General features: G+C 58.6%; 191 protein-coding genes, 2 tRNA genes and 4 pseudogenes (2 of these 197 only partly in view). 62 read left to right on the top strand and 135 right to left on the bottom strand.

Features of this window, described 5'->3' with window-relative positions; translation table 11 throughout:
- From HMPREF1206_RS08270 to HMPREF1206_RS11400, 4 genes are all read left to right on the top strand, one after another.
- A protein-coding gene (locus HMPREF1206_RS08270; protein WP_016422869.1) for a DEAD/DEAH box helicase crosses the window boundary here: on the top strand, positions 1-4,003 show its 3' portion. It extends 1,028 nt beyond the left edge of the window; the window shows 4,003 of its 5,031 coding nt (coding positions 1,029-5,031); the start codon falls outside the window, past its left edge; the stop codon is at positions 4,001-4,003.
- A 24-nt stretch (positions 4,004-4,027) separates the two neighbouring features.
- A complete protein-coding gene (locus HMPREF1206_RS08265) occupies positions 4,028-4,834 on the top strand; it encodes a hypothetical protein (RefSeq protein WP_016422868.1) in 807 nt (268 codons plus the stop codon).
- Entirely contained in the window at positions 4,831-7,302 is a 2,472-nt protein-coding gene (locus HMPREF1206_RS08260; protein ID WP_016422867.1) for a DEAD/DEAH box helicase, read from the top strand. The genes HMPREF1206_RS08265 and HMPREF1206_RS08260 overlap by 4 nt, the downstream gene beginning before the upstream one ends.
- A 582-nt stretch (positions 7,303-7,884) precedes the next feature.
- Entirely contained in the window at positions 7,885-8,010 is a 126-nt protein-coding gene (locus HMPREF1206_RS11400) for a hypothetical protein (protein ID WP_255348482.1), read from the top strand.
- Here the strand turns inward: HMPREF1206_RS11400 and HMPREF1206_RS11335 are convergent.
- The 5 genes and pseudogenes from HMPREF1206_RS11335 to phnE all read right to left on the bottom strand — a co-directional run bounded on the left by HMPREF1206_RS11335 (position 8,007) and on the right by phnE (position 10,400).
- The gene (locus HMPREF1206_RS11335; RefSeq protein WP_231367229.1) at positions 8,007-8,324 is read right to left on the bottom strand and encodes a hypothetical protein; all 318 of its coding nucleotides are present in this window, start codon (positions 8,322-8,324) and stop codon (positions 8,007-8,009) included. The genes HMPREF1206_RS11400 and HMPREF1206_RS11335 overlap by 4 nt on opposite strands.
- A gap of 28 nt (positions 8,325-8,352) precedes the next feature.
- Positions 8,353-8,646 (bottom strand): annotated as a pseudogene (locus tag HMPREF1206_RS11330) (alcohol dehydrogenase catalytic domain-containing protein); the annotation flags it as partial.
- A gap of 146 nt (positions 8,647-8,792) precedes the next feature.
- A pseudogene (locus tag HMPREF1206_RS11325) lies at positions 8,793-9,203 on the bottom strand (HAD hydrolase-like protein); the annotation flags it as partial.
- A gap of 39 nt (positions 9,204-9,242) precedes the next feature.
- Positions 9,243-9,461 carry a hypothetical protein gene (locus HMPREF1206_RS11320; protein ID WP_016422863.1) on the bottom strand — a complete coding sequence of 73 codons (219 nt, stop codon included), beginning with the start codon at positions 9,459-9,461 and terminating at the stop codon, positions 9,243-9,245.
- A gap of 45 nt (positions 9,462-9,506) precedes the next feature.
- The gene (phnE, locus tag HMPREF1206_RS08240) at positions 9,507-10,400 is read right to left on the bottom strand and encodes a phosphonate ABC transporter, permease protein PhnE (RefSeq protein WP_016422862.1); all 894 of its coding nucleotides are present in this window, start codon (positions 10,398-10,400) and stop codon (positions 9,507-9,509) included.
- Between the two features lie 753 nt (positions 10,401-11,153).
- Here phnE and HMPREF1206_RS08235 point away from each other — a divergent pair.
- Positions 11,154-12,275 (top strand): triacylglycerol lipase, encoded by a 1,122-nt coding sequence (locus tag HMPREF1206_RS08235; protein ID WP_016422860.1) that lies wholly within the window; start codon positions 11,154-11,156, stop codon positions 12,273-12,275.
- A gap of 73 nt (positions 12,276-12,348) precedes the next feature.
- On the opposite strand, the gene HMPREF1206_RS08230 is transcribed toward HMPREF1206_RS08235, so the two are convergent.
- Both HMPREF1206_RS08230 and HMPREF1206_RS08225 read right to left on the bottom strand, forming a co-directional pair.
- Positions 12,349-13,125 carry an LURP-one-related/scramblase family protein gene (locus tag HMPREF1206_RS08230; protein ID WP_016422859.1) on the bottom strand — a complete coding sequence of 259 codons (777 nt, stop codon included), beginning with the start codon at positions 13,123-13,125 and terminating at the stop codon, positions 12,349-12,351.
- Between the two features lie 43 nt (positions 13,126-13,168).
- On the bottom strand, positions 13,169-13,687 hold the full coding sequence (locus HMPREF1206_RS08225; RefSeq protein ID WP_042389346.1) for a type 1 glutamine amidotransferase domain-containing protein: 519 nt from the start codon (positions 13,685-13,687) through the stop codon (positions 13,169-13,171).
- A gap of 143 nt (positions 13,688-13,830) precedes the next feature.
- On the opposite strand from HMPREF1206_RS08225, the gene HMPREF1206_RS08220 reads away from it, so the two are divergent.
- The 6 genes from HMPREF1206_RS08220 to scpB all read left to right on the top strand — a co-directional run bounded on the left by HMPREF1206_RS08220 (position 13,831) and on the right by scpB (position 19,671).
- On the top strand, positions 13,831-15,462 hold the full coding sequence (locus HMPREF1206_RS08220) for a CTP synthase (protein WP_016422857.1): 1,632 nt from the start codon (positions 13,831-13,833) through the stop codon (positions 15,460-15,462).
- Between the two features lie 48 nt (positions 15,463-15,510).
- A complete protein-coding gene (locus HMPREF1206_RS08215) occupies positions 15,511-16,164 on the top strand; it encodes an NUDIX hydrolase (protein WP_016422856.1) in 654 nt (217 codons plus the stop codon).
- A complete protein-coding gene (locus tag HMPREF1206_RS08210; protein ID WP_016422855.1) occupies positions 16,161-17,099 on the top strand; it encodes a site-specific tyrosine recombinase XerD in 939 nt (312 codons plus the stop codon). Before HMPREF1206_RS08215 ends, HMPREF1206_RS08210 begins: the two co-directional genes overlap by 4 nt.
- A 113-nt stretch (positions 17,100-17,212) precedes the next feature.
- On the top strand, positions 17,213-18,088 hold the full coding sequence (locus HMPREF1206_RS08205; RefSeq protein WP_016422854.1) for a ParA family protein: 876 nt from the start codon (positions 17,213-17,215) through the stop codon (positions 18,086-18,088).
- Between the two features lie 3 nt (positions 18,089-18,091).
- Positions 18,092-18,934: a ScpA family protein gene (locus HMPREF1206_RS08200; protein ID WP_016422853.1), complete on the top strand. Its 843-nt coding sequence runs from the start codon at positions 18,092-18,094 to the stop codon at positions 18,932-18,934.
- A gap of 122 nt (positions 18,935-19,056) precedes the next feature.
- A complete protein-coding gene (gene scpB / locus HMPREF1206_RS08195; RefSeq protein ID WP_016422852.1) occupies positions 19,057-19,671 on the top strand; it encodes an SMC-Scp complex subunit ScpB in 615 nt (204 codons plus the stop codon).
- 19 nt (positions 19,672-19,690) lie between these two features.
- Here the strand turns inward: scpB and HMPREF1206_RS11220 are convergent.
- Positions 19,691-19,905 (bottom strand): annotated as a pseudogene (locus HMPREF1206_RS11220) (hypothetical protein).
- 84 nt (positions 19,906-19,989) lie between these two features.
- Positions 19,990-20,691: an AbgT family transporter gene (locus HMPREF1206_RS08185; protein WP_081636719.1), complete on the bottom strand. Its 702-nt coding sequence runs from the start codon at positions 20,689-20,691 to the stop codon at positions 19,990-19,992.
- 314 nt (positions 20,692-21,005) lie between these two features.
- Between HMPREF1206_RS08185 and HMPREF1206_RS08180 the strand changes: the two genes are divergently transcribed.
- Positions 21,006-22,847 carry a DUF262 domain-containing protein gene (locus tag HMPREF1206_RS08180; RefSeq protein WP_016422849.1) on the top strand — a complete coding sequence of 614 codons (1,842 nt, stop codon included), beginning with the start codon at positions 21,006-21,008 and terminating at the stop codon, positions 22,845-22,847.
- 906 nt (positions 22,848-23,753) lie between these two features.
- Here HMPREF1206_RS08180 and HMPREF1206_RS11000 read toward each other — a convergent pair.
- The 4 genes from HMPREF1206_RS11000 to HMPREF1206_RS11145 form a co-directional block, all read right to left on the bottom strand.
- On the bottom strand, positions 23,754-24,026 hold the full coding sequence (locus tag HMPREF1206_RS11000; RefSeq protein WP_081636718.1) for an integrase core domain-containing protein: 273 nt from the start codon (positions 24,024-24,026) through the stop codon (positions 23,754-23,756).
- Positions 24,027-24,057: 31 nt separating this feature from the next.
- Entirely contained in the window at positions 24,058-24,303 is a 246-nt protein-coding gene (locus tag HMPREF1206_RS11475) for a DDE-type integrase/transposase/recombinase (RefSeq protein ID WP_369707165.1), read from the bottom strand.
- Entirely contained in the window at positions 24,297-24,467 is a 171-nt protein-coding gene (locus HMPREF1206_RS11470; RefSeq protein ID WP_369707164.1) for an IS3 family transposase, read from the bottom strand. Before HMPREF1206_RS11470 ends, HMPREF1206_RS11475 begins: the two co-directional genes overlap by 7 nt.
- Before the next feature lie 211 nt (positions 24,468-24,678).
- Positions 24,679-24,867: a hypothetical protein gene (locus tag HMPREF1206_RS11145; protein WP_155877872.1), complete on the bottom strand. Its 189-nt coding sequence runs from the start codon at positions 24,865-24,867 to the stop codon at positions 24,679-24,681.
- Positions 24,868-24,970: 103 nt separating this feature from the next.
- Between HMPREF1206_RS11145 and HMPREF1206_RS08165 the strand changes: the two genes are divergently transcribed.
- From HMPREF1206_RS08165 to HMPREF1206_RS08135, 7 genes are all read left to right on the top strand, one after another.
- A complete protein-coding gene (locus tag HMPREF1206_RS08165; RefSeq protein ID WP_042389336.1) occupies positions 24,971-27,550 on the top strand; it encodes an excinuclease ABC subunit UvrA in 2,580 nt (859 codons plus the stop codon).
- Positions 27,551-27,787: 237 nt separating this feature from the next.
- The gene (locus tag HMPREF1206_RS08160) at positions 27,788-29,146 is read left to right on the top strand and encodes an adenosylmethionine--8-amino-7-oxononanoate transaminase (protein ID WP_016422844.1); all 1,359 of its coding nucleotides are present in this window, start codon (positions 27,788-27,790) and stop codon (positions 29,144-29,146) included.
- 26 nt (positions 29,147-29,172) lie between these two features.
- Positions 29,173-29,862, top strand: coding sequence for a dethiobiotin synthase (gene bioD, locus HMPREF1206_RS08155; protein ID WP_016422843.1), 690 nt, complete (start codon positions 29,173-29,175; stop codon positions 29,860-29,862).
- Between the two features lie 342 nt (positions 29,863-30,204).
- Positions 30,205-31,056, top strand: a complete 852-nt coding sequence (locus HMPREF1206_RS08150; RefSeq protein WP_042389329.1) for a pseudouridine synthase — start codon at positions 30,205-30,207, stop codon at positions 31,054-31,056.
- Positions 31,057-31,107: 51 nt separating this feature from the next.
- Complete coding sequence (gene der / locus HMPREF1206_RS08145) at positions 31,108-33,417, top strand: bifunctional cytidylate kinase/GTPase Der (protein WP_016422841.1); 2,310 nt, start codon at positions 31,108-31,110, stop codon at positions 33,415-33,417.
- Between the two features lie 156 nt (positions 33,418-33,573).
- Positions 33,574-34,572: a PASTA domain-containing protein gene (locus tag HMPREF1206_RS08140; protein WP_016422840.1), complete on the top strand. Its 999-nt coding sequence runs from the start codon at positions 33,574-33,576 to the stop codon at positions 34,570-34,572.
- 86 nt (positions 34,573-34,658) lie between these two features.
- A tRNA-Pro gene (locus HMPREF1206_RS08135) sits at positions 34,659-34,732 on the top strand.
- 97 nt (positions 34,733-34,829) lie between these two features.
- Here the strand turns inward: HMPREF1206_RS08135 and rraA are convergent.
- Positions 34,830-35,303, bottom strand: coding sequence for a ribonuclease E activity regulator RraA (gene rraA, locus HMPREF1206_RS08130; protein ID WP_016422839.1), 474 nt, complete (start codon positions 35,301-35,303; stop codon positions 34,830-34,832).
- Positions 35,304-35,492: 189 nt separating this feature from the next.
- Here rraA and secA2 point away from each other — a divergent pair, with 189 nt between their 5' ends.
- The 5 genes from secA2 to HMPREF1206_RS08105 all read left to right on the top strand — a co-directional run bounded on the left by secA2 (position 35,493) and on the right by HMPREF1206_RS08105 (position 40,802).
- Positions 35,493-37,772, top strand: coding sequence for an accessory Sec system translocase SecA2 (secA2, locus tag HMPREF1206_RS08125; protein ID WP_016422838.1), 2,280 nt, complete (start codon positions 35,493-35,495; stop codon positions 37,770-37,772).
- A 238-nt stretch (positions 37,773-38,010) separates the two neighbouring features.
- Positions 38,011-38,436 (top strand): oxoglutarate dehydrogenase inhibitor Odhl, encoded by a 426-nt coding sequence (odhI, locus tag HMPREF1206_RS08120; RefSeq protein WP_016422837.1) that lies wholly within the window; start codon positions 38,011-38,013, stop codon positions 38,434-38,436.
- A 70-nt stretch (positions 38,437-38,506) separates the two neighbouring features.
- Entirely contained in the window at positions 38,507-39,265 is a 759-nt protein-coding gene (locus tag HMPREF1206_RS08115; protein WP_016422836.1) for a MerR family transcriptional regulator, read from the top strand.
- A gap of 45 nt (positions 39,266-39,310) precedes the next feature.
- Positions 39,311-39,910 (top strand): bifunctional nuclease family protein, encoded by a 600-nt coding sequence (locus HMPREF1206_RS08110; RefSeq protein WP_016422835.1) that lies wholly within the window; start codon positions 39,311-39,313, stop codon positions 39,908-39,910.
- Between the two features lie 388 nt (positions 39,911-40,298).
- Entirely contained in the window at positions 40,299-40,802 is a 504-nt protein-coding gene (locus tag HMPREF1206_RS08105) for a MerR family transcriptional regulator (protein ID WP_172620271.1), read from the top strand.
- Between the two features lie 164 nt (positions 40,803-40,966).
- Here the strand turns inward: HMPREF1206_RS08105 and HMPREF1206_RS08100 are convergent, their stop codons facing one another.
- The 7 genes from HMPREF1206_RS08100 to gndA form a co-directional block, all read right to left on the bottom strand.
- On the bottom strand, positions 40,967-42,565 hold the full coding sequence (locus tag HMPREF1206_RS08100; protein WP_016422834.1) for a hypothetical protein: 1,599 nt from the start codon (positions 42,563-42,565) through the stop codon (positions 40,967-40,969).
- Between the two features lie 97 nt (positions 42,566-42,662).
- Positions 42,663-43,580, bottom strand: a complete 918-nt coding sequence (locus tag HMPREF1206_RS08095; protein ID WP_016422833.1) for a hypothetical protein — start codon at positions 43,578-43,580, stop codon at positions 42,663-42,665.
- Positions 43,577-44,791, bottom strand: a complete 1,215-nt coding sequence (locus HMPREF1206_RS08090) for a hemolysin family protein (protein WP_016422832.1) — start codon at positions 44,789-44,791, stop codon at positions 43,577-43,579. The genes HMPREF1206_RS08095 and HMPREF1206_RS08090 overlap by 4 nt, the downstream gene beginning before the upstream one ends.
- The gene (locus HMPREF1206_RS08085) at positions 44,788-46,173 is read right to left on the bottom strand and encodes a hemolysin family protein (protein ID WP_016422831.1); all 1,386 of its coding nucleotides are present in this window, start codon (positions 46,171-46,173) and stop codon (positions 44,788-44,790) included. The genes HMPREF1206_RS08090 and HMPREF1206_RS08085 overlap by 4 nt, the downstream gene beginning before the upstream one ends.
- 3 nt (positions 46,174-46,176) lie before the next feature.
- Complete coding sequence (locus tag HMPREF1206_RS08080) at positions 46,177-47,511, bottom strand: DEAD/DEAH box helicase (protein ID WP_222865657.1); 1,335 nt, start codon at positions 47,509-47,511, stop codon at positions 46,177-46,179.
- A gap of 80 nt (positions 47,512-47,591) precedes the next feature.
- Positions 47,592-49,205: a bifunctional hydroxymethylpyrimidine kinase/phosphomethylpyrimidine kinase gene (locus tag HMPREF1206_RS08075; RefSeq protein WP_016422829.1), complete on the bottom strand. Its 1,614-nt coding sequence runs from the start codon at positions 49,203-49,205 to the stop codon at positions 47,592-47,594.
- Between the two features lie 47 nt (positions 49,206-49,252).
- Positions 49,253-50,704 (bottom strand): NADP-dependent phosphogluconate dehydrogenase, encoded by a 1,452-nt coding sequence (gene gndA, locus HMPREF1206_RS08070; protein WP_016422828.1) that lies wholly within the window; start codon positions 50,702-50,704, stop codon positions 49,253-49,255.
- Positions 50,705-50,809: 105 nt separating this feature from the next.
- Here gndA and HMPREF1206_RS08065 point away from each other — a divergent pair, with 105 nt between their 5' ends.
- Positions 50,810-51,373 (top strand): PaaI family thioesterase, encoded by a 564-nt coding sequence (locus HMPREF1206_RS08065; protein WP_231367197.1) that lies wholly within the window; start codon positions 50,810-50,812, stop codon positions 51,371-51,373.
- Between the two features lie 92 nt (positions 51,374-51,465).
- Here HMPREF1206_RS08065 and HMPREF1206_RS08060 read toward each other — a convergent pair whose 3' ends face one another.
- Entirely contained in the window at positions 51,466-52,887 is a 1,422-nt protein-coding gene (locus HMPREF1206_RS08060; RefSeq protein WP_016422826.1) for an NAD(P)/FAD-dependent oxidoreductase, read from the bottom strand.
- Between the two features lie 187 nt (positions 52,888-53,074).
- On the opposite strand from HMPREF1206_RS08060, the gene HMPREF1206_RS08055 reads away from it, so the two are divergent.
- A complete protein-coding gene (locus tag HMPREF1206_RS08055) occupies positions 53,075-54,529 on the top strand; it encodes a class I SAM-dependent methyltransferase (protein WP_016422825.1) in 1,455 nt (484 codons plus the stop codon).
- Between the two features lie 117 nt (positions 54,530-54,646).
- Entirely contained in the window at positions 54,647-56,356 is a 1,710-nt protein-coding gene (locus HMPREF1206_RS08050; protein ID WP_016422824.1) for an FAD-binding dehydrogenase, read from the top strand.
- Between the two features lie 38 nt (positions 56,357-56,394).
- Here the strand turns inward: HMPREF1206_RS08050 and HMPREF1206_RS08045 are convergent, their stop codons facing one another.
- Complete coding sequence (locus HMPREF1206_RS08045; RefSeq protein WP_016422823.1) at positions 56,395-56,679, bottom strand: Lrp/AsnC family transcriptional regulator; 285 nt, start codon at positions 56,677-56,679, stop codon at positions 56,395-56,397.
- A 174-nt stretch (positions 56,680-56,853) separates the two neighbouring features.
- Between HMPREF1206_RS08045 and tpx the strand changes: the two genes are divergently transcribed.
- The gene (gene tpx / locus HMPREF1206_RS08040) at positions 56,854-57,351 is read left to right on the top strand and encodes a thiol peroxidase (protein ID WP_016422822.1); all 498 of its coding nucleotides are present in this window, start codon (positions 56,854-56,856) and stop codon (positions 57,349-57,351) included.
- 64 nt (positions 57,352-57,415) lie between these two features.
- Here tpx and HMPREF1206_RS08035 read toward each other — a convergent pair whose 3' ends face one another.
- From HMPREF1206_RS08035 to HMPREF1206_RS08015, 5 genes are all read right to left on the bottom strand, one after another.
- The gene (locus tag HMPREF1206_RS08035; protein ID WP_016422821.1) at positions 57,416-58,453 is read right to left on the bottom strand and encodes a hemolysin family protein; all 1,038 of its coding nucleotides are present in this window, start codon (positions 58,451-58,453) and stop codon (positions 57,416-57,418) included.
- A 3-nt stretch (positions 58,454-58,456) separates the two neighbouring features.
- The gene (locus HMPREF1206_RS08030) at positions 58,457-59,893 is read right to left on the bottom strand and encodes a hemolysin family protein (protein ID WP_016422820.1); all 1,437 of its coding nucleotides are present in this window, start codon (positions 59,891-59,893) and stop codon (positions 58,457-58,459) included.
- Between the two features lie 421 nt (positions 59,894-60,314).
- Complete coding sequence (locus HMPREF1206_RS08025) at positions 60,315-60,533, bottom strand: hypothetical protein (RefSeq protein ID WP_016422819.1); 219 nt, start codon at positions 60,531-60,533, stop codon at positions 60,315-60,317.
- Positions 60,534-60,723: 190 nt separating this feature from the next.
- Complete coding sequence (locus HMPREF1206_RS08020; RefSeq protein WP_042388721.1) at positions 60,724-61,434, bottom strand: YceI family protein; 711 nt, start codon at positions 61,432-61,434, stop codon at positions 60,724-60,726.
- Positions 61,435-61,451: 17 nt separating this feature from the next.
- Positions 61,452-61,844 (bottom strand): hypothetical protein, encoded by a 393-nt coding sequence (locus tag HMPREF1206_RS08015; RefSeq protein ID WP_224783748.1) that lies wholly within the window; start codon positions 61,842-61,844, stop codon positions 61,452-61,454.
- Positions 61,845-61,925: 81 nt separating this feature from the next.
- Here HMPREF1206_RS08015 and HMPREF1206_RS08010 point away from each other — a divergent pair, with 81 nt between their 5' ends.
- Positions 61,926-62,315 (top strand): RNA polymerase-binding protein RbpA, encoded by a 390-nt coding sequence (locus HMPREF1206_RS08010; RefSeq protein ID WP_005511311.1) that lies wholly within the window; start codon positions 61,926-61,928, stop codon positions 62,313-62,315.
- A 177-nt stretch (positions 62,316-62,492) separates the two neighbouring features.
- On the opposite strand, the gene HMPREF1206_RS10990 is transcribed toward HMPREF1206_RS08010, so the two are convergent.
- The 6 genes from HMPREF1206_RS10990 to HMPREF1206_RS07980 form a co-directional block, all read right to left on the bottom strand.
- The gene (locus HMPREF1206_RS10990) at positions 62,493-63,686 is read right to left on the bottom strand and encodes an IS30 family transposase (RefSeq protein WP_231367154.1); all 1,194 of its coding nucleotides are present in this window, start codon (positions 63,684-63,686) and stop codon (positions 62,493-62,495) included.
- 368 nt (positions 63,687-64,054) lie between these two features.
- A complete protein-coding gene (locus HMPREF1206_RS08000; RefSeq protein WP_016422816.1) occupies positions 64,055-64,867 on the bottom strand; it encodes a polyprenol monophosphomannose synthase in 813 nt (270 codons plus the stop codon).
- A gap of 12 nt (positions 64,868-64,879) precedes the next feature.
- A complete protein-coding gene (gene lnt, locus HMPREF1206_RS07995; RefSeq protein WP_016422815.1) occupies positions 64,880-66,568 on the bottom strand; it encodes an apolipoprotein N-acyltransferase in 1,689 nt (562 codons plus the stop codon).
- Positions 66,569-66,606: 38 nt separating this feature from the next.
- Positions 66,607-67,227, bottom strand: coding sequence for an FxsA family protein (locus HMPREF1206_RS07990; RefSeq protein WP_016422814.1), 621 nt, complete (start codon positions 67,225-67,227; stop codon positions 66,607-66,609).
- Between the two features lie 98 nt (positions 67,228-67,325).
- Positions 67,326-70,976 carry a cobaltochelatase subunit CobN gene (gene cobN / locus HMPREF1206_RS07985; protein ID WP_042388717.1) on the bottom strand — a complete coding sequence of 1,217 codons (3,651 nt, stop codon included), beginning with the start codon at positions 70,974-70,976 and terminating at the stop codon, positions 67,326-67,328.
- A 173-nt stretch (positions 70,977-71,149) separates the two neighbouring features.
- Positions 71,150-72,712, bottom strand: a complete 1,563-nt coding sequence (locus HMPREF1206_RS07980; RefSeq protein ID WP_016422812.1) for a lipase family protein — start codon at positions 72,710-72,712, stop codon at positions 71,150-71,152.
- Positions 72,713-72,963: 251 nt separating this feature from the next.
- On the opposite strand from HMPREF1206_RS07980, the gene cobG reads away from it, so the two are divergent.
- The 3 genes from cobG to cobJ are packed head-to-tail and all read left to right on the top strand — an operon-like array spanning position 72,964 to position 76,415.
- Positions 72,964-74,139 carry a precorrin-3B synthase gene (gene cobG / locus HMPREF1206_RS07975; protein WP_042388712.1) on the top strand — a complete coding sequence of 392 codons (1,176 nt, stop codon included), beginning with the start codon at positions 72,964-72,966 and terminating at the stop codon, positions 74,137-74,139.
- 11 nt (positions 74,140-74,150) lie between these two features.
- Positions 74,151-74,801: a precorrin-8X methylmutase gene (locus HMPREF1206_RS07970; RefSeq protein ID WP_016422810.1), complete on the top strand. Its 651-nt coding sequence runs from the start codon at positions 74,151-74,153 to the stop codon at positions 74,799-74,801.
- Between the two features lie 3 nt (positions 74,802-74,804).
- A complete protein-coding gene (cobJ, locus tag HMPREF1206_RS07965) occupies positions 74,805-76,415 on the top strand; it encodes a precorrin-3B C(17)-methyltransferase (RefSeq protein ID WP_016422809.1) in 1,611 nt (536 codons plus the stop codon).
- 3 nt (positions 76,416-76,418) lie between these two features.
- On the opposite strand, the gene HMPREF1206_RS07960 is transcribed toward cobJ, so the two are convergent.
- From HMPREF1206_RS07960 to HMPREF1206_RS07890, 15 genes are all read right to left on the bottom strand, one after another.
- Positions 76,419-77,159, bottom strand: a complete 741-nt coding sequence (locus HMPREF1206_RS07960) for a cobalt-precorrin-6A reductase (protein ID WP_016422808.1) — start codon at positions 77,157-77,159, stop codon at positions 76,419-76,421.
- Positions 77,147-77,920 (bottom strand): precorrin-4 C(11)-methyltransferase, encoded by a 774-nt coding sequence (gene cobM, locus HMPREF1206_RS07955; RefSeq protein WP_016422807.1) that lies wholly within the window; start codon positions 77,918-77,920, stop codon positions 77,147-77,149. The genes HMPREF1206_RS07960 and cobM overlap by 13 nt, the downstream gene beginning before the upstream one ends.
- A 46-nt stretch (positions 77,921-77,966) precedes the next feature.
- Positions 77,967-79,193 carry a bifunctional cobalt-precorrin-7 (C(5))-methyltransferase/cobalt-precorrin-6B (C(15))-methyltransferase gene (locus HMPREF1206_RS07950; RefSeq protein WP_016422806.1) on the bottom strand — a complete coding sequence of 409 codons (1,227 nt, stop codon included), beginning with the start codon at positions 79,191-79,193 and terminating at the stop codon, positions 77,967-77,969.
- Positions 79,190-79,954, bottom strand: coding sequence for an SDR family NAD(P)-dependent oxidoreductase (locus tag HMPREF1206_RS07945; RefSeq protein ID WP_016422805.1), 765 nt, complete (start codon positions 79,952-79,954; stop codon positions 79,190-79,192). Before HMPREF1206_RS07945 ends, HMPREF1206_RS07950 begins: the two co-directional genes overlap by 4 nt.
- 32 nt (positions 79,955-79,986) lie before the next feature.
- Positions 79,987-81,102, bottom strand: coding sequence for a Xaa-Pro peptidase family protein (locus tag HMPREF1206_RS07940; RefSeq protein WP_016422804.1), 1,116 nt, complete (start codon positions 81,100-81,102; stop codon positions 79,987-79,989).
- 89 nt (positions 81,103-81,191) lie between these two features.
- On the bottom strand, positions 81,192-83,978 hold the full coding sequence (locus tag HMPREF1206_RS07935) for an RNA helicase (protein ID WP_016422803.1): 2,787 nt from the start codon (positions 83,976-83,978) through the stop codon (positions 81,192-81,194).
- 24 nt (positions 83,979-84,002) lie between these two features.
- On the bottom strand, positions 84,003-85,229 hold the full coding sequence (tatC, locus tag HMPREF1206_RS07930; RefSeq protein ID WP_052317815.1) for a twin-arginine translocase subunit TatC: 1,227 nt from the start codon (positions 85,227-85,229) through the stop codon (positions 84,003-84,005).
- An 18-nt stretch (positions 85,230-85,247) separates the two neighbouring features.
- Complete coding sequence (gene tatA, locus HMPREF1206_RS07925) at positions 85,248-85,598, bottom strand: Sec-independent protein translocase subunit TatA (RefSeq protein WP_016422801.1); 351 nt, start codon at positions 85,596-85,598, stop codon at positions 85,248-85,250.
- Positions 85,599-85,672: 74 nt separating this feature from the next.
- Positions 85,673-86,704: a YafY family protein gene (locus HMPREF1206_RS07920; protein WP_016422800.1), complete on the bottom strand. Its 1,032-nt coding sequence runs from the start codon at positions 86,702-86,704 to the stop codon at positions 85,673-85,675.
- Positions 86,704-87,732, bottom strand: coding sequence for a YafY family protein (locus HMPREF1206_RS07915; RefSeq protein WP_016422799.1), 1,029 nt, complete (start codon positions 87,730-87,732; stop codon positions 86,704-86,706). Before HMPREF1206_RS07915 ends, HMPREF1206_RS07920 begins: the two co-directional genes overlap by 1 nt.
- Positions 87,733-87,775: 43 nt before the next feature.
- On the bottom strand, positions 87,776-89,236 hold the full coding sequence (gene pafA, locus HMPREF1206_RS07910) for a Pup--protein ligase (RefSeq protein WP_042389319.1): 1,461 nt from the start codon (positions 89,234-89,236) through the stop codon (positions 87,776-87,778).
- 69 nt (positions 89,237-89,305) lie between these two features.
- Positions 89,306-89,500 (bottom strand): ubiquitin-like protein Pup, encoded by a 195-nt coding sequence (locus HMPREF1206_RS07905; RefSeq protein ID WP_005510795.1) that lies wholly within the window; start codon positions 89,498-89,500, stop codon positions 89,306-89,308.
- Between the two features lie 61 nt (positions 89,501-89,561).
- On the bottom strand, positions 89,562-91,139 hold the full coding sequence (dop, locus tag HMPREF1206_RS07900) for a depupylase/deamidase Dop (protein ID WP_016422797.1): 1,578 nt from the start codon (positions 91,137-91,139) through the stop codon (positions 89,562-89,564).
- The gene (arc, locus tag HMPREF1206_RS07895; protein ID WP_126108030.1) at positions 91,132-92,709 is read right to left on the bottom strand and encodes a proteasome ATPase; all 1,578 of its coding nucleotides are present in this window, start codon (positions 92,707-92,709) and stop codon (positions 91,132-91,134) included. Before arc ends, dop begins: the two co-directional genes overlap by 8 nt.
- Before the next feature lie 109 nt (positions 92,710-92,818).
- Complete coding sequence (locus tag HMPREF1206_RS07890) at positions 92,819-93,661, bottom strand: tRNA (adenine-N1)-methyltransferase (protein WP_005510776.1); 843 nt, start codon at positions 93,659-93,661, stop codon at positions 92,819-92,821.
- A gap of 115 nt (positions 93,662-93,776) precedes the next feature.
- On the opposite strand from HMPREF1206_RS07890, the gene HMPREF1206_RS07885 reads away from it, so the two are divergent.
- Positions 93,777-94,664 (top strand): RecB family exonuclease, encoded by an 888-nt coding sequence (locus HMPREF1206_RS07885; RefSeq protein WP_016422795.1) that lies wholly within the window; start codon positions 93,777-93,779, stop codon positions 94,662-94,664.
- 179 nt (positions 94,665-94,843) lie between these two features.
- Here the strand turns inward: HMPREF1206_RS07885 and HMPREF1206_RS07880 are convergent, their stop codons facing one another.
- The 5 genes from HMPREF1206_RS07880 to HMPREF1206_RS07860 form a co-directional block, all read right to left on the bottom strand.
- Entirely contained in the window at positions 94,844-96,157 is a 1,314-nt protein-coding gene (locus tag HMPREF1206_RS07880) for an anaerobic C4-dicarboxylate transporter (protein ID WP_016422794.1), read from the bottom strand.
- Positions 96,158-96,196: 39 nt separating this feature from the next.
- Entirely contained in the window at positions 96,197-97,645 is a 1,449-nt protein-coding gene (gene aspA / locus HMPREF1206_RS07875) for an aspartate ammonia-lyase (RefSeq protein ID WP_016422793.1), read from the bottom strand.
- Between the two features lie 258 nt (positions 97,646-97,903).
- The gene (gene hisG / locus HMPREF1206_RS07870; protein ID WP_016422792.1) at positions 97,904-98,749 is read right to left on the bottom strand and encodes an ATP phosphoribosyltransferase; all 846 of its coding nucleotides are present in this window, start codon (positions 98,747-98,749) and stop codon (positions 97,904-97,906) included.
- Between the two features lie 14 nt (positions 98,750-98,763).
- Positions 98,764-99,027 (bottom strand): phosphoribosyl-ATP diphosphatase, encoded by a 264-nt coding sequence (locus HMPREF1206_RS07865; protein ID WP_005510825.1) that lies wholly within the window; start codon positions 99,025-99,027, stop codon positions 98,764-98,766.
- 22 nt (positions 99,028-99,049) lie between these two features.
- Entirely contained in the window at positions 99,050-99,733 is a 684-nt protein-coding gene (locus HMPREF1206_RS07860; protein ID WP_080985620.1) for an HAD family phosphatase, read from the bottom strand.
- A 155-nt stretch (positions 99,734-99,888) separates the two neighbouring features.
- On the opposite strand from HMPREF1206_RS07860, the gene HMPREF1206_RS07855 reads away from it, so the two are divergent.
- On the top strand, positions 99,889-100,794 hold the full coding sequence (locus HMPREF1206_RS07855) for a thioesterase family protein (RefSeq protein WP_016422790.1): 906 nt from the start codon (positions 99,889-99,891) through the stop codon (positions 100,792-100,794).
- A gap of 7 nt (positions 100,795-100,801) precedes the next feature.
- Here HMPREF1206_RS07855 and metH read toward each other — a convergent pair whose 3' ends face one another.
- From metH to HMPREF1206_RS07835, 4 genes are read right to left on the bottom strand one after another with little or no spacing between them, the layout of a single operon-like run.
- Complete coding sequence (gene metH / locus HMPREF1206_RS07850) at positions 100,802-104,461, bottom strand: methionine synthase (RefSeq protein ID WP_016422789.1); 3,660 nt, start codon at positions 104,459-104,461, stop codon at positions 100,802-100,804.
- 49 nt (positions 104,462-104,510) lie between these two features.
- On the bottom strand, positions 104,511-104,918 hold the full coding sequence (locus tag HMPREF1206_RS07845) for a hypothetical protein (RefSeq protein WP_016422788.1): 408 nt from the start codon (positions 104,916-104,918) through the stop codon (positions 104,511-104,513).
- 2 nt (positions 104,919-104,920) lie between these two features.
- Positions 104,921-106,276 carry a cysteine--1-D-myo-inosityl 2-amino-2-deoxy-alpha-D-glucopyranoside ligase gene (mshC, locus tag HMPREF1206_RS07840; protein WP_016422787.1) on the bottom strand — a complete coding sequence of 452 codons (1,356 nt, stop codon included), beginning with the start codon at positions 106,274-106,276 and terminating at the stop codon, positions 104,921-104,923.
- 18 nt (positions 106,277-106,294) lie between these two features.
- Positions 106,295-107,176, bottom strand: a complete 882-nt coding sequence (locus tag HMPREF1206_RS07835; RefSeq protein ID WP_040361409.1) for an undecaprenyl-diphosphate phosphatase — start codon at positions 107,174-107,176, stop codon at positions 106,295-106,297.
- Between the two features lie 132 nt (positions 107,177-107,308).
- Here HMPREF1206_RS07835 and HMPREF1206_RS07830 point away from each other — a divergent pair, with 132 nt between their 5' ends.
- From HMPREF1206_RS07830 to HMPREF1206_RS07820, 3 genes are all read left to right on the top strand, one after another.
- Positions 107,309-108,244: an aldo/keto reductase gene (locus tag HMPREF1206_RS07830; protein WP_016422785.1), complete on the top strand. Its 936-nt coding sequence runs from the start codon at positions 107,309-107,311 to the stop codon at positions 108,242-108,244.
- A 108-nt stretch (positions 108,245-108,352) separates the two neighbouring features.
- On the top strand, positions 108,353-109,516 hold the full coding sequence (locus HMPREF1206_RS07825) for a hypothetical protein (protein ID WP_179078157.1): 1,164 nt from the start codon (positions 108,353-108,355) through the stop codon (positions 109,514-109,516).
- Complete coding sequence (locus HMPREF1206_RS07820) at positions 109,517-110,617, top strand: quinone-dependent dihydroorotate dehydrogenase (RefSeq protein ID WP_016422783.1); 1,101 nt, start codon at positions 109,517-109,519, stop codon at positions 110,615-110,617.
- Positions 110,618-110,755: 138 nt separating this feature from the next.
- On the opposite strand, the gene HMPREF1206_RS07815 is transcribed toward HMPREF1206_RS07820, so the two are convergent.
- Positions 110,756-111,364, bottom strand: coding sequence for a YbhB/YbcL family Raf kinase inhibitor-like protein (locus HMPREF1206_RS07815; protein WP_016422782.1), 609 nt, complete (start codon positions 111,362-111,364; stop codon positions 110,756-110,758).
- Positions 111,365-111,590: 226 nt separating this feature from the next.
- On the opposite strand from HMPREF1206_RS07815, the gene HMPREF1206_RS07810 reads away from it, so the two are divergent.
- A tRNA-Leu gene (locus tag HMPREF1206_RS07810) sits at positions 111,591-111,676 on the top strand.
- A gap of 77 nt (positions 111,677-111,753) precedes the next feature.
- Here the strand turns inward: HMPREF1206_RS07810 and cls are convergent.
- Complete coding sequence (gene cls, locus HMPREF1206_RS07805) at positions 111,754-113,247, bottom strand: cardiolipin synthase (protein ID WP_042388706.1); 1,494 nt, start codon at positions 113,245-113,247, stop codon at positions 111,754-111,756.
- Positions 113,248-113,434: 187 nt separating this feature from the next.
- Here cls and HMPREF1206_RS07800 point away from each other — a divergent pair, with 187 nt between their 5' ends.
- Positions 113,435-113,767, top strand: a complete 333-nt coding sequence (locus tag HMPREF1206_RS07800; RefSeq protein WP_016422780.1) for a metalloregulator ArsR/SmtB family transcription factor — start codon at positions 113,435-113,437, stop codon at positions 113,765-113,767.
- 60 nt (positions 113,768-113,827) lie between these two features.
- On the opposite strand, the gene meaB is transcribed toward HMPREF1206_RS07800, so the two are convergent.
- The 3 genes from meaB to HMPREF1206_RS07785 all read right to left on the bottom strand — a co-directional run bounded on the left by meaB (position 113,828) and on the right by HMPREF1206_RS07785 (position 119,127).
- Positions 113,828-114,940 (bottom strand): methylmalonyl Co-A mutase-associated GTPase MeaB, encoded by a 1,113-nt coding sequence (gene meaB / locus HMPREF1206_RS07795; RefSeq protein ID WP_016422779.1) that lies wholly within the window; start codon positions 114,938-114,940, stop codon positions 113,828-113,830.
- Positions 114,941-115,006: 66 nt separating this feature from the next.
- A complete protein-coding gene (scpA, locus tag HMPREF1206_RS07790; protein WP_016422778.1) occupies positions 115,007-117,226 on the bottom strand; it encodes a methylmalonyl-CoA mutase in 2,220 nt (739 codons plus the stop codon).
- 8 nt (positions 117,227-117,234) lie between these two features.
- Positions 117,235-119,127: a methylmalonyl-CoA mutase family protein gene (locus HMPREF1206_RS07785; RefSeq protein WP_016422777.1), complete on the bottom strand. Its 1,893-nt coding sequence runs from the start codon at positions 119,125-119,127 to the stop codon at positions 117,235-117,237.
- A 386-nt stretch (positions 119,128-119,513) separates the two neighbouring features.
- Between HMPREF1206_RS07785 and HMPREF1206_RS07780 the strand changes: the two genes are divergently transcribed.
- Positions 119,514-120,185: a TVP38/TMEM64 family protein gene (locus HMPREF1206_RS07780; protein ID WP_052317814.1), complete on the top strand. Its 672-nt coding sequence runs from the start codon at positions 119,514-119,516 to the stop codon at positions 120,183-120,185.
- A gap of 128 nt (positions 120,186-120,313) precedes the next feature.
- Entirely contained in the window at positions 120,314-120,886 is a 573-nt protein-coding gene (locus HMPREF1206_RS07775) for a hypothetical protein (RefSeq protein ID WP_042388700.1), read from the top strand.
- 4 nt (positions 120,887-120,890) lie between these two features.
- Here HMPREF1206_RS07775 and HMPREF1206_RS07770 read toward each other — a convergent pair whose 3' ends face one another.
- From HMPREF1206_RS07770 to HMPREF1206_RS07760, 3 genes are all read right to left on the bottom strand, one after another.
- Complete coding sequence (locus tag HMPREF1206_RS07770) at positions 120,891-122,291, bottom strand: SPFH domain-containing protein (RefSeq protein WP_016422774.1); 1,401 nt, start codon at positions 122,289-122,291, stop codon at positions 120,891-120,893.
- 91 nt (positions 122,292-122,382) lie between these two features.
- A complete protein-coding gene (locus tag HMPREF1206_RS07765) occupies positions 122,383-122,820 on the bottom strand; it encodes an NfeD family protein (RefSeq protein WP_042388696.1) in 438 nt (145 codons plus the stop codon).
- A 60-nt stretch (positions 122,821-122,880) separates the two neighbouring features.
- Positions 122,881-123,735, bottom strand: a complete 855-nt coding sequence (locus tag HMPREF1206_RS07760) for a DUF3097 domain-containing protein (RefSeq protein WP_016422772.1) — start codon at positions 123,733-123,735, stop codon at positions 122,881-122,883.
- A 65-nt stretch (positions 123,736-123,800) separates the two neighbouring features.
- Between HMPREF1206_RS07760 and HMPREF1206_RS07755 the strand changes: the two genes are divergently transcribed.
- Entirely contained in the window at positions 123,801-124,658 is an 858-nt protein-coding gene (locus HMPREF1206_RS07755; protein ID WP_016422771.1) for a hypothetical protein, read from the top strand.
- Positions 124,659-124,698: 40 nt separating this feature from the next.
- Here HMPREF1206_RS07755 and HMPREF1206_RS07750 read toward each other — a convergent pair whose 3' ends face one another.
- The 6 genes from HMPREF1206_RS07750 to HMPREF1206_RS07725 all read right to left on the bottom strand — a co-directional run bounded on the left by HMPREF1206_RS07750 (position 124,699) and on the right by HMPREF1206_RS07725 (position 131,653).
- Positions 124,699-125,757, bottom strand: a complete 1,059-nt coding sequence (locus tag HMPREF1206_RS07750) for a ferrochelatase (protein ID WP_016422770.1) — start codon at positions 125,755-125,757, stop codon at positions 124,699-124,701.
- A gap of 121 nt (positions 125,758-125,878) precedes the next feature.
- Entirely contained in the window at positions 125,879-126,871 is a 993-nt protein-coding gene (locus HMPREF1206_RS07745; RefSeq protein ID WP_016422769.1) for a VWA domain-containing protein, read from the bottom strand.
- Positions 126,872-126,986: 115 nt separating this feature from the next.
- Positions 126,987-127,835, bottom strand: a complete 849-nt coding sequence (locus HMPREF1206_RS07740) for a DUF58 domain-containing protein (RefSeq protein ID WP_016422768.1) — start codon at positions 127,833-127,835, stop codon at positions 126,987-126,989.
- Positions 127,835-128,839 carry a MoxR family ATPase gene (locus tag HMPREF1206_RS07735; protein WP_016422767.1) on the bottom strand — a complete coding sequence of 335 codons (1,005 nt, stop codon included), beginning with the start codon at positions 128,837-128,839 and terminating at the stop codon, positions 127,835-127,837. The genes HMPREF1206_RS07740 and HMPREF1206_RS07735 overlap by 1 nt, the downstream gene beginning before the upstream one ends.
- Positions 128,840-128,893: 54 nt before the next feature.
- A complete protein-coding gene (locus HMPREF1206_RS11420) occupies positions 128,894-130,513 on the bottom strand; it encodes a DIP1281 family NlpC/P60 protein (protein WP_016422766.1) in 1,620 nt (539 codons plus the stop codon).
- Positions 130,514-131,143: 630 nt separating this feature from the next.
- Positions 131,144-131,653, bottom strand: a complete 510-nt coding sequence (locus tag HMPREF1206_RS07725; RefSeq protein WP_016422765.1) for a DUF6676 family protein — start codon at positions 131,651-131,653, stop codon at positions 131,144-131,146.
- Between the two features lie 367 nt (positions 131,654-132,020).
- Here HMPREF1206_RS07725 and acnA point away from each other — a divergent pair, with 367 nt between their 5' ends.
- The 6 genes from acnA (at position 132,021) to HMPREF1206_RS07695 (ending at position 140,355) form a co-directional block, all read left to right on the top strand.
- On the top strand, positions 132,021-134,807 hold the full coding sequence (gene acnA, locus HMPREF1206_RS07720) for an aconitate hydratase AcnA (protein ID WP_016422764.1): 2,787 nt from the start codon (positions 132,021-132,023) through the stop codon (positions 134,805-134,807).
- A 222-nt stretch (positions 134,808-135,029) separates the two neighbouring features.
- Positions 135,030-135,596, top strand: a complete 567-nt coding sequence (locus HMPREF1206_RS07715) for a TetR/AcrR family transcriptional regulator (RefSeq protein WP_016422763.1) — start codon at positions 135,030-135,032, stop codon at positions 135,594-135,596.
- A 142-nt stretch (positions 135,597-135,738) separates the two neighbouring features.
- Positions 135,739-136,488 carry a hypothetical protein gene (locus tag HMPREF1206_RS07710; RefSeq protein WP_016422762.1) on the top strand — a complete coding sequence of 250 codons (750 nt, stop codon included), beginning with the start codon at positions 135,739-135,741 and terminating at the stop codon, positions 136,486-136,488.
- Between the two features lie 47 nt (positions 136,489-136,535).
- Positions 136,536-137,282 (top strand): glutamine amidotransferase, encoded by a 747-nt coding sequence (locus HMPREF1206_RS07705; protein WP_081636717.1) that lies wholly within the window; start codon positions 136,536-136,538, stop codon positions 137,280-137,282.
- 45 nt (positions 137,283-137,327) lie between these two features.
- On the top strand, positions 137,328-139,604 hold the full coding sequence (locus tag HMPREF1206_RS07700) for a sensor histidine kinase (RefSeq protein WP_016422760.1): 2,277 nt from the start codon (positions 137,328-137,330) through the stop codon (positions 139,602-139,604).
- Positions 139,597-140,355, top strand: a complete 759-nt coding sequence (locus HMPREF1206_RS07695) for a response regulator transcription factor (protein ID WP_016422759.1) — start codon at positions 139,597-139,599, stop codon at positions 140,353-140,355. The genes HMPREF1206_RS07700 and HMPREF1206_RS07695 overlap by 8 nt, the downstream gene beginning before the upstream one ends.
- Here the strand turns inward: HMPREF1206_RS07695 and HMPREF1206_RS07690 are convergent.
- On the bottom strand, positions 140,352-141,983 hold the full coding sequence (locus HMPREF1206_RS07690; RefSeq protein ID WP_016422758.1) for an ABC-F family ATP-binding cassette domain-containing protein: 1,632 nt from the start codon (positions 141,981-141,983) through the stop codon (positions 140,352-140,354). The two genes, HMPREF1206_RS07695 and HMPREF1206_RS07690, sit on opposite strands and share 4 nt — an antisense overlap.
- Positions 141,984-142,003: 20 nt before the next feature.
- Between HMPREF1206_RS07690 and HMPREF1206_RS07685 the strand changes: the two genes are divergently transcribed.
- Both HMPREF1206_RS07685 and HMPREF1206_RS07680 read left to right on the top strand, forming a co-directional pair.
- The gene (locus HMPREF1206_RS07685) at positions 142,004-143,212 is read left to right on the top strand and encodes a lycopene cyclase family protein (protein ID WP_016422757.1); all 1,209 of its coding nucleotides are present in this window, start codon (positions 142,004-142,006) and stop codon (positions 143,210-143,212) included.
- A gap of 98 nt (positions 143,213-143,310) precedes the next feature.
- On the top strand, positions 143,311-144,774 hold the full coding sequence (locus HMPREF1206_RS07680) for an amino acid permease (protein ID WP_042388689.1): 1,464 nt from the start codon (positions 143,311-143,313) through the stop codon (positions 144,772-144,774).
- Between the two features lie 405 nt (positions 144,775-145,179).
- Here the strand turns inward: HMPREF1206_RS07680 and HMPREF1206_RS07675 are convergent, their stop codons facing one another.
- The 7 genes from HMPREF1206_RS07675 to HMPREF1206_RS07645 form a co-directional block, all read right to left on the bottom strand.
- On the bottom strand, positions 145,180-145,644 hold the full coding sequence (locus tag HMPREF1206_RS07675) for a metal-sulfur cluster assembly factor (RefSeq protein WP_016422755.1): 465 nt from the start codon (positions 145,642-145,644) through the stop codon (positions 145,180-145,182).
- The gene (sufU, locus tag HMPREF1206_RS07670; protein WP_016422754.1) at positions 145,637-146,152 is read right to left on the bottom strand and encodes a Fe-S cluster assembly sulfur transfer protein SufU; all 516 of its coding nucleotides are present in this window, start codon (positions 146,150-146,152) and stop codon (positions 145,637-145,639) included. Before sufU ends, HMPREF1206_RS07675 begins: the two co-directional genes overlap by 8 nt.
- A 20-nt stretch (positions 146,153-146,172) precedes the next feature.
- Positions 146,173-147,426 (bottom strand): cysteine desulfurase, encoded by a 1,254-nt coding sequence (locus tag HMPREF1206_RS07665; protein ID WP_016422753.1) that lies wholly within the window; start codon positions 147,424-147,426, stop codon positions 146,173-146,175.
- The gene (sufC, locus tag HMPREF1206_RS07660) at positions 147,419-148,180 is read right to left on the bottom strand and encodes a Fe-S cluster assembly ATPase SufC (RefSeq protein ID WP_016422752.1); all 762 of its coding nucleotides are present in this window, start codon (positions 148,178-148,180) and stop codon (positions 147,419-147,421) included. The genes HMPREF1206_RS07665 and sufC overlap by 8 nt, the downstream gene beginning before the upstream one ends.
- 92 nt (positions 148,181-148,272) lie before the next feature.
- A complete protein-coding gene (gene sufD, locus HMPREF1206_RS07655; protein WP_016422751.1) occupies positions 148,273-149,463 on the bottom strand; it encodes a Fe-S cluster assembly protein SufD in 1,191 nt (396 codons plus the stop codon).
- Between the two features lie 5 nt (positions 149,464-149,468).
- The gene (sufB, locus tag HMPREF1206_RS07650; RefSeq protein ID WP_016422750.1) at positions 149,469-150,935 is read right to left on the bottom strand and encodes a Fe-S cluster assembly protein SufB; all 1,467 of its coding nucleotides are present in this window, start codon (positions 150,933-150,935) and stop codon (positions 149,469-149,471) included.
- Entirely contained in the window at positions 150,932-151,630 is a 699-nt protein-coding gene (locus HMPREF1206_RS07645) for a metalloregulator ArsR/SmtB family transcription factor (protein WP_016422749.1), read from the bottom strand. The genes sufB and HMPREF1206_RS07645 overlap by 4 nt, the downstream gene beginning before the upstream one ends.
- 185 nt (positions 151,631-151,815) lie before the next feature.
- On the opposite strand from HMPREF1206_RS07645, the gene mptB reads away from it, so the two are divergent.
- The 4 genes from mptB (at position 151,816) to HMPREF1206_RS07625 (ending at position 156,459) form a co-directional block, all read left to right on the top strand.
- Complete coding sequence (gene mptB / locus HMPREF1206_RS07640; RefSeq protein WP_016422748.1) at positions 151,816-153,555, top strand: polyprenol phosphomannose-dependent alpha 1,6 mannosyltransferase MptB; 1,740 nt, start codon at positions 151,816-151,818, stop codon at positions 153,553-153,555.
- Positions 153,556-153,580: 25 nt separating this feature from the next.
- Positions 153,581-154,549, top strand: coding sequence for an ABC transporter ATP-binding protein (locus HMPREF1206_RS07635; protein ID WP_016422747.1), 969 nt, complete (start codon positions 153,581-153,583; stop codon positions 154,547-154,549).
- Complete coding sequence (locus HMPREF1206_RS07630) at positions 154,549-155,352, top strand: ABC transporter permease (protein ID WP_016422746.1); 804 nt, start codon at positions 154,549-154,551, stop codon at positions 155,350-155,352. The genes HMPREF1206_RS07635 and HMPREF1206_RS07630 overlap by 1 nt, the downstream gene beginning before the upstream one ends.
- A 93-nt stretch (positions 155,353-155,445) precedes the next feature.
- On the top strand, positions 155,446-156,459 hold the full coding sequence (locus HMPREF1206_RS07625) for a heme A synthase (protein WP_016422745.1): 1,014 nt from the start codon (positions 155,446-155,448) through the stop codon (positions 156,457-156,459).
- A 373-nt stretch (positions 156,460-156,832) separates the two neighbouring features.
- Here the strand turns inward: HMPREF1206_RS07625 and HMPREF1206_RS07620 are convergent, their stop codons facing one another.
- Complete coding sequence (locus tag HMPREF1206_RS07620; protein WP_016422744.1) at positions 156,833-157,774, bottom strand: heme o synthase; 942 nt, start codon at positions 157,772-157,774, stop codon at positions 156,833-156,835.
- A gap of 264 nt (positions 157,775-158,038) precedes the next feature.
- Between HMPREF1206_RS07620 and tkt the strand changes: the two genes are divergently transcribed.
- From tkt to HMPREF1206_RS10985, 3 genes are all read left to right on the top strand, one after another.
- Positions 158,039-160,138, top strand: a complete 2,100-nt coding sequence (tkt, locus tag HMPREF1206_RS07615) for a transketolase (RefSeq protein WP_016422743.1) — start codon at positions 158,039-158,041, stop codon at positions 160,136-160,138.
- Between the two features lie 170 nt (positions 160,139-160,308).
- Positions 160,309-161,424, top strand: a complete 1,116-nt coding sequence (tal, locus tag HMPREF1206_RS07610; RefSeq protein ID WP_042388686.1) for a transaldolase — start codon at positions 160,309-160,311, stop codon at positions 161,422-161,424.
- Positions 161,425-161,763: 339 nt separating this feature from the next.
- Positions 161,764-162,957, top strand: a complete 1,194-nt coding sequence (locus HMPREF1206_RS10985) for an IS30 family transposase (protein ID WP_231367196.1) — start codon at positions 161,764-161,766, stop codon at positions 162,955-162,957.
- Between the two features lie 171 nt (positions 162,958-163,128).
- Here the strand turns inward: HMPREF1206_RS10985 and HMPREF1206_RS07600 are convergent, their stop codons facing one another.
- The 3 genes from HMPREF1206_RS07600 to HMPREF1206_RS07590 are packed head-to-tail and all read right to left on the bottom strand — an operon-like array spanning position 163,129 to position 164,926.
- Positions 163,129-163,848: a hypothetical protein gene (locus tag HMPREF1206_RS07600; protein WP_016422740.1), complete on the bottom strand. Its 720-nt coding sequence runs from the start codon at positions 163,846-163,848 to the stop codon at positions 163,129-163,131.
- Entirely contained in the window at positions 163,845-164,567 is a 723-nt protein-coding gene (locus HMPREF1206_RS07595) for a hypothetical protein (RefSeq protein WP_016422739.1), read from the bottom strand. Before HMPREF1206_RS07595 ends, HMPREF1206_RS07600 begins: the two co-directional genes overlap by 4 nt.
- A complete protein-coding gene (locus HMPREF1206_RS07590; RefSeq protein ID WP_016422738.1) occupies positions 164,564-164,926 on the bottom strand; it encodes a GntR family transcriptional regulator in 363 nt (120 codons plus the stop codon). Before HMPREF1206_RS07590 ends, HMPREF1206_RS07595 begins: the two co-directional genes overlap by 4 nt.
- Before the next feature lie 134 nt (positions 164,927-165,060).
- Here HMPREF1206_RS07590 and zwf point away from each other — a divergent pair, with 134 nt between their 5' ends.
- Genes zwf through pgl form a run of 3 tightly spaced genes read left to right on the top strand, consistent with a single transcriptional unit; the run spans position 165,061 to position 168,496 of the window.
- Positions 165,061-166,665, top strand: coding sequence for a glucose-6-phosphate dehydrogenase (gene zwf, locus HMPREF1206_RS07585; RefSeq protein WP_016422737.1), 1,605 nt, complete (start codon positions 165,061-165,063; stop codon positions 166,663-166,665).
- Positions 166,666-166,715: 50 nt separating this feature from the next.
- Positions 166,716-167,732: a glucose-6-phosphate dehydrogenase assembly protein OpcA gene (locus tag HMPREF1206_RS07580; protein ID WP_016422736.1), complete on the top strand. Its 1,017-nt coding sequence runs from the start codon at positions 166,716-166,718 to the stop codon at positions 167,730-167,732.
- A complete protein-coding gene (pgl, locus tag HMPREF1206_RS07575; RefSeq protein ID WP_016422735.1) occupies positions 167,729-168,496 on the top strand; it encodes a 6-phosphogluconolactonase in 768 nt (255 codons plus the stop codon). Before HMPREF1206_RS07580 ends, pgl begins: the two co-directional genes overlap by 4 nt.
- Positions 168,497-168,613: 117 nt before the next feature.
- Here the strand turns inward: pgl and secG are convergent, their stop codons facing one another.
- The 45 genes and pseudogenes from secG to aspS form a co-directional block, all read right to left on the bottom strand.
- Positions 168,614-168,850, bottom strand: a complete 237-nt coding sequence (gene secG / locus HMPREF1206_RS07570) for a preprotein translocase subunit SecG (RefSeq protein ID WP_005510775.1) — start codon at positions 168,848-168,850, stop codon at positions 168,614-168,616.
- A gap of 101 nt (positions 168,851-168,951) precedes the next feature.
- Entirely contained in the window at positions 168,952-171,780 is a 2,829-nt protein-coding gene (gene ppc / locus HMPREF1206_RS07565) for a phosphoenolpyruvate carboxylase (RefSeq protein ID WP_016422734.1), read from the bottom strand.
- Positions 171,781-171,982: 202 nt separating this feature from the next.
- Positions 171,983-172,771: a triose-phosphate isomerase gene (gene tpiA, locus HMPREF1206_RS07560; RefSeq protein WP_016422733.1), complete on the bottom strand. Its 789-nt coding sequence runs from the start codon at positions 172,769-172,771 to the stop codon at positions 171,983-171,985.
- A 69-nt stretch (positions 172,772-172,840) separates the two neighbouring features.
- The gene (gene pgk, locus HMPREF1206_RS07555) at positions 172,841-174,052 is read right to left on the bottom strand and encodes a phosphoglycerate kinase (RefSeq protein WP_016422732.1); all 1,212 of its coding nucleotides are present in this window, start codon (positions 174,050-174,052) and stop codon (positions 172,841-172,843) included.
- A gap of 110 nt (positions 174,053-174,162) precedes the next feature.
- Complete coding sequence (gap, locus tag HMPREF1206_RS07550; RefSeq protein ID WP_016422731.1) at positions 174,163-175,167, bottom strand: type I glyceraldehyde-3-phosphate dehydrogenase; 1,005 nt, start codon at positions 175,165-175,167, stop codon at positions 174,163-174,165.
- 183 nt (positions 175,168-175,350) lie between these two features.
- Positions 175,351-176,349, bottom strand: coding sequence for a DNA-binding protein WhiA (whiA, locus tag HMPREF1206_RS07545; RefSeq protein WP_042389307.1), 999 nt, complete (start codon positions 176,347-176,349; stop codon positions 175,351-175,353).
- A 191-nt stretch (positions 176,350-176,540) separates the two neighbouring features.
- Entirely contained in the window at positions 176,541-177,488 is a 948-nt protein-coding gene (gene yvcK, locus HMPREF1206_RS07540; RefSeq protein ID WP_016422729.1) for a uridine diphosphate-N-acetylglucosamine-binding protein YvcK, read from the bottom strand.
- A 23-nt stretch (positions 177,489-177,511) separates the two neighbouring features.
- On the bottom strand, positions 177,512-178,402 hold the full coding sequence (gene rapZ, locus HMPREF1206_RS07535) for an RNase adapter RapZ (RefSeq protein ID WP_005510809.1): 891 nt from the start codon (positions 178,400-178,402) through the stop codon (positions 177,512-177,514).
- 112 nt (positions 178,403-178,514) lie between these two features.
- Entirely contained in the window at positions 178,515-180,563 is a 2,049-nt protein-coding gene (uvrC, locus tag HMPREF1206_RS07530; protein ID WP_016422728.1) for an excinuclease ABC subunit UvrC, read from the bottom strand.
- A gap of 29 nt (positions 180,564-180,592) precedes the next feature.
- Positions 180,593-181,087 (bottom strand): PH domain-containing protein, encoded by a 495-nt coding sequence (locus HMPREF1206_RS07525; protein WP_016422727.1) that lies wholly within the window; start codon positions 181,085-181,087, stop codon positions 180,593-180,595.
- A 2-nt stretch (positions 181,088-181,089) separates the two neighbouring features.
- The gene (gene ribH / locus HMPREF1206_RS07520; RefSeq protein WP_016422726.1) at positions 181,090-181,572 is read right to left on the bottom strand and encodes a 6,7-dimethyl-8-ribityllumazine synthase; all 483 of its coding nucleotides are present in this window, start codon (positions 181,570-181,572) and stop codon (positions 181,090-181,092) included.
- The gene (locus HMPREF1206_RS07515) at positions 181,573-182,835 is read right to left on the bottom strand and encodes a bifunctional 3,4-dihydroxy-2-butanone-4-phosphate synthase/GTP cyclohydrolase II (RefSeq protein ID WP_016422725.1); all 1,263 of its coding nucleotides are present in this window, start codon (positions 182,833-182,835) and stop codon (positions 181,573-181,575) included. It abuts the gene before it with no gap.
- A gap of 11 nt (positions 182,836-182,846) precedes the next feature.
- A complete protein-coding gene (locus HMPREF1206_RS07510) occupies positions 182,847-183,434 on the bottom strand; it encodes a riboflavin synthase (RefSeq protein ID WP_016422724.1) in 588 nt (195 codons plus the stop codon).
- Positions 183,435-183,503: 69 nt separating this feature from the next.
- Positions 183,504-184,556 carry a bifunctional diaminohydroxyphosphoribosylaminopyrimidine deaminase/5-amino-6-(5-phosphoribosylamino)uracil reductase RibD gene (ribD, locus tag HMPREF1206_RS07505; protein WP_016422723.1) on the bottom strand — a complete coding sequence of 351 codons (1,053 nt, stop codon included), beginning with the start codon at positions 184,554-184,556 and terminating at the stop codon, positions 183,504-183,506.
- Positions 184,557-184,572: 16 nt separating this feature from the next.
- Complete coding sequence (gene rpe, locus HMPREF1206_RS07500) at positions 184,573-185,241, bottom strand: ribulose-phosphate 3-epimerase (RefSeq protein WP_016422722.1); 669 nt, start codon at positions 185,239-185,241, stop codon at positions 184,573-184,575.
- Between the two features lie 11 nt (positions 185,242-185,252).
- Positions 185,253-186,710: an RsmB/NOP family class I SAM-dependent RNA methyltransferase gene (locus tag HMPREF1206_RS07495; RefSeq protein ID WP_016422721.1), complete on the bottom strand. Its 1,458-nt coding sequence runs from the start codon at positions 186,708-186,710 to the stop codon at positions 185,253-185,255.
- Entirely contained in the window at positions 186,711-187,685 is a 975-nt protein-coding gene (fmt, locus tag HMPREF1206_RS07490; RefSeq protein ID WP_016422720.1) for a methionyl-tRNA formyltransferase, read from the bottom strand.
- Between the two features lie 94 nt (positions 187,686-187,779).
- Positions 187,780-188,283, bottom strand: coding sequence for a peptide deformylase (gene def, locus HMPREF1206_RS07485; RefSeq protein WP_016422719.1), 504 nt, complete (start codon positions 188,281-188,283; stop codon positions 187,780-187,782).
- Between the two features lie 60 nt (positions 188,284-188,343).
- Complete coding sequence (locus HMPREF1206_RS07480; protein ID WP_016422718.1) at positions 188,344-190,380, bottom strand: primosomal protein N'; 2,037 nt, start codon at positions 190,378-190,380, stop codon at positions 188,344-188,346.
- A 49-nt stretch (positions 190,381-190,429) separates the two neighbouring features.
- Positions 190,430-191,647, bottom strand: coding sequence for a methionine adenosyltransferase (metK, locus tag HMPREF1206_RS07475; protein ID WP_016422717.1), 1,218 nt, complete (start codon positions 191,645-191,647; stop codon positions 190,430-190,432).
- Positions 191,648-191,765: 118 nt separating this feature from the next.
- Positions 191,766-193,046, bottom strand: a complete 1,281-nt coding sequence (gene coaBC / locus HMPREF1206_RS07470; RefSeq protein ID WP_016422716.1) for a bifunctional phosphopantothenoylcysteine decarboxylase/phosphopantothenate--cysteine ligase CoaBC — start codon at positions 193,044-193,046, stop codon at positions 191,766-191,768.
- A 27-nt stretch (positions 193,047-193,073) separates the two neighbouring features.
- On the bottom strand, positions 193,074-193,352 hold the full coding sequence (gene rpoZ, locus HMPREF1206_RS07465; protein ID WP_005510796.1) for a DNA-directed RNA polymerase subunit omega: 279 nt from the start codon (positions 193,350-193,352) through the stop codon (positions 193,074-193,076).
- A 117-nt stretch (positions 193,353-193,469) separates the two neighbouring features.
- Entirely contained in the window at positions 193,470-194,042 is a 573-nt protein-coding gene (gene gmk / locus HMPREF1206_RS07460; RefSeq protein WP_016422715.1) for a guanylate kinase, read from the bottom strand.
- A gap of 5 nt (positions 194,043-194,047) precedes the next feature.
- Positions 194,048-194,374, bottom strand: a complete 327-nt coding sequence (gene mihF / locus HMPREF1206_RS07455) for an integration host factor, actinobacterial type (protein WP_016422714.1) — start codon at positions 194,372-194,374, stop codon at positions 194,048-194,050.
- 419 nt (positions 194,375-194,793) lie between these two features.
- A complete protein-coding gene (pyrF, locus tag HMPREF1206_RS07450; protein WP_016422713.1) occupies positions 194,794-195,663 on the bottom strand; it encodes an orotidine-5'-phosphate decarboxylase in 870 nt (289 codons plus the stop codon).
- Between the two features lies 1 nt (position 195,664).
- Complete coding sequence (gene carB, locus HMPREF1206_RS07445) at positions 195,665-199,024, bottom strand: carbamoyl-phosphate synthase large subunit (RefSeq protein WP_016422712.1); 3,360 nt, start codon at positions 199,022-199,024, stop codon at positions 195,665-195,667.
- Positions 199,025-199,048: 24 nt separating this feature from the next.
- Entirely contained in the window at positions 199,049-200,281 is a 1,233-nt protein-coding gene (carA, locus tag HMPREF1206_RS07440) for a glutamine-hydrolyzing carbamoyl-phosphate synthase small subunit (RefSeq protein WP_255465687.1), read from the bottom strand.
- 38 nt (positions 200,282-200,319) lie between these two features.
- Positions 200,320-201,681 carry a dihydroorotase gene (locus tag HMPREF1206_RS07435; protein WP_016422710.1) on the bottom strand — a complete coding sequence of 454 codons (1,362 nt, stop codon included), beginning with the start codon at positions 201,679-201,681 and terminating at the stop codon, positions 200,320-200,322.
- On the bottom strand, positions 201,682-202,635 hold the full coding sequence (locus tag HMPREF1206_RS07430) for an aspartate carbamoyltransferase catalytic subunit (protein ID WP_016422709.1): 954 nt from the start codon (positions 202,633-202,635) through the stop codon (positions 201,682-201,684).
- The gene (gene pyrR / locus HMPREF1206_RS07425; protein ID WP_016422708.1) at positions 202,632-203,201 is read right to left on the bottom strand and encodes a bifunctional pyr operon transcriptional regulator/uracil phosphoribosyltransferase PyrR; all 570 of its coding nucleotides are present in this window, start codon (positions 203,199-203,201) and stop codon (positions 202,632-202,634) included. Before pyrR ends, HMPREF1206_RS07430 begins: the two co-directional genes overlap by 4 nt.
- Positions 203,202-203,635: 434 nt before the next feature.
- Positions 203,636-204,157: pseudogene (nusB, locus tag HMPREF1206_RS07420) on the bottom strand (transcription antitermination factor NusB); the annotation flags it as partial.
- Between the two features lie 48 nt (positions 204,158-204,205).
- The gene (gene efp, locus HMPREF1206_RS07415) at positions 204,206-204,769 is read right to left on the bottom strand and encodes an elongation factor P (protein ID WP_016422706.1); all 564 of its coding nucleotides are present in this window, start codon (positions 204,767-204,769) and stop codon (positions 204,206-204,208) included.
- Positions 204,770-204,856: 87 nt separating this feature from the next.
- Positions 204,857-206,029, bottom strand: coding sequence for a Xaa-Pro peptidase family protein (locus HMPREF1206_RS07410; protein WP_016422705.1), 1,173 nt, complete (start codon positions 206,027-206,029; stop codon positions 204,857-204,859).
- The gene (aroQ, locus tag HMPREF1206_RS07405; RefSeq protein WP_016422704.1) at positions 206,026-206,502 is read right to left on the bottom strand and encodes a type II 3-dehydroquinate dehydratase; all 477 of its coding nucleotides are present in this window, start codon (positions 206,500-206,502) and stop codon (positions 206,026-206,028) included. Before aroQ ends, HMPREF1206_RS07410 begins: the two co-directional genes overlap by 4 nt.
- The gene (gene aroB, locus HMPREF1206_RS07400) at positions 206,499-207,608 is read right to left on the bottom strand and encodes a 3-dehydroquinate synthase (RefSeq protein WP_016422703.1); all 1,110 of its coding nucleotides are present in this window, start codon (positions 207,606-207,608) and stop codon (positions 206,499-206,501) included. The genes aroQ and aroB overlap by 4 nt, the downstream gene beginning before the upstream one ends.
- An 87-nt stretch (positions 207,609-207,695) precedes the next feature.
- Positions 207,696-208,217, bottom strand: a complete 522-nt coding sequence (locus HMPREF1206_RS07395; RefSeq protein ID WP_016422702.1) for a shikimate kinase — start codon at positions 208,215-208,217, stop codon at positions 207,696-207,698.
- Between the two features lie 40 nt (positions 208,218-208,257).
- Entirely contained in the window at positions 208,258-209,445 is a 1,188-nt protein-coding gene (gene aroC / locus HMPREF1206_RS07390; protein ID WP_187269731.1) for a chorismate synthase, read from the bottom strand.
- Positions 209,446-209,539: 94 nt separating this feature from the next.
- Positions 209,540-210,055 (bottom strand): prepilin peptidase, encoded by a 516-nt coding sequence (locus tag HMPREF1206_RS10815; protein ID WP_224783722.1) that lies wholly within the window; start codon positions 210,053-210,055, stop codon positions 209,540-209,542.
- Between the two features lie 122 nt (positions 210,056-210,177).
- On the bottom strand, positions 210,178-210,993 hold the full coding sequence (locus HMPREF1206_RS07380; RefSeq protein ID WP_016422699.1) for a shikimate dehydrogenase: 816 nt from the start codon (positions 210,991-210,993) through the stop codon (positions 210,178-210,180).
- Positions 210,994-211,007: 14 nt separating this feature from the next.
- A complete protein-coding gene (mltG, locus tag HMPREF1206_RS07375) occupies positions 211,008-212,234 on the bottom strand; it encodes an endolytic transglycosylase MltG (protein WP_016422698.1) in 1,227 nt (408 codons plus the stop codon).
- 261 nt (positions 212,235-212,495) lie between these two features.
- The gene (ruvX, locus tag HMPREF1206_RS07370; RefSeq protein ID WP_016422697.1) at positions 212,496-212,999 is read right to left on the bottom strand and encodes a Holliday junction resolvase RuvX; all 504 of its coding nucleotides are present in this window, start codon (positions 212,997-212,999) and stop codon (positions 212,496-212,498) included.
- A gap of 37 nt (positions 213,000-213,036) precedes the next feature.
- A complete protein-coding gene (gene alaS, locus HMPREF1206_RS07365) occupies positions 213,037-215,697 on the bottom strand; it encodes an alanine--tRNA ligase (RefSeq protein ID WP_016422696.1) in 2,661 nt (886 codons plus the stop codon).
- A 128-nt stretch (positions 215,698-215,825) separates the two neighbouring features.
- The gene (locus tag HMPREF1206_RS07360; protein ID WP_224433708.1) at positions 215,826-217,151 is read right to left on the bottom strand and encodes a replication-associated recombination protein A; all 1,326 of its coding nucleotides are present in this window, start codon (positions 217,149-217,151) and stop codon (positions 215,826-215,828) included.
- Positions 217,152-217,299: 148 nt separating this feature from the next.
- Positions 217,300-218,481 carry a phosphotransferase family protein gene (locus HMPREF1206_RS07355; RefSeq protein ID WP_016422694.1) on the bottom strand — a complete coding sequence of 394 codons (1,182 nt, stop codon included), beginning with the start codon at positions 218,479-218,481 and terminating at the stop codon, positions 217,300-217,302.
- A 147-nt stretch (positions 218,482-218,628) separates the two neighbouring features.
- Positions 218,629-220,458 (bottom strand): aspartate--tRNA ligase, encoded by a 1,830-nt coding sequence (aspS, locus tag HMPREF1206_RS07350; protein WP_016422693.1) that lies wholly within the window; start codon positions 220,456-220,458, stop codon positions 218,629-218,631.
- A 271-nt stretch (positions 220,459-220,729) separates the two neighbouring features.
- Here aspS and HMPREF1206_RS07345 point away from each other — a divergent pair, with 271 nt between their 5' ends.
- A complete protein-coding gene (locus HMPREF1206_RS07345) occupies positions 220,730-221,617 on the top strand; it encodes a neutral zinc metallopeptidase (RefSeq protein WP_016422692.1) in 888 nt (295 codons plus the stop codon).
- A 27-nt stretch (positions 221,618-221,644) separates the two neighbouring features.
- Here HMPREF1206_RS07345 and hisS read toward each other — a convergent pair whose 3' ends face one another.
- Together hisS and HMPREF1206_RS07335 are read right to left on the bottom strand one after the other, a co-directional pair.
- Positions 221,645-222,928: a histidine--tRNA ligase gene (gene hisS / locus HMPREF1206_RS07340; RefSeq protein ID WP_016422691.1), complete on the bottom strand. Its 1,284-nt coding sequence runs from the start codon at positions 222,926-222,928 to the stop codon at positions 221,645-221,647.
- A gap of 43 nt (positions 222,929-222,971) precedes the next feature.
- Positions 222,972-223,643 carry an MBL fold metallo-hydrolase gene (locus tag HMPREF1206_RS07335; RefSeq protein WP_016422690.1) on the bottom strand — a complete coding sequence of 224 codons (672 nt, stop codon included), beginning with the start codon at positions 223,641-223,643 and terminating at the stop codon, positions 222,972-222,974.
- Between the two features lie 292 nt (positions 223,644-223,935).
- On the opposite strand from HMPREF1206_RS07335, the gene HMPREF1206_RS07330 reads away from it, so the two are divergent.
- Positions 223,936-224,775, top strand: a complete 840-nt coding sequence (locus HMPREF1206_RS07330) for a peptidylprolyl isomerase (protein ID WP_016422689.1) — start codon at positions 223,936-223,938, stop codon at positions 224,773-224,775.
- 120 nt (positions 224,776-224,895) lie between these two features.
- Here the strand turns inward: HMPREF1206_RS07330 and HMPREF1206_RS07325 are convergent, their stop codons facing one another.
- The 4 genes from HMPREF1206_RS07325 to secD form a co-directional block, all read right to left on the bottom strand.
- Positions 224,896-227,157, bottom strand: a complete 2,262-nt coding sequence (locus HMPREF1206_RS07325) for a bifunctional (p)ppGpp synthetase/guanosine-3',5'-bis(diphosphate) 3'-pyrophosphohydrolase (protein WP_016422688.1) — start codon at positions 227,155-227,157, stop codon at positions 224,896-224,898.
- A gap of 7 nt (positions 227,158-227,164) precedes the next feature.
- Positions 227,165-227,701: an adenine phosphoribosyltransferase gene (locus HMPREF1206_RS07320; protein WP_016422687.1), complete on the bottom strand. Its 537-nt coding sequence runs from the start codon at positions 227,699-227,701 to the stop codon at positions 227,165-227,167.
- Between the two features lie 110 nt (positions 227,702-227,811).
- On the bottom strand, positions 227,812-229,029 hold the full coding sequence (secF, locus tag HMPREF1206_RS07315; RefSeq protein ID WP_016422686.1) for a protein translocase subunit SecF: 1,218 nt from the start codon (positions 229,027-229,029) through the stop codon (positions 227,812-227,814).
- 6 nt (positions 229,030-229,035) lie between these two features.
- Positions 229,036-230,686 carry the 3' portion of a protein translocase subunit SecD gene (gene secD, locus HMPREF1206_RS07310; protein WP_016422685.1) on the bottom strand. The gene runs 275 nt beyond the window's last position, so the window shows 1,651 of its 1,926 coding nt (coding positions 276-1,926); its start codon lies beyond the right edge, outside the window; it ends in the stop codon at positions 229,036-229,038.

Raw genomic sequence — 230,686 nt, 5'->3', positions numbered from 1 at the left:
AGATGCAAGTAATTTCGTCCGCATCCACGAAGCCGACTACATCAAGGCCACGAAGCGCCTTTACATGACGGCCACGCCGCGTCTGTATGACGATTCCGTCAAGGGCAAGGCACAGGACCACTCAGCCGAACTCGCTTCCATGGATGATGAGGCTATTTACGGCCCAGAGTTCTATCGCCTCGGGTTCGGCGAAGCCGTAGAAAAGGGCCTGCTCACGGACTACAAGGTTCTCGTCATGACGGTTGACGAGTCCGTAGCTGCTGATGCCATCAACCGCAGCCAGAACAGCCAGATCAATCTCACTTTGGCCTCGGCAATGATTGGTGCATGGAACGGTCTGGCAAAACGCTCCGGTTCTCTGCAGGGTAAAAAGGGTGGCTTCGAAGAAGACGCGGAACCGATGCCGCGTGCTGTGGCATTCGCTCGTGACATCAAGACATCGCAGGCAATCGCTGATTCTTATCCGCAACTGGTCAACACCCACCGAGAACTGCTCGAAGAAAAGGCAGTTCTCAATGATGTCTCTTTGCATAACGTGGATGTTTCCATTTCTGCGCAGCATGTCGACGGCGGCATGAACGCCCTAGAGCGAGGTACGAAGCTTTCTTGGTTGGAGTCACCAGCGGTTGACCAGCACACCCGCGTGCTCACAAATGCCCGGTGTCTGTCCGAAGGCGTCGATGTCCCGGCGTTGGACGCTGTGATCTTCTTCAACCCGCGTAATTCCATGGTCGACGTGGTGCAGTCTGTCGGTCGCGTCATGCGCAAGTCTGAAGGAAAGGATTACGGCTACATTATTCTTCCGGTTGCAGTTGCTCCGGACGTTTCGCCGGCGCAGGCACTCAATGACAACGTACGTTTCAAGGTTGTCTGGCAGATCCTGAATGCGTTACGGGCGCATGATGACCGCTTCAATGCCAAGGTCAATTCCATCGCGTTGAACGAAACGAATCCTGCTGAAGAGTTGCCAATCGAAGTCGACCACATCGGCAAAAAGGATTCCCAGAAAACGGGCTCCGACACCGATTCCGAGAGCGCTTCTGCCACCGATGCCATTAGCGAGGCCGAAGCCGACTCGGTGAAGAATCCGCAGCCGCTGGCCGATAATGATGAGCTAACTCAACAGCTCGTACTGTTTTCTCTGGAAGAGTGGCAGGAGGCCATTTACACCAAGCTCGTCGACAAAGTCGGCACCCGCACATATTGGGAGGATTGGGCGGACGACGTCGCTACCATCGCGGAAAACCAAATTACGCGCATCAAAGCGCTTGTCGACGGTGCCGATGCCACCCTCCGCACAGAATTCGATAGCTTTGTCGAGGGACTCCGCAATAACCTCAACGACGGCATCAGCGAAGAAGACGCCATTTCGATGCTTTCGCAGCATCTCATTACAGCTCCGGTTTTCAACGCGCTTTTCGAGAACCACGACTTCATCACCCATAACCCCGTGGCCCAAGTTATGGAGAAGATGGTCAAGGCCCTTTCCGAAGCCAATCTCGATACCGAGACCGAATCCCTTGAGAAGTTTTACGAGTCCGTCCGTGTTCGAGCCTCTGAGGTGAGCTCCGCTTCGGGTAAGCAGCAGGTGATTAAGGAGCTTTACGAGCGCTTCTTCCAAAAGGCCTTTAAGAAGCAGGCTGAATCATTGGGCATCGTCTATACCCCAGTCGAAATCGTCGACTTCATCCTGCGTGCTGCGGATGACGTGTCCAAGAAGCACTTCGGCAAGGGGCTTAGCGACGAGGGCGTCTGTATCCTAGATCCCTTCGCTGGCACTTCCACCTTCACGGTTCGCCTCCTACAGTCCGGTCTCATTAAGCCAGAGGACCTTGCCCGCAAGTACGCCAACGAGCTTTTCGCTACCGAAATTATGCTGCTGGCTTACTACGTCTCTGCTGTCAACATTGAGACTACCTACAACGCCCTGCGTGAAGAAGCGGCACTGCGCAATGGTGAACCAGCACCGGAGTATGTTCCCTTCGCCAACATTGCGCTGGCTGATACCTTCCAGATACATGAGGAAGGAGACATCCCGGACCTGCATATTTTCCAGGAGAACAACGCCACCATCGAGCGCCAGAAGAATGCACCCATCAATGTGGTGATTGGTAACCCGCCTTATTCGGCAGGCCAGAAGTCCGCTAACGACTTGAATGCAAACCTAAAGTATCCGAGCCTGGACAAGCGCATCGCTGAGACTTACGCTGCGAAATCCACTGCGACGAATAAGAATTCGCTGTATGACTCCTACCTGCGTGCCTTCCGCTGGGCGACGGACCGCATTGGTGACCAAGGCGTGGTGGCCTTTGTTTCAAATGGCGGCTGGATTGACGGCAACACCGGCGACGGTGTGCGTCTGTCTATGGCTGAAGACTTCACTGACCTGTATGTGTTCAACCTTCGTGGAAACATGCGTAACTCCAATTGGCGGGATGAAGGTGGACAAATCTTTGGTGGAGGCTCTCAGACAACAATTGCAATAGCCATCGGTGTGAAAGATCCCACCAAGACCGATTTCAAACTCCAATACGTGCAGACCCCTGATGGCGCTAGCCGAGAGGAAAAGCTGTCACTCATTGATTCCTCTTCGCTAGAGTCGCTCGAGTGGCAGGAGATTATCCCGAACAAGGCGGGTGACTGGCTTACCCAGCGCTCTCAGGAGTTTGAGACTTGGCCCATCATCGGAGACAAGAAGGGGAACGGCACCAAATTCTTCGCAGTTTACTCGCGTGGTCTTTCTACCTCTCGCGATGCTTGGGCATACGCACAAACTCAGGATCAACTCGTCTCGCAGTTGACTACACTGACCGACTGCTATGCAGAGGCGACAGTGGCGTTTCAGGAATGGATTGCAACCCAAGGAATTACGAAGCCGAAGGAAGGGGACGTAACGAAATTCCTGCAGCAGCATCCGCAATTTGCTGATACTAAAAGGATTGCCTGGAACCGCACATTGAAGAACTATTCAGCGAAGGGGACTGATATTGCCGTTGAACCAGGCCACGTTTACAGGTCGCTTTACCGTCCGTTTACTTCCCAGAATGTCTACTTCGAGCAAAAGCTAAACGACATGACCTATCAGCTGCCGTCGATGTTTCCGACCCCAGCGCATCAAAACATCGGGATCATTGGAACAGCTGCAGCGGATCGTGCGAAATTTGCGACTATCGTCTCTGATCAGATTATCGACCTCAATTTTTGGGGCGTTCCGGGCCAACTCTTTCCCCGCTTCACCTGGGCACCCGTCGAGGTGAAGGATAGTGGATTGTTTGGGGAGGGGAACGTCATCAAGCAAGGCGAAGTCAGCGTCTATGGTCAGGTCGGTGAAGTGGAGGATGGCTACGTGCGCGTGGACAATATCACCGAGGAGATTAAGCAAATCTACCGTGATGCGCTTGGTGTTGACATCACGGGTGATGACATCTTCCACTTTGTCTATGGCAAGCTGCACGACCCCGATTACCGTAACCAGTACGCGGCGGACCTAAAGAAGATGTTGCCGCACATTGAGACACCGAGCTCGCGGGCGGAGTTCGATAAGTTCGCCGCTGCAGGGGCTCAACTCATGGATCTACATGTAAATTACGAGTCCATGGAGCCGTGGCCGCTGGACATTCAGGTCAAAGGCGATGAAAACGACCGTGAGACCTGGCGCGTGTTGAAGATGAAATGGGCCAAGCGTAAAGACCCGGAGACCGGCAAAAACGTCAACGACGTCACCAAGCTGATCTATAACAAGAAGGTCACCATCGCCGGTATTCCGCGTGCGGCGGATGAGTACATGCTGGGTTCGCGCTCCGCCGTGGCGTGGTTGATTGACCGATACCAGGTGAAGAAGGACAGGGCTTCTGGGATTGTCAATGACCCGAACGACTGGGCCGAGGAGGTGGGCAATCCACGCTACATAGTGGAGCTCATCGGGCGCGTGGTGCGCGTTGCAATGGATACGTTACGAGTAGTGGACGAAATAAAAGTGGACAAAGATATGTCACGTAAATAAAGGACTAATGAAAGAGGTAAAGAATTGCACGAAGAAGCAATCGAAATTGAAAGTAACGGAAATTATTTTAGAATTGTATTAAATAAACTAACGGAAGATTTAGAGAAAGAAATAGAAACTAAACTAGCCGACTACTGTTATGGTTCAACGTTTGTGGAAGATGACCCGGAATCGACAACTTTAGAAAATGTTCTTCATGAATTTTTTCGAACTTATGACGCGAAACCGCATAACGTAAAAGTTGGGCTAGCTGGAGAGCTGGTGTTTTATATACTCTATCCAAACTTGTCTCTTAACCTGGCTATTACTAGCATCTACTTTAATAAAGAAGAATCAAATGTAAAAAAGGGATTTGATTTGACGTTTTTTAGTTCAGACGAAAAGGAATTGTGGTATGGTGAAATAAAAAGTGGTGAATTAAATGGAATTGATTGCATAAATCAAAAGATTGAGGAAAGGATTAAAGAGGCCGCACAAGGATTGTATGCAATGTTTAAGACGAATGTTGCAGCAAAAAGATGGGATGCGGCGAAACTTGATGCATACGTGACCTTAAAAGGAGCGGAGAGAACGAGCGTTCTACAGCTCTTGGGGAACGATAAGAATGAAGCGCTAAAGGAAACGGAAATAAAGCAGAAAAACGCAATCGTAGTCGGCGTGGTTATGCATGATCATCTACGAGATAAAATTAGCATGAATCCTATTGCCGAAATACAACTAACTAATGAGCAGCAAACGTTTTTTGCCAAACGTAAAATAATCGCAATCCAGCAAGATGAAGTTGAATCGATTATTGAACTTCTGAGAGCAAAGGCCAAAAAACAAAAATGATTAAGCGGATTAGTCTTGGGCAGATTAAAAATAAGAGAAATCTAAGGGGTTCAATTTTTGAAAAGCTCTACAAGAATTTGATACTGGGTGAACAAATTTCTGAGGAAGAGTTCGAAAAACTTCTAGAAATAGGTTTGGTGTTCATGAACGCAGGTGATGACGCGGTTCAAGAACTTGGATATAGAATTATACTTTTGTATTCGATATCCTATAAAGATTACCGGCCTCTTTATGAAGTAGCGCGTGCCAAAGAGTACATGCCAATAGTCGAAATATTGGATTCGCAGGAATTTCTCGGTGAGAGATTTGATGACAAGAACATAGTCGAAATCATAGACGATGCGTATCGCTCCATGTTTCGGCGTGACGGGATTGTGCTATCCGCAGGTCAGGTCAAACTGAGGCGGCGTGTAGGTAAGTCGGAAAGTATCATAGTTGTAGCACCGACGTCCTATGGGAAATCGGAGATGCTAATTCTGCGCGCAGCGAAGGCGGCGCAATATGGGAATGTTTGCATTGTAGTTCCGACAAAAGCATTGATTGCCCAAACATTTAACAAAGTTTTGAAGCATGCGCAAGAGATGGGTATTAATTGTAAAGTCATAGCCCATCCAGACGCTTATACTATTAATAGGAGATTTATTGCAGTCTTAACACAAGAGCGCTTGTTGAGGCTCCTGGTAGATAATCCGCGCCTAAGTTTCCAGGAAATACTTATAGACGAAGCTCATGGAGTCTTTAGTAATCAATATCGAAGTATTTTACTTTCGAGCACTATTCTTATAGCAAAATCAAGAAATCGGCAGGCGAAAGTTTCTTATTTTACTCCGTTTCTTGAAAATCCGGAACAGTTAAGGCACATAAATAATGTTGATATAGGGCTAACCTCAGCGCTTACTCGCGAGTCTCTAAAGACTGAGCGGTATTACTATGGCGAACCCGGTGGTTCCTTAAAAATCTATGACCAGTATTTAAATATGCACTTAGACACTGAGCGTCCAATAGAAGGTTCTATCGAAGATATCGTTTTAAAGCACTCTAAACTACGCACATTGGTGTATTTAAACCGTCCTCGTGATGTGGAGACCTTTGCTCGAAGGCTTACATCAAAACGTAGCTATGCAGGGGAGGATAGTCGGCTCGAAAAGATTGCGAAAGCATTAGCGGATTTTATACATCCAGAGTTTAGTCTTGTCCGATGTGTTAGGCATGGTGTGTTTTACCATCATGGAAAGCTTCCAGACGGTGTGCGGCAATATATTGAGAGCGTATTTCAACATTCAGATGAACCAAACCCGTTGGTGATAGTTAGTACGTCTACCTTGTTGGAAGGTGTAAATTTATCGCCTGACGTTCTTATTGTTTTGGACCCTCGCCGTGGTAGGCAAAACCTATCAAGATCAGATTTCAAAAATTTGGCCGGTAGAGTATCTCGTTTTAATACAATTTTTGATGGAAATACGCCTCGCCCCGACTTGCTTTCACCGGAGATTTTTGTAATTAAGTCTGAATATAGTCTTGCTCGATTATCGCTACGGAACTTTGTTCAAGACCGTACAAATATCGCCCTTTCCTCAGCAGAACGAGTTTCGAATCCGCTTTTGGAAGACTATGCGGATTCTAGGGATGATGCAGTGGAAGTCGTCGAAAATATTGAGAGTGGCGCGTCCGGAAGTCATAGTCATGGCGTGCGTTTGGCCACTACCGAAATTGGTCTGATGTGTTTTAAGCGTGGTGTTAGCGAATTTGATATTTTTTCGTATGAACATCAGATGCAGTCGGTAGTGGACCAACTTCGCGATGATGGTGTAAAAATCGGCGATGCTTCCACATGTTTCAAAATTTTAAATAGCGTTTTCTTTTCTATTTGTACCTTTGATAAGCGCGAACATTTCCTTTCTAATCTGTCAGATAACCCACGCGCATTGCAATATCATGCGATGCATCTGGAATGGAAGGTCAGTGGCCTTCCATTGAAAACATTAGTATCAGAAACTGTTGCTTATTGGCGTAAGCAAGAAGGGTTGGTTTATGTTTCTTCGCGCTGGGGTGATACTACAAGGTCTGGCGATTCTGTCGCAAGTTATATTATTCCTGCGGAAAAGACTACAAGTGATCTTGTAGGACTTGCGGTTGTTCGACTGAAGGAAGAACGGGAATTCATCTCTTACAAAGTGTGTAAATTTGTGGAGATTTTGTATGATGTTGGTCTAGTGGAATCGGATTTTATGCTTCAAGTTCGCTTTGGAACTGCGGATCCCGAATCAATTGTTTTGATGCGTAATGGTGTTTCGCCGGATCTTGTTAATATATTGCTTGACCGGCGATTTCGGCGTTTTATTTCGATTGATGTAGCGGAGAATGAGTTTTCCATTGATATGGAAATATTAAATGAGGCTGATATTCGCGATGTTAATGACATTTTGTTGACTGAATTAAAGTCTCTAGTGAGCGTTCATTTGGAGTAGGGGCTAATGTGACATTTGGGAATGCTCTCGTAGTCTTGCAAATTCTTCCTCTTTTGATTTTTGGGGGGGCGGTTGCTGATTGTTATTTGAATTTCATTTCTGAGTAAGCCCCATTGGATGGATATCTCTATATTGATTTCCGGCTTGTTGGTCCTGGGCTGGTTTTTTAATGACGCTGTTTAACCGCTTTGCGTTGTTCTCCACCTGGCTGATGTTTTGGTGTCATTCTTCAGTGCCCTTGTTTCGTTGATATTCAGATTATTTTCTAATGTCTATGTTGCTCCAATAATGCATTTGCCATTCTATTTATCTTTATTTTATTTTATTTATCCATGTTTTGCTGGATAATTATGTATATACTTAATTGCTTGTTATTGTTGCTCTTATCGGCCTGCTCGTCGCCGACGCACCCTCTACCTCCGCAGGCACGTCCTCCAGCGCAATTGGCGCCGACACAACGGTGGTCCAATCAATCCGGGAATCAGCTAGGAACTCTACTGCCTGCTCCAGGTGCCGTGGCTCGTAGTTATGAACACCCGTGATTATGCGCCATCCACGAACGAACCACTCCGGATCAATGGCGTGAGTAGGGGATGTGGCAACACTCCCGACCAGCACAGCCCGGCCACCGATATCGAGGCTATCGATGCAGGTGGTGACACCGAACTCGCTGCCGGAGAACTCCAGGGTGATATCGAAAGACCCTAATTCCGATTCGGCACCAGCAGCTGACGAGTCTGGCGCAACCGCCCCAACTCTCGTGGCGATTCAAGGCGCGTCAGATTGCGGTCAACGGCCACAACCTCAGTTGAGCCACCACGAACAGCTGCCTCAACAGCGATGAGACCGAGCATGCCGATGCCCATCACCAGAACCCGCTTACCGGCAAGAGTCCCGGCCTGCTCTATACAAGCCATCACAGTGGCACCGGCACAGGCGGCGATGGGATGCGGCGACATCGGGAAGCGAGTCGGGGACTGGTAGCACTGGTTGATGGTTGCGCAGCACAATGTGGGAAGCATAGGTTCCAGAAAGCGGCCAGTCGCTATCAAAGGCCTCGTGACCAGTCTTTTTCAGGTTTCGACATTTGGCAGTCATGCCGCGTTCACACCGGTCGCATTCCATGCATGGCGCGGTGACAGAGAACACCATACGCTGGCCAAACAGCAAATCTGGGTTGCGGGTGGCGCGAATGACACCGACTCCCTCGTGGCCGAGAACGCTGGGGCACGGTGCGCTGCGGCGGCCGAGCACGGTGTGACGGTCGGAGCCACAGATGGTGGCGGTGGTGATTTTTACCAGGGTTTCGCCTTCTTGCAAAGCAGGAATAGGCACTTCCTGCATGCGAAAGTCGCTACCGCCGTGCCAGACAAGCGCCTGGGCCTTTTCCGTTGGCGTAGTAGGAGCGGAAGGTGTTGAGGGAGTCGGAGTCGTCATCAGCGTTGTGTAACCTACTTGGTACCTACTTGGTCGGATCTACAGTCCGGGGCTTACTTTCCAACAATGTCCAGCAGGTTCGCGGAGGAATCCAGAACATGGTCGGCACCGAGGGACTCGAACTGTTCGCGAGTCAGGTGGCCGGTGAGCACACCGACGCTGGTGACGCCAGCTGCCTGGGCGGAACGGACGTCGGCCTCGGTGTCATCCGAGTTGATGACAGCCGACTTGTCGGTGATGCCGAGCTTCTCCATAACAGCCAGGATCTGGTCGGGCTGAGGGCGGCCGTGCTCGACTTCGTCACCTGCGACGACGGTGTCGATGATTCCGTTGTCCCAGCCCATGGAGGAGATAATGATGTCGACGATTTCGCGCGCAAAGCCCGTCGTCAAGCCCTCCTTGATGTCCTTGTCGTGCAGTGCCTTCAGCATTTCTTCGACGCCCGGCAGCGGGGTCGGCGGGTTTTCCTTGTAGGTGCGAGCAAGCTCGGCGCGGAAGAACTTCTACGCGTGGTTGTGGACTTCTGGGGTCGGCTCGATACCGCCTTCACGGAGCAGATTGCGGATTGCCCAGAACTTCTCGGTACCCATGTAGTGCTGGAAAGTCTCGTCGGAGTAGCGGGCACCTTCGCGTTCGGTGGCTTCGCGGAGGACACGGTAGACTTTGTCACGGTCGTTGATAGTGGTGCCAGCCATGTCGAAGATAGCGAGCTGGTAAGTCATGGAGATTTTCCTTTTCAGTAGAAGGGGACGGGGAGTGGGAGGGGATTAGCGGACGGCGGCACGGAGCCACATGGACAGCGCCTCGACGACGAGGACGACAGCGACCATGAGGATGGGGATGTAGGTGACGACGTCGAATTGGTTGACTCGAGAGGCATTGAGCAGCTGGAAGCCAATGCCACCTGCGCCGACGACACCCAGCAGTGTGGCCGAGCGGATGTTTGTGTCCAACAGGTAGAGGCAGTGGGCAATGAAAGACGGGATTGCCTGGCGCACGGTGGCGGCGAAGAAAATCTGCGACTCGGTTGCGCCAGTGGTGCGCAGGGCTTCCTGCACGTCAGTGTCGGTTTCTTCCAGTGAGTCGGCGACCAGCTTGGACAGCAGGCCAACGGCGCCGAGAGCCAGCGCGAGCGTACCGGCGACCGGGCCCAGGCCAGAGATGACCACGAAAATGATGGCCAGAATCAGCTCCGGGATGCCGCGGATAATCACGATGAGTACGCGGAAGAAGCCGTGTACCCACTTGTTGGCGACCACGTTGGAGGCGGCCATGATGCCAATCGGGATGGCGAGGATGGCGCCGAGGAAGGTGGCGGCGAAGGCAATCTGCAGGGTATCGAGAAGCAGCTGGAAGATCTCGTCGGCAATACCGCCGGAGGACGGCGGCAGGAACAGCGCTATGGTCTCTGGCAGGTTGGCCAGGCCGGTGAAGAAATTCGAGGCGGAGATTTCTGTCTCGGCAAATGCAGCGATGGTGATGACCACGAGTGCGATGGTGGTCAGCACGCGGGAGACACGAGCAGCGATCCACGGCGGGTTGATCGACGGCTTGTCGTCGGTGGCGCCCTGCTTGGCTGCCTTGCGCTTGTCCTTGACCTTCGTGCCCCACATGCGGTCGACCCAGGTGTCGGCCAGCAGGGAAGAGTCGGACTTGCGCATAATATCTCGTGGAAGGTGGCGGGGCTGCCTAATTCAACATCGCGCGACACTCTTCCTCGGAATAGCCAGAGTTCAGGCAATCAGCCCAGTCGATTTGGCCTTGAACCCACGGGGATGGCTCGTTGTTCTGAGGCTCCGGGGCAGTGTTCGTGGAAGGGCCGTCATAGAAATTGTTGGCGCAATACTGTGTCCAGCCGGAGGTACCGTCGGTAAACCAGGTGGTGCCTTGTTCGTAGAGGCCCTGCGAGGATTTCGCACAATGCGAAATTGTTTTGTTTATAGCTGTCGGCTTACCAGTGGGGGCATCAGTGTAACCAGTGGCCCCGAGGCTTTCCGTTGTCCGGGTCGGGGGTGTCGACGGGTTGGGAGTCTTGGTAGTGGATTGTGTCGTCGATTCTGTGCTGCTTTCTGGGCTGGTGGTATCGAGCGCCCGCATCGCTCGCTGCCCGAAGTAATGATGGAACAGGTGTTTAATCTCACCGGCGATTTAGGTATCGGCAGTGATCCTGTGGCATTGCAACGAAAGTGTGGCCTGTTTTGGCCTATGAGCGATATCACTTTAAAAGCCTGCGGAGTTGGAGGTGAATAGTATTATAGTTATATTTAGTTCACATTTTATTAACCCTATTTAGGGGCTTTGATTGGGCGCCTTTCAGAGTACGATTGCGATTCATAGCCTGTTTTTGCTCTTGCCCATGTCGTAGTTCTTATTGGAAGCGTTTTACTATTCACTGCTCTATGCAAGGAGTAATCATGGGCACTCATCGAGGAATCTCGAAGCTGGCACGGTCGGCCACAGCACTGGTAGCCGCAGCTGGTGTCGTTCTGGCGGCCGCTCCTATCGCGGCTGCCGCACCGGCTTCGGGTGCAGAACCTGGTAATAATCAGGTTCTATCCTGGACCGAAATGGGCGAGTGGGGGCCAAAGGCGAATGATTTCCCCACCGTCATGGTCAATCAGGGGATGACGGAAAACATCAGTCCCGAGGGCACGAATGTGCAGTGTGTTCCTGCTCCTGGAGAGAACCCGGTGGTCATGATCCACGGGATGAACTCGAACTCGTATCAGACCTATGCCCGCATGGCACCGGAGCTAAAGGCAATGGGGAAGTGTCTGTACGCATTTAACGTCGGCAAGCTGGGCACTGACGAGTTTTCGGTGCTGGCCTCTATTCCAACCATGCGCAACATGACCCCGCTGGATACGGCTTTGGCTGAGCTGACTGCGAAGATTGACACTCTCAAGGCAGAAACTGGTGCAACTGCCGTCGATATTGTTGGACACTCTGCTGGTGGCACCTTGGCTGCCGCTTACGCCAAGCAGGAGCAGGGCCGGGGTATAGGCACGGTAGTATCCCTGGCGGGCGTCCTGCACGGCACGAGTTTGCTCGGTATCTCCTATGGTTTGGAGCAGCTCGACCAGTTCGATAATGCTGGCAATAAGGCTGCGGGGTACATTGTCAGCCCGAGCCTGGTGGATCTGCTGCAGCATAGCGAGTTCATGGCCAAGATGAATGAGGGCGGCTTGGAGCAGCCGGGTGTCAACTATGTTGCAATCTCTACCCAGGTTGATGAAGCCGTCACCCCAATGGCTGCAAGTCAGTGGCAGGCGCCGACTTCTAACAACATCCTCCTGCAGGATGGCTGCTCTGCGGACCTGTCGGGGCATATGGGATTGACCTTCTCGCCACGGGCAATTGCGCAGGTCGCCAATGCGCTGGGGCGCAACGTAGAAGTTCCGTGTGTGCCGGTAACTGGCTTTGTGGAAGGCGGCATCAATGACAATGCCGGTGTTCGTCCAGAACACGTCAATGCCGTTTCTGATGGCATCACGGAAATCGACGGACGTATTGCTCAGGCTGCGGAATCGCGGTAGCGATAGTCGCGACCGCGACAGTAACCGGCGGTAGAACCGGACAAGAGGTAGGGCGCGTTGTCGGCAGCAGTCACTAGCTGTCGGAACGCGCCTTTTTCGCCATCAAATCCAGTGCAATGGCGGCACCAATAATGGCAGCGCGCAATTGTGGTGGTAAATCATACTTGAGCTGCAGTAGATAGCGCTCATTGCCGGTTAGCATATTTGCGAAACCCGACCACTTGCGGGATATCTGTGCAACTTCGATGTCATTGATCTTGAAGGTTGCGTCGTAATGCCAAACGTCGCCGTTGACCTCGCAATGAGCAAAACCGGGGATGGAAATTTCCAGCCGCCGCTTAAAGAACGCAAATTTCTGCTGAATAGTTGCCAATAGGCGCGATGAGTCTGCTCCGACCTGCTGCTTGCCCTCAGGGCTTGTTGCCTGCGGGTCGGGGTAATAGACCTCGTAGCTGTCAAGGGCGAAATCGGTCGGATCGGTAATAACGAATACCGGAGTGCCGTCTGGTTCGGACACTGTCAGACGACGAGAGCCCATAAACATGCGGCTCAACGTGCCGCCAGTAGTTTCAATCTTGCCGATGCAATTGCCCTCGCTATCCAGGATGTCGAAATCATCCGCCATGAAATTTCGAATCTGCTGGATAACGATGCTGTTGTGCGAGAGCAATCCCCGGTAACGCCCTTGCTGTGGCGGAAGCTGTTCAGGTGTGGGAGGTTGCTCGGGCGTGGAGGGCTGCTGCGCGGGAGGCTGCTCAGCCGCGGAAGGCTGCTGCTCGGAAGCCTCTTCCGCATCATTTTGTGGAATCTGATCCCACAGTGACTTTGGATTATCCCAATATGAAGTCATGGCAACAGCCTTCCTTTGATGAGTCTTGGGGCAGTCGAGTGGGTTAGAAGTTCTCTACGATCGCCTTGTTGAAAGCCTCGAGGTCAGCTGGGGTGCGGGAGGAAATCAGGTTGCCGTCAACGACAACTTCCTCATCGACCCAGTTGGCACCAGCGTTAATAAGGTCGGTCTTGACGCTGATGTAGGAGGTAATAGTGCGGCCCTTCAGTGCATCCGCGTCGGTGAGAATCCAACCGCCGTGGCAAATCACGCCGATTGGCTTGTCGGCTGCGGCGAATGCCTTTACCAGGGCTACGGCATCCTTATCGATGCGAATCTGGTCTGCATTTACGGTGCCGCCCGGCAGGATCAGGGCATCGTAATCATCAGCAGAAACGCTGCTGGTCAGCTTATCGACGTCCACCTTCGTACCATTCTTGCCCTCAATGGAGCCGTCTTCGGTAGAGATAACGTGCACGGTCGCACCGGCATCCTTCACGGCCTCAGCCGGGCTCGTCAGCTCGGAGTCCTCAAATCCGTTGGTGGCCAAAACTGCAATGGTCTTATTCGTTAAATCAGTCATAGCCCCGAGGGTAACGACGTGATCGCGTTTATGCATCCAGGCGACCATGATTTTCGAGAGTCTTACCTAGTTGCGTAAGTAATCTCCGCCATTGTGAAAAGTCGCTTGCGTTCGCCCCCGCGCAAGCGATATTCTGAAGTCCCGTGGTTACGAAATACATCATCGTTACAGGAGGCGTAGCCTCCTCCCTCGGAAAAGGCTTAACCGCGGCGTCGCTCGGCCGCCTGCTTACCTCGCGTGGTCTCAAAGTGACTATGCAGAAGCTCGATCCCTACCTCAACGTGGATCCGGGCACCATGAACCCCTTTCAGCACGGCGAGGTCTTCGTCACCGAAGACGGCGCCGAAACCGACCTGGACCTCGGTCACTACGAGCGCTTCCTCGACCGCAATCTCTCCGCCGGCGGCAACGTCACCACCGGCAAGGTCTATTCCTCGGTCATCGCTAAGGAGCGCCGCGGCGAATTCCTCGGCCAGACCGTCCAGGTCATCCCGCACATCACCGACGAGATCAAATCCCGCATCGTCGCCATGGGGAACGCGGACGCGAACGGCGAAAAGCCCGACGTGGTCATCACCGAAATCGGCGGCACCGTCGGCGATATCGAATCGCAGCCCTTCCTGGAAGCCGCGCGTCAAGTGCGTCACGACGTCGGCCGCGAAAACGTCTTCTACCTGCACGTGTCGCTGGTTCCGTACCTCGGCCCTTCCAAGGAACTGAAGACCAAGCCCACCCAGCACTCGGTGGCTGAGCTTCGCTCGATTGGTCTGGTTCCCGATGCCGTCGTTTTGCGATGCGACCGCGACATCCCCGACTCCCTCAAAAACAAGATTGCGCTGATGTGCGACATCGACCGCGAGGGCGTGGTGTCCTGCCCGGATGCGCCGAGTATCTACGACATCCCGAAGGTCCTCTACGACGAGCACCTGGACACCTTCATCATTCGCCGCCTGAACCTGCCGTTCCGCGACATGGATTGGGTCGTGTGGGGCGACCTGCTCGAGCGTGTCCACAACCCGAAGGGCGAGGTCACGGTGGCGCTCGTCGGTAAGTACATCGATCTGCCGGATGCCTACCTATCCGTCGCGGAAGCCGTGCGTGCCGCCGGTTTCGCCCACCGCGTGAAGGCGAACATCCGCTGGGTTGCCTCCGATGACTGCGAAACCCCCGAGGGGCTGAAGCAAAACATGGCCAGCGTGGACGCGATCGTCATCCCCGGCGGCTTCGGCGGTCGTGGCATCGAAGGCAAGATCGCGACCATCCGCTACGCCAAGGAAACCGGCACGCCACTGCTGGGAATCTGCCTGGGTATGCAGTGCGTTGTCATCGAGGCGGCGCGCACCGCAGGCGTTGAAGGTGCGTCCTCGACCGAGTTCGACGAGAACGCGGCCGAGCCGGTCATCGCCACGATGGAGGAACAGCTCCAGGCCGTCTCTGGAGAGGCTGACCTGGGCGGATCCATGCGCCTGGGCTCCTACCCGGCGAAGCTTGCCGAAGACTCCGTTGTCGCCGGCCTCTACGGCACCACCGATGTCACCGAGCGCCACCGCCACCGCTACGAGGTCAACAACGCCTACCGCGCGCAGCTCGAAGAGGCAGGCCTGGTCATCTCGGGTACCTCGCCGGACGGCAAACTCGTCGAATTCGTCGAATACCCCACGGACGTGCACCCATACCTCGTGGCCACCCAGGCGCACCCGGAGCTGAAGTCACGCCCCACCAACGCCCATCCGCTTTTCGACGGCCTCATCGCCGCAGCCCTCAAGCGCAACTAGCTTCGGCTCCGTGGGGACGAATCCGGCCTACCTATTAGAGTAAATCTCATGGCGCACCAATTTGACGTTGTTGATTCCGAGATTGTTCTCGAGGCACCTATCATCGCGGTCCGCCGCGATCAGGTGCGGATGCCGGGTGGGAAAGTGTCCGCCCGCGAGATCGTAGAGCACTTCGGCGCTGTCGCAGTCGTTGCCGCAGATGAGGATAACCGCCTCTACCTGCTGAATCAGTGGCGGCAGGCGGCAGGCAAGCGCCTGGTGGAGTTGCCGGCCGGGCTTCTCGATGTCGCGGACGAGGACCCCCTGGAGGCCGCCAAACGCGAGCTGGTCGAGGAAGCCGGACTGGAGGCCGAGTCCTGGTCCCTGCTTACCGATATGTTCAGCTCGCCCGGCTTCGCGGAGGAAGCGGTTCGGATCTATCTGGCCAGGGGGCTCCGTGCCGTCGATAAGCCGGAAGCCCACGATGAGGAAGCGGACATGACTGCGTCGTGGATTGGCGTGGAGGACACGGTGGCGATGGCGCTGCGCGGAGAGATCCTCAATGGCATCGCGCTGTCCGGCATTCTGCTGGCGGCGGAGGTGCTGCTGAGGGGTGCCACGCCACGCTCGGTCGCGGAGCCGTTCGATATTCGACCGACGACTCTGGCTCAGCGTCGAACAGAGCAGCTCGGCGCCGGCGCGGACCTGAAACGTATCCGATGAGTTCGATCGATTCGCTTGTCGACGCCTTCGTGACTTACCTCGCGGTGGAAAAGGGCCTGTCGGCGAATACGCTCGCCAGTTATAAGCGCGACTTGGAGAAGTACCGCACCTACCTGCGGGAGATCGGGCGCACGGAATTGGCGCAGGTCACCGAGCAGGATGTGACAGAATTCCTGGCGTATCTGGCGCGGGGAGATAAGTCGGCGGGCAGACCAGCGATGGCCCCGACCTCGGTGACGCGGTCGCTGTCGGCTGTGCGGAGCTTCCACAAGTTCGCGGTGGGTGAGGGCGCGTTGGAGGTGGATGTTGCCAAGCGGGTGGCGCCGCCGAAGCAGCCCTCGCGGTATCCGAAGGCGCTCAGCATTGATGAGGTCACCCGGCTGATCGAGTCCATCCCCGATGACGACACCGCTGACGTGACGGATTTGCGCAACCGTGCGCTGGTGGAGTTTCTGTACTCGACCGGTGCGCGAGTATCCGAGGTCACCGGCCTGGATATCGATGACGTGGATCGCGAAACCAACCTCGTACTGCTGCGCGGCAAGGGCGGCAAGGAGCGCATCGTGCCCGTGGGGTCCCCGGCCATGGCGGCACTGGATGCGTGGCTCACACGCGGGCGGCCGAGCTGGGTGCGGGCGAACTCCGGACCAGCGTTGTTTATCAACTCGCTGGGACGCAGGCTGTCGCGGCAGTCGGCCGGAAATACGCTGGCGGAGCTGGGTGAGCGCGCCGGGCTGAAGGTGAAAATTTCCCCGCACACCCTGCGACACAGTTTCGGCACACACCTCATTGAAGGTGGTGCCGATGTGCGCGTGGTCCAAGAGCTGCTCGGGCACGCCTCCGTGACGACGACCCAGATTTACACCATGATTACCGCAGAGAATATGCGCCGAGTCTGGGCGGGGGCTCACCCACGGGCTGAATACTCGCGGTAATATGCGGCGGTAGTATGTAGCGCTACTACGCGGCGGTAATATATGGCGGTATTACGCAGTATTACGTGGCGCAGTAGAATTGATGAGAAATCTTCAAGGAAGAGGGATTGACTGTGGCTGAAGAAGGGTTGTTTGAGGCCGATCGAGTTGAACTCGGTCTCACCGGTCGCCCGGCACGTGAGCTGCCGGAACCCGCACCCCTGACCAGTCACGGCCCCGCGGTCATCCTGGCAATGTGTAACCAGAAGGGCGGCGTGGGGAAGACCACCTCGACCATCAACCTGGGCGCGGCACTGGCGGAGTTTGGCCGTAAAGTCCTGCTCGTTGACTTGGATCCGCAAGGCGCACTATCCGCCGGTCTGGGGGTCCCTCATGAGGAACTTGACCTGACCGTCTACAACCTCATCGTCGACGACACCACCGATGTCCGCGACGCCATCCACCACACCAAGGTTTCCGGCCTGGATCTCGTCCCGGCCAACATCGACCTGTCGGCGGCGGAAATCCAGCTTGTCAACGAAGTCGGCCGCGAACAGGCCTTGGGGCGCGCACTGCGCCCAGTGATGAATGACTACGACTTCATCATCATTGACTGCCAGCCGTCGCTAGGCCTGCTGACCGTCAATGCGCTGACCATCTCCGAGGGCGTCATCATCCCAATGGTGGCGGAGTACTTCTCCCTGCGCGGTCTGGCACTGCTCACCGACACGGTGGCCAAGGTCCGCGACCGCCTGAACTTCAACCTGGAAGTCTCCGGCATTTTGGTCACCATGTTCGACCGCCGCACGCGCCACGCCAAGGAAGTCATGGAACGCCTCATCGAGGTCTTCGGTGACAAGGTCTTCGACACGGTCATCACCCGTACCGTCCGCTTCCCGGAAACCTCCGTCGCCGGCGAGCCCATCACCACCTGGGCACCGAACACCCCAGCTGCGGCGCAGTACCGCAACCTGGCCCGCGAGGTCATCGAGCGCAAAGGCCGCAAATAATAGGTGACTTCCCCGGATAGTTACACTCCCGAACCGTCGTCAAGCGAGGGCGTGCAGGAAGAGATCACCGGCTTCCGCGTTGCGCTCGCGAACTTCAACGGGCCATTTGACCTGCTGCTGCAGCTAATCAGCAGCAAAAAGATGGACGTCACCGAGGTCGCGCTGGCGGCGGTCACCGACGAGTTCATCTCGTACACGCGCAGCCTCGACGCAGTCAGCGACCTCGACGAAATCACCGAATTCCTCGTCGTGGCAGCGACGCTGCTCGACCTCAAGACCGCACGACTTCTGCCGCGTGGCGACGTCGACAGCGAAGAAGACCTCGAACTGCTAGAAGCACGCGACCTGCTGTTCGCCCGACTGCTGCAGTACCAGGCGTATGGCAAGGTAGCCGACCAATTCGAGGAGTGGCAGAAGACCGCGCCGCGGCGCTATCCGCGAGCTGTGGGGCCGGACAAGCAGTTCGAGGAGCTGCTGCCGCCCGTGCGTCTGGGCATGACGCTCGGGGAGTTTGCCGAGTTTGCGGCCGTAGTGATGCGACCGAAGCCGCCGGAGGAAGTCGGGGTCGGGCACATCCACGGTGTGCCCGTGTCCGTGCCGGAGCAGGCGGGCAAAATTCTGGACTCGCTGCGGCTGGCAGGCGAGGGGACCTGGCTGACGTTTACGCAGCTGACGTCGGAGTGCCGCGTGTCCATGGAGATCGTCGGGCGGTTCCTGGCGCTACTGGAGCTCTACCGAGCCAAGGCGATCGGTGTGGAGCAGGAGGAGGCGCTGGAGGAAATCCACGTGGCCTGGACAGGGCTCGACGTGGACCCGGCCGTCGTGGCGGCGGCGAACTGGGAGTAGGTGGCTGGGGCTGCGTTGGGCGTGGGCTTGGTCGGGCGTGGGCTTGGTCGGGCTGGCGCTAACAGCTGATTAGCGCCCGGCCAATTAGCGCCCGGCGCGGGAGGTTGCGTAATCTGACGCGCATGAGCGAAACCAGTTCCGCACCATCCGAGCAGGCCGCAGAGTCCGCGGCTGCTTCTTCGGCGCAGTTGCCGCCCATTGACCCGTTGCGAGCAGGCGTGGAGTCGATTCTTCTGGTAGTCGATACGCCGGTGGCGGCGGAGGATATGGCGCGGGCGCTGGATGTTTCCGCAAGCGATGTCCGTGACGTGCTTCGCGAGATCGAGTACGAATACCGTGCACGTCGCAGCGGCATTGAGCTACGCGAAACGGATGAGGGCTGGCGCTTTTACACGGCTCCCGCGCACGCCAGCGCGGTGGAGCGATTTTTGCTGGATGGCTCGCAGTCGAAGCTCTCACGTGCAGCTATGGAGACGTTGGCAGTGGTGGCGTACCGACAGCCTGCCACGCGTGCGCAGGTCTCCGGTGTGCGCGGTGTCAATGTTGATGGTGTGATGCGCACGCTGGTCGCGCGCGGTCTGATTGCGGAGTCTGGAGAGGACCCGGCAACCGGTGCGCATTTGTACGTTACGACGACGCTGTTCCTGGAGCTTTTGGGGATTGATTCGCTGGACCAACTGCCGGACCTGGCCCCGCTGTTGCCTGAGGTCGACTTGATCGATGAGCCGTTGAGCTAGGTGGGGCGTCGGGTGGCGGCTAGGTGACTTTCCACGCCGTCAGTAGATTCACTTCAATCGACGAAACACCCAGTTTGGGTGCCACGATCTTGCATGCTTCCTGCATGGAAATGTTCTCCGCTAGAATTCGATCTTCTACCAAGCGGACGACTCGGTCCTTCGCCTTCTGATCAAACTTCTTCGGCATGTTCGAAGATTTTCCCATCTACTCAAACGGAACAAAACCTGGGGCACTTCATGTCCACTTTCCGGGGGGCGGGCCCGTTAGTGCGGTTGCGGGCGTCGCCGTTTTCGCTGGTGTGGTGACTGGCGCGTGAGCTAAAGCTCACGTGCCATGCTGCGGAAGCCCTGAGTCATTGCCTCCAGCGGGTCTCCAATACGGCTGTACGTGCCCACGATTCGGCCGTAGGTGATGCCTACGAGAGCAAAGTAGGTACCGATGACACCTGCCATGCCGGTCATGATTGGAGAGCTAAGAATCCCATCGCCCTTCCCGCGGAATGGTGATGCGGGAAAAGCTAGGGCGGCGATAAGTGCTGCAAAAAAGAGGATGGAAACCAATCCGACAAACTTGAGGGCGCGACCCGCTTCTGGGTGCACCTCCAGGTAAGAGCTGTCTTCGTCCTTGTTATCGACATGGTGCTCGTCAACTTCCAGGTCGGGGCGCTCGGCAAGGAATTTCTCAACGACGACGGTGATAACCAGGGAAATCAGAACTGGGGATGCCATGCCGAAAAAGTAGTTGGCTGTAGGAGTGATAAATGCTGCCGGATCAATGGTCTGGGCGGCCGTGGTGGAGATAGTTGACAGCAGAATGTCAGTTGTATTCAGCGAGGGTGAACCATCATATCCGGTTGAGATGGATACGAATGCAATGATGGCACCGAGGATCGGGCTGGGTCCAATGGCCCGAAATGCAATCCCACCGAGTGGGATTAGTGTGACGTATGCTGCATCTCCAGCTACGTGACCAATCAAGCCGGCGTAACTCAGTGCGAACGTCGCATAGCAGGCCGGTATGCGGGTGACAGTGAGCTATCTGCGTCGACTTCTTTTGTTAGCCGGCTTTCGACGCTTCTCATTGTCGACTATGCGGACGATGCGCCTGGAGCCTAATCCACAACGGATGGCGAGTTTGGTTTGGTCGTCATCAGAGGATTTGTGTTCTTGCTAGTAGTCCAATGTTTAGCTACTCGCCAACGCAACCACCACTGAACGCTGTGCTTATGGATGAACCTGTGCAAGTCTATTAGGACAGAACAGCTGACGAGAAGAAGCGTTTCATTTATAATGATTCCTTGTTTCTATTATGTCAACCGACGAAGGTATGAAAATTGACCAGTTCTCAGGATGTCGACCTAATTCCCATTGATAGTGAGTGTCGAACGATTCAGGAGTGTTTCAAAGAGTGTCTCTATGACATTCCTGACTTTCAACGTCCCTATAGCTGGGAAGACGACCAATTAAACGATTTTTGGAATGATGTGGTGCAGGCGACGGGAGACTTCTTTTTTGGCTCGACCGTTACTTGGGTGAGTCAGAAGCGTGGGCTTTTCAATGACACATATTCCGTCATTGACGGCCAACAGCGTTTAACGACCTGTGCGATTGCTTTGTCGGTAGTTCGCGACGCTTTTGAGAAAATCAGCGAAGACCTACCGGCGGATGATGAGACCGCTCAAAAGGCTTCTGCTCAGGCGAAGACAACTCAAAAGTATCTCATTGCTCAGGATGATGATGACAACGAGTATCGGGTCATTAACCGTGTCGAGAAGATGTTTTTTGAACAAATTCAAAAACCGAATTCTATTCCATCAAATATACAGTGGGATTCGAGTTCGCGACGTATTGGCCGAGCTAGGGAGTTCTTTGAAGGAAAAACGAATCACAAGATTTCGGCCTGTACACCGGAAAATGCCATTGAGAGATTGAAAGTAATTCGCGCAAATATTCTCAAAGCAAAAGTTATCCAAGTTGAGATGGCGTCTGAGGCCGACAGCTTTCTAGTATTCGAGACTCTTAATACACGTGGCGAAGATTTGCGACTTGCTGATCTGACAAAGAATTTATTAGTGCGTGGTGCCGCGAGTGATCAAGCTGATCGCAAGACTATCGCAGATCGATGGTTGAGGCTTTCCGAAAAAGTTATGGGGGAGCAGGACAATCGAAAACAGCTTGATCGTTTTCTGTGGCAGTCCTGGAATTCACGCCGAGAAGCAGTCAAGGAGCCCGAATTATTTAAAGCGATCACTGCGTTGTTGGGATCCAGCGCTAAGGCTCACCTGAGCTATCTGGAAGAGCTTGAATATGATGCCGAAATTTATAGGCGGCTACAGGATGAGCATATTCAAGTTGAAAAATTGTCCAAGAATACTGGAGGGAGGAAAGGGGCATTTGAGATACCCGAATTTGTGGATTCGGTCCGAGCTCTAGCGATCTTCAATATTTCTGTAGCAAACTCTGCGATTTTTGCGGCAGTTCGAAAATACGAGACTTCAAATGTAATGCAAAAAGCTCAACTTCTTGACGTTATGAACGCTATAGAAGTTTTTCATTTCAGGTTTAGTGCGCTCAATAACTCCGGATCAACGGGGGGAACTCGACGTCGATACAATCGGTTTGCGGTTCAACTAGAAAATGCAAACTCGAAAGCTGCAGTGTCTGAGACAATCGCTGAATTCAAAGATAAGCTGAAGGCTAGTTTGCCTTTAGTGACGACGTCAATCGAACAGTTTGAAGAGCTTTTCTATGCCCCTAAAGTGAAATTAAGCAATGCGCAAAAGCCCAAGTCACGTAAAATGTTTATTTGCTATGTACTCCAGAAATTTGCGCAATTTGCTAAGCACACGCCGGCGGGGACTTCTCCTGATACATGGTCCATTGAGCACATAAAGCCACAGTCGAAGGCGAAAAACGACTTCATGCCGGGGAAGGCCTATAAAGATCCTGTCTTTTCGATAGGAAATTTGATCCTTTTGACGGAAGGCTTGAACTCGGAGTTGTCGTCTCGATCGTTTGATATTAAGAAGAGCGCACTGAAAAAGGGAGCTCCAATGTTCGATTCCGAACTGGACAGCTGGTCAGATAGCCCCGGTGCTGTTCCCACTGACGCTGAAATTCAGAGGCGTGCGAAAGCATTGGCACGGTCGGCGATTAATGACGTCTGGATCATTTAAAAAGGCACGATGTGATGGGGCGTTGGTGCTCGTTGTACTGACCCAAAGGGCGAATCAATCCGCGTCTTAATGCGCGTACAGGATGCCATCCTTCATTGCGGATCGGAATTGCCAAACATAGGTCTTGAGCATGTAGCTGGTGCTGCGTATTTAGATCACTCGCTCGCGAGCGGCCGTAAGCTCGGCGAGGAAGCTCAAGTAGTGTTTCCGTCGATGGTATCTGCGAAGCGACTTTTGCGAGGCTGTGGATTTCTAAAACTTGGGTTAAGGTTGCGATAATATTTGATTGTGAAACCAATGTTGGTTTCTTGAATCGAGGTTTCGCAATATGCTTCGATGGTCCCTGGAATCGTTGGCAGGAGAATTTGGACAGGGTCATTTGCCCCCCCCCCCAAAAAAACCGGAGACAACGCTGCGTGTCGGGGTCCTGTAGGTCGGTTGGTGGGGCCGTATCGTTGTTGGTGCGAGCTCTTAAACAGGAATTGTTTAAGTCCAGATGATCGTTTGTCCTCTTAAAATGAATATTTTGTGTGGGCACGATGGATGCGGGCCTGTGACCCGGGGTCCACATAATTGCTGATCGCCTGCCTCGGCGTGTTGGAACCCAATAGCTCTGTTACCAGCGTCTTTTGGCCTTATTCCCTGTCTAGAACTCGCTAGGCAGGGCCTATTTCGCAGGTCACACATACCTATGAAGAAAAGTGTAAAGTCGGGCCCGACCCCCAGAAAGTAGACACCTTGGGGTGAACATAATGTAGGTGTAAGCCTATCACCCTTTATGCGGTTTGCGACTCAAACTCATCGGGAGCTTGATATCTGCACCAAGTGTGTCGGCGGCAAGTGTTGTAGCCCACGCACCAGCGGAAGACATCCCTACGGCAGATTGAAGTGCCCTGGGTTTTGTTCCTAGGCATGTGCCTTGATTTCCATCATTTCTCGACTGGGGTGGTGTTCCCAAAATTCGGCTTCTACTTTAGCCGGCGTGCGGTAGCCCAGGCTCTGGTGGAGCCGTGATTCGTTCCACCAGTTAACCCACTCGAACGTGGCGATTTCCACGTCGACCCACGAGCGCCTATGGATTAGTTCGTTGTTGTAGGAGCCGTTGACGTTCTTAGCCAAAGCGTTGTCATAGGAGTCGCCCACCGTCCCAGTGGACGCTGCGATACCGTGCTCGGCCAAGCGCTCGTTGTAGACCGCGGCTCACATATTGTCAGCCGTGGTCTAATTGGTGAATCAAGCCCGTTGTTTCTTTGTTACAAACGATTGCCTGGTTGAGCACCTGCAGCGGCAAGGTTTCGGTGCGCATCGAATCCGACAGCGCCCATCCGGCAATCCTCCGGGAGCACACATCAGTGACAAAAGCTGTGTACCCAAAGCCTTTCCTGGTGCGCACGTAGGTAATGTCCGCCACCCACAGCCGATGAGGGCCGGGGGCCTTAAACTCACGATTTACCAAGTCAGGGCGAAGATCCGGGCCTTTGGGCTTACGCGTTGTGATTGGTGCCCTACCTTTGCCCTTTGCCCTTTGCCGGACAGACCAGCGCTGCGCATGAGCCGGGCTGTTTGCTCGCGGCCAATGTCAATGCCCTGGCGTTGCAGCACGCGACACATCTTCCGCACGCCGTAGACACCGTAATCTTCGGAATGAACCTCGCGGAAATGCTCTACAAGGGCAGCGTCGCGAAGACTGCGGGAGCTTAAGCCCCGGATTTTAGACTAGCGCTACCCACGCGAAGTAAGGAAGCCGCCTTCACGGTGGATGTTTAACGTCTGGCAGATGAACTCGACTGAGAAACGATTGACGATACTCATTAATGAACCGAATCATTTCTTAACGTTTCTCAGTCGAGTTCGGATGCGAAAAAGCCGAAGCGGCCTTCAACAACTCGTTGGTGTCCCGCAGCTCTTGGTTTTCTCGTCGCAGCTTGGTGGCCTCTGCCGCAAGGTCCTCGGGCAACCGTTTCAGTAACGCATCCTTCGCGTCGAGCGGGCTTGCGTCCATTGCTTCGCTGTGTGCCACGACACGTTCAGTTTGGGTGCCACGATCTTGCATTCGCGGCTATGGCTACCTCGCCGGGTAGGGGAGTAGCCCACACGGTATGGTGGCCACCATGATTGACCCCATGTCCGAGTCCCCGGCACCGTACGCTACGTCGCGTACGGGGCACGATGCCATGATTCGGGTGCGTGACGCGCACCTGCACAACCTGAAACACATCGACGTCGACCTGCCACGGGATACCCTCGTGGCGGTCACTGGTGTGTCGGGTTCGGGCAAGTCCAGTCTGGCCTTTGGCACAATTCATGGGGAGGCGCAGCGCCGCTACCTGGAGTCAGTCTCGCCTTTCGCGCGCCGTCTGATCGGTGGCGCGGTCAACCCGCGGGTCGGTTCGGTTGCGGGTCTGCCTCCGACGGTGGCGTTGCAGCAGTCCACCACCCTGGGTGGAGCACGTTCCTCCGTGGGAACGATCTCGAATATGTCGAATAGTATTCGGCTGCTCTTTTCCCGCTCCGGCAGTTACCCGGACGGTATGCGCGAGCGGTTGGAGTACGGCAGGCTCCACTCCGACGCTTTCTCGCCCAACACCACCGCCGGTATGTGCCCTGAGTGCCAGGGAACCGGTACTGTGCACCGGCCGACTGAAGAGTCGATGGTGCCGGATCCCAGCCTGTCCATCTGGGACGGCGCGATCGCCGCGTGGCCGGGAGCGTGGTTGGGGAAGAACTTCCGGGACATCCTGGGCACCCTCGGCTACCCGCTCGACGTCCCGTGGCGGGATATTCCGCAGGAGGATCGCGACTGGATCCTGTTTACGGACGAGCAGCCGGTGGTCACCGTCCACCCGGTGCGGGACGAGAACGCTGTGCATCGGTCGTATGAAGGTAAGTGGCGCTCGGTTGCCACCTACCTCACCGACACCTTGGCGGAGACGGAGTCAGATAAGAACCGTCGCCGGGTGCTGTCCTTCATGCATTCATCGACATGCCCGACGTGCCAGGGTCGCGGTTTCCAGTCGGATACCTTGCAGGTCACCTACGCCGGTTACGCCATCGACGAGTTCAACGACTTGGCGTTGAAGGACGTGCTGGCTGTGCTGGAGGATCGCCTGGAGCGCTTGGAGGGGATCGCGAGGCAGGAGTGGAACGAACACGATGAGGCTGAAGAGCTACTGCTTGATCAGGTGCTGCCCACGGTGCGTGCAGCGATTGAGTTGGGGCTGGGACACTTAAGCCTCTCCCGCCCGGCACGAAGCTTGTCCGCCGGCGAGCACCAGCGTCTGCGGCTGGCGTCCCAGTTGAACTCAAGCCTGTTCGGCACAACCTATGTGCTGGATGAGCCCTCGGCGGGGCTCCACGTCGTGGAGCGCAAGGCGGTCTCTGAGTTGCTACAGCGCTTCATCGACGCTGGTAATTCGGTACTTCTGGTGGAGCACGATATGTCCCTGGTAGCCGGGTGCGATTGGATCGTGGACATCGGTCCCCGCGCCGGTGAGCGTGGCGGGGAGCTGGTATTCTCCGGGCCTATTGATCAGTTCCGGGCCAACGCCGGTCAGTTGGGATCGCCCACGGCTGCCGCCCTGAACGAGGACTTCCCCGAGCTGGTGGACACCCCTGCCGGCACCGGCGAATCCATCGGTCTGCGCGGCGTGCACGCACGCGCCTTCGACGGTGCCGATGTGGACTTCCCGCTCGGGGCGCTTACCGCAGTTACGGGTGTATCCGGTTCCGGCAAATCCACCCTGGTCATCGGGGTGTTAGCCGACGTGGTGTCCCGCTCGGCCAAGCAGGTGGTTGGCGCCGAGGAAGCTTCGGACGGGGATGCGGATGCTGAGCTCACGGCAGGGTCCGGTCACTCTGGGGATTTCAGGGTGGACAGCGTAGTGGGCGTCGATAAGATCCGCCGGTTGGTGCACATCACCCAGAGGCCGATTGGGCGCACGGTGCGTTCCACCGTGGCCACCTACACAGGGCTTTTCGATCACGTCCGCAGGCTCTTCGCCGCGAGCCCAGAGGCCAAGCGGCGAGGCATGTCGGTGTCGGACTTTTCCTATAACACGACAAAGGGCCGCTGCCCAGAGTGCGACGGTGCCGGCAGTATCGAGGTCGAGCTGGTATTCCTACCAGGCACGTATACGACCTGTCCGGCCTGCCACGGCAAGCGCTACAAGCCGGAAATCCTTGAGGTTAAGTGGAATGACCGCAGCATCGCCGATATCTTGGCGCTGACCGTGGACGAGGCGCTGGAGGTTTTCGCCGAGGAGCCGAAGATTCTGCGCTCTGTCGAATTCCTGCACGCACTCGGCCTGGGGTACCTGCGGCTGAGGCAGGGCTCCCCGGAACTCTCGGGCGGGGAGGCACAGCGCATCAAGCTCGCCTCTGAGATGCAGCGCGGCTCCAACCGCAAGCACAGCCTGTACCTCCTTGACGAGCCGACGACAGGCCTACACCCGACGGATGTTGATCTGTTGCTCGCCCAGCTGCGTCACCTTGTCGATGACGGCGCGACGGTGGTCGTTGTCGAGCACGACCTGCGGGTGGTCGCGCAGGCCGACCACATTATTGACGTCGGCCCAGGCGCCGGCGACGAAGGAGGGCAGATCCTGGTCACCGGGACGCCGTCGGCAGTCGTCCAGCAGGCCGTGGACTCGGATTCGCGTTCGGTGACGGCCCAGGTGTTGGCCGAACGGGCTGGGTTGCGCTGAGCCCGAGCATCTAACGTCATGTAGGTACACCCAACAGCGCCGAAAACCAGTCCCCACCGCACCATAAAACTCCACTTCACGCCACGCGTGTCAATTCATGCCACCTCCACAGCTGCCACGAGGTGACATAGGTGTCGTGAAGTCGCTGAGACTGTCTGTAATCCTTGCGAGAAGCTCCACCAACAGCCCCGAACGGCGTTCAAGTCTGGTGCTGTACAGGTATTATGCTTGAGTATCATGACAGCCTCGGAAACCGCCCAGCCGCACACCCCGCAGCCCGCCCAACCACCCACCCAACCACACGCCCAGCCAACCATCGCCGACCTCGCCCAATTCGACGCCGACCACATCTGGCACCCATACGGCCCCATCCCGTCGCCGGTCGCGCCCAAGCTGGTCGAGTCCGCCGAGGGCGTCAACCTCCACCTCGCCGACGGCCGCACCCTCATCGACGGCATGAGCAGCTGGTGGGCCGCCTGCCACGGCCACTCGCACCCGAAGCTGGTCGCAGCCGCGAAGAAGCAGGCCACCACGATGTCGCATGTCATGTTCGGCGGCCTCACACACCGTCCGGCAATTGAACTGGCGGAAAAGCTCCTAAAGCTCGCAGGCCCCGGCTTCGATGCCATCTTTTACTCGGACTCGGGTTCGGTCTCCGTCGAGGTGGCGATCAAAATGGCGTTGCAGTATCAGCAGGCCATTGGCCATCCCGAGCGCACCCGCCTGGCCACGTGGCGCGGCGGCTATCACGGCGACACTCGCGCGCCCATGACTGTCTGCGACCCCGAAGGTGGCATGCATTCGCTGTGGACGGGGCAGTGGACTCCGCAGGTCTTCGCCGACAAACCACCCGCCCGCGGCGCAACCGAGGAGGAACGCGCACGCTATCTCGCGCGCTTCGATTCGCTTATCGACGACTCCGTCGCCGGCATCATCATTGAACCGGTAGTCCAAGGCGCTGGTGGCATGCGGTTCCATGACCACGAGCTGCTTGTGGGGCTCCGGAAGCTGTGTGATAAGCACGGCATACTCCTTATTGCGGATGAGATTGCCACCGGCTTCGGTCGAGCTGGGGACCTGTTCACGACGCAGGCGGCCGGGATTGTGCCGGATATTATGTGTGTCGGCAAGGCGCTGACCGGCGGCTTTATGAGCTTCGCAGCCACCCTCACCACCGCCGACGTGGCTCGCACCATTTCCAGTGGCGCAGCCGGAGGCATCATGCACGGCCCGACCTTCATGGGTAACCCGTTGGCCTGTGCCGTGGCCTGCGCGCAGCTCGACCTGATTGCAGAGGGGCAGTGGCGTGAGGATGTCCCGCGCATTGAATCCCGACTTCGCAACCAGCTCCAGCCCTTAGCCAGCAGCGATGCCGTGGCCGACGTGCGTGTCCTTGGCGCAATCGGCGTCGTGGAGATGCAGCGCCCCGTGAACATGGGCTTGGCCACGGCAGCGGCTGTCGATGCCGGGGTGTGGCTGCGGCCATTCGGCAAGTTGGTGTACACCATGCCGCCGTATATCAGCACCAATGATGAGGTCGATCGCATCTGTGAGGCCATCGCCGCCATCGTCGCCGCCGAAGAAAAACGCAAGTAGCGCAACCAAAAGGAGCACCACCCACCATGAGCATCGTCCTTGTCACCGGCACCGGTACCGATATTGGAAAGACCATCGGCACGGCAGCCTTGGCGGCGGCACTTCGCGAGGAAGGCAAGGAGGTGCACGTCGTCAAGCCAATTCAGACTGGATTCCCGGGCCCAAATGGCGGTGATTTGGACACTGTCGCGGAGCTGACGGGGATTGACAACCTGCATGGCTTCGAGCGTTACCCCGAGCCGATGGCGCCGGTGGCGGCGGCGCAGCGTGCGGGCATGCGCCTGCCGGAGGCCACGGAAATCGCGGAGAAGATCAAGCTTATCGACGGGCCGAACCGCGTTGTCCTCGTGGAGGGCGCGGGCGGCTTGCTGGTGCGACTCGGCGAGGACTGGGCGCTGCCGGAGCTGGCGGTGTTGCTGCCGGGTAGTCAGATGGTGGTCGTGACGCGGTTGGGTCTGGGCTGCCTGAACGAGGCGGAGCTCACCGTCGAGGTGGCGCGAGGCCGTGGGGTCAATGTCACGGCGCTGGTGGGCGGTTCGCTGCCGGCGGAGACCGACCCGATCATCGAGACCAACCTGGAAGAACTGCCGCGCATCACCGGGGTGCCGCTGCTGGGGTCGGTGCAGGCGGGAGCGGGCGCGCTGGGCCGGCAGGAGTTTGTGGCGAAAGCTACGCAGTGGCTGCCGGGCGTGCGAGAGTGGGCCGCAGCGCTGTAAAAGGCGCTGTAGGTGGAGGCCGCGCGGGACGTCGTTAAGCTGGCGCTTTACTAGAAACGTGCTAAGGTGGCTACACGACAAGGCGCGAGGCTTTCTCTGTAATTCTCTTTATTAACCTGCTTCCACCGGCCATTTTGGGCCCACGGGGGGAGAGAACAGCGTCGCCTGGCGCTGACGTTCTAACAAACAGAACATTCTCCAACGCTTGAAAAGGATGTAGGTCAAGTGGCTAAACCCGCTCGCCGAGAAGGCACACCGGCACACAAGAACCGTAAGAATCAATCCAACCGCGGCTCCACTAACGCCCAGCGCAACCGCAGCCGTCGCGACAGCGGCGCGAAGGTGGAGACCTCCAACGTCCACGCGAAGGACATCTACGTATCCAACGCTCGCCCGGCGCGCCACCAGCACGTGGACTCCGACCGCCGCGGCTCGGGCAAGCGCGTGCACAGCGAAGCAGGCGAGGGCGTGCGTCTGCAGAAGGTCCTCGCACAGGCAGGCGTGGCGTCGCGTCGTATGGCGGAAAAGCTTATCGACGAAGGCCGCGTCGAGGTCGATGGCAAGATCGTGACACGACAGGGCGTGCGGGTGGACCCGAACACGTCTGTGATTCGAGTTGATGGTTCCCGCGTCATCGTCAATGAGGACATGCAGTACTTCGTCCTGAACAAGCCGCGTGGCGTGCAGTCGACCATGCATGATGACATGGGCCGCCCGTGCGTGGGCGACATCATCGGTGAGAAGATCAGCGCTGGTCAGCGCCTCTTTCACGTGGGCCGCCTGGATGCGCCCACTGAGGGTCTGCTGCTGCTCACCAACGATGGTGAGCTGGCTAACCGTCTGATGCACCCGAGCTACGAGGTCACCAAGACCTACATGGCCACCGTTGTCGGCGAGGTCGATGCCAAGGTCATGCGTGAGCTGGAAAAGGGCATTGAGCTCGATGACGGCATCGCTAAGGCGGACATGGCGCAGATCATCGACGTCTGGCAGGGCCGCTCTATCGTCCGCATCGAGCTGCACGAGGGTCGCAAGCACATCGTCCGCCGGATGCTCAAGACTGCGGGCTTCCCGGTCGAGCGCCTGGTGCGCACTAAGATTCACACTGTCCAGCTGGGCGAGCAGACCCCGGGCGCTCTCCGCGCACTCAACCGCGCTGAGCTGACCTCCCTCTACAACGCGGTGGGGCTGTAAATGGCACTAGTGAAGAAGAACGAAGAGAACCAAGGAGCTGAAGGAGCCCACATGAGCGAGCAGAACACTGACGACATGCTGTTGGTTGCCATTGACGGCCCTTCCGGCACTGGCAAGTCGACTGTCTCTCGGATGGTCGCAACCGAGCTGGGTGCAAAGTACTTGGACACCGGCGCAATGTACCGCGTGGCCACCCTGTGGGTGCTGCGCCAGGGTATCGACCCGACTGATGAGGAAGCCGTGGCCAAGGCGACGGCCGCCCTGCCGCTGGAAGTCTCCGATGACCCGAACTCCACTGCGGTCCTCCTCGACGGCGAGGATGTCTCCGGCGAGATTCGTGGCCCGGAGGTCACCCGCAACGTGTCGGCGGTCTCCGCGATTCCGGCTGTGCGCACCAACCTGGTCGCACTCCAGCGTTCGCTGGCCGCATCAGCCGTGCGCTGTGTCGTGGAAGGCCGCGACATCGGCACGGTCGTTCTCCCGGACGTCCCTGCGAAGATTTTCATGACCGCCTCCGCAGAGGTCCGCGCTCGCCGCCGCTACGACCAGGACATCGCTGCTGGTCGTGAGGCTGACTTCGACACCGTGCTTGCCGACGTCATCCGCCGCGACGAACTCGACAGCAACCGTGCGACCTCTCCGCTGAAGCCAGCCGAGGACGCATTCATTTTGGACACCTCTGAGATGGACATTGAAGAGGTCGTGGAAAACGTCCTCGATGTCGTTGAAGCCGGCTACCCGGGGTCCACCATGGACTGGGACGATGTGGACAACGAGGAGTTCGAGGGCTCCTACGAGGACTCCGAGGACTCCGAGGACGACACCGCCGGACACCTGGTCGCAAACGTGGAGAGCGAAAACGCGCCGGGCACCGCAGGCAGCCACACCAGCGCAGACGAGTTCATCGACCGCACGATTGCCGACCACGAGACGATCATCTCCGAAGCCATCGAGCGCGCCGAAACCGGTCAGATCGACGACGATGCCGACTGGGAAGAACTGGAAAACGCCTTCGCAGCGCTTGGCGTGAGCGACGAGGAGGAAGAAGCTCTTCCGACCGTGGCCATTGTGGGACGACCGAATGTTGGTAAGTCCACCATGGTTAACAGGTTCATTGGCCGTCGTGAAGCAGTTGTCGAAGACTTCCCGGGCGTGACCCGCGACCGCATCTCCTACCTGGGTGAATGGGGCGGTCGTCGCTTCTGGGTGCAGGACACCGGCGGCTGGGACCCGGACGCCAAGGGTATGCATGCGGCGATTGCTCGTCAGGCGGAGACCGCCATGGAGACCGCCGATGTGATTGTCATGGTCGTTGATACCACCGTCGGCATCACCGCCACGGAAGAGGTCATGGCCCGCCGCCTGCAGCGCGCGGAGCAGCCGGTTATTCTCGCCGCCAACAAGTTTGAGTCGGATTCGCAGCTTGGCGACGTCGCGGAGTTCTGGGCCCTCGGGCTCGGCGAGCCGCACCCGACCTCGGCCCTCCACGGTCGTGGCAATGCCGACGTGATGGACGAAGTGGTGTCCTCCTTCCCGGAGGTGCCGCGTGCGAAGTCGCTGCCGACCGGGCCGCGTCGCGTGGCATTGGTGGGCAAGCCGAACGTGGGCAAGTCCTCGCTGCTGAACAAGCTCTCCGGTGAAGATCGCGCAGTGGTCAGCGACGTGGCCGGTACCACGGTTGACCCGGTGGACTCGCTGGTGCAGATGGACGAGGCGCTCTGGCGTTTTGTGGATACCGCTGGTATCCGCAAGAAGACCAAGACCGCCAAGGGCCACGAGTTCTACGCTTCGCTGCGTACTCGTTCGACGATTGACAACGCCGAGGTCGTAATCTTCCTGGTCGATGCCTCTGAGCAGATTACCGAGCAGGACCAGCGCGTGCTGCGCATGATTCTCGACTCCGGTCGGGCACTTGTGGTCGCCTACAACAAGTGGGACCTCATGGATGAGGACCGTCGCGATTTGCTCGAGCGCGAAATTGAAGAGCAGCTCGCACACGTGCCGTGGGCTCGTCGGGTGAACATCTCCGCCAAGACTGGTCGCGCTGTGCAGAAGCTGGAGCCGGCCATGCTGGAGGCCGTGGAGTCGTGGGATAAGCGTATCTCCACTGGTCGCCTGAACACATGGTTGCGTGCGATTATGCAGCAGAACCCGCCACCGCTGCGTGGTGGCCGCCAGCCGCGCGTGTTGTTTGCCACCCAGGCATCCTCGCGCCCGCCGGTGATTGTGCTGTTCACTACCGGCTTCCTGGAGCACGGCTACCGTCGCTTCCTGGAGCGGAAGCTGCGTGAAGAATTCGGTTTCGAGGGCTCACCGGTGCGCATCGCGGTGCGTGTCCGCGAGAAGAAGAAGCGCCGCTAGGACCTGCTAGGAAGCACCGTCAGGTAGTTCCGTTCAGGCCTGCTAGTCGCTCGAATTGAGCTGAGAAAAGCCCAAAATGTGATTTAGGCAATTGCATTTTGGGCTTTTCGTTGGCATTTTAGAGTTTCAGTAAATTAGCGATAAGGAGAACTGACAATGGTCAGGCGCGGCAACAACCGTGACGGCTCTCAGCACGATGGCCGAGACAACAGCTACGGACGCGATTCCTCAAGCTCATACGGCGATGACTCCGCGACTCGCTACATTCCGCGGGACGAGGGATACCGCGGATACAACCCGGATGCCGACTTCGCGGGCGAGCAGCCGACCGAATACTTCGGCGGCGACTCCTCTGAGACACAATTCCTGCAGCGTGGCGATGAAACACGTTTTGAGAACTCGCGAGGTACCGGTGCCGGACCGCAAGGCGGTGGCGCAGGCGGTGGCGCGCAGGGGAGCGGCCAGTACTGGGCTCCGCTTTCTGAAGAAGAACGCGGCTATGGTCAGGCGGGCCAGCAGGCAGGCGCAACCCAGCAGTACGCCGCAGGTGGCGCAGGCGGTTACGGTGACATGAACAACGGCAACAACCGCGGTAATAACCGTGGCAACAGTGGCAATGATGACTCCAAGAAGGGCTGGGGCAAGCCTGTCGCCATCGTGGCCATCGCCGCGATGGTAGCCGTAGTCGCGCTGGTAGCCCTGGTCTTGTCCTTTACTTCCGGAACCGAAGACAAAAACGACAATACGGCGGAGCCGACGCAGGAGACGTCGTCAAGCCCGACCCCGACGACAACCTCGCCGGAAGAAACCACGACAAGTCCCACCGATCGCTTGGACCCGTCGGGCACGATTAACGACACCCGTGAGCGCCTCGAGCAGGAGCTCGACCAACTTCGCGAGTCGCCGCCAGCTATCCCTGGCCCCGGTGAGCGCAGCAGCGGTTGGGGCACCATCCCGCAGGGCGTGGTGGGCAAGAGCCCGGCATCGGTCGAGGTGGAATTGCGTACCAACGGCTACCAGAACGTGACTGTCGTCGACGCCGAGGGCAATCCGACCAACTCGGTGGCCGCGATTATGGGCAAGGTCGCCTCGATTGATCCGCCGGAGGGACAGATGGCGGAGACATCCACTCCAGTGACCATCTACCTGCAGTAATGCGGTGGTCAGGGAGGGTGGCAGGGGCGATTTTCGCCTTCAAACTCCAATGATGTAACCTATAGCTCGTTGCACTTTCGTGCACGCGGGCTGTAGCGCAGTTTGGTAGCGCACCTCACTGGGGGTGAGGGGGTCGTCGGTTCAAATCCGGTCAGCCCGACAAAATAACCGCCGTCTTCTGGAAGATTCCGGGAGGCGGCGGTTTTGTTTACGGCTATTGCTGAAGGCTTTTGTTTGCCGTCTAGCGCGCGATGCTACTAGCGCACGACAATACCGTCGGAGTCAGCGTAGAGCGTCTCGCCCGGAACGAAGTCAATGCCGCCGAAGGAGACAACGACGTCGCGCTCGCCCTCGCCGGTCTTGGTGGACTTGCGCGGGTTGGTGCCAAGCGCCTTGCAGCCGAAGTCCATCTCGCCAATCAGCTTGGAGTCACGGATCGCGCCGTTGACGACCACACCAGCCCAGCCATTGTCCTTGCCGAGCCCCGCAATAACGTCACCGACCAGTGCCGTGTGAACAGAAGCGTCACCGTCGATGACAAGCACGCCACCCTCCGACGGTTCGGAGAGGACCTTCTTCAGCAGCGCGTTGTCCTGGAAGCACTTGACCGTGGAGATCTTGCCGCAGAACTCCACGCGACCGCCGAGGTTACGCATCTGAGTATCGCAGGAACGCACGTCCGGGCCGATCTCGTCAACCAGGTCAGCGGTGGGGATGAATTCGATTGCCATAGGGGATTCAAGTCCTTCCGAAAATTCTCGCATCAAGTGTTAAACCCATTGTTTCAAACTCAAGATGTGACTAAAGACATATGGTGCAAATTCGCTGGCGGCGATTGACACTCCGAAGGCCGGCCCAGATTGATTACTCTGGTGAGTCAGAACGCGCCGACAACCACACGCGCGCAGGAAGGGTAGAAGATGGCTGGGTTTAATTGGTTTTGGAAGGCTCTTAGCGGCAAGCAGGGGCGCAACCAAAAACGCAGCGTAGGGCTGGTGGCACACGCCGCTGAGCTCGAGCCGCAGGTACAGGCGCTTTCCGACGCCGACCTCGCCGACTTCACCCGCCAACACGCCACCGACGCACCGGAGCTTTTAGCCGCGCTCCGCGAAGTCTCCCAGCGCACCCTGTCCATGCGCCCCTTCGATGTGCAGCTGCAAGGCGCACTGGCGCTCATGGAGGGAGACGTCGTCCAGATGGCCACCGGTGAGGGCAAGACTCTCTCCGGCGCCCTGGCTGCAGCCGGGTTCGCGCTGCGTGGCCACCGCGTGCATTCTGTGACCGTCAACGACTACCTCGCAGGCCGCGACGCGCAGTGGATGCAACCGCTGTTCGGGTTCCTAGGGCTCTCGGTGGCGGCTATTTCGCCGCAGGAGGGACCGGGGGAGCGTCGTAAAGCATATGCGGCAGACATCGTCTACGCCGCCGTCAACGAACTCGGCTTCGACGTTCTGCGCGACCGCTGCGCGCCGGCCATCGAAGACCGCGTGCAGTCGCCCGCTGATGTCGTGATCATCGACGAAGCCGACTCCGTGTTGGTCGATGAAGCGCTGGTCCCGCTCGTGCTTGCCGGCAATGAGCCGGGCACAGCACCGACCGGACAGATCACCGACGTGGTGCGCCGCCTGCAGCTCGGCGACGACTACACCGTCGACGAAGGTCGTCGCAACGTCTTCCTCACCGACACCGGCGCCGCACGCGTCGAACGCCTGCTTGGCATCGGCTCGCTGTACGACGCCGAACATGTCGGCACCACCCTAGTTCAGGTCAACGTTGCACTGCACGCCCACGAGTTGCTGCAGCGCGATGTCGACTACATCGTGCGCGACGGCAAGGTACAGCTCATCGACGCCTCGAAGGGACGCGTGGCGGAACTGCAGCGCTGGCCGGACGGTCTGCAAGCAGCGGTAGAGGCCAAGGAGGGGCTGCAGGTCTCGGAGGGCGGCCGAATCCTCGACTCCATGACCATCCAGCAGCTCGTCGGCCGCTACGACATCACCTGCGGCATGACCGGCACCGCCACCTCCGCGGGCGACCAGTTCCGCGAGTTCTACGGACTTCACGTCTCCGTCATCGAACCCAACGTCCCATGCATTCGTGACGACGAGCCCGACCGCATCTACGCCACCACCGACGACGCGTTCGCCGCGCTTGTCGACGAGGTCGTGGAACTCAACGGCACTGGTCGACCAATACTCGTAGGCACCCGTGACGTGGCGGAATCGGAACGCCTGGCCGATGCACTGGTTCTGCGTGGTATCGAATCCTCGGTGCTGAACGCGAAAAATGACGAGCTGGAGGCCCAGGTCATCGCCAATGCTGGCGATATTGGCCGCGTGACGGTGTCCACCCAGATGGCCGGACGAGGAACCGACATCCGCCTCGGTGGGGCAGATGAATCCAACCGAGATGCGGTGGTCGAACGCGGTGGACTATGCGTTATTGGCCTGGGCAAGCACCGCACTGACCGACTGGACAATCAGCTGCGTGGCCGCGCCGGGCGCCAGGGCGATCCGGGCTCGTCGGTGTTCTTTGTCTCCCTGGATGATCCGGTGATTTCCGAGGGCGCTGCTGGCGAGACGCTGAGCGTGCTGCCCGAGGATGATGGCCGTGTCCGGGATAAGAGGGCATACCAGTTCATCGACCGCGCACAGCGAGTGACAGAGGCGACCATGCTGTCGATTCATGCGACGACGTGGAAGTACAACAAGCTCATCGGTGACCAGCGCGAGATTCTGGATGAGCGCCGGGAGAAACTGCTGACTACTAATGCAGCCTGGGAAGAACTGTCCAAGTTGGCATCGGCGCGGGCCAAGGAAGTCGAATCCGTAGTCGGGCGCGATGTCGCCGAGGATGCTGCCCGGGAAATCATGCTGAGCCACCTGGATCGCGGATGGTCAGACCACCTGGCGGATCTGGATGACCTGCGGGAGTCGATTCACCTGCGCGCGCTGGCTAAGGAAAGCCCCATTGATGAGTTCCACCGCGCCGCCATCGGCGCCTTTAAGAGCCTGGTGAACAATGCCGTTACCGAGTCGGTGCAGACCTTCCAAGAGGTCGAAATCGACAGCGAAGGCGCACATCTAGAGGACACGGGTCTTGCTCGCCCGAGCTCGACGTGGACGTACATGGTCAACGACAACCCATTGAGCAATGGTGGCGGCTCGGTCGTCGGCTCGATTGCCGCGATGTTTAGGTAAGCCGTAACCACAAGTTTGGTAACAATTTGAAAATATTTCTCAGGTGACCGGCCTAGGTACACCCACAGAGAAAGCTCTCAGATGTCGGTATTTACGCATATCAATCATGTTGTACATACCCTGCTGGTGAGCTGCGTCACAACATGGTTGGGATTAGATAACAACACGAAAGCGGTTGGGGCGCTATTATCTAAAAAGTAACGAGTAAATCGCCCAAGGTTATCCCGGAGGGAAAGATATGACTAGCAATAGCGGCCAGCCAGAGGCATCGGTCGAGACCACCTCGGTCTTCCGTGCAGATTTGCTGAAGGAAATGGAGTCCGGCTCTAACACGGACTCCACGGTCTCCGGTGTTGAAGGACTTCCGGCGGGCTCGGCACTCTTGGTTGTCAAGCGGGGGCCAAACGCAGGTTCGCGTTTCCTGCTCGATCAGGCAGTCACCACCGCTGGTCGTCACCCGGACAGCGACATCTTCCTCGATGATGTGACTGTTTCCCGTCGTCACGCAGAGTTCCGCAAGAACGGTGACTCCTACGAGGTCGTCGACGTGGGATCGCTGAACGGTACCTACGTTAACCGCGAGCCGAAGAACTCCGCGGTTCTGGCTAATGGTGACGAGGTTCAGGTCGGTAAGTTCCGCCTCGTCTTCCTGATCGGTAACTAATTCGACATCGGTTAATGTCGACGCCTGTCGGCATTAACCCCTTATTTTTGTAAAGGCTCGGAAAAGACCAGTGGCAGCAGTACGCAAATCAGCAGTTTCGCAGCCGACTTCGTCGGAAAGCACTGCGAAGCAAGCACGCTCGGTGGGCAAGAAGAAGACCATCGGTGCTGTGCTGAAGGAAGTCAAGGTTGAGTTCCCTGATGTAACGCTGTCCAAAATTCGTTTTCTCGAGTCGGAGGGGCTGCTGTGCCCGTCGCGTAGCTCCTCGGGTTATCGTCGCTACAGCCAGGCGGACATTGACCGCCTGCGCTACATTCTCACCGTTCAGCGCGATAACTACTTGCCGCTGAAGGTTATTAAAGAGCAGCTCGACGAAATTGATGCGGGCAACGCTGGCGGCGACGGGCTGGCATCGGTCACTCCACTGGTGACGGCGGATCAGTTCCGCGAAGCCGCAGTGGTTTCGCTGACGCAGGCGGAGCTGGCAGAGCGCACCGGCGCTAGCGAGAAGTTCATCACCGAACTGGTTCGAGTGGGCCTGATTACTCCGGACACGCTGAACATGTTCGATGGCGATGACCTGCTCATCACTGAGACGGCGGTCAAGCTGGCTGAGTTTGGCCTGGATGCCCGCCACCTCAAAACTGTGCGTACCGCTGCGGCCCGTGAGGCAGATTTGGTGTCGCTCGCTGCTAGTCCGCTGAGTAAGTCGCGTGCAGCTAGCGGCAAGCAGAAGGCTGTGGAGATGGGCCGTGAGATGACTGCGCTGATGGTCACGCTGCACGGCACTTTGGTCAAGCGCCAGGTCAACAAGGACCTGGGGAAGTAGTCGGTAGTCCCGCGTAAATAGCGGCTCGCTACAATTATCGCTGTTATGGACGAAAAACTCGTAGAAGTCAAGTTTCTAGACTGGATGGCGCATCCTCCTGAGGACGATCCAGTGCTGCTCCTGCATGCCGAAGAGACCAATCGGATTATCCCGATTTGGATTGATTTGGCGACGGCGACGGAGTACTCCGCCCGTGAGACCGGCGCTACGCAGCGTCGCCCGGGCATGCATGAGGTCTTCGTCGATACGCTGGACATGGTGGGGCAGAGCGCCCTGCGCGGCCAGATTACGGGCGTGCATGAGGGCGTTTTCATCGCCAACCTGGTGCTCGAAGGTGGCGCAGAGATTGATATGCGCCCGTCCGACCTCATCCTTATCGCTAGGGAACTTGAGGTCCCGCTGTATGTTGCGCGCGAGGTGCTCGACGCCACGTCGGTAGCGGCGCGTCTCGTCGCAACCAATGGCGGTTCGCTTGCCGACGAGTCGGAGACCGACTCCGTCGAGGCATCGGTGTCGGAGTTTGCGGAATTCCTCGACAGCATTGATGCTGACTACTTCGCCGAGCCGCATGGTGATGCGGAGGACAAGAAGTCTGATGGTGAAGCCGACGGTGGCGCCGATTCAGCTTCCGATGGCGACCGTTAAACGTGTGACTGGAGTGAATAACTGGCTACTTTTGGGGTAGTTGTGACGCTTATTTCCTCCGGCGTGTCGCTGAATGACCCCATAAAAGGGGTAACTTTTCGGAAGTTATAGTTTCATCCCGTCCTGCGGTTTTGCTCCCGGGTTGTGCTTGAGCTGGGGAAACTGCGGCTCCAAACTCTAAACCTTAACTTTAGGTTTAGAGATTCGGCGTGTCGTCCTGTGATGTATTGACAGCCGATTAACCTTGGCGAAAGATAAATAACGGCAGTGAAACTACCTCGGGAGAATTTATATGGTCGACGACAACAGCGGTTCGCTCTTTGGCGACAATGAGCTCCGTGCGTCGGACTCGCAAGAGCCGCGCGCGGTCCAGGAATCCCTGTTCGACATGGGGCCGGACGAGCAGGTTGGCTACCGCGTTCCCATCGCGTGTCAGGTAGCGGGCATTTCTTACCGCCAGCTGGACTACTGGGCACGCACCAAGCTGGTGGAGCCTTCTATCCGTACCGCCAAGGGCTCGGGTACCCAGCGTCTGTACTCCTTCCGCGACATCCTCGTTTTGAAGATTGTTCGCGGTCTGCTGGACACCGGTATTTCCCTGCAGAACATCCGTCTGGCTGTCGACCGCCTGCGCGATCTCGGCGTCGATGACCTGGCTACCATCACGCTGGTTTCCGACGGTCGCACCGTCTACCAGTGTCGCTCCAATGAAGAGGTCATCGACCTGCTCAACGGTGGCCAGGGAGTGTTCGGCATTGCTGTCCCGGGCATTATGAAGGAACTGACTGGCACCATCGCCTCCTTCCCGTCCGAGCGTATTGACGGTACTCAGGAGAACCCAGGCACTGGCATCGACGAGCTGGCTGAGCGTCGTCGCCGTCGCATCTCCTAACCGCCAACAGATACGGTAACCGCCAACGATACGGCTGGACAGCGGCGTCGCTGCTATGGCCTCCGTTCAAATAGCCGAAACAAACTAAACGAAAACCGCCTTCCACAACTGGTTCCGTTCCTCCTCTCCCGAGGTTGGACCAGATGGAGGCGGTTTTTTGCTACTTACTCCGTACCGATAGCCGCAGCCAACTGAGAGGCCAGGCCATCGCCGTAGTCGGCCGCAATGCGCAGAGAGCCAGTGGTCATATTTGCCACCTCCTGCAGCTCGGGGCTGGAGCTGTCGCCGTCGGGAAGCACGATGACCTCAATCGTTACCGGGCGGTCTGGGCTAATGAGTTCCTTGATCCTCTCGACGGACTCGGCGGCATCGGCGCCCGAGGCATCGCGACCCGAGGTGAGCACGACGAGACGGTTGGGCTTGTCAGGGGAGTAGGTGTCGCGGGCGGCCTGGTAGGCATCGATAAGCGCTGGCCAGAACTGTGCCTCACCACCGGCCGGAAGTTCGGCCAGCGACCCCTTTACGGCGTCCGCGCCATTGTTGGCCTCGTCATCGGGCGCGGGAAGTTCCGCGAGGCGGTTCACCTCAGGTGCGAATGTCCACAGGCCGTAACGGCCACCAGGTGCCGCATCGATAGCGCCGGTCAGTGCCGCAGACAGCGCCCCAACATCGACGCCCTCGGAGGTGTCAGCGAGCAGGAGCGCCGAACCCACCGCAGTTGCGGGCTGTTGCGCGTCCGGCTGCTCCAATGCTGGTGGCAGCGCAAAAGAGTCCGTCTGAATCTGCGAGAGCACCCCAAAGTTCTCTGCTACTTCAGGGCTGAAAGTGCTCTCAGCAGCTTCGCCGTCGGCGCCGTGATCTGCTGCGAAGTTGCGGAAGTCCTCGGCCGCGCGAGCCGTGTTCTCGTCGATCTTGCCGCCGGAGCCAAAGGTGACAACTGGCGCGTGCAACTGGGGTGCATCCGCAGGGGAGACCAGCTTCAGCCCCTCGCCGGCCATCTGCAGCATGGGCTGGGTCGCGGCCACGCCGTCGAAATCAGCGACGTTCTGGCTGAGCATGGTCAGCAGAGTATTGGAGGTGTAGACCTCACCCAAGCCCGCGCGTTCGCGAGCGACGTCCGGGCCACCGCCAAGTCGAGCACTAATCACGGCCGACAGTGCCGCATCGGAGCCACCTGGGGCGGCCACGCGCAATCCTGCAAGCTCTTCCCAGGTGGCGTTGTTCAGCTGGTCAGCACGATTGGTTGTGAAGGCCACGCCGCTAGCAATCGGCGGCAACCACGTCTTGGGGTTGTTGACCTTGACCTTGTCTGAGTTCTTCGCCTGGTCCACAAAAGAGATATCGGCGGGAATCCAGACACCTGGAGTCATAATTCCAGTACCGGCTTCATCCGCAGCGGGGTCCTCCGGAGCTCCCTCACCAGCTTCAGTGCCACCAGCCTCAGTCAGGGCGTTCACAACCTCCTGCGAGCCCGACACCGTAATCTGTGGCCGGACACAGAAGTCCCTCACCACGGGATTCGACTCGCCATAGTCCTGCACAAGTTTCTGTGCCGAGCCCACCGCAGCAGGATCAGCGGTCACCACCAGCGTCAGGTCACCCTTCGTACATCGTGCACGGTCAGCATCAATCGACGAATCGTTGCTCTTGCGCAGATTAACCCAGGCAAAAACCGCAGCCACCAGAACAATTACGACCAAGACGGCAATAAAAGGCCCCTTAGCCACTCGATAGTTGTTCTCACCCGAGGCGTGTCGTCCCATGTCGTTCTAGCCCTTTCTATGCTGAGTGTGCTCGGCACTGTCGACTCGCAGCAGACCTCGTCGTAAAGCACAAACGCGCACGTAACTCCTGCCAACTTTACTGCGTGGACAATGCGACATCTACCACTTCGAGAAGACGGCCGCGCAGAACATCGGCACGCGCACTGAGCTCACGCTGGCGACGGACGTACTCGGCCTTGCCTTCGGGCGTTTCGATGCGAATGGGCGCAAAACCCCAATCCCGCAGATCGTAGGGAGCGGCGCGCATATCCAACTCACGGGCACTGCACGCGAGCTCGAAAGTATCCAGCCACAGGTCGCCGGGGACCGCCTCGCCGAGCTTGGTCGCCCATTTATACAAGTCCATGTTGGCGTGCAGACAACCCATCTGCTCACAGTGCGGCTGCGTCTCGCGCGTCGGTGCAAACTCGTTGAGCGGCACGGCGTCGGGCGTGAAGAAACGGAAGGCATCGAAGTGCGTACATCGAACCGTGTGGGCCTCGACGACCTCGTCCGTGCCTGCCTGACCCAGCCGCAGTGGCTCCGGATGACGATGCTCGGGCTGGCGATACACCATCGCCCATTCATGCAGGCCAAAGCAGTCAAAGTGCGCCGGATTCGCGCGTGTCGAACGCAACAGATTGCCGATGTACGCCACCGTCTTACCTCGCTTATCGACGTACGCCGAAACATCCATACGCGCCGTCCCCGAGGCGGTATCGGTGGGCTCCTTGCGGGCAGGGCTATCGGTAGTGTCGTCCGTGTCGAGGGTAAAGAACTTCAGGTGACTGATGTCCTTGGCCGTCGCACCGGGAAGATCTACGCCGATGCCCGGTGACCAGCGGCGGAGTTGGCCGGGTTTAACGGGGTAGTACTCGAAGATGAAGTCCCAGACCGGGTGGCGCTGGCCGCGACTGCGACGGGACAGGTGGTCGCGGGTCAGGATATCGACGCGGGCGATATGCCTTGCTTTGGCTTCACGCCAATCGAAAGACGAATCGGGCGTAGGCGTCACTGCTGGCGTCCCTGCGTGCTGCCCGGTCGGGTCCGGGGCGGGTTCACGGTTGGGTGCTGCTTTGGCGCACCGCTGCGACGCGGGGAGACCTCGTGGGTCCAGTCGCGCACGACACCGACCTGCTCCTCGATGAGGTCCTCCAGAGCCACGATGCCGATCTGCTCCGCACCGGAGAAAGCACCGGTCTTCGGGGCGATGCTTGCCGGGGCGTTTGCGCGCCGATGCGGCTTTGGCATGCGCGCGCGTACAGCCACTGCCATGTGGGCGCTGTAGCGGCGCATGATGCGCAATCCCTCATCCAGCGTGGCATCGATAGGAATCTCGATCATCGGGCGAATCTCGTCATCAGGGATGGCCGTCTCTGGGCCGGAGGCAGGATCCATGACGCGGTCGAGGACATCTTTCACGTGAACATAGCCGCGGTACTCGTTGGGTTCATTGTTGGCCGCAGCGACGGGGAACCGGGAGAAGCCAGTTTCGGTGACCGCCGTCTCTAGATCGCCGACAGTCGGTGCGGTGGGGAGGCGCCGAATCTGCTCGTGCGGAATCAGTACCTCCTCAATGGTGCGCGTGGCCGAAGCCAGTGTGCGACGAAGGCGGACGTGCTCCTCGCTGTCAAGGAGCCCCTCTTGACGAGACTCCGCAATCATCGATGCCAACTCAGTGGAATCGACAGTAGTGTCGAGCTCATCGCGCTGCTCAATGCCGAACAGCTTAAGCGTATGGCGAGCCATCCAGTTAAACAGCAGCAACAGCGGCTTGGTCAAGCGGTAGAAGACCATGTGAACAGGAATAAGCAGCATGGCCATCGTTTCCGGTCCTGCCAGCGCGATATTCTTCGGTACCATCTCACCGAGCATGATGTGCAGCACTGACACCAGCATCAATGCGATGGCAAAGCTCAGCGGGTGCAGCAGCGACTCCGGAATACCCATGGCGTGGAAAGGAGCTTCCAGCAGATGTGCCAGCGCCGGTTCAGAGACCTTACCCAGCAGTAGCGAGGCAATGGTGATGCCCAGCTGTGCGGCGGCGAGCATCATCGACAGGTGCTCAGAAGCATTGATAACTGTGCGTGCGCGCTTCTTTCCCTGAGCCAGCAGCGCTTCCAAACGGTCACGGCGCGCAGCAATAAGTGAGAACTCCGCGCCCACGAAAAACGCGTTGACCAACAACAAGAAGAAAGTCAGGAGGATTCCAAACCAGTCACTCATAGGTTGAACATCTCCTTAGCGCGCTCGTTGGTCACAGGAATCAAAATGGCACGGTCCACGCGGCGGTCATCCATCGCCAGAATGCGGGCGTACCAGCGTCCGGCGATACCCGATTCGAACTCGTCCATGAAGTCGCGTTCGGTCTCTGGCAGCAGGACGACGTCACCGACCTCCGGGATGCGACCGAGCGCAAACATAATCAATCCACCGAGCGTTTCGAAGCTACCTTCTGGGGCGAAGTATCCGACCTTGGTCGGCAGCTCGTCGGTACGCACAAGGCCGGAGCAGTTCCAGCCTTCGATCGCGCGTTTGACTTCCTGCTCGGACTCCTTGTCGTCGTACTCATCCCAGACCTCGCCAAGAATTTCCTCGACGACATCCTCGATGGTGACAATGCCGGCGATGCCGCCGTACTCGTCCGCGACCAGCGCAATCTGCGAACCGGCCGAACGCACGGCCTCCAGTACGGCATCGCCGTCCAGCGACTGCGGCAGCGTCGGCACAGGCCGTGCAATCTCCCGCATGGTGGTGGTTGAGCGCTTCGCCGCAGGTACCGCAAATGCGTCCTTGACGTGGACAACACCGACAGTGGCATCGAGGTCCCCGTCAGTAATGGGGAAGCGGGAATGCCCCGATTCGATAGCGACAGCCAGCAGATCCAGCGCCGTGTCATCGACATCGAGGGAGGTGATCGTCGACCGCGGCGTCATTAGGTCCTCCGCCGTCGTTTCGCCAAAGCGTAACGACGACTCGAGTACAGCGGCCTTCGACTCATCCAATGCCCCCTGCTCCGCAGAATTGCGCACCAGCGCTTCCAGCTCCTGCGGGGAACGCGCCGAAGCCAACTCATCCGCCGGTTCAATACCGAGCTTGCGCACCAGCCAGTTCGCCGTGGCATTCAGCGAATGGATGAAGTAGTGGAACACCCAGTTAAACGCCATCACCGGACGAGCCGTAACTCGCGCTACTGCCAGCGGCTCTGTAATCGCGACATTCTTTGGCACCAATTCGCCGTAGACCATCGACAACATCGTGGCCACAATGAGCGCAAGAATCAGCGCGGTCGGTCCCGCTGCAGACTCGCTGAGCCCCATCCAATGCAACATCGGCGTGAAGTACTGCGCCAGCACCGGTTCCGCGAGGAAACCAGTTGCCAGTGTCGTCAACGTAATGCCCAGCTGTGCACCGGAGAGGTGGAAGGACAGTCGATTATGCGCCTTGTGAACGGCCTCAGCAGGTGCATCCGCTGAACGGGCGCGGTCGGCGTCAATCGTAGATCGCTCCAGTCCCGTCAGCGCGAATTCAAACGCCACAAAGAGGCCGGTGCCAGCGGTTAGCGCGATAAAGCCGACAACCGCGACAATATTGAGAACAATATCCACTGATTATCTCTTCTTCTTTTTCCCTCGCTTGGGGCGGTGTACGCGACCGCCAGCACGATTCTTTCCGCTTGCCGACGGACCGCCGCGCCCGCGGTAACCGGCACCACCAGCACCGCCTGCCGATTGGCTCTGATCTTGACGAGCCCGGCGCGGACGCCGTGCGCCCAGTTCCTTGACAAATCGCGGCAGTCCCGGAGCGGCGCGCAGCTCTTCAGCTTCAACGCCGGCCCCTGCCAGCAGCTCGCGGGCCTGATCAACCTGGCGGTCACGCACAATCATCGCTACCGTGCCGGAAGCACCTGCACGAGCCGTCCGACCCGAGCGGTGAATATACGTCGCGGAATCCCTTGGCGGATCCGCGTGCACAACCAAGTCAAGAGCATCGATATCAATGCCACGAGCGGCCACATCCGTGGTGACGAGGACATTGATTTCACCCTCGGCAAAGGCCTTGAGGACCGCGCGACGAGTTGCCTGGCCACGATCGCCGTGGAGGAAACCTAACTTGATGTCGTAGAACTGTAGAAACTTAGCCAGCTGCACGACACGCGCCTTAGAGTTGGCGAAGATGACGCACTGATCCTTGCGGGAGGCAATCCAGGCGACCACTTCGTCGGCTTCGTTGTTGTCCTCCACCCGAAGTAACAGATGCCGCATATTGCGCATGGTCAACCGGGAGGCAGTGACCTTGTGCTTCGCAACTTCAGTGCTACTTGCGCGACGATCGCGAATAAGCCCCGCGGCGTCGTCGTTAATCGTGGCGGAAAAGACCATGCGCTGTGCCGACTTCGGGCACGCACGGACCAGGCCCAGAACATCGGGCAGAAAGCCCATGTCAGCGAGCATGTCCGCTTCGTCGACGACGACAGCGAGGACGTGCTCAAGGCTGAGTAGACCGCGGCGGCGCAAATCGTGTGCGCGACCCGGTGTGACCACAGCGATATCGACTGGTGCCGCGAGCAGAGTCTGCTGCTTGGCCACGGAATCACCGCCGACCAAGCTCAAGACACGCAGACCTGCAGCGGCACCGATGTCAGCCAGGACATCAGCAATCTGATCTGCGAGTTCGCGCGTTGGCGAAATAATGAGCGCGCGCGGGTAACCGGGAAGCGCTGGAGAGGCGTTATTGAGTAACGCGACCAGCGGAATGCCGAATGCGAGCGTTTTGCCCGAGCCTGTAGGGGCCTGCGCAAGAACGTCCTTGCCAGCGAAAGCATCTGGCAAAGTCGCCACCTGCACGGCAGTAGGCGAAGTTATGTGCTGGGCACGCAGAATACTCACAATCGCTTCCGGCGTGCCCAACTGTCTGAAATCACTGGACTCAGCAGGAGGGGGCATGCTTGTTAGAATACCGCTATCCCCGGACAGCCATGCAATAGGCACGTCCGGTGAACTGGAAAACTACCGTCCCATGACATTTACCAACCGCGACCCGGTTGCGCATAGGCCTCGCGCTCGAGAATGGCGGCTCGACGGAAGATGTTGCGGATAGATTTGAGCTCCGCATCGCTGGCCGTAGACATATTCTCTTCAAGGACCTCGAGAGCCTGCTGAACACTGTCAACATACTCGGGGTCGGAATACACCTCCACCCAGTTCGCGATCGCGGAATCCGCATCAACCAGCGATTTTCCTTGCAGAGTCAGCTCGGTTGCAATCCACATTTCGGCGACGATACTGGTTACGGCGACCCGATATGGGTTGAAAGCGCTACAGGAAGAATGCACGTCCAGCAAAAGCTGTGTGATGGTTGTCGGCTCGATGTCCTCGAGCGCCGAAGAAGTCTCTTCCAGCCCGTTATTGCTCAATTCCAACGCACGCACCAGGGCTTCCTGTGCGAGTGACGACCACAGAACCTGTTCCTTCGGGCAGGGTGCTTTGGTTGCCAGATGCGACAGGACTGGGAAAACTTGGTGCAAGTACCAGGCCTCTTGCGCTACGAAGAAGTTGGTTTCGTCCGAGGAAAGGTCGCCGCGGAGCATCGTGGGGACGCTGAACATTCCGCCAATCTCGGCAACGATGTCCTCGATGTCCCGCCACAGCTGGGAAGTAAAAGGACCAGCCGGAGCAATCTGGAGTGAGTGGCCGAAGAAAGATTCCAGCTCCTTCGGCGGCTGCTCAGTATCAGTGCCTTCGACGGCCTCCGGGTAAAAACTGGAGTTCAGATGCACTGGTTGCATTCGGCGAAGCGCGACCTTTTCCAGGCGACGAGCCCTGTGGCCGTGGTCAATGGGGCCGTGCCCCTGGCCGACGTTGAGGTTATCCGCGAAACGAATGGACTCGCTGAGCCAGCGTGTAGTCCAGCGCAGGGCATCATTAATCGCAGAGCCCCCACCAATCCGTGTGGCAAGAGCAGCAGACAGCGAACAACCCGTGCCATGGGTGTTCTCAGTGTGAATGCGGGGAGAAGAGCTGAAGAAAACCTGGCCATCGGGGAATGCCACGGCATTGCCGGCTTCTTCATCACTTAAGTGACCAGTTTTTGCAATCACGATGACATCGTTTTTGCTCGCGAACTCCAGCGCCTGCTCAATCAGCTCAGTGAAGTCGCTGGCCTCCGGGGCGTCGGCAAGCAATGCCAGTTCGGGAACATTCGGCGTGATGACGGTGGCTTCCGCGACCAAGTCGCGCATTGCGTCCATGGCATCTTCGTCAAGCAGACGGTCGCCAGAGGTGGCGACCATAACCGGATCGAGAACAACCACGGCTGGCTTGGTCTCCCGAACCCAGTTGGTGACGGCCTGCGTGAGTTCGCGTGAACCCAACATGCCAATCTTCACCGCGTCGATGGTGACATCCTCAGTTACAGCAGCCAGCTGCTCGACGAGGAAGTCAACAGGTGGAGTGTGGACGGCACGAACGCCCACGGTGTTCTGAGATACCAAAGCGGTGACCACGCCCATGCCATAACCACCGGCGGCGGCGATTGATTTTAAATCGGCATGGAGCCCAGCGCCACCTGTTGGGTCTGTGCCGGCGATGGAAAGAACTCGTGGCACAAAATCAGGCTTTGCCTTCTTGGGAAATGGCATCTCAGACCCCTTTTAACTTCAAGAGCGTGAAGCGACAGACTTCAAGACTACGCTTCAACCTCGGAGCGGTCGCCAGACCAGAGGGTGTGGAAAGCACCCTCGCGGTCAACACGCTGGTAAGTGTGCGCACCGAAGTAGTCACGCTGCCCCTGAACCAGTGCTGCCGGCAGACGCTCCGCACGCAGGCCGTCGTAGTAAGCCAGCGAGGAGGAGAACACCGGAGCCGGGATACCCATCTGTGCTGCAGTGACGACAACGTCGCGCCACGCGTCGAGGCACTCGGTGACCTGGTCACGGAAGTACTCGTCGAGTACCAGCGCCGGCAGCTCCGGATTGCGGTCGTACGCTTCCTTGATGCGGTTCAGGAACTGTGCGCGGATGATGCAGCCACCACGCCAGATGGTCGCCAGCGCACCGCGGTCAATCTCCCAGCCGTACTCCTTGGCACCAGCGTTAATCTCATCGAAGCCCTGCGAGTAGGCAATGATCTTGGAAGCGTAGAGCGCCTTACGGACGCGCTCCACAAAAGCATCGCGATCTTCCGGTGCCTTAGCCAGGCTTCCCGACGGCAGGTTGCGGGCAGCCTCACGCTGAGCAAGGGAAGACGACAGGGCGCGAGCGAACACGGCCTCGCCAATACCAGTTACTGGAATGCCCAAGTCCAAAGCGGCCTTGACCGTCCAACGGCCGGTGCCCTTCTGACCAGCAGCATCAACGATGACATCCACCAGCGGCTTGCCTGTCTTCTCATCGACCTGAGAGAGAACCTCAGCGGTAATCTCGACCAGGTAGGAGTCCAGGTCGCCCTTATTCCACTCGCGGAAGATATCTGCAATCTCGGCAGGGGTGAGGCCAGCGGCCTCACGCAGCAGGTGGTAGGCCTCGCCAATTACCTGCATATCCGCGTACTCGATGCCGTTGTGGACCATCTTTACAAAGTGGCCAGCGCCATCGGAGGAAATGTGAGTACAGCACGGAACGCCATCAACGTGAGCGGAGATGGACTCCAGCAGCGGGCCGAGGGACTCGTAGGACTCCTTCGTTCCACCCGGCATAATGGATGGGCCAGTCAGAGCACCTTCTTCACCACCGGAAATACCAGTGCCAACGTAGTGCAGGCCACGGGCGCGAATAGCCTTCTCGCGACGGATGGTGTCCGTGTAAAGAGAGTTACCGCCATCAATGATGATGTCGCCGGGCTCCATCACGTCGGCAAGCTGATCGATGACCGCATCAGTAGCGGCACCTGCCTGAACCATGATCAGAGCGCGACGCGGGCGCTCCAGCGAAGCGACGAACTCTTCAATGGTCTCGGACGGGATGAATGAGCCTTCATCACCGTGTTCAGCGATGAGGGTGCGAGTTTTCTCCGGGCTGCGGTTGTACACGGCAACGGTGTGTCCCTTGTGGGCGAAGTTGCGTGCGATATTCGAGCCCATGACGGCGAGCCCGACGACACCAATTTGTGCGAGTTCATTGTTATCGGTCATGCCCACCATCTTAAAGCCTGGCCGGGGTTCGTTGTATCTGGGACTCAGAAATTGTTACTGCTTTTAACGTTGAAACTGCCACGAGTGATGGCGTGCGCTGGCACAATGTTTGGCATGACTGACGAGACTATTGCGAATAATGGCAGTTCACAGGACTCGAACTCTGCAGCTTCTTCCGCCGAGCAGGCGAAGAGGAAGGCGCTGCGCGATTATATGACACTGGCGACGAAGGCTAGCCAGGAAGCGCTGAGCGATGAGGAGCTGGCTGTTTTTAACAGCACCTTGGGCGATAACGGAATCGGCGGTCTAGATACCTTGCTGGGCACGAAGTTTGTCCATGTCGGGCCGGAGCGAATTCAGATGGAGCTCGAGGTCGGGCCCGACCACCTGCAACCGTGGGGCCTAGCCAATGGCGGTGTTTATTGCTCGCTAGGTGAGACTGCTGGCTCTATTGCTGGTTTCGTTGCCTGCGGTGCGAAGAAGCCGGTCGTCGGTGTGAACAACAACACCGATTTTTACCGCTCCGCCCGAGCTGGCGAGGTAATCGTTACCACGGCGGAGCCAGAGTACCTGGGGCGCACCATGCAACTGTGGCGTATTGAGCACACCCGCAAGGCAGATGAAAAACTGCTGGCCCGCACCAACCTACGAATTGCGGTACTCGACAAGCCGCTGTAGCAAATCGTTATAGGTGGTAACGGGCCTGGTAGGAAGCTCGCAGGTGGCTTGTCGTGATTAGCTGTTTTCTAATCTGGCCACCTGCAAGTTAACTACTTGTTCCTTTTTGCGCGGTGCTCGCGGCGAGTGTCGCGAACCTCCAGCGGCAGATCCTGCTCAGCCTTGTCCTTGTTGAACTCGGCCAGGCGGTCGATGGCGTTGCGTGCGTACATCTGCTGGCGGGTGGAAACCATCTGCCAACGGTTGCGGTCCAGGACGTTCAGGCCCCAGCTGACGCAGGAGACGAGGCGGTTGCGGAAGCCCACCAGGAACATCAGGTGGACGGCCAGCCACAGAATCCAGCCGATGAAGCCGGTGACCTCAACCTTGCCCATCTTCACCACTGCGGAGAAGCGGGAGACGGTTGCCATGGAGCCCTTATCGAAGTACTCGAACGGCTGACGCTCTGCGACGTCGCGGCCGTCGGCCTCAGCTGCAATGTTGGCGGCGACGTACTCGCCACCCTGAATAGCAACCTGAGCAACACCCGGCAGGTTCTCGCGGTTGGACATGTCGCCCACGACGTAGACGTTCTTGTAGTCGCCAGCTGTCATGTCCTCGTTGACAACGACACGGCCAGCGCGGTCGGTCTCGGCGCCAGTCTGCTCGGCAATCATCTTGCCCAGCGGGGAAGCGGACACGCCGGCGGACCAAATCTTGCAGAACGACGGGATGAACTCCTCGGTTCCATCCTTCATGTTCTTGTAGGTGACTCCCTCTTCATTGACGTCAGTCACCATCGCGCCCAGCTTGACGATGACGCCCATCTTTTCCAGGGACTTCTGAGCCTTGCGGCCCAGACGCTTGCCAAACGGCGGCAGAACCTGCGGTGCGCCGTCGAGCAGGACGACGCGTGCAGCGTGCGGGTTGTAGCTGCGGTAGGACGATGCGAGGGTGCGGTTAGCCAGCTCGGCCAGCTGGCCAGCAAGCTCAACACCGGTCGGACCAGCGCCGACAACGACGAAGGTCAGTAGGCGCTCGCGCTCAGCCGGATCGTTGGTCAGCTCGGCGCGCTCAAACGCGCCGATGATGCGGGCACGGATTTCGAGTGCGTCGTCGATGTTCTTCATGCCCGGAGCAAACTCGGCAAAGTGATCATTGCCGAAGTAGGACTGGCCAGCGCCAGCGGCAACCAGGAGGTGATCGTATTCCCACTTGGAAGTCTGGTGACCCAGTTCCGAAGTCACAACCTGCTTTTCGACGTCGATGTCGGTGACATCGCCCTTGACAACACGAACGTTCTGAACACCGTCGAAGATCGTACGAGTGGACGGAGCGATTTCGCCCGAGGACAGGATGCCCGTTGCTACCTGGTAGAGCAGTGGCTGGAACAGGTGGTGGTTAGTGCGGTCGATGAGAGTGACGTCGACCTCGGCGCCCTGCAACTTCTTCGCCGCGAACAAGCCACCGAAACCCGAACCGATGACGACCACGTGCGGGCGTCCGGAGTGCGGGCGGTACGGAGTCTCGGTCATGTATTTTCTCCTCACAGACTTTAAAGTTCTCGAAGTTTTAGATTCGGCTTTTAGCCGGCAAGCCACAATAGTAATCCTCTCGGTGCGCCACCGCCTATTCTGGGTCCCTGCGCGGTAGGCTTCGAGAGCAAACTCAGTTCGTTATTCGTACCTTTATGCGGCGCGATTGTTAGGAGGTTCGGGCAGGGTGAATTCGGCAAGCCGGCAGGCAATTGACGCAGAGCGATGGCCTCGGGTTGCGCGTATTCCAGAGGGGCGTTTCCTAGCGAAACGTGCCGAAATGATGGAACGCTCTTTTGAGCGGCTCTGCCAGGACAACGGCATTGAACTGGTCGAATCCGGTGAGTTTGTCGGAGAGTCCTTCATTACTCGGTCGACGGGTGACGCCGATTTGGCTATCGACGGAGTCGGTGGTGCCAGCTCTAGCGGCGGCAGTGAATCTCCCACTAGTTCTGAATCGTTTCGTCCAGTCATTTTCAGCGTCATTGATCCTGTTTTCTATTCTCGACTAGCTGATTCAGAATGGCTCGGATTGGGGGAGGCCTATCTCGCGGGCGAATGGTCCAGTGATGATTTGCCAGAGCTTCTCAGCCGACTGCTCAGCGCCGAGCTTGATATTGCTTCGTTGGGGCCGCTGGCACGTGGTCTGATGAAAGTCGCGCGTTCACGTCCGCGTCTCGATGGGCCAGATATGGCGGGAGAGTTGCCGACCTCATTGCTGGAGCTCTATTCCGGCGAATTGCTGATGGGCGGTTCCGGCCTGTTCGCCTCCGGAGTGCGTACCTCGTCGCGGGAACAGATTCAAAACTATGCCCGTGGTGCTGGCAAGGGTGGGGTTCCCTCGCACTGGTCAGTTGACGTGACTTATGTCGATGCCCCGAAATCCGTCGCGCGTGCCGATTTTCTGCATGCTCAAGTGCGCAATATTGAGCACATCCTCGATCTGGCTCGAGTGCGAGCCGGCGACCGTGTCGCCGAATGGCCGTCGGCAGGCGGAGAAATTGCCCTTCGAGCTGCAGAGAGGGGAGCGGGTGCGGAGGTTATTACCGTCTCTGATGACCACACCGAAACGGTGCTGGAACGGGTGGAAAAAGCCGGATTGCGCGGCGCGGTCGATGTGATCCAGATGGATCGCAACATTCCGTCGCCACGCGAATTCGAGTCCGACTTCGAGGCGGTTATCAACGTCGGGCGTCTGGAGACCTTCGGTCGTGCAGGTGCGCTGCGCTGGCTGAAGAGCGCCGAGCGTCTGCTTGTCGACCGCGGCACCATCGTCGTCCAAATGGTGGTAGCGACGGACAAATTCGATGCGCTCGCCGAGCGCAGCTTGGACCTCGTACGCGCTTACGTGTGGCCGCAGCTGCAGCTTTTCACCATGGAAGAGCTGCGCAAGATGGTGGACCGGGAAACCGGCCTGCGTATCGCGGCGGAAGAGTACATTCCGGCGCACTTCGCGACGACCTTGCAGCTCCAGCGAGATTTCTTTGCGGCGCATGCGCGCGAAGCCGCTGGTATCGGCTACGACAGAGTGTTCCGGAGGATGTGGAATTACTATCTGTCGCTGTTTGAAGCGCTCGTGCGCGCAGAGAAAGTCACGCTCGTGCAGGTCGAGCTCGTGCATGCGCCACGCAGGCCTCACTAGCAGTGGGCGGCTCCGGGCGCGTTGGAAATTCGCCAGATAAATAATGCCTGTAAAAATAAATCACGTTTTTAGGCAAAACCACCTCAAAGGTGATGTTTAGGGTCTAAAAACGAAACTATGAACGCACAGAGCACCACACGTACTGCAGACATTGTTGTCGTCGGCGCCGGACTTGCCGGATTGGTCGCGACGTATGAGGCCACGCAGGCCGGCAAGAAGGTCATCCTTGTCGATCAGGAGAATGCCAACAACCTCGGCGGACAGGCTTTCTGGTCGCTGGGAGGAATCTTTCTCGTCGACTCGCCAGAGCAGCGCCGCCTGGGAGTCAAGGACAACCGCGAGCTCGCTGAAGCTGACTGGTTCAACTCCGCGCAGTTCGACCGCGAGGAAGACAACTGGGGACGCAAGTGGGCCAAGGCCTACCTGAACTTCGCGGCAGGGGAGAAGCGTGACTACCTCCGCAATCTCGGCGTGAAGTTCCTGCCTGTCGTCGGGTGGGCTGAGCGCGGTGAAGGGCGTGCCGACGGTCACGGTAACTCGGTACCCCGATTCCACCTCACCTGGGGCACAGGCCCCGAAATCGTCCGCGTTTTCGCAGAGCCGGTCGCTGAGGCTGCGAAGAAGGGCCTGGTGGAATACTGTCATCGCCACCGCGTTGACGAGGTGATTGTGGAAGATGGCCGCGCCGTCGGCGTGCGTGGCAAGATTCTGGTTCCCTGTGAATCTTTAGAGCGAGGAGTGGCGTCGTCACGCGAGGAAACAGGGGAGGACTTTGAGATCCGCGGGTCGGCCGTGTGCATTGCGACGGGCGGTGTTGGCGGCAACCTGGAAGCCGTGCGTAAGTGCTGGCCGACCGAGCGCCTGGGCGAGATGCCGAAGGACATGGTCTGCGGTGTGCCAGAGCATGTTGACGGCCGTGGTATCGAGATTGCAGAGCAGGCCGGCGCAAACCTCGTCAACCGTGACCGCATGTGGCATTACACCGAGGGCATGAAGAACTGGAATCCCGTGTGGCCGAATCACGGTATCCGTATCATCCCGGGGCCGTCGGCCATGTGGTTCGACGCAGAAGGAAACCGCCTGCCAGCGCCATATATTCCGGGCGCCGATACTGTCGGCACGATGAAGCACATTCTGGCTACCGGACACTCTTACTCCTGGTTTGTGCTGAATAAGAACATCGTGGCCAAGGAGTTCATTTTCTCTGGCTCAGAACAGAATCCGGATCTGACCGACAAGGAGATCAAGAAGCTGATTGGCAAGGTGACCTCTGGTGTTGCCGCACCTATTCAGGCGTTTATGGATAACGGCGAAGACTGGGTGGTTGCCGACGATCTGCCAAAGCTGGTCGAGGGGATGAACGAGATTGTGGAGGCGAGCTCGGGCGGGGAGTCCGGAGCCGCAGCGCCGAAGATTGACATGGAGAAGCTCGAGGAGCAGATTCGTCAGCGCGATATGCAGACCGGTAACCCCTTCTCCAAGGACTACCAGGTCAATTACGTCAACGTGGCCCGGAACTTCCTCGGGGACAAGATCATCCGCTCCGTGCCGCCATCACCGATTTTGGATCCGAAGAACGGCCCACTGATTGCTATTCGTCTGCGCATGCTGACCCGCAAGACGCTCGGTGGCATCGAGACCACCCTCGACGGCCAGTGCTTGCACCCGGACGGAACTCCCTTCGAGGGGCTCTACGCCGCAGGCGAGGCCTCTGGCTTCGGTGGCGGCGGCGTCCACGGCAACAACGCGCTGGAAGGTACATTCCTGGGCGGCTGTATTTTCAGTGGCCGCCAGGCAGGCCGCGCGATGGCGGAAGTGGTTAAGTAGCTCCCGCATACCGCACAGTTCGGTAGAAGAAACCGCGCCTACTCCAGCCCGATGGAGAATGCACTTTCCAGGTCGTGCTGAGAGTAGGTGCGGAAAGCCAGCTGAGTCTGAGTGCGAATAACACCGTCGACCTTGCTGATGAGATTTGGAATGATTTCCGCCAAATCATCGTGATTAGTTGCGCGCACCACGACGACCAAGTCCCAGTCACCAGTAACGGAGTAGACCTCAGTCACGCCGTCGATCTCGACGATGGTCTCGGCGGCCTCCGGAATCCTGTCAGCTTCGACATCGATGGACACAATTGCGGTAATCAAACTCATGGCTGCCTTTCCTCGGAGTTTAAACGTGGGGCCCGCTGAATAGCGTGGCCCGGACCGCAAGGTACGCAAGATTGCTCAAGATACTGCGGCCCGGAATTTCATTTCTGTCACGATTCTACTGATTTCCAGAAAACAGCCTGGAGGATCCGGACGAAAGGCGGTAAAAAGGGCGCTATGACACAAACCGCATTTCAGTCCAACCCAGTCCAGCTTTCCGGAGACCTGCCCCAGGTGGGCAACAAGGCTCCGGAGTTTACCCTCACCGGTGGCGACCTCGGGGAGGTCACCAATGAGACCTTCGCTGGTAAGAAGGTCGTCTACAACATCTTCCCGTCGGTAGACACCGGTGTTTGTGCAGCTTCGGTGCGTCACTTCAACGAGGACGCTGCTGGGCTGGACAACACCGTCGTAGTTAATGTTTCGCGTGACCTGCCGTTCGCTCTCGGCCGCTTCTGCGCTGCAGAAGGCCTGGACAACGTTGAGGTTGCCTCGGACTTCCGCCACGGCTTCGGCGAAGCCTTCGGTGTTGTCCAGCAGGATGGCCCGCTCGCCGGCCTGCTTGCTCGGGCCGTAGTCGTCACTGACGAAGAGGGCAAGGTCATTTACAACCAGCTGGTCGATGAGATCACCACGGAGCCGGACTACGACTCCGCACTGGCTGCACTGAAGTAATTAGCTAACAAGCTTTCAGCAGCAAGTAACCAGCTGGAATCGACGGGGCTCGTCGGCGCACTCGCTAGGCTGTTGCCTGGCGGACTTCGCCGACGAGCTCTTCTAGTACGTCCTCCAGCGCAACGATTCCGCTGACAGAGTTCTCCGAAGTACTATCTTCCTCCGTCACCAAGGCGAAGTGAGCCTGCTCGCGCTGCATAAGCCGCATGACCGTCTGGAGCTTGGAATCCGGGCTGACGCTTGCGAAGGTGCGAATCAGATTCCGCGGGAAGGGTCGGTCGCGGTGACCGTCGTCAAGCGAGAGCAAATCCTTGACATGAAGGTAGCCGATGAAGCTGCCATCGGCATCGGTGATGGGGAAGCGGGAAAAGCGCGTGCGTGCGCTGAGCTCTTCGATGTCGGCGACGGTGGCGTCGGGGCCAATGGTAACGAGGGTGTCGAGTTGCATAGTGACATCCGCGGCGGTGAGATGCTCGAAGCCGAGAGCTTTGTGGAGGAGCGCGAGCTCGTCATTGTCGAGAAGGCCCTGACGCCCGGACTCGGCGACGAAATCCTGCACCTGACTAGCGGTGAAGGAGGAATCGACCTCGTCCTTCGGAGTGGCGCGAAGAACCTTGCGAACCACGATGTTCGCGGTCGTATTCATCGCCCAGATAACCGGATTGAGCACCCGCACAATCACATACAGCGGAATAGCCACGAACTTCGCCGTCGGGCTGGGGGCCGCAATAGCGATGTTCTTCGGCACCATTTCGCCGACAACCATGTGTAAGAAAGTGACAATCAGCAGTGCCAACGCCAGCGCAACCACGTGGGCGGTGCCCGCGGGGAGTCCCAGCGCTGTCATGTAGGGCTCGAAGAAGTGCGCAATCGCAGGCTCGCCGACGGCACCGATGAGCAGGGAACAGGCGGTAATGCCCAGCTGTGTTGCCGCCAGGGAGACCGACACGTTTTCGATACCACGCAGCGCGTACTTTGCGCTGGTAGAGCCGCTGACGGCATCCGGTTCAATTTGATCGCGGCGAGCCGAGACCATCGCAAATTCAGCGGCGACAAACCAGGCATTGAGGGCCAACAGCAAAATAAGAGTAAGTAGTGGCATGTTCTAGCCCTCCTTTTCGCTGTTGTGCTCGACGTGGTTGTGACTGGTGCCGTCCTGGTGAGCGCCTTCATCCGTGCGCGTGACCTTGTTGCCGGCGCGGTCCACCTGGACACGAATACGGCCAACGCGGTGACGCGCCATGCGCTCGACTCGAAAAGCAACTTCAGCGGTGGTAGGCAAGTTCTCCTCATCGAGGTTTTCGTGGTCGGTGGCTTCGACCGTAATCGTGTCGCCGAAGCGAGGCATGCGATCCAAGCGTTCGGTGATAAATCCACCAATAGTGTCGGATTCTTCGCCCTCCGGCAGGACCAGGTTTAGGATCTCTCCCAACTCATCAGGGCGCATGAGACCGGAAACAATCACCGTATTGGGGCTAATCCGGCTGTAGAGCAACGAACGATCGTCCTGTTCATCGTCAATTTCACCGACGATTTCCTCGACGAGATCCTCCAACGTCACAATGCCGTCCGTGCCGCCGTACTCATCGACAACCACTGCGAACTGGTATGCATCCTCACGCAGTTGACGCATCAGCGGATCAAGTGTGGTCGAGTCATTTACCACGAGTACATCTTTGGCCAGGCTCGCAGCCGACGTCGTCAAGCGTTGTGCGTGTGGCACGCTGAGCAGGTCGGTGTAATGCACCACGCCGCGAATGTCGTCGACGCTATTGCCAACGACGGGGAAGCGTGCATGTCCAGAATCTGCGACGACCGTCAGCATCTCTGCGACGCTCTGATTTTCGATAAAGATAATCTGCGTGCGTGGCGTCATCACATCAGCCGCCGTGCGCTCGCCGAACTCAATCGATCGCGCCACCAACTCGGCGGTCTGCGGGTTAATCTTTCCTTCATCGCTAGAGCGCGTGACGACGGCACGGAGTTCCTCCGCGGTCCTGGCACTGGCAACCTCTTCCTCAGGGGAAAAGCCGAGCCGTTTTAACACCCAATTAGCCGCGCTGTTAAGTAGCCAGACCAGCCAGCCGAATGCGAACATGAAGGCATTCTGTGGTCTGACCACGAGGTTTGCGACTTTAGTGGGCTCGGCGATGGCCCAGTTTTTGGGGACGAGTTCGCCAAAGACCATTTGAGTGAAGGTCGCGATAATGAAAGCGCCCGTAGTGCTGATTGCAGTGACGGTGGCGGGAGAGATGCTTGTGCCACCAAATGCGGCTTCGAGGAGGACGCCGAGGGAAGGTCCGGTCAGGAAACCAGCGACGAGGCTGGTGACTGTAATTCCCAGCTGAGCTCCGGAGAGGTTAGTAGAGGTGCGTGATAGAGCACGGTCTACTAAATATGCGGACTTTGAGCCGGCGTTTGCGGCGTTCTTGACGTCGTTTCTATTAACCGTGAGGTAGGAAAACTCGACAGCAACGAAAATTGCGTTGGCGAAAACGAGGAAAAGAAAGACCGCTAAGACGATGAGTGCGGATACAATCACGCGGCATCACCTGAAGTGTTCGCTGCGTTCGCTGGGGATGCTGCGGCGGTTGCTGCGGTGATTGCGCTTACTGCGGCTACAGAGAGCCCGTCAACGTTGGCGCGAGGCTCTGGGTCGTCGGACGAGCCAGATCTATCTGATGTGTCGGACGCATTGGGTCTGTCTGAGCTGCTGGATGTGTCTGAGAGTTCAGGCATGCGAGAAATCTTACTAAAAATTCCTTAGACCTGACGGCAATGGCGCATCGGCGGTAATGGGGAGGACGGGATCCTAAGGCCAAAATGTCATAATGTATATTATCGGACAAATAATGAAAGTGGTTGGCCCTGGGGTTTTCTGAATTTCCAGGGCTGTCGCCTTCTTCGCCGCCGCCTTTTCTGCTGCCGTGTTCTATCTTGGCGCTTGATCTATGCCGTCGGGATCATTGCTCATTGTCCTTGGCGTTCGCTGCAAGCTCATCCGCGTTGCGGACGGCAATCTCTTCCCGTAGCCGCTTGTTCTGCCATAGCGTCATGCCAATCAGGAGTATGCCGACAGCCACGAGCCACCACACGCCCTTGTAGGCCACGAATGCAATGAAGATAATCAGTAGTACCATTCGCACCTTTCGTGCGAGCAACATTGCTTCGTAGGTGTTCATATCGTTGTGACTCCCAACTGGCCTGCCAAAATTGTTTTTGGCAGGACTTCTGTGGTGTGTGACTAAATGGCTTTATTGCGTCACAGTGACGAATTGAGGTGTATTTTCGCTGGCTATAAGCCTCTTTGGATTAGCGCTACTGCGATTCTCTTTAGATGGCTGTGTCTGCCAGCCGCGAAACCTACGCGTCCTACGCGTCCTGCTTCTCTGCGACAATGCGCAGATTGAGTTCGCCGTTCTCCTCGATGGATGCAGCTACAAACTGTGGCAGGCGCACGTTGTAATCCAGGCGGTTGATTGGCAGAGTGCCCGACAGCAAAACCAGGTTTTCGGTACGAGCGGCCTTCATTGGCACGGTGACGTCATTGGTGACGCCGCGGATGGTCAGGCGTCCCGGAATCTCGATATTCGCCCACTGGCCGTTATCTGGAATGCTTGAAATATCGAGTGGCTCTGCAAGCTCAAACTTAGCTTCTGGGTACTGATCAACACTGAAGATATTGTTGCGGACATTGATGTCACGACGTTCAATATCGCTAGTCAGAGTTGCCATGTCAACAACAACGGATGCGTCCTCAAGATTGTTGTCAGCAACCTTCAGCTCACCGGTGACATCGTGAGTGGAACCGGACGTCGTACGCCTGCTGCCCGGCAGTACCTCGTTAAAAGTAAAACCAACGGAAGTGTTCTGTGAGTTATCGCCACCGATAATCTTCCAGGTGCCATTCGCATCAGTCGTTGCTGCAGGCAGCTCCGTGGCCTCGAAATCCCCAGTACGCACCCCTTCATGCGTGAAAACGCGATACAAAACTGGCCCCACAATAACAATTGCGAGCGCAACAACTGCAACGGCTATCAAAGTAATAATTGACTTACGGACACCAGAATTCATAGTGCTCATCCTATCCTTTTAATCCGCTATGGGATAAACCGTTCCACCTCGCGCGTTTTCATAATCAATTCCTGCGTAATCTCCTGCAGGACGGCAGTCTCCATGCCGTCGTCAAGCGCGGTGCGCAAGTCTTCGGCGAGACAACGTACTTCGAAGAGCCCGTCCCCTATTCGCTTTACGACGTCATCGCCCGCCGGCCTGCTCGTGGCATCGGTGGCGGTCTTCAGCGTGAGATCCGAATTGATTCGCTCGGCAATCGGCCTGGAAGCGCCTTTTGCTACGCCAGTGCGTTTTTCATACGCGCGCTGCCGGCAGGCTTGGCTGCAGAACTTGCGACGGCGACCGCGGATAGCGACCTCCATTTCGCGGCCACACCACTGGCAATTGGCGGTAGTTGTGCTCGGCTTTTGATCTGACACAGAAGTCAATTATGGCATGAATACAGATTAAGGCGTTATAATGTGTGGTCTAGTATTTCTACCAAAGGGGGCACGTTCCACATGGCAGATCGAGTTCTTCGTGGCAGTCGCATGGGCGCCGTTTCGTATGAGACCGATCGCGATCATGACCTCGCGCCGCGAATGATGGTCCGCTACCGCACTGAATCCGGTGAGATCTTCGAGGTCCCATTCGCGGATGACGCGGAAATTCCAGGTGAATGGCTGTGCAAGAATGGCCAGATTGGTGAGCTGGTTGAAGGCGAAGGCACTGAAGCCAAGCCGGTGAAGCCGCCGAGGACTCACTGGGACATGCTCCGTGAGCGCCGCTCCATTGAGGAGCTCGACGTGCTGCTGGATGAGCGCGTTGACTTGCTGCGCAAGCGTCGTCGTAACGCCGCTCGCCTGCTGAAGGCTCAGAAGGAAGCCGAAGAAGCAGAGAAGAACGCTTAAGGTTTGAGCTGGTTTGCGCTAGTGAGCTTTAGAGCTTTGTAGGCGTCAATCAAACACTGAAATTCGGGTCCGGATAAGGTTTTGCCCCTTATTCGGACCCATTTTTCGTTGGTGCCTGGCTGCGGCGGGTCGAGCCGAGTTACTGACTGCGTTTATGACAAAAATGGCCTGGTAGGGTCAGGCGGTCATTGCATCATGGATAACACCAGAGATTACCTCCCGGGGAGTTAACCCGTCGAGCACTACCCGCGGCCGGTTATTCAGCAATGCTTCCGCCTCGGCGACCTCTTGGTCGGTGACATCGGTAAAGTTGGTGCCTTTGGGGAAATAAAACCGGATATCCCGGTTCATCCGCTCATTGCTACCTCGCTGCCACGGCGAATGCGGATCGGCGAAAAACACCTGGATATTCTCCGCGACAGAAAACTCCGTGTGTTTGGCAAACTCCACCCCTTGGTCCCAGGTCAACGTCGAAATCGTGGTGTCCATCGACTCTTTGAGCCGACGAATCATCCGTACCATCACCTCATTGACACTGGCGGCAGTATGGTCAGTGCCGAGTCTGCCGAGCAGCACAAACCTGCTGCGGCGTTCCACCAACGTCGCTAAAGCACTGGTGCCATCTGCGCCAATAATCAAATCGCCTTCCCAATGACCGGGTACCGCACGATCATTGGCTTCGGCTGGGCGAAGTGAAATATTGGCATCATGAGTCCAGCGTTTTCCACGTGGCTTGGGCACCCCTGCGAGAAGCGAGCGGGGTTTACGCCCTGGCCGGGTAGTCCGGCAGGACTTTTCAAACACAAGTTCTTTGCGCAAGCTGCCTGCCCCTTGTACGTAAAGGGCCTGGTAAATCGACTCGTGGCTAATAGTCATGGACGTATTATCACCCCACAGTGCAGCCAACCTGCCACTGGCCTGACGCGGCGAGGCGCCACGGTTGAGCAGATTGACAACCTGGGCGCGTAAGAATCGATTGTCATCGAGTTTGCGCGGCTTTGGACGAGCAAGACGCCCGCGGCTGGCCTGATCAGCGTGATAGGCATCGTAGATACCATCGACGCTGTTGCGTGCGATTTCACGACTGATAGTGGATTGACTACGACAGACTATCTGGGCGATACGCCGGTGCGAATGACCTGCCCGCAGGCAATCGGCAATAATTAAGCGTTCCGCCAGCCCTAGCCGCCGACCAGCGCCAACACGAGATACATCACCAGGTGTTATCCGACTGCGGGTATTCATAGTGGTTAATCTAGCCCGCCGGTTGTACACCGTGGTTGTGCACACCCCAGCCTGCGCGGCAATCTGGGCAACACTATATGTGCCGGCCATAAGCATCTCGTAGATCACGCGGTGCTTATCCATCATCGATAACTTCGGGCAGTGCGATTGGTGCTGAATCGCAATTCCGGCTTGTCGCGCCCACCGCCTGACAGTTGGTGAGGGAATCGCTAAATCGCGCCCAACCGCGCTTGCTGATGCCCCGTTGGCGATGTGTTGAAGCGCAATGGGTTTGATGGCACTGTATTTCGTTCGGCGGGTTTGCTTCACTACTTCTCCTGGTCGAAAGTGGTGATGCATTCACCGCCTGAACCTACCGCCTGAAAAATGGCTTGAAACTGTCATAAACTAAGTCAGTTTCACATTTGCAGCCCCCATTCATACAGGCAGCCCGCAGTCATACAGGCAGCCCGTCTCCACACGGGCAGGCCGCAATCTTTGGGGCTGCCCTAGCCCTACTTGCGGAATCGCTGCTTAAACTCGTGACCAGCCAGGCGACCAATCTCCGACCCCAGGTTTTTTACCTGCTGCGAGCGGTGCTTGAATCCCCACTTGGTGACCTGCAGCAGAGACTGCTTCACAAAGCTGCCATCCATCTTGGACTCGCCGTACTCGCGCTCAGTAAAGGTGATCGGAACCTCCTCCACCAAGAAGCCCGCCTGTACAGCCTCAAAAGCGAGCTCGGTCTGGAACAGGTACGCAGCCTTGCCAATGTTCTCGAGGTCAAGGGTTTCGAGAACTTCCCGTCGATAAGCACGGTAGCCAGCGGTGATATCCGAGATGCCCGCGCCGAGCGCCAGCGAGATGTAGAGGTTGCCGCCGCGGGAGAGAACCTGACGGCTCATTGGCCAGTTGACGGTCTTGCCGCCCGGAATGTAGCGGGAACCGATGACGACATCGGCACCGTCCTCGAGCTTCTCCAGCAGCAGATGGAACTGCTCTGGTGCGTGGGAGCCGTCGGCATCCATCTCGCAGAGAACCTCGTAGTCTCGCTCGAGACCCCAAGCGAAGCCCGCGCGGTACGCACCCCAGAGACCGCCCTTGCCCTCGCGGTGCAGGACGTAGATGTGTTCTTCGCCGTTGTCCGACTTGTCAGCGGCAGCGATTTCATCGGCGAGCTCACCGGTGCCGTCTGGTGAAGAGTCATCGACAACCAAAATGTCGACGCGAGGCTCCGCTGCGCGCAGGCGTGCAATCACGCCCGGCAGGTTTTCCCGCTCGTTGAAAGTGGGAATGACAACCAGCGTCGACTCATTTAGGGCAGTCACTCGTGATTCTCCTTAGTGCATGTTCTGCTCAGTATCCCGGCCATCAACTTCATCTGCGCCTGCCCTGGCATCTCCGCCACGGCGACGCAGGACGGCACCAACCACACAAAGAATACCGAATGCGGTCAGTAGACCTTCAATCCACGTCTCGAAGCGGGCTGCAAAAGTCAGGTGGGCGTACTGAGGCAGAGTTTCAGTGAGTACCTTCTGCTCGAAGATTTTGCTCTGCTTTACGACGTCTCCGTGCGCATCCACAATCGCGCTCACACCGCTGGTTGCGGCGACGGCCGTGGAGCGTTGGAACTCCATGGCTCGCATGCGGCTCATGGCCAGCTGTTGGTAGGTCATGTCGGTGAAACCGAAGGTGGCGTTATTTGTGGGCGTGGCCAGCATGGTTGCGCCGTGGTTGACCGCGTTGCGGAAGGCGCCATCGAAGACCACTTCGTAACAGGTGGCCACGCCTAGATTGACCTTCTTTAAACCATCTGTGCCTGGCGTTGTGACCACGGCATCGCCGTTGCCCGGAGTCATGTCTCCGGCGTGAGCGACCATGTCGGAAAAGTGGCGCAGTAGCTCGCGGAATGGCATGGTTTCGCCGAAGGGCTGGAGATAGATTTTCTCGTGCTGGTCGCCGGGGCCGGTCTGCGGATCCCAGACCACCATGGTGTTTTGCACCCCATCGGTGTAGGTAAAGGTGCCGACCACGATGGGAGCGCCAATATTCATCGCGGCGTTTTCGATAATGCGTGCCGCTTCCCCATCCGTAAACGGGCTGACATCGGAGGAGTTTTCGGGCCAGATGACGATATCCGGTTGCTGTTCCTTACCTTGGTGGACACGTCGTGCCAGCTCATTGGTGGCATCGGCGTGGTTTTGCAGGACTGCGCGGCGCTGGGCATTGAACTCTAAACCGAGGCGAGGAACATTGCCCTGGATAACCGCGACACGGGTGTTGTCAGCGGCCGTAGGCTCAGGCAGTGGTTGGGTCCACGCAGGAAGAACCCAGCCGACGAATAACGCTCCCACCAAAAGCGCAGCGGAGGTTGCATAGGAACGTAGCGTGAGCGCGACCAGTCCCGCACCAACGCAAGCAGCGAGGAAAGTGACCAATGCAGTGCTGCCGATTGCCACTGCTGGGGCCAGCGGGCCGTCGACCTGCCCCCAGGCAACGCGGAGCCAGGGGAAGCCTCCGAAAGGCCAGCGGGCTAGCAGCGCCTCCCCTGCCACGAGCGCAGCGGCCATGCCAGGGAGCTTCAGCGCGAGGGGGAAACTGGATTGGGCAATCAGCCACATCGCAAGCGCCGCCGGAATTGTCAGGAGACCCAGCACAATTGAGAGCGCCACGTAGGGGCCAATGCCGACGAAGGAGCCGATCCACGGCAGTGAGAAAAGTGCCGTCGCTGTTGCCCAGCTGAAGCCCACCACTACGCTGGATTTCCAATCGGCTGCGCAGAAGAAGGCAAAAATGAGCAGGGCGAGGCCGATCCAGGCCGTCCACCACCAGCTCATGGGCGCATAGCTTAAGAACTGCAATCCACCAGCGAGGATTGCAATGAAGGCGAGAACGAGGCGCTGCTTTAGTGGGGTAAGCGCGCGAAAGCGCGCCTGCCAGCGATTCGGATTCTCCGGAATGCCTTTCGAAGCGTCTTTCTGAGCGACGTTCCCGTGCTCGCTGGAGCGCGCTTGGCGGTTAGTGTGCACTTGTATAAGAGAACTCTCTACGTTTGCGAGTTTTTGAGTTAGCGCTTGTCGCTGTCGTCCTGGTCATCATCCCAGGCGTTGTCCGGTGCCGGTGGGACGATTTTATCCTGTGGGAAGGCCTTGCCATCCGCACCCGGGAAACCACCAGAGAATCCAGGGAAACCCGAAAAACCGCCAGCACCAGCGCCAGTTCCTGGAGCACCGGGGTTCATGCCGTACTGAGAGACCACCATCATGCTGCGGTCACTGAAGTTGCGGAGTCCGTTGAGCAGCGCCACCGATCCGCTCTTACGAATCAGCCAGCGAGTCGGCGGTAGCACCATGAGGAAACCAACAACGGTGGTGACGACGCCCGGCAGGGCAATCAGCCAAGAGCCAACCAACAGAATTGCCGAGTCAGCCACAAAGTGTCCCGCGCCCTTTGCCGAGCGCTTGATTGCCTCCTCCGGATGCTTCTGTCCGTACTCAGTAAGAGTACGAGAAGTATCCAGCAGCAACTTCTGGTAGATGCGCTTGAACTCGATGGCGGCGAAAACCAATCCCAGAATGAATAGACCCAGAACCAGCAGGACGGTCCAGCCATAGCCAATCCATTCACCAAGTGCGATAAAGGCCGCAATCTCGGCGATGAGGTAAATAATTGTGAACCACTTGCTCATAGTTCCCCAGTGTAACCGCCACTAGATGAGCAAGTGGTTACGGCTATCGGCCGGTTAGACCACGACTAGCGGTCGCCTACCGGTCGCCTAGCGGTTACCTACCGGTCAGCGCGCTCCTCCAAGTCGCCCTCTGTATCCAGGTAGGTCTGGCGCAGCAGATCCATGCGTTCCTGGTCGGGGTTTTCCCACATACCGCGCTCGGCGGCCTCCATCAGGCGCTCGGAAATATCGTGCAAAGCCCACGGATTCGACTGTTCAAAGAACTCGCGGTTTTCCGGGTTCGCAACGTACTCGTCGGTAAGCGTTTCGTACATCCAGTCATCCATGACCTGCGCCGTCGCGTCGTAACCGAAGAGGTAGTCGACGGTTGCGGCCATTTCGAAGGCGCCCTTGTAGCCGTGGTTACGCATGGCCTGCATCCAGCGTGGGTTGACTACGCGGGCTCGGAAGACGCGTCGAGTCTCCTCGTGCAGGGTGCGGGTGCGCACGGCGTCCGGGCGCGTGGAATCTCCCACATACGCCTCTGGAGCGGAACCCGTCAGTGCACGGACCGTGGCGATCATGCCGCCGTGGAACTGGAAGTAGTCATCGGAGTCGGCGATATCGTGCTCGCGGGTATCGGCATTCTTCGCGGCAACCTGAATACGGCGGTAGGCCGTCTTCATGTCGTCAGCTGCCTCTTCCCCATCGACGCCGCGGCCATAGGCGTAGCCACCCCAGGTCGTGTAGACCTTTGCCAAGTCCGCGTCATCGCGCCAGGAACCGGAATCGATCAGCTGCAGCAGGCCAGCTCCATAGGTGCCCGGCTTGGAACCGAAGATGCGACGCGGGCGCTCCTGCTGGTCGGCCTTCGCATGGGCGCGCACGTAGTTGTCCTCATCGGATTCATCAAGCTTGACGACGAGCTGAAACGCATCATCCAAAAGGTCGATAACATGCGGAAACGCATCACGGAAGAAGCCGGAAATACGGACGGTCACGTCAATGCGCGGGCGGCCCAGCTCCTCCAGCGGAATCGGCTCAAGGCCGACAATACGGCGAGATGCGTCATCCCACACCGGATGCACACCAATCAACGCGAGCACCTCGGCGATGTCATCGCCCGAGGTACGCATGGCGGAAGTGCCCCACACCGACAGACCAACCGACTTGGGGTACTCACCGTGGTCGGCGCGGTAGCGCTCAATCAGGCCATCGGCGAGGTTAACACCGGTTTCCCAAGCCAGGCGCGACGGCACCGCCTTGGGGTCAACCGAGTAGAAGTTGCGGGCAGTCGGCAGTACATTGACCAGGCCGCGCAGTGGTGAACCAGAGGGGCCAGCTGGAACGAATTCGCCATCGAGAGCGGAAAGAATGCGCGGGATCTCCTCGGCGGTAGCAGCCAGGCGCGGGAGAATTTCGTCGCGGGTGAACTGCAGCAGCTCGACAACCTGATCAAGGCCGTTTGGTGCCGCGATATCGGCAAATTCCTCGGAGCCGAGCACATCAGCCGCGATCTGTGTCACCGGTTGGTCGGGATTCTTCACCACGGCGGTTACCAGCGCCGTAGCCAGTGCATCGATAGAGTCCACAGCGTGGCGTTCATCGGTGCCATCCTCGGCCAGGCCGAGAGCTTCGCGCAGGCCCGGCAGGGTCTGCTTGCCGCCCCACAGCTGGCGGGCGCGCAACATGGTGGTCACAGTGCCGATCAGGGATTCATCTTCCGGTGCCTGGCTGAGCACGTGGAGGCCACCGCGGATGGCGACGTCCTTAATCTCGCAGAGCCAGCCGTCGACATGCATGAGCATGTCATCGAAGACCTCCTCGTCCGGGCGCTCGTCCCAGCCGAGGTCGCGGTCCATCTTCGCGGCGGTCAGCAGCGTCCAAATCTCCTGGCGGATGGCCGGCAGCTTGGCCGGGTCCATGGCGGAGATGTTCTGGTGCTCGTCGAGAAGCTGTTCCAGACGGGTGATGTCGCCGTAGGATTCGGCGCGGGCCATCGGCGGAATGAGGTGGTCGACCAGAGTGGCGTGAGCACGGCGTTTGGCCTGTGTGCCTTCGCCCGGGTCGTTGACCAAGAAGGGGTAGATCATTGGCAGCTCGCCGATGGCAGCATCCGGGCCGCAGGAAGCGGAAAGGCCGACGGTCTTGCCCGGCAGCCACTCCAGGTTGCCGTGCTTGCCCATGTGAACCACGGCATCAGCGCCGAAACCGCCCTGCGCCTGCGACAGCGACAGGAAGCGGTAGCAGGCCAGGTAATGGTGCGTCGGCGGCAGATCCGGGTCGTGGTAGATACCCACCGGGTTGTCACCGAAACCGCGCGGTGGCTGCACCATGACCACGACATTTCCGAAGGTCAGGCCCGCAATGTAGATGTCCTGGGTATCCGGGTGGACGTACAGGGTGCCCGGCGCGGCACCCCACTTGTCCTGCATGTCGGAGCGAAGTTCTTCCGGCAAGGTAGCGAAGAACTTCTCGTAGGTGGCAGCGGGCAGGCGGAGTTCGGCTGCCTCCATAACCTCTTCGGTCAGCCAGTCCGGGTCTTGGCCGCCGGCCTCGATGATGGCGTGCATGAACGCATCTGGTTCATCGGCACCATTCTCGGCGGTGGCATATCCGGGGATTTTGGTGGTGTCGCCGAGGTTGTATCCGGCGTCGGCAAGCGCGTGCAGCACCTTCAACGTGGATGCTGGTGTGTCCAGACCGACAGCGTTGCCGATGCGGGCGTGCTTGGTCGGGTACGCAGAGAGCATGACGGCGACGCGCTTGTCAGCGTTGTTGATGTGGCGGAGCGCGGCGTAACGGGTGGCGATGCCGGCCAGGCGGTCGCAACGCTCGAGATCCGGGACGTAGGAAATGAGCTCGTCGGAGTCGATTTCCTTAAACGAGAACGCGACCGAGATGATGCGGCCGTCGAATTCGGGGACGGCGACCTGTGTTGCGACGTCCAGCGGCGACAGACCTTCGTCGTTGTCCTCCCATGCCGCCTTGGACGAAGTCAGGGCCAAACCCTGGATGATGGGAATGTTCAGGTCTGCGAGTGCGGCGACATCCCAGCCGTCATCGTCCTGGCCGGCCTGCGCGAGTGCCGGGCGGTTGCCGCCAGCGGCGAGCACCGTGGTGATGAGCGCGTCGCAGGAAGCTAGCTCTGCCAGCAGTTCATCGCTGGCGGTGCGCAGGGACGCGGCGAAGATAGGCTTGGCGACGTAGCCGCGAGCCTCGACCGCGTCAGCAAGCGCCTCAATGTAGTGCGTATTTCCCGCCAGGTGCTGGGCGCGGTAGTAAATAATGCCGACGGTGCCGCGGGAATCTTCCGTGGCCACCTTGGAGTCGCGCTCCAGGAAACCCCAGGCCGGCATGCGAGTGGGCTCTTCAAAGCCAAGACCGGTCAGAAGCAGTGTGTCCGACAGGAAATTGTGCAGCTGTGCGAGGTTCTTTGCGCCGCCTTCCGCCAGGTAAATGTGCGTTTGCGTGGCGACGTTTGCGGGAACTGTCGAATACTCGGTGAGTTCGGCATCGGGTGCCTGCTCACCGGAGACGAGGACGGTGGGAATACCGGAGTTCACAAAGTAGTCGATGCCGGATTCCCAGGCGCGGCGGCCACCGAGAAGTCGGATGATGACGACATCGGCGCCGTCGGCAAGCGTGGGCAAATCATCGTCGAGCAGACGCGCCGGGTTTGCCCAACGGTAGGACACCTCCGGGTTGGCCTGAGCGGCCGCGCGGGCGGACAGAAGGTCGGTATCCGAGGTCGACAGCAGCAGAATCACGGTGTAGACATTCACTTCCTGGGGAGCAACGCGTCCCCGGTCGGCGGGAGTCTGCCTTCTAACCGATGACGAGGTCTGACTGTGACAGTGGCGCGACCGTGCGGATTTTCACCGAGCTTCTCGTCAGAGGCATGGCAGTGGATTTCTCCATCACTCTACTGCAGCGCCTGTTGCTAGAGTTCCAGCGACTGCTCTGCGGGCTGGTCCGGGAAGTGCGACCAGAGGAAGTCGGTGGCATTAGTCAGTTCCGCGAGCATCGGAACGACATGGTTCAGGCCAGTCTTCGGCAGCAGAGGCGAAGTCGTGTTTTCGACGTACTCCAGGTCGGTGAAGCCGAGATTCAGCCAGGCATCACGGAGCTTGCGGACCTGGTTGATAGGGATAATGTCATCGTGCTCACCCGAGTAGAGGTACACCGGGGCATTTGGCACGAAGTTGCCGACACGCTGGCGTGCGAGTTCCTTCTGCACCGGATCGTAGCGCTTAATCAGCTCGCTGAGGGATTCCCCGCTAGTCGTGTACTGATCGGTGGTTTCAAACGAGTGATGGAAACCCAAGCCACCCGCGCAGTAGTTGCCTACGTTGTCCAGCAGTTCTTTGCCTTCGGGGCTGATTTCTTCTTTGAGGACTCGGCGCAGCTCCGGATCCTTGTCCAGGACAGAGTTGATTGCCAGTGCGATCGCGGCGGTCAGCGTGGTGCCGTCAATCTGGTCGAGGACGTTTGCGAGATCGGAAGGCGGGCCGCCTGCGGCAGATGCGGCGACGTTGAGCTCCGGAGCATAGACACCTGCGCGCTCAGCGGCTGCGGCAGCTGCGGAGCCGCCCTGGGAGTAGCCATAGATTCCCACGGGTGCCTTCTTGTCCACGCCGAGCTCGTGTGAGGCAGACACGGCATCAAACAGCGACTGTGCCGAGGCAATGTTGTCGACATAGTCCTGGTTGCCCTGGGCATTGCGGTGGTGGTCAATCATCACCACAGTTGCGCCTCGCTTCAGGTTTGCGACCATCGGAATCGTCTCGTATGGGGCAATAATGTCCATCGGGCCGAACTCGATCTTCAACCCGGTCTGTGACGAGACCGAAGGATCGCACTTTTCCGCGCCACCCTGCGTGCCCGGCGCGATTGCCACGACCGGGCGCGGACCACTGCCCTTCCACTCCGTCTTCGGAGTCACCACAATGGCGGTGTCGACACTGGGATTTCCGAGAGAATCTGTGGAGTTGTAGTGAATACGCTTGGCATCTACATTCCACAGCTTGTCGTTCACCATCATCTCGGCATTCTCGCTGCTGACCAGCGTGCCGGCATTTGCCGTGCGCGACGGGGTCAGCGGCAGGGAATTCAGCGGAGAGGCTGCGGCCACGCGTGCCTGTTCCGGGGTCAGCTGCCTGCCTGCACCCTCGCTGTCAGACTCCTCATCGTCCTCCTCGATGCCAAGCAGCCGCTCGACATTCGGATTTGGCACATGCCCGAAGCCAGGCAATTCGCGGCTTGCGCCCACCGACGGCACCTTATCCCCCAGCGCACTATCTGACAGGTCCGGGATGTTTAGCGGCTGTGCGGTTGCCGGGGTAGCCAGACCGATGGTCATAAGACCCGCTAACGCTACCCCGATTCCCGTTCGGATTGTGCGACGGTTTCGTCGTGAAGCAGAGCGTGTCTGTGTCGAGGCACGGCCGGTGCCGACGGTGTCGTGTGCCTCGTGCGTGAGTGCTTCAGCGTCGTGATGTGGCATGAAATCTCCTGAATAACCCCAGATTGAAAACCCAATGAAAACTTCCCTTAATTCAGAGGAAGTTAGGTTATGAAAACAATAAGGTTTTAAAAAGGTAGATCGGTGGATTTTCAGTGAAGAATTTGTATGTTTTTGCGGAGGGGTATGAAAACTCCACTTCAGGATGGTTTCGTTGGGCTGGAAAGGGGCTGGATAATGTGCCCCTGTTTTCGGGGGCTCAGCTCTGTGTGTGTTTGCGTATTCTTGAGAGTATGACTGCATCTGATCAAGGAACCCGCACTCGTCAGGACGGTTGCCCCGGCAGCCGCAAGGTTCATATCGCAGCTGATGGCGCAATTGGTCGTCTGCGCTTCCCCGGAGGCTTTCTCCCCGCGCCGGGCTTCGCCGTACTCGCCGATTTGGCCGAGAATTTCGGCGACGGTGATATTCACTTCACCTCCCGCGGCAATGTTCAGATCCGGGGCATCACCAACACCGGCGCATTCGCCGATGCCGCGGAAGAAGAGAAGCTGGTTCCCTCCACCAGCCACGACCGCGTACGCAACGTTCTTCAGTCGCCGCTGTCCGGTCGCGTCGGCGGTAAAGCTGATGTGCGTGACCTGGTTCAAGAGTTCGACAAGGCTCTCATCGCGGAGCCGTCGCTGGCAACACTGCCAGGTCGCACACTCATGGCTTTCGACGATGGCCGCGGTGACGTGCTCGGTGAGCGCCCCGACTTCGGTGTTGTCGCCCACGATGAGAACACGTTCGAACTCATCATTGGCGGCGCGACCTCGGGGCTTGTCGTCTCGCGTGACGACGTCGTGGAGGCTCTCATCACCACAGCGAAGGTGTGGAATGACAGCCGTGGTTCAGCCTGGCGCATCGCGGAAGCCAATGCGGCCGAGCGCATTGCTGATGCCGTAGTCGAGGAATTGGGCGCGCGAGTTCGTCGCCAGGAGCCGACCCCGGCTGAGAGCTTTGATGCCACCGCCGGGCTGTCCCGCCAGATCGGTTGGATTGACCAGCCGGATGGCCTGGTTAGCCTGGCCGCTGGCCTGCGCTTTGGCGTCCTCCCGGCGCGTCTGGCCCGTGCGATTTCGCATACGCAAGTTCCTGTGCACGTCACTCCGTGGTACTCGCTGATTCTGCACGATTTGGAAGAGGAAGTTGCCGAACAGGTCGTCAAGGTATTGGCGCCCAATGGCCTGATCTTCGACCGGAAGTCCACCTGGCTGCGCGTCAGCGCCTGCACCGGACGCCCCGGCTGCAAAAAGTCTCTGGCTGACACCCGCGGCGATGCTTCTCACGCAATTGCCGATGGCCGACTGCCCGAGGGGCGCGTGCACTTCTCCGGTTGTGAGCGTCGCTGCGGCAAGCCCAAGGGCGGTTACTTCGACTATCTCGCCACCGGAGACGGAGAATACGAAGTCACTGCTGTGGACTAGGCTTTAAGCCTATGAAGCGCTTTGAGTACAACACCGACGGTGCGGATATTTACCGTAACTCGTTTGCCATCATTCGCGAAGAAAGCGATCTTTCCCGCTTCGATGCCGATGAGGAAACCGTCGCTGTCAGAATGATTCACGCAGCAGGTCAGACCGACCTGGCCAAGGACATCGTCTTTTCCACGGGAGCTGTGCGCGCAGCTCGCCAGGCTCTCGAGGAAGGCGCTCCTATCTTCACCGATGTCAACATGATCGCCTCGGGTATTACCCGCAAGCGCTTACCTGCTGACAACGAGGTCATCTGCCTGCTGCGTGATGAGCGCGTCCCCGAGCTGGCTCAAGAACTCGGCACCACGCGCACTGCTGCTGCCGTGGAGCTGTGGAAGCCACGCCTAGAGGGCGCGGTCGTCGCCATCGGCAACGCTCCCACTGCCCTCTTCCACCTGCTCAACCGCATTAATGAGGGCTCCTTCCCCATGCCCGCTGCCATTTTGGCCCTGCCAGTGGGCTTCGTCGGTGCCGCGGAATCAAAGCAGGCCACTATCGACTCCGGTGCCGAAAACCCAGAGCTGAAGTACATCACCGTCACCGGCCGTCGCGGTGGCTCGGCTATCACCTGTGCTGCCCTCAATGCCATTGCCACCGCAAAGGAGATTATCTAAACCATGTCCGGCTCCTACAGTGCTCAGCCTGGTCATCTCTACGGCGTCGGACTCGGTCCCGGCGACGCAGGTCTCATTACACTCCGCGGTGCCGACATCATCCGCACAGCCGATGTCATCGCCTACCATGCAGGAACTCACGGACGTTCCACGGCGCGCTCAATCGCCGCCGAACTGATTGACGCGCGTGACGACGCTGCCGTGGAAGAGCAGTTGCAATACCCGGTGACCACCGGGCGCCCAGTCGACTACCGCGAGCAGCTCGCCGGTTTCTATGCAGAGGCCACTGCTCGCCTGCACAAGCACTTGGCCGAGGGACGAAGTGTTGCAGTTCTTTCGCTCGGTGACCCGATGCTCTATAGCTCGTACCAGCATCTGCATCACGCCCTCAGCGAGGACTTTCCCACTGAGATTGTCCCTGGAGTGGCCAGCATTACTGCGGCGGCAGCAGAGATTGGTCAGCCGCTCGGCGAGGCTACCGAAATCGTCAGCGTTGTTCCCGCCACCGCTGATTCCGAGCGCATCGCTGCGGTTCTTGACGCCTCAGACTGTGTAGTCATTATGAAGCTGGGGAAAAACGTTGAGAAGGTTCGTACAGCGTTGCAGTCCGCAGGCATGCTCGAGCGCGCCTACGTTGTCGAGCGAGCAACCATGAATGAGCACACCAGCTACCCGCTGGCCGATGCAGACCCGGAGAAAGTTCCGTACTTCGCAGTAGCCGTCGTGCCTTCCGCTGTCTACGGAACTGAACGGAGTGTTTCTGGGGCGCCTGAGCCAGCTAATGATGCGGCGAGCGATACAGTCACCGATACGGCGACTGAGTCGGCTGCCCCAGCAGTTGGTGAAGTCGTCGTTGTCGGCCTAGGCCCGGGTGCGGAGCGCTGGACCACCCCAGAAGTCACCGAGGAACTGGCCCGAGCCACGGATCTGGTTGGCTACTCCACCTACATCAACCGGGTTCCTGAGCGCGCCGGGCAACGCCGCCACCTCTCAGACAACCGCGTAGAGGCAGAGCGAGCCACTATGGCGCTGGATATCGCCAAGCGTGGAGGTCGAGTTGCGGTGGTCAGTTCCGGTGACCCGGGGGTCTTCGCCATGGCGGCCGCAGTGCTGGAAGTCGCTGATGACGATATGTGGCGAAACATTCCAGTTCGAGTCGTGCCGGGCATGACTGCTGCTCAGGCTGTCGCAAGTCGAGTGGGTGCTCCCCTTGGCCATGACTTTGCGATGCTCAGTCTCTCCGACAGGTTGAAGCCCTGGGAGGTCGTCGTTAAGCGAGTGCGTGCCGTAGCCGGAGCAGACATGGCATTTGCTGTCTACAACCCGGCATCCAAGTCGCGGAGATGGCAGATTCGAGAGCTACGCGCATTGGCCATGGAGTACCGCGAACCGACAACGCCTGTGATTGTGGCACGGGCAGTTGGCTCGGAGCAGGAAAACGTTACCGTGACCACGTTGGCGGAGTTCGATCCGGATGTCGTCGATATGCGAACCATGGTGATTATCGGTTCGTCGTCGACGAAGGCGTATCGTGTCGGCAAGACCACTCGGGTCTACACCGCACGTCACTACGGTGAGGGCGGCACCAGCGGAACTGGCGAGTTGCTGCGTTAGCCGCTACGCCCGGCGGATGACGGCGTTGTACGCCTCATCCACCGTTGTGGCGACGGTGGCGATATCCGCGCCGGGCAGCTGTGGGCGCTGCACGATAACGACCGGCTTCTTCAGGTCGCGGGCGGCCTCAATCTTGGCGTAGGTAGCAGCACCACCGGAGTTTTTGGTCACTACGCAGTCCACGGCGTAATCCCGCATGAGCTTGCGCTCCGCTGCGACATCGTAAGGCCCACGGCTGAGAATAATCTTCCGATTCTTCGGCAGCGGCGGCGCGGGCTGTTCCACGCAGCGAATGAGGTAACGGCCGTTGGAGTCACCGGCAAATGGAGCAAGCTGCTGACGGCCAATAGTGAGAAACGGGCTGTAGAAACGGTCGGCAACAACGTCCGCGGCCTCCTGCATAGAGGACACCTCAATCCAGTTGTCTCCTGGCTGCTTCTCCCACGCAGGGCGATGCAGCGCAACAAGCGGAATACCGGTGGCGCGGGCAGCTTCAGCAGCAGATTCGCTGATCTGTTCTGCATACGGATGCGTGGCATCGATGATGACTTCAGTGGCATCGGAGATGAGCCACCGAGTCAGTCCTGCGGGACCGCCAAAACCGCCAATGCGGACATTGCCGACGGGCAGCTTCGGGTTAGAAACGCGACCGGCCAGTGAAGAGGTGACAAACCAGCCCTCGCCCACTAAGCGCTTGGCCAGGGCGCGGGCTTCAGCAGTTCCACCCAGAATTAGTGCACGCATGGAATGGTCCGTCCGTGTTCATCGCGTGGACGATCATCGCTGTAGAGGTAGCTATCCGGGAACGCCTCGGCGGTGAGCACCTTGCCGACAATGATGACAGCCGTACGAGTCACACCTGCATCCTTGACCTGCTGCGCGATATCAGACAGCGTGCCGCGGAGAATAACCTGTTCCGGACGGGATGCGAAAGCCACGACTGCCACCGGACCGTGCTCACCATAATGCGGGGTGAGCTCCTCGACCACACGATCGATGTCGTGGGCGGCCAAGTGAATGCACAGAGTTGCGCCCGTGCGGCCGAAGTTCTCCAGGGTCTCGCCCTCCGGCATCTTGGAAGCGCGCCCGGAGATACGAGTCAGCACCACCGACTGGCCAACAGTTGGCACCGTGAGCTCGTGGCCGAGAGCGGCCGCAGCCGCGGAAAATGCCGGCACACCCGGAACGATTTCGTAGTCAATGCCGAGCTCGCTGAGACGACGGACCTGTTCTGCCAGCGCCGACCACACCGACGGGTCGCCGGACTGCAGGCGTGCGACATCCTTGCCCGCCGCATGCGCTGCCTGAATGGTTTCGATGATGGTATCCAGCGGCATTCGCGCGGTGTTGATGATCTCTGCGCCTTCGGGGCAGTGTTCCAGCACCTCAGGCGGGACAATCGATCCCGCGTAAAGGCACACTGGGCAGGAACGAATAAGCCGGTCCGCGCGCAGCGTCAGCAAATCCGCTGCCCCCGGGCCTGCACCGATGAAATACACAGTCATTGTGAGTTACAGAGTCCTCAATATTTTCTAGACAGAGAAATTACGTCTATGGTAGCGCAGGCTCTACTGGCTTCTCCGCCACCCACTGCACCACCGGCAACGTAGGGCGCCACGCAGTGAAACTGCCGACTGCACCTGCGCGCTCCACGGAAATCCGGGTGACATCCCCGCCATAGTCGCGACGCGCCTGCCACAGCAGAGCCTCCGACTCCAGCGTCACGGTGTTTGCGACGATGGTGCCTCCCGGGGCAAGGCGTTGCCAACAGGTTTCAATCATGCCGTCAGCAGTGAGACCTCCGCCGATGAAAATGGCATCGGGGCGAAGATTCGAGTCAGCCAAAACCTCTGGCGCTGCGCCATGGTGGACATTCACATTGCCAGACAGAGTCGCCACATTCTTAGCAATTCGCTCTGCACGAATAGCATCGCACTCGAAAATTTCCGCACGTCCGCCGTGCCGAGCCCACTCAATGCCAATCGACCCCGTGCCACCGCCGACATCCCACAGCAGCGCTCCCGGCCGCGGATCCAACGCAGCGACCGTCATTTGGCGAATCGGCGCCTTCGTCAGCTGGCCATCTGAATCAAAGTCACCGTCGCGCAGCCAGCCGCGCGCGCTTCCCGACGGCTCCACCGCCAGCACCGTGAGGTTGCCAGCTGGAACTGGTGGGTTCGCCACCGTGCCTGCGGCAACGGACTCCGGCAGCCCTGTAGCTTCCGTGCCGCCGAGATTGGTCAGCGCGGTGAGCTTGGTGTCTGGGCGGTCGGCTAAAACCGTAGCGACCTCTTTCACTGAGTCCGCGTTTCGGCACAGCACCAGGAAGGGCCGTAGTGAATCCGCTACCGGTACGACACGCGCGGCACCAGGTAGCCCCGGCTCGCCTGTCACCAGCGAAATCACCGGAGTGTCATGCAAGGGCCAGCCGAGGTAAGCGCAGGCCAACGAGGCTGACGATGGCGCTGGAATAACCTCCACGGCGCCACGGCCGAGCTCCCGGACCAGGGACACGCCGACACCGTGGAACATGGGATCGCCACTGGCGAGGATGACATCGACTGCGGGGTCAATATCTGCCAGGGTGGCCCGCCAATCCTTCCAGAAGCCACCTGGCCAAGGTGAGAGGTCGGCGTCCAGGTTGACGTCGGCAAGCAAATGGAGCTGACGGGGAGAGCCAATGATGCGGCGAGCCGACGACAACGCCTCGACAGCGCGGGCGGATAGGCCAGGGTACCCGTCGCAGCCGATGCCGACGACGCGAAGCTTTGGGCTCATCGGGGCATCTTCCGCCAAATCCAGCGCGGAGTCAGATGTGTGGCGCGTGCGAGCAATGCCAATTTACGCGGCACCCAGACGTGGGGCTTCCGACCGTCGAAAGCAGTGACGGCGGCCTCCGCGACCTCGGCGGGGCGCGAGGACATCGGCGCTGGCTTCATGCCTTCGGTCATGCGGCCGATGACGAAGCCCGGCCGGACAATCGTCAGCTGAATATGGCTCCCGTGCAGGCGGTCCTGCATGCCCTGGAGGAAACCATCGAGACCGGCCTTCGCCGAACCGTAGACGTAGTTGGCGCGGCGCACGCGGGCACCTGCGATAGAGGAAAAGGCCATGATGCGGCCCGCGACCTTATCGCGCACAGGCAGCGTGCCGGAGGCGATGTCGGACTCCATGCGCGCGACAATCTCAGTGAGAATCGATGCCTGTGCTGTGAAGTCGGTATGAATGACTGCCGCAGCAGCCTCGCCGGACTCCTCACACTTCCGTTGATCACCGAGGATACCGAACGCGACAATCACCGTGTCGATGGGACCGTGCTGCCAGGCGTGCTCGACGAACTGGCGGTGTGCCGCGATGTCATCGGCATCAAAGTGGATGCGGTGCACCGCGACGGCACCGGAGTCGATGAGCCGACCGGCAATGCCGTCGAGCGCCTCAGTGCGGCGCGCAGCGAGCGTGAAGGTGTTGTGGTTGGCCAGTCGCGCGGCAACTTCCCCGCCGATCTCGCTGGTGGCACCAAGAACGAGTACGTGTCCCATGCGCTAGAAAATACCTTTCCTCTAAACCTCGATTAGACGGTAATTAAATCGTGCGGACCATTATTGACCGATTCTCCGCCGTCTTCGGTGACAACGATGATGTCTTCCAGCCGCATACCGAACTCACCCGGCAGGTACACACCCGGCTCCACCGAAAACGCCATGCCAGGCTCGAGCTTGAGCTCATTGCCAGCCATAATGAACGGCTCTTCATGCGTGGACAGGCCAATGCCATGACCAGTGCGGTGAATGAAGTACTCGCCGTAGCCCGCAGCGGTGAGGCTATTACGCGCAATCGCATCGATCTCTGCAGCCGTCACACCGGGGCGCACCGCCGCCACGGCAGCTTCCTGCGCCTTGCGCAGAGCCGCCCACGCTGCAGCTTCCTTCTCCCCCGGCTTGCCGACGACATAGGTGCGCGTGCAATCGGAGTGGTAGCCAAGCGGCAAGGTGCCTCCGATATCGACGACCACCACGTCGCCTTCCTCGATGACGCGGTCGGAGAAATCGTGGTGCGGATTCGCACCATTTTCAGCGGAGCCGACAATGACGAAGTCAATGGCGACGTGCCCCTCCTCCAGGATGGCAGCCGAAATCTCATCGGCGACCTCGCGCTCAGTGCGACCTGCGCGCAGCATACCCGGCACACGAGCGTGAACGCGGTCAATAGCGGCGCCGGCCTCGCGCAGCTGATCAATCTCAGCGGCGTCCTTGCGCATGAACAGTTCCTTCAGAAGGTCTCCGGCCAACACAGTCTTAGCTCCGGTGAGATCCTGGATAGGAATCAAGTGGTCAGCGGTCAAAGAGGCTCCCACTGCGAGGGTGCCCACGTGGCCCACCAAGTCGGCGACAATGCGGTGCGGATTCTGGCCGTCTTCCCACAACACCACATCGGCATTGAGGTCACCGATTGCACACAGTGGCAGGTCCCCGCGCTCAACAGCGGGCAGTACCAGCGTGGTGGTGCCGGATGCAGTGACCACCAGCGCGGTCAGGCGTTCATGCGAAGTGACCGCAGAACCAATGAGATACTGCAGGTCAGCGCCGGTTCCAAAGACTGCAGCGTCCGCATCGCGGCTGCGGAGTAGCTCCGCAGTGCGATCCAGACGCTGCTGATAGATGTCAAAGCTAAAGATACCGTTGCTCATAGTTGCCAACTGTACCCGTCGGCCTGTGCCCGTCGCCGGTTGAGTGGCCTCGGGGCGGCGAGGCTTCGGCTGACCAACGTAACCGGCAACTAATTGTTCAGCGCCACTACGCCCCTGCGAATTGCCTGAATAGCCTCGGCGGACTTGTCGCGAATGTCCGTGGAGTAGCCGGTCTTCTTGATCTGCTGCAGCAGGTCAATGACCTGACGGCACCAGCGGACAAAGTCGCCCGGGGTCAGCTCCGCGCCACTCTCGGCGGCGGCTTGCAGGCAGTACCCCAGCGGTGCACCCGCAGTCCACTGATGAATTGCGGTGGCAAAAGCCATATCCGGCAAGTCCGTTACCGGCAGCCGGTAACGGCGCTCGTCCTCCGACAGTTCCTCCCAGATGCGGTAGGTGTTCCCCAGCGCCTTGGCCAGCGGCTCGGTAGGCACCTCGTCACTGCCTTGACTGGCCTTGCGGTTTTCAAAGACCAAACTCGACACCGCACCGGCCAGTTCCGCGGGGTCCAGATCATCCCAAATACCGCGGCGCAGACACGTGGCCACCAGCAAATCCGAGCCGTTGTGAATCTGCGCCAGCCGCAGGCCTTCCTCGGTAATTGTCGGCTCCGCGCTCTCCGGCCATTCCACGTAGTCCATTTGTGTTAGCAACTGCAGCATGCGGTCGAATGTGCGCGCCAATGTATCCGAGGCGGAATCGACGCGCTTTTGCAGCTTGGCCACATGCGCCTCGGCCTGCCGTAGCGTATCGGCGTGACGAGCCATCGTCTCCACCGCAGGATCGCCATGTAGCGGATGCTCGCGCAGCTCCTGTCGCAGCTTCCTCACCGCCGGCGAGTTGCCACCAGTGCGACGCTTCAGCCGCTTTGGTCCCTTTAGCCCCTTGCGGCCAATCTCTGCGCGCACAATTCCGAGCGCACGTCGCGGATGCCGGTCCGCATCCCGAGGCAGCTTAATCGCGCCGACCGTCTGCGGCGCCGCTGGGAAGATATGCGGCTCCACACGCCCCACGAACCCGCCGACACTGATGACACCGGGACGTGGATTTGACTTCGAATGGTCCTCTCGGTACACCACCGCCAGCTGCACCTTCTTACCCTTCGGCAGCGGAATAACCTCGCCTCGACGGAGTCTGCGCAGCGCGGTCACCGTTTCTGTGTGGTGGTCTTCAATATTGCGGCGCTTGGCGTTCTTCTCCTCCTGGGTCAGCTTCGCGCGCAGATCCAGGTATTCAAGCATCTGGGTCAGGCGCTCGTCGTCACGCGAACTGCCTTCCTCGCTTGACGACGACGCTTCAGCCTCCGACCCTTCAGCGTGTGCGTCGGCTCCCCTGCCGAGCAATTCCGCACGCAGGGCCGCGGCTTCCTGCTTGGCCTTGGATAGTTCGGCGGCAACTCCGACGATGTCGCCATCCGCCTGGAACTGGGCGAATGAGCGCTCCATGACGCGCTTCGAGCCGTCGTAACCGAGCGTCTGCAGGAGGTTGACGCTCATGTTGTAGCTCGGCGCGAAGGTGGAAATCAGCGGATATGTGCGCGTAGATGCCAGCCCTGCGACAGCCTTCGGATCCATTGCCGGGGCCCACTGCACCACTGCGTTGCCGACAGTGTCGATACCGCGGCGGCCAGCGCGACCGGTCATCTGCGTGTACTGACCCGGCGTGAGATCCACATGTGCTTCGCCGTTGAACTTGACCAGCTTCTCCAGCACGACCGTGCGGGCAGGCATGTTGATGCCCAGTGCGAGCGTCTCGGTGGCGAAGACGACCTTGACCAGGCCTTCGTTAAAGAGCTCTTCGACAATGTGCCGGAACGCCGGCAGCATGCCCGCGTGGTGTGCCGCAAAACCACGGATGAGAATGCGGCGCCAGCGCAGGAAGCCGAGAACCTGCAGGTCTTCCTTCGGAATGTGCGCAACACCGTCATCGATGATCTTGGCGATGCGCTCCTGCTCATCCCGGTCAGTGAGCTCTGCGCGAGTAGCGCCGACCTGCGCCAGCGCGCCTTCGCAGCCCGCGCGGGAGAAGATGAAAACAATTGCGGGCAGCATGTTCATGGAACCGAGCATGCGGATAACATCGCCGCGCTTCGGCGGGCGGAACTTGCGCTGCCCCTTATCGCCCCAGCTATACGAGCGTCCACCGCCCTTGTGCTTTTTGTACTGGTAGCGCTCCCTGGCCCCAGCGTCGCCGTAGCCGAACTCGGCACGACGGCACGCCTCCAACAGGTCCTGATTGACCTTGTCCGACTTCGCCTCGAAAAGCGGATAGAGCCGGTTTCCCACCAGCATGTGCTGATGCAGCGGAACCGGGCGCAGATCCGTGACAATGACGTCCGTGTGCCCGCGCACCGTGGACAGCCAGCGGCCGAACTCCTCGGAGTTGGACACCGTCGCGGACAAACCGATGACGGCCACGGACTGGTCGAGGTTCAAAATAACCTCTTCCCAGACAGCGCCGCGCTCGCGGTCTGCGAGGTAGTGAATCTCGTCCATCACCACATGCGTGAGCCTCTTCAGCGTCGGCGAGTCCGCATAAATCATGTTGCGCAGCACCTCGGTGGTCATCACCACGATGTCCGCGTCGCCATTAATAGAAGTGTCGCCAGTGAGCAGGCCTACGCGGTCCTCGCCGTAGTCCTCGATTAGGTCGTGGTACTTCTGGTTGCTCAACGCCTTGATAGGTGTGGTGTAAAAGCACTTGCCACCGCGCTCAAGAGCTGCATAAATAGCGAATTCGCCAACAATGGTCTTGCCCGCACCGGTGGGTGCACAGACGACAACGCCCCGCCCTGCCTCAATTGATTGGCAGGCGCGGAGCTGAAAGTCGTCAAGATCGAAATCCTGTTGGCTGACGAAATCGCCGAGAAGAGTCATGCCTCTAGAGTGTCATAAACCGCGCTAGAGAACATCATCAAAGTCGCTCGTCGGACGATTTCGCAAGTCCTGCGTCGGCATCGGAGTCTCCGGAATCATGCCCTGTGGCCGTGGTGGACGCGAATTGCGAGTAGGACGCATCTGGGATGCCCGCGTCGGCGTCGGCGCGTTCACTGGCGTGGGGCCAGAGACCGGAGAGGTCGTCGGGGCCGCTGATGCCGTCGGCATGCCGCCCGGCTGAATCGACGTCGGCGCACTTACTGAAGTCGGGGCGTCGATGCCGCCCACGTCACCGATACCGCCAGTAGAGCCAATTGGACCGGAGGCCGTGATTGGTCCGGAGCCTTGTTCGTCATCCAAATCCAGCCATTCCGGACGCTCATTTGCTTTACGACGGTCATGGAGGCGACAAATCTGGATTGCGACTTCCACCAGCAATGTCAGCGCCGTCGCCATTGCGACCATAGATATTGGTTCCTGACCTGGGGTCATAAAAGCCGCAAAGACAAACAGCGACATGATGATAATGCTGCGTTTGTCCTTGATGCCCTCGTAGGTAATGACGCCCGCCATATTCAACATCACCACGAAGAGTGGAACTTCGAAGCTGACTCCGAAAACCAGAATTAGTGCGAGGACGAAACCGAAGTATTGCGAACCGGTGAGTGCAGAAATCTGCGTTTCTTTACCGATCTGAAGCAAGAACTCCAAACCGAAGGCGACAACGAAGTAAGCCAGGACGGAACCCATGACAAACAGCAGTGCTGCGGCAGTCACAACTCGGCGGGTGGTGCGGCGTTCCTTCCGAACCAAGCCAGGGGTGATGTAGGCCCAAATTTGGTAGAGCCACCATGGCGACGACATCACCAGACCGGCCAACGCGCCGACCTTTAGTCGCAGCATGAACATTTCGAACGGACTGGTCGCCAGCAGACGACACTCCGCACCCTCGCCGCCGCCGAGACGCATCTCGGGTGGAAGCTGACAGTACGGATCCTTGAGCAATTCACCCAGGGACTTAAAGTGCAGCGGACCGACATCGGTCGAGGTAAACGGTATGCGGAACTGGCCAATTGTAAAGGCGGTCTGGTACCAGATGAAGCCCACAACAGTGCCAACGGCGATACCAGCAAGAGAGAGAACGAGACGACGCCGGAGCTCTTGAATGTGCTCGACAATAGTCATCACGCCCTCGGGATTGCGCTTACGTTGGCGCTTCCGAGGACGTGATGTGGATGTAGCTGAAGTCACGCTTCAACCGGCCTTCTACTACTGCTGCGGCTGGCCAGGGTTGTTCTGGCCAGGCTGCGGCTGGTACGGCTGCTGCGGCTGAGCCTGCGGCGCCGGCTGCTGGTACTGCTGCTGCGGCTGAGCCTGCGGCGCCGGCTGCTGGTACTGCTGCTGCGGCTGGTACGGCTGCTGTGGCTGGGCCTGCGGAGCCTGCTGGATTGCAGCCTGCTCCTGCTGCTCGTCATCGTTGCGCATTTCCTTGACTTCGGACTTGAAGATACGCATGGAGCGGCCGAGCGAACGAGCGGCATCCGGCAACTTCTTTGCGCCAAAGAGCAAAACAAGAACGACCAGGATAATGATGATTTCCCAGGGACCTAGGTTCGGCATCCGCTTAGAGACCTTTCAAATGAATACAAATACAAGTGGCAAGTTGCCACATTGTGCGCGATAGAAGCTCTAGTTTAAGCTTTGTCGTTTCGACCATACTCTGCCAAAGCTTCGGAAGCTCGCGCAACAACGGCGTTTTTCAATTTTAGGGGCTCAGTGACTTTTACGCTCGGTGAACGGCGGAGCACAAAGGAGACTGTTGCAGCCAGGTCGGACATGGGCACGTCAGCGGCAAATTTCGACTGCCCTAAGCCTTGGTCAGAGACCGGTTCGGTATCCTCTTCTTCTCCCTCATCTTCAGTAAAGAAGACCGGTTCATAGTCTGCGATCCACGTAGCATCGGCGTCGATAAGCACACTCGCCCATTCGGACGTTCCCGTTTCCGCACCAAAGGCGTGGGGATCACGGATATCGACAGGCTCTGGGCGGTGGAAACCGGCGGGAGTGTCGAGGACCTCGGCGGCCTCCAGGCGGTCGACGCGGAAGCTCTTCTGGCGACGGTCTTCCTGCGCACGGTCGACAGCGCGGAGATACGTCGTGGACTCAACTGTATAAACGTTGACACAGTCAAGCTCACGGACTGTAACCTGCCCTGAGGCATTCCGGTAGCGCACCTTCAACACCTTGCGCTGATGCAGTGCGGCGTAAATCTGCTCAGAATAGGAAAAGGATTTGCCATCGTCCGCGGCGGTCGAGTCAATGATGGGGACGTTTGTTCCCAGAGCACTGCGTAGTTTTGTCGCGGCCGTCTGCGCGGCCTCGGAGGAAGTGGTGGCTGCGGAGTCCTCGATGGTTTCCAGGATGAGCAGCAAGGTCGCGGTTTCTTCGGCTGTGAGCGCACGTGGCTGGCTGAGCACCGTTGCCTGAGGGCGAATACGGACATCAAAGCTGTTGCGGTAATCAACTTCAAAAGCCCGCACTCCGAGGAGTCCCGGCTGGTCGATGTCGGCAATCTGCTCCACGATTGCCCGAATTCGGGCGAAAGGAATGGCCAGCTCGGTAGCGGCCTCTGTCATTGAACGGTGCTGCGAAAAATACGGTACGACCGCCAACAACTCGTCGACGCTGACACCTGCGTCAAGTTCCCGGGCTGCATGCACTGTCATTAGTTGCCCTCCAAAGCGTTCTTCGCACCATTCAATCCGCCATGGCGAGCGAGTACCTGCTCCAACCGAGCAATAATCTCCGACCGTGCCTCTTCAGGTGATTCCACAATCAAATCCGGTGCGTAACTCAAACCTGCGGACACAATCTCACTCACAGGTGCCGCTGGCAGCTCGTAGCGCCCATCCCCCAACGCGGTCGCTTTCATCACCACATCAGCGCAGGTATTCGGAGCGATACGAACAACCGCCTGATAGGTCTTGCCACCGCGGTGCAACATGTTTTCCGCAATCTGTTGCAAGTCACCATCGGGCATTGGCTGGGTCGCCGACGTCCCTGTATCCGACACATCGCGGATACGGCTGAGCCGGAACATACGCGCCGCCTCACGCTGCGGATCAAAGCCCAACACATAAAAGCGCCCGCGCAGGTTAATCAGACCCCACGGCTCCAGCATGCGCAGTTCATCATCCACGCCGTACTGGCGGGAGTACCACATCTCCACTGTCCGGCGCGGCGAGGTCATTGCAGTCAGCAGTGTGCTGAAATCCACTCGACTCATATCCACCGCATCGGCCACCACCACCGACTCATCCGGCTTCGCAATGGCGCTGCGCTGCGCAAACGATGCGAGCTTCCGCCACGCCGCCACAGCCGTCGAGCTCAGCTCCTCCGAACCAAACGCCGCATTCGCCGCCTGGAAAACCACCGAAGCCTCCGCTTCAGTGAACTCGGGGTCGTGCCGGGGCCACCGCAGTCTGTTCAGGCGCAGACGCTTGACCTTATCGCCCGCGCTTGACGACGAAACCTCCACCGGGACCCCGGCTGCCAGGAGTGCCGCGGTGTCCGCACGTAAATAACGAGCCCGGGAATCCTCGGAAACACGGGAGTAACCCTCGACATGTTTGGAGATCCACGACTCGCTGACCCACCCGGTGTCGTCGGCAAGCGCCAACAGCAGTTGAACCTGGCGTTGGTTCTCACTGATCGCAGCGGATCCGGGGCTTTCCGATACCGGTGGGACAGACACGACTGTGGGGCTCCTTTTCCTGGGGCAGTTTCCTGGGACGGAACTAGTTTTCCGGATCCGTATCCGAGGTCTTCTTCGCGGCCGTCAGAATCTCGATCATCTCATTGACCTCATCGTTTTCCGTGGCAAAGGGGTCGCCGAGCATGGTGGAGATGGGATCGTCGCCGGAAATCTTCAGGTGTGTCCAGTCCACGACGGTTTTCAAACTGGAGTCTTCAGCTGCAACGAGGAAATCACCGCGCAGCTTCGCACGAGTAGTTGGCGGTGCGATGCGGACCGCCTCAGCGACCTGCTCATCGGTAATCCACCGCGAGGCAATGCCACGGGCTTCCAGCGCACGGAAGATGCCTCGGCCGGGACGGATGTCGTGGTAGGCCAAGTCGATCTGATGAAGCTTGGGGTCCTCCAGCGTTAGACCGCGGTCCAGGTAGCGCTTCATGAGCGAGTACTTAATGGCCCAGTCAATGTCGTGCTCAATGAGAGACCAGTCACCGGTTTCCACGGCATCCAGCGCGCGCCCCCACAGCTCGACAATGCGGTCCATTTCCTCGTTGGACGTGCCGGCACCGGCAATGCCCTTGTCCTCGTTGACCATGTTTTCTTCGCGGACCTTCAGCCACTCCGTCGCAGCGTCCAGGAACTCGCGCTGAATCTGCAGCGCGGTGGCAGTTTCGCCACTGCGCAGTGGAATCTCGGCTTTGCCCGTCATATCGCGGCTCACCGCACGGATGGACTTGATCTCGTTGGCGACCTCGAAGTCCGGCAACCTCACGCCGGCTTCAATCATCTCCAGTACCAGCTGAGTGGAGCCAATCTTGAGCGCAGTCGTCGTCTCACTCATGTTGGAGTCGCCCACGATAACGTGCAAGCGGCGGAAACGGTTGGAGTCCGCGTGTGGCTCATCGCGAGTGTTAATAATCGGCCGGGAGCGCGTCGTTGCACTGGAGACGCCCTCCCACACATGATCCGCGCGCTGCGAGAAGCAGTACTGAATCGGATCGTTGTGATACGGCGAGGTTGGGTACGGCAGGAAAATCTTCCCCGCCCCACAAATGAGCTGTCGCGTAACCAAGAAAGGTAGCAGCAGCTTGGAAAGGGACTTCAGTCCCAGTTCACGTCCAACCAGGTAGTTTTCGTGACAACCGTAGGAGTTACCGACGGTATCAACGTTGTTCTTCAGCAGGTAGACCTTGCCACCGATGCCCTCGTCGGCAAGCTCTGCTTCAGCCTTTTCAGCGAGTTCATTCAAGATGACCTCGCCCGAGCGGTCGTACGCTACCAGCTGCGAGACCGAATCGCACTCAGCGGTGGCGTACTCCGGGTGGCTTCCGACATCGAGGTACATACGACCAGCATTGGGGGTGAAAATGTTGGTTGCCCCGTACTTAGCGATCACTGGGCGGAACATGTAGCGGGCAATCTCATCCGGTCCCAGACGGCGCGAGCCATCCAGCGTCAGAGTGATGCCGAACTCGGTCTCAATGCCGGTGATGCGTCGGGTCAACGCCTGCGCCGGTACCGGTGTCGGCGTTGCTTCCGGTTCCTGCTGCCCTACCTGCTGGTCAGTCACTTTTTACTGGCCACCCTTCTGGACATACGAGCGCACGAACTCCTCGGCGTTGTTCTCCAGCAGACCATCAATTTCATCCAGCAGGTCGTCAGCAGCTGCAACGTGCTCCTGAGCCTGACCGCCGCCAGCGACCTCGCCGAACTCTTCCTCGTCGCCTCCGCCGGAACCGCCGCCGAAAACCTGAGTGTTACCAGCCATGATATTGCTCCTTAAAAATGAACTTTTGAGTATTACTGCTCTATTACTGCACTATGTATGCCTATTGTTCGCGGATAGCCCCGAGAGTACGCAGATGCTCAACCACCTCGGCCACTGTCTCCGCAGACTCCAACACGTCACCGCATTCTGCGGCAGTGAAACGGTCAACTTCATCCAGCGTAATGTAGGCCAGCGTAATTCCAGGCGACTCCACGTCACGAGTGCTCCGATACACCCCCGCGGTGTCCACCACCAAGCTGGTCCAACTGCCCGCGACGACATCCTTGCCAAAGCGGCGCAGAATGCCACCGCGTACATACGCACGCGTGGATTCCGGCGCGTATTCAACCGCGCGGTCGACTTCTTCCTCTGTCACGAGCGTGCGCATCGAACCACGGCGCACCAGCGCATGGTACAGCCCACGAGCCGGATCAATATCCGAGTACTGAATATCAATCAACGCCAACTTCGGGTGGTCCCAGCCCGCGCCCAGGCGGGTACGCAAGCCCTCCATGAGGTTGTACTTCGCCACCCAATCCAGCAGGTGGGCTGCCTTGCGGGGGTCGTCGGAAAGCACGTCGAGCACTTCACGCCAGAGCTTGACGACGTCGCCCTGCTGGTCGTAGCTCTCCACGCGACGCAGGTACTCGTACTGCATTTCCACTGCGGACATCCAAGTGACATGGTCTGCCAGCTGCAGCTTCTCGGTGCAAGTCAGGTCTCGGGAGACCTTATGGACGGCCTCGACGGGGTTGCGGAGCTGCAGGTCGTCGAAACGCACGCCGTCCTCGATGGCGTCGATGACCAAACCTGTGGTGCCCAGCTTGAGGAAGGTGGCGACCTCGCTCATGTTGGCATCACCGATGATGACGTGCAGGCGGCGGAAGCGATCGGAGTCTGCGTGTGGTTCATCGCGGGTGTTGATGATGCCGCGGTTCAAAGTGGTCTCCAGCGAGACCTCAGTCTCGATGTAGTCCGCGCGCTGCGAAATCTGGAAACCCGACTCCTGCCCCGTCTGCCCAAGACCTACGCGACCAGCGCCCGTGAACACCTGGCGAGTGACGAAAAACGGTGTCAGACCGGCGACAATGTCATCGAACTCAGTTTCTCGGGAGAAAAGGTAGTTCTCGTGGGCGCCATACGAGGCGCCCTTGCCATCGACGTTGTTGCGGTAGAGCTTCAGCGTCGGACCTGGATTGCCCTCGGCATCGGTGGCTTCGGCGGCAAGCTGAGCTGCGCGCAGCATAATCTTGTCACCTGCGCGGTCAGCGATAACCGCCTCGCGGGCAGTTGCCGTTTCCGGTGAGGAGTACTCCGGGTGCGCGTGATCGACGTAGAAGCGAGCACCATTTTGCACCAGCAGGTTTGCAGCACCGACGGCGTTGGGGTCAACAATCGGTGGCTGGTGGTAACGGCGCAGGTCGAAACCACGGCTGTCGCGCAGTGGCGACTCTGGTGCGTAATCCCAGCGGATGCGCCCCGACAGGCCCTCCTCCTGCTCATGCGCGAAAGCGAGCACGGCCTGCGTGGAGGTGAGAATTGGGCTGACATCCGGGTTGTCCGGGCTGGAAATGCCGTACTCAATCTCCGTGCCGAAGAAGCGGTTCGACTGTGCAGAACTGGCGGCGGATTTAGCCATGGCGAATCACCTCGACCGAGGCAACGCGCGCCGCTGGACGACCGGAGATGCGAGCCCACTCATCCGGGTTCGAGGTGTTTGGCAGGTCCTCGTTCTGCGCGAACTCCTCCGCCACTGCAGACAGCAGGTGATCCAAGCTAATACCAGCCTCGCCGCCAGCGATAACCGACTTGATGGCGGACTTCTTCGCACGGTCGACGATGTTGGAAATCATCGCGCCGGAGTTGAAATCGCGGTAGTACATAACTTCGCTGGTGCCATCGGCATAGCGAATCCGCACGTACTCGTTTTCTTCCGTCTTGGCGTACATCCGCTCAACAACCTGGTCAATGAGGTGTGCGACATTCTGCTCCACCCCACCGCGCGCTTCCACCTCGGCTGCTTTATACGGCAGCTCTGGAGTCAAGTACTTGCGGAAGATATCCTTCGCCGCAGCCTCATTCGGGCGCTCAATGCGGATTTTCACATCCAAGCGTCCTGGGCGCAGAATTGCCGGGTCAATCATCTCCTCGCGGTTGGTGGCACCAATCACGATGACGTTTTCCAGCCCCTCCACACCGTCAAGTTCACTGAGCAGCTGCGGGACCACTGTGTTTTCCATATCCGAGGAGATGCCCGAACCACGAGTGCGGAAAATCGAGTCCATCTCATCGAAGAAGACAATTACCGGCTTGCCATCCTCGGCAATGTCGCGAGCGCGGTCAAAAATCAGGCGAATCTGACGCTCGGTCTCACCCACGAACTTGTTCAGCAGCTCCGGGCCCTTGACATTCAAGAAGTACGATTGCGCCCGCTGCGCCTCCGCCTCGCTCTTGCCTCGGGATAGCGCAATCTTGCGTGCCAACGAATTAGCCACAGCCTTGGCAATCAGCGTCTTACCATTGCCGGGAGGGCCGTAGAGCAGCACACCCTTCGGCGGACGCAGGTTGTACTGTTCAAACAGTTCTGGCTGCAGGAACGGCATCTCCACGGCATCGTGAATCTGCTCAATCTGACTGTCCAAACCACCGATATCCGTGTAGGTGACATCCGGTACCTCTTCCAGCACCAGGTTTTCCACCTCGGACTTCGGAATGACCTCAAACGCATAGCCCGACTTGCGGTCAATCATCACCGAGTCCCCCGGCTTCGGCGACAAATCCCCCGCCAGAGACACCACGAATTCCTCACCGTGAGTATCCGAGGCCAAAATGCGCTCCCGATCCGGCAGCACCTCACGAACATTGGCGATGTCGCCGCTTTCCGGATAACCGCAGTCCTCCACGATTATCGAGCCCTCATTCAGACGCACCTGTGCACCCGGCCGAAGCGCCCGCTCATTAATCTCCGGCTGCACCCGCAGGCGCATCCGTCGATTTCCGGTAAAAACCTCTGCGGTGCCTTTCTCCGGCCCCGGCTTAAGGAAAATACCGTACGTGCTAGGCGGCTCCAGCATGTCCTCCATGTCTTGGCGCAGTAGCTCTAGCTTGTTACGGGAGTCCCGCAACAGCTCAACCAGGCGATTATTACGAATGCCGAGGTTGTAGTTCTTCTGCTCAAGATCACGGATTTTGTCAGACGGCGTTGTCATGTATCCCAGATTACCCATAGGGCCAGATGCCGTTGTTGCTTGGTCGATTTAGACCGTGTGTCGCATCACGCTTTACGACGGCTACACCTCCCAGCGCGAAGCGGCGGGTCTAGAGCTTCTTTTGATTTCGTCGCTGTGGGCGCGGAGGCACCGTGCCGTCGGCAAGCCTGCGTGCCCACACCAGGAATGCGGTATGCGCCTGCATACGGTGCGCCGGGCGGACGGAGAGATCCTGAACATTCCAGTCGCGGACCAGGGATTCCCAGGCGCGTGGTTCGGTGAAGCACTTCTGCGCGCGGATGCCCTCCATGACTTTCATTAGCTGCGGAACAGTGGCGACATAGACCATGAGCACGCCGCCAGGCTGAAGCACCTTCGAAACGGTGTCCAGGCATTCCCATGGAGCGAGCATGTCCAGAATGACTCGGTCGACCGGGCCGCCGAGCGACTCGACGGAGGCCTCGTTGAGATCGCCCAGGCGCAAGTCCCAGTTGTCGGGCTTGTGACCCATGAAGTCGACAACGTTGCGTTCCGCGTGCTCGATGTGGTCCTCGCGGACCTCATAGGAAATAAGCTGCCCGTCAGCGCCGATGGCGCGGAGTAGGTTGAGGCTGAGCGCGCCGGAGCCAGCGCCGGCCTCCAACACGCGCGCACCTGGGAAGATGTCGCCCTCGACGATGATCTGTGCGGCATCCTTCGGGTAAATCACCGCAGCACCGCGCGGCATGGACAGGACGTAATCGACCAGCAAGTGACGCATCGCCAGGTAGACGGTGCCTTCGCCGGAGGTGACGGTGGTGCCTTCCTTGGCGCCGATGAGGTCGTCGTGGAGGATGGTGCCGCGATGGGTGAAGAACTTGCCACCCTCCTCGAGGATGACGGTGAAGTGGCGATTCTTCGAGTCAGTCAGCTGGACTCGGTCGCCGACTTGGAATGGTCCGCTCAATGCCATAGGTGTGTGGGCTCCTTTTGGGGTTTGGTTGGGTCGGGTTGGGTCTGGTTCGGTTTGGTTGGGTCGGGTTGTGTCGGGTGCAGCCAAATCCGGGCGGTACTCTAACCTGGCTAGTATGCCCGACAATGCCCAAAGTTCTAAGTCAGCTGTTCAGCCTTCCCGCCGCTCTAAGTTGGCGCTGTCGCCGTCGAGAGCTAATGACTACCGCCAGTGCCCGCTGAAGTACCGGTTCCGTGCGATTGACAAGATTCCGGAGCCGTCGACTGTCGCGCAGGTCAAGGGCACGTTGGTGCATGCTGTGCTCGAACAGATGCATGCCTGGCCCCGTGAAGAACGCACTTACCCCGCAGCGGTGAAGCGTTTGAAGCCGACCTGGGAGGACATGCGTGCAAAGGACGAGGAACTGATTGAGCTAGTTCCGGAGGATGATTACTACGACTTCCTGGTCGAATGCCGCGGACTGCTCAAGGGTTATTTCATGATGGAAAACCCCATGGGCTTCGATGCGGCCGAGATGGAAAAGTTCGTTCAGCTGGTTATCGATCCGGATGCAGATCAGACTGTGCCGTTGTCGGTGCCACTTCGTGGTTTTATCGACCGCGTCGATATTGCCCCGACCGGTGAGGTTCGGATTGTCGACTACAAGACGGGCAAGAAGCCCTCTCCTCGCTTCCAGGATGAGGCACTCTTCCAGATGCGGTTTTACGCGCTGGTGTGGTGGCGGCTCACCGGTCGTATCCCGGAACAGCTGCGGTTGATGTACCTGAAGGTCGCCGATGACCTGGTGCTGAGTCCCAACGCGACAGAATTAGAGGCCTTCCAAGCGGAGATTGCTGACTTGTGGTCGGCGATCGTGCGCGACGGTGAAAACGGTGACTTTGTACCGAAGAAGTCCAAGCTCTGCGGGTGGTGTTCTTTCCAGGAGATGTGCCCTGCCTATGGCGGGGTCACACCGGAGTACCCCGGTTGGCCGGGTGCTGTCGGCGATGGTGGCGCTGAGTAAAAGCTGCGGATGGCGGTGGCTCTCGCGGCGATGTTAGCTTTCGCGGGGTGCCGCCGTCGGCGGTAACGGTGCCAGTAAAAGTTACTGACTAGGTTTATGACAGGTGAATGGAATTCACAGCTTCGATTTTGTCATAAACCTAGTCAGTTTCTCTATACGGTGTTTTAGGTAGTCCCCCACTACAGCAGTGCGCTGCCGAAGGCGAAACCGAACGCGACGGACAGGGCAATACATAAGGTGCCTGGGATGATGAACGAGTGGTTAAACACGTATTTGCCAATTCGGGTTGTGCCAGTGTCGTCCATCTCCACCGCGGCAAGGAGCGTCGGGTAAGTAGGCAGTACGAATAGCGCGGAAGTCGCTGCGAAGGAAGCAATCGCAGTGATGGGAGAAACTCCCACCGCGAGTGCAGCGGGCATGATGGCCTTTGCCGTGGCCGCCTGCGAGTACAGCAATGCGGCCGCGAAGAAGAGCACGATTGCCAGCATCCACGGCATTGTGGTCAGTAGGCTGCCGGACGCGGCCTTAATGTCGTCGATGTAGTGGTTGATAATTGTGGTTCCCAGCCACGCCACACCGAGAACGCAGACGCTGGCGGACATGCCCGATTTGAACACCGGTGTGTTCAAAATGGTTGCCGCGTCCAACTTGCAGGCCAGCACGATAACGGTGGCAGCGGTCAACATGATTGACATGATCGCCTCGTTTCGTGGGAGCGTGGGGTCAGCGATGAGGCCGACCTGTTCAGTGCTGATGGTCGCGTAGACCATCACCGCGAGAATCGAGAGTAGGAAAATCGCCACGGACCACTTGGCCGACTTGGTTGGCACGTATTCGCTCATCTGGCCACGTGGCTTGGAGACTAACCCCTTTTCCAAGCGGCTTTGATACTCCGGATCGTCGTCAAGCTCTTTGCCTAGGTGATTCGTGACAAAGGCGGTCGGAAGGATGGCGAGGAACGTCGAAGGAATGACAATCGCCAGGAGTGTGAGATAACCAACGCCGCGGGGTTCCATGAGCGAAGCCATCAGCACCACAGCCGCTGAAATGGGTGATGCCGTAATCGCCAACTGAGATGCGATGACCGCCACGGACAGCGGGCGGGACGGGCGAACGCCTCCCTCCTTGGATACTTCGGCGATAACTGGGAGGGTGGAAAATGCGGTGTGGCCGGTGCCGGCGAGCAGTGTCATCAGGTAGGTGACAACCGGGGCCCAGTAGGTGATGTGTCGCGGATTCTTGCGCAGCAACCGTTCGGCAATGTGGACGAGATAGTCCATGCCTCCGGCCTTCTGCATAGCGGCAATTGCCGCGATTACCGACATAATGATGCCGATGACATCGAACGGAATGTCGTCTTTGGTGACCGGAACCCCGGTGATGCCCAGCGCCAAAACGCCCAGCCCACCGGCGAACCCGATAGCAATTGAACCAAGACGCGCGCCAAGGAGGATCGCTGCTAGAACGATAGAGATTTGGACGGCAACTAACATGTGTATCTCCGAAAAGTCACTCGTTAGACTTGTTGCCGCTTAGGACAAATCGTCGAGGCGAGACTCCCCTGCCACGTAGCGCTTCCCCCGGTATTCCGGGTGCATGAGGTTCTCGGTGCTCAGGACCTGGTTGAGCTCCTTCTCGTCCATCAGCCCGCGTTCGAGGACAATGTCCCGGACGGAGCGGCCAGTGCGAGCGGCTTCCTTGCCAATCATATCGCCCTCGTGGTGGCCAATGACCGGATTCAGGTAGGTCACGATACCGATGGAGTTTTCCACATAGCCGCGGCAAACTTCCGGGTTAGCGGTGATGCCGGTAATGCACTTGTCGCGCAGAGTGTCGGTAGCACTGCGCAGCAGTTCAATCGACTCGAAGAGGCATGCGCCGATGACAGGCTCCATCACGTTTAGCTGCAACTGGCCAGCCTCGGCTGCCCAGGTCAGGGTCACGTCGTTGCCGAAGACCTTGAAGCAGGCCTGGTTCGCGACCTCTGGGATTACCGGGTTAACCTTTGCCGGCATAATCGAAGACCCAGCGGCGCGCTCCGGAAGGTTGATTTCATTCAGTCCGGCTCGTGGACCCGATGCCAGCAGGCGCAGGTCGTTGCACATCTTGGAAATCTTCATGGCCGCGCGCTTCAGGGATGCATGCACGCTGACGTAGGCGCCGGTATCGCTGGTGGCTTCGATTAGGTCCTTCGCAGAGGTCACCTTAAAGCCACTGACCTCACGCAGCGCCTGGGTCACGGCCTCGCGGTAGCCTGCCGGCGCATTTACACCGGTACCGATAGCGGTTGCTCCCAGGTTGATTTGCAGCAGGCGTGCCGACGCAGTTGCGATGGACTCCTGCTCTTCCTCAAGGTTGTGGGCAAATGCGTGGAAAGCCTGTCCCAGGGTCATGGGAACGGCATCCTGCAGCTGCGTGCGCCCCATTGTGATGATGTCGTTGAATTCATCACCCTTGGCGTGTAGAGCCTCAACCAGGGAGTCGAAGTGCTTCTGCAGGCTCAGCAGCGACATGTGGATGGCAAGACGGAAACCTGTTGGGTAGGCATCGTTGGTTGACTGGCACTGGTTGACATCATCGTTGGGGTGAATGACGTCGTATCGGCCCTTTTCCAGGCCGAGCAGTTCTAGAGCGAGGTTAGCGATGACCTCGTTGGTGTTCATGTTGAGACTGGTGCCAGCTCCACCCTGGAAGACATCGATTGGAAACTGATCCATGCAGCGTCCCTTTTCCAGGATTTCATCACATGCGGCGACGATGATGTCTGCAACATCGCTGGGCAGCGTGTGGACGCGCTGGTTGGCAATGGCCGTGGCCTTCTTCACCATCACCATGCCACGAATGAATTCGGGCACGTCGTTGATGGTCTTGGCTGAGATTTGGTAGTTGTCGATTGCGCGCAGGGTGTGGATGCCGTAGTAAGCCTCTGCCGGGACCTCCATAGAGCCAAGCAGGTCGACCTCGGTACGTGTTGCGGACATGTGGAAGCAATCCCTTCTAGCCTTTTAGCAGACCTAGTAGACGCAGCCTTGTGGGCCACATTTAGTGGCGATGATTGGTTACACCGCCAAAACTACAGCGCTGGCGTATGTGCCGCATGTACAGGCATAAAGTTACTGCTTCGGTCCGGCTAACGCCGTGCGCACTCTTAGTGTCAATATTACTACCTACGCTAGCGTAGGTAAAGGGTGGATTCAGCTAGGAAGCTCCCACTGGATAGCGTGTAAGGGTCGCGTGACTTAAATACGCGCGATACGGATATTCGAAGCCAAGATCGCCTCGGCACCAATCTTTGCCAGTGCGTCCATGAGCGGGTTGGCCTCTGCCTTCGGAACTAGCGCGCGAACTGCTACCCAATCCTCGTTAGCCAGCGGCGACACGGTCGGACCAGACAGGCCCGGGGTGAGCTTGGATGCCTCTTCCAGCGCGGACGCACGGATGTTGTAGTCAATCATCAAGTACGTCTTGGCATGCAGAATGCCGGTCATGCGACGTAGGAACACCTGCTGCTCCTCGGTGACCTCTACGCCCTTGCGTCCGACAACAACTGCCTCAGAGCTGACCAAAACATCGCCGAATGGCTTCAATCCCTGCTTGCGCAGGGTACGACCGGTGGAGACAACATCGGCGATTACGTCGGCAACTCCCAAGCGGATGGAAATCTCCACTGCACCATCAAGGCGAATAACGGTGGCGTTAATGCCACGAGCCTTCAGATCCTCGCGCACCAGGTTCGGGTACGAGGTGGCAATGCGCTTGCCCTCCAGAGCTTCTACGGTCCACTCCTCATCGGCCGGAGCGGCGTAGCGGAAGGTCGAGGCGCCGAAGCCCAGATTCAGAACCTCATCGACCGGAGCCAGCGAGTCAGCGGCCAGGTCGCGGCCGGTGATGCCCAAATCCAGATGGCCGTTGCCAACGTAGATGGGAATATCCTTCGGGCGGAGGAAGAAAAACTCAATGTCGTTGGCTTCGTCGTGGATGGTCAGGCTCTTGGAGTCGCCTCGACCCGGGTAGCCAGCTTCCTTCAGGATTTCGACTGCCGCCTCGGACAGCGATCCTTTGTTGGGCACGGCAATACGCAGCATGGTGTTGATTTCTCCTACAGGTACTTGTAAACATCCTCGGGGCTCAGCCCGCGACCGACCATGACCACCTGCAGCCAGTACAACAGCTGCGAAATCTCCTCTGCGAGGGCTTCGTCAGATTCGTGCTCAGCTGCAAGCCAGACCTCACCGGCCTCTTCGACAATTTTCTTGCCCTGGAAATGCACACCAGCGTCCAGCGCCTTGACTGTGCCCGATCCCTCGGGGCGCGACTGTGCTTTTTCCTTCAGCTCTGCAAACAGGTCATCAAAGTTCTTCACCCGGTCTATTGTTCCATGTCGTCTACTCGCCCGCGAAAGCAGCCCGCAATAAGCCCAAATTCGAGGTATCCAAATTGCCCGAAATGAAGCGCGCCGGGGGTACTAACGTCCCCACATCAGCCTGCGAAACGCTCACATCCGGCATTGGATTCCACACCACCGTGCATCCCGCAGCGAGTGCAGAGCGCACCCCCGTTGAGGAATCTTCGATAGCCAGGCAGTCCTCTGGCGCAAATCCGGCTAGCTCTGCGCCACGCAAGTACGGATCCGGTGCCGGTTTGCCGTTGGCCACCTCATCGCTACACACTGTTGCGGCGAAGTGCTGCTCCCCCATGACATCAATGCAGGGTTGCGCCACGTGCCGACGGGTATTGGTCACCAACACCACCGGAATGTCAGCAGCCCGGGCCTGGTCCAAAATCGCCGGCACACCCGGGCGCCACTCCACCCCATGTTCTAGAACCAATTCAGTGAAGCGACCTTCGACGAATTGGGAGCCCGAGGCAAACAGCTCGTCGTCAAGCGTGCGTCCCGCATGGTCAGCACAAATCGACAGCGTATCCCAGAGTGTGTTGCCGACGCACTGCATGCGCAACTCCGGAGTCAGGCGACGGCCTACGAATTCCGAGAGGTCGTACGTGGCAATCTCCCACAGAGGTTCCGTGTTGATGAGGCTGCCGTCCATGTCCCACAAAATTGCTTTCACACCATGCGACTATGCCAGGCAATCAAGCATTTAGCGATTATGTCAGCAAAACCGTCGGATGAAGGTTTAGAGTTTCAGGAAGGAAAGTATGTTGCGGTGCTGCATGAAATCACCGCATGAACGTGTCCCGCGTGAATGAAAGGCATCGACTCGCTATGACAACCACTGAAGATTCGCTCGCCCAGGCTATCGACCAACCCGAGGCATACTTCATTCCGCTAGGGACGGTCACCGAAGGCGAGCTCAGCTACGAGCGCTTCATGCCCACCAGCTTCACTTATGGGGCGTGGGGGCCGTTTCAGCACGGTGCGCCGCCGTCGGCGCTGCTGACGCGCATGTTGGAGCGCCGCCGTCTGGAAAGCGAGGGGATGCGTATTACTCGCATCGCCGTGGATCTGTTGTCGGCTGTACCGTACACGGAGCTCCGCGCGCGCTCATGGGTCTCGCGCCCGGGGCGGCAGATCGCCAAGGTCGAAGCCGAATTGCTTGCCGACGTCAAGGGTGCCTGGCGACCAGTTGCCACCGCGTCCGCATGGATGATGGCCACTGCGGATACGCGGGATATTGAGCGTGCATTCGACAAGCAGGTGCCCGGGCCCGAGGAATGCAGCGCCGAGTACATTCCGCTTACCGACGATTGGAGTGGCGGCTACATCGAATCAATTGAAGCCCGCGCCGGCGCGACGGAAGAGCTGGCCGAGACGCAAATTCACTGGGTTCGCGCGCAGTACCCAATCGTGCTCGGGGAGGAGCCGACTGCGGTGGAGCGAGTCATGCAGGTAGCTGATACCGCCAACGGTATCGGGGCCACGCTGAGCCCGCACCAGTGGGCGTTTATGAATACCGACTTAGTGGTTCACCTGCACCGACTCCCCCAGCTCGGCGCCTCGGAGAAGTCGGCGGAATCGGAGTTGCAGTCGGAAGACGGCGGCTGGGTGGGCATCGCCGCCCGCGGTTCCATTGGGCCGGACGGAATCGGCATGACCGCGGGCGAGCTCTACGATGTGCACGGCCCCATCGGCCGCAGCATGCAGACCTTGCTGGTGCGACCGCAGGGATAACGCGAAGCTACACGTTAAAGTACTTCGCTTCCGGGTGGTAGAGCACGAACGCATCGGTGGACTGCTCTGGGTGCAGCTGGAGCTCCTCAGAGAGCTCCACGCCGATGCGCTCCGGCTGCAGCAGGTCAATCATGCCCTGACGGAAGGTCAGATCCGGACAGGAACCATAGCCGAAGGAGTAACGAGCGCCGCGGTACTTCAGGTCAAAGAAGTCCTGGGTATCGTCGGAGTCTTCCGCGCCAACACTTGTGCCGTCGGAGAACGCGAGCTCGGAGCGAATGCGCTGGTGCCAGTACTCGGCCAGCGCCTCGGTGAGCTGCACGCCGATACCGTGAACCTCCAGGTAGTCGCGGTATTCGTTCTTGGCGTAAATATCGTTGGCGAAGTCAGCGATGGGCTGTCCCATGGTCACCAGCTGGAACGGCATGACGTCGGTCTGTCCTGCGGCGATGGCATCTTCGCGCGAGCGAATGAAGTCAGCAATGCATAGGAAGCGACCACGCTGCTGGCGCGGGAAGGTCCAGGACACCACTGGCTCTGCCGCGGGGTCGGGCTGCTCCCCTTCCGCAGGTAGCGGCAGTACGTGTACGGTATCGCCCTCAGAAACTGCTGGGAAGTAGCCATAGACGACAGCCGCATGCTGGAGGATGTTCTCGGCGCGCAGGCGCTGCAGCCATGCGCGCAGGCGTGGACGACCATCGGATTCGACCAGTTCCTCGTAACTCGGCCCCTCGTCGCCGCGGGTGCCGCGCAGTCCCCACTGCCCCATGAACAGAGCGCGTTCGTCGAGGGTGGTCAGGTAGTCGTCGAGGGGCAGGCCCTTGACAATGCGGGTTCCCCAGAACGGCGGTGTCGCAACGGGGACATCAGCGGCGACATCGGAACGCTCCGGCACCTCGGGGGCTTCAGCAGCAGCCTTGGCGGCGCGCTGCGCGGCGATGCGCTTGGAGCGCTCACGGCGGGCGCGGCGAGCTTCCTTCTTCTCGCGGGCAGCAATGGCCTCTGGCGAATTCTCGTCTGGGCCGAGGCCCTTCTTCGCTGCCATCAGCTCGTCCATGATGCGCAGTCCTTCGAAGGCATCCCTGCCGTAGTAGACATCGCCGTGGTAGAGCTCGGACAGGTCGTCTTCTACGTAGCTACGCGTCAGCGCGGCGCCGCCGAGCAGTACTGGGAAGCGGGTGGCATCGCCGGCGGAGTTGATCTCCAGCAGGTTGTCCTTCATCACCACAGTGGACTTCACCAGCAGGCCGGACATGCCGATAGCGTCGACATCCAGTTCCTTGGCGGCGGACAGAATCGTAGCGATCGGCTGCTTAATGCCCAGGTTATGCACGGTGTAGCCGTTGTTGGAGAGAATAATCTCCACCAGGTTCTTGCCGATGTCGTGGACATCGCCCTTCACCGTGGCCAGCACAATCGAGCCCTTGGAGCCCGTGGCATCCTCGGCATCCATAAAGCCCTCGAGGTAGCCCACCGCGGCCTTCATCGTCTCGGCCGACTGCAGCACGAATGGCAGCTGCATCTGGCCGGAACCGAACAGGTCACCAACGGTCTGCATGCCACGCAGCAGGTCCTCGTTAACAATCGCCAGCGGTTCCTTTTCCTTCATGCCCTCATCGAGGTCAGCCTCGATACCCGTGCGCTCACCGTCGATGATGCGCTGCGCCAGGCGGTCGAACAGCGGCATGGCGGCAAGCTTTTCGGCCCGGGCGTCCTTCGCGTCAGCGGCGGAGACTCCTTCAAAGAGCTCCATGAATACCTGCAGTGGGTCGTACTCCCCGTCGGGGTGTCCCGCTTCACGACGGCGGTCGTACACCATATCGAGAGCGACTTCGCGCTGCTTGTTGTCAATCTTGTTCATCGGCAAGATCTTGGAGCTGTGGGCAATGGCGGAGTCCAGGCCGGCCTCGATGCACTCGTTGAGGAACACCGAGTTGAGTACCTGGCGAGCCGCCGGGTTCAGACCGAAGGAAATGTTGGACAGACCGAGCGTGGTGTGCACGTTCGGGTGGCGACGCTTAAGTTCGCGGATGGCTTCGATGGTTTCGATGCCGTCGCGGCGAGTTTCCTCCTGGCCAGTGGAAATCGGGAAAGTCAGACAGTCGACAATAATGTCCTGCTCGCGCAGTCCCCACGTGCCGGTGATGTCGACGATGAGACGCTCGGCGATCTCAATCTTCTTGTCCTTTGTACGCGCCTGACCTTCTTCGTCGATAGTCAAAGCGACCACGGCAGCACCGTGCTCAACAACCTGGCGCATAATGCGCTGGTAACGCGAGTCCGGGCCATCGCCGTCTTCAAAGTTCACAGAGTTGACCGCGCAGCGACCACCGAGGTGCTCCAGGCCAGTCTTCAAAACCTCCGGTTCCGTGGAGTCCAGCATGACCGGCAACGTCACCGAGGTGGCGATCTGCGATGCCAGGGTTGCCATGTCATCGCGACCGTCGCGCCCCACGTAGTCCACACACAGGTCAATCATGTGTGCGCCATCGGTGACCTGACCACGGGCGGTGTTAAGACACTTCTCCCAGTCGCCGGCCAGCATGGCCTCGCGGAATGCCTTGGAACCGTTGGCGTTGGTGCGCTCACCAATCATGGTGATACCGGTTGTCTGCGTCAGCGGGGCTGCCGAGTACAGAGAACTAACCTCATCGATTGGCTTTGCATCCGGATCCGTCGATGGGCGTGCTGCCTGAACAGCAGGACCCTGCTCAGCGTAGGCGCCGGCACCGGTAATAGCATCGCGAACAGCGGAAACATGCTCCGGTGTGGTACCACAGCAGCCACCGACCATCGCCAGGCCAAACTCTTCAACAAAGCCGCGCAGCGCTGTGGCCAGCTCTGGGGCGGTCAGCGGGTAGGTCGCACCGTTCTTACCCAGCACTGGCAGACCCGCATTCGGCATTACCGATACCGGGATGGAGGCGAAATTGGACAGGTAGCGTAGGTGCTCGCTCATCTCGTCCGGACCCGTTGCACAGTTCAGGCCAATCATGTCGATACCCAGCGGCTGCAGCGCTGCCAGGGCTGCACCAATCTCCGAGCCCATCAGCATGGTGCCTGTGGTCTCGACAGTCACGTGGACGACAATCGGGATCTTCTTCTCAGCCTGTCGCATGGCGGCCTTGATGCCATTGACTGCTGCCTTGACCTGCAGCAAGTCTTGACAGGTCTCAATCAAAAACGCATCCGCGCCACCGGAAATCATGCCGAGTCCGGCCTCCGTGTAAGCGTCGCGAAGCTGAGCGTACGGAGCGTGCCCCAAAGACGGCAGCTTCGTGCCCGGGCCCAGCGAACCGAGGACAAAGCGTCGCATACCCTCGCGCCCCGGCCCCATTTCGTCAGCGACCTTGCGGGCGATTGCGGTGCCCTTGTGCGCTAGCTCCTGGATACGGTCTTCAATGTCGTAATCCGCGAGGTTCGGGAAGTTGCAGCCGAAGGTATTGGTTTCCACCAGGTCGGCGCCGGCCTCGAAATAACGCCGGTGAATCGTCTCGATGATGTCGGGACGAGTGTCATTGAGAATCTCATTACAGCCCTCGTAGCCGAGGAAGTCCGCGTCAACGTCGAGGTCAAAAGACTGCAGCTGGGTACCCATGGCGCCATCGCCAATGAGTACACGGCTGTGCAGTGCGGTGAGGAACTCGGAAGAGTGGCGATCAGTCATGAATAGACACCTTAGTCTACTTTCATAACCGCGCCGTTAATCGGGCTGGTTATTCCATCTCAAAGTAGCTTTCCGCCTTCACCGCAGGCAGGTCCAAACCGACAGCCTTCGTTGCGGAATTGATAATCGCGAGAATCTCGTCGAGCTCCTCATCAAAAATCGAGCCACCGTGCTCATGCTCAATCGCAGCCACGCGCTGTAGGCAGTTCTCTACCGCCTGCGTTGCGGCTTCTTCTCGCTTATCGACGGCCAGTTCCGCCGCCTGATCAATACCAGCGGCGGCCTCACGGAGGGCTTCCCCGACCTGGTCGGCTACCGATTCGTCAAAAAGTGGCTCCCAGAACTCGCGTTCCTCGGGCTGCAGGTAGCTGCCGGTGGCAAACATGCGCAAATCGGCAACTAGCTTATCGATGTTCTCTTGCGTTACTTCGACAGCAGACAGATCTGAGTTGCTCATGCTCAAATTTTAACGCCAAGCAGCGCGTCCAGCGCGGCGGCAACGAATTCTCCGGCACCCGCTGCGCCGGTTACTGTGCCAGCATCTGCCTTGTTGCTGGTATCCGAGGACCACTCCGCAGCCCAGGCATCGATAGCGTCCAGAGCAGCCGGCGTATCCAGGTCATTGGCCAGGCTTGCGCGCACATCGGCAACCAGTGTCGCTGCTGCGCTCACAGCCTTCTCATCGGTGGCAGTCTTTGTAGCTGCGCAAGCCGCACGCCAGGCCTCGTGACGTGCCTTGGCCGCCTCCAGCACCTCGTCCGACCAATCGCGATCAGAGCGGTAATGGCTGGCGAACACGCCAATGCGAATAGCACTCGGGTCGACGCCGGCGGCCACCAGCTTGGAGACAAACACCAGGTTGCCCAGCGACTTGGACATCTTCACGCCATCGAGCGCAATCATGCCAGCGTGAACATAATGGCGCGCCATACGTGCACAGCCAGTAGCGGCTTCAGCGTGAGCCGCCGAGAACTCGTGGTGCGGGAACGCGAGATCCGAGCCACCGCCCTGAATGTCGAAGCTCTTACCCAGGCGGTTGGTGGCAATCGCCGAGCACTCAATGTGCCAACCCGGCCGGCCCGCACCAAAAGGAGCCTCCCAGCTTGGCTCCCCGGGGCGAGCGGCACGCCACACCAGCGCGTCCAGTGGGTCCTCCTTGCCCGGGCGATCCGGGTCGCCACCGCGCTCCGCAAAGAACTCCGCCATCTGCTCTGCCGAGTAATTGGACTCGTAACCAAAGTTCTCAGTGGCACTCTTGCGGAAGTACACATCCGGGTACTCGTCATCGGTGAGCTGGTAGGCCGAGCCATTCTCCAGCAGCTTCTCGACCATTTCCACGACCTCGCCCACGGACTCAATGGCGCCGATATAGTCGCGCGGTGGAATCACCGACAGGTTTTCCATATCCGAGCGAAACAAATCAATCTGCGAGGTGCCCAGCTCGCGCCAGTCCACCCCATCGCGCTCCGCACGTTCGAACAACGGGTCATCGACATCGGTGATGTTCTGCACGTAATGCACCGAGTGTCCATTGTCCAGCAGCTGACGGTAAATCAGATCAAAGGTGAGGTAGGTTGCTGCGTGCCCCAGGTGCGTGGCGTCATAGGGTGTGATGCCACACACGTACATGGTCGCCTCCGGTCCCGCTTCCACCTGGGAGACCTTCTGATCCGCGGTGTCGTAGAGGCGTAGGGGTACCGATGTTGAGCTTTCGTCGTCAAGCGAATGCGCCTTACCTGTATTGCTGGCGCGGTTGAACACATCGAAACGCGCATCGCCGAGACTGGGAACCTGTGGTTGGGGCCACGAATGCATTAAATACTCACTACCTCACTAAACAGCGTTGATCGTGCCGAAGCCGAGCAACACCATAACAATCAAACCGACCGGGATGCGGTACGCGGCGAACCAAGCGAAGGAGTGGTTCGACACGAACTTCAGCAGCCATGCAATAGACGCATAGCCGACGACGAAGGCAATCAGCGTACCGATGGCCAATTGCGCTCCACTAGCGGCCTGTCCCGCCGCAGGGTCAAACGCGTCTGGAAGCGAAAAAATTCCAGCAGCGAAAACAGCGGGGATAGCCAGCAGGAAGGAAAAGCGCGTTGCAACCTCTCGGTCCAAGTGCAAGAACAGGCCGGCAGACACCGTACCGCCCGAGCGCGACACACCCGGAATGAGCGCCAGGCACTGCGCGAAACCCATGACGATGGCATCTCGCATGGTCAGCTCTTCATAGTTGCGCTCACGACGGCCGAACTTCTCTGCGGCGATAAAGACAAAGGAGAAAAGCACCAACACAGCGGCTGTAATCCAGAGATTGCGCAGGTTATCGCGGATGAGGTCCTTCCCCAGCACACCGATGATGGCAATCGGCAGCGTACCGACAATCACCATCCAACCCATGCGGTAGTTGAAACCGCGGGCTTCCTTATTGAACAGACCGGCAAACCAGCCAGTGAGGATCTGCCAGATGTCCTTGGCGAAGAACACCAACACAGCCAATTCGGTGCCAAGCTGCACCACAGCGGTGAAGGATGCACCGGCGTCCTGGCCCCACAGCAGCTCGGAGACAATCCGAAGGTGCCCCGAGGAACTCACCGGGAGAAATTCCGTCAGACCTTGCACTACGGACAGGATGATTGTCTGCGCCCAGGTCATACCGGTGCCGGCGGTATCGGCAGCGGTATCTGCTGAGGCGCTTAGTGTCGTCATGATAGTCACGGGTGTATAGGCTACTCGTCCGGTTTGTGTTGTGGCTATAGCGAGGTTTCGGTGCGGCGATAGCGAGACCTCTCCCGCGGAACTTTTCCCGCGACCGCACACGGGTGTCCTAAAGTAAAAATCGTGCAACAACGAATTCTGGGCAACAGCGGTTTACGCGTCTCCGCCTTGGGGCTGGGTACGGCCACCTGGGGTGCGGGTACCAGGCAAGACGAAGCCGGACGCATCCTGACGGACTTCCTCGACGCCGGAGGCAACCTTGTCGACGCTTCCCCACTCCACGGCGGCGACACTGTTGCCGACATGCTGGGTGCAGTCATCGCAAAGCGCGGTGTCGCCGACGAATTGGTGCTCTCGGTCGCATCTGGCATACACCCCGAGCGGCCCGTCGGCAGGCGCGTGGACTGCTCGCGTAAGACACTGCAAAAGGACCTCGACGATACGCTCGCACGCCTCGGCGTCGAACACATTGATCTGTGGTCGCCCGGCTACTGGGATGGGCTGACCCCACCGGAAGAGGTCGCCGATACCCTGGAATGGGCTGTGCTCACGGGGAAAGTACGTTACGCCGGAGTGCGTGGATACAGCGGTTGGCAGGCGGCGGTGACGCATGCCGCCGCGGATCGAATCGCTCCGGTGTTCGCACAGCATGAGTACTCGCTGCTCCAGCGAAGCCCTGAGGCTGAACTACTGCCCGCCTGTGAGCATTTGGGGCTCGGCTTTATCGGTGGCGCCCCACTGGCCCAAGGCGTTTTGACCGCCAAATACCAGCACATCATTCCCGAGGACTCCCGCGCTGCTTCCGAACACGCCGACGCAGAGGTACAGGACTATCTCGACACGCGCGGCGTCACGGTTGCAGGCGCGCTGACCACCGCAGCCAAGGGGCTCGGCGTCAGTGCTGCCGTCGCAGCGATTTCCTGGGCACGCGATCGGCCGGGCGTCACCTCGATCCTCGTTGGCGCTCGAGACCGCGCTCAGCTACGCGAAAACCTCACCGCCGAACAACTCACGCTGCCACCGCAGATTTGCAACGCGCTTGACGACGTCACGCTGTAATCAGTAACCGCATTCTTATAAAGACTTATAAGGCACAACGAATGCGAGAGCCTCCCACGGCTGGAGGCGTCCACAAAGTAATCAGGCCGGGGTGGTAGTTTCTATAGCGTGAGTGAAAACAGTCGTCGACGTGTCATAACCTCCCTTCTAGCGGGGCTTTCCGCTAGCGCAGTGGTCCTGGCAGGGTGCTCCTCCGATGTGGAAGGAGACATCGATGCCGGAATGGGCAACGCCACGCCAGTGCCGGCCGCTTCACCCGCTGCTCCCGATACTGCTATCGGGAGGGCCAAGAAGATTGATGAGGACGTTACCGATGCCGTGCTGGTCGGCGACCGAGTTGTCCTGAAGGCCGGGGACAAAATCTTTGCCGGTCCGCTGAATAACCCAATTGAGCGATCAATGAAGCTGGGCGCGAAGTGTGGTGAGCTCGCGCCGGGCGGCCCTAACGCTTTGCTGCCGTGTGAAGATGGCATCCACGTCATTACTGACCAGGCTACGGAAACGGCCGTTGTCGGCCGTGGCACCAACTACTCCGCCGCAGTTGGCCTGGAAGGCGGCCGCATCATCGGTGCCCATGCGGATAGCAATGTCGTCGATGTGTTCGGCGCTGATGGTGAGTTGGCCAGTGACTTCAAGGCTGCCAATAACGGGTCGCAGCTCGTTGAGATTCCCAAAGCGGACAATGACGCGGACGTCAAGCTGTTAGAGGTCAACCGTCCGGAGACTTCGGTGCATGAGCTCAAGCTCGATGAGTCCCGCGCTGGCTCTGCGCTGCGTGCGGGTATCGGCGTCGGCAAGGTAGCTTCCGGTGATCATGTCATTGCTGCCGCAGACACCAAGGGCAACCAGCTTCTTATTTACACTGCCACTGACGTCATTCGCCTCCACCAGGCAGCTCCGGCCCCGGAGGCTCCGTGGGCGGTAGCGGTCGATGAATCGCGCGGAATTGTCTGGGTGACTTCGACGAAGGTGAACAAGCTGACTGGCTACGACATCAGCTCGGGTACCCCAGTCAAGGTCGCGGACATCAACACGGTTGCAGATCCACAGTCGATTGTTGCCACCGAGGATGGCCAGATTGGCGTCTTCTCGGCTACCGGTGACGGGGCCCAGATTTTTGACTCCGCGGACGTCGATAAGGCAATTGCTGATTTCAAGCAGGATGCAGAGAAGATTCGTGAGGAGATGTCGGTTCGGGAACCAGCCGATAAACTACCGACCGGTGCAGGTGACACCAAGGGAGCAGACGACTCCGAGGGAGAGACTAAGTAGATGCCTTCGAAACTTCGCGCCAAGTCCTATCAACTCGCGCTAAAGGCAATGTTCCAGGTTCCACCGGAGCAGATTCACGAGGCCATCTCGAAGACCCTGAAGGGGCTGCAGAAGTCGGAGAGTCTACAGCGGGCGGTGAGCAAGCTACTCGTTGTTGACGATGCTGTGCTGCGTCAAACCGTGTTCGGTGTGGACTTCCCGCGTCCGCTGGGGCTCGCCGCGGGCTTCGACAAGGCTGCTATTGCCCCGGATTGCTGGGGGCCAATTGGTTTTGGCTACGCGGAACTGGGAACCGTGACTGCCAAGCCGCAGCCGGGCAACGATCGCCCGCGTCTGTTCCGTCTGAAGGAAGACCGCGCCATTTTGAACCGCATGGGTTTCAACAACCCCGGCGCCGCTGCTGTAGCGGAGAACTTGCGGGCGCGTCGCAGTGACGACGTCATCGGTATCAACATTGGTAAGACCAAGGTGACTCCGCTGGAAGAGGCCGTCGATGATTATCGAGAATCGGCTAGCCAGCTCGGCGGCTTGGCGGACTACGTTGTTGTTAACGTCTCCTCACCGAACACGCCGGGTCTGCGCGACCTTCAGGCAGTGGAGTCACTGCGCCCGATTCTGGCAGCGGTGACTGAGGAGACCGACTCGCCGGTGCTGGTCAAGATTGCTCCTGATCTCTCCGACGATGATGTCATCGCAGTTGCTGACTTGGCGGTTGACCTTGGGCTGGCAGGCATTGTGGCTACCAACACCACCATTTCTCGCGAGGGCCTGCGTACGCCCGCGGATGAGGTCGCGGAGATGGGGGCCGGTGGAGTCTCGGGTGCTCCTGTGGCAGCTCGGTCACTAGAGGTGCTGAAGCTGCTGCACGAGCGCGTCGGAGACAAACTAGTTCTCATCAGCGTCGGCGGCATTGAAACTGCTGAGCAGGCGTGGGAGCGGATTGCCAACGGCGCTTCCCTACTGCAGGGCTACACACCGTTGATTTATGGCGGTCCGGACTGGATTCGTGACATTCACCAAGGGTTGGCTCGCCAGATTCGAGCTCAGGGATTCTACTCCATTTCGGAGGCAGTCGGCTGTGGTCTGCCGTGGCGTGGTTAACTGCTGAAAGCCGTTGAGGCTTCCTAACCCAATAAACACGTGACCCCGAGGCCAGCTGCCATGAAGGCGCTGGCCCCGGGGTTTTCTGTATGAGTAGCGTGCCCGGTCGGTTGAGTTGCCCGTGTGGGCGTCGTATCCCTACTCCCCGACGTTCTCCCACCACGGCGTGATGATGGCACGCGCAATCGAGTGGAAGTACAGATTGAAGCCAAGCACGGTCGGCGTCGCATCTTCCGGAACATCAAGCTTCTCCACGTCGACCGCGTGCACCGCATACATGTAACGGTGTGGGGCATGCTGCGCCGGTGGGTTAGCTCCGTAGTGACCACGCATGCCCGAGTCGCCGACAAGCTGGATAGCGCCTTCTGGCAGCTTAGAGCCGTCTTCGGAGCCAGCTCCCTGTGGCAGACCCTTTTCGGTCGCTGGAATGTTGAAGACAGCCCAGTGCCAGAAGCCCGAAGCGGTCGGAGCATCCGGATCGAAGCAGGTCACGGCAATGGACTTAGTTCCTTCCGGCAGATTTGCCCAATCCAGTTGTGGGGAAACATTCGACGGAGCGCGGAATTCATCCGCAATCTTCTCGCCGTCCTTGATATCTGGCGAGGACAGCTCGAAGGTTGGCAAATCCTTCAGCGGTGCGTACGGATCTGGTCCCGGGAAAACCGGAGCATTTGCAGTGTTGTTTGTAGCGTTGTTTGCAGTGTCGTTTGCGGTGTCGTTTGCGGTGTCGTTGGAATTCGTAGTCATAACTACCAGTGTGCCTACTTTATGAGCGCGCTGCAGGGACTTTACAAGACTCCCTATCTGCAGGGCCTGATTCTCAGTGCGAATCCAAGGCGGATGCGGGGCTAACACCGCTGATGTAATTACACCTAGGTTTGGCGCGCTAATGCCCCTCTGACCTGCCAATTTGTGTTTCATTATGTAGTCGGGATACAGTATCACAGGTCAGCACGGAAGTGCTTCCTACCCGGTCCGGGTGGCGGAATGGCAGACGCGCTAGCTTGAGGTGCTAGTGCCCTATTAACGGGCGTGGGGGTTCAAGTCCCCCTCCGGACACAAGATAAATCCCGAGAAACTGCAATTAGTGCAGCTCTCGGGATTTTTGCTTTGTCTGTCGGACCAATGGGACTGCCCTATTGCAGCGCCGAGGTCAAGCGGAAAACAGAGTCCAGGTAGCGCTGGCGAAGGGGCCGGTCATTCCATTCCTCCTGGGTGAGCAGGAAAGATTTGTCGCGGTACTCGTCGGCAAGCGTGATCAGTTTGTCCACGATGGAACCGGCGGCGGAAAGAAGCGTGATCTCGTAGTTGAGGCCGAACGAGCGCATATCCAGATTGGAGGAGCCGAACATGGCCATGCGGTCGTCGATAACCATGAACTTGGAGTGCAGGACCGCAGGCGCCGGATAGCGGTAGATCTTCACGCCAGCGGTTAGCAGTGCCTGGTAGTAGGACTGCTGCGCGTGGCCGACCATGAACTGATCGGACTCTTCGTTGACGTAGAGCTGGACGTCGATGCCTCCATATGCGGCAGAGGTCAGCGCCATGAGCATGGATTCGTCGGGGACGAAGTACGGGCTGACGGCGATAATCCGCTCGTGTGCCTGGTAGATCATGTTATTGAAGACGCGCAGGTTCGGCTCCGTGCTGAAGCCCGGACCCGACGGCAGCACCTGGACAACGTTGTAGTTGTCGTTGACTTCGGTGTTGTGGAGTGAATAGTCCCTGGTGGCGTCTGGGGTCTTGTATAGCTCGCTGGTCCAATCAACCGCGAAAATTGCGTCGAAGGCCAGCGCAATATCGCCCTCGAGTTCAATCCAGGTGTCCACCCATCGGCGGCCGATCTTATGGTTCTTTTTCTTCTGATATTCGGGCTCAATCAAATTCTGCGAACCCATGAATACAATGTCGCCATCAATAACTACGAGCTTGCGGTGATTACGCAGATCCAGGCGGCGCCAGGTGAGCTTCAGCAAGCTCACGGGCAGCATTGGGTGCCAGGAGATTTGGGACTGGTCCAGGCGCTTTTTCAACTTGTAGTAGCCGGGGTACTTCCACGAACCAATTGGATCGACCAGTACCTTGACCTCTAGTCCCCTGTCTTGCGCGCGCTCGAGAGCCTGTATGAAAGGCTCCGTGCTGTCATCCAGTGCAAAGATGTAGGACTGCACGTGGATAGATTTCTGAGCCGCATCGATGGTCTCAATCATGCGGTCAATGGAGGCATTGAATTCGGTGAAAAGTCCCTTTTCTGCGCTGGCAATTGCCGGCATTCCCGTGAGCTGACGCGAGAGCTTGAATACGTTGACAACATCATCTTCTATCTCGGCATCATCCGGTACGTCGGGCAGATGCTCGGTACGTTCCGCAATGAGCTCCTGCGCCAGTGCCTGTACCTCGTGCCTACGGCCCGTGATTTGCTGCGAGCCCAGGAAGAGGAACAGAGGTAGGCCGATAAATGGAATCAGCAGAATCAGTAGCAGCCACGCCGTCGAAGCCGATGGGCTTCGGTTTTCCGGCACCCACCCAATCGCGATGAACTTAATCGTGTAGTCGAGTGCGAAAAATAGTACTTGCCACCACGTTAAGTCCTCCACCAGCCACGGGAAGGTGCCCATCAACCAATCCATGCAGATGATATTACTGAAGGATTTTTCAGTACCTTTGGTCGCGGCCCCTTAGGTGCACTCTCCCCTTTTCGTGACAGCCTATTGTGACATCTGAAATTGAATACTGGTATCAATACGTAGTAATGTTCAACTTATTGAACATAGTAAGCGTTTGGCATGTCGACTTCGAAAGGACTAACCCCTCCAAATGACTGAGAAGGCTCCTACGAGCACCGAGCTCGACGTTGCCACTAGCGTACTGAAGTTGATGGCAGACAAGACGCGTCTCTCCATCCTGTCGCTCCTTCGTGACGGGGAGATGACCGTCACCGCGATCGCTAGTACGCTCGATCGCCCCGTCCCCGCGATTTCTCAGCACCTGGCGAAGTTGCGCATGGCCAATATGGTGCAGACCCGCAAGGAGGGCACGTCTAGCTTCTACTCTCAGCCCGACGAGCACCTCACCAACCTGGTGGTCAACGCTCTCCACTTCGCCGAACACACGCTCTACAGCGATCCGCCCCATCACCGCGGTCAGTAGGCGCACACGGATACGCCCGCTTTACTCGCTTTACGACGAAAACCCCGTGCCCTTCGAAACCTAGTTGGCGAGCCCGGCGTTCGATGCCCTTCCCTGGTCAAATGCCTCCATGATGCGCTGGGCGGCGAGCGTCGGTGTCAGCTGCCCCGAGCGGAGTTGTTTTTCCACCAGGGTGCTCTCTGTCTGCACAGCCTCGTTGGTGTTGAGTCTCTGCAAGAGCGTTTCGTGCACCATGGACCACATCCACTTAATCTGCTGGTTAGCGCGGTTTTCATCAAAGAGATGATTCTCGTGCATAGCCTCGACATGGTCTTCGATGGCTTGCCAGAAATTGTCGATGCCGTCGTCCTCCAGTGCCGACATAGTCAGCACCGGTGGGGTCCAGACTTGATCTGAGGAGCGAACCATCTTCATGGCCGTCATCAGATCACGCGCAGCGCGCTTTGCCGGGCGCAAGTTCTTACCATCCGCCTTGTTGATAGAAATCACGTCGGCCATCTCCAGCACACCCTTCTTGATGCCCTGGAGTTGGTCACCAGCGCCGGCGAGTGCCAGAAACGCAAACGTATCCACCATCTGGGCCACCGCGACCTCGGACTGACCGACGCCGACAGTTTCGACGATGACAATGTCGTAGCCTGCGGCCTCGAGCACCACCATGGCCTCACGCGTTGCCTTGGCGACACCACCGAGTGTGCCCGCAGAGGGCGACGGACGGATGAAGGCTTCATCCGCGGCCGAGAGCCGGGACATACGGGTCTTGTCGCCCAGAATCGAGCCACCGGACTTCGTCGACGACGGGTCGATGGCCAGCACTGCAACGCGGTGGCCTTCCTCGATCAGCTTTAGCCCGAGGGTTTCAATCGTGGTTGATTTACCGACGCCGGGGACGCCGGTAAGTCCGACGCGCATGGCCTTGCCGGAAAATGGCAGCAACTTCACCAGTAGCTCTTGAGCCAGCACCTTATGCGCCGGAGCAGTCGACTCCAGCAGCGTGATTGCCCGAGCCAACTTAGTGCGGTTTCCAGCCCGCACGCCCTCAAAGAGGTCGTCGACATCAATCCGTCGTCGCGCACGGCGGACGACTTCGGGGGCTACAGCGGTCTTTCCCTCAACGACCGTGCCAGCGGTAGTGACGAGGGTGCCCAGGTTTTCTTCAAGATACTCGTTCATCGCTACTTCTCAATTCCGACAACGCGCTGAGCTGAACAGTCAGCCCAGCGCGGATGCGGTAGTTATTTAGGACTCTTCGTCAACGGCAAGGTCGAGGCCCAGCTCGTTAGAGAGCTTGGTCATCATGTCGATTGCCGAATCAGCGATGACAGTGCCCGGCGGGTAAATAGCCGCGGCGCCGGCATCGTAGAGTTCCTGGAAGTCGCCCGGTGGGATAACACCACCGACAACAATCATGATGTCCTCACGACCCAGTTTTGCCAGCTCATCGCGCAGGGCAGGAACGAGCGTCAGGTGTCCGGCGGCCAGCGAAGAAACACCGACGACGTGGACATCCGAGTCGACTGCCGACTTGGCGGCCTCCTCCGGAGTTTGGAACAGCGGTCCCACGTCAACGTCCATGCCGAGGTCCGCGTAGGCGGACGCGATGACCTTCTGGCCACGGTCGTGACCATCCTGGCCCATCTTGGCCAGGAAGATACGGGGACGGCGACCTTCCTGCTCTTCGAACTTATCGGCCATGGCGATGGCCTTGGAGACGTTGGACACGGCTCCCTCCTTGCCAACTTCGTCCTTGTAGACGCCGGAGAGAGTACGGATCTCGGCCTGATGGCGGCCAAAGACCTCTTCCATGGCGTCGGAGATTTCACCGATGGAGGCCATGGCGCGAGCACAGTCGACAGCGAGCTTCAAAAGGTTCTTGTCCAGGTCCCCCGGTTCACCCGGGTTACGGCAAGCGTCGGTCAGAGCGGCCAGTGCCTTCTGAACCTCTTCCTCGTCGCGCTCGGCGCGCAGGCGAGCCAGCTTGTCAATCTGCTCCTGGCGCACGCGGGAGTTCTCAACCTTGAGAACCTCGATGGCCTCGTCCTCTTCGACCTGGTATTTATTCACGCCGATGAGAGCCTGACGACCCGAGTCAATACGGGCCTGCGTACGAGCTGCAGCCTCTTCAATACGCAGCTTCGGAATGCCCTCGATGGTGGCCTGTGCCATACCGCCGGCCTCTTCGACCTCGTCGATGTGCTGGCGTGCACGCTTGACCAGCTCATTAGTCAGCCACTCGATGTAGTAGGAACCAGCCCACGGATCAACCGGACGCGTGGTGTTGGACTCCTGCTGAAGCAGCAGCTGAGTGTTACGAGCAATACGGGCTGAGAAGTCAGTCGGCAGTGCCAGGGCCTCGTCCAGTGCGTTGGTGTGCAGCGACTGGGTGTGGCCCTGTGTTGCGGCCATAGCCTCAACAGCAGTACGCGCGACGTTGTTGTAGACATCCTGAGCGGTCAGCGACCAACCGGAGGTCTGCGAGTGAGTACGCAGGGACTGGGACTTCGGGTTCTTCGGGCCAAACTTGCCAACCAGCTCGGACCAGAGGATGCGGCCTGCACGCAGCTTGGCGATCTCGGTGAAGGTGTTCATCGAGATGCCCCAGAAGAAGGACAGACGCGGAGCGAACTTATCAACTTCCAGGCCAGCGTCAATACCGGCCCGCAGGTACTCGATGCCGTCGGCAAGCGTGTAAGCGAGCTCAAGGTCGGCCGTCGCGCCCGCTTCCTGAATGTGGTAGCCGGAAATCGAAATCGAGTTGAACTTCGGCATCTTTGCCGAGGTGTACTCGAAGATCGAGGAGATGATTCGCATCGAAGGCTTCGGCGGGTAGATGTACGTGTTACGAACCATGAACTCCTTGAGAATGTCGTTCTGGATCGTACCGCGCAGCTGCTCGGTCGAAACGCCCTGCTCTTCAGCGGTGACAATGTAGAAGGCCAGAATCGGCAGCACAGCGCCGTTCATGGTCATAGACACCGAGACGCCGCCCAGGTCAATGCCCTGGAAGAGCTCACGCATGTCGTAAATCGAGTCAATTGCCACGCCGGCCATACCGACGTCGCCGGACACACGCGGGTTGTCCGAGTCGTAGCCACGGTGGGTAGCCAGGTCGAAAGCGACCGAAAGGCCCTTCTGGCCGGCCGCGAGGTTGCGGCGGTAGAAGGCATTGGACTCAGCTGCGGTGGAGAAGCCAGCGTACTGGCGAATAGTCCACGGCTGGTTGGTGTACATGGTCGGATACGGCCCGCGCATGAATGGGGCGATACCCGGGAAAGAATCTACCGGGTGGCCCTCGGCGGCAGCGGCGTCGCGGTCAGCGCGATCGTAGACGCGCTTGACATCGATGCCCTCTGGAATGGTCCACACTTCACCTGCTTCCGCGGCAGCTTCCTTGTCAGTGGCAGCGGCCGCGTCGTCGGTGTTGCGGGAGATGTCAGCGAAATTTGGGATGGTGGTCATTACTTCCTTCACGCTCCCAGTTCGTTCAGCAGTCGGGACAGCTCCGCGACAGCATCGATGGTCATGTTCAGGTATCCGTCGGGGCGAGCGTCCTCAGCGGCATTGGCGAAGCTCTTCTCGGAGCCGGCCACCAGGACCTCCTTAGCGCCGGCGGCGCGGGCGGCCTTGACAGCGTCCTGGCCCGAGGTCTCGTACTCGCTGTCGGCTGCGCACAGCACGACAATCGGTGAGGCCTTCACTGCCTCTTCGAAACCGACCTCGCCCGGCACAACCTGGCCGGGGTTGGCGACGGCGATACCGCCGGAAGCCAGCAGGTTGGAGGTAAAACCAGTGCGGATGTTGTGCTTGGCCAGCGGACCCAGCGGCAGCATGGCAATCAGCGGACGGTTGCCCTTTTCAGCCAGGAAGTCATCGGAGCGGTTGCGCAGCGCCTCGAAGTCGCTGGCCCAACGGCGAATCGGGTCGCCCTCCGGGCGGGCCTCAGGAGCCAGTGGGGCTTCAGCCAGGTTCGGGAACTCGTTGATAGCGGTGACCTTGGTGCGGCGGTGTGCGATGTCGGCGCGGCGCTTTTCCCAGGTAGCGTCCAGGGCGGCGCGAATATCGGCCTCCGCGGAGGTGAAACCACCGGCAGCCTCAGTGGCAGTGAAGATCTCCCACGCCTTGTCGGCCATTTCCTCGGTCAGGTCTTCGACGAAGTAGGAGCCACCTGCTGGGTCGGCGACGTAACCAAGGTGAGACTCTTCCAGCAGCAACAGGTTGGTGTTGCGAGCGATGCGAGCCTTGAAAGCCTTGGAGACGTTCGGCATGCCGCCGACAACTGCGTAATCAAACGGCAGAACCTCAACTGAGGAGGCACCGCCGACACCTGCGGCGAAGGAGGCGACAGTCACACGCAGCATGTTGACCCACGGATCGCGCTGGCTGAACATGACCGGGGCTGTCACGGCGTGCATCGGAGCGCGGCCAGCCTCGGGGGCACCGATAACCTCAGCAACGCGGGCCCACAGGACGCGAGCAGCGCGGAACTTCGCGATGGTGTCGAACTGGTCGTCGGTAGCGGCAAAGCGGAAAGCGATCTGGCCGAGCGCTTCTTCAGCGCTCAATCCGGCTTCGGTCAGCGCACGCAGGTAGGCGACACCAACGGCGAGACTGTAGCCAATCTCCTGGATGTTGTTTGCGCCCAGGTTGGAGAAAACAACGCCGTCGACAAGCAGGGCGCGGACGTCGCCCGGCTGCTTAGCCGCCTTGACGGCCAGCTGAGTGGCCTCGTCGAGAGAAACATCGTCAATACCGGCAAAAGCGGAGGTCAGCGGAGCTGCAGAAAGCTCGACTGCGATGTTATCCGGATTAGTCGGGTTCGCCTGCTCGATGTAGGACGTCAGTGCTTCCGCAACCTGCGCAGTCTTCTTACCGGCATGCACGGCAATCGGAGCAAGGTCGACGTAGACGTTGTTGAGCAGAGCCGGCACATCAGCGGCTTCGAGGGAGCCGGTGAAGTCCAGGCGGATGTCCGTGGTGCCGTTTTCCAAGGCAGTCAGCAGAGTCTCGTTGACCGCCTTTGGGTCAAGGGCATCCTCACCCGGGTACTGGCGACCGAAGGTCTCCCGAACACCCCAACCGTTGGTGTTGTCCGAAGTGACCTTTGCGCCACGGACGAATGGGAACTGGCCCGGAGCTGGGCTTTCCGCGAGCTCGTCCGCGCGGGTGTAGAGCGGGCGAACATCGACACCGTCATAGGTGGTCTGAATCAGTCGTTTCCAAATATCGAGCGGTACATCTGCAACGTCTTGCTTGTGCACCCGCGCGAATACCTTGGCCACGCCCTGATACCAGGAATTCTGCAATTCCTCGAAGTTTGGTGGCAGCGTGGAAGGTGATTCGGGGGTCGTTCGGTCAGTCACGACAGACCTTCTCCCTTACATGTTCTAAGCAACGCCTCTATCAATCCATGACCGAGGAAATTCGGCTGCGACAATTTCCGAATTCTCCGCGACGGAAAGGGATCTAAAGGCGTTGGCTTCCTCCAATAGTCAATAAGAGCCACTAGTCAGACGCTAAGACTCACCCGAGTGTCCATGCACTGAACTTTTCAGCTATTTGTGCAATACCCTTACGTTCGGTTTTGTGCTGACGGGCACGTCAAGTGCTCGAGCCAAGGCATAGTGACCTTGATTCCCATCCTAGTGAAATAATGGGCAAACGCCTTTAGCCGCTGACTAGCCCTCCTCGCAGAGCCTCCAATGCGCAGGTCACACGCTTCCCCGCAATCCCCGGTAACCTCAAATGGGTGAACGTATCCGATGTGCGAATTACCCCTACACTCAAAAAGGTTCTGCTGGTGCTAGCCGTAGGTGTGGGGGTCGTCGTCACGCTGTACGTCGATGTTCCCACGGTCGCTACCATCCGGCAGTGGTCCATCGATGCCGGTGACTGGTTCCCGCTCCTCTACTTCCTCGCATACGTTGCACTGACTCAGTTCCCAATCCCCCGCACCGTATTCACTTTGGCTTCCGGAATCCTCTTCGGGCCAGTGCTCGGTTTCCTGCTGGCAATTACTGCGACGACGGTTTCTGCCCTTCTCTCCCTATGCATTGTGCGGTTTTTGGGGCGCGATTGGTTTCGCACGCACCTGACCAACCGCCGTCTTCTCAGTCTCGACCATCGGTTGGAGCAACGCGGCTGGCTCACAGTGCTCAGCTTGCGCATGATTGCTGGCGTGCCATTTTCGTTTCTCAACTACGCCTGTGGGCTGTCGTCGATACGCATCGTGCCGTATATCATCGCCACTGCCCTAGGTTCGGCGCCGAACACACTCGCCGTCGTTCTGCTTGGCGACGCGCTGTTGGTCGGCTTCGACGTGCGCTTTGCGGTGGCCACGGGAATTCTGCTCGTGCTTGGTTTGCTGGGACTTCTTGCGGACGCCAAGTTCCCTGTCGTAACCGGTTCTTCGAAACGTTAAAACACCGCTTGGCGCTCTTGAGCTAGGCGTGAGTTTTTCGGCGAGCTGGTGTTGGTTGCCTGTGAGTTTGCGGAGCGAAGGAACGTGTCTTAGCCCATCTGTCAAGGGGTGGGGCTAGACTAGAGCGTATGTACTCAGTCTTTGCCAGGTATCGCGGTCGATCTACTCGCAGGGCAGATCACGTTCAGGCCTCTGTGCAGGCACTTTCCGGCCTGGAAGGCGTAGGAACTGTTGAGGTTGCAGGTATCGAAGAGCTTCGCGCAGCTCCTGAAAATGCTGTGGGAGTCACCACGCTTGTGCTGGCGCTATTGGCCGCAGGTGACTGGGCGATAGGTATCGGTGTTTGTCCTCAGGACGACATTGAGCAAGCGCATCTGGCATCGAGCTCAGTCGTCGGTAAGGGAGGCAGAGCCGGTACGGTAAAAACCCGCATTCGGACTAACGATCCGCGTGGTAAGGACTACTCGGAGGATATTGGTGCAGCATTCACATTGCTGCACCACGTTATCTCTCGCAGGTCCCCCGAAGGGCGCGAGGCAACTGGTTTGGTTCGCGCTGGTTATTCACAGGTAGAGGCCGCGGAAGAATTGGGAGTTTCTAAGCAGGCCGTCAATCAGCGCCTCGCTGCAGCTGGCTGGCAGGCGGAGCTGGCCGGATGGAACCTGGCCGTCCACCTGCTTCAGCGAGCTGATGAGTTATAAAAACTTACTGCCCATTTTCCGGGGCGTAAGGGTCACGTGACCATCCAGAAAAATCTGGACGATCGGTGGAGTGCGCACCGCTGCCTGCATTGGTATTACCGGTGCCAGGAGCCGAGGGCAGGTCACGTTTGCCGGAAGGAACTGACGGCGCAGCCGGTGTGGACGGCGCAGCGGGCGCAGCCGGTGTCGCAGGTTCAACCGCTGCCGGGCCGTTCTGACCACCCAACTGTTCAGGCTGAGCGGACTGAGCCGACTCAGCGCGGCGGTTCTTCTTCCTCTCAGGGGTATTACCAGCTGCTGCAGCTACCGGATCATCAACCGGGCGGTTAGCGACCTCGTTCGCCGCGGCAACTGCACGAGCCAACTCCGGGTTGGTCGACATGTCGAACCAGTTCTCGTCGCGGCCCTGCTCAGCCTCTTCCTTGGTCTCTCGGCTCACGGCCGGAGGCTCGTAGCGGAAGACACCGTCGGCATCCTTCTTGCCGAAAGCCCTAGCGAAGCTCTCGAGACTGTCGCCGAACTGCGACGGAATCATCCAAACAGTATTGCCGTCCTTATTTGCCAGCTCAGGCAGCTTCTCCAGGTACTGCCAGGCAAGAATCTCAGGTGTCAACTGTGAAGCCTTAACAGCTGCGTTGACCTTCTGGATAGCGCGAGCATTACCCTGTGCCTCAAGGTAGGTAGCGGCGCGAGTACCCTCAGCGCGCAGAATGGTTGCCTGACGCTCAGCCTCAGCAGCCAGAATTGCTGCGTGCTTGTTACCTTCGGCGGCCAGAATCTGTGCCTGCTTACGGCCCTCAGCAGTTTTAATATCGGCTTCGCGGGTACCTTCCGCAGTCAGAATCATGGCGCGCTTCTCGCGATCGGCCTTCATCTGCTTTTCCATCGACTGCTGAATCGACGGTGGCGGCTCAATGGCCTTCAGCTCCACACGAGCGATACGAAGACCCCACTTGGCAGTGGCCTCGTCCAGCTCGCCGCGCAGACGGCGGTTGATGTAGTCACGGGAAGTCAGTGTCTCTTCCAGTGTCAGGCCACCCACGACGTCGCGAAGCGTTGCGGTGGTGATCTGTTCGACGCCGAAGATGTAGTCATCGATACCGTAAATTGCCCGATCCGGTTCATTGACCTGGAAGGTCACGACGGTATCGATAGCCACAGTCAGGTTGTCTTCGGTGATCACTGCCTGTGGCGGGAAGGTAACCATACGCTCACGGGTATCGACCTTCTCGCGCACTCGGTCAATGATCGGGATGATGAAGTTCAGGCCGCTGTTCAGTGTCTGCGTGTATCGTCCCAGTCGCTCTACGATTGCCGCTTCACCCTGAGGAACCAGGACAATCGCTTTGAGAACCAAGGTAACAACCACGAGAATGAAAACGACGAGGATGATAAAGCCTTCCATGGGATTCCCTCGTAGCTAGAAACTGTGTGGTCAGTTATTTAATGGTCAGTAACTAAGAGTGCTCCGAGCGCCCTTTAAGTGAGTTGGCTGCTCAGAGCAGCTTGTCCACTACTGCGGTATTGCCCGAAATCTCTACAATCGTGACTCTTTCCTTCGCATCGAAGGTCTGCGCAGTCAGAAGACTGCGCGCGCTCCACAACTCGCCATTGACCTTAATCAGACCCGCTGACGAGGAAACTGGCTCGATGACCTCAGCATGACGGCCCGCTAGCAGTTCCGGACGCGACTCCAGTTCGGCGGACTTGTCCGGTTTTGCCATCTTTTTGCGCAACACAGGGCGAACTGTCAGCACAAGTGCGGCGGACACAACGGCGAAGATGACCACTGATAGCCAAAGCGGCGCTCCAAGCTGGCTCGCACCGGACGCTGCCAGTGCGCCACCTCCGAGCATTAACAGTGCTAAATCTCCGACTGCGAGTTCACCGAGAACCAGTAGGAGGCTTGCTCCGAGCCAAAGGAGAGGAATCACGCCCTCACCCTACCTACTTTGCAGAACAAATGTGGGGCGAGTGGAGCCAGTATTCCGGGGTCAGTACTGCATATGTGGCTCAGTTACGAAGTCGACCAGGCGCTCAACTGCGCCAATCAAATCTGACTCCAGATCACGGTAGGTGTGTACACCTGCGTAGACACGTCGCCAGCCCTCCTTGGGGTCGTCTCCCCAGCCCAAGCGACGGCAGATTCCTGTCTTCCAGTCCTCCCCGTAGGGAACTTCCGGCCATGCCTCGATGCCTACCGACGAGGGTTTGACCGCTTGCCAGACATCGATAAACGGGTGGCCTGTGACCATCACGTGCGGGCCGAGCTGCTGAGTCATGCGGCTTTCCTTACTGCCCTCCACCAAGTGGTCTGCCAGGACTCCGACGCGGCGCTTCGGACCCGGACCAAATTCGGCCAAGCGTTCTGGAAGGTTGTCCAAGCCCTCCAGATACTGCACGACTACGCCTTCGACACGCAAATCGTGGCCCCATACCTTCTCGACAATTGCCGCGTCATGAATACCCTCGACCCAAATACGGCTGGGGAGAGCAACTTTCGCCTTGACGTTGTGAACCTTGCGCGAGCCCGATGCCGATAGATCCTGTGAGGGCTTTTTGGGTTGTGCCTTCGGACGCACCAGAGTCACAGGTTTGCCGTCGATGAGAAATCCGCGCTCGTGCATGGGAAATAGCCGCGACTTGCCGTGGCGGTCCTCCAGCCGGACGCACCAGCCGTCGAAAGTTTTCTCCAACCCGATAATCGCACCGACGAATCCGTCATAGGACGCCTCGACGACAACACCATTTTCTGCTGTCACCTCGCGTGCCGGCTGTGGGATACGACGGCGGTGGCCACGTGCGCCAGCGAACACGTCCTGATTGCGGTACGGGTCTTGAAAGCTCATGGGTACTGAGATTAACAGCATCGGTTACGGGACCAACGACACGCTGCACTAGGATGAGCTGCACTATGCAGCGCAGTGTTCTCGACCAGGTCTGGAGTCCAACTCAGCACATCGCCCTTTGGCTGGGCGCGTGGTTGTCGGGTTTGGAAAACTACGATCATCTCCTCGACGCGCTAGACTCGCTCGGCGGACCCACGTCAGTTCCGGGGACGTTCGTGCTTGCCGACGCCACGGTTCCGAATGTCATCGATTGCGACGCTGATCTCGATCGAAGCGACATGCTCCGCCTTCTTCGAGCGGTTACTGAAGCGGGAGATTGGCACAGTGACCACCGTCCCCTCGTCCGCCTCATTCTCTCCGGGCCCGGTGATGCACCTGCACTGCCTGCGGGAACCGACGCCGCTGAAGCTGCACGCGCAGCAGGCTCGGCCATTGTGATTGCGGATGCGGAGCCGGGCTGGAACCATGTGCTCATACCAGTGACAACGCCGGTGCCAGGCCTACCGCAGTGGCATTGGTACACACTGGAAGGCCACATTCCCGAGCCGGCCTATCTCTCCCCTGGCGAGGCGGATTTACAGCTGGCAGATGCGGCGCGGGTTGCGGCTGCCACGATTGCGGCGATGCCGCGTTCACCGCTGACGTCGTCAAGCAGTGGTGCCCCGAAAGTGGATCCCCGGCTGATGGTCGGCATGCTCGATGATCACCTGGACATGGCTTTTGTGCCGGATGATGTGCCGCGCCGTGCACTGGGAGTGCTCGCCAGAGCTGATCGGGTGTCGTCGATTCTGGCGGTGGCACAGGGCAGCGAGTCGGGGCACGGCAGCGCCGCGTTTGATGCGCAGCTCATCCCCTTGTGGCGAAAGATTCGGCAGGCGCGGATGAGCGCGGTGGAATACGCGATTCAGGAGTGGACCCGCTAGAGGTTTTCCTTGCCCCGTGGCCCAATTGACGCCAAAGGAATCAGTGTGGGCGGCGCTTTGCCGGAGTGCAACAGGCTGCGGCGCAGGGCGCGCCGTTGCAGGCCGAGCCGAGTAGCGGTTCACTTCCCAGGCGGCGGGGTTCGCCATCTGCGATGCGCTCTTCGATGAGCTCCACGAGCATGTCAGTGAAAGTAGCCGTCGGGCCAGGCGTTGCGACACGCTCGATGACGATGTCGTGATGAGCCATTTCATCCTGTAGCTCGGCATCCAAATCCCAGGCGACCTCAACATGGTCCGAGATGAAACCAATCGGGCACACTACTGCGGATCGGAGGCCGTTGGCGACCTTCGCTTCAACGTGGTCGACGATGTCAGGCTCCAACCACGGCACGTGCTCCGGGCCAGAGCGGGACTGCCAGACGACGTCAAAATCGGTGATACCCACTGCATCGGCGACGAGCCGTGCTGCTTCGTTGACCTGGCGGGAGTAAAGATTTCCGCCGAGCTCTACCGGCCCGGATGCCTTGTCCGCAGAGACCGGAATAGAGTGAGCGGTGAAAATAAGCCGGGCCTTGTCACGGCGGTCATCCGGCAGCTTGGCAAACGCCTCACGCACTGCGTCTGCATAGGCTTCTATAAAGAGCGGATGATCGTAGAAGCTCCGGATTTTCTCCATGTCAAAAGCACGGTGGCCCAGAGATTCGCGCATCCGAGCAATGTCTTCGTGATACTGGCGGCAGCCGGAGTATCCGCCCCAGGCGCTAGTGGCGAAAACGAGCGCTCGCTTAACGCCGTCATCAGCCATCTTTGCCGCGGTGTCTTCAGCCATCGGATGCCAATTGCGATTGCCGAAATAAACAGGCAAGTCATAGCCACGGCGAGTCAGCTCAGTTTTAAGGTTGGAGACAATTTTGCGGTTTAAATCGTTGAGCGGGGACTTACCGCCGAAGTGCGCATAGTGAGCACCGACTTCGTCCAACCTCTCCGGCGGAATTCCGCGGCCGCGGGTGACATTCTCCAGGAAGGGACGCACATCGGCCATCTTTTCGGGACCGCCGAAAGACAACAGCAAAATAGCGTCAAAATTATCAGAAGACATAGCCAATCATGTTAGTAGCGCAGTCTGAGGACTCCATAAGACGACTGCTCAATGCCCCCCGGCGTCTCTTGCCGATTGGGGTTCCATACCAATCGCTTGACGACGGCACCCTAACCCCGCCCTACTGCGGAATTCGACGATTGGTTACAAGCAGTGAGCCCACGGTCACTAGCAGCATCGTGAAGGCTGCAATCAGATAGGGCCTCGGATTCTCGGCCCGCTTGAGTTCGTAACCGATGTCATCTTCCAGTGAGCCATAGGCATCGCGGAGCTGCTCGAGGGAACCAGCGCTGAAGAACTCACCTTTTGTTCGACGGGCGATCTCTCGCAGCGAATCGTCGTCGTTAGGCACTGGAATCAATTCGCCCTGAACCGTGATTGCGCCTTGCGCGGTACCGAACGAAATCGTGTTGACAGGCACCCCGGCCTTGGCGGCTTCGGCGGCCGCGGTATACGCGCCGCGGGGATCGTCGAGCTCTTGTGGGACGGTCTGTTTGCCGTCGGAAAGCAGCACAATTGTCGCTGGCGGGGCGCCTTCTCCCCCGCCCTGAACCGAGTCGCTGAACTGATTGATGGCATCCAGCGCGGCAGCGATAGCATCACCGGTCGCAGTCGCCTGATCTAACTCAGCAGCCTGGAGCGCTCGATTCACGGTGTCATGGTTGGTAGTCGGGCTGACAGCAGTGCGAGCGCGACCAGAGAACGTTACCAGGCCGATATTGAGGTCGTCGGGAAGGTTCTCCACGAACTCTTGGCCGGCTTCTTTAGCGGCAGTGATGCGGTCGGGCGCAACATCTGTGGCCGACATGGACAGCGAAACGTCGACCACCAGCATAACCGTCGCTCGGTTGCGGGCGACTTTGGTCTCCGAAATCGGACCAGCCAATGAAATGATGACCAGAACTAGCGACAACAGCGCACTGATAGCTACGACATGGCGCAGGCGTGCCGACGACTTATTCCCTAGTGATCCAACGATGGTGAAGTTGCCAAAGGCAATGGCACGTTGCTTTCGCTGCTTAGTGCTGATCCAATAGGCCACGGCTGCCACGAGAGGCAGAGCGAGTGCGAGCAGCCACCCTGGGTGCGCAAAAGTTGAGTTTAGGAACGTCATCGCGGTATCAGTTTCCTCACATCCAGTCGCCTAAACAGTCGCGTATAAACCAGTGGCTATAGCCGGTTAGTCGGTGGCCCAAAAAAGATAGCACTAACAAGCGGTTACTCAGACGCTAATGTTGGCCAATTTGTCGAGCAAAATCCAGTACCCAATCGGAATCCGTACGCAAGGTAATAACGCGAGCACGGCATTTGCGCAGTTCATTGATTACACGCTCGTGGTGGGCACGAGCCTGAGCTGCATACTCGGCGCGGGTCTTGTCGTTGATGTTGAGTTCAATGGTCTCGCCGGTTGCTGAATCCGCCATGACCACCGGGCCTTCGCCGGGTAAGGCTTCATCGGCTGGATCTACCAGGCGAATCGCCATAATCTCTGTCGAGGCCGAGGCAACGCGCAGCGGGCGCGCCCAATCGAGTGATCCAAGGAAATCCGAGATGACAACCAACAGCCCAGCGCGCGGAGCCTGAGTCATTACTGTGTCAATATCCGCTGCGAGGTTATGCTCAGCAGTCGCGTCAGCCAACTGCTTGAGCAGCATCAAGCTGTGGGCACGGCCCTGGCCCGCGGGCACTGGAGTGCCGCCGGCGATTAATCCAGTTCGGGACCCCGGGGCGTCGTTAAGCATCGTCACAGCGCCGGCAGCGGCGGTGAGCAGATGTCGTTTGGTGGTATCGGCCAATCCCGTGGACAGACGTGCGGCGGGTTCGGCGACGATCCAGCACTCCAGCTCACGCTCGGCCTCGGAGGTGCGAACGTGCGGCACTCCAGTGCGGGCTGTCACTGCCCAGTTCATCTGGCGAACATCATCGCCGATGACATATTCGCGGGAGCCAACCGGCTCAGAGCCATCTCCAGTAGCGGTGGAGAGAAAGCTGCCGCGCAAAAGTCCGTTGAGCTTACGCGTAACAGTTAGCTCTAAGTACGCCAGGACGCGTGCAAGATCGTCTTCACGAGCTGACATTAGGAGGCAGTGCCCTCATCGGAGCCAGTGCTCGCGCCTTGGGGAAGGCGCACGTGAGACAACACGATGTCAATAATCCGTTCGGGAGTAACGCCATCGGCCAGGCCCTCATAGGACAGGACCAAGCGATGACGCAGCACGTCGGGAAGCACGGAGACCACATCGTCCGGCACGACATAGTCGCGACCGGAAAACAGCGCGTGGGCGCGGGCAGCCGCGACAGCACCAAGAGTTGCACGCGGTGATGCGCCATAGGAAAGCCAGCGGTCGACATCCTTCAACTCCGCCCGCATCGGATTGCGGGTGAGTTCGATGACGGCCACGATGTAGTCAATCAGTGTGTGGTGGACAAAGACTTCGCGGGTAGCGCGCTGCAGTTCCCGAACGCTCTCTGGGGTGAGAATCTGCTGCGCGACTGGAGGGGTGGCTCCCATGCGGTAGACAATCTCCCGCTCTTCCGCCGGAGTGGGGTAACCCACGAGGACCTTAAATAGGAAACGGTCCCGCTGGGCCTCCGGCAGTGGGTAGACACCCTGGTTTTCGATTGGGTTTTGCGTGGCCAGAACCAAAAACGGCTCCGGTACTGGCGTGGACTCCCCTGCGATGGACACCTGGTGCTCTGCCATGACTTCCAGCAGAGCCGACTGCACCTTCGCCGGTGCGCGGTTGATTTCATCAGCGAGCACGATATTTGACATGACCGGGCCGGGCTCGACAATGAACTCCGAGGTGTCCTGGCGGAAAATCCGGGTGCCGACAATATCTGATGGCACCAAATCCGGAGTGAACTGGATACGGGAGTAGGACCCACCCATCACTGTGGCAAAAGTAGACACTGCCAGAGTTTTCGCAACACCCGGAACACCTTCGAGCAGGACATGACCTCCTGCGAGCATCGCGATGAAGAGCTGCTTAATCAGGTGCTCCTGGCCAACCACAACCTTCCCCAGCTCCGCGTATGCGCGCTCGAGGTCCGTGTGGTCAGTGGGCGTTGGGTAGGTCACAGAGAAACCCTTCTTTAGGTCGGTCGCCCGACCTGTAGAACACGTCGTTAGAAACTAGACGAGGCGGACAACGTTCGGTGTCATTCCGTTATAACGGACTGGCGAGATCTTAACCACAGAACCGGACTGCGGTGCCTCAATCATCTTGCCATCGCCCAGGTAGATAGCGACGTGGCCATGACCATTCGGGCCCCAGAACAGCAGGTCACCACGCTTCATCTGAGATGCCGGGTAGTGCTTTCCGCGCTGGTACTGGTAGCCGGTGTAGTGAGGCAGGTCAATGCCGACAGCGGCGTAGGCGTACAGAGTCAGGCCCGAGCAGTCGAAACCAATCTTGTTGTAGTCGCCGTGGGAGTCAGCTACTCCGCCGTCACGGATGCCCTTGGTCGGGCCGTTGGCGTTGCCGCCACCCCATGCGTATGGGACACCGAGCTGCCCCATCGCACGTGCGATGACAGTCTCAACCTTCTGGCTGGAAGAACCCGAGGTGCTCTGACCGGTCTCCGGATTCGTTGGCGCCACAGTCTGTGCCGGGGTGCCGCTTGACGACGAGCTGCCGGTGCTAGACGATTCCGAAGTCTCGGTGGACTCAGAGGAGTCCGAAGATTCGGTCGTCTCAGAGGAACTGGTGGAGCCGGTGGAGCTGCTAGAGCCAGTGGAGCCGGTGGAGCTGTCAGAGCCAGTGGAGGCCGTAGAACCAGTCGAGTCGGTAGAGCTAGTGGAATCAGTCGAGCCCGTAGAACCAGTGGTGCTAGAGCTTTCATCTGTGGACTCAGAAGAGGAATCCTCATCAGTCTGGTTCGACTGCGCCTCGGCGCGAGTCTTAGCTGCGGCTTCCTCAGCGGCCTTCTTGGCAGCGGCGTCTTCCGCTTCCTTGCGGGCCTGCTCGTTCTCATAATTCTGGCGCTGGGAGTTCAGCTCGTTGACCGCGTTTCGGGCTGCATCCAAAGATGCCTTTGCGGCATCGCGATCGACCTGAGCCTGCTGGTAATCAGCTTGCTCCTTTTGAAGCTCCTCGTTTGCCTCGGAGTACGCGTTCTGAGCATCGGTGTTTCGCTGGTTTGCGGTGGCTTCCGCCTGCTGAGCCTCGTCACTCTTCTTGCGAAGCGTGGACTCTTGGTTAGCAGCCTCGGTTCGATTCTTATCCAGAGAGTCAACGGTCTGCTCTTGACGATCAGCTTCGCGACGCAAAGCGGACAGGCGGTTAATAGCCTCGGATGCATCTCGCGCACCCTCGAGAATCGAGCCGCTGGAACGTCCCTGGCGCATGATGGTGCGTGCTAGCTCGTCGAACTGCTTCTGGGCACTAGCGAGCTCAGCGCGGGAACGGTCGAGTTGGATCCGTGCCTCGTCGACCGCCTCGCGCGCACGGTTAGCGGCATCTCGAGCGTTCTCAAGGTCTACCATGGCCTTGTTGACATCCTCGCGGAGAGTGCCCATGCGTAGCTCGAGGTCAGATACCCGGCGCTCGCTGGAAGTTACCTCGGCGACCAGGGACTGCAAGTACGACTCGGCGTTAGAGGCCGCCTCGCGCGCTTGACGGATCTGGGCGTCGCTCGGATTTAGTGGTTGTGCAGCTGCGACCTGAGTGTTCGTCGCCAGAAGACCCGCCGTGATAATACCGGCAATTGGACGAGTCCAATATGATGCACGGACTTTGCGATTACTCGGCACCGCGTTACTCCTACATTTCTCCTATGGGTGCGTTCACGCCTCAGAATCGACACCAGCGACTTCCCCATCGTTGGATATCTTCCTGTTGTTGCCTCCAGGTCTTGAGTGGAACTTCGAAAAACGTCGAACCGAAACCAGAACCAAAAGCAACAGCGGCGCTCCCGCGAGTTTTCTTCGGTCAATACTGGACCCTTGAGTCCACTATTGGCATCACGAAGCACTTTACGGGTCAAAAAGCTCTAAAAAAACATAAGTAACAAAATTACCAACTGTCCCCCACTTTGTGACCGTTTCGTTATATGTCGTGGCCTGCGGTTATGGTGAGCCCTAGGTTTCTATGTGAATTATGTCACTATTAGATGACTTATCGGCGTGCCGGAGTGTCGTAGGCCTTTACCTGGGGTACCGGACATAAGAAAAGGTCAAGTTTTAATGCTTGACCTTTGTGAAAATCGTTGACACGGTTACGGTGGCTGCAACAGTGTTATCCAATTCAGATAGTGGCTGATTTCTCTACTGCTACCAGTTTTTGGGGCATTTGCCCTGTCTTTCGCCTGGGGGTGGAAAACCGGGGACGGTGAATGTATTCAGTGAGACCGTTAGCTTCAGCGTCCGTCGTAAAGCGAACTCTTAGGCGGTTGGGCGTGTGCGTAGCCAGTAGAACGTCAGTCCGACGAAGAGTGCGACGATAACGACGCCTGCGATGAGGCTGTAAAGAGTCCACGGAACGACGTAGTTAGTGAGCTCGTGCAAATAGGCATCGAGACCCGCCGGATAGTCTCGTGGAGTCTCCATCATTGCGTGGTCGGCGCGTTCAATGGCTGCGCGGGGGAAATCGGCAGATGCGGTGGCCACATTGCCCGGTGTGCGCACGACAGTGGTGCCGCCGACTTGGTCCGCTACTTGGCGGGCAAAGGAAAAGATGTCGGTGTTCTTTTGTTCGGCGACGGGGTAAATCTTCTCGCTATCTAGGTAGATGATATTGAAATTGGGCACCCCCCGATTTGCTGCATCGTCGACAATTGGCTGGACTGCTTCTCGGAGCTGTGGGTTATTTGTCACGATGTTGTCGGTGCGTAGCTGAGCGACCGCCTTTTCGACGGTTTCTTTCGCTGCCTGTGAATCTGCTGGCGTATGCATTAACTGCCTTCCGTATCGTGCTCCTGTTTTGCGTGAGAATGGTTTCCACGCGCCCCAATTTGGCGGAGATGCTGCTTCGTTTGTCCTATCTATAATGGCCTGCTCTGGATGTGAACGGGGGTAGCGTGACTCGGCGCGCCGCGAGCAATCTACATACAGAACGTTCGTACTGTTATTGTTAATGCAAGGACGGTAACGCTTCCTTAAAAACGTGTGTGTGGGCTCGTGTGCCCCGCGTCGTGATTATTGCTTTAATTGGTTGATAAGGGGCGGCGTGATCGCACCTATGCCTTGTGGAGAGCCGAAATTCGAGTGCCGGACTCTTCAGTTAAGGCGACAATTCACCCGAATAGAAATGGAGCTGACTGTGGCTGAAAGCAAGAACTCTTTCAACGCCCTGCGCAAGCTTGAGGTCGGAGACAAGTCTTATGACTACTTCGCTCTTGACGCCGTGCCGGGTATGGAGAAGCTGCCTTACTCGTTGAAGGTTCTCGGTGAGAACCTGCTGCGCAACGAAGATGGCGCCAACATCACTGAGGAGCACATCAAGGCTGTCGCCAACTGGGTTCCTTCGGCTGATCCGTCGATCGAGATTCAGTTCACCCCTGCTCGCGTTATTATGCAGGACTTCACCGGCGTCGCCTGTGTTGTTGACCTGGCTACCATGCGTGAGGCTGTTAAGACTCTCGGCGGCGACCCGGATCAGGTTAACCCGCTGAACCCGGCAGAGATGGTCATCGACCACTCGGTCATCATCGAGGCCTTCGGTAGCGAAGACGCTCTGGCTAAGAACGTCGAAATTGAGTACCAGCGCAATGATGAGCGCTACAAGTTCCTCCGTTGGGGTACTGGCGCATTCTCCAACTTCCGCGTTGTTCCTCCGGGAACCGGTATTGTCCACCAGGTCAACATCGAGTACCTGGCTCGCGTCGTCTTCGAGAACAACGGCCTGGCATACCCGGACACCTGTGTTGGTACTGACTCTCACACGACCATGCAGAACGGCCTGGGCATCCTGGGCTGGGGTGTCGGTGGTATTGAGGCTGAGGCCGCAATGCTTGGCCAGCCAATCTCCATGCTCATTCCGCGCGTCGTTGGCTTCAAGCTGACTGGCGACATTCAGCCGGGTGTTACCGCAACCGACGTTGTGCTCACCGTCACCGATATGCTGCGCCAGCACGGCGTCGTCGGCAAGTTCGTAGAGTTCTACGGCGCTGGCGTCTCCAAGCTGCCGCTGGCCAACCGTGCGACCATCGGTAACATGTCGCCAGAGTTCGGTTCCACCGCCGCAATCTTCCCGATCGACGATGAGACCGTCAAGTACCTGGCCCTGACTGGCCGTGACAAGGAGACCCTGGAGCGCGTCGAGGCTTACGCCAAGGCTCAGGGCATGTGGTTGGACGAGAACACTCCGGAGGCTGAGTACTCCGAGTACCTCGAGCTGGACCTGTCCACCGTCGTTCCGTCCATCGCTGGCCCGAAGCGCCCGCAGGACCGCATCGAGTTGGCTTCCGCCAAGGAGCAGTTCCGCAAGGACCTGCACAACTACTCCGACGGCGAGATTAAGGGCGCTGTCAAGGCTTCCGCACCGACCTCCGAGCTGGCCGCAGACTACAACGAGTCCCGCGAGGGCCACGGCGAGTCCGCCGCTAACGGCGCTGAAGGTCGCCCGAGCTCCCCGATTACCGTCACTTCCCCGAAGGGCGGCGAGTACACGCTCGACCACGGTATGGTCGCTATCGCTTCCATCACCTCTTGTACCAACACCTCCAACCCGTCGGTCATGATTGGTGCTGGTCTGTTGGCACGCAAGGCAGTCGAGAAGGGTCTGCAGGCTAAGCCGTGGGTCAAGACCATTTGTGCTCCGGGCTCCCAGGTTGTTAACGGCTACTTCAAGCGTGCTGACCTGTGGAAGGACCTCGAGGCTCTGGGCTTCTACCTGTCCGGCTTCGGTTGTGCAACCTGTATCGGTAACTCCGGTCCGCTGCCGGCTGAGATTTCCTCCGCCATCAACGAGGCCGACCTGGCTGCTACCGCGGTTCTGTCCGGTAACCGTAACTTCGAAGGCCGCATCTCCCCTGACGTGAAGATGAACTACCTGGCCTCCCCGATCCTGGTTATCGCCTACTCGATTGCCGGTACCATGGACTTCGACTTTGAAACCGACGCCCTGGGTCAGGACGCAGAGGGCAACGATGTCTTCCTGCGCGACATTTGGCCGTCCACCGAAGAGATCGAAGCAACCATCGAGGCCTCCATCTCTTCCGAGCTGTACGACGAGGACTACAAGGATGTCTTCGCTGGTGACGAGCGCTGGCAGAACCTGCCGACCCCGGAGGGCAAGACCTTCGCTTGGGACGACAAGTCCTCCTACATCCGCAAGGCACCGTACTTCGACGAGATGGAAATGGAGCCGGCACCGGTTTCCGACATCAAGGGCGCTCGCGTCCTTGCTGCCCTGGGTGACTCGGTGACCACCGACCACATCTCCCCGGCTTCCTCCATTAAGCCGGGCACCCCGGCTGCGCAGTACCTCGACTCCATGGGCGTTGAGCGCAAGGACTACAACTCCCTGGGTTCCCGTCGTGGTAACCACGAGGTCATGGTGCGCGGCACCTTCGCTAACATCCGCCTGCAGAACCAGCTGCTTGACGGTGTTGCCGGTGGCTACACCCGCGACTTCACCCAGGAGGGTGGCCCGCAGGCCTTCATCTACGACGCTGCCATGAACTACAAGGAGGCTGGCACTCCGCTGGTCGTCGTTGGTGGTAAGGAATACGGCACCGGTTCCTCCCGTGACTGGGCAGCTAAGGGCACCCTGCTGCTGGGCGTCAAGGCTGTTATCGCTGAGTCCTTCGAGCGTATCCACCGCTCGAACCTCATCGGCATGGGCGTTGTTCCGCTGCAGTTCCCGGAGGGTGAGTCCTGGAAGTCCCTGGGCATCGATGGCACTGAGACCTTCGACATCGCTGGTCTGGAGGAGCTGAACAACGGCTCCATCCCGAAGACCGTCAAGGTTACGGTTACCAAGGAAAACGGCGAGTCCTTCGACTTCGACGCTGTGGTCCGCATCGATACCCCTGGTGAGGCTGACTACTACCGCCACGGCGGTATTCTGCAGTACGTCCTGCGCAACATGATCAAGGGCAACTAGTTTCCCTTTGACTCGTGCGCGCTAGGGCTTGTTACAAGCAGCGCTTCTAGAGGCCGGTAGGTAGCGCTAGCCCGCGGATTCATACCCCACGGGCTAGCGCCCTGCCGGCCTCGGGTTTCTCTACCCCAACCAAAATGAGGCTTGGGAAGTATAGGAATGGCGCTGCCACGTCATGCAGTGAAACATGTCCCTGGGCGTCGCCGGCAAGAAAAGAGTTTCCTTATGCCAAAAGTGAGTAACCAGGATTTAGCTCAACGGCGGCACGAAATTCTCGACGGCGCTCGGCAGTGCTTTGCAGAATTCGGCTACGACGGCGCAACGGTCTCTCGTCTGGAGTCCGCTACCGGTAAGTCTCGCGGTGCTATTTTCCATCACTTCGGATCCAAAGAAGGTCTGTTCTTAGCATTGGCCGAAGAAGATGCCGCAAATATGGCGGAAGTCGCGGAGGCTTCCGGCTTAGTGGAAGTAATGCGTGACATCGTGGCGAACCCAGACAAGCATGGCTGGCTGGGAACTCGCCTTGAGATTGCCCGTCGCCTTCGCAGCGATCCGGAGTTTAAGGGCCAATGGTTGGGCCATCAGGATCAATTGGATGACGCTGTTGCCCACCGATTGACCCAGACATCCTCATCCGGCTCCCTACGGTCGGATTATTCGGTTCGCACGATGCAGCTTTTTCTCGAGCTGATGCTCGATGGCATCATCGTTCGTCTGGCATCTGGTCGCACTGTCGACGAATTGGATTCCGTGCTTGATTTAGTTGAAGACAGCTTACGGCGCAAGGACTAGCCACTCAGGCTAGGCCTGATAGCGTTACGTACCACCCGCTCCCCTAATACGGGAGCGGGTTTCGGCTTTCTGCCGTGCATTTACCCCGTTTGACCGGTGAAGATGCATAGATTTCACTCAATATGGACTAAGCTGTCTATTTATGAGTGTGGGTAAGTTTTTGTTGGTGGCGCTCCGCCCCGCAGATGGTGCGGGGCAAGCCGAGTACCAGGACTTTCTGGATTCCACCGGGCTTGAGCCCAGCCAGTTGGATCTGTTTACCATCGACGCTGTCGGCGCTAAGTTGCCCGACCTGACCTCCTATGACGGCGTATTTGTCGGAGGCAGCCCATTTAACATCACCGACCTTGAGCATTCGGGTTTGCAGAAGTATTCGCACGATGTGCTTTACGACGTACTTAGGAGTCCTGTCCCCGCACTGCTTATCTGCTACGGCGCTAGCTACACAGCCTTTACTTCGGGTGGTTTGGTTAACCTGCGCCACGGCGAAGTAGCGGGTTCTACCCGGGTAGAGCTCACCGAAGCCGCCACTCAAGATCCAATAGCTTCGGTGTTGCCTCCGGTTTTTTATGCGTTGACTGGCCACAAGGAATCCGTTGCGGAACTTCCCAATCACGCAACTTTGCTTGCCACAGGTCCAACCTGTCCGGTGCAGATGTACTCGATCGGATCGAATAACTGGGTTACCCAATTTCATCCGGAGATGAATGCTAACGGACTGCTCCGCAGAATGTCTTTCTACACCGACGTCGGTTACTTTGACCCGTTGGAAGTCGACGCGATTCGACTAAAGGTATCTGATGTGGACCTCCAGGCCGTCTCGTCAATCATCCCCCGATTTATGCACGTATGTACGCATGCAGCCAATCCGAGCCTGCTAGTGGTGCAGTAGTCTCCGTCCCCCTCTAGCTCCCTTTTTCACGAAATTTGTTCCCGCAAATGCCTACCTCCGCCAAGCCCTTCCTCTTGCTTTCCACACGCGGCGAAGATGCCGCAGCTCACGCTGAACATCTCTCATTTGCCAGGAGGTGTGCATTGGCGCCGGCAAAGTTGCATCAAATTCGCCTGGAACAGTCTCGTCCGGGGAATCTGAATCTAGATAACTACTCGGGCGTAATCGTTGGCGGAGGACCCTTTAACGCCTCTGATGACGATAAGAGCTATCTACAGAAGGAAGTCGAGACCTGGTTCGAGGATTTGTTGGCAGAAGTGCTCGAACGAGACTTCCCCTTCTTCGGAGCTTGTTATGGCGTCGGCCTGCTCGGTACTGCTGGCCATGGCCGTGTCTCCCGCAAGCACGGGGAGCAGGCAGCTGTAATCGAAGTAGCTGCAACTCCAGATGGCGAATCAGATCCAATTCTTGATGGTTTACCGGCCCACTTTCACGCCATCGTCGGCCACAAGGAGGCCATCGAAGAACTGCCTGGCGACGCTACGTTGTTGGCAACTGGAAAGGACTGCCCCGTACAGATGTTTCGGTTGGGCCGCAATGCATATGCGACGCAGTTTCACCCGGAATTAGATGCCAACACATTTGCCCAGCGTCTCCAGATTTACGCAAATGAGGGCTACTATTTACCAGGAACAGATCTTAAAGCGGTGTCGGCCGCGCGACAGTTGGATGTTGCTCGAAGTGGGCGTATTCTTCAGAATTTCGCTCGGCTCCATACCGCATGTAGAGACTAATTAGTTTTGTCTAGTGGCAATAAGCAAAAGGAATGTGATTGTCGCATGGAGAGGTGGAATCCCGATTCGGCACTTGCCGGACAGTCACCATCAATTGAAATGTCTGTGCTGCGATCCGGCGCGATTATTATTGCCGTCACCGGCTTTTTGTGGCAGGTTGAATCGGCTGTTCGTTCTGTCCCCTTTGAAAACTTTCTGAGCCACTGGTTCCCTTTTGCATCACTGCTCATATTCATTCTCAGCGATATGTTGCTGATTTGGGCTGTGATTAATAATACGCGGCGAGGCCTTATTACCGCACTGCGTGTGCCGATGTACATCATGTTGGTTTTCCTGATGTTGGTTTCAACCTATTGGGATCTCCCTCATAACCTCGTTGGAAATGCGCTCTGGTATAGCCCATTTTCAGGTTTAGCCCTCGCTGCATTTGCTCTGACAGTGCCACTCCACATCAGTTTGTCCGTGATGGTATTTGTTCCCGGACTTATTGCGGTCATTAATTCGTGGTTGCTGGGACACACTTTTTGGCTCGACATGTTGTCGGATGTTGGTTTCAATCTCATCAACACTTTTCCATTTGTGATTATTGCAGGCTCTGCACAACCCGTCGCAAGGCTTATTGACTTCACCTACGAGAACTCTCGGAAGGTCAATGAGAGAGCGGAGCGTATGCGTGTCCGCGGCGAGGCGATGAGCAGCTTCAACGCCTATGTCCATGACTATGTATTGGCCGCACTGTCTGCAATCGGTAAGGGCTCTAAGATTGACTTCTCGCTAGACGAGCAGACTGGGCTGTTTTTCTCGCCTCGGCAAACAGTAAGCGGTAGAACTTTTGCTGAGGCTGTACGGGCGCAATTGATGTCGGTGAGCCCCGACATTTCGGTAACGCTAGACACCAGCGAAGAAGGCGGTCCAGTTCGGCTGCCAGGAGAAGTTGCTAACACGTTCCTATTAGCCGCAACCGAGGTGGCAAATAATGCCAAGCGTCACGCAGGTGCCGCAGCGGAAAAGAAATGCCACATTCGTGTTGCCTCGGGAGAGGTGTCCATTGATTTTCGTGACGATGGCACCGGGTTCGACCCCGAGGGAATTGACCCGCATCGTGCAGGTATCCGGTTGAGCGTTAAAGGGCGAATGGAGGCCCTTCGCGGTGGAGATGCTCTCGTTAATTCAAAGCCTGGGAAAGGTACTCAGGTTATTCTCAAATGGCACGGTAATACCTCTCCTGTGGAAGAGGAAGATGTAGTCGATTCCTCCGCTCACACGACATCGCTGTATGACCTCATGGGAATGTCAATTGTTTTTTCCTGGCAGTTCTACGGCGCGATCGTCGGCGTGTTGTTCATGGTTCTAGTCAGTAATGGACAATTATTTACCGCGGCCGGGCAAATCAGTCTGGCATTAGCGATCGGCCTTCTCGGGCTGATTATGTATGGCCGCCATTCACAATTGCCGTTAGCCCGTGCAATCGTAACTGGTGTCGCGATCGTTGTATTAGCTGTGGTGGGGCTCTACCAGCCCATTCCAAATAATTTGGAATGGTCGTATTTCTGGCACTTTAGCTTAATTTCTTTTGCATCTGCATTGCTCGCCATCCGCGGCCGCCCCTGGGTTGCGCTGAATTCAGTGCTCGGTGGCGCGATCATGGTGGAGCTTCTCAAGTTCTTCCCCTTTGCCCCCTCGGATACGACCCACATCAGTATCTCTGGAGTTGACCTGTTAGTTCGCTCCGTGATGTTGGTCGCGGGAATTTTGACGTCCATCATGGTCCGCTTTTTTATGCGCACCGTTCCGCAGTCTATTCAGGATTATAATCGTGCGCTGTACGCTGCCGGGGCCGCAAAAGAGTACGAAATTAGCAGCCAGAGTAACTACGAATGGCTGCAGCGCCGGGTCGGCCCCATTTTTAGCGCCGCTGCAGTTTTGGAAGAACCGACCCCGCGACTGCAGTTGCGTGCGCGGCTTACAGAGCAGCTTCTCCGAGACGTCCTACGTTCGCCGCATCTAAATGTTGGGTCCCTTCACCAAGCTGTTTGGGATGCCCGCGCAAGAGGTGTTCATGTCCGGCTCCTCGATGACCGCAATCACACGCAGGCCGTTTCCGATAGCACCGATGTGCGCCGTATTCCGCTTGTCGACGACGATTCCGCGGTGGCCAAGTTGATGCCGAACTTCCTCGAAGCAATCGATAACGCCGAAGAAGGATCGGTAACAATTCGCCTATTGCCCCCGGGCAGACGTGCATTTGCATCTATTTCTGATGACAATGGAGTGCAAAGGTTTGATGAAGCCGGTGAGAGGATAGTGATGTCACGTGACTAGGGAGAGTATTGCGGGAATGAGCAATGCTTCCATCGACGTCTCGGCTGCAATTGACTCCGACAACATCGGAGATTACAGCGTGCAGTCGGATCGTTTGCTTCGCGTTGCTGCGATTGATGATCATGCCTTGACTCTGCAGGGGCTCGAAACCCTGCTTTCTGCAGAGCCAGACTTTGAGCTCGTCGGCTGTTATCAAACTGTGCCGGAGCTACTGGCCGATGTGGGCACCGATGACCGCCTGGATGTGGTCGTGCTGGATCTACGGCTGGCGGATAATTCAGATCCAGCGCAGAACGTTCTGTCGCTGGAATTGGTTACCGATCACGTGCTCATCCTCTCGTCAGCTGAAAGCCCATACCTTGTCCGAAAGGCAGTGCGTACCGGAGTGATGGGGGTTGTGCAAAAATCGGAAACCCGGGAGACAATCGTGTCTGCAGTACGGCTGGCGGCACTTGGCAAGGGTGCGCTGACTACAGAATGGGCATCGGTAGTTGACTCTGATCCCCTGCTCGACTCTGTCGATTTGTCGGAACGCCAGCGTGAGGTACTGGAGCTTTACGCCTCCGGTGAGTCGACGAAGCGAGTCGCGTCGATGACAGGGCTGACACCGAACACCGTGTTGGACTACTTGGGTCGTATTCGAGCCAAGTATGCGGCAGCTGGCCGGGCCGAGAACAGCCTTAACAAGTCGGAGATGTATAGGCTCGCTCAGCAGGACGGTTACCTGCCAGGGCCAATGGATCCGTCTTAAGCCAGCTCGACGATTTCCATGTAGTCGTCGCTCCAGAGGTCTTCGGTGCCGTCGGGAAGCACGATGACGCGCTCGGGCTCTAGCGCCTTGACCGCACCTGGATCGTGGGTAACCAGAACGACGGCCCCGGTGTAAGTGCGAAGTGCATCGAGAACCTGTTCGCGGGACTGCGGGTCGAGGTTGTTAGTGGGCTCGTCGAGAAGCAGGACGTTTGCGCGGGAGCTAACCAGCGTCGCCAGCGCCAGACGTGTCTTCTCACCACCGGAGAGGGTTCCCGCTGGCTGCTGCAGCTTGTCGCCGGAGAACATAAAGGCACCGAGCAGGCTCCGCAGTTCCGGCTCGTTGACGTCAGGGCAGGCGTAGACCGTGTTTTCCCAGACAGTCTTGTCCGGGTCAATCGTGTCATGCTCCTGGGCGAAATAGCCGATGCGCAGGCCGTGGCCGGAGACAATGCCGCCTTCGCCATCGGTGCGCTCCACACCGGCGAGTAGCTTCAGCAGCGTCGTCTTACCAGCGCCATTGAAGCCGAGGACAACCACGCGGGACCCCTTGTCAATCGCAAGATCCACACCGGCGAAGACTTCCAACGAACCATACATCTTGGTCAGTCCCGTGGCGTTGAGCGGAGTCTTGCCACAGGGCGCCGGTTCTGGGAAGGAAATATGAGCGACCTTATCCTCGACACGGACTTCGTCGAGACTGTCCATCATGCGCTCAGCACGAGCCACCATCTGCTTGGCCGCACGGGCCTTCGTCGCCTTCGCGCCTAGCTTCTCGGCCTGCTTGCGCAGTGCGCTGGCCTTCTTCTCCGCGTTGGCGAACTCACGGCGACGTCGAGCCTCATCGGTCGCGCGTGCCGTCAGGTAGTTCTTCCAGCCCATGTTGTACACATCAGCTTCGGCGCGCACTGCATCGAGGAACCAGACTTTGTTACACACGGCCTCGAGCAGCTCGACATCGTGCGAAATCATAATCAAGCCGCCCTCATGCTTACTGAGGAATTCGCGCAGCCAGGTAATCGAATCCGCATCGAGGTGGTTCGTCGGTTCGTCGAGAAGCAGCGTCGTGGCGGACTTGCCCGAGCCTTCGGTAGCGGCGAAGAGAATCTGCGCAAGCTCGACGCGGCGGCGCTGACCACCCGAAAGCGTCTTCAGCGGCTGGTCGAGTACGCGCTCCGGCAACCCCAGCGCGTCGCAAATGCGGGCTGCCTCGGCGTTCGCCTCGTAGCCGCCGAGGTCGTGGTAGCGCTCCTCGAGACGCGAAAACTTCCTAATCGCCGCATCGCGCTTGGTGTCAGTGGTCGCGGTCTCCATGATCTCCTGTTGGCGATCCATGCTGCGGCGGATTTGGTCAAGACCTCGCGCCGACAGCACACGGTCGCGGGCGGAGATGTCGATGTTGCCCTCGCGCGAGTCCTGTGGCAGGTAACCAATCAAGCCAGAGCGCACTACTGAACCGCCGTAGGGTTCAGTTTCACCGGAGAGAATACGCATAGTCGTCGTTTTGCCAGCACCATTTCGCCCGACGAGTCCAATCCGGTCTCCCGGCTGGACGCGCAGCTGCTCACCCGGCGCAGTGAGCAGGGTACGGGCGCCGACTCGGACTTCAAGGTCATGGGTCACAATCACGAACGAGTAGCCTACCAGTTATGACTTCATTTCCCGTGACCGCCTCCGTCGTCGGCCTCGGACCCGCCGGAAGAATCGCCGCCCACCGTGCATCCGCTCGCGGCTGGGATGTCACCGCTTATGACCCAGCCGGTGGCACACTGCCCTCGACGATTGGTCTCTGGTGCGACCAACTCCCCGACTGGTTGCCCAGCGACTTCCTCGCCGCCACCTTTCAACCCAGCGTCATTCTTGCCGACGGCACCGAACGTCAGCTCGCCCGCAACTACGGCGTTGTTAACAAGGACTGCCTGCAAGAACTTGGCGGTTTCCACATCGAACGCCGCGCACTCACCGATTCCGAAACCACGGGTACTGACATCACAATTGTCACCACCGGGCGCACGCACGCCGCAGTCGGGCGAGGTGGGCAGGTACGGCAGCTCGCCATCGGGCACATCTTTTCGCTTGACGACGTCCCCAGCGCCCACCGCCGCGCAGTTTTCATGGACTTCACTCCGGCTGAACCGGTTGACCCAGCGACAGAGCCGGCTAGTTTCTCCTATCGCATTTTCTTGGATGACAGGACCTTCCTCATTGAAGAGACCATTCTCGCTACTCCGACTCCTATGGTTGACGGGTATCGTGGCGAAGCCGGTGCGCCAGTCGGCAGCGGCGGTGAGGCCGATGACTCCGTACTTCTAGCGCTGTTGCGTAGACGCCAAAGTGCACGGTTGAAGTCCCTGGGGCTTTCGGAAGATCTGGCCATCGACGAAGAAGTGGTGTCCTTTCCCCTACTGGCAAACCTTCCCTCTCGCCGCGGTGACGTGACGCACAGTGGACCATCCATGGGCACTCTCTTCGGCTTTGCTGGTGGTTGGATGCATCCTGCCACTGGTTACTCGGTGGGTTCGGTTATCGAAGATGTCGACCGCTTCTTGGCCGATATGGAAAAGAAGGGAAGCCGGACGCTGGGGACGTCGTTAAGCATGCGATTGCAGCGATGGCTACGCGAACGTGGGCTCGCGGCGTTGCTGGGGTTCGATGCACGACAGACGGGTGCGTTTTTCCGGGCGTTCTTTTCGTTGCCGGAGAAGGACATTTTTGCCTATTTGATAGGGACATCCCCACTGACGACGCTTCGCGCTATGGCGAAAGTGGCCGTGCCTTTGCTGAAAATGAGTCCGCGTACGTGCGGAAAGCTCATCGCTGGGTTTGTGCGGGGACCTGGGAGATGGAGAACTCGTTGACCGGGAGCATATACATCAGCCGATTTGTGGGGTGATACCAACAATTAAAGCGGTGTGGTTTTTGCATTCACCGGAGTACAAACGCTTATGATAAATGAATGACTTCGACGCAATCTGAGGAGACTTCCTCACAAAACCATAAGCTTCAGCGCAGGCTGAGAGCTCGCCACCTGAACATGATTGCCATTGGTGGTGCCATTGGTACGGGCCTGTTTGTTGCCTCCGGTGCGACCATTTCGCAGGCCGGTCCAGGCGGTGCGCTTATCGCTTACGCTCTTATCGGCATCATGGTGTGGCTGGTTATGCAGTCTCTCGGCGAGATGGCCGCTTACCTGCCGGTGCCCGGTTCCTTCCAGGAGTACGGTCGCCGATACGTCTCAGAATCCTTCGGCTTTGCCATGGGCTGGAACTACTGGTTTAACTGGGCGATTACTGTGGCCGCAGAGCTCGTCGCTGCTGCGCTGGTGATGCGCTATTGGTTCCCGGATGTGCCTTCAATCATCTGGTCCGCGCTCTTCCTCGCGATTCTATTCGGGCTGAATGCCCTGTCCGCACGTGCATTCGGCGAGGGTGAGTTTTGGTTTGCGACCATCAAGGTCATTACCGTCATCGTCTTCCTCGTTCTTGGTGTCGGCATGATTTTCGGCATCTTGGGCGGGTCCTCCCCCGGCTTCGAAAACTGGACCACGGGCGACGCCCCATTCGTCAATGGCGGAATGGGACTGTTGGCTGTCTTCGTCGTAGCCGGATACTCCTTCCAGGGCACCGAGATGGTTGGTGTAGCAGCAGGTGAGGCCGAGGATCCTGAGCGTACGATTCCCCGCGCGATTCGCACTATCTTCTGGCGTATCCTGCTGTTCTACATCGGTGCCATCGCTGTTATTGGTTTCCTTATTGCGTACACGGACCCGAATCTTCTGAACGCCGCCGAGGACAACATTTCCATTTCACCGTTCACCCTGGTCTTTGAACGCGCAGGTATCGCGATTGCCGCTGGCCTGATGAACGCTGTCATTCTGACTTCGGTCTTGTCCGCGGGTAACTCCGGTATGTATGTGTCCACTCGTATGCTGTTTTCCCTGGCCCGCCAGGGACACGCTCCGCGTTACTTCGGCAAGCTTTCCGGGCACGGCGTTCCGCTGCGCGCTCTGATTGCCACCGCTGTGATCGGTATGGCTGGCTTCATTACTTCATTGGTAGGCGATGGCGTGGCGTACACCTTCTTGTTGACACTTTCTGCGCTCGCGGGCTTTATCACCTGGTTTGGCATCTCTTACAGTCACTACCGCTTCCGCAAGTGTCTGAAGGCCCAGAACATCCCGTTGGGTTCGCTTCCCTACAAGGCGAACTTTTTCCCTGCCGGTGCTGTGCTGGCACTGATTATGTGCTTCTTTGTGGTGGCCGGACAGGCACTTGATCCGATCCGCACTGGCGAAAATATCTTCGCTATCCTCACTCCGTACCTGGGTATTCCGGTATTCGTCCTGCTGTGGTTCATCCATAAGAAGGTCACGGGCTCCAAGCTCGTTGACCCGGCCACCGCAGACATGAGTCGCGAATAGCTGCGAAGAGCTGTGAATAGATGCGAGTAGCTATGCATCTCGCATCTAACTCTCACAACTTGGATTAGCAGTCGAAGACAATAGCGACCCCGCTTGGCACTTTTCAGTGCCAGGTGGGGTCGTTTTTAACTCCGAGTCGGACAGCTTGAAAAAATTGCGGGGATGCTCGTGTGAATACGGGCTGCAGATGTGAAACTGTGCAAGTTTATGACGCTTTCAGGCCATTTTTTGAGCCATTTTTGACATAAATGCAGTCAGTAACTCGCATCGCCCTACCGATCCCGGCCATAAACGCAGTCAGCAACTCAAAAAACAAACGAAAAAGTGCCTAGCTGAACGAGCCAGGAGCTCGTCGCCAAGCACTTTTAACGTAGCGGTTCTCTAATCACCGCTGTCACTGATCATCTAGACCGAGAAGCCGAGAGCGCGCATCTGCTCGCGGCCGTCCTCAGTGATCATGTGTGGGCCCCATGCCGGAGACCAGACCCAGTTGAGGCGGAAGTCGCGGATACCCTCGACCTTCATAACCTCGGAGGCAGTCTGGTCGGTGAGCATATCGGTCAGCGGGCAGGCCGGGGACGTGAGTGTCATGAAGATAGCGGCAATGTCGCCTTCTTCAATCCAGATGTCATATACCAGGCCCAGGTCCACGACGTTGACTCCGAGTTCCGGATCAACAACCTCGTACATTGCCTCTTCAACCTGGATGGCCAGCTTGTTATCGGCTTCGGTCTGCTCCGGTGCCGGCGGGACGGTGATGGACTCGTACGCATCCCCCTCATCAATGGGAGCACCAGTAGTCATGGTGTCCTCGTCGACAGCATCAGGCTGTGCGGGCGAGGTGGCGTCATTAGCGATTGGTTCAGTCATGGCGATGGCCTTCCTCGTCATTGGTAACGGTTACAGTCGCGGTACCAACGCCGTTGCCTTCAGCAGCGTTGGCCAGGGCCTCAGCGGTTGCGGCCTGGAAAGCTTTCCATCCGAGAAGTGCGCACTTCACGCGGGCGGGGTACTTAGAAACTCCAGCGAAGGCAATCCCATCGCCGATAATGTCCTCATCGCCCTCAATCTTGCCTCGGGAGGTGACCATCTTCTCGAACTCGGCAAGCTTGGCCATGGCCTCGTCGACAGTCTTGCCGACAATCTCCTCAGCCATAACTGAGGTAGAGGCTTGCGAGATAGAACAGCCCACGGCGTCATAGGAGACGTCATTGACGACGGTGAGGTCGTCGTTCAGAGTGACGCGAAGCGTGAGTTCATCGCCACACGACGGGTTGACGTGATGCACTTCCGTATTGAAAGGCTCCCGCAAACCCGCATGCTGCGGATGCTTGTAGTGATCCAGGATAACTTCCTGGTACATCTGCTCGAGCTTCATGTCCTTCTCCTTTCTTAAAGTTACGGGGTGACACCGAAGAACTTCTGTGCATGGCGCACTGCGTCGGCAAGCGCCTGAACGTCCTCTTCCGTGTTGTAGATGTAGAAGGATGCCCGGGCGGTCGACTGGGCGTTGAGGATCTGGTGAATCGGCCACGCGCAATGGTGACCGACGCGGATGCACACGCCCTGGTCGTCTAAAACCTGGCCAAGATCGTGCGGGTGAATGCCCTCGACCTTGAAGGAGACTGCAGAGCCACGCTGTTCTGGAGTAGTCGGACCGATGATGGTCACGCCATCAATTTCCTGCAGCTTCTCCAGTGCGAGCGCGGTCAGGTGGTGCTCATGAGCAGCTACCTTATCCATACCGATGGCATCCAGGTACTTCACCGCAGCACCCAGGCCGACGACCTGGGAGGTCATCATGGTACCCGCCTCGAAGCGCTGCGGAGGCGCCGCGAAGGTGGTCTTCTCCATGGTGACGACCTCAATCATCGAGCCACCAGTGAGGAACGGCGGCAGTGCCTCGAGCAGTTCCCGGCGACCGTAGAGCGCGCCGACCCCGTTGGGGCCGAGCATCTTGTGGCCGGAGAACGCCAGGAAGTCCACATCGAGCTCCTTGACGTCGACAGGCATATGCGGCACCGACTGGCAGGCATCGAGGACTACCAGCGCTCCGACCTCGCGAGCACGGCGCACCATTTCCTTCACATCGGTTACTGCACCGGTGACGTTTGACTGATGGGTAAAGGCCACAACTTTGGTCTTCTCGCTGAGCTCCAGCGAGTCCATATCAATGCGGCCGTCTTCAGTCACGCCATACCAACGCAGTGTCGCACCAGTGCGGCGAGCCAGCTCCTGCCACGGCACCAAGTTCGCGTGATGCTCCAGCTCAGTGACGACAATCTCGTCACCCTCGCCGACCTGGTACTGACCTGCGCGGTCGTCGCCAAGCACGAATGCCACTGTGTTCAACGCTTCGGTGGCGTTCTTGGTGAAGACCAGCTCGTCATAGTCGGCGCCGATGAAGCCTGCAATGGCTTCGCGGGCATCTTCGTAGGCGTCCGTGGCCTCCTCAGCAATCTCGTAGGCACCGCGGTGCACCGGTGCATTGTGGTGGGTTAGGAACTCCACCTCAGCATCGATGACTTGCTTGGGGCGCTGCGAGGTCGCTCCGGAATCCAGGTAGACCAGCCGCTTTCCGTCACGGACAGTGCGCGACAGAATCGGAAAGTCCTCGCGGAGTGATGGGCTGAGTAGTTCGGCGTTAGGCATTGATGTACTTCTCGTAGCCGTGCTCTTCCAGCTCGTCTGCAAGCTCCGGGCCACCGGAGGTGATGAAGCGACCATCGTGGAAGACGTGGACGAAGTCCGGCTTCACGTAGTTCAGGATGCGCTGGTAGTGAGTAATGATCAGAATGCCGCCGTCGTTTTCGTCCTGGTAGCGGTTAATGCCGTCAGAGACAACGCGCAGAGCGTCGACGTCCAGGCCGGAGTCGGTCTCGTCCAGGATGGCGAACTTCGGCTTCAGCAGGTCGAGCTGCAGAATCTCGTGACGCTTCTTCTCGCCACCGGAGAAGCCCTCGTTGACGGAGCGCTCGGAGAACGACGAATCGATCTCCAGGTCAGCCATTGCCTCACGGACCTCCTTGACCCAGTGGCGCAGCTTCGGAGCCTCGCCGCGGACAGCGGTTGCTGCAGAGCGCAGGAAGTTGGACATGGACACGCCGGTGACCTCGACCGGGTACTGCATTGCCAGGAAGAGCCCAGCGCGAGCGCGCTCGTCGACGCTCATCTCCAGCACGTTTTCGCCGTCGAGGAGAATCTCGCCCTCGGTGACTTCGTAACGCGGGTGACCTGCGATGGTGTAGCTCAGGGTGGATTTACCAGAGCCGTTCGGCCCCATCACAGCGTGGGTTTCGCCGGAGTTGATCGTCAGGTTGACGCCCTTCAAAATCTCCTTGGGCTCGGCGGACTCATCGGTCGGCAGCACCTGCGCGTGGAGGTTACGGATTTCCAAAGTGCTCATAGTGAAATCTTTTCCTTTAATCGGTGTAAGTGGCCTGTCCCCCGGCACTTCCGGGTTGACAGGACGGAAAGGGTGAGAAAGAAGATAAGCGGTTAGAAGCCAGCGGTGTTGAGCTCTTCGTCAACGAGCTTTTCAAGCTTCTCGCGAACGGACTCGACCGGAATCAGGTTGATGACCTCGCTGAAGAAGCCGCGAACCACCAGACGGCGAGCGGCCAGCTCCGGAATACCGCGCGAGAGCAGGTAGAAGAGCTGTTCCTCGTCGAAGCGGCCAACGGTGGCAGCGTGCCCAGCACCGGCAATCTCACCGGTTTCAATTTCCAGGTTCGGAACTGCGTCGGCACGCGCGCCTTCGGTGAGCAGCAGGTTGCGGTTGAGCTCGTAGGTGTCGGTGCCCGTCGCTTCTGCACGAATGAGCACGTCTCCCACCCACGCGGTGCGGGCCTCACGATGAGCGACATTCGGCTCGCCCTGCAGCGCGCCCTTGTACATCACGTTGGAGCGGCAGTTCGGCACAGCGTGGTCGACCAGCATGCGGTTTTCAAAGTACTGACCGGCATCAGCGAAGTACACGCCCAGCAGATCGACGTCGCCGCCGGGTGCCGTGAAAGCAACGCGCGGAACGATACGGACAACCTCGCCGCCAAACGTTGCGACAGTGTGGCGCAGCGTAGCATCGCGGCCGACACGAACGTGGTGCGCAGAGCCATGAACGGCATCTTCGTTCCAGTTCACCATGGTCACGACGCCCAGCTTGGCGCCGTCGCCGATTACGAACTCGATGTTGTCCGCGAACGTGCCACTGCCTCGGTAGTTAATGACGCAGACGGCCTCGGCATGGGACTGCACGTCAATGACAATGTGGCCGTAGGACACCTTGTCCTCGCCCGGACCATCGATGTCGATGACGACAGGCTCCTTGGACACCGAGTTCTTCGCGAAGGTCACGATGTGCGCATCGTCGAAGTTGGAGTACGCCTGTGCTGCCACGCGGTCCGTTGGGGCGCCGGCGCGACCAAGGCGCTCGTCGTCACGCTTGACGACGTCCACAGCGACGCCATCCTGACCAGCAGTCTCGACCGAAATTGAGGCTGCAACCGGCTCTGCTGCGGTGCCGTTGTGGAGACCGCGGAGCTTACGCAGCGGCGTGAACTTCCACTCTTCATCCTTGCCATGCGGCACGGCGAAGTCCTCCACGTTGAAGGATGAGAAAACGTCGCCCTTGTTCGCCAGCACGCGACGGCTATGAGCAGCCTGGTTTTCGTTGTTAATCGTCGTAGTCATTGGTATTAACCGACCGAACCTTCCATCTGCAGTTCAATGAGGCGGTTGAGCTCGAGGGCGTATTCCATCGGGAGCTCCTTGGCGATGGGCTCGACAAAGCCGCGCACGACCATGGCCATTGCATCTTCTTCTTCGATGCCGCGACTCATCAGGTAGAAAAGCTGATCGTCAGAGACCTTGGAAACCGTTGCCTCGTGGCCGAGGGTGACGTCGTCCTCGCGGACATCCACGTATGGGTACGTGTCCGAACGTGAAATCGTGTCCACCAGGAGTGCGTCACACTCGACGTTGGAGTGCGAGTGCTTGGCACCCTTGTTGACCTGCACCAGACCGCGGTAGGCAGCGCGGCCACCGTTGCGGGCCACGGACTTGGACACGATGTTGGAGCTCGTGTGCGGAGCCATGTGCACCATCTTGGCGCCGGTGTCCTGGAACTGGCCCTCGCCAGCCATAGCCACGGACAGCACCTCGCCCTTGGCATGCGGACCGGTCATCCACACTGCCGGGTACTTCATGGTGACCTTGGAACCGATGTTGCCGTCAATCCACTCCATGGTTGCGCCCTCTTCGCACTTGGTGCGCTTGGTAACCAGGTTGTAGACGTTGTTCGACCAGTTCTGGATCGTGGTGTAGCGGCAGCGGCCACCCTTCTTCACGATGATCTCCACAACAGCCGAGTGCAGCGAGTCGGACTTGTAAATCGGAGCGGTACAGCCCTCGACGTAGTGCACGTAGGCATCTTCGTCGACAATAATGAGCGTGCGCTCGAACTGTCCCATGTTTTCCGTGTTGATACGGAAGTATGCCTGCAGCGGGATGTCCACGTGGACGCCCTTCGGCACGTAAATGAAGGAGCCGCCGGACCAGACTGCGGTGTTAAGAGCGGAGAACTTGTTGTCACCGGACGGAATGACGGTGCCGAAGTACTCCTTAAACAGCTCCGGGTGCTCCTTGAGAGCGGTGTCGGTGTCCAGGAAGATAACGCCCTGGGCCTCCAGATCCTCGCGAATCTGGTGGTAGACAACCTCAGACTCGTACTGAGCGGCGACACCTGCGACCAGGCGCTGCTTCTCAGCCTCCGGAATGCCGAGCTTGTCGTAGGTGTTCTTAATATCCTCCGGCAGGTCTTCCCAGGTCTGGGCCTGCTTCTCGGTGGAGCGAACGAAGTACTTAATGTTGTCGAAGTCGATGCCCGACAGATCCGCGCCCCAGGTGGGCAGCGGCTTGCGGTCGAAGATTTCCAAAGCCTTCAAGCGACGTTCAAGCATCCACTCCGGCTCGTTCTTCTTAGCCGAAATATCGCGAACGACCGCTTCAGACAGGCCACGCTTCGCGGAAGCGCCAGCGGTATCCGGGTCGTGCCAACCGAACTGGTAGGCACCAATGGACTCGATAATCTCTTCGTCAGTCTGCGGAGTGGCAGCCTTCGTGGATTCAGCCACGTCGGTGGAGTTCTCATGGGCGAGGGTCATTCTCCGCTCCTTTCTTGTGGCGATTCAGTAAGTGTCTTTGTTACGGGAGTGAGTGGGATATTCGTAGTGCAGATACCGTTTCCATCAGCGATAGTCGCCAACGGTTGGGTGTGCTGACCTAATAATTTACTAACGGCTTCATGCTCCGCCGCGCAGAGCTCCGGAAACTCGGAGGCTACGTGGCTAATTGGGCAATGGTGCTGGCAAATCTGCACGCCGCCAGTGTTCTGGTTGATAGTTGCCGCGTACCCGGCCCGTCGGAAAGCATCGACGACGGCCTCTACGACCTCTTCCTTCTCTGCGTACTGCCCCACTGGGGTGACGCCGAGCAGAATGTCATCAATGCGCTGACGGGCAAACTGGGCAACTGCCTGCTCACCACCGGCCTTGCGCAGTGCGGTCAGAGCTGCACTGGCAAGATCGTCGTAAGCGTGCCCGAATCTAGCGCGGCCCCGATCTGTCAGGCGATAGGACTTTGCTGGCCTGCCTCGGCCCCGGGGGCCGGTGCTGGGTGCCGGAGCGGTTTCGGCAAGACCTTCGTCCACCAGAATGTCAATATGACGGCGGACGCCTGCAGCGGATAGTCCCAGGGTGTCTGCGATAAAAGTCGCGGACGCCGGGTTGTGTTCCAGAAGCAATTGGAGAATGCGCTTGCGCGTATCACCATCATTGACTGTCGGCTTCCGATCTGCCATGACTGGTGAGTCACCTCCTGCGATTGGACTGCTGGATAATAATGGGTGTCTAGGTGGCTCAGCGAGGCAAGTATCCCACTTGCGCCGCTGGTGTATTAGACAACATAATTGTGTCGTAATTGGGCCACAATGTCCAACGCATTTAAATATCAATGCAACGTCGCTGATTAGAACGCCCTTTCGGCGTGTCGAATCGTCTACTATGTGACCTTGTGAAAACTAACCGACCTACCTCGCGCCGCTCGTCCACCTTCGACGACGCTCTCGGGGTGCGTGACGCCATTCCGAAAATTGGTCTGGCCGGTTCTAGGTCGGCAACCCTCCACCAGGGCTCAGAACAGCCGCTCCAACACCGCATCAATTACCGCGAACTCCGACGCTTCACCTGGTTGCGTTGGCTGGGTACTCTCGGGGCGGTCTTTATTATGGTCGCCGGGATTGGCGCAGGCGCGACACCGGTGGTTGGAAATGAGTTTTGGGGTACACCACTTGGGCTAATCCTCGGTCGAATGTTGGTGGCAACGACAATCGTCACCTTCGTGGGCATTGGCATGTTAGTCACAGCCTGGTTGGGTGTCGGCGCTTTCGTTCTGGCCGGTGCGCGGACTCGTGTCACCGCAGTGACTACTCCGATGCTCATACGCACCTACGCGGCATGGGTATTGCCCTTGATGTTTACCGCTCCCCTGTTTACACAGGATATCTATTCCTATTTGGCGCAGGCTGCAATTGTGGAGCGGGGTATGGATCCCTACCTCGCAGGGCCTGTTGACCTATTGGGAGCCAACGACCCACTTGCCCGATCGGTGCCATTGATTTGGTCGCACTCTCCGAGCCCATACGGTCCCACGGCCCTCGCAGTGGCATGGGGTATCGCCAAGATAACCAGCGACGGGGTAATCGCTTCCGTCTTTCTGCATCGACTCGTCGCCATTGTTTCGCTTCTCGTGGTGTCCTGGGCGCTGGTGCAGCTTGGTCGCCGCTGCGGCGTTAGCTCTCAGTTCACCCTCTGGCTGGGCACGCTCAATCCGCTGGTATTGCTGCACCTGGTGGGCGGTATCCACAATGAGGCCCTGCTGCTGGCTCTCCTGCTCGTTGGTCTCGAACTGTGTCTGCGAGCTATCCACGGCCCTGCGCAATCGATGGTGCCCGATGAGCTGCCAGAACCCGGACCAATCGGACACGAGAACCAAAGCCGAGGTAGATCGTGGGCGCTGTATGCAGGCGGTATCGTGCTCATCAGTCTCGCCGGAATGGTCAAAGTCACTGGTTTTGTGGCGCTCGGCTTCGCCGGCATGTGGCTGGCCCGAAAGTTTGGCAGCACCTGGAAGGCCGTTGTTCTTTCCGCGGTAGTGACGGGCGCAATAACCGTCGTCACGGCAGTCGTTGTTTCCTTAGGAACTGGTCTGGGCTTTGGTTGGATCACCGCGCAGGGTGGCGCCGCAACGGTGCGCAGTTGGATGTCGTTGACTACCCTGCTCGGGATTATCGCTGGTTTCTTCGGCAGGCTTCTGGGGCTCGGCGATATCAGCGACAGTGCTTTGCTGTTTACCCGCGGCATTGGCGTAGTGCTGGTGGCTGCCTGGCTCCTGCGCATGCTGTTAGCGACGTTCCGTGGTCGCATTCACCCGCTCGGTGGCTACGGCCTGGCGATGTTCGCTCTAGTAATCCTCTTCCCCGTCGTGCACCCCTGGTACCTGCTATGGGCCATCGTGCCCCTGTCCGCTTGGGCCAACCGGGTACAATTTCGCATTGCCGTGGTTCTGTACTCGGCAATTTTCAGTTTTGTAGTACTACCACGCGGCCTGGGGTTGCCTCCGGGCACCGTCGCTCAGATTTACCTACTGGCGTTGGTATTCTTCGTCGCAGTCATGTTCGTCATCTTGGCGTACTCGACGCGATCTAAGGTATTTCGCCTTCATTAAAACTGTGAGATTAGACTGACTAACCGTGAATAACGCTGCCAATTCTCCTGCTCTGCGCCTTGAGAACGTAACGAAGAAATTCGATGACGTTGAGGCTGTATCAGACCTTTCGCTTTCCCTGGATCGAGGTAGGGTTCTTGCGCTCCTCGGCCCCAACGGCGCTGGTAAGACCACAACCGTTGAAATGTGTGAGGGCTTCATCAAGCCGGATGAAGGGCGAATTCGCATTCTCGATCTCGATCCGGTCACTCAAACCACAGCACTGCGCAGCCGCATTGGCATCATGCTCCAGGGCGGAGGTGCCTACCCCGGTGTTCGCGTTGGCGAAATGCTGAACCTCGTTGCCAGTTACTCCGCAAACCCGCTGGACACTGATTGGCTCCTTGAAGTCGTTGGCCTAGAACGCCATCGTAAGACGAACTACCGCAGGCTCTCTGGCGGTCAGCAGCAGCGACTGTCGCTTGCATGTGCCCTGGTCGGACGCCCGGAGCTTGTGTTCCTCGACGAGCCGACAGCAGGCCTCGATGCTCAGTCCCGTCTAGCCGTCTGGGATCTCATCTCGTCGCTGCGCCGTGATGGGGTCACCGTGGTCCTGACAACGCACCTCATGGACGAGGCCGAATCGCTTGCCGACGACGTTGCGATTATCGACCGGGGCCATTTAGTTGTGGCCGGTACCACCGAGGAGATCACTAGCGCAGGCGCATCGGCTCTCCAGGGAACGTCGTCAAGCACTGCTATGAAGATCAGCGTTCGAGGCAGCCTTGACTTCGAAGAGGTCAACCGCAACTTCAGCGAGTCCGGTCTTCCACAGCGTCTGCAGCGTTCTGGCGGTGGAGAGTTTTCCCTGATTGGTGAGGCTTCACCGCGCGCCTTGACTGTCTTGGCGCAGAGTTGCGAGCAGCAAGAGGTGTTGATCACCTCGTTGAATAGGGCGACGCAATCGCTTGAAGATGTCTTCTTGCAGATCACTGGAACGGAGATGAGGAGCTAATGACTACCGCACCGAGGTCTGATGCCTCCCGCTTTGCGAAGGGCACTTTCGCCCCAGCGCCACAGCGTTCGGACATGGCGAAGTTGGTCATGTCGCAGGCGTGGTTGGAGACGAAGCTCTTCTGGCGACATGGTGAGCAAATGCTCCTCACCATCATTATCCCGTTGGCGATGCTCATCGGCCTGGTGATGGTGCCGGTGTTGGAACTCGATGATCCGCTCGAGCGTATCTTCCCCATGGTGCTGGCGATTTCCGTCATGTCTGCAGGGTTTACCGGACAGGCAATTGCCGTGGGCTTTGACCGCCGTTACGGAGCCCTGAAGCGCATCGGCGCCTCAGGCGTGCCACCCTGGGGCATTATCGCAGGCAAGATTGTGTCGGTTTGCACCACCGTCACGTTGCAGTACGTACTGTTTAGTCTCGTGGGGCTCTCCCTTGGCGCAGAGCTGTCGATTGGCGGCTGGCTGCTGGCTTATGTGGGGATGCTTCTGGGAACGTTCGTCTTTACCTCATTGGGCTTGCTCATGGGCGGTACGTTGGGAGCCGAGCTAATCCTAGGTCTGGCCAACCTGATCTGGTTCATCCTCATTGGTGCTACTACGTATGTGGCCGTTGCGCCATCGTTAGATGACATCAGCTCTGTACTGCTACACCTATTGCCGTCCGTCGCGCTTACCGACGTGATCTCCGCGGCATTGGCCATGTCCGTCCATTGGCCAGCTGTCGGGGTGCTGATTGTGTGGGGTGTCCTTGGCGCTGCACTGGCGGCTCGCTGGTTCCGTTTTGATATGCCGAATGACTAGGAATCTATCGGGGAGTCTGCATAGAAAAGCGCAGCCCAACGCAGGGGTTTCGCTTATTACCATTTTCCGCCAGCATGGGTAGAATTTCTTAATGTGAATACTGCAGATCGAAGTTTGCCCCTATCGTTTTTGCCGCTGACACCAATCGGGCGCCAGAAGCTCTATGCCCTGCTGGTTTTGATTGCACAGGCGGCAATTGCGGTAACCGGTTCTATCGTCCGTGTTACTGGTTCAGGTCTCGGTTGTGCTTCGTGGCCTGAATGTCACCCAGGCAGCTTCGTTCCTGTCGCGGGGGAAGCAGAAATGCTCCATCAGATTATTGAGTTTGGCAACCGGCTGCTCACCTTTGTGCTGGTTGCTCTGACACTTCTGCTCTTCCTTTCGGTTATGCGTGTCGGTCGCCGTCAGGAAATCAAGTTGCTGGCCTTCCTCAACGGTCTCGGCGTTATCGTCCAGGCTGTTATCGGCGGTATCTCCGTTTGGGTTGACCTGAAGTGGTACGCCGTAGCGCTGCACTTCCTGCCTTCGATGATTCTGGTCTGGCTCGCTGGCATGCTTTTCGTCAAGATTTCTGAGCCTGATGACGGCACTGCTACCCGCATGTACCCGCGCTATCTGCGCTATCTGGCTGCCGCCTCCGGCCTGGCCCTGACGATGACGCTGATTACCGGAACTATGGTCACCGGTGCGGGACCACACGCTGGAGATGCTTCGGTGCTCCCGGAGGATCGCCTCCAGCTACCGATTGTTGACCTGGCACATATCCACGCTGGTTTTATGTACCTCTACCTTGGCCTGGTTATCGGCCTCATTTTCGGTCTGCTGGCCTCGGAAGCCTTTGCACCTGTGCGTAAGGTTGCCATCGCACTCGTTGTGTTCATTTTGGCTCAGGGCGTAGTTGGAATGATTCAGTACTGGTCCGGTGTACCGGAGGCATTGGTGCCGGTTCACGTTGCCGGATCTGGTATCTGCACCGCTTTGACTGCAGTACTTTTCCAGCACGGTTACCGCACTGTCGGTGGGAGCGCAGAAGTCACTGGCTCGCTTGAAGGCGATGCGGCTGCCGCCACTGTTGCTTCGGAGAAGAACGTCGAGGTTACCGCGTAGCTAGCTGCCGGTCAGCGGCTGTGTTAACGACTGTAGTTACCGGCCGTTGATTCCTGCTCGAACCGCCTAAACACGCGCTTTGGTTGTGCGTGTTTAGGCGGTTCTGCTGTCTGCTCGGCTCCGTGTGCTCGGATGTGCGTTTCCCAGTGGCTAGCGGGCTGCGCGGGCTGCGCGGGCGGTGCAAGGGGGCGGTCTGCCCACCTATCGATCCGAGTTACTGACTATGTTTATGACAGAAATCGCGCGAAAAATTGCCTGAAAGTGGCATAAACTCGCACAGTTTCACGTTTGCAGCCCGTGCCCATCTCCACACACAAAAAGAGGCCCTTCCCGCAACCGGAAAGGGCCTCTTCAAAGGAGCTCAGCAGCTGACCTAGAACATGCTCGAAATTGTCTGCAATCCGAGTACGGCATCGAGAGAAAGCGCCACACAGACGATAGACAAGTAGTTGTTCGACATGAAGAACAGCTTCATCGGCTTAATCTTGCCACCGGTCTTAACGTGACGGTGCAGGTCAATGGCGCCCCACAGGAACCAGGCACCAGCGCCAACCGAGCCAATCAGATAAATCCAACCAGCGTACGGAACCAACAGCAGAGTGGTAATCACGGTTGCAGCAGTGTAGTAAATAATGCGCTTGGAAACGACGATGGCCGGCTTGACCACTGGCATCATCGGCACGCCAGCGGCCTTGTAATCCTCCTTGTAGCGAAGCCCCAGCGCCCAGGTGTGCGGCGGAGTCCAGAAGAAGATGAGCAGGAACAGGATGAAAGCCTGCCACCAGTGAGCGAGCCCCGTAATCTCCGGATTGTTGTCAGTGATGACGGCCCAGCCAACCATCACCGGCATACAACCCGCAGCGCCACCCCAGATTACGTTCTGATCAGTTCGGCGCTTCAGCCACAACGTGTAGACGAAGATGTAGAACGCAATCGTAATCAGAATGAAAACGGCGGCCAGCAGCGAGTTACATAGCAGCCACAGCCAGAGGAACGACGCAATCATCAAGATGGTGCCGAAAATTGCTGCCGCGCGACGGCTAACCTGGTTGCGCGCGAGCGGGCGCCGACGAGTGCGGCGCATCTTCTGGTCAATGTCGTAATCCATGACCATGTTGAAGGTGTGCGCTGCCGCTGCACCCATCCAACCACCGAACAGGGTGAGAAGAATCAGTCCAACGTGTACATGGCCGCGATCAGCCTGAAGCATTGCGGGAATGGCCGCGACGAGCAGGAGCTCAATAATTCTTGGCTTAGTCAGTGCAATATACGCCTTGACTGTTTCCAACAAAGCAATGTCCCTTTCACGCGCCATAAACAAAGCCCCCCCGTCTACAGATAGTCGGATGCAACGGTCGGAAAGTTCCCGACGAGTTTTTCCGCAAAATAAAATGAGGGGCAGGCAATCAGTTTACCGATAATCATAACGGTTCCAATAATGACCGTCGTAAAGCATGTGCGGCGCGCCCTCTGATACTTACCTTCGAGCTATTCTGCCCGGTTTAAACCGAGCGCACGTATTCCTAGTTAGTATGGAAGAGATCTTTACTCATCCATTTGGATACTAGGAGTCATTCACGTGACACTGTCGACTGAGCATGAAGCACGGGTTGTTCGCAACTACCCCTCGGACTGGTCTGACTTGGACACGAAGGCCGTAGATACGGCTCGTGTGCTGGCTGCCGACGCCGTGGAAAAGGCAGGTTCGGGACATCCCGGCACTGCGATGAGCCTCGCACCGCTAGCTTACTCTCTCTACCAGCGCGTTATGCGCCATGACCCGAAGGATACGAAGTGGATCGGCCGTGACCGTTTCATTCTCTCCTGTGGTCACACCTCTCTGACGCAGTACGTCCAGCTCTACCTCGGCGGTTTTGGCCTGGAGCTCGATGATCTGAAGGCGCTGCGTACGTGGGACGCTCTCACCCCGGGCCACCCGGAGTACGGCCACACTGACGGCGTGGAAATCACCACTGGTCCGCTGGGTCAGGGTCTGGCTTCGGCTGTCGGTTTCGCCATGGCTTCACGACGGGAACGTGGGCTGTTCGACCCGGAAGCTGCTCCGGGCGACTCTCCGTTCGACCACTACGTGTACGTCATTGCTTCTGATGGTGACGTTCAGGAGGGTGTCACTGCCGAGGCCTGCTCGCTGGCCGGCACTCAGCAGCTGGGCAACCTGATTGTCTTCTGGGATGATAACGGCATCTCCATCGAGGACGACACCACTATTGCTTTCACCGAGAATGTGGCGGACCGCTACCGTGCTTACGGCTGGCAGGTCATTGAGGTCGACGGCGGCGAGGACGTCGCAGCACTCGAGGCTGCTGTCGAGGAGGCCAAGAAGGATACGGAGCGTCCGACCTTCATTCGCGTTCGCACTGTGATCGCTTACCCGGCTCCGACCAAGATGAACACCGGCGCTTCGCACGGTGCTGCTCTTGGTGGCGAGGAGATTGCTGGCATCAAGGAAGCTCTCGGCTTCGATACCGATAAGAGCTTTGACGTCGCTGACGAGGTCATTGAGCACACCCGCAAGCTGGTTGAGCGAGGTGCTGAGGCTCACGCACAGTGGCAGGTTAAGTTCGACGAGTGGGCTGCGGCCAACCCGGAGCGCAAGGCGCTGCTGGATCGTCTGACCGCCGGCGAGCTGCCAGAGGACTTCGACGCTGAGCTGCCGACCTGGGAGCCGGACGAGAAGGGCGTTGCCACCCGCAAGGCTTCTGAGGCTGCGCTGCAGGCACTGGGTAAGTCCCTGCCGGAGCTGTGGGGTGGCTCAGCTGACCTGGCTGGCTCCAACAACACTGTCCTGAAGGGCGAGCCGTCCTTCGGTCCGAAGTCCATCACCACCGGCACCTGGACCACCGACCCGTACGGCCGTAACCTGCACTTCGGTATCCGTGAGCACGCCATGGGGTCGATTCTCAACGGCATTCTGCTCCACGGTGGGACCCGTCCGTACGGCGGCACGTTCCTTATCTTCTCGGACTACATGCGTCCGGCTGTCCGCCTAGCATCGCTGATGGGCATCTCCCCTATTTACGTCTGGACTCACGACTCCATTGGTCTGGGCGAAGACGGTCCGACGCACCAGCCTGTTGAGCAGCTGGCTTCGCTGCGCGCTATCCCGGGTGTGTCCACTGTCCGCCCGGCTGACGCTAACGAGACCGCTCAGGCTTGGGCCGCTGTTCTTCAGGGAGAGGCAGGCCCGAAGGCTCTGGCTCTGACCCGCCAGAACGTTCCGGTCCTGGAAGGTACCAAGGAGAAGGCCGCTGAGGGCGTCCGTCGTGGTGCGTACGTGCTTGTCGACGGTGCCAAGGAGACCCCGGACGTCATCCTGATGGCTACCGGTTCGGAAGTTCACCTCGCTGTCGAAGCTGCTGACAAGCTGGCTGAGGAAGGCGTCAGCGCCCGCGTTGTCTCCGTTCCGTGTCTTGACTGGTTCGAGCAGCAGGACGATGCCTACCGCGAGCAGGTTCTGCCGAAGTCCGTCCGCGCTCGTGTCTCGGTTGAGGCCGGTATTGCAATGCCGTGGTACCGCCACCTGGGTGATGCTGGTCGCGCTGTCTCCCTGGAGCACTTCGGTGCATCGGCTCCGTACAAGGAGCTGTTCGAGAAGTTCGGCATCACAGCAGAGGCTGTTGTCGATGCCGCCAAGGAGTCCATCGAGGCTGCTAAGTAAGTTTGTTAAAACCTGGCGCTATCGGCCGTTGTCGGGACGGGATTTGTGAAAACCGTACCGCGCTCCGGTAGCGCCAGTATTGTTTGTGACGCACAGTAGTTTAAGGACATACAACTTTTAGCGAAGTCTTTAGGCAACGAAGCGGTATTGACAGAAAGGCGTTAAACACTATGGGAAACACCACGATGGAAGCGCTCGCCAAGGTAGGGACTTCGGCGTGGCTCGACGATCTTTCGCGCCAGCGCCTCACCTCGGGCGATTTGAAAAATCTTATTGAAGAGCTTCGGGTTGTCGGTGTCACTACTAACCCGGCAATCTTCTCTTCGGCGATGACCGCCGGTGAGGATTACGACTCTCAGCTGGCGCAGCTCACTGAAGAGGGTGCGAACCCGGCAGATGCTGTGTTCGCGATGGCAATCGACGACGTCCGCGATGCCTGTGACCTTTTCGCTGGTGTATCCGAAGAAACCGACGGTGTCGATGGCCGTGTGTCCATCGAGGTCGATCCTCGCTACGCCGACAACTACGAGGCCACGATTGCGCAGGCCCGTAAGCTCTGGGAGCGCGTCGGCAAGCAGAACGCGATGATTAAGATTCCGGCGACCGATGCTTCCCTGCCGGCTGTCACCCAGGCTCTGTCCGAGGGAATCTCGGTAAACGTCACCCTGGTTTTCTCGGTGGAGCGTTACCTGCAGGTCATTGATGCGTTCATCGAGGGCATTGAGCGTGCGAAGGACAACGGCGTGGACCTGGCTTCGGTCCACTCTGTTGCGTCGCTGTTTGTTTCCCGCGTTGACACCGAAATCGATGCTCGCCTGGACAAGATCGGCTCCGAGGAGGCCCTGGCTCTGCGCGGCAAGGCTGGTCTGGCCAATGCCCGTGCAGCTTACGCCAAGTTCGAGGAGACTTTCTCGGCGCAGAATATTCGCTGGGCACAGCTGGAAAACGCCGGTGCTAAGCCGCAGCGCCTGCTGTGGGCTTCGACCGGTGTGAAGAACCCGGCTTACCCGGACACCCTCTACGTCACTGAGCTGGCTGCACCGCAGACTGTGAATACCATGCCGGAGAAGACGCTGCGTGCTGCCGCGGGCTTCGAGGGCGAGGTTCGCGACGCCGTCAGCGGCCAGGGTGACGCAGCCAATGCCGTTATGACTCAGCTCAGCGAGATTGGCATCGACCTCGATGACGTCTTCGCTGTCCTGGAGCGCGAGGGCGTGGAGAAGTTCGTGGACTCCTGGCAATCCTTGCTCGAGTCGATTGCACAGCGCATGGAGCAGCTGAAGTAAGCCTGCTGATTATCTAGGGGCCTGTTGGTAGTGGCTGCGTTTCTGGCTGGCGCCAGCAGGTCGCCTGGCGATCCGAGTTACTGACTGCGGTTATGTCAAAAACGGCCCGGTAGGTTCAGGCGGTGAATGCATCACCACTTTCGACCAGGAGAAGTAGTGAAGCAAACCCGCCGAACGAAATACAGTGCCATCAAACCGATTGCGCTTCAACACATTGCCAACGGGGCATCAGCAAGCGCGGTTGGGCGCGATTTAGCGATTCCCTCACCAACTGTCAGGCGGTGGGCGCGACAAGCCGGAATTGCGATTCAGCACCAATCGCACTGCCCGAAGTTATCGATGATGGATAAGCATCGCGTGATCTACGAGATGCTTATGGCCGGCTCATATAGTGTTGCCGAGATTGCCGCGCAGGCTGGGGTGTGCACAACCACGGTGTATAATCGGCGGGCTAGTTTAACCACTATGAATACCCGCAGTCGGATAACACCTGGTGATGTATCTCGTGTTGGCGCTGGTCGGCGGCTAGGGCTGGCGGAACGCTTAATTATTGCCGATTGCCTGCGGGCAGGTCATTCGCACCGGCGTATCGCCCAGATAGTCTGTCGTAGTCAATCCACTATCAGTCGTGAAATCGCACGCAACAGCGTCGATGGTATCTACGATGCCTATCACGCTGATCAGGCCAGCCGCGGGCGTCTTGCTCGTCCAAAGCCGCGCAAACTCGATGACAATCGATTCTTACGCGCCCAGGTTGTCGATCTGCTCAACCGTGGCGCCTCGCCGCGTCAGGCCAGTGGCAGGTTGGCTGCACTGTGGGGTGATAATACGTCCATGACTATTAGCCACGAGTCGATTTACCAGGCCCTTTACGTACAAGGGGCAGGCAGCTTGCGCAAAGAACTTGTGTTTGAAAAGTCCTGCCGGACTACCCGGCCAGGGCGTAAACCCCGCTCGCTTCTCGCAGGGGTGCCCAAGCCACGTGGAAAACGCTGGACTCATGATGCCAATATTTCACTTCGCCCAGCCGAAGCCAATGATCGTGCGGTGCCTGGTCATTGGGAAGGCGATTTGATTATTGGCGCAGATGGCACCAGTGCTTTAGCGACGTTGGTGGAACGCCGCAGCAGGTTTGTGCTGCTCGGCAGACTCGGCACTGACCATACTGCCGCCAGTGTCAATGAGGTGATGGTACGGATGATTCGTCGGCTCAAAGAGTCGATGGACACCACGATTTCGACGTTGACCTGGGATCAGGGAGTGGAGTTTGCCAAACACACGGAGTTTTCTGTCGCGGAGAATATCCAGGTGTTTTTCGCCGATCCGCATTCGCCGTGGCAGCGAGGTAGCAATGAGCGGATGAATCGGGATATCCGGTTTTATTTCCCCAAAGGCACCAACTTTACCGATGTCACCGACCAAGAGGTCGCCGAGGCGGAAGCATTGCTGAATAACCGGCCGCGGGTAGTGCTCGACGGGTTAACTCCCCGGGAGGTAATCTCTGGTGTTATCCATGATGCAATGACCGCCTGACCCTACCGCCCGAAAAATAGCCTGAAGGTGTCATAAACTTGCACAGTTTCACATCTGCAGCCCGTAACTTTTGGGGTTGTCAGTTTCGGTTCGCCTGTTGTGTTACTTAACCCGCATTTTCAACGTTGGACATGAAAAAGCTCCCCGCGCAGGGGAGCTTTTTTGATGGAGCTAGGACGCGGCGAAGGCGGGGCGCACAGTGGGCAGCGGGCGTTTCTCTTCCTTTAATGCCCAGGCCATCACGAACGCAGAGATTACGGTGATGATTGAGGCAAAGATCGGCACAGCCGGCCAGGGGGCGCCCGGTACGGAGTCGGTCACGTCCAGCAGATAGCTAAAGAGGAAGAGCGTGACCAGGGCCAGGCCAATGGTGATCGATCCTGCACGAGTGCCCTTCGCGCCGGCGACGGTGCCGACTGCGGTGCTCGCCACGGTAGCCATGAGGAAGCTCAAGAAGACGCACAGCGCGGTGAGCAGAACTGTGGTGTAGTTCTGCCCGGAATCCTCAATCATGTACAGCTCCCCGTTAGTGTCCGGAAACAGGGCCGGTCCGGAGGTGACAATGAAGCTATCGAATCCGCGGTAGTAACCGGACTTGTTCTGTTCGATGACCATCGCCGTGACGATGAAGGCGGTAGCCACCAACGATGTGCCCAAGATTGCGATGATTGCGGAGCGTACCCAGCGGGCGGTGCTCACGCCGTAGTCACGCAGGGTGACCGAACGCCGGGCTGTGATGAGGAAGAGGATGCCCAGCGCGATAATGCCAAGCAAGGTGTTGCCGGTTCCGCTGCCTACGAGCATGCGCCCGAAGGCCGAGTACAGGATGGCCACGGCGGCAACACCGAGGAAGGTTTTCTTGTTGGTCGCGATGAAAGCTCCGGTGCTCATTTCTTGCTCCGTTCGATGTAGGAGGAGGGGCTTGCGAGGTCGATGAGGGCCGCGGGGTCGAGGTAGCTCACCTCAACGCCGAGGGCGCGGGCATGCGCAGCGGCAGACGAACTGAGCTCTGTAGCCAGGATTGCCTCGCAGCGCTCGCCGAGGGTTTTCTTAGCGAGCACTGGGCTGGCCACCTGCGCCACGAGATCCGTAGGGCCTCGCAGCACCGGATGGCTAGCGCGCAGCTTATCGACGTCATAGGGCCCGTACGCATCCTGCTTGTGGATGACAATCAAGGTGTCGACTAGGCCGGCTAGATCCTGGGAGTGCTGCGAGGTGACCACAAGGTTGGCCGATTCGGCCGAGTCGATAAGCATGCCGCGCAATGTGGCGCGGTGCTCGACATCGAGGCCGTTGAAGGGCTCGTCGAAAAGCAATGCTTCCTTGCCCGATGCCAGGGTGGCAGCGGCGATGAGCAGCTGGCGCTGGCCCAGGCTGAGCTTTTTGATTGGGGTGTCAGCGGGGAAATCGAGGAGGGACTCCGCGTGGGGCACATCGAGCTGATCCCAGCCGGTGCGCAGGATCTGGAAATATTCGCGCGGGGTGGCACCGAAGACCTGGGTGTCGGGTGCAGCCTTCGCCAGGGCCGCTGTAGGCATCTGCGCGAGGGTACGCAGCAGGTAGTAGGTCTTGCCGGCGCCGTTGGGGCCAATCACGCCGTAGATACTCATTTCTCCTCCTCCAGCATGGCGATGATGTCGTGGAGCGTGAGGCCGAGAATGCCGGCCTCCGCTTTTAATGGCTCGATGTAGGTGCGCTGGAACGCTTCACGACGCTCAGCGCGAATGCGCTCACGGGCATCTGGAGTGACAAACATTCCGAGTCCTCTTTTCTTCTCCACAAGCCCCACCATCGACAGTTCCGTCATGGCCTTGGCGGCCGTGGTTGGGTTGACCTGATAAAACTCCGAGAGCTCCTTGGTTGAAGGGGCACGATCCTCAGCCGAGAGCTCCCCGGACAAAATCATTGATTTCAGATCCTCGGCGATCTGGACGTAGATGGGCCGAGGGTCCGCCTCCTTCGCCTGCATATACACCTCCGTGGTTTATGGGTATACCACCTAGGTCATAAACCTAAGGCAGAAGAAAGGGACCCGTCAAGGCCCCATCGGAGGAATCGGAAACGATTCCACCGGACTTTTCTCGATATGACATTATGTAAACCGTGAGTGATTCTCTGCAACGCAACGATTCGAACTCCCCTACTGCCAGCTCTCCGCACAACGGAGACGACAGCACCAACCACGACGGATACATCAACCCGCTGCGCGACCCGCAGGATAAACGCTTGCCGCGTATTGCGGGTCCGGGCGGCATGGTGATTTTCGGAGTGACGGGCGATCTGGCCCGAAAGAAGCTTCTGCCTGCCATTTACGATCTGGCCAACCGCGGTCTGCTGCCTGCCTCCTTCGCGTTAGTTGGCTACGGTCGTCGCGAATGGTCGAAACAGGACTTTGAGGATTATGTGCGCACCGCAGTGGAACAGGGCGCCCGCACAGACTTCCGTGAGAGTGTCTGGCAGCGCCTGGCTGAGGGCATTCACTTTGTCACCGGTACCTTCACCGATGACGAGGCCTTCGATCGCCTGGCCGCACAACTTGAGGAGCTCGATCGCTCCCGCGGCACCGCTGGCAACTGGGCCTACTACCTGTCCATTCCGCCAGCTAACTTCCCCGATGTCTGTCATCAGCTCGATCGTTCGGGGCTGGCGCAGTCGGGCGAGGATTATTGGCGTCGCGTGATTATTGAGAAGCCATTCGGCCACGACCTAGCCTCCGCTCAGGAACTCAACCGGATTGTGAACTCGGTCTTCCCAGAAGACGCTGTGTTCCGCATCGACCACTACCTGGGCAAGGAAACCGTCCAGAACATTCTGGCCATGCGTTTTGCCAACCAGTTGTTCGATCCGATGTGGAATTCTCACTACATTGACCACGTCCAGATCACCATGGCCGAGGACATTGGTTTGGGCGGTCGCGCCGGCTACTACGACGGTATCGGTGCAGCTCGTGACGTGATTCAGAACCACCTACTCCAGCTCCTGGCGCTGGTGGCAATGGAAGAGCCCATCGCCTTTACCCCGGAAGAGCTGCAGGCGGAAAAGATTAAGGTTCTGCGTGCCGTCGAGCCAGTGCGTCCGTTTTCGAAATACACCGCTCGTGGCCAGTACACGGCGGATTGGCAGGGCAGCAACTTCGTGCCGGGGCTGCGCGATGAGGAAGGCTTCGACCCCGAATCCACGACCGAGACCTACGCCGCCTGTACGCTGCAGATCAACTCCCGTCGTTGGGCCGGTGTCCCCTTCTACCTGCGCACCGGCAAGCGCCTCGGCCGCCGCGTCACTGAAATTGCGCTGGTCTTTAAGTCCGCACCTCACCTGCCCTTCGCAGAGACAATGACTGCCGCTCTCGGCCAGAACGCAATGGTCATCCGTGTTCAGCCAGACGAAGGCGTGCTCATGCGCTTCGGCTCGAAGGTCCCGGGCTCGGCCATGGAGGTGCGCGATGTCAACATGGACTTCTCCTACTCCGAGGTGTTTACCGAGCAGTCGCCAGAGGCCTACGAGCGCCTAATTCTGGATGCGCTTCTCGACGAGGCCAGCCTCTTCCCCACCAACGAGGAAGTCGAGCTGTCCTGGAAGATTCTTGACCCCATCATCGAGTACTGGGCCAAGCGCGGTCGTCCCGAGGGCTACCCCGCAGGTTCGTGGGGGCCTTCCTCCGCTGACCACATGCTCGAGCGCGACGGTCGCGCTTGGCGACGGCCATAGGTTGCCAACCTCTCACTTCTTAAGAGTTTTCTGACAGAAAGAACACTTTCATGATCGTCAATTTGCCAGATACTGACACCGCGAGCATTGCTCGTCAGTTGGTGCAGCTTCGAGAGCAGGGCGGCATTGTCACCACAGGACGTGTCCTCACCTTGATTGTTTTGGCCAAGAGCGAAGACGACCTGGAAAACATTATTTCCACGGTCAACTCCGTTTCCCGCGAGCACCCATCCCGTGTGCTGGTATTGGTCTCCGATGATCCACGCCTGGACAATCGCCTTGACGCGGAACTCCGCGTCGGTGGTGATGCCGGTGCCGCTGAGATCGTCGTTATGCACATGTCCGGAGAGATTGGTCAGCACCACAGCTCTGTGGTGACTCCCCTGCTGCTGCCGGATACGCCGGTCGTGGCGTGGTGGCCTTCTGAGGCGCCGCAGGTCCCAGCGGCGACACCAATCGGCCGAATTGCCCAGCGCCGTATCACCGATTCACTGTGTGACCCGAATAGCAACGCTATCTACACGCGCCGTACGGGCTACACGCCCGGCGATTCCGACCTGAGCTGGTCGCGGCTGACGAACTGGCGCGGTGTGTTGGCATCCGCTTTCGACTTGCCGCCGCACTCGCCGGTGACCTCCGTGTCCATTTACGGCCCACAGGACTCGCCATCGGTCGAGGTCGCCGCTGGATGGTTGGCAGATCGCCTGGGGCTGCCGGTCAACCGTTACTCCACCGGTGAGAAGAAGATTCCGGTGGACGAAAAGGGCCGCGCCAAGCCACCGGTGACCTCCGTCGCCTTTGAGCGTGAAAATGGCCAGACTTTGCGCATCGATATTGAGAGCGCCACCACTGCATCAGTCACCAACGGAGAAAAGCCCCCGTTCAAGGTCGCAGTATCGCGTCCAACACGCTCCGAATGTTTGGCAGAGGAGCTGCGTCACCTCGACCACGATACTGCCTACGGACGTGCCCTGCGTGGCCTCAGCCAGATTCACACGGTGGGAATGCAACCTCCGACGTCCACAACAACTAGCTTCGCTAACGAACCAGGAGTCTCTGACAAGTGACCACCGATAACGCGTCGAATACCGTCCCTGCCCCTCAGTTCCACCGCGCCGCTGACCAGGCGGGCATCGTCGAGGCTGCACGTCAGCGCTTCATCGATGCGGTTGTCGCCGTCCTACATGGCAACGCCTCTCCGGTCACCGATGACGGTTTCGTACGCGTCGTTCTCACCGGTGGCGGCGCGGGTACCGCTTTGCTCAGTGCGCTTGCCGACGATTCCGGAGACATCGACTGGAACCGAGTCCTGGTGTTCTTCGGAGATGAACGCTTTGTCGCTGCCGACTCGGCAGATCGCAATGCGTTGGCTGCTCGTAAGCGTCTCTTGTCCCCTGTCGGCGTGCCGGAGGAAAACATCTTCGAGTTTGCCGCTGCCGACAGCGGCGTGACCACCACGGAGGCCGCCGAAAGCTACGAAGCTATCGTTCGGGAGAAGGCTCCAAATGGCTTTGACCTTCACCTTCTTGGTATGGGCGGAGAGGGACACATCAACTCGATTTTCCCACATACCGCAGCGCTGGCTGAGCAGGAACGCTTGGTCGTGGACGTGCATAACTGCCCGAAGCCACCGCCGACCCGCATCACGTTGACGATGCCGGCCATCGCCAGCTCTCAGCGTGTGTGGCTACTTGTAGCGGGCGGCGAAAAGGCTGAGGCAATTGCAGCTATCGCTCAGCAGGACGACCCAGCGCAGTGGCCGGCGGCCGGGGTTCGCGGTGTTCAGGAAACCGTTGTCTTTGTTGACGATGCTGCGGCTGCGCAGCTCTAGGCTTCCGCTTCACCGCTAACAGCCCAGAAACAGCAAATTCCCGTCGATAAGCGAAATGCTATCGACGGGAATTTTTATTGCTTAAAGGCCTGCGGTGGGGCGTGCTGCGTGCGGAACCTACCAGCCGAAAGTATTGAACAGCAGCAACAGGACAATGCAGAGCAACCAGATAATCACGGTCACAATAGTGACGCGGTCAAGGTTCTTCTCCACCACAGTCGAACCGGACAGATTCGACTGCATGCCGCCACCAAAGAGGCTGGACAGTCCGCCACCCTTACCCTTGTGGAGCAGGATGAACAGCGTCATCAGGATGGATGTGATGACCAGGACAATCTGAATGGCGAGGTACACGCGCACTTCCTTTTGAAACGTCGCTTCTTTAAGAACTCCAACTATACTAGCGCAATTGCTCCGCTGGCTAGGTATCCCTAGCCGTATCCCTAGGCGAATTCCTAGCCGGAGTTGCGCAGTGCAGTTGCCAGACCATTCATGGTCAGCTGAATGCCCCGACGCACCTTGTCGCGATTATCGCCGGCACGGTAACGACGCAGCATCTCCAGCTGGATGATGTTCAGCGGCATAAGGTACGGGAAGCGCATGTCCACCGAGCGCCTGAGCAGCGGGTTGTCCTTCAGCAGGTGCTTGTACCCGGTTACCTTCAGGAACATCTCCAAAGTCAGGTCGAACTCAGCCTTGATGATGCCGTAGATGCGCTCACCGTCGGCCTTATCTTGGCACAGGCTAGCGTAGGCGCGCGCCAGGTTGAGGTCAGCCTTGGACATGACCTGCGCCATGTTCGACAGCACCGAATTGAAGAACGGCCAAATCTCGTTGAGCTGACGGAGCTCAGCCAGGCGGGAACCGTCTTCGTCCTCGCCGATCCACTCCTGCAGTGCAGAGCCGACACCAAACCAGCCCGGCACCATAGAACGCTGCTGCGACCAGGACAGTACCCACGGAATTGCGCGCAGGTCAGAAATGGTCTGGGTCTGCTTGCGTGAGGTCGGACGCGAACCGATGTTCAGGCTGCCGATCTCATCGACCGGGGTCGACGACGTGAAGAAGTCAATAAAGCCCGGGTCCTCGTGCATGAGCTTCGAGTAGGCCTCGCGAGACAGGTCGGAAATCTCCGACATAATCTCGTGGGCGCGAGCCGGGTTCTTCAGGTCATCGACGTCGAGCAGAGTCGACTCAATCGTTGCCGAAACCAGCGCGGCGAGGTTCCTGCGTGCCGCTGCAGGGTGACCGTACTTGGCAGAGATAATCTCGCCCTGCTCGGTGATACGCACCGACCCCTGGACTGCGCCGGAAGGCTGCGCCAGGATTGCCTCGTAGGACGGACCGCCACCACGGCCGACAGTACCTCCGCGGCCATGGAAGAGACGCAGGCGAATGTCGTTGTCCTTCGCGGCTGCCACGATGGCGACCTCCGCGTCGTAAAGCGCCCAGTTTGCAGCGAAGTACCCGCCGTCCTTGTTGGAGTCGGAGTAGCCGAGCATGACTTCCTGCAGATCTCCGCGTGCGGACACGTATGCGCGGTAGACCGGAATGTCCCACGCAGCACGCAGGACGTCGGCACCAGCCTGCAGGTCTTCGATGGTTTCGAACAGCGGGATGACGTCAACAGAACCGGTCGGCTGCGAGCCATTCGGGCGAATCAGACCGACTTCCTTGAGCAGAATCATCGGCTCCAGCAGGTCGGAGACCGATGTACACATCGAAATGATGCAGTGCGGTACCGCGTCGTGACCGTACTTGCGCACCGCACGAGATGCCGCACGCATAATGCCTAGCTCGCGAGCCGTAGCTTCGGAAAGATCTGCGGAAGTCGAAACCAGCGGACGGGAGGACTGCAGTTCCTTGGTCAGCAGTTCGACCTTGTCGGCTTCCTTCAATCCCGCGTAGTTGTCCACCACACCGGCAGCGGAGAACAGCTCGGTGAGGATTTCCTCATGAGAGTCCGAATTCTGGCGGATATCAATCGAGTACAGGTGGAAACCAAATACTTCGACTGAATCAATCAGATCGCGCAGGCGGTGATCGGCGATGAGGTCATCGTGGCTGGACCGCAGTGAGTCGTCGATAATCGAGAGCTCTTCAAGTAGCTCCTCGGCGCTGTCATACGGAGTGAATTCCGACCAGTCGCCCTCAATGATGGACTCGTCGAAGAAGTTCACCGCTGTTGCCGCCACGCGACCGCGGATACCGTGAACCGCACGACGGTACGGTTCATCTTCGCGGTTTGGTACGTCATTGTGGCCTCGGCTGGCCAAGGCGACTAGATCCACGGTGACCTTGGTCAGGCGATCGCTGAGACTGAGCTCGCGCTCCAGCAGATGCAACTGCGAGAAGTAGTGACGCAGGATGGTACCCGCTGCCCTATCGGAGGCGTAGCGCAGCGTCTCCTCTGTCACGTATGGGTTACCGTCGTGGTCGCCGCCGATCCACGATCCCATGCGAATCGTTGGGTTAGCCGGCAGCTTGTTGCCGCCGAGCTGACGCAAGTGCTTGACGACGTCTCGGTTAATCTGTGGCACAGCTTCCAGCAGAGAAAGCTGGTAGTAGCGAAGACCAACCTCGACCTCGTCGCGAATATCCGGGCGATTCATGCGAATCAGAGCCGTTTGCCACAGCGTAAGGATACGGCGACGGATATCGGCATCAATCTCAGCAAGTCGGTCCGCGGTACGTGCATTCAACGGGGCTGCCTGGATCTCGTGGCGGCGACGCATTGCGGCCGTGATGTGCTTCTGCACATCGAACACTGTGCGACGACGAGTTTCCGTTGGGTGTGCGGTCAGAACCGGGACGACCTCAATGTGGTCCATCATGTCCGCAATGGCGCTGCTGGAAACCTTGGCGTCGCGAAGCTTCTGCCATGTTGCCTCCAGTGTGGAGTCCTTCGGCGGATCGCCAGCATCAAGAGAGGCCTCGATGCCCAGCTCCTCGTGCAAATCCTCAGCGAGGTTGGCCAAAAGTGCGAAGTGCGTGAAAGCACGGATGACCGGGCTTGCCTCGGCCGGGTCAATATCGCGGAAGAGGCCGGTGAGCTTCTCGATGTCGCCATCGCCACGATGGAGTTCGAAGGCTGCGCGGCGAGCATTTTCGACCAGGTTAAAGACCTCGTCACCCTCTTGCTCGCGGATTACCTGCCCAAGAATTCGACCCAGGTGGCGAATATCCTCCCAGAGCAAGTCCTGCTGCTTCGCGGTAGCGGTCGATGAAGATTGCTCATTGCTTGCAGTGTGTCGGTCAGTGTCACGATGTACTTGTTCGTTCATTGAGCACGTCCTTTGAAAATTGCCGGGCATTCCAAGTAGAAAGCCTCGGGAAATGTATTGCGCTAAAACATTGCCAGTCGGTGTGCCTGGGTTGAGTCCGCCTAAAGGCAATAACCCCGAATCGGTTTTATGAGGATCAATAAAACCAATCCGGGGTCGCGCATGGCGCCTATCTTATCAGTTGTTCTGAATTTATATGCACTTAGGCGTTCTGAGCGGCATCTGCAGCAAGTGCGCAGAGCTTCGCGAATGCTTCACCGTCGAGCGAAGCGCCACCGACGAGGCCGCCGTCGACATCGGGCTTGCCGACGATCTCAGCGACGTTCTCGGCCTTGACGGAACCACCGTAGAGGATGCGCATTTCCTTTGCGATGTTCTCGTCCGCAATTTCAGCGACGGTCTCGCGGATAGCTGCACAGACTTCCTGAGCGTCTGCAGCCGATGCGACCTTACCGGTGCCGATAGCCCAGACCGGCTCGTAAGCGATGACGGTCTTGGCCAGCTCAGCGTTGGTCAGGTTAGCCAGGGATCCCTTGACCTGAGAGACAACGTAATCGACGTGCTCTTCGGCCTCTCGGACCTCCAGCGGCTCGCCGACACAGACGATTGGGTTCATGCCCTCGCGCAGTGCTGCCTTGGCCTTCTTTGCGACCAGCTCATCGTCCTCTGCGTGCATATCGCGACGCTCGGAGTGACCAACGACGACCCAGGTGCAGCCGAGCTTTGCCAGCATCGATGCGGAAATCTCGCCGGTGTAAGCGCCGGACTCGTGGACTGAGACATCCTGCGCGCCGTAAGTGACGCCGAGCTTATCGCCCTCAACCAGAGTCTGGACCGAACGCAGGTCGGTAAACGGCGGGATGACAGCGACGTCAACCTTGTCGTAGTACTCCTTCGGCAGAGCGAACGCGAGTTTCTGCACCACACCGATAGCCTCGAGATGGTTCAGGTTCATCTTCCAGTTACCAGCAATAAATGGTGTACGTGCCATAGTGGTGGAATTCACTTCCCTATCAACTAGCGGATTTTTAAGCGATGAAAATCCGGTGGTGGAAAAATCTTAGTCTTCCAGGACGGAGACGCCCGGCAGAGTCTTACCCTCGAGGAACTCCAGCGAAGCGCCACCACCGGTGGAGATGTGGCTGAAGCCGTCCTCGTTCAACCCCAGAGTACGTACTGCCGCTGCGGAGTCGCCGCCACCGACGACGGAGAAGCAACCGTTGTTAGTGGTGGCATCGATGATGGCCTGTGCAACCTCGCGGGTGCCAGCTGCGAAAGCCTCCATCTCGAACACGCCCATCGGGCCGTTCCAGAACACAGTCTTGGACTCAGCGAGCACCTTGCCGAATGCCTCGGCGGAAGCCGGTCCGATGTCCAGGCCCATCCAGCCTTCCGGAATCTCGGTGGCGTCTACCACCTTGTTTTCAGCGTCTGCAGCGAACTTGTCAGCCACAACTACGTCGGTTGGCAGAACGATCTTATCGCCGTAGCGGTCCAGGAGATCCTTACAGGTGTCAATCATCTCTTCCTGCAGCAGGGATGCGCCAACGGCGTAGCCCTTGGCAGCCAGGAAGGTGAAGCACATGCCGCCGCCGATGACCAGGGAGTCAACCTTCGGCGCGAGAGCCTCAATAACGCCCAGCTTGTCGGAAACCTTGGAACCGCCGAGCACGACGGTGTACGGCTTCTCCGGGGTCTCTGCAACCTTGCGCAGAACCTCAAGCTCAGCCTGAACCAGATTGCCGGCGTAGTGCGGCAGCTTCTTAGCGATGTCGAAGACGGAAGCCTGGGCGCGGTGAACAACACCGAAACCGTCAGAAACAAATGCTCCGTCCGGAACAAGTGCAGCCAGCTCGGCTGCGAACTCGGCGCGCTCTGCCTCGTCCTTGGAGGTCTCGCGCGGATCGAAGCGGACGTTCTCCAACAAGAGTACATCGCCCTCGGTCAGGCCATTAGCGCGCTCGTGCGCGTCCTCACCGGAGACATCACCGGCGAGCGCGACGTACTGCTCCAGGCGCTCAGACAGCGCCTCAGCGACCGGGGCCAGGGAGAACTCGGACTTAACCTCGCCCTTCGGGCGACCCAGGTGAGCCATAACAACGACCTTGGCACCGGCCTCGACAAGCGCGGACAGGGTGGGCAGCGAAGCATCGATTCGACCCGGATCGGTGATAACGCCGTCCTTCAACGGAACGTTAAAGTCGGAGCGGACGAGGACGTAACGGCCTTCAATACCTTCGTTGATCAGGTCTTTGACAGTCTTAACAGTCATCTCAATGAAATCCTTGTGAAAGTGTGTAAAAAACGGGCCGTGGGTGGCGTGCCCTACTCAGGCACAACCACCCCGGCCCGTTCGGGGTCTGGGATTAACCAGGTGAGTTATTAGAGGCGCTCACCGACGTAGACAGCCAGGTCGACGAGGCGGTTGGAGTAGCCCCACTCGTTGTCGTACCAGGAGACAACCTTGACCTGATCGCCGATGACCTTGGTCAGCGGTGCGTCGAAGATAGAGGAACGCGGGTCGCCCTCGATGTCCTTGGAAACGATTGGGTCCTCGTTGTAGCCCAGAACACCCTTGAGCTCGCCCTCAGCAGCTTCCTTGATGGCAGCATTAACGGACTCGACGGTGACCTCGCTCTTCGCAGTGAAGGTCAGGTCGGTGACAGAGCCGGTCGGAGTCGGAACACGCAGTGCGTAGCCGTCCAGCAGCCCCTTGAGCTGCGGCAGAACCAGAGCGACTGCCTTTGCAGCACCGGTGGAGGTCGGAACAATGTTCAGAGCAGCAGCGCGGGCGCGACGCAGGTCCTTGTGCGGAGCGTCGTGCAGACGCTGGTCACCGGTGTATGCGTGGATGGTGGTCATGAGACCGCGCTCGATGCCGAACTTGTCGTCCAGGACCTTAGCCATCGGAGCCAGGCAGTTGGTGGTGCAAGAAGCGTTCGAAATGATGTTGTGCTTCTCCGGGTCGTAGTCAGTGTGGTTAACACCGACAACGAAGGTCGCGTCTTCGTTCTTAGCCGGAGCGGAGATGATGACCTTCTTGGCGCCAGCCTCGATGTGAGCCTTGGCAGCGTTGGCATCGGTGAAGAAACCGGTGGACTCAATGACGATGTCGACCTTGTGCTCGCCCCACGGCAGGTCCTTCGGGTCGCGCTCAGCGTATGCCGCGATGCGCTTGCCGTTGACGGTGAGGGACTCATCGTCGTAGGTGACCTCTGCGTCAAGCTTGCCCATGATGGAGTCGTACTTGAGCAGGTGAGCCAGGGTCTTGTTATCAGTGAGGTCGTTTACAGCAACGACTTCCAGGTCAGCGCCCGCAGCGAGCAGGGAGCGGAAGAAGTTGCGGCCAATGCGACCAAAACCGTTAATACCTACACGAACCGTCACAATAATCTCCTTAATGGATTGGCGAATCGATGCCACTTGTCAGGGCGCTGATTGCGCTCCAACAGGTTCACTACAGAAGTGTACGTTGGGTTTTTCATTCGCGCAGCGGTGGTTTGGTGCGAAAATCCCAAATAAACGGAGATTTATCAAAAATTACGCACCTGACTAGGCATAACAGGTGCTTTACTCGTCAACTTCTTTGTCAAAAAGTTCGTCTGTAACGACTGCAGTTGTGGGGGGAATTCCGAGTTCGTTTGCTCTTTTGTCCGCCATGGAGAGCAAACGGCGGATGCGTCCTGCGACGGCGTCCTTGGTCATTGGCGGATTGGCCAGCTGCCCAAGTTCTTCCAATGAAGCCTGCTTGTGCTCGATGCGCAGCTGTCCTGCAGACACCAAATGGTCTGGTACATCGTCACCGAGAATCTCTAAAGCACGCTCTACTCGCGCTGCTGCAATAACGGCCGCACGAGCCGAGCGCCGCAGGTTGGCATCGTCGAAGTTTGCCAAGCGGGTGGCCGTCGCTCGCACTTCACGACGCATTCGCTGTTCTTCCCACTGCAGGCGAGTAGTCTGGGCTCCCATTCGCGTCAGCAGCGCACCGATTGCATCGCCCTCTCGGATGATTACGCGATCGCCACCGCGGGACTTATTCTCCTTGCTCTTAGCCGTAATTCCGAGCCTACGAGCACATCCCACCAATGCGAGTGCCGCTTCAGCACAAGGAGCAGTGACTTCCAAAGCTGAGGAACGCCCCGGCTCAGTCAGTGAACCATGTGCCAAAAAAGCACCCCGCCATGCAGCTTCTTGATCAATTTTCTGCCCCATGATCAGCTTGCGTGGTAGCCCACGTACGGGACGTCCCGCAGAGTCAATCAGGCCAGTTTGCCTAACGACGAGTTCCGCGCCATCAGTTACCCGCACGATGTACTTCGAGGTCTTTCGCAAGCCACCGGGAGATAAGACATTGAGGCTGGCTTTGACATCGTAGAGTTCGGCCAGCATGGAGCGCAGGCGGCGTGCGACAGCGCCGGAATCCAACTCAGCCTCCAGCACAATCGAACCTGCCACCAGGTGGAGTCCTCCTGCGAAGCGGAACAGGGTCGCAATCTCCGCTGCCTGAGCGCTTTCCTGCGAAACTGACACGCGGGCTAGTTCGTCTTTGACCTTCGCCGTCAATGCCACGATGCTGTCCATCCTCATTTCATGTGTACGAGCTGGGTTTGGGCCTGGTTAATTTAGGTGAAATTAACCCCATTTGAGCTTTAGCAATAAACCTCAAGGATAGTATCCGGAACCAATCGAGTGGCAATTAGTTGATTGCCTGCTGCATCCCCGCAGGAGAATGCATAAAAACCCTCGATTGACAGGACGCTTTAGAGGAACTGATGAAGTGCGACAGCTAGTTTCTCCGGCGAATGCCGACCCGTCAGAGCTCCGTGGTCATCAACTTCTTGCACATCGGCGAAGACAACCTGCGCGTCTAGGCTATCCGCCGCTCGCTGCAGGTATTCTCGTTCGGTATCCGCGAGCGGCGTGTTGTCGTCGACAAGCACGTAATTGAGCTTCAAGTTAGGTGCATGCTGCGTGAGCATATGGATGTGCCGTTCGGAAGAAAAACCGGCGGTCTCCCCCGGCTCGGCGACAAGATTCAGCACCACGACGGTTGTGGCATTGGTTTCTTGCAGAGCGTCCCGCAGCCCGGGCACCTGAAGATGTGGCAGAACCGAAGTAAACCACGAACCCGGACCCAGCGTCACCAAATCGGCATTGAGGATAGCTTCAATGGCCTCCTCGGATGCCGGCGGAGTCTCAGGAATCAGCCGGATTCGGCGCACCTGGCCAGGTGTCGTGGCCACTGCGACCTGGCCACGGACCTGGCGCACAACGCGAGCATCCTGCTCCAAGCCAACGACTTCGGCCTCAATCTCTAGCGGGATCGGCGACATGGGCACGACGCGACCTCGGATTTGCAGCAACCGGCCAATTTCGTCAAGCGCGTCGACTTCATTTCCCATCACACTGGTGAGGCCAGCGATAATCAGATTGCCAATCGCATGCCCTGCCAGTGCGCCAGTTCCGCCAAAGCGGTGCTGCAGTGTCTTTTCCCACAGATCGCCTTTTTCCGTATCTGCGGAAAGCGCGGCGAGTGCCATGCGAAGGTCTCCAGGGGGAATCTGCCCCAGCTCACGACGAAGGCGACCCGAGGATCCGCCGTCGTCGGCAACTGTGACCACCGCTGTGACATGGTCCGCAACCTGACGGTCAGCTCTCAGCGTGGCAAATAGACCATGACCGCCACCCAGACTGGTAATTGATGTCAATTTCTACACCTCCACTAAAACCGCTAGTTGCGGTCAATATCGCGGTGGACGACGTTGACGTTGATCCCGGAAACTCCCTCGAGCTTCTTAGCCAGCGCCTCCGACATGGCCACACTTCGGTGATGGCCTCCGGTGCATCCCACAGCGATAGTCATAAAACCCTTGCCCTCACGGCGGTACCCGGGCAAAACCAATTCAATCAAGTTTGTGACGTTGTCCAAAAACCCCTGAGACTCAGGTTGGGACAGCACGTAGTCGGCCACGGCTTTGTTGGTACCGCGGCCCGCACGCAGCTCAGGTACCCAATAGGGATTGGGGAGAAAACGGACGTCGAAAAGCATGTCGGCATCGCGCGGCGCACCGTGCTTAAACCCAAAGGATTCGATGGTGATCTGCTGAATCTTGCTAGCGGTATCCGACAACTGATGCTCTAACTCACGGCGCAAATCGTGCACGCTCATGTCAGAGGTATCCACTACTAAATCCGACATGCCCTTTATTGGCAGCAACATCTGACGTTCAGCGGCAATACCCTGTGAAAGCGTGCCATTTTCCTGCAGCGGATGGGTGCGGCGGACAGAGTCGTAGCGGGCGATGAGGGTGTCGTCGTTGGCATCAAAGAAGATGACATAGGGCTGGCGCCCCTCATTGCGGAGTCCGTCGAGCACCTCCCCCAAACTGCCGGCGAACGCGCGCGAGCGCACGTCGGTGACGATAGCGAGGCGCTCTACTGGAGAGTCCGCCTCAAACGACAACTCGACCATGCGCATAATTAACTCCGGTGGCAGGTTGTCTGCGACATACCAGCCCATCTCCTCCAAGACGCTGGCGGCCGTATTGCGTCCGGAACCGGACATGCCGGTAATCAACACAAGTGACTTTTCAGCCTGAGGGGAATAACCCGAAGTAATCATGCCATCACTCTAATACAATTCCGCCCAACCGCTCTCGGTTTTACTAGCGGAAGTAAACCCCCTAGCACTGTTTCAAGTGCGGTTTTAGCCACTTGTTTACCTACTTCTACGCCTACTCTCCCGGACCGACATCCGAGTTTGGATCTGACGGCTTCTCGTCTGGATGGAGGTAATCGTAAACAGTTTTCGCGAGCATCGGCCCGAAACCAGCCACTTCTTCGATCTGCTCGACGCTGGCCTTCTTCAGCGCCGCAACGGAACCAAAGTGCTTGACCAACTCACTGCGGCGTGCTGGCCCCAGCCCCTTAATGCCATCAAGCACCGAAGAACGCATGCGTTTAGAGCGCTGCTGGCGGTGATAATTAATGGCAAAGCGGTGCGCCTCATCACGAATTCGCTGAATAAGGTACATCGCCTCCGAATTGCGCGGCAGAATGAGTGGCTCATCATCGTCGGGAATCCACAGCTCTTCTAAGCGCTTGGCAATCCCCACCAACGTCACATCGGTGACCTCGAGTTCATCGAGGACCGCCTGTGCGGCTGCGACCTGCGGTGCACCACCGTCGACGATGAACAACTGTGGCGGGTAGGCAAACTTGCGGTTACTCCGCGACTGCTCATCGACGGCATCAGTCGTCTCTTCGACGAACATCTCGCTTGCATCATCGGGCATGGCGAGCTTGTCCTCGTTATGGCGCAGAAAACGACGGCGCACCACCTCAGCGATAGAACCGACGTCGTCCGAGCGACCGTCACCCGCTGCATCTTTGATTCGGTAGCGGCGGTAGTCGGACTTCTTGGGCAATCCATCCTCGAAGACCACCAACGAGGCCACCACATCGGTGCCCTGAATATGCGAGATGTCAGTGCACTCGATGCGCAGCGGCGCTTCATCCATAAATAGCGCGTCCTGGAGTTCGGAGAGAGCCTGCGATCGAGTAGTTAGATCTCCACTTCGCTTTAGCTTGTGCTGGCGTAGCGCTTCAGCTGCATTTTTCTGCACGGTCTCCATGAGCGTCCGCTTGTCACCGCGTTGTGGGACGCGAATATCTACATTGGTGCCACGAATATCGGTCAAAAATGCAGTAACCTCGTCAAGATCGTCGGGCGTGGCCTGAACGAGAATTTCGCGTGGCACAACCTGGGCGGCAGTGGTTGATTCATCGCCGTCGACATCCGCGTGCTTGGCGGCGTCGCCATAGAACTGTGTCAGGAACTGCGTTAGCAGCCCACCCAAGCTGGGGTCAGTTTCTCCCTCTCGAAACTCCGTAGTCGCGTACTCGCCGGACTTCTCCACTACCCAGCCGCGCTGACCGTAAATACGTCCCGCCCGAACATGGAAAATCTGCACGGCCGCTTCCAGTTCGTCGGTTGCTAGCGCAATAAAGTCGGCATCGGCGGCGTCGGAAAGCACGACTGACTGCCGCTCCATGACCTTGTCGATGGCAGCGAGGTTGTCGCGCAGACTAGCGGCGCGCTCGAAGTCTAACTCGCCGGCAGCTTCCTCCATTTCCTTTTTTAAGCGCCTCGTGACCGGGCCCGTATTTCCCGACATGAAGCTGGTAAAACCACGGACAATTTCGCGGTGTTCCTCGGCACTGACACGGCCGACACAAGGCGCCGAGCATTTGTCGATATAGCCGAGCAAACAGGGCCGCCCCAGGGCTTGCTGCCGGTTGAAGACTCCCTTTGAACAGGTGCGGGCTGGGAAAACTCGTGTAAGCAAGTCGAGCGTTTCTCGGATAGCCCACGCGTGTGAATAAGGCCCGAAATAACGCACGCCCTTCCGGCGCGGTCCTCGGTAGAGAAAGAGCCGCGGGTACAGCTCTCCAACGCTGACGGCCAACATCGGATACGACTTGTCGTCGCGGTACATCACGTTGAACCGCGGATTAAAGCGCTTGATCCAGGTGTACTCCAACTGCAGCGCTTCGACTTCATTGTGGACGACAGTCCACGTCACCTTCGAAGCGGACTGCACCATCTGGCGGGTGCGGGGATGAAGCCGAGTTAAGTCCTGGAAATAGTTAGACAAACGCGCACGGAGATTCTTCGCCTTGCCGACGTAGAGAACGCGCCCGGTTGAATCGAGAAAACGGTACACCCCCGGCTCCGTGGGAATGGTGCCGGGGGCGGGACGGTACTGAGAAGGGTCAGTCACTTACGGTGTCCTTAAAACGTGTCCTTGGGTTAGTCCTCCGGCATGAACTCGTCTTCAAGTTCACGGAACCGGCGGATGTCTTCCACGACGCGGCTGCCGTCGGCCGACTGGATCGCGAGCATCGGCACAAACTCAAAGTCAGGCAGCTCCAAGCGAGCCCAGCGGGACTTCTTTGGAAAACTCAGGCCGTAGATATCGACCCACGGGTAAAACTTCGCATTGAGTAGATTGCGGACTTCCACACCCCTGGCATTGACGCGAACGCGAGCCCGAGTCAGCAGCAGGATTACCCCGGCGATGATCAAACCAATCATTGGGAAAGCCAGCTGGTCGATAGCGGTCACCGAAGCTCCGGTGTTACCAAAGTCCACCACGATACCCATGAAGATATGGATAGCGAAAACCACAACTGCAGCGATAATCGCCCACAGACGCAGCTTTTGCGAGGTGATTTCCAACAGCCATTTGTCTTCGCTACCGGTGTCGACGGCAGTCGAATTGCTGTGGCGTTCGGAGTTACCCATTCTTACTCAGCTCCACCTTCACGAAGGGACTTCAACACTGCGACGGTGTGCAGCGCTGCGGCCATGGCCTCGCGACCTTTATTCTCCGCGGCGCCCTCACCGCCGGCACGATCAATTGCTTGCTGTTCAGTGTTGCAGGTCAACACACCATTGCCAACTGGCGTTTCACAGTCCAGTGCGATCCGCGTCAGGCCCTCAGTCACCGAGTCGCAGACATAGTCGAAGTGCGGCGTACCACCGCGGATAACGCACCCCAGCGCCACCACGGCGTCGTGAGTTCGGGCGAGCTGTTGCACCACAACCGGAATCTCCAGAGCACCGACGACAGTCACATCCGTGACTACAGCGCCGACCTCCTCGGCCTGGGACAGCGCTTCACGACGAAGCTGCCCAGTAATCTCCTCGTTCCAGTGAGAGGTGACCAGACCGACGGTCACACCAGTGGAATCGGGAACGGAAATTTCAGGAAGACCTGCGCCACTCATCTACTGTGCTCCTTCTGTCGAAATGCCGTGGGTCTCCATGTACTCATCCAACCAAGGGAGCTCATGGCCCATGCGTTCGCGCTTTGTCAACAAGTATTTCAAGTTATCCTCGTTGACCTCAACTGGCACCGGTACCCGGCGGCTCATCTCCAGTCCATAACCACCTAGGCCGGCACGCTTGGTCGGATTGTTCGTCAGCAGCGCCATAGTGGTGACTCCAAGATCCTGCAGAATCTGTGCACCAGTGCCGTACTCACGGGCATCCGACGGCAAACCGAGCGCAAGATTGGCATCAACGGTGTCAGCGCCTTCATCTTGCAGATGGTAGGCCTGCAGCTTCGGCATCAGACCAATGCCTCGGCCTTCGTGACCGCGCATGTAGAGGATGACGCCACGCCCCGCTTCGTGAACCATGCGCATGGAGTTGTGCAGCTGCTGACCGCAGTCGCAGCGGCGAGATCCCAGTGCGTCGCCAGTGAGGCATTCGGAGTGCACACGCACGAGGACGTCCTGACCATCGTTGGAAGACACATCCCCCACAACGAGAGCGACATGCTCAACACCGTCGATAAGGCTCCGGTACCCAATGGCACGGAACTCGCCGTAGTCGGTCGGCAGCTTGGTTTCGACAACGCGTTCAATCAAGTGCTCGTTGTGGCGACGGTATTCGATCAGCTGCTCAATGGAGATCAGCGCTAAATCGTGCTTGTCGCAGAAGCGACGCAGTTCCTCCGCGCGCGCCATACCGGTCGGGTCTTCCTCGGAGACAACCTCACACAGCACGCCAGCAGGACGAAGCCCTGCCAGGCGGGCGAGATCGACCGCAGCCTCGGTGTGGCCGGCACGGACGAGGACGCCACCATCGCGAGCTCGCAACGGAACCACGTGTCCTGGTCGGGTGAAATCGTGCGGGCTCGACGTGGGATCAGCCAGAGTACGAATGGTGTTCGCACGATCTGTGGCGGAAATACCGGTCGTACCGGTGTTGGCATCCACGGTCACTGTGTATGCGGTACCGCGGGCATCCTCATTCTCTGACACCATCGGTGGCAAATTCAGACGCTCGCAGTCCTCGGCGGTCAGCGGCGCGCAGATGTAACCAGAGGAATAGCGAACCATAAAGGCAACAAGTTCAGGCGTTGCCTTCTCGGCGGCGAAGATGATGTCGCCCTCGTTCTCACGATCTTCATCGTCGACGACGACCACGGCCTTACCGGCTGCGATGTCCGCAATGGCCCGCTCTACAGAATCGAACTTAATCACAGTCTTGTAGCTTATCTTTCCAACATTTTCTCGACGTACTTGGCTAGCACATCGACTTCCAAATTGACCTTGGCGCCTACCGCGGTCGAACCAATAACGGAGTCCGTCAGCGTCGTCGGTATCAGGCTGACCTCAAAGAACCCCTCGCCTACTGCAGAGACGGTCAACGAAGTACCATCCACGGCAATTGAGCCCTTTTCCACGACATACTTGGAGAGATGCTCCGGCAGCGAAATCCGCACTACTTCCCAGCGCTCCCCTGGCGTGCGCGAAATAACCTCGCCGGTGCCATCGACATGTCCCTGCACGATATGGCCGCCGAGGCGTTGACCCACTGCGGTTGCACGTTCGAGGTTGACCTTGGAGCCGACCTCAACCTGGCCGAGGCTCGACCTATCCAGAGTCTCTTGCATGAGATCAGCGGTAAAGAAATCATCGCCAAACTCCACGACGGTCAAACAAACGCCATTGACAGCAATGGAATCACCGTGGTGCACGTCGTCAAGCACGGTGGTCGCGCGAATGGTCAGAGTAATGGAATCGGCTTCGCGGTGGATTTCGCGAATTTCGCCGAGTTCCTCAACAATTCCCGTAAACATAGTGGTCAGGAAAATCCTTTACCGTTTGTTATAAATTGAAAGATTTTTACAAAATTAACTCTAGCCGGTCTACCCGCGATCTTTGCCACTGCGGAGAGCCGTAATCAAAATGTCATCTCCCAGAGTCTCGACCGCGACGGTACGAAAGCGCGAGATGTCAGTGATGGTGGTCTCATGGTTGGCCGATGTCACCGGCAGACCAGCTCCGAGAAACGCCGGGGCAATGTAAGACTCAATCGCGTCGACAGCATCGGCTTCTAAGAAAGCGCTGGCGAGCCGTGGGCCGCCTTCTACCAGCACGTCAATAAGTCCCATATCCGCCATTGTCTCCAGCGCCACTTCCACATCGTGAGTGCGAATGTGGCGGAAGTTATCGCCGCGGATATTCGCATCGGCGGCGACCTCCGAGGTGCCGATCGCGATGCGCAGGGGTTGCGTTGACAGCTCCTCGCCGTCTGGTGTGCGCGCGGTCAATCGCGGATTGTCAGCGAGCACTGTTCCCGTTCCGACGACAATCGCTTGCCGACGTGCACGATCGATATGTACCCGTGCCCGCGCCTGCTCCCCCGTAATCCACTGCGAGGTGCGGTCGGTAGCGGCGGCGAAACCATCCAGCGTGCCCGCCGTCTTCAGCGTGATGTGTGGGCGCCGAGTGCGCTGCCAGTGTAACCATGGACGCAGATAGCCATCCGCCACACGATTGCGTTGGAACTCCTCGACCACGTCGATTCCCTTGTATCGCAACCACTCGCTGCCGCCAGCGGCCACGGGATTAGGATCGGCGACCGCAAATATGACGCGGGAAACTCCGGCTGCCGCAAGTGCCTCGGTGCACGGTGGTGTACGGCCGATATGATTGCACGGCTCTAGTGTGACCACTGCAGTACCGCCCTGAGCTCGTGCCCCCGCCATTTCTAATGCTTGTGGCTCTGCGTGTCGGCCACCTACCGGCTCAGTTCCGGCCACTCCTACCGCAATCCCTGCGGTATCGAGGATGACGCAACCAATCGGTGGATTGGGATAGGTGGTGCCCCGAACTCGCTGGCCGGCTTCTATGGCCAATGCCATAGCTTGAGCGTCAGTCAGCGGCTGTGCGGAGACGAGATCCGGAAACTGTGCCACCGTGCTTCACCGCCGTCTACTTAGTTGCAGCAGTAGTGGCCAATGCGCGCAGCTCATCGACAGCCGCCGCACGATCATCAGCGCCGAAAACGGCCGACCCTGCAACGAAGGCGTCGCAACCGGCGGCGGCAGCGGATTCGATGGTCTTGGCGGAGATACCACCGTCAATCTCGATCAGAGTATCCAGACCTTCGGCATCAATGCGCTGACGCAGCTTCTCGACCTTGGTTAGCTGATCCGGCATAAAGGACTGGCCCCCGAAACCGGGTTCGACACTCATGACCAGCACCTCGTCGAATTCGGCGAGGTGATCCAGCCACGGCTCAATTGGGGTACCCGGGCGCAGCGAGAACCCGGCCTTCACGCCCTGGGAACGAATGTGGCGTGCCAGTGCGATGGCATCGTCGACGGCTTCCACATGGAAAATAACGGAGCTCGCCCCCGCCTTAATGTAGGTGTCGACCCACTTCTCCGGGTTCTCAATCATGAGATGGACATCCAAGTACTTGTCCGTCACCGCAGCTACGGCCTCCAGCACCGGAGCGCCGAAGGACAGGTTGGGAACGAAGTGGCCATCCATGACGTCGATATGCAGCCAATCTGCATTGGCTACAGCCTCAACCTCGCGGTCGAGGCGAGCGAAGTCAGCAGCGAGAATGGACGGGGCAATAATTGGTGCGCTCATAACCTCTGAGCCTAGTCGTTCTTGCGCAAAACTGAGAAGAACATCGCATCGGTACCGTGGCGGTGTGGCCACATCTGCACAGATGGATACGGTCCGACATCAGTCATCGGCGCTACCAACTCGTGTGCATTCAGCTCCGTCACCGGCAATTCCGTCACTGCCCTATCGACAATGCCCCTGGTTTCCCGCAGATGCGGAGAACACGTGGAATAGACGATGATGCCACCCGGCCGTGCCAGACGCACAGCTTCACTGAGCAGTTCAAACTGCAGCGCAGTCAAGGAGTTCAGATCGGACGGCGACTTCCGCCAGCGCGCTTCCGGGCGACGGCGAAGCGAGCCCAAACCAGAGCACGGCGCGTCTACCAAAATGCGGTCAAAGCCTGCCTCCAGCCCGGTATCGCGACCATCCGCAACGGTTACAGTCACTGGCAGCCCGGCCGTGGCCTTCTTCACCAGTTCTGCGCGAGTCGCAGATACCTCAACAGCGTCGAGCTTCGCGCCCTCAATAGCTGCGATGCCGCCGATGAAAGCTGACTTACCACCGGGGCCGGAACACAAATCTAACCAGCGGCCGCTGTCTTCACCGGCAACGGGTGCCATGGTGACGGCACGCGCAATGAGCTGAGAACCCTCGTCCTGCACCGCAGCCAAGCCCTGTCGGACCGGCTCCAATTCTCCTGGGGCACCGGAATCCAAGCGCACGCAGTACGGCGACCACGGTCCCTCTTCACCGCCGGTGATCAGTGCCAATTCCTCAGCAGTAATCTCGCCCGGACGAGCGACCAAGTGCACCAACGGGCGCGCATCGTCGGCAGCGAGTGCCTGCTGCAGCTCACCGGCTTGTGCACCGAGTGCGCGGGCAAACTCCATCGCAATCCAGCGCGGGTGGGCATGCTTCATCGCTACGTAGCTAATCGGATCGGTCGCAGGATCCGGCGCGACCTCAGCCACCCATTCGCCTTCGGTCTTCGAGGAAACTTTCCTCAAAATGGCATTGACAAAGCCGCGCGCACCAGGTCCCGCTACCTTCGCCACCGCCCGCACCGAGGTATCGACCGCCGCGTAGGCATCGACGCGCGTACGCAGCAGCTGGTACGTGCCCAGGCGCAACACATCCATCACCGGTCCAGCAATATCGTTTAACGGGCGTGACGACGATGCCTCAATCACGGCATCCAACAGGCCTTCCGCCCGCAGTGTGCCGTACGTCAGCTCAGTTGCAAAAGCAGCATCCCGACCCTTGAGCTTGTGTGCCTTCAGCAACCTGGGCAGCAGCAGGTTCGCGTAAGCATCATTCTCGCGAACGTCGGCTAGTACCTTCAGTGCGACCTTGCGCGGTTGGTCAATGCCACCGCGATTGTCCCCACCTCTGTTGTCACGGTTACGGTTGCGGTCATTGCGGTTCTGTCCGCTGCGGTTGCCGCGCTGCCGTCCGCCACCGGTGTGGCGGGGTTTGTCGTTGCCCATTTACTCGCAGACCTTTCCGCCGGGTTGGCTACCTCGCGCCCAGTCGGACGCATCCATCATCTTCTTACCCTGTGGCTGCACCTTCACCAGCTGCACATAGCCATCGGCACAACGCACAGATACTCGGTGCTTCTCCACTACCAACTCACCCGGTGTGGCGGCTGCCGCCTCCGGAGCAGCTGCCTTTCGCACCTCGTCGACCGCGGCGCTGTCCTCGTCGGAAAGCGGGGTGAGCTCTCCGACCTTCAAACGTGCGCCGTCGAGAGTTGTCCACGCACCTGGGGCAGGCGTGAATGCACGAGCGCGGCGGTCAAGAAGATGTCGCGGCTGAGTCCAAACGATTCGGGCATCCTCCGGCCCGAACTTAGCGGCGTAACTGACATCCTGTTCTGGCTGAGCGGTCGGACGCAACGCACCGGCTTCGATGCCGTCCATGGTGGCGGCTAGAAGATCCGCGCCGGAGTATGCCAGGCGGGTCAAAAGGTCGTCGGCATTATCGGTCGGGCGAATCGCTTCGGTGACGGTACCGAAAACTGGTCCGGTATCCAGACCCTTTTCAATCCGGAAAGTACTGGCACCCGTGACTTCATCGCCGGCAGCGATAGCTGCCTGCACCGGCGCGGCACCTCGCCAAGCAGGAAGCAGTGAGAAATGCAGATTGACCCAGCCGTGCGTCGGTACATCGAGCAATTCCTCCGGCACGAGATTGCCGTAGGCGACCACCGGGATGCAGTCGGCGTTTAATTCGCGGATCTGCTGCTGGATCTCTTCATCGCGCAGGGTCGTCGGGGTGAGCACGGGAATGTCGTGTTCCAAGGCCAGAGCCTTCACCGGCGAGGGCGAAAGCGACTTACCGCGGCCACGGCGGGCATCGGGGCGAGTGAGAACAGCGACGATTTCATGACGGGAGTCTTCGAGCAACTTCTTCAGTGCAACGACAGCAGGTTCCGGGGTTCCGGCAAAAATCAGGCGCACAGTAAGTGGATTCCTTCCTGGTGGACCTAGTTGTTCTAGTTAATCTAGTGATGAAACTCGGGGCGCCACACCCAGGGGTCTAGGCGCAGGTGAGTTAACCGCGGTTGAGGAACCAGTCCTGCTCACGCAGAGAACGCATCGCGGTCTTGCGCTCGTCGCCCTCGAGACGCTTCAAAAACAGCACACCATCCAGGTGGTCGCTTTCATGCTGCACACAGCGAGCCAGCAAATCATCAGCTTCGAAGCTCACCGGTGTGCCGTGGCGATCCTGGCCAGTAACGCGCACACGTGCGTGTCGAGTCACGGGTCCATTAATACCCGGGATAGATAGGCATCCTTCGATTTCGTGGACAGTCTCGTCGCCGATGGCTTCCCATTCCGGATTGACGATGTGCCCGCGGGTGCCGTTGCAGTCGTAGACGAAAACGCGCTGCAGCACGCCGACCTGGTTTGCCGCGAGCCCGACGCCCTGTTGCTCGTCCATCGTGTCGAACATGTCATCAATCAGGTGCGACAGCGTCGCGTCGAAATCAGTGACGGTATCCGCCTTGGACAGCAACACCGGATCGCCGAAAAGACGTACCTCACGAACTGCCATGAACTTAGAGCCTCCAAGAAAACTGGTGTGAATCAAGCGATAACGCGCTCATTTTAGCAGCTAGCCGAAATTAATCGGATCGACGACAACGCGCACCGGCGTCGGGTCCTTCCTGGTCGCTCGAACGACCTGTGCTGCCTTCAACGCCGCTCCCACCGCCCGTGCTTGCCGACGGTCACAGCGCACCAACATCCGCTGAATAGGTGTACCCGGTTCCACGCCTGCTGGTGGTCTGGCGTTGCGGGGAAGGTCTACCGGCCCCAGGATTTCCGCGCCCGATGGAACCTCCAGGGACTCCATGAAGTTACGCAGGCCCTCTTCAGTCCCGTCCACCGCTGCCACGTGAAAGGCCGGAGGCAGAGTGGCGGCTGTACGGTCGGCCAATTCCCTGTTCGCAGCGCCTACCGCGTCCCATGCCAGAAGATCGGCCACAGTCGGGACTGCAGCATCCGCATCGATAACCACTGCCCCTCCTCGCTCCCGCGGTCGCGCAAGCGTGACAGCTCGAGACCAATGCGCATAGGCCTCTTCATGAGCGCGCAGGTCCTGCCGGCCGAGCATCGCCCAAGTGTCCAGCAGCATCACTGCACCGTAGCCCTCCGGCGCATAAGGCTCGGCTCCCGGCGTGGCCACCACGACCCTCGGGCCTTCGGGAATGTCGTCAACAATCCGTTCGCCAGAGGAAGCGACGACTGGGAATGGACTGAAAATACGACCAAACTCTTCCGCCGTACGTTCACTGCCGACCACGACTGGCCGAATCTTGGTGGAACCGCAGCTATGGCAACGGTGGTGGATGTCGATGCGGCCACACCACCGACAGGTCGGCGGCGCCGGATCGTCCGGGTTATCGGACGGTGGAATTCCCAGTGGACCGTTACACCAGCGACAGCGCGCAGGAGCACCACAGGAACGACACGACAATGTCGGTACATATCCCTTGCGGGGTACCTGGACCAGAATCGGAAGCTCTTCGCGCAGCGCGGCTTTTGCCCGTCGAAAAGCGATGGCAGGAAGGCGTCCCCTACTGACGTCATCCGGGTCTTCGGAAGTGTCCGTGGAGGCAATCATCTCCGGCATGGATTCAGCCAGGGCGTCGGCGCCTGCAACCAGATTGTGCGCCCAACCTGAGGAGACCAGCAGCTGCACCTCTGCTGTACGGCTATACGATGCAAAAATAAGAGCGCATCCCTCCTGCGCACTTCGCGTGACCAGCACCTCGCGAGAGTGGACGTAGGGTGCGCGGGGGTCTACGAGGTTGTCATCGCCATCATCGACAATCACTGCTAAACGCAGATTCTGCACTGGGGCGTACGCTGCCGAACGCGTGCCGACGACTATGCGCCCCTGGCCGTGCAGGATATCCAGGTACCGGCGATAGCGGGACTCGGGCCCGAGACCAGCCCCGAGAAGAGTGAGCTGACGGGCAGAAATGAGCTCGCGAAAAGCGCTCTCGAAGCGCGCCTGCATGCGTGCGTCCGGCACAATGATGAGAACACCGCCACCATCGCGGGCGACCGAAACGCTGAGCGCGGCGAGCATGGCTGCCACCTGTTCCCCTGGAACTGGCTGCCACGCTGCGCGTGCCGGGGCGCCCTTGCGGACGGAATCGACAAAGGATTCGCCGAAGACATAGTTGCCCCAAGCGGAAAGATCCGGATCCTCGGTGGCAAGCTTTCCCAATTCCTCCCACGTCGGGGGCATGTTCTCCTTGCGGGCACGTTCGGCCCGTGCATGGCGGGTTGGGATGGCGGAGCGAATGATGTTTGAGCGTGTTGCGCCGTAATACTCCGCCAGAGAATCCACCAACCGTCGAAGCTGTGGCGGATAGACAACCTCAGTGCTGATGACATCCTTGAGATAGGACAGTTTGCCGTCGTGAGTGGGCGTGGCACAGCGCTCCAGCACCAGCGCATTGACCAATTGGCCGTGGAATCGAATCCGCACCCGGCAACCGACAACCGCTTCCTCCGCTAGCGCGCGCGGAACCAGGTAATCGAAGGGGCGATCCAACTGCGGCAGCCCCAAAAGTGGAAGCACCCGCGCGACTGGCAGCTTCTCAGCTGCGGCGGCGGGTGCGAAGGGGGCGTCGGTCATAGAGTCTTACTCTACTTCCCCACCCCAGGGTCATGCTGGCGGGTGGTGTTTATCCCAGGCCAGCGGCTGCGCGGAGCTCTTCAACACGGTTGAGTTGCTCCCACGGCAGGTCCAAGTCAGTTCGGCCGAAGTGACCGTAGGTGGAGGTCTGCGCATAAATCGGGCGCAGCAAGTCCAGGTCACGAATAATAGCGGCCGGACGAAGGTCGAAGACCTTGTTGATAGCCTCGCGGATGGCGTCGTCTGAAACGTGACCGGTGCCGAAAGAGTCGACGTAAAGGCCTACCGGGCGAGCGCGGCCGATAGCGTAGGCGACCTGAATCTCCAGGCGGTCAGCCAGACCCGCAGCCACGGCATTCTTCGCAACCCAACGGGTGGCATAAGCGCCGGAGCGGTCCACCTTTGACGGGTCCTTACCCGAGAATGCGCCGCCACCGTGGCGAGCCATACCGCCGTAGGTGTCGACGATAATCTTGCGGCCGGTCAGGCCGGCATCGCCCATCGGCCCACCGATAATAAATTGGCCAGACGGGTTGACCAGCAGCTTCAATTCATCGGTAACAAAGCGCTCGCGCAAGTTAGCGTCGTCGAGCACCCAATCGACTACGTGAGTCTTAATCTGCTCGGTAATCCACTCCTGGGTCACATCCGGGTCGTGCTGCGTGGACACCACAACAGTGTCCAAGTACACCGGGTTATTGTCTTCGTCGTAAGCGAAGGTGACCTGAGTCTTACCATCCGGTCGAAGCGATGGGACGATGCCTTCCTTGCGTACCTGCGTCAAGCGGCGAGCCAGGCGGTGTGCCAGCGCAATCGGTAGCGGCATGTACTCCGGAGTTTCGTTGGTAGCGTAGCCGAACATCAGCCCCTGGTCGCCAGCGCCCTTGAGATCTTCTGCTTCGACTTCGCCATCAGAGCTGCGTGCTTCCAGAGAAGTGTGCACACCGTCGTGAATATCTGAGGACTGCTCACCGATCGAAACGGAGACGCCGCAGGTCTTGCCGTCAAAGCCCTTTTCAGAAGAATCGAAACCGATCTCCTTCAGTCGACTCCGGACAATACCGGGGATGTCAACGTAGCTCTTCGTGCGAACTTCGCCAACAACATGGACTAAACCGGTAGTCACCACAGTCTCAACGGCGACCATCGATGCAGAATCCTGCGCGAGCATAGCGTCAAGGATGGAGTCCGAAATCGAGTCGCAAATCTTATCTGGGTGCCCCTCGGTAACAGATTCACTGGAAAACAGCCGAAGATTAGAGGCCACGAGCAGTACAACTTTCTTCTAGATCATTTCCCCACGCCTGCGGTGTCGCTGCGGCGTGGGTTTTCGTTTGATTCGATAATTATAGACCAAGCGGTTCAGTCGCCGTAGTAGGCCTCCGCTACTCCGCTGGCTGAGGTTCCTGTCGCAGCTCGGAAACTGCATCCAAAATCGAACCGGCCACCGAGAATTTTGAGCCCCGCGGCACGTCCCACTGCTCGCCATCGAGAGACAACAACCATCCGACATTGTCCGTCGCACCGAAAGTTTGCCCACCTGAGACGTCGTTACACATGAGCAAATCGCAGCCCTTGCGCACAATTTTCTGCTTCGCAAGCTCGAGTGGCGTCGTCGTCTCGTCGCCGGTCTCAGCCGCAAAGCCCACCATCGTCGTGGTTGCCGGAATCTCGCCCGCTTTACGACGCTCCACAGTGGTAGCCAGAATGTCAGGGTTTTCTACAAGCTGGATGTTGCTCAAAGCGTCGTCTGCGACGCCCTTCTTCATCTTGGCCCCAGCGGTCGATGCCGGACGGAAGTCGGCGACGGCAGCGGCAAAAATGCAGACATCGGCCAACTTGGAGTGTTCGTGGGCGGCCTTGGCCATCTCCAAAGTGGAATCAACCTTTACAACATTCGCGCCCAGCGGTATCGGCAACTGATCTGTATGTCCTGCCACCACAGTGACCTGAGCGCCACGCTGTGCTGCCATCTCAGCTAGCGCGAAGCCCTGACGCCCTGAGGAGTGGTTGCCGATAAAACGTACCGGGTCGATAGCCTCACGGGTGCCACCGGCAGTAATCATAAAGCGCACGCCCTCGAAGTCGCGGCGGAAGTGGCGCGGATTCTCGACTGCCGCTAATGCCAGCGAAACTATCTGCTCTGGCTCCGGCAGACGACCTGGACCAGTGTCCTTACCAGTCAAACGGCCATGGGCCGGATCGAGGACAATAGTGCCATGGCGACGAAGAATCGCGACATTATCCCGCGTAGCTGGATGGTTCCACATCTCGGTGTGCATGGCAGGGGCCAGAACCACCGGGCAGGTCGCCACAAGCAAAGTTGCGGTGAGAAGGTCGTCGGCACGCCCGTGTGCGGCACGCGCCATAAAGTCGGCAGTCGCGGGAACCACGACGACGAGGTCGGCCTCCTGCCCCACGCGGACATGCTGAACTTCATCGACTGCGTCAAAAACCGTAGTCGACACCGGGTTCCCCGACAGCGCCTCGAAAGTAGCCGCACCTACAAAATTCAATGCGGACTCGGTGGGAACGACGCGAACATCGTGACCGAGTTCCTTGAAGCCACGAACAACGTGTGCGGCCTTATATGCAGCGATGCCGCCGGCAACCCCGACGACAACCTTTAAACATTCGGATACGTCAGCATTACCGGCGGCATGCATACAGATATCTCCCCTTAAGGAAATGCTCTAGCCCTCAGTGTGGTCCAGCAGACCAGCGTTAATTTCACGAAGAGCGATGGACAGAGGCTTCTCAGCGACCCCCGGAGTAACCAGCGGGCCAACGTACTCCAGCATGCCTTCGTCAATCTGCTGGTAGTAGTCATTAATCTGGCGTGCACGCTTGGCAGCGAAGATAGCCAGAGCGTACTTCGAAGAAGCCTTACCAAGCAGCTCATCGATCGGCGGATTGGTAATACCAATTGGCGGGTCGAACACTGCCTCGGTGGCGGTATTTTCCTGGGTCACGAGAAATCTTTCCTCAATAGAACGTGAGTTACTGGGGTGACAATAGAAACCGTCGGAGCAATAGAAACACCATTGCTTGGAAACGATTTCTACTATCGATGATGTGGAGTCGCCCTGTTACTTGCCAGTAGTCAGCGCCCGAGCGATGGCCGCCACAGCATCATCGACATTGTCGTTGACAACAACCTCATCGAATTCGTGCTGAGCATCCATTTCCACTCGCGCGGTTTCCAGGCGACGCTTGACTTGCGCCTCGGTTTCCGTGCCACGACCAGTGAGCCTGCTGACGAGAATCTCCCAGCTTGGCGGAGCCAAGAACAGCAGGTGAGCATTCGGCGCTACCTTACGGATGGAGCGGGCTCCCGCCAGATCCACCTCAACGAGTACCGGACGTCCCTCGGCGAGAGCTTTATCCACCGGGCCACGCGGCGTACCAGAACGCTGCAGACCACCGTGGATTTCAGCCCACTCGAGCATCTCTCCTGCATCAATATGCTGTTGGAACTTCTCCGGGGTCACGAAGAAATAGTCGCGGCCATCGACCTCCCCCGGCCGTGCGGCGCGGGTGGTCATGGAAACGCTGAAGTACAGTCCGGGAACCTCGGCACGAAGCCGACTGACAACAGTGGATTTTCCTACACCGGCAGGGCCGGCGAGGACTACCAACTGACCGTTTTCATTCCCGGCCACTGCGACTAGTCCTCCACTGCGTAGCCGAAGCGCTCCAGCAGAGCGCGACGCTGACGGTCACCCAGGCCACGCAGACGGCGGGTCTGAGCAATCTCCAGGTCATTCATGATGTCCTGCGCCTTGACCTTGCCGACCTTCGGCAGAGCCTCGAGCAGAGCGGAGACCTTCATCTTGCCGATGATTTCGTTCTCGTCAGCCTGCTTGAGAACCTCTGGCAGGTCGATAGCGCCACGCTTCAGCTTGTCCTTGAGCTCTGCGCGTACCTTGCGGGCCTGAGCTGCCTTCTCGAGTGCTGCTGCACGCTGCTCCGGGGTCAACTGCGGAAGGGCCACGTGTTCCTCCGTAAAAATAGATTGGTTAGCTTCTTATTTACTAGCACGAGCCTCGCGTCCACCAAGGGCAGGCAACGACACCGTGCTTAACGATTGGAGACCGTACCGCACTCACCGGTTGTTGAGGCAAATGCTGACGGGGTGTCGATAAAAATGACACCAGGGCTTTATCCGCCCCACCTTTCGGTCGTGGTCAACCAACTCCGGCGATTGTAGCACCGTTTGCCCAGGAGAATGGAAATTGACCACGGTTTTTGTACGAAATCTCCTAGTAATTGTCACAGTAACTGGCCTATACCTACGCCACCGCCATCCGAGGGTCATTAGGAAAATCCCGGCAGCTAGGTACGGAAGAGCCCGCAGGGGCACCTGTTCTATGAGGTGTCCCCGCGGGCTTCTGACAATTCGGCGATTTGCTGCTAACTCTCGGAAAGGAACGGAGCTGCAGCTTCAATCGTTGCGCGCCGCAGCGCAGCAGGATCAGGCCCAGCGGAGAGAATCGCACGCGAAATATTCGGCAGTGCAAGCCCCTTGGATTCCCCTGCCAGACGATCTACATCTGCCGGGGTTCCACCCTGAGCTCCCACACCGGGCATGAGAATGGGACCGCGCAGGTCACTGAGCACCGGGGCGTCGTCAAGCGTTGCGCCAACAACAACGCCGATGCTGCCCGCCTTTGCACCAGCGTCAATTTGGCGAGCATTAATAGCGGCTGCCTGGTTGACCATGGTCTGAGCCAGAGTCTCACCCGAAACCATCGCCTTCTGCACTGACGCACCTTCCGGATTGGACGTCGCGGCCAGCACAAACAAGCCCCGTCCGTTCTCCAACGCCAACGAAACCGCCGGATCAAGAGCACCGAACCCAAGGTACGGAGATACCGTCAGTGCGTCGGCGGCTAGCGGCGAGCTATCCGACAGCCAGGCTTCGGCGTATGCAGCCATAGTCGAACCGATATCGCCACGCTTGGCATCTGCAATCGACAGCGCACCTGCGTCCTTCAGGTCCGCCAACGTCCGCTCCAGGACGGCAAAGCCCTTGGAACCGTAGGCTTCGAAGAACGCCACCTGGGGCTTGACGACGGCAACGATGTCACCAAACGCTTCGACGCATGTGGTGGCAAAGCGCTCTAGACCTTCTGCCGATCGCGGTAACTGCCAGGCATCCAGCAACCTAGGGTGCGGGTCGATTCCCACACAGAGCCGGCCGCGCTCGGCGACAACCTCGCTGAGGCGATCGCCGAAACCCTTAATTGTCCGCACTGCGGATCCTTCAGCCTTCGCGGTCATGTTAGACCTGCTCCTGAGCAGCCAACTCTGCCGGGTGGAGCTCCTGCAGAGCCTTAACGCTCATCTCACCGTTGCGCAGTGCCAGGATGCCCTGCAGTGCTGCGACAGCGCCCTGAGCGGTAGTCACACAAGTTACGCCCTGGCTCACCGCAGCGGCGCGAATCTCGTATCCGTCAGAACGTGCGCCAGCGGAACCGGATGGGGTGTTGATAATGATGTCAACCTCACCGTCGCGGATCATGTCGACAATGTCGCGCTCGTCAGACGGCGCTTCGGAATCAGTCGTACGCTTTGCGACGACCTCACACTCGACACCGTTGCGGCGCAGCATGCCGGCAGTACCCTCCGTTGCCAGGATGCGGAAGCCCATATCCGCCAGCGTGAGGATCGGGAAGACCAGAGTGCGCTTATCGCGGTTGGCCAGCGAGACGAAGATCGTGCCCTCGGTCGGCAGCTCACCGAAACCGGCCAGCTCGCCCTTGGCGAAAGCGGCACCAAAGTTGTCTGCCAAGCCCATGACTTCACCGGTGGACTTCATCTCCGGGCTCAGCAGGCTGTCGAGAGCGCGGCCCTCGAAGTCGCGGAAGCGGTTGAACGGCAGGACGGCTTCCTTAACCGCAATCGGAGCGTCAGCAGGCAGAGAGCCACCGTCGAAGTTGGACGGAATCATGCCCTCTTCGCGCAGTTCCGCGATAGTAGCGCCCATCATGACGCGGGACGCGGCCTTAGCCAGCGGAACTGAGGTTGCCTTGGAGACAAACGGTACGGTACGAGATGCACGCGGGTTGGCCTCGATGACGTAGAGCGTCTCGTCCTTGAGTGCGTACTGAACGTTCATCAGGCCCTTGACACCGATGCCGTGTGCCAGTGCCTTGGTGGATTCACGCACCTTGTCGATGATGCCTGCAGACAGAGTCATCGGAGGCAGCGCACACGCGGAGTCGCCGGAGTGAATACCGGCTTCCTCAATGTGCTCCATAACGCCGCCGAGGTAGACCTCTTCCCCATCACACAGTGCATCAACATCAATCTCGATGGCGCTGTCCAGGAAGCGGTCAACCAGTACCGGGTGCTCATTGGACAGCTCGGTAGCGCGGTTGATGTAGTCCTCCAGAGTGGCCTCATCGTAGACGATTTCCATGCCACGGCCGCCGAGGACGTAGGACGGACGGACCAGCACCGGGTAACCGATACCAGCGGCAACCTGGCGAGCTTCTGCGAAGGAGGTGGCGGTACCGAACTCCGGCGCCGGCAGCTTGGCCTCAGCCAGCACCTTGCCGAACTCACCGCGGTCCTCAGCCAGGTCGATTGCCTCTGGGCTAGTGCCGACAATCGGAACGCCTGCGGCCTGCAGACGCTCCGCCAGGCCCAGCGGGGTCTGGCCACCGAGCTGAACAATGACGCCTGCGACCTTTCCGGACTGGCTCTCAGCGTGGTAGACCTCGAGGACATCCTCGAAGGTCAATGGCTCGAAGTAGAGGCGATCTGCGGTGTCGTAGTCGGTGGAAACCGTTTCCGGGTTGCAGTTGACCATGACGGTCTCGTACCCAACCCGGGAGAGCTCGAGCGCCGCGTGGACACAGGAGTAGTCGAACTCAATACCCTGGCCGATGCGGTTAGGACCGGAACCGAGGATGATGACCTTTTCCTTCTCGGTCTGCGGGGCGACCTCGGACTCAGCAGCCGGGTCCAGCTCGTATGCCGAGTAGTGGTACGGAGTCTGTGCTTCGAACTCGGCGGAGCAGGTATCGACAGTCTTGAATACCGGGTGGATGTTCAGGCGCCAGCGCAGCTCGCGCACGCCGTCTTCCCCGGCCAACTCCGGACGCAGCGCAGCAATCTGGGCGTCGGACAGGCCCCAGTACTTAGCCTCACGCAGCAGGTCGGAGGTCAGCACCGGAGCGTCGATAAGCTCCTTGCGGATATCCTGCAGGTTTTCCATCTCGGCGATAAACCACGGATCCAGGCCGGAAGCTTCGTGGATCTGCTCGATGGATGCACCCAAACGCTGAGCCAGCTCAACGTCGTAAATGCGGCCTTCAGTCGGACGCTTCAGATCTTCAAGGACAGCGTTGACATCGCTTGCGCGCTCACCTGCGAAGTTCTCATCCGGAACAGTCCAGAAACCAGCTGGCTTGTTCTCCAGCGAACGCATGACCTTACCGAGCGCGCCGATGTAGTTACGGCCGATAGCCATGGCCTCACCGACGGACTTCATGGTGGTGGTCAGCGTATCGTCAGCACCTGGGAACTTCTCGAAAGCAAAGCGTGGAGCCTTGACAATCACGTAGTCCTGCACCGGCTCAAACGCTGCCGGGGTTTCACCGGTGATGTCGTTGGTGATCTCATCGAGGGTGTAGCCGATAGCCAGCTTGGCAGCAATCTTTGCAATCGGGAAACCAGTTGCCTTGGAAGCAAGCGCCGACGAGCGGGAGACACGCGGGTTCATCTCAATGGTGATGATGCGGCCGTCATTCGGGTTGATGGCGAACTGGATGTTACAGCCACCGGTGTCAACGCCGACCTCACGCAGAATTGCGATGCCTTGGTCACGCATGGTCTGGAACTCGCGGTCGGTCAGAGTCATCGACGGGGCGACAGTCACCGAGTCACCAGTGTGGACACCGAGGGCATCAACGTTTTCAATGGAGCAGACCACGACGACGTTGTCGTCGCCATCGCGCATGAGCTCGAGCTCAAATTCCTTCCAGCCGAGGATGGACTCCTCGATCAGAACATTGGCCTCGGGCGATGCGGCCAGGCCGCCACCTGCAATACGGTCGAGGTCTTCCTGGTTGAAGGCCAGACCGGAACCCAGACCGCCCATGGTGAACGAAGGGCGAACAACGACCGGAAGACCGAGCTCTGCAACAGTCTCATGGACTTCTTCCATGTTGTGGCAGACGCGGGAACGAGCGGATTCGCCACCAATCTTGGCGACGATGTCCTTGAACATCTGGCGATCCTCACCGCGCTGAATGGCCGGAATATCAGCACCAATCAGCTCGACATTGTACTTCTCCAGAATGCCCTCGCGGTCCAGCTGAATAGCTGCGTTCAGTGCAGTCTGGCCACCGAGAGTTGCCAGGACAGCGTCAATCGGGTTGCCCTCTGCAGCTTCCTTGGCCAGAATCTTTTCGATGTACTTGGTTTCAATCGGCTCGATATAGGTGGAGTCTGCGAACTCCGGGTCAGTCATAATCGTTGCCGGGTTGGAGTTGACCAGCGTGACTCTCAGGCCCTCTTCGCGCAGCACGCGGCAAGCCTGGGTGCCGGAGTAGTCGAACTCGCAGGCCTGACCGATAACAATCGGGCCGGAGCCGATAACCAGTACGTGGTTGATGTCTGTACGACGTGGCATGGTGTTAGGTCCCTTAGCCCTTTCCTACTTGTTCGAGTTTCCGGTTGCGGACTTGTTGAAATCGACCTTCTGGATCAGCGCCAGGAAGTCATCAAAGAGAGAGTGCGCATCGTGCGGGCCGGCTGCGGACTCCGGGTGGTACTGCACAGAAAAGGCCATGCCGTTCTTCAGTGCGACACCTTCCACGACGTCGTCGTTAAGGCAGGTGTGCGTAACCTCTGCCTCGCCCCACGGGGTATCGAAACTCTCGCCGGCCTTGCCTTCAAGTGCGAAACCGTGGTTCTGAGCGGTGATAAAAATACGGCCAGTGCGGTGGTCCTTCACCGGAACATTGACGCCGCGGTGACCGAAGACCAGCTTGTAGGTATTCAGGCCGAGTGCGCGACCAAGAATCTGGTTACCGAAGCAGATACCGAATAGCGGCATGCCGTCATCGAGGGCAGCCTTGGCGACCGCAACCATCTCATCAGCAGTTGCCGGGTCACCCGGGCCGTTGGACAAGAAGACACCGTCCGGCTGGTATTCCTTCTTAATATCTTCGTACGGAGTGTTCGCCGGAACAACTACGACTTCCAGGCCACGCTTAGCCAGCTCACGCGGGGTGTTGGACTTGATGCCCAGGTCGTAGGCCACAACACGTGCCTTCTTCTCCCCCTGCGGTTCCACGACATAGGCCTCATCGGTGCTGACCTCGCGAGCCAGATCCGCGCCCTTCATCGCAGGCTGAGCGCGAACGATTTCCACCAGCTTATCGACGGGCTGCTGTGCGTCCTCACCGGAGAAAATACCAGCGGCAATCGAGCCATTGTCGCGCAAATGGCGAACCAGCGCGCGGGTATCAATCTGGCGGATACCGATGATGCCCTGTGCCTTCAGTTCATCTTCCAAGCTGCGCTCCGAGCGCCAGTTGGAGGGAATGCGCGACAAATCGCGGATAATAAAGCCAGCTGCCCAAATCTTGTTTCCGCGGGACTCGTAGTCCTCATCGTTCCAACCGGTGTTGCCGATCTGTGGTGCGGTAGCCACAATCAGCTGGCGGTGGTAGGACGGGTCCGTCAGGGTTTCCTGGTAGCCCGTCATAGCGGTGGTAAAAACTGCCTCACCCAGGGTTGTACCGGTGGCGCCGAAACCGCGTCCGCGGAACACTCGGCCATCTGCCAATACCAGGACTGCCGCTGTAGCGGCCGCGGCCTGCGACTCGTTGCTCACGTTATTGCCTTTCAGTTGGGTAGCGTGCGAGGAATTTACATTAATCATACGGGACGCATGTGAATTTTTATGCGTTGACATGAATATTATCCAGCGACCTCTCCGTTAAGAGCGGTCACCTTACCGCGCAGCACGGTAGCTGCCACGGACACGGCCATCTCCATTTCCTCATATGGAGTGTTCTCAGACTTCGACGCCAGGTCTTCGCCGCGGACCGTCCACTTTTTGCCCGGGTCAACAACGGTCAGGTTGGCAGGCTCACCGACAGCAATCGGACGGCCGTGCCCCGGTAGCTTCACGATTTGAGCGGGACGCTCACTCATGACCTTGGCCAGCCAGCGCCAATCACAATCGCCCTTCAAAACGAACTCTTCGGCGATGATTGGCATCGAGGTCTCCAGACCAAGCATGCCGGGCTTAGCGTGCTCGAACTCGCAGCACTTTTCTTCAGAGCCGTGCGGAGCGTGGTCGGTAGCGACACAGTCAATGATCCCGTCAATCAGAGCCTGACGCAGAGCCAGGGTGTCGCGCTGCTCACGCAGCGGCGGATTGACGCGGTAGACGCCGTCGTAGGTCTCCAACTTCTCATCGGTGAGGATCAGGTGATGCGGGGTAACCTCGGCGGTCAGCGGAATATCATGCTCCTTTGCCCACTTGACCAGCTCAACCGTGCCTTCGGTGGAAGCGTGGCAGATGTGCATGCGTCCGCCGTAGTCGCGAGCCATAATGGCATCTCGGGCCACGATGGACTCCTCAGCTACGCGCGGCCACCCGGTCAGGCCGAGTCGTGCGGCGGTCGGACCTTCGTGAGCCGATGCATCTGCGGTCAGACGCGGATCTTCGCAGTGCTGCGCCAGCAATACGTCCTCGCCGCGGGCGTATTCAATCGCGCGGCGCATAATCAGCGGATTGTCAACGCACTTACCGTCATCGGAGAACATGCGTACCTTCGCCTGCGAGTCTGCCATCATGCCGAACTCAGTCAGCGTCTCGCCCTTCAGCCCCTTAGTAATGGATCCGACCGGGTGAACGTCGCAGAGGTTCAGCGCCTGGCCCTTGAGCCACACCGACTCAGCAATCGAGGGGTCATCGGTTACCGGCGCGGTATTGGCCATAGTGAACACTGCGGTGAAACCACCGCGTGCTGCGGCAGCGGAACCAGTGGCCAGGGTTTCCGTATCTTCACGGCCCGGCTCCCGCAGGTGCACATGGATGTCAACCAGGCCTGGCAAGAGAACGAGGGAGTCGAACTCCAGGACCTCTACCCCGTCCTCGGCCGTGAGATTTTCTCCAATCTCAGCGATAACGCCATCTTCAATCAAGACGTCGACGTCTTCGCCTTCACCGTAGGGACGCACACCCTTCAGCAGCAGCTGTCCCCGTGCGGGTGCTGCCAATGGTCCTACCTCGGGGTACGAGGCTTCGTCATACTCATTGCGATTCGACATTTATGCCTGCCCTTCCAAGTTGGCGGAAACACCTGAGGTCAGCAGTGTGAAAAGAACTGCCATGCGGACGTGGACACCGTTGGCTACCTGCTGCAGCACGGCAGTGCGCGGCAAATCAGCGACGGCATCGTTAATTTCCATGCCACGAAGCATCGGGCCTGGGTGCATCACAATGCAGTCGTCGCGAAGCATCTTCTCGCGAGCCTTCGACAGCCCGTAGCGAGTGGCGTATTCGCGATGGGATGGGAAGAAGCCTCCGTTCATGCGCTCCTGCTGAACGCGGAGCATCATCACGGCATCAGCATCGCGAATCTCGTCTTCCATGCGGTAGGCAACACGCACCGGCCAGGTCTCGATGCCAAACGGCAGCAGCGTCGGTGGCGCGACGAAGACGACCTCGGCGCCGAGCTTGCTTAGCAGATCGGCGTTAGAGCGAGCGACGCGAGAGTGCAAAATATCGCCAACGATGACGACCTTGCGCCCCTCAATTCCACCGAGGCGCTGACGCAACGTCACCGCGTCCAGGAGAGCCTGCGTCGGGTGCTGGTGCTTTCCGTCACCCGCGTTGATGATCGATGGGCCGTTGCCAAATTCCTCAGTCCACTTGGCGATCAGCTGTGCCGCGCCCGACGATGGGTGCCTAACGACGATGGCATCGCCGCCGATAGCATCCAAAGTCAGCGCGGTGTCTTTCAGACTTTCGCCTTTCTTCACAGAGGAAGAGGAAGCCGAGATATTAATAACATCGGCGCTCATCCACTTACCCGCAGTCTCAAAAGAAGAGCGGGTACGCGTGGAGTTCTCGTAAAAGAGGTTATAAATAGTGCGGCCGCGCAGGGTCGGCAGCTTCTTAATTTCCCGACCGCGGATGACCTCCTTGAAACGATCGGCCTCATCCATCAGGCCGACAATTTCATCCTTGGTCAAATCCGCAATGCTAATCAGGTGTTTCACTGTTCCTCCGCCCGGGTGAGAATAACCGCGTCACGGCCGTCAAGTGCCTCTACCAGCACATCGACGTCTTCGTCGCGGGAAGTTGGCAGATTCTTACCGACGTAATCGGCGCGAATTGGTAGTTGACGATGACCACGATCAACCAGCACTGCAAGCTGAATTACTCGCGGGCGACCGATGTCAGCAATAGCGTCGAGTGCGGCACGAATTGTGCGACCTGAGAAGAGGACATCGTCTACGAGAACAACGGTGGTGCCGTCGATTCCGGAGTTTGGAATGTTCGTGGGCTGCAGGGCGCGGTGCGGGCCCTTGCGCAAGTCATCCCTGTACAGGGTGATATCAAGCGATCCAGTTTCCGGGCGAATGCCGGAGAACTGTTCAATCAAATCGGCTAGCTTCTCCGCCAGCGGTACGCCACCAGATGGAATACCGAGGAGAACTACGCGCCCAGCATTTGGGCTATCCAGCGCAGTTTTTTCAATAATTTGGTGCGCGATGCGCGCGATGGTACGTGCAACTTCGTCTGCATTGAGCAGCTCGGTTGTTTGCGGCGTTCCTTCGCTCATCGTGACCTCCTTCCCCGCCTCTCAGTGCGGTCCGTTAAAGGATGTCTTGATTGTGGATATTTGATTATCAGTTTGCATGACTCGCAACTACGGGCGCGGTGCAAACTTCCGCTGACCAGAATAGCACTCACACTTAAATTGCCTCTAAATGCAACAAAACTCCAAGCCCCCAAAAAAGGGACTTGGAGTTTCAGACAATCCGCGAGAACCGACTGTGATCGGCTCGCAGTGAGCCCGGCCGCTTTGATTGGCTAGGACCCGTTCTCGCTCTTAGCCACGTCTTCAGCCACCAGCTTGGCAATATCGCTCATGTCCAGGCCGGTAATCTTAGCCATCTCATCGGAGTCAGCCAGTGCCTTGTCAGCTTCCTCATTTGCAGCAGCCTGTGCCTGAATAGCCTCGTCGAACTGGGACTCGCCCACCGAAGTGCTAACAGCTGCTGCTGCCAGGCGTGCCTGGTCGGCAATCTTGGCCTCGGCATCGAGAACTGCGTTGATGTACGGTGCCGCCACATCAGTGGAGTATTCCGATGCCAGCTCAACGCCTTCCACCACGGCCACACGCGGAGGCACGTCGGAGTTGTAGAACAGCTCCCAGGTGGAAAGACGCAAGATAGCACGGTCGACTGCCGGTAGGCGACGCAGCGGCCACTCCTCCGTCAGGTACGAAGAAATCGTCGAGTCGATACCGATAATTTCCGCAGCTACACCGCGCACGATCTGCTCGGTGTACTCCGCAATTGGATTCACATCCAGATCGGGATTACGGACCATTTCCAGCCGCTCTTCAAGAAGCTTGACGACGTCGACGCCTCGCTGCTCGGCCTCAAATAGCAGATCTACCGCACGACGGCGCGCACGGTAGCGCGCGCCGTGGCGCTTGTAGTTAGGTTCGCGAACTTTCGCGGACTCCTGCGCATCCGGGGTCTCGACGGACTTGTGATCCTTTTCAGTCATGGATGTGTATGTATCGCTCTCAACAAAAGGGTGAACTAGATGAGGGAATTAGTGGTTGACGCGGGACAGGTAGGAGCCGTCACGGGTGTCGACCTTCAGTACGTCGCCGGTTTCGATGAACAGCGGCACCTGAATCTCAGCGCCAGTCTCCAAAGTTGCCGGCTTGGTGCCACCGGTGGAGCGGTCGCCCTGCAGACCCGGGTCGGTCTGCTCAACCTTCAGTTCAACCGAAACAGGCATTTCAGCGAAAAGAACGTTGCCCTCATGGAAGGACACCTGGCAGGTGGTTTCCGGAAGCAGGAACTTAGCACCCTCCGGCATCTGAGCGTCCAGGATGGAAATCTGGTCGTAGGTCTTGTCGTCCATGAAGACGTATCCTTCACCGTCGTGGTACAGGTACGTCATGTCGCGACGGTCGACGGTAGCAGTCTCAATCTTGACGCCAGCGTTGAAAGTCTTGTCAACAACCTTGCCGGTCAGAACGTCCTTCAGCTTGGTGCGGACGAATGCCGGACCCTTACCTGGCTTGACGTGCTGGAACTCCACGATCTGCTGAAGCTTATTGTCGTGCTTGATAACTAGACCGTTTTTAAAATCTGCGGTGGTAGCCAACTAAACTCTCCTGAAATTGTTAAAAAGCTCTCTGACGAAACCACGATACTCCGTATCTCATCGAGAGAAAAATAAAACGCCGTGATGTTAGGCCCGCGGTTTCGGCAGCTGCGTAATAATTTCCGGCTCGGTGTCGGTGATAATCAACGTATCTTCGATGCGCACACCGCCGAACCCCGGCACATAAATACCAGGCTCGATGGTCAACGTCATGCCAGCTGCCAACTTCCCCTTGCCGGTGCGAGCAGCAAATGGAGCCTCATGCACCTCAATACCGATTCCGTGGCCGGTGGAATGAACGAAGTGCTCCCCATAACCAGCCTTTTCAATAATGTCCCGGCATGCTGCGTCTACAGCCACAACATCAGCCCCTGGCACGGCCGCTTTTACGCCAGCCAGCTGGGCTTCCAGCACGACATTGTAAATCTCTCGGGCCTTCTCGTCTGCGAACTCCACCCCGGCAACAATCGCGCCGTCCAAATCTGACGACGTATTGTTCGGATCGTTTTCGCTTGACGACGTTCCCGCCTCACCGGCAAAGAGGGTACGTGTCATATCTGAGTTGTAGCCCCCGGCAAAGGCGCCAAAGTCAATAGTGACCAGGTCACCTGCCTCGATTACGCGATCTTCCGCCCCGTGGTGTGGCTTGGCGGAATTCGGGCCGCTCGCGACAATCGTGTCGAAGCTAGGCCGATCGGCGCCATGCATGCGCATGCGGTACTCCAACTCTGCGGCGACTTCGCGCTCCGTGCGGCCGGCGACCACGATGCCGTCGTGAAGCAAGTCCTCGAATGCGCAGACCGCGATGTCGGCGACGTGGCGCAGAGCGACGAGTTCTGTATCGGACTTGACCTCCCGCAGTTTAGAGACGACGCCCGTAGTCGATACCAGCTCGAGTGCCTGTGGCCGGGCATCCTCTAGCTCTTGATAAGCGGCCATAGTGAGGAACTCAGATTCAACACCAAGACGCGAGATATCCAGCTTTCGGCATTGACCGACGAGTGCCACGCCGGTGTTGCGGGCGGTGAGTAACTCCACGTCCGGTGCCTGTTTGCCAGCCTGAACCGTATAGCGGCCGTCGGTGGAAAGCAGCGCTTCCCCACTGGCCGCAACAATCAAACCAGCATTCGAGCCGTGGAAACCTGTAAGCCAACCAACATGCGTCGGATCGACTGTGAGGAAACCGTCGCAGTCGTTGTCGGACAATGCGTCGATAAGAGCGGCTCGGCGGGCGGCGTAGTTCGTGGAGATATCTGTCATAGTTTCGTACTCACCCTTCTCAGTGCCATGGAATACCCATCAGTTCCGCATCCGACGATAACGCCCGCGGCAAGCGCCGACAGGTACGAGTGGTGCCGAAACTCCTCCCGGGCGTGAATGTTTGAAATATGGACCTCGTGGAAGCCCGCGCCGTCGGCAATTTCGGCAAGCGCGTCACGTAGGGCGACGGAGGTGTGTGTCAACCCCCCTGGATTGATAATGACTGGCCAACCGTAGTCGGCAGCTTCGTGAACCCACTCGATGAGTTGACCTTCATAGTTGGATTGGCGGCAATCCACTACGACGCCAAGCTCCTTGGCTAGGGTGCGAAGTTCAGATTCGACATCGGCCAAAGTAGTGGCACCGTAAATTTCTGGCTGACGCTTGCCTAGACGATCGAGGTTCGGGCCGTTCAGAACAAGCACGGTCGGAATCGCCGTTGTGGCATCAGTTGCTGCGCGAAGAGAGGTCATGAGCGGGCTGACTCCTCCGATGCGGCGTGCCCATTGTTGCAGAGCAGTTCGTATGCACGCTCGAGGTCATCCATTCCCGGGCCTTCAAGACGGGCTGTTTCACCGGGGTTGTCCAGAATAACGAATCGGATCGCACCATCGCGGTTCTTCTTATCCCTGGTCATAGCATCGTAGAGCTCGGTAAAACGACCTGCCTGGTAGGTCGTTGGCAGCCCAATGCACTCTAGGATGCGACGGTGGCGGTCTACGAGTTCCTGATCAATATGTCCGGTGATCTTGGCCAGCTCAGCAACATAAACCATGCCTACAGCTACGGCGTGGCCATGGCGCCAGCGGTAGTTTTCAAAGTGCTCAACGGCATGACCGAAAGTGTGGCCATAGTTCAGGATCTCACGGAGGCCAGATTCCTTCAGATCCTCAACGACAACGCGTGCCTTGACAGCAATCGCGCGCTCGACCAGTTCTGGCAGGTCACCGTCAACATCGAGGCAGGCCTGCGGGTTTGCCTCGTAAAGATCGAGAATCTTCGTGTCCGCGATAAATCCAGCCTTGATAATCTCTGCCGAGCCCGCAATCAGCTCGGCCTTCGGCAAGGTGCGCAGGACGTCAAGGTCACAAAACACCGCGGCAGGCTCGTGGAAAGCGCCGACCAGGTTCTTGCCGGCTGCAGTGTTGATACCGGTCTTACCGCCGACAGCCGCGTCGACCATGCCGAGCAGCGTCGTCGGGACCTGGATAACCTTCACTCCACGCATCCACGCGGCGGCGACGAATCCACCGAAGTCTGTGGCTGCACCGCCGCCAATCGCGATTACCGCGTCACGCCGGCCCAGACCGCGTTCACCAAAAGTGTCCCAAACTGTTTCAGCAACTGCGAGCGTCTTGCCCTCCTCCGCATCCGGAATCTGGATGCTGAAAGCGTCGACTCCCTTGTCCGCCAGTGCCTTGATGACGCCGAAGCTCAGCTCTTGAACGCTCCCCTGGTGAATTACCGCAACCTGGGAGGCAAAGGTAGCGGCCTCCGCAATCTGCTCGGTGAGTCCATGCCCCATGGTCACCGTGTACGGGGATGGGCCTTCAACACGGATTGTGCGGGTTGAGTTCATTGTCAGTCCCTAGTCGTTAGCGTAAGAAATGTATGGAGTTGCTGGTTATACGGCAGTGATTAGCTGCCGCCTTTTAAGAGTCGCCAGTTAAGCCTCGTCGCAGGTTTCATCGAGGTAGCTGAGGATCTCGGCCACAACGCGCTGCGGGGAACGTTCGTCGGAACGCACCTTGAAAGTGGCTGCATCTTCGTAAAAAGCTCGGCGAGCCTCATAGAGCGCGCGGTAATGAGCCTCAGGGGCATCCGCCTGGAGCACCGGGCGCGAATTGTTACCCGCTGTACGACGGACCCCCTCTGCAATGCTGATCTCGAGGTAGACGACGTTATGGTCTGCCAGCAGGTCACGGGTCGCCTGCGAAATCACGGCACCACCGCCAAGTGAGACGATTCCGTCGTGGGTCAGAGCCTCCGCCACGATTTGTTCCTCGATACGGCGGAATTCCGGCTCTCCCAGCTCGGAAAAGACTTCCCCACAAGTCTTGCCCATGCGCTGTTCAATCATCTCATCGGTATCGGTGAGTCTTGTGCTCAATGCACGAGACAGTCGACGACCGATGGTGGACTTTCCCGATCCGGGCGGTCCGACAAGGACAATAGTAGGAACGGACATTCCCCTCGTTTTACCCTTCTTCGTGTGCGCGACTGTGGCGCTATTTCCAATCAAGGCGACGTCGAGTCTGCTCCAAGTAGCCCTCAACGTTACGCTTGGTTTCCTCCAGGCTATCGCCGCCGAACTTTTCCATCACTGCACGCGCCAGTACCAGCGCGACCATTGCCTCTGCGACAACACCGCCGGCCGGGACCGCGCAGACATCAGAGCGCTGGTGGATTGCGGTAGCTGCATCGCCGCTGGCCATATCGACGGTCTTCAGCGCACGCGGAACGGTCGAAATTGGTTTCATCGCAGCACGCACAACGAGAGGTTGAGCATTAGTCATGCCACCCTCCAGGCCACCGGCGCGGTTAGTTTCCCGATCCACGCCGTCGTCGGTACGCACCATTTCATCGTGAGCCTCGGTGCCACGGCGACGGGCTTCCTCAAAACCGTCGCCGATCTCCACGCCCTTGACGGACTGAATTCCCATCAAGGCAGCCGCAAGCTGCGAATCCAGACGGGCATCACCGGAAATGTGCGATCCCAGACCCACCGGCAGACCGTGGACAACGACCTCGACGATGCCACCGAGGGTGTCGCCCTGCTTCTTGGCGGCCTTGATTTCGTCAATCATCGACTCCTCCGCAGCTGCGGAGAATGCACGCACTGGCGACTCGTCAATCTTGTCCTGATCAGCGAAGGTCGGCAGTGGCCCCTCGTAGGGCTCCGAACGACCGATGGAAATAACGTGGCTGACAACTTCCACACCGAGAGTCTCACGCAGAATTAAGCGTGCCACAACCGATGCCGCCACACGTGCTGCAGTCTCGCGAGCCGATGAACGCTCCAGGATGTTTCGAGCATCGGTGTGGTTGTACTTCAGCATGCCGTTGAAATCGGCATGCCCCGGGCGCGGGCGGGTTAAGGTGGCGCCACGAGCTGTATCCAAAACAACTGGGTCAACTGGATCCGGGCTCATGACCTCAGTCCACTTGGGCCATTCGGAGTTGCCGACCATAATGCCAATCGGCGATCCCAGCGTCTCACCATGTCGAATGCCAGTCAGCAGGGTGACCTCATCGGCCTCAAACTTCATTCGCGCCCCGCGACCATAGCCGAGGCGGCGGCGTGCGAGGTGGCGTGATACGTCATCTGTAGTCAGGGGAAGTCCGGCTGGCGCGCCTTCTACGAGAGCGATAAGCGCTTTGCCGTGAGATTCACCCGCGGTAGTCCAACGAAGCATAGGTATCATAATGTCACGTTTGCCGTACTTCTTGTGCATTTGGGGGCATACAAGTTTCAAATATGCCCCATTTCATCGCCCCTGGTCTACCGCTTCAGGGGACTTGTAGGTACCCTCCGCTTATCCCCCACACAATGGCGGTTGCTGCAAGCATCGCAGGCCCATGAGGCACGCTCGCCGGTACAGGCGCTGTTTTTGCTTTACGACGGTCACCCCAGCCCCGCTTTCCCGCGGTGACTCCTGCCATGAGGAGAGTGAGTCCGGCAGCCAACAGAATTGCCACTGCAATCCAAATTGCTGTCGCCACTGGCTCGCCCGATACCAGACCGACACCGCCCCCGAGAATTGCTGCGAGCTTCACATCTCCAGCCCCCATAGAGCGTGGGTTGAAGATGAAGACTGCTACATAGAGGCCAAACCAGAGGCCTATTCCTGTTCCTATGGCTGCGACTGCACTGGCGAGATTGTCAGCCAAGGTGCTCTTTTGCTGGAGCACCATTCCAGTGGTTGCTATCAGACCCACTGCCCCTAGCACTAACCACCAGTTCGGTAGTCTTCGCCGAGTCACATCCAACCAGCAGCCAATACCGCCCCAGCCGAGTACAAGCATCACGACTAGGAAATAGAAAACCCGGTCAAGGTAGACCGGGGCAATCCTGTGCTGTCCAATCGGAGACAGCCCTATCTCAGTTATTCCCCACCCCATAACTTTGGGATTGTAACGGTTGTGAGCTAGTTCGGCAGCGCTGCACGCATCGCCTCGACATCGGGAGTGCGTCCAGTAAACTGCTCAAACTGTCCCACCGCTTGATGTAGCAACATGGACAATCCACCGACCGCCTGTGTCCCTCCGCGTTCCGCTGCTTTCACAAGTGGGGTTGGCCAGGGATTGTAAATGACGTCGAGAATCTTCGGTGCTCGAGCGAGGTAGCCAGCAACCGACTCAATTGCGGCTGACGGCACCGTAGAGACCAGCACGTCGGCATTACCAGCAATATCTGCCAGGTTTGGAACATCAAAAGTCACCCAAACAAATTCCATCCCCAGCGCGGCAGCTAATGGTTCAATGTCATATGCGCGCTCGGAGCGCGCTACCACGGTCACATGATTGACCCCCAGCTGCGACAGCGCCCAAAGTGCCGGCCGTGCTGTGCCACCGGCACCAACAACAACGGCGCGGCCACGTGGTGCGTTCGTGCAGTCTATCTCGCGCAGTGCTCCCAGTACGCCGTCGCCATCGGTGTTGTCGGCAAACCAATCCGAATCGCGACGGACCAGAGTGTTCGCTGAACCAATGAGCCTCGCGCGCTCACTGACTTCATCGGCGAAGTCCAGCGCGGCAAACTTGCCGGGCATCGTGACGGAAAACCCCTGGAAACTGGGGTCTGCGCCACCAACGACGTCGGCAAGCTCTTCGGCGTTGCATCGGATGCGGTCATAGTGCCAGTCATTCATTCCCGCAGCGCGGTAACCGGCGTTGTGAATAGCCGGCGAGTACGAGTGATCAATCGGATCTCCCAGCACGGCTGCGCGATGAGTTATAGGCATAGGAGTTCTACCTCTTAGCGGTTGGAATCCAGCACGCCATTGTTGCGTGACTCGTCGATAGCGGCCTCGTGCTCTTCGAAGGTCGTGCTAAAGACAGTATTTCCTTCCTTGTCCACCGTGACAAAGTACAGCCAGGTGCCGTCAGCCGGATTTTCCATGGCACGAATCGCCTCGATGGAGGGCGAAGCAATGGGGGTTTCCGGCAGCCCCTCCTTGGCGTAGGTGTTCCACGCGGTCTTTCGCGCGCGGTCCTCATCCGTGGTTGCGATTTCCTGATCTGGCAGGTCGTAGTTGACTGTCGAGTCGAACTGCAGCTGCATCGGTTCGTCGAGACGGTTGAGAATAACGCGAGCGACCTTATCGAAGCCGCCATCTGGCGCCTCCATCTGGATCAAAGAAGCTGCGGTAATCAGCTCGTATGGAGTAAGACCAACCATGTCCGCTGAAGCCATGAGACCCGTGTCCTCATAATTCTTCACCGATTCCTTGACCAATTTTGCAAGCATCTGTTCGGGCGTCTGCTGCGGGTCAAGGTGATGAATACCCGGCGTAATGAGTCCCTCAAGACGACGAGGGTCGTTGCCACGCGCAGCTACCGCGTCCCGTGCCCATTCTGGAACACCCAGCGCGGCCAAATCGGCCTCGCCAGCAGCACGTTCGAGATCGGCCTTGGATACGCAGTCATTGTCTTCAACACAAGTGGCCTCAGAAATAAGCGAGAAAATTCCCTTACGTACATCCGATGAGGACACAATGCGGGTATCGGCGAAACGGGCGCCAGTCGGAATGTCAACGGTACCGACCTGATTTTCGACATCCAGAAGAGCCTCGACGGTCTCGTCGGCCTTCATCCGCTGATGGAGTCGGTAGAAACCAGGCTGCAATTCACTTGAATGAGAGTTCTCATTCGCGGCCTGGATGAACGCACGGGAAGACTTGACGACGCCGCTTTCCACCAACTGGTTGGACAAATCAGTAAGTGACGTGCCTTCACTGACCTCAACAATCGTCAATGGACCCTCAGCTTTGCCATCGTAATCGTCAACAATGCCGCCACGGTTCCAGACGAGGCCAATCACTCCGAGGACCAACACGCATAACAGGACAGAAGTCACATTGATTGCCACTGCCGTTTGGCGGTGACGAACTCGAGACTTTGTCCCACCGCTGCGAGCACCAGCGCGGTCCCGGTCGGCACCGCCGCTATCAGTGCGGCGCGCAGTCTGCGCGTCTTTACTCATCAATAATCTCCTCGAATGCAGCTCACTCTCCCATCGGTATCAGCAAGGAGTCTTCCCGTTCGGGTACGACACGCGACTGATAACGACTGGTGCGACATAGCTTTACGACGAAGTCGTAGCACTAGGTTGCATTGTAGGTGTGAATCGCCACTTCAACTTTTCAAATCCTATGCACGCGACAAACGTGCTTAGGTATTACACACTTAATAATTGCGCAAAGGTGGGTGAATTGTCACCTTTCGGTAACTTTTGTGTGCCCCCTTAGTCGGTATTTCCGTCCAAAGCTTTTGCCCGTCTGTCCAACCAGGACTGCAGAATTTCTACTGCCGCAACCTGGTCAATAATCTTCCGCCCGGACTTAACATCAATACCTGCTGCGTGCAGCCGTGATTGGGCCATTACCGTCGTCATCCGCTCGTCGGCGTAATGCACTACGACTCGGTCACCGAGTCGGCGCTGCAGCCGGAATCCAACGTCAGTAGCTTTCCGCGCAGAAGTCCCGAACGAGCCGTCGAGCATGAGGGGCATGCCGAGAACAATCTCGACGACCTCAAGTTCAGTGGCAAGTTCCACGAGCCGGTCAATATCCGGCCCGTCAGGATCTTTTCGCCCCGTTGCTCGAGTGACTGTTTCAACCGGGGTCGCCAGGATACAGTCGGGGTCAGAGACCGCGACGCCAACGCGGACATCGCCGACGTCGATTCCGAGCCGTCGACCCCGACCGGGATCATCCTGACCGGGGGTATCAATACGGGGCTTAGCCATTGTTTACTGCTCTTCCGATAGCACAGCCGTTAATTGGCTACTTGGACAGTTCGGCCTCAACCGCGGCCAATGCTGCGTCGATTCCGGAAGCATCAGAGCCGGAGCCCTGTGCCATTGCCGGTTTACCGCCGCCCTTGCCGCCGACCTCAGCGCCCATCAGCTTCACCAAATCGCCGGCCTTAATACCGCGATTGACGGCTTCATCCGAAACCGAGGCCACAAACGGAACCTTGCCGCCAGCGTTGGAAATCAACGCAATGACGCTTGGGCGATCCGCAAGGCGCTTCGCCAAGTCATTAGCCAGCGAACGGATGTCCTTCATCTCCGTACCGTCGGGAAGCTTAAGGCCGAGGTAGGTGACATCGCCGATGGTGCGAGCGGACTCCAGGTGAGACGCGGCATTGGCCAGCAGCTGTCCGGCCTTGAAATCAGCGAGCTGCTTCTCTGCAGCCTTGAGCTTTTCAGCCAGTGCTGCAATGCGGTCTGGCAGCTCAGCAGAAGGAGCCTTGAATTCAGTGGCCAGTCGTTCAGCCAGGAGACGCTCGGTGGACAGGTAGCGGAAGGAATCCATACCCGAGTAAGCCTCAATACGGCGCACGCCCGATCCGACCGAGGACTCGCCCAGCACAGCTACCGGACCAATCTGCGAAGAATGCGAAACGTGGGTACCGCCACACAGCTCAATTGAGAACGGGCCACCGACCTCGACAACGCGGACGATGTCGCCGTAGTTCTCGTTGAACAATGCCATGGCACCAGCTGCCTTGGCCTCTTCCAAAGGCATCTCGGCAGTATTGACAGCCCAGTCGTTGTCGACAGCCTCATTGGTGATCTGCTCAATCTCACGGAGCTGTTCCGGTGTGAGCTGCTCACCGTACTTGAAGTCGAAACGGAGGTAGCCCGGCTTATTCATGGAACCAGCCTGAGTTGCAGTATCCCCCAGTACCTGACGCAGAGCACCGTGAATCAAGTGAGTTGCAGTGTGCGCCTGACGAGCACCGTGACGCCACTGCTCGTCGACCAAAGCTTCAGCGGAGACACCCGGAGTGAATTCACCAGCGGTGACAATGCCTTTGTGCAGCCACAGCTTCTTGCCCACCTTTTGAACATCGTTGATGTGGACCACAGCGCCGGAATCAGTCACGATACGACCACGGTCAGCCAGCTGACCGCCGGCCTCGGCGTAGAGCGGAGTGCGATCGAGGATAACCTCAATCTCATCGCCCTCTGCGGCAAACGACTGCTTCTGGCCATCGGCAATGATGCCAAGAATCGTGGATTCGTCGGCAAGCCGATCGTAACCAGTGAAGGACGTCGGGTGTTCATCGATGAACTCGCGGTAGACATGCAGGTCGGTGTGAGACTGCTTCTTTGCCTGGCTGTCGGCCTTTGCGCGCGCACGCTGCTCAGCCATCTCGCGATCGAATTCCTCGCGGTCGATGGTCAGGCCGGCCTCTTCGGCCATCTCGATGGTCAGGTCGATTGGGAAGCCGTGGGTGTCATGCAGGGTGAAGGCGTCGTGACCGGATAGAACGGTTTTACCCTCTGCCTTGGCCTTGGTGGCAGCACGTTCGAACAGCTCCTCACCGGCGGACAGAGTCTTGGTGAAGGTCTTTTCCTCGGCGACGGCGACGCGGCGAATACGGTTCCAGTTCTCCGCGATCTCTGGGTACGACGGGGTCATGGTCTCGGCCGCAATACCAATCAGCTTCTCCAGCACTGGACCGTTAGCGCCGAGCAGACGCGCAGAGCGGATGATGCGGCGCAGCAGGCGACGCAGGATATAGCCACGATCGGAGTTCGAGGGGGTGACACCGTCGAGCATCAGCATCAAGCCGGTGCGGCTGTGGTCGGCGATGACGCGGAAACGGATGTTGTCCTGGTGGTTGGAGCTGTACTTCGAACCGGTGAGCCGCTCAGCTTCGTCGATAACCGGACGCAGCAGATCGGTTTCGTAGACGTTGTCGACACCCTGTAGCAGGAAAGCAACGCGCTCGATGCCCATACCGGTATCGATGTTCTTCTTCGGCAGTGGGCCAAGAATCTCGAAAGAGTCCTTGCCTGTTCCTTCGCCACGCTCGTTTTCCATGAAGACGAGGTTCCAAATCTCGATGTAGCGATCCTCGTCCGCCTCTGGGCCACCGTCAGCACCGTACTCCGGGCCGCGGTCGTAGAAAATCTCTGAACACGGGCCACACGGGCCAGGTACACCCATGGACCAGTAGTTGTCCGCCATGCCTCGGCGCTGAATGCGCTCTTCCGGCACACCAACCTTCTCGTGCCAGATGTCATGGGCCTCATCGTCATCGAGGAAAACCGTCACCCACAGCTTCTCAGCCGGGATGCCAAAGCCGCCGTCCTCAACAGCACCAGTCAGAAGGCTCCATGCATGAGTGATGGCACCTTCCTTGAAGTAATTTCCGAAGGAGAAGTTACCCGCCATCTGGAAGAAGGTGTTGTGGCGGGTGGTGATACCCACCTCTTCAATGTCCAGTGTGCGCACGCACTTCTGAATTGAGGTCGCGGTGGAGAAGTCCGGAGTCTCATTGCCGAGGAAGTAGGGCTTGAACGGCACCATGCCGGCATTAACGAACAGCAGGTTCGGGTCATCCAAAACCAGGGAGGCACTGGGGACCTCGGTGTGTCCCGCCTTTACGAAATGCTGGATGAAGCGATTTCGAATTTCATGAGTCTGCACGGTGTTCTACTTCCTCGTTTCACGTCGAGCGTCCGAGATGTTTAATACAAAACTAGCAGTCTACCCGCTCGGTTCGAGCAACTTTAAAACCACCCCACCGGCACCCCGTAGATTCCGACCGATCTCGCCTACTTCGATTTCCGGCGGCTCCCCCGGATAATTCGGCGAATGCGTCCGAGGTATTCAGCCATGCCGTTTTCACGACCGTGATTGGATGGGACGAAATAATCAGTGCCCACCAACTGATCTGGTGGATACTGTTGGGCGACGACACCCATGGGGTCATTGTGCGGGTAGATATAGTCCACCGCGTGACCAAGGTCCTTAGCCCCGCTGTAATGTCCGTCCCGCAAATGTGGTGGCACCGGTCCGGTCTTCCCGGAACGAACATCCTTCAATGCCCCGTCGATTGCGCTTATGACCGAATTCGACTTCGGTGCTGTTGCCAAGTGAATCGTGGCCTGCGCCAGCGTCAGCCGGGCTTCCGGCATCCCTATCAAGGCAACTGCCTGCGCCGCGGCGACGGCGGTTTGCAGAGCTGTCGGGTCGGCCATACCGATGTCTTCGCTGGCCAGAATAACGATTCGGCGGGCAATAAACCGAGGGTCTTCCCCACCCTCAATCATCCGCGCCAGGTAATGCAGGGCAGCATCGACATCAGATCCGCGAACGGACTTAATAAACGCGCTGGTGACGTCGTAATGCTGGTCGCCGTCGCGGTCATAGCGAACCACGGCTCTGTTGATCGAATTGGCAAGCGACTCAGCGGTAATCTGCTCACCATCGGCGACGGCTTCTGCGGCTGCCTCGAGGTACGTGAGGGAACGACGAGCATCACCAGCTGCCAGCGCAATGAGCTGTTTACGTGCATCGTCTGTCATACTGACGCGACCATTCAGGCCGCGCTCATCGGTAAGTGCTCGATCAATGAGCGTGCCGACGGCTTCGTCGTCCAGTGACTGCAACTGCAACAGCAGTGACCGACTGAGCAGCGGGGACACCACTGAGAAGGATGGGTTTTCCGTCGTTGCCGCGACGAGAAGGACAATCCGGTTTTCCACGGCACCCAACAGGGCATCCTGCTGGGTCTTGGAAAAACGGTGCACCTCGTCGATGAAGAGCACCGTTTGAATGCCCTGGTTAACGAGCGTGCGACGAGCAGTGTCGATAACCGCACGCACTTCCTTTACCCCGGCATTAAGCGCGGAAAGCGCTTCAAAGTGTCGTCCAGTCGCCGCGGAAATCAAACTGGCGAGAGTGGTCTTGCCAGTTCCGGGAGGGCCAAACAAAATAACGGAGGTGTCGCCGCCACCTTCGACCAGACGGCGCAACGGTGCTCCGGGGGCTAACAGGTGGTCTTGACCAACGACTTCATCGAGGTTTCGCGGTCGCATCCGAACCGCCAACGGCGCGTGTGCACCTGGGTGAAAATAGGCGCTCGCATCGGAGTTCAGGCCAGTGCTTGCTGGCCCCGCACTCCGACCTTGGCTCTTGGCCGCTGTAGGTCCGGCGACCGAAGGCTCGTCGAAAAGCCCTGGAGCGTCATCGGCGGAGCCGTTTGCACCGCCTGACGGCAGCTTATTCGGATCCGCCACGTGTGCCCTAGCCTTCCTCTTGCTCTAAGAAATCGATGACTGCATGCGCGAACTGTTCCAGCTCGTCGGCACGATCGTCCTCACACTTATGGGCGAACTGTGCAATCGCGCGAGCCGTGTTAGCCATGTCGCGCCGCTCCAGTGCTGAGCCGCCAACTTCCGGCTTCAGGTCCGTGCGTCCTTCATGCCCCACCCACAGCGCTTGTTTTGGAGAACCGAAGAAGGAAACCGTTGCGGAGATGAAAAACCAACCGAGCAACGCCGCAGCGATGAACGCCATCAAACGGCGGTCGCTCGTGCCGCGATACCAATGGTCACGAATCTCTTCCATCCAGGCACGGACAAACACGTCGACCTCTGCCTCCGATGGACGCTCCACGAAAACGTGCAGCGGGAAGCCTGCGACGACGCTGGCCACGTCGAAGATGACATCGCGGTAACCAGCCCACTCATAGTCGAGGAACTGGACCTTATCCGCCAGCAGAATGTTGTCCGGGGCGAGGTCAAACGGAGTAAACGCCCTATGCGTGCCCTTCTCAATTCGACGAGCAGCATCCTCACCGAAAGAGCGCACAGCGTCGGGAACAGGAATGCCGGACCCCTCGACAGCTCGCATACCAAAGCGAATCCCCGACACAATGCCGTGGTCACGCGCCTCGAGAGCCTCGCGATCGACCTTGTTCTTCACCCACATACGACGACGCAGGGTCTCAAATCCCTCTTCACGAGTATGCGTGTGAATATGCATCCGACCCAGCGAAGCGCCGAGGCTGCGGAATGCGCGCAATCGTCGCTCTTCATCGCCACGAAAGAGTACGTCCGCAAGAGTGTCCACGACACCGACGTCGCTGAGAACCAATAGCTGCTTTGAAACATCGTAAGCAAGAAGCTGAGGCCCCGGGCGGACGTCGTCAGGCAGTGTATTGATGAACTGGTACGCCACGACTTCCCGTAAAACGGCGGGATCGACGCCTTCAGTCGTCGTAGGAATTTGCTTTACGACGACCGTGCGTTCCTGCATAAAGGGATTTGTGGCGACCCGTACGCGGACAACAAGAGCGTTTGACTGACCTGTAAGTACTTCTGGATCCGACAACACTGGAGTGCCGCCGAATCGTGCGGAAAGCAGTGTCTCTGCATCTTTAACTACGCTGTCAACTTCTGCTGCAGCGTCGTCCGAGTACTCCATTGAATGCCCTTTCAATGAGCCAGTTTCAGTCAGGCGATACGGATGTTGCGTTGTGGCCAGTACCGCCTTGGTTAGGAGGAATTGGCGCCACTCGCGCTGTTCACGCTGGAGTGGCAGATCACATTCCTCGCAATGTGATTTCTTTGTTTACTTGCTGTCGCCTGCGTCGGCTGCTGCCTTAACGCCGTCTGCCTTCTGCTTTGGCTTCGGCTTGAAGTCGATACCGGTCTCCTTGCGCTGCTGAGCGGTAATCGGAGTCGGGGCGTCAGTCAACGGATCAACGCCGCCACCGGACTTCGGGAAGGCGATAACTTCGCGAATGGAGTCAACGCCGGCCAGCAGGGAAACGATACGGTCCCAACCGAATGCGATACCACCGTGCGGCGGAGCGCCGTACTGGAAGGCATCCAGCAGGAAGCCGAACTGCTCCTGTGCCTCTTCCTCGCCGATGCCCATAACATCGAAGACGCGCTTCTGGACATCTGGGCGGTGAATACGAATGGAGCCGCCACCAATTTCGTTACCGTTGCAGACGATGTCGTAGGCGTAAGCCAGTGCGTTGCCAGGATCCTTGTCGAAGGTATCCATGTGCTCTGGCTTCGGCGAGGTGAAGGCGTGGTGCACAGCAGTCCACTGCGAGTGGCCCAGGGCAACGTCACCGGAAGCGGTAGCGTCGGCAGCCGGCTCGAACAACGGTGCGTCGACGACCCAGGTGAATGCCCAGTCGCCTTCCTTGATAAGGCCGAGCTTCTTGGCAATCTCTCCACGAGCAGCACCCAGCAGTGCACGGGAGCTCTTAGCGTCACCTGCAGCGAAGAAGATGCAGTCACCCGGCTTCGCGCCTACGTGCGCCGCGATGCCTTCACGCTCTGCGTCAGTAATGTTCTTGGCAACCGGGCCGCCCAGAGTGCCGTCCTCCCCAACAAGGATGTAGGCCAAGCCCTTTGCGCCGCGCTGGCGGGCCCAATCCTGCCAAGCGTCGAGCTGACGACGAGGCTGCGATGCGCCACCGTCCATAACAACTGCACCGACGTAATCGTTCTGGAAGACACGGAAAGTGGTGTCCTTGAAGAACTCGGTGCACTCCACCAGCGGAATGTCGAAGCGCAGGTCCGGCTTGTCAGAACCGTACTTCTCCATGGCCTCCTTGAAGGTCATGCGTGGAATCGGGGTCTGAACAGTGACACCGGCCTCGGCGAAGATAGCAACCAGAATCTCTTCTGCCAGCGCAATGACATCGTCCTGCTCGGCGAAGCTCATCTCAACGTCGAGCTGAGTGAACTCCGGCTGGCGGTCAGCGCGGAAGTCCTCATCTCGGTAGCAGCGGGCGATCTGGTAGTAGCGCTCCATGCCAGCGACCATAAGCAGCTGCTTGAACAACTGAGGGGACTGCGGCAGTGCGTAGAAAGTGCCCGGCTTCAAACGAGCCGGCACCACGAAGTCACGAGCACCTTCCGGCGTAGAGCGAGTCAACGTCGGGGTCTCGATTTCGGTGAAGTCGTGGCTGTCCAGCACCTTACGGGCTGCGCGGTTGACAGCCGCACGGAGACGCATAATCTTGGCCGGGCCTTCACGGCGTAGGTCTAGGTAGCGGTACTTCAGGCGGGCTTCCTCGCCGACAGTGCCAGAAGTTCCAACATCCTCGAGCTGGAACGGCAATGCCGCCGACTCGTTGAGGATGGTCAGCTCCGTAACATTGACCTCAATTTCACCCGATGCCAGGTTCGGGTTTTCGGAGCCCTCCGGGCGCTTCTCAACGACACCGGTGACCTGAATGCAGTATTCGCTGCGCAGGTGGTGTGCACGCTCAGCAACTTCGCTGTTGCGGAACACAACCTGGGCGTAACCGGAGCGGTCACGCATGTCGATGAAGATCACGCCACCATGGTCACGGCGGCGTCCTACCCAACCGGTCAGGGTTACTGTGCTGCCGGCGAGGTCAGCGCGGAGGTCTCCGGCAAGATGCGTACGAAGCACTGCGAATTGGTCCTTCCAAAATTGGTGCTATAGGGATTAACGCTGTGGATAGCGGTTTCGTCCGTGTAGTCTACCTTGAAGCCAGAAAGGTGAGAAGAAGACCCCGGCTATTTTGCTTATTACCGGTCATCGCCTTGGGCCTACCTCGGGCTTCATGTACTCACTTAGACAAAGTTCTCCGTAGATCCTGACGTTGATTTACATGCGGATACTATGACGCAGCGCTATTCAATGGCCCGTTTTCCGCACCTTATGCAATAGTCTTACTCCTATGACCTTCCGGAATGACTTCCAAAAGAGCTCGGCTCGTGCCGAGCGACGCTCGGGTGGTGGCCGCGCTATCGCCGTAGGCGGTGGCGGTATCGGCGGCCTTGTCCTCATCGGCCTGTACTTACTTCTCGGCGGCGACCCGGGACAATTGGGACAGCTGACAGGTGCCCAGAACAACCAGTCCTCGCAGACTGCACAGCAGTCCCCTGGCGAGGATCCCTGCAAGACCGGCGAAGATGCCAACAGCCGCATCGATTGCCGGATGGAATTCACCGGTATTTCGGTCGACCGAGTCTGGGAAGAACAACTCCCCGCACAGGCCGGCATCGAGTACACGAACCCAGGCTTAGTCCTCTTTGAAGGCTCCACTCAGTCGGGCTGCGGCGCAGCGTCCTCGTCCACCGGCCCGTTCTACTGCCCCGCCGATCAAACGGCCTACTTCGACACGGAGTTCTTTAGCACCCTGGAGCGCATGGGCGGAGGCAACGGACCGCTCGCACAGGAATACGTCGTGGCCCACGAATTCGCCCACCATATCCAAAGGTTGGAGGGCACACTCGGCCGCAGTAACTACAACGAACCGGGCCCCGATTCCGACGCTGTAAAGATCGAGCTGCAGGCCGACTGCTACGCGGGTATCTGGGCTCATTACGCGGACAAGGGGCCGGACGCAATCCTCGAACCGCTTTCCGACGAGCAAGTTGCCGATGCCCTCAAAACTACGAAGGCCATTGGCGATGACACCATCCAGCAGCATTCCGGCGGTGGTGTTCAACCGGACTCCTGGACCCACGGCTCGGCCGAGCAGCGTACGAAGGCATTCCTCACCGGCTACAAGTCAGGAAAGATGTCTCAGTGCGACACTCTCGAGCGCGGCGTCTACAGCTAGACTCCGCACTCAACAAATGCGCGTTTCCTAGATGCGCGACTGCAACTCCTGAACCAGTGCATCTAGGGCGACTGCGTGCTGCTCGTGGGACTCAAGGTTCTTCAGCTGAACCTCGCCCGCGGCCAATTCAGACTCGCCGAGGACCAACGCAAATCGGGCTCCAGCGCGATCGGCACCCTTCATCGCGCCCTTCAGACCGCGGCCGCCGTAGGACATATCTGCGCGGATACCCGCTTGGCGCAGCTTATTGATCTGCACCGCCATAGCGTGAGCGGCTTCTTCACCGAGCGCAACACCATACACATCGACGCGTCGACCATCGCTGGCCTGCTTGCCCTCTGCTTCCAGTGCGAGCAGCGCGCGATCCACACCCAAACCAAAGCCAATTCCAGACAGCTCTTGGCCGCCTAGCTGCGCCATCAGCCCGTCGTAGCGACCACCGCCACCGATACCCGACTGAGCACCAAGGCCGTCGTGAACAAACTCGAAGCACGTCTTGGTGTAGTAGTCCAGTCCGCGCACCATTCGAGGATTGATGACATAGGGCACCTTCATGTCATCCAACAGTCCAGTCACAGCTTCAAAGTGACCGCGAGCGCTGTCAGAAAGGTGGTCCAGCATCAGCGGCGCGTCGGCAAGCATTTCCTGCATTTCCGGTCGCTTATCGTCGAGAACGCGCAGCGGGTTGATGTTTGCACGGTGGCGCGTTTCCTCATCCAGAGGCAGGTCAAACAAGAACTCCTGCAGCTTAGCGCGATATTCAGGGCGGCAGGTGTTGTCGCCAAGGCTTGTCAGTTCAAGGCGGAAGCCTTCGAGCCCGATACCGCGGAAGCATGCGTCGGCAAGCGCGATGACTTCAGCGTCCAGCGCAGGATCATCGACGCCGATTGCCTCTACGCCCACCTGCTGCAACTGACGGTAACGGCCTGCCTGCGGGCGTTCATAGCGGAAGAATGGCCCCGCGTAGGAAAGCTTGACCGGCAACTGACCGCGGTCCAAATTGTGCTCAATGACCGCGCGCATCACGCCCGCGGTACCCTCCGGGCGCAGGGTGACCGAACGGTCGCCGCGGTCGGCGAACGTGTACATCTCCTTGGTGACGACGTCCGTCGATTCACCTACGCCACGTGCAAAAAGCCCGGTTTCCTCGAAAATTGGCAGCTCAATGTGCTCATAGCCCGCAAGTCGTGCGCGGTGCTGGAATGAGTTTCGCACCGCCTCGAATTCGCGGGAGACCGGCGGGACGTAATCCGGCACGCCCTTGGGCGCGGAGAATGGCTTCAACTTCTTTGGCTTCTGGCTAGAGTTCACCCCGCTAACTCTACCTGCCAACTCTCACGACGTGTCAGCCAGGCTAGGTGAGGTTTTGCAGGAACGGGTTGGTCGCGCGCTCCTCGCCTATCGACGATGCGGAGCCATGGCCCGGAAGAATCATGAGGTCATCCGCCAGCGGGAGGACCTTATCCTTCAACGACTGCTGCATGTGCTCCGGACTACTGCCCGGCAAATCTACGCGACCGATAGCCCCCTTAAAGAGGACGTCCCCGCTGAAGACAATCTCATCTTCCCCATCGGAAGCGCGCAGCATCACGCATCCCGGAGAGTGACCAGGAGCGTGAATGACTTCGAAATTCAACCCTGCCCACTTTACTTCGTCGCCATCCTCGAAGAAATCGGCTTCCGTATAAGCCTGCATAGAATCGATGTCAAAGAGGTGTCCGAAAGAAGAACCGCCGAGCTTCGGATTGGCCAGCAACACATTGTCGCTTTCGTGAATGAAGACGGGGATATCCCAGAAGTCGGCGGCCTCCGCGACATCGCGGACATGGTCGATATGACCATGGGTCAGCAGAATTGCTTCCGGCTTCCAATCTCGCTTCTCAACCTCGCCGCGTACTACCTCGAACGCCCCCATGCCCGGGTCAACAATGACGCATGGGGTGGACAGGCCGTCCATTTCCGGAGCGCCTGTTGCCACGTAGCAGTTGGTCTGAAAAGGGCCGGCTGCAAAACCAAATATCTCCATGGCGCTCCATTGTAACGATTGTGTACAGCCCCCGGCAGGCTATTTGCGCCTTCCAACAACGGGAAGAGAGCACCTTTCCCCTTGCTCGTTGGCCTGTCATCTCGCAAATGGGAAGCAATCCCGGGCATAATGGTCGATTGTGTACGCGACGGTGACCGACTGAGCTGTTACTTCAAATGCGGTCACTATCAATGGGCAAAATCGTCCGCTGGTGTTCCGTCACCAGCAATAGATGACTAACAGATACGGAGAAAGACTAGTGGCCAATAATGAGCAAAGGCGCAAAGATGCGATGCGGACGCTCGAGCGCGAACTTAAGCGCCGTGCACGTGCCGAGAAGCTGAAGCCACTGGGCGTTGTCGTAACTACCTTGGCTATCCTGCTCTTTATCGGTGGCGGCATCTACTTGCTGACCACGGCTGGCGGCGCTGACGACAATGAGGCCGCTGATGAATCCACGACTCCAGTCGAACCTGCAGCTCTGACAGCTACTCCCGTCAGCGGTGAAAAGGTTCCAATGAAGCGCTCTTCCCCACTTCCGGAAACCGTGACCTGTGACTACCCGGATGATGGCGAGGCATCGAAGGACATAGATAAGCCAGCTACCGACAACGTTCCCGCCACTGGCACTGTAACCATCACCCTGAAGACTAACCAGGGCGACATTCCGATGGAGCTGGACCGCGCTATTTCACCTTGCGGCGTCAATGCAATTGAGCACATGGCCAAGTCCAACTACTTCAACGACACCGTGTGCCACCGTATTACCGGTGGTGGCCTGAACGTTCTGCAGTGTGGCGATCCGACTGGTACCGGTACCGGCGGACCGGGCTTCAAGTTCGCTGGCGAGTGGCCGGTCAAGGATTCCGGCCTGGATCAGAACACCCCGTTGGTGTACCCGAAGGGCTCTATCGCCATGGCAAACCCGAGTGACCCGGATGCCAACGGCAGCCAGTTCTTCCTCAACTGGGCAGATTCTCAGCTGCCTCCGCAGTACACCGTGCTTGGCTCCATGACTGACGAGGGCACCAAGACGGTTGCGGACATTGCGAAGAACGGTATCGAGGGTGGCGGTACCTCTGACGGTAAGCCAGCTAAGGAAGTCCGTATTGAGAAGGCGGAAGTCAAGTAGTTGACTCAACTAACTGATTGAGAAATTAATCAAAAACAGGGTCAAGGTGAATCACCTTGGCCCTGTTTTAGTATCTACGCGGTCTCATCCTTTTTCACATATCGATGGCTACTAAACCGCCTACTGACCAGAAGTAATGCGGTAGACATCGAACACTCCCTCGACACCGCGCAGAATGTTGAAGATATAGCCCATCTGCTTAGTGTCCGAAACCTCGAAGCTAAAACGCATTACGGCAACGCGGTCATCGGAGGTATGAGAGGACGTCGACAGGATTGAGACCTTCTGATCGGAGAAAACGCGAGTGATCTCCGAGAGCAGTCCGTGACGGTCAAGTGCTTCGATTTGCACCGTAACCATGAAGACCGCACCGGAGGAATCCGTTGCCCAGGAAACCTCGATAATGCGCTCGGGCTCCTGGTGCAGTTTCTCCGCATTAGTGCAGTCCGTACGGTGCACACTGACCCCACCGCCGCGGGTGACGAAGCCAAAGATGGCATCGCCCGGCACAGGCGTACAGCATTTGGCGAGCTTAGCGGCCATATCCGCGCTGCCTTCTACCAACACACCCGTGCTGTCAGCGCGGCGCGGAGTGTTGTGCACGTTCATCTTTGAAATTGGCGTGCGGGAGACCAACTGCTCTTCGGCATCGTCCGCGCTCGAGAACTGCGCCATCAGCCGGTGAGTCACATGCTGCGCTGAGACCTGCCCCTTACCGATAGCGGTATAGAGCGCATCGACATCCGCATAGTGCAGCTCGGAGGCAATCTGCTTGATGGACGCCGGAGTGAACAGGCGGTGCATCGGCAGACCGCCGCGCTGTACCTCTGCAGCCAGCGCGTCACGGCCGGCATCGAGTGCCTCTTCGCGGCGCTCCTTGGCAAACCACTGACGGATCTTTGCCCGCGCACGTGGAGTTTTAACAAACTTCTCCCAGTCCTTAGACGGACCGGAATCGGCATCCTTGGACGTGAAAATCTCGACGCGGTCGCCAGTTTTTAGCGGTGATTCCAACGCCACTAGCTTGCCGTTGACTTTGGCACCAATACAGCGGTGACCTACTTCAGTATGGACCGCGTAGGCAAAGTCGACCGGCGTGGAGTCCGCAGGCAATGTGATGACATCGCCCTTAGGCGTGAACGCAAAAATTTCAGTGACTGAGAGGTCATAGCGCAGGGAGTCCAGGAACTCGTTAGGATCTGCGGCCTCGCGCTGCCAATCCAGCAGCTGACGCATCCACGCCATCTGATCGACTTCGGCGGAATCTCCCTTGTGAGAGCCCTTGGTTTCCTTGTAGCGCCAGTGTGCGGCAATGCCGTACTCAGCGTTGTAGTGCATCTCATGGGTGCGAATCTGCACTTCTAGCGGGGAGCCACCTGGACCGATGACCGTTGTGTGCAACGACTGGTAAACCCCGAAACGCGGCGCGGAAATATAGTCCTTGAATCGCCCCGGCATGGGTTTGAACAGCGAGTGGACGGCACCCATGGCGGCATAGCAGTCCTTGGTCGTGTCCACCAGAACTCGAAGTCCGACCAGGTCAAAAATCTCGTCGAACTCATGGCCGCGGACAATCATCTTCTGATAAATCGACCAGTAGTGCTTCGGCCTGCCCTGTACCTCAGCAGCAATGTGAGACTCCTTCAGATCCTTCTGAATCATCTCGGAGACTTCCTGGATGTACCGGTCCCGCTGCGGCGCTCGATCTGCGACCAAACGCACAATCTCGTCGTACTTCTTCGGGTACAAAATGGCGAAGGAGAGATCTTCCAACTCCCACTTCACGCTGGCCATTCCCAAACGATGCGCCAGCGGTGCAATCACCTCGAGGGTCTCACGGGCCTTCTTAGCCTGCTTTTCCGGCGGCAGGAAGCGCATTGTGCGCATGTTATGCAGCCGGTCAGCCACCTTGATAACCAGCACGCGCGGGTCCTGGCTCATGGCGATAATCATTTTTCGCACGGTCTCTGCCTCGGCGGCGGAGCCCAACGCGACCTTATCCAATTTGGTCACGCCGTCGACCAACCGTGCGACTTCTGGGCCGAAGTCCCGCTCCAGGTCCTCCAGCGTGTAATCGGTATCTTCGACCGTGTCATGCAGCAGCGCTGCCACCAGCGTGGTGGTATCCATGCCGATCTCGGCCGCAATAGTAGCGACTGCAAGCGGGTGAGTGATGTATGGCTCGCCGGATTTCCGATAGACGCCGTCGTGAAGGCGCTCGGCGGTATCGTAGGCACGCTGAAGCACAGCCAAATCTGCGCGCGGATGCACCTGTCGATGCACCGCGACAAGGGGATCTAGCACCGGGCGGATCTTCGTTCTGTTGCCGGTAAGGCTTCGCGCTAGGCGGGCACCATAACGGCGTGCGGGCCCTTCAGCCATGACTCATTCACCCCTTATTAACCACGTACAGAGGCAGATCAGCAAGCTTCTCCCGAGCTCCCAGGCCTTCAACCTCCAGCACGGTGCACAGCCCGGTTACCTCGACTCCAGCTGTCTCCAGCAGAGCGCGAGCTGCACACAGGGTGCCACCAGTTGCCAACACATCGTCGACAAGTACGGCCTTCTTGCCCTTCAGCTCAAAACCACTAGCCGGAATCTCAAGCGCGGCCGTACCATATTCCAGTTCATAGGTCTCGGTCAGCACAGGCGGTGGCAGCTTACCCTTCTTACGAATAGCGAGCACTCCCAGTCCGAGCTTGTACGCCACCGCAGAACCCAGCAGGAATCCACGCGCATCTAGGCTGCCTATAACATCAGCCCCGAACTCTTCCACCTTGGCGGAAATCTCGTCCACAATCAGGGCGAACGTCGTGGCGTCGGCAAGCGCCGGCGTCAAGTCCTCGAAGAGTACGCCCTCAACTGGAAAATCGGGCACAAACCGAATCTGATCGGCTAATGCCTCACGCGCGTGTGCATACGACACAGGTTTAAGCTCCTTTTCGGCGAAAAGAAAAAGTGCGGGTACCTGTCAACGATACCCGCACAATGCGCTTTTAAAGTAGTTTCACCCGAACCACTGGGAGGCGCTACCTCCTACTGCCCCGGACGCCAGGACAGCGGCTTGTTTTCATCGCCCTCAAGCGTCGGAGTCGTCACCGTTCGTTTCGGCGTCGACTGCTCCATTTCGCTTGCCGACGGCTCCTTCGAGCCCGAGTCCTCCGCAACATCAGTGGTGGCGGAATCGGTGTCCGATCCGGCCCGCTCAGATGCCTTTGCGCGAGCAGACAGTACCGCCTCGTCATGCTTGCGGTATTCACGCTGACGCGACTTGAGCGTTACCAACAGCGGCGAAGCCAGGAAAATCGAGGAGAACGTGCCCTGAATAATGCCGATGAGCTGAACCAGCGCCAAATCCTTCAGCGTACCGACACCCAGCATGCCCACGGCGATAATCATCAGTGCCAAGATTGGCAGCAGCGTCGACACTGTGGTGTTTATAGAACGCATGATGGTTTGGTTGACAGCCAGATTCACCAGCTCGGCGTAACTTCTACGTGTCGATGAACGATAGCCTGCCGTATTCTCGTCGACTTTGTCGAAGACCACGACGGTGTCGTACAGCGAGAACGACAGCACGGTCAGGAGACCGATAATGGTGGCCGGGGTGACATCAAGGCCGATCAGCGCGTAGATGCCCATAATCACTATTGCGTCCACGGCCAGGGCGAGGATGGCAGAAATGGCCATGTCACGCTCGAAGCGGATAGTGATGTAGGCGAATACCAAGCCCAAGAACACTACTGCAGCCAGCAGCATGCGGTTGGTAATCGACGAGCCCCACGACTCCGAAACGGTCGAGTCACCAATCGCATCCGGGGTCTGCTCCCCCTGTGCGTCGACGGGTTTGAATGCGTCGTTCAGTGCGACGCGAGCATCATTAATCTCGCCCTGGGTCAGCTTCTCTGAGGTGATTTCCAGAATGCGGCCTTCGCCAGAACCGATGATCTGCACCAACTCCGGCTTGACGCCGGTGGCGTCGGTGAAGACCTCCTCAGCCTGTTCAGTCGTCACTGACGCAGGCGGCATAGTCATCTTGGTGCCGCCCTCGAAATCGATACCGAAGCTGAACCCTCGAATCAGCATCGATGCTAACGCAACGACAATGACGGCAATCGCAATCTGGTACCAGCGCTTCCGCTTACCGACGATATTGATTCCACCCTCGCCGGTGTAGAGGCGGCGGAAGAATGAGTCCTCGTTAGCCGCGTCATTTTCGCTAGTCAGCGCCGGATTCGTCTGAGTAGTATTCATGGATTCCTACTTCCCCTCATTCGCGCCGGAGTCAGCCGAACCGGTGTCGGCAACTGCACTGGCGGCTGCATTGGAGGTGACAGCCTTTTTACCGGTAGCTACGGACTTGTTCCTGTTAGCGACCTCCATGACTGAACCAAAGCCGTTCATGGATGGTTTGGACAGTGCCGGCCACTTGCGAGTAGCCAGAATGACCAGTGGCGCAGTCACCAGGAAGGCGGTCACAATATCGAATGCCGTGGAAAGACCAAGTGTGAATGCGAAACCACGCACATCGCCAACAGCCAGGATGTAGAGGACCACAGCCGCAATGATGGACACAAAGTTACCCGACAGGATCGTACGCCGTGCTCGTCGCCAAGCATGCGGTACCGCAGAGCGGAATGTCCTACCCGCACGAATCTCATCCTTAATGCGTTCGAAGAAGACGATAAAGGAGTCAGCTGTCACGCCGATGGAAATGATGATACCGGCGATACCAGCGAGATCGAGTGAGTAGCCAATCCAGCGACCGAGCAGCACGAGTACGCCGTAGACCATCGCACCAGCTGCTGCCAGTGAAACCAGCGAGATGGCTCCGAGGCCTCGGTAAAGAACGATTGCGTAGACGACAATCAGAGCAATACCGATAATGCCGGCAAGCAGACCGGCCTCCAGGGAGGCCGACCCCAGCATGGCTGGAATGGTCGTAGTGGTACCGCCCGGCTCGCCGTCCTCACCTGCGAAGGACAGTGGCAGTGCGCCGTAACGCAAGTTATTCGCCAGCGCCTGTGCCTCATCGATAGTGAAATCACCCGTGATTCGAGTAGCTGAACCGACCGGGGTTGCCTCCTGAATCACCGGGGCGGAAATGACCTTCGAGTCCAACACGATGGCGACCTGCTGCTGCAGGTAGTCATTGGTCAGCTTGGTCCAGGTACGAGCGCCGGTGTCGTTCTTACCGGACTTGAAGCTAAAGGAGACCTGGATTTGACCAGACTGCTGATCGTAGCCACCGCTAATCGGCGCATTGGTGTCGATAGCATCGCCGGACAGACGCTGGCCCTTGACCTCGTCGTCTTGCCCAATCAACAGAGGAGCCTTGCCCAGGAAGATAGCCTTGCCACCTTCTGGCGCACAGGTCACCAATGGCTTGGCCGGGTCATCGGCACCCTGCAGCGGATCGACTGCATCTCGGTTATCGCAGCTCATCAGTGCAGCGGCTGCAAACTGCGTCGTCGGATCTTCGGACTGGCGAGTTGCCAGCAGCACGTCACGAACCTTCGTACGCAGCTCTGCCGCTTCAATCGAGTTCGCCGGCTTTGCCGGAGCCGTTGCGTCCAGCTTCGGGGCCTCGCCCAGCGACTTGGACAGTTCCTCCGGGACCGGCTGGTCCGGGTTCTGTTCCTTGAAGGCATCAATTGCACGCTTCTGCGTCTCGTTCATGTCCTTGTACAGGCCATCGACGCGCTTGGTGGCGTCCTCCTTCGACAGGACACCGACCGAAACCCAGTCCTCTGCGGTCTTTTTGACTACTTCACCAAAGGCAGCTTCATCAGGGCCCTGCGTGGGCTGCTCTACCGGACGGAAAAACAGCTGCGAAGTCTGTCCGAGCGTACGCGCCTCCTGTGAGTCTTCACCCGGCACGGTAATGACCAGCGTGTCACCGTCGGTGACA

The sequence above is a fragment of the Corynebacterium sp. HFH0082 genome (assembly GCF_000411235.1).
GTDB lineage: Bacteria > Actinomycetota > Actinomycetes > Mycobacteriales > Mycobacteriaceae > Corynebacterium > Corynebacterium jeikeium_D.
Note: the sequence above shows the minus strand (reverse complement) of the source record. Positions and strands in the feature narration are given on the sequence as shown.

Excerpts from the sequence above, each read along its gene's own strand:
- HMPREF1206_RS07855 (WP_016422790.1), top strand. The coding sequence starts at position 99,889 with ATGACAACCACTGAAGATTCGCTCGCCCAGGCTATCGACCAACCCGAG.
- HMPREF1206_RS07905 (WP_005510795.1), bottom strand. The coding sequence starts at position 89,500 with ATGGCTGGTAACACTCAGGTTTTCGGCGGCGGTTCCGGCGGAGGCGAC.
- meaB (WP_016422779.1), bottom strand. The coding sequence starts at position 114,940 with ATGAACGAGTATCTTGAAGAAAACCTGGGCACCCTCGTCACTACCGCT.
- sufC (WP_016422752.1), bottom strand. The coding sequence starts at position 148,180 with ATGAGCACTTTGGAAATCCGTAACCTCCACGCGCAGGTGCTGCCGACC.
- HMPREF1206_RS07675 (WP_016422755.1), bottom strand. The coding sequence starts at position 145,644 with ATGACTGAACCAATCGCTAATGACGCCACCTCGCCCGCACAGCCTGAT.
- HMPREF1206_RS07525 (WP_016422727.1), bottom strand. The coding sequence starts at position 181,087 with ATGGGTAACTCCGAACGCCACAGCAATTCGACTGCCGTCGACACCGGT.
- HMPREF1206_RS08020 (WP_042388721.1), bottom strand. The coding sequence starts at position 61,434 with ATGAGCACTATGAATTCTGGTGTCCGTAAGTCAATTATTACTTTGATA.
- HMPREF1206_RS08215 (WP_016422856.1), top strand. The coding sequence starts at position 15,511 with ATGGCGCACCAATTTGACGTTGTTGATTCCGAGATTGTTCTCGAGGCA.
- HMPREF1206_RS07700 (WP_016422760.1), top strand. The coding sequence starts at position 137,328 with ATGGAGAGGTGGAATCCCGATTCGGCACTTGCCGGACAGTCACCATCA.
- ruvX (WP_016422697.1), bottom strand. The coding sequence starts at position 212,999 with ATGGCTAAGCCCCGTATTGATACCCCCGGTCAGGATGATCCCGGTCGG.
- sufU (WP_016422754.1), bottom strand. The coding sequence starts at position 146,152 with ATGAAGCTCGAGCAGATGTACCAGGAAGTTATCCTGGATCACTACAAG.
- HMPREF1206_RS07800 (WP_016422780.1), top strand. The coding sequence starts at position 113,435 with ATGACTGAGAAGGCTCCTACGAGCACCGAGCTCGACGTTGCCACTAGC.
- gndA (WP_016422828.1), bottom strand. The coding sequence starts at position 50,704 with ATGGTGGGCATGACCGATAACAATGAACTCGCACAAATTGGTGTCGTC.
- HMPREF1206_RS07755 (WP_016422771.1), top strand. The coding sequence starts at position 123,801 with ATGCAGCGCAGTGTTCTCGACCAGGTCTGGAGTCCAACTCAGCACATC.
- HMPREF1206_RS08160 (WP_016422844.1), top strand. The coding sequence starts at position 27,788 with ATGACAGCCTCGGAAACCGCCCAGCCGCACACCCCGCAGCCCGCCCAA.
- HMPREF1206_RS08140 (WP_016422840.1), top strand. The coding sequence starts at position 33,574 with ATGGTCAGGCGCGGCAACAACCGTGACGGCTCTCAGCACGATGGCCGA.
- HMPREF1206_RS07760 (WP_016422772.1), bottom strand. The coding sequence starts at position 123,735 with ATGAGCTTTCAAGACCCGTACCGCAATCAGGACGTGTTCGCTGGCGCA.
- HMPREF1206_RS07945 (WP_016422805.1), bottom strand. The coding sequence starts at position 79,954 with ATGGGACACGTACTCGTTCTTGGTGCCACCAGCGAGATCGGCGGGGAA.
- HMPREF1206_RS08235 (WP_016422860.1), top strand. The coding sequence starts at position 11,154 with ATGGGCACTCATCGAGGAATCTCGAAGCTGGCACGGTCGGCCACAGCA.
- scpB (WP_016422852.1), top strand. The coding sequence starts at position 19,057 with ATGAGCGAAACCAGTTCCGCACCATCCGAGCAGGCCGCAGAGTCCGCG.
- HMPREF1206_RS08045 (WP_016422823.1), bottom strand. The coding sequence starts at position 56,679 with ATGAGTTTGATTACCGCAATTGTGTCCATCGATGTCGAAGCTGACAGG.
- HMPREF1206_RS07775 (WP_042388700.1), top strand. The coding sequence starts at position 120,314 with ATGTACTCAGTCTTTGCCAGGTATCGCGGTCGATCTACTCGCAGGGCA.
- HMPREF1206_RS10985 (WP_231367196.1), top strand. The coding sequence starts at position 161,764 with ATGATGGATAAGCATCGCGTGATCTACGAGATGCTTATGGCCGGCTCA.
- HMPREF1206_RS07960 (WP_016422808.1), bottom strand. The coding sequence starts at position 77,159 with ATGCGTGCACTAATTCTGGGTGGAACTGCTGAAGCCCGCGCCCTGGCC.
- pgk (WP_016422732.1), bottom strand. The coding sequence starts at position 174,052 with ATGACTGTTAAGACTGTCAAAGACCTGATCAACGAAGGTATTGAAGGC.
- bioD (WP_016422843.1), top strand. The coding sequence starts at position 29,173 with ATGAGCATCGTCCTTGTCACCGGCACCGGTACCGATATTGGAAAGACC.
- HMPREF1206_RS07750 (WP_016422770.1), bottom strand. The coding sequence starts at position 125,757 with ATGTCTTCTGATAATTTTGACGCTATTTTGCTGTTGTCTTTCGGCGGT.
- HMPREF1206_RS11335 (WP_231367229.1), bottom strand. The coding sequence starts at position 8,324 with ATGCTTCCCACATTGTGCTGCGCAACCATCAACCAGTGCTACCAGTCC.
- tatA (WP_016422801.1), bottom strand. The coding sequence starts at position 85,598 with ATGCCGAACCTAGGTCCCTGGGAAATCATCATTATCCTGGTCGTTCTT.
- HMPREF1206_RS08065 (WP_231367197.1), top strand. The coding sequence starts at position 50,810 with ATGACTGACGAGACTATTGCGAATAATGGCAGTTCACAGGACTCGAAC.
- HMPREF1206_RS07950 (WP_016422806.1), bottom strand. The coding sequence starts at position 79,193 with ATGAGCCCAAAGCTTCGCGTCGTCGGCATCGGCTGCGACGGGTACCCT.
- cobJ (WP_016422809.1), top strand. The coding sequence starts at position 74,805 with ATGTCCGGCTCCTACAGTGCTCAGCCTGGTCATCTCTACGGCGTCGGA.
- HMPREF1206_RS07820 (WP_016422783.1), top strand. The coding sequence starts at position 109,517 with ATGCCTTCGAAACTTCGCGCCAAGTCCTATCAACTCGCGCTAAAGGCA.
- HMPREF1206_RS07600 (WP_016422740.1), bottom strand. The coding sequence starts at position 163,848 with ATGAGCACCGGAGCTTTCATCGCGACCAACAAGAAAACCTTCCTCGGT.
- ribH (WP_016422726.1), bottom strand. The coding sequence starts at position 181,572 with ATGAGTGGCGCAGGTCTTCCTGAAATTTCCGTTCCCGATTCCACTGGT.
- secA2 (WP_016422838.1), top strand. The coding sequence starts at position 35,493 with ATGGCTGGGTTTAATTGGTTTTGGAAGGCTCTTAGCGGCAAGCAGGGG.
- HMPREF1206_RS07645 (WP_016422749.1), bottom strand. The coding sequence starts at position 151,630 with ATGGCAGATCGGAAGCCGACAGTCAATGATGGTGATACGCGCAAGCGC.
- hisG (WP_016422792.1), bottom strand. The coding sequence starts at position 98,749 with ATGCTGCGTATTGCCGTGCCCAACAAAGGATCGCTGTCCGAGGCGGCA.
- dop (WP_016422797.1), bottom strand. The coding sequence starts at position 91,139 with ATGGCTAAATCCGCCGCCAGTTCTGCACAGTCGAACCGCTTCTTCGGC.
- HMPREF1206_RS08110 (WP_016422835.1), top strand. The coding sequence starts at position 39,311 with ATGGACGAAAAACTCGTAGAAGTCAAGTTTCTAGACTGGATGGCGCAT.
- HMPREF1206_RS11320 (WP_016422863.1), bottom strand. The coding sequence starts at position 9,461 with ATGACTTACCAGCTCGCTATCTTCGACATGGCTGGCACCACTATCAAC.
- def (WP_016422719.1), bottom strand. The coding sequence starts at position 188,283 with ATGGCAGTTCGTGAGGTACGTCTTTTCGGCGATCCGGTGTTGCTGTCC.
- secF (WP_016422686.1), bottom strand. The coding sequence starts at position 229,029 with ATGAATACTACTCAGACGAATCCGGCGCTGACTAGCGAAAATGACGCG.
- HMPREF1206_RS07835 (WP_040361409.1), bottom strand. The coding sequence starts at position 107,176 with ATGACGACACTAAGCGCCTCAGCAGATACCGCTGCCGATACCGCCGGC.
- HMPREF1206_RS07620 (WP_016422744.1), bottom strand. The coding sequence starts at position 157,774 with ATGGCGCGTGAAAGGGACATTGCTTTGTTGGAAACAGTCAAGGCGTAT.
- HMPREF1206_RS08080 (WP_222865657.1), bottom strand. The coding sequence starts at position 47,511 with ATGCCCCCTCCTGCTGAGTCCAGTGATTTCAGACAGTTGGGCACGCCG.
- sufD (WP_016422751.1), bottom strand. The coding sequence starts at position 149,463 with ATGACTACGACGATTAACAACGAAAACCAGGCTGCTCATAGCCGTCGC.
- HMPREF1206_RS08210 (WP_016422855.1), top strand. The coding sequence starts at position 16,161 with ATGAGTTCGATCGATTCGCTTGTCGACGCCTTCGTGACTTACCTCGCG.
- HMPREF1206_RS07685 (WP_016422757.1), top strand. The coding sequence starts at position 142,004 with ATGACTTCATTTCCCGTGACCGCCTCCGTCGTCGGCCTCGGACCCGCC.
- phnE (WP_016422862.1), bottom strand. The coding sequence starts at position 10,400 with ATGCGCAAGTCCGACTCTTCCCTGCTGGCCGACACCTGGGTCGACCGC.
- HMPREF1206_RS10815 (WP_224783722.1), bottom strand. The coding sequence starts at position 210,055 with ATGCTTGTACTCGGCTGGGGCGGTATTGGCTGCTGGTTGGATGTGACT.
- odhI (WP_016422837.1), top strand. The coding sequence starts at position 38,011 with ATGACTAGCAATAGCGGCCAGCCAGAGGCATCGGTCGAGACCACCTCG.
- HMPREF1206_RS08060 (WP_016422826.1), bottom strand. The coding sequence starts at position 52,887 with ATGACCGAGACTCCGTACCGCCCGCACTCCGGACGCCCGCACGTGGTC.
- HMPREF1206_RS07480 (WP_016422718.1), bottom strand. The coding sequence starts at position 190,380 with ATGACCGACGCCCCCTTCGCACCCGCCGCCGCAGCTGAGAAGCTGCCA.
- HMPREF1206_RS08025 (WP_016422819.1), bottom strand. The coding sequence starts at position 60,533 with ATGAACACCTACGAAGCAATGTTGCTCGCACGAAAGGTGCGAATGGTA.
- HMPREF1206_RS08165 (WP_042389336.1), top strand. The coding sequence starts at position 24,971 with ATGTCCGAGTCCCCGGCACCGTACGCTACGTCGCGTACGGGGCACGAT.
- HMPREF1206_RS08100 (WP_016422834.1), bottom strand. The coding sequence starts at position 42,565 with ATGGGACGACACGCCTCGGGTGAGAACAACTATCGAGTGGCTAAGGGG.
- coaBC (WP_016422716.1), bottom strand. The coding sequence starts at position 193,046 with ATGCATGCCGCCGGTAATGCTGACGTATCCGAATGTTTAAAGGTTGTC.
- tal (WP_042388686.1), top strand. The coding sequence starts at position 160,309 with ATGGGAAACACCACGATGGAAGCGCTCGCCAAGGTAGGGACTTCGGCG.
- HMPREF1206_RS07815 (WP_016422782.1), bottom strand. The coding sequence starts at position 111,364 with ATGACTACGAATTCCAACGACACCGCAAACGACACCGCAAACGACACT.
- HMPREF1206_RS08075 (WP_016422829.1), bottom strand. The coding sequence starts at position 49,205 with ATGCCATTTCCCAAGAAGGCAAAGCCTGATTTTGTGCCACGAGTTCTT.
- pyrR (WP_016422708.1), bottom strand. The coding sequence starts at position 203,201 with ATGAGCGAAGGAACGCCGCAAACAACCGAGCTGCTCAATGCAGACGAA.
- HMPREF1206_RS07940 (WP_016422804.1), bottom strand. The coding sequence starts at position 81,102 with ATGAGCAACGGTATCTTTAGCTTTGACATCTATCAGCAGCGTCTGGAT.
- HMPREF1206_RS08035 (WP_016422821.1), bottom strand. The coding sequence starts at position 58,453 with ATGCCACTACTTACTCTTATTTTGCTGTTGGCCCTCAATGCCTGGTTT.
- HMPREF1206_RS07715 (WP_016422763.1), top strand. The coding sequence starts at position 135,030 with ATGCCAAAAGTGAGTAACCAGGATTTAGCTCAACGGCGGCACGAAATT.
- HMPREF1206_RS07920 (WP_016422800.1), bottom strand. The coding sequence starts at position 86,704 with ATGACAGTGCATGCAGCCCGGGAACTTGACGCAGGTGTCAGCGTCGAC.
- HMPREF1206_RS07590 (WP_016422738.1), bottom strand. The coding sequence starts at position 164,926 with ATGCAGGCGAAGGAGGCGGACCCTCGGCCCATCTACGTCCAGATCGCC.
- HMPREF1206_RS07935 (WP_016422803.1), bottom strand. The coding sequence starts at position 83,978 with ATGACTCTTCTCGGCGATTTCGTCAGCCAACAGGATTTCGATCTTGAC.
- HMPREF1206_RS10990 (WP_231367154.1), bottom strand. The coding sequence starts at position 63,686 with ATGATGGATAAGCACCGCGTGATCTACGAGATGCTTATGGCCGGCACA.
- carB (WP_016422712.1), bottom strand. The coding sequence starts at position 199,024 with ATGCCACGTCGTACAGACATCAACCACGTACTGGTTATCGGCTCCGGC.
- HMPREF1206_RS07510 (WP_016422724.1), bottom strand. The coding sequence starts at position 183,434 with ATGTTTACGGGAATTGTTGAGGAACTCGGCGAAATTCGCGAAATCCAC.
- HMPREF1206_RS07395 (WP_016422702.1), bottom strand. The coding sequence starts at position 208,217 with ATGTCCGTTCCTACTATTGTCCTTGTCGGACCGCCCGGATCGGGAAAG.
- HMPREF1206_RS07355 (WP_016422694.1), bottom strand. The coding sequence starts at position 218,481 with ATGGAGTACTCGGACGACGCTGCAGCAGAAGTTGACAGCGTAGTTAAA.
- HMPREF1206_RS08225 (WP_042389346.1), bottom strand. The coding sequence starts at position 13,687 with ATGACTGATTTAACGAATAAGACCATTGCAGTTTTGGCCACCAACGGA.
- HMPREF1206_RS07740 (WP_016422768.1), bottom strand. The coding sequence starts at position 127,835 with ATGTCAGCTCGTGAAGACGATCTTGCACGCGTCCTGGCGTACTTAGAG.
- HMPREF1206_RS08260 (WP_016422867.1), top strand. The coding sequence starts at position 4,831 with ATGATTAAGCGGATTAGTCTTGGGCAGATTAAAAATAAGAGAAATCTA.
- der (WP_016422841.1), top strand. The coding sequence starts at position 31,108 with ATGAGCGAGCAGAACACTGACGACATGCTGTTGGTTGCCATTGACGGC.
- HMPREF1206_RS07630 (WP_016422746.1), top strand. The coding sequence starts at position 154,549 with ATGACTACCGCACCGAGGTCTGATGCCTCCCGCTTTGCGAAGGGCACT.
- rapZ (WP_005510809.1), bottom strand. The coding sequence starts at position 178,402 with ATGATTACTTCGGGTTATTCCCCTCAGGCTGAAAAGTCACTTGTGTTG.
- HMPREF1206_RS07665 (WP_016422753.1), bottom strand. The coding sequence starts at position 147,426 with ATGCCTAACGCCGAACTACTCAGCCCATCACTCCGCGAGGACTTTCCG.
- arc (WP_126108030.1), bottom strand. The coding sequence starts at position 92,709 with ATGACAACGCCGTCTGACAAAATCCGTGATCTTGAGCAGAAGAACTAC.
- HMPREF1206_RS08050 (WP_016422824.1), top strand. The coding sequence starts at position 54,647 with ATGAACGCACAGAGCACCACACGTACTGCAGACATTGTTGTCGTCGGC.
- HMPREF1206_RS07580 (WP_016422736.1), top strand. The coding sequence starts at position 166,716 with ATGATCGTCAATTTGCCAGATACTGACACCGCGAGCATTGCTCGTCAG.
- pyrF (WP_016422713.1), bottom strand. The coding sequence starts at position 195,663 with ATGACCGCGAAGGCTGAAGGATCCGCAGTGCGGACAATTAAGGGTTTC.
- metH (WP_016422789.1), bottom strand. The coding sequence starts at position 104,461 with ATGACTGATCGCCACTCTTCCGAGTTCCTCACCGCACTGCACAGCCGT.
- cobM (WP_016422807.1), bottom strand. The coding sequence starts at position 77,920 with ATGACTGTGTATTTCATCGGTGCAGGCCCGGGGGCAGCGGATTTGCTG.
- HMPREF1206_RS08105 (WP_172620271.1), top strand. The coding sequence starts at position 40,299 with ATGGGGCCGGACGAGCAGGTTGGCTACCGCGTTCCCATCGCGTGTCAG.
- HMPREF1206_RS07495 (WP_016422721.1), bottom strand. The coding sequence starts at position 186,710 with ATGGGCAACGACAAACCCCGCCACACCGGTGGCGGACGGCAGCGCGGC.
- aroQ (WP_016422704.1), bottom strand. The coding sequence starts at position 206,502 with ATGACCTCTCTTCGCGCAGCAACTGATGCCACAACGGCGATTCCGACC.
- HMPREF1206_RS07990 (WP_016422814.1), bottom strand. The coding sequence starts at position 67,227 with ATGAGCAAGTGGTTCACAATTATTTACCTCATCGCCGAGATTGCGGCC.
- tpiA (WP_016422733.1), bottom strand. The coding sequence starts at position 172,771 with ATGGCACGTACACCATTTATTGCTGGTAACTGGAAGATGAACCTGAAC.
- HMPREF1206_RS07770 (WP_016422774.1), bottom strand. The coding sequence starts at position 122,291 with ATGGAAGGCTTTATCATCCTCGTCGTTTTCATTCTCGTGGTTGTTACC.
- HMPREF1206_RS07325 (WP_016422688.1), bottom strand. The coding sequence starts at position 227,157 with ATGGCTGAAGGGCCCGCACGCCGTTATGGTGCCCGCCTAGCGCGAAGC.
- HMPREF1206_RS07845 (WP_016422788.1), bottom strand. The coding sequence starts at position 104,918 with ATGAGCAACTCAGATCTGTCTGCTGTCGAAGTAACGCAAGAGAACATC.
- HMPREF1206_RS07435 (WP_016422710.1), bottom strand. The coding sequence starts at position 201,681 with ATGTCGAATCGCAATGAGTATGACGAAGCCTCGTACCCCGAGGTAGGA.
- HMPREF1206_RS07705 (WP_081636717.1), top strand. The coding sequence starts at position 136,536 with ATGCCTACCTCCGCCAAGCCCTTCCTCTTGCTTTCCACACGCGGCGAA.
- HMPREF1206_RS07680 (WP_042388689.1), top strand. The coding sequence starts at position 143,311 with ATGACTTCGACGCAATCTGAGGAGACTTCCTCACAAAACCATAAGCTT.
- rraA (WP_016422839.1), bottom strand. The coding sequence starts at position 35,303 with ATGGCAATCGAATTCATCCCCACCGCTGACCTGGTTGACGAGATCGGC.
- HMPREF1206_RS07885 (WP_016422795.1), top strand. The coding sequence starts at position 93,777 with ATGCCCGACAATGCCCAAAGTTCTAAGTCAGCTGTTCAGCCTTCCCGC.
- aspA (WP_016422793.1), bottom strand. The coding sequence starts at position 97,645 with ATGTCCGCAACACGTACCGAGGTCGACCTGCTTGGCTCTATGGAGGTC.
- HMPREF1206_RS07410 (WP_016422705.1), bottom strand. The coding sequence starts at position 206,029 with ATGACAGATATCTCCACGAACTACGCCGCCCGCCGAGCCGCTCTTATC.
- HMPREF1206_RS07980 (WP_016422812.1), bottom strand. The coding sequence starts at position 72,712 with ATGCCACATCACGACGCTGAAGCACTCACGCACGAGGCACACGACACC.
- sufB (WP_016422750.1), bottom strand. The coding sequence starts at position 150,935 with ATGACCCTCGCCCATGAGAACTCCACCGACGTGGCTGAATCCACGAAG.
- rpe (WP_016422722.1), bottom strand. The coding sequence starts at position 185,241 with ATGAGCGCACCAATTATTGCCCCGTCCATTCTCGCTGCTGACTTCGCT.
- HMPREF1206_RS07595 (WP_016422739.1), bottom strand. The coding sequence starts at position 164,567 with ATGAGTATCTACGGCGTGATTGGCCCCAACGGCGCCGGCAAGACCTAC.
- scpA (WP_016422778.1), bottom strand. The coding sequence starts at position 117,226 with ATGACCACCATCCCAAATTTCGCTGACATCTCCCGCAACACCGACGAC.
- HMPREF1206_RS07380 (WP_016422699.1), bottom strand. The coding sequence starts at position 210,993 with ATGCCTATAACTCATCGCGCAGCCGTGCTGGGAGATCCGATTGATCAC.
- HMPREF1206_RS07345 (WP_016422692.1), top strand. The coding sequence starts at position 220,730 with ATGACCTTCCGGAATGACTTCCAAAAGAGCTCGGCTCGTGCCGAGCGA.
- HMPREF1206_RS08010 (WP_005511311.1), top strand. The coding sequence starts at position 61,926 with ATGGCAGATCGAGTTCTTCGTGGCAGTCGCATGGGCGCCGTTTCGTAT.
- carA (WP_255465687.1), bottom strand. The coding sequence starts at position 200,281 with ATGATTAATGTAAATTCCTCGCACGCTACCCAACTGAAAGGCAATAAC.
- HMPREF1206_RS07890 (WP_005510776.1), bottom strand. The coding sequence starts at position 93,661 with ATGGCATTGAGCGGACCATTCCAAGTCGGCGACCGAGTCCAGCTGACT.
- aroB (WP_016422703.1), bottom strand. The coding sequence starts at position 207,608 with ATGAACTCAACCCGCACAATCCGTGTTGAAGGCCCATCCCCGTACACG.
- mltG (WP_016422698.1), bottom strand. The coding sequence starts at position 212,234 with ATGAGTAAAGACGCGCAGACTGCGCGCCGCACTGATAGCGGCGGTGCC.
- mshC (WP_016422787.1), bottom strand. The coding sequence starts at position 106,276 with ATGCATTCGTGGCCCCAACCACAGGTTCCCAGTCTCGGCGATGCGCGT.
- HMPREF1206_RS07710 (WP_016422762.1), top strand. The coding sequence starts at position 135,739 with ATGAGTGTGGGTAAGTTTTTGTTGGTGGCGCTCCGCCCCGCAGATGGT.
- HMPREF1206_RS07880 (WP_016422794.1), bottom strand. The coding sequence starts at position 96,157 with ATGTTAGTTGCCGTCCAAATCTCTATCGTTCTAGCAGCGATCCTCCTT.
- HMPREF1206_RS07745 (WP_016422769.1), bottom strand. The coding sequence starts at position 126,871 with ATGACGTTCCTAAACTCAACTTTTGCGCACCCAGGGTGGCTGCTCGCA.
- HMPREF1206_RS07970 (WP_016422810.1), top strand. The coding sequence starts at position 74,151 with ATGAAGCGCTTTGAGTACAACACCGACGGTGCGGATATTTACCGTAAC.
- HMPREF1206_RS07335 (WP_016422690.1), bottom strand. The coding sequence starts at position 223,643 with ATGGAGATATTTGGTTTTGCAGCCGGCCCTTTTCAGACCAACTGCTAC.
- aroC (WP_187269731.1), bottom strand. The coding sequence starts at position 209,445 with ATGCTTCGTTGGACTACCGCGGGTGAATCTCACGGCAAAGCGCTTATC.
- tpx (WP_016422822.1), top strand. The coding sequence starts at position 56,854 with ATGACACAAACCGCATTTCAGTCCAACCCAGTCCAGCTTTCCGGAGAC.
- HMPREF1206_RS08230 (WP_016422859.1), bottom strand. The coding sequence starts at position 13,125 with ATGACTTCATATTGGGATAATCCAAAGTCACTGTGGGATCAGATTCCA.
- ppc (WP_016422734.1), bottom strand. The coding sequence starts at position 171,780 with ATGAACGAACAAGTACATCGTGACACTGACCGACACACTGCAAGCAAT.
- HMPREF1206_RS07725 (WP_016422765.1), bottom strand. The coding sequence starts at position 131,653 with ATGCATACGCCAGCAGATTCACAGGCAGCGAAAGAAACCGTCGAAAAG.
- cobG (WP_042388712.1), top strand. The coding sequence starts at position 72,964 with ATGACTGCATCTGATCAAGGAACCCGCACTCGTCAGGACGGTTGCCCC.
- HMPREF1206_RS07330 (WP_016422689.1), top strand. The coding sequence starts at position 223,936 with ATGCGGACGCTCGAGCGCGAACTTAAGCGCCGTGCACGTGCCGAGAAG.
- cls (WP_042388706.1), bottom strand. The coding sequence starts at position 113,247 with ATGGATTGGTTGATGGGCACCTTCCCGTGGCTGGTGGAGGACTTAACG.
- HMPREF1206_RS08090 (WP_016422832.1), bottom strand. The coding sequence starts at position 44,791 with ATGAGTGACTGGTTTGGAATCCTCCTGACTTTCTTCTTGTTGTTGGTC.